Raw genomic sequence first — 230,686 nt, forward strand, 5'->3', positions numbered from 1 at the left:
GAGCGGTTCTGAATGGTAACAAACAAAAGTGTACACGGTAAGCACTTAAAACACCCGTAATCATAATGATGATCCGCTACGTTCGCCCACTGTAACAGGTGGGTGTTTTTTTGAGGTAAAAAAATGAATACATATGCAAAGTTCTGCCCAAACGTATTTTTAGCAAAATGCCAAGAGCAGCACGAAAAGAACGAAATTATTACCGTGACAAGTAAATACGGCAATGAAACGGAGGTTGAAATACACAACCTCGTTAAACAACAAGATGGATTTTATTTTTACTCTTTTGTCCGTTGTGATGGGTTGGATAGTCAAGCTCGAGCCACAGCGAAAGCACAACGTTATCAAGAATATGCTAACAACGCCGCAAAACGCAGTAATCAATATTGTGAGGCGGCTAATGAGGGGCGTGACTTTTTAAGTCTTGCTGAGCCAATAAAAATCGGACATCACAGCGAAAAACGACACAGAGCTTTGATTGAACGTAATGCTAAAAGAATGGATAAGGCTGTTGAAGAAATGAAAAAAGCCGAAAGTTATGCCGATAAAATTGCATACTGGGAATCAATGGCTGAAAAAATTGATTTATCTATGCCTGAAAGCCTTGAGTATTTCAAACATAAGCTAAAAGAGGCAGAAGCCAAGCATTCGGACCTAAAGAAATACCCTGAAAAACGAGAACATTCTTATTCATTGACGTACGCTAAAAAAGCCGTCAATGAATTTAAACAAAAAGTGCGATTGGCTGAATTGCTTTGGGCTTAACGAAAAATCACCCGCTAAATAAACTAGTATTTTTATATAAAGTGAGGAATAAAAAATGACCTTAAAAAAATGTTTACTCATCCTGTTGATTATCAACCTTAACCCTATGGGCTTGTGGTTGAATAGCTTTGCATTTAACAATTTTTTCAATGTTCAACCCCATTATCTCCAAGAAGATAAAAAAGCCTTGCCAGAATGCAGTTGCTGCAGTCAAATAGAATAAATAAACAAGAGCATAAGAAGGTAGTGCTGGCAATGGACGTGCTTCTAAGCCGTATTTAAAGCTTAAAGGCAAGTACAACCAACAAAGAATGAACGATAAGCACCAAGTCGTAATACGCATAATAATATGGTCGAAATATTCTTTTAAGAGAGAAAAAAGAGATGCAATCAACGCTTCCCACAGACTGAAATCTCCTTTTGTTGATGAATATAAATTAAGCACTTACATTCTAGCACAACTCAAGGGGATTTCAGTCTGTGGGATTGACACCACCCCAAATCAAAAAAGGGCATTACGCCCCTTTTTGAGATTGTTTGAGTAACTCCACCGCTTGCTGAAGTACTTTACCTTTTGAAACACCAAGTGCTATTGCTAATTCATCAATATCCTGCGATACGCTTTGAGGAATTTTGAACGCTTTAGTCACAATCCCTCGTTTAGCTTCACTGCGAGCGTTAATTTCTGTTCTTGACAATGCCATTTGAATTACCCCATAATGTAGTTGTTTGAAGAACTAGGGAGCGGTAACTCCCTAGTAAGTTATCGGATTAGTAAGCTGGTAAAGACCAAAGTAATAAAACGATAACTAGGATAATGTATTTAAACATTTTCTTATCCTCTTCAAGCGTAGGGATTAAGCCCTACACTCGCTTTCAACCCTGACTCGCCAAAGTTCTTTTGTTGAAAGCGAGATTATTATATAGTATGTTTACATACAAATCAACAGAAATTTAAAGAAAGCCTACAAATTATTTTTGTGGGCTTTTTTATTTGACACCCACCGCCCTTTAATTTAAGATACCCCCACTTTCAACAGAAAGTCGGGATCGCAGTCCTGAAAGAATAAGTGGCGGTAATAATGATAGTCGCCAAAAGCGACTTTTTTTATAGCCAAAATCTAGTCAGATTAAAGGTACTTGCAAATTGCAAGACCCTTAAAACTTCAAAAGGGTGTTCCAAATTGACACTCCCTTTGAAAAGTTGTCAATGATGGACTAGGTAAGGGGGCGAAAGCCCGCTGGAAGTTTAACCGCTTATTCACCAGTACTGCGAACCTTGCCTAGTTCATCACCAGTAATCGCAGTTGCTCGTGATGATTGAATTAAATTTCAATTAGAGAATAAGCGTATGACAACTTTAACATTTCAAAACACCGCAATGACGGTGATCAGCCAAAAAAATAAAACTTTCTTTACATCATTTGATCTTGGAAAGGCATTAGGCTATAAAAAATCCATCAGCGGATATTCCAAACCTTTACAACCGCAACGCAGACGAATTTACCGCAGAAATGACCGCACTTATCGAACTGCAAACCGCAGGCGGAAAACAACAAGTTCGCGTCTTCTCTTTGCGTGGAGCTCACCTTATCGCAATGTTCGCCCGCACCAAAGTCGCCAAAGATTTTCGTAAATGGGTGCTAGATATTCTTGATCGTGAAATTTCGGAAAATGAACAACAAATCGCACCGCTTGAACCTAAGCCTGATGTCGTTCTTCCACACGAAAAAGCAGAACAAATTGCCAAATACCTAGTAAGAGCCAGAGCTTTTGCAAAAGAAGTGGAAGTATTCCACCGTAAACTGTACGAAGATTTGGGCATTTCTCGCTATGTTAAAAACGATATTGCAGGAAAAGCCTACGACATCGCACACGAGTTTAACGTGTGGCTTGACCCATTCATTGAGCAAGTCTTGCCACAGATTAATCAACAACGATTAGCAAACTTTTAACCACAACCAACCGCTCTTTATGGGCGGTTTTATTTTATGGATCAACGAACAAGCCTAGCGAAAGCTAGGTTTTTTATTGGAGGAAAAGATGGAAAATACAACAAAAATGTTATTTGACAAAAAATCTGTCGCTACACTGTTTGATGTCAGTGTACCAACAATTAACAGAAGAATGAAAAATGACAAACGTTTCCCAAAACCACTTCTGATCGGAGGTAAAAATTTTTGGTCTAATGAACAAATAAACCACTATATTGATACAATTCAGAGTGAATGCACCTCAACTGCATAACCCTCTACCCTCAGCTGCTTGCTCAACAAAATTCCCCCACCATTGCATATATTCAGCTCGTTGAGTTAAGTATTTTGCTTTATTGTATGTACCTCGTACACTGGAGTATTCAAAATGAGCCAAGCACACCTCAATAATTTCGGAATTAAACTCAGCCTCATTCATTGCTGTGCTAAATACCGATCTTAGTCCGTGAGCAGTCAATACATTGCGATAACCCATTCTTTGCAGTGCCTTATTAGGCGTTTCTTTACTAATTGGCTGGTGCGGATTTTTACGACTAGGGAAAACAAAACGACTGTGATAGCGATTTAATTTTTGTAAAAGCTGTAAAATTTTAATCGCTTGAGTAGATAGCGGAAGCACAAAATCCTGAACTTTCCCTTGTCGCCCCTTCATTTTCTCTTTTGGAATATCCAAAATCTTTTCCTCAAAATTCACTTCAGACCATTCAAGTTGTGTAATAGCTCCTGCTCTCCCTGCTGTTAAGAGCAACAATTCTAATGCACAACGAGTTTCAATTTCTAGCGTACTATTTTGTAAATCTTCAAACAGTTTGCCTAATAATTCAGGACGAATAGTAGGATTATTTTCTACGACGGGTTTCAAAAAAACCTTTCCAATGTCTGCTGTTGGGTTATATTTAATAACCCCTCGATTTACTGCATAAATCATAATCTGGTTTAAATACCCGATCATACGATGCAAAGTATCTAGCTTCCTTTCTCGTTCTAATGGTTTTAGTTTTTCAATCGCAATTGGTGCTGAGATGTCCGCAATAGGATAGTGACCAAGCAGTTTCAACAAATGCCGATTTAGTCGCTTTTCAATATCGTTGTAGGTCACAACCTTTAACCTGCCCGTATCTACCTCATTTTTTTTCAATACCAACCACTCTCAGTAGCCATCGAGGATAGGGTGAGAACTTGGCTTTCTAAAGCCGCTTTTTCTTGCTGTAGGCGATAATCTAACGGATCGACATTTTTTGCCAATAAAGAGCGATAAAGATCACGAATTTCACGAGCTTCTTTGAGTGAAACTGACGGAAAAGCCCCTAAACTAATTAATGTTCGTTTCTTGGTAAAAGGTTTATAATATTGGAAACGCTTAAAGGCTTAACTGTAACTGCCATATATATCTCATTTGGTATTACCAAAATCATTTTGGTATTAAGAAAAATGCGTCATTTTTCTTAATTTTGGTATTACATAATGAAAAAATACTAAAACATAATACCAGATATAATACCAAAATTGTGATACAGGATGATATAGTTTGATATGGATTGATACAGCAGAAATGTAAAAAGCCTTGTTTTACAAGGCTTTTATATATCATTTGATATGGATTGATACGAAATGATTTAGAAATATGGTGCGACTAGCTGGACTCGAACCAGTGACCCCCACCATGTCAAGGTGGTGCTCTAACCAACTGAGCTATAGTCGCATAAAAACGAGGTGTATTCTAAAGAAAAAGCGAAAACAACGCAATAGTGTAGGAAACCAACCGCTTGTTTTTAATCCAAATTTAAGCGTTTTTGTGTAAAAATATGTTTATCTTCCCAACGTAACATCGTCAAATGATTACCCCAAACACAGCCTGTATCCAACGCATAAATCGTATCTGGAGTTTGATAACCAATTAAACTCGCCCAATGCCCAAAAATAATCGGTTGCTGGCGATAAAACGGATTATCTAGTTCAAACCAAGGTTTTAAGCCCTCTGGGGCTTCTTCGACTGGTAATTTACAATCAAAATCCAACCGCTTATCCGCATAACAAAAACGCATACGCGTAAACACATTTAATGCATAACGCCAACGCTCAATGCCTTGCAAATCCGCACGCCACTGGTCTGGTGAATTGCCATACATCTGAGCAAGAAAATCTGCAAATTGCTCACCTTGTAACACCGCTTCCACTTCCCTTGCACAAGCTAAAGTGGTCGCTAAATCCCATTCTGGGCTTACTCCTGCGTGGACTAACAAAAATTGATGAACAGGGTGTTGTGCCACAAGCGGTCGAGAGCGTAACCAATTTTGCAATTCCAAACGATCTTCCGCCTCAAAAATCGCATCAACCTTATCTTTAGGCTTCACCGCTTTAATTCCCTGCAGTGTCGAAAGTAAATGCACATCGTGATTACCCAACACCACAGTTGCCCTCTCCCCCAAAGCCTTCACATAACGCAAACAAGCCAAAGAGTTCTCGCCACGAGCAACCAAATCACCCGTTAGCCAAAGTTCATCATACTGCGGATCAAAATTAGCTTGCTCAAGCAACAACTGAAATTCATCAAAACAGCCGTGCAAATCTCCCACGATATAGGTCGCCATCGTTCTTCCCTACTCTACGCTCTGCAAAATACGATCTGCAAATTTCCCGATACTCACCGCAAAATTATTCGACTTATTCCAATCTAAAATCGTACGGAAATTATTCGACACCAAGAACGCTCGCCCTACCTCTTTATCAGGACGAACCAACCACAACTTCTCTGAACTCAACGCATTCAGTTTTGTTGTTTCTTGAGCCGTTGGATAGGCTAAATAAACACCCCACGCCTGCCACTCAGCAAGGCTTTTTGCTTTATTCAACTCAATCCCAGAAAAAGAGAGATCGATAGGTTGAGCCAACTTAACCTCTACCCCCCACGGCAAGTCCTTATCCCAGCCAACAGTTGCCAGATAATTCGCAATAGAAGCAAAGGCATCATACTGATTTTTCCAAATATCCTTACGCCCATCGTTATCGCCATCTGCCGCATAGTTCAAATAAGAGGTTGGCATAAACTGCGTCTGCCCCATTGCCCCAGCCCACGAGCCTTTCATCTCGGCACGCACTAAGGTTCCCTGTTGCAACATCTTCATTGCATTGACAAATTCTTGAGTAAACAACTTCTCTCGGCGACCATCAAATGCCAGTGTCGCCAACACAGACAACACATCAAAATTGCCCTGATAACGCCCGAAGCTACTTTCCATACCCCATAACGCCATCAAATACTCTTTTTGCACCCCATATTTCTGGCTTGCTTTGGTTAATTGAGGCTGATATTGCCACCAACGTTGTGCCGCCACGTCCACTTTTGCTTGGGTTAAGGTCTTATTCAAATAATTCGTCACCCCATTTGGATTTGGCGGTGGCGGAGGTAAATTAGGATCACGTCGACGACTAGCTTGTCGCTGATCTAACTCAACGGCACGAGGCACATATTGAATATTCAACGCCGTATTTAGCACCTCAGCGGAAACCCCCTCATTCGCCGCTTTTTTCTTTAAAAAACTCACATAATCATCAAAATGAGCTAAAGAACGGGCATTAGGATACTTAGCCTCCAACGCCACCTTAGGATACTCTTGCTCAGAATTAGCACACCCTGCCAACACCAAGCACGCCATTGATATGGTTAAATAGGATCTCTTTATCATCTTACTTTATCTATTGACCATTCTACTTGGTCTAATCACATTATCCGCAGTAATTTCAGCAACGCCTAAAAACAGCTTTTCTGCTGAAAACAACCGTACTTGTCCATAAATTCCCTGCGGATTATCAAATTTCACACGTTGCCCAAAACCCACTGCTTTTGTCTGTTCATCAGTTAAATCCAAATGAGGCAAACGAGCCACCGCACTATCCATCGGCAACAACAACTGATCTAACTCAACAAGCGGCTGATTTTCCGCTAAATTTTGCAAGGCTTCTAAGCTCATCATCTTCTCAACAGGATAATCAGCAACTGCCAAACGACGCAACATTGTAACGTGAGCGCCACAACCCAACGCCTCCCCCAAATCATCAACCAACGTCCGAATATAAGTTCCCTTAGAACAATGTACTTCCAACGTCAAATAAGGAGCTTGATACTCAACAAATAACAGCTCAAAAATCGTAATCGGGCGAGCCTCACGCTCCACAGTAATGCCTGCTCTCGCATATTCATAAAGGGGTTTACCATTATGCTTTAAGGCAGAAAACATCGTCGGCACTTGCAAAATTTCACCACGAAATGCCTCAAGAGCTACCAAAATATCCGAAGTGTCTACCTTAACTTCACGCCTTTGCACCACTTGCCCATCAGCATCAGAAGTATCCGTCCGCTCCCCCAATTTTGCGATCACCCGATAACGCTTATCCGCCTCTAACAAAAACTGAGAAAACTTAGTCGCCTCACCTAAACAGATCGGCAACATACCCGTAGCAAGCGGATCTAACGCCCCCGTATGCCCAGCTTTATTCGCATTAAACAGGCGTTTTACCTTCTGCATAATGTCGTTAGAACTCACGCCTTGCGACTTATCCAATAAGAAAACACCGTGAACATCACGTCCTTTTTTCTTTGGTCTGCCCATTGTTACTCTTCTTCAACGTAGCGTTCTTGATCTTTACGGATCACATTTGTCACAAGGTTTGACATACGCATCCCTTCCACTAAGGATTGATCGTAAACGAAACGAAGTTCAGGCACGATGCGTAAACGCATCGCTTTACCCACTAAGGTACGAATATAGCCAGATGCTTTATTTAAGCCTTCTAAGCCACGTTCTACCGCACTTTCATCACTATCAAACAAGAAAGTCACAAACACTTTGGCATAGGCTAAATCACGACTGATTTCCACATCAGACACCGTCACCATACCAATACGCGGATCTTTCACCTCACGTTGTAAAATAATTGCAATCTCTTTTTGTAGCTCTTGTGCTACACGATCTGCTCTTGAAAACTCTCTTGCCATTGTTTTTTCTCTTAAATAAATAATGGGGCGTAAGATACGCCCCTAAATTGTCTGTCTCATTGCTTTTAACAGCAATGTAATCGCCTGTGATAATAGTCCAAAAAGGCTTATTTCACAAGCAAATGATATACAAGCGGTCACTTTAGCCTGATTTTTTGCAAAAAGTGACTAAAACTGATACTTCATTCCTACACTCACGTTTTGCCATTTTTCCCCACCTTTTTGACGAGCAATCGCATATTCCCCGAAAAGATGAAGAGCTTCGCTAATTTGATAATTCAGTCCCAACTTCGCCATAGTGACATATTTTGCAGGTGAAATACCTTGTAATTCAATTTCACTTTCCGCACCGATATAGCGAGCATTAAAGCCAAACGCATTTTCTGCTTTTTGGGTCATACGGTGAGATAAGGTCGTATTTAAGCTCAAATCTCCCCATTTCATGGTGGCACGTAACCCTAGCAAATAACTATTTAAGTTATATTGAGTACGATTCGCTTGAATACCAAAGTTTTTTCCTTCGTCAAAGGCTTTTTGATAAACAGAATCAAATTGGTATCCGATAAACGGACTTATTTCACCTTGTTCAAATTTAATACGATGTCCTAATTCCGTATAGAAATGATAAAGCTTTGATTTAACCTCTGTTTCGACACGGCGTGTTTCATTTCGCATTAAAATTGAACGCTTAATCTTGTTTTTCGCATTTGCCATTCCAAGCTGTGCTAGCAAATAGTTATTGTCTAATAATAAGTGTCATATTTGAGGAATTATCTCCCCCACCACAAGCTGTTACCAATAGTGATACGAAAGCCGCTTCCGAATATCTACGCACTTTCTTCATAACATTTCCTTCACTCACCACTCAAACACATAACAAAGATTAAAATCCAGGCAATTTTATCACTAAATAATCAGAATAAATAGGAAAAACCGCTTTTCTGCGGTTTTTCAAATGAAAATACAATCTATATCAAATTTATGATGATTTTATTAATCCTAGCAAGTCAGAAATCTGCTCTAACTTATAATCTGCCAACGACCAACGTGGATCATCCCACTCTGCCTTAGCAGGAATAACGACAGTTTTCATATTCGCTGCTTTGCCTGAAATCATACCTAATACAGAATCTTCAACGGCAAAGCATTCATTGACTGTGGCACTGAGTTATACCACTCCATAGAAAAAAAACATATAAACAGAATTGAGCATTTTTAGAGCCAAGATAAACGTCATTTACTCAAGTTTAACAGTATTTCCAAAGTACATTTGGAATTGTATTTGAAGGAATGCAAATAGCGTTTTAATCACAGTAACTTAAAGCTCAAATTTCCATTTAAACATAATTAGTTAAAGGCGGTTTAAGTTAGTTATCTAGCCCCTATTTATTATAGTTAAAAGCCCCTTTATCCGCTGATAAAAGGGGCTTGGAACTACTTGAAATTTATTCCTAAACTATCTCGTAGTAATCTGACTTTAAATTAAAAAAACTAACAGATACAAAGTCTGAGAAATAGTGTTTAACTACATGGGGTTAAATACGTTTAAAGTCTAAGTGAACAAGTTTTGGTTTAGTTGGGTGACGTTGAATCGCTTGTACTTTTACTTGCTCTTCTTTACCCGCAACAACGATAGTTAACACTTCGTTGTAGAACGCATCGTGTACTTGTGCGTTGTTTACTTTATCGTGGTCTAAAATGATTGATACTGCTTCTGCTTTACCACCGTAGATGATTGCAGGAACTTGACCATTGTGACGCAGGCGGCGGCTCGCACCCTTACCTTGCGCCGAACGAACTTCAGCTTCAAATTTGAATGACATAATTAAATTCTCATAAATAAAAAGGGAACCTAAGGTTCCATTGATACAAAAATAGCAGGCGACCCAGCTATTTCCCTAAATTTGACGGTTAAAAAACCGAGTGCGTATTCTAATGAAAATTTAAGAAAAATCAAACATTACTTCGCTGCTTCTACTTTTTCAACAGTATAGTTCAGTAAGTAAGCGTAATTTTTCGTAATTTGGTAAGAAACTTCACAAAAGTATTGTAAAATGCGTCGTTTTTTTATTCTTTCTATCGTTTTATTTAATAGGAGTAATGAATGACTATCGCTCAGTCAAACACGCATCTTAGCCCTGAGAACATTCAAAATGTCAAAAATGCCATTTTGCATAAACTTGTTTTTGCTCTTGGTGTAGAACCGCGTGAAGCAAGCAAACGTAACTGGTTAAATGCGGCATTGCGTGTTGTGCGTGATCTTTCTACGGAATCTTGGTTACAAACTCGTCGTAGCCAAGCGGCAAATACAAGCCGTCGTGTTTATTATCTTTCTATGGAATTTTTAATGGGAAGAACCTTCAGTAATGCTATGATTGCAGAAGGTGTTTATGATCTAATTCGAGCTGCGTTTGACGAGCTAGGTCAAAATCTTGAAGACATTATTAATGAAGAAGGCGATCCAGGCTTAGGTAACGGCGGCTTAGGTCGCTTGGCTGCGTGTTATATGGACAGTCTTGCAGCAATGAAGATCCCTGCGATTGGCTACGGTATTCGTTATGAATACGGTATGTTCCGCCAAGAGATAAAAAATGGCGAACAAGTTGAAAATCCAGATTATTGGTTAGAAAATGAATTTGCGTGGCCTTACTTACGTTCAAGTAAAAAATTCCCTATACGTTTTGGTGGCAGAACTTGGCAAGAAGGCAAAAAAACCGTATGGCAACCTGATGAAGAAATCATTGCTCAAGCCCACGACCAGCTTGTCCCAGGATTTAAAACCACTGCAACCAACAGCTTACGTCTATGGTCTGCACACGCAGGGGAAAAACTATTTGGTTTAGCAGACTTTAACCGTGGTGACTATTTTGCAGCAATGAGCCAACAAAATAGCTCAGAAAACGTTTCTCGTGTACTTTACCCAGACGATTCAACTTACAACGGTCGTGAATTACGTTTACGCCAAGAATATTTCCTTTGCTCTGCATCAGTACAAGACATCGTTCGTCGTCATGAAGTGGAATCGGGATCTTGCTTAAATCTTGCGGAAAAAGTGGCAATCCACCTTAACGACACCCACCCTACCCTTGCGATTCCTGAGTTAATGCGCATTTTAATTGACGAAAAAGGTTATAGTTGGGAACAGGCATGGAATACGACTCGCAAAGTATTCTTCTACACCAACCACACTTTAATGAGCGAAGCGTTAGAAACTTGGCCTGTGGAGATGGTGGCTCGTATCTTACCACGTCATTTACAAATTATTTTTGAAATCAACGATTGGTTCTTACAAGAGGTTCGTCAGCAATTCCCAAATGATGAAGAATTAATCCGTCGTGTATCTATTATTGACGAACAAGGCGACCGTCGTATTCGTATGGCGTGGTTAGCCGTGATTGCATCAGGCAAAGTCAATGGCGTAGCCAAAATTCACTCAGACTTAATGGTGGAGTCTATTTTTGCCGATTTTGCGAAGATCTACCCAGATCGCTTCACCAACGTAACAAATGGTGTAACCCCACGTCGCTGGATTCATATCGCTAATCCTGGACTTGCTGCAATTTTAGATAAACGCATTGGCAAAGAATGGCGTACCGATTTAACTCAGTTAGACAAGTTCAATGCCTTTGTTGATGATACTGATGTTCAAGTAGAAGTGGCTGCGGTTAAAGTAGAAAATAAACGTAAACTCGCCGCTTATGTAGAACAAACTCAAGGCATTAAACTCAACCCTGAAGCGATTTTTGACGTTCAAATTAAACGTATTCACAAATACAAACGTCAGCAATTAAATGTGTTACACATCATTGCTCACTATAACCGTATTTTAAGAAACCCAACAGCAGATTGGCAGCCACGCGTCTTTATCTTTGCAGGTAAAGCAGCAAGTGCTTACTATGCAGCGAAAAAAGTGATTCGTTTAATCAACGATGTTGCAAATGTGATCAACAACGACAGCCATATTCGTGATTTAATCAAAGTTGTCTTTATTCCGAACTACAGCGTAAGCCTTGCACAATTAATTATTCCAGCAGCAGATGTGTCTGAGCAAATTTCCCTTGCTGGTACAGAAGCATCAGGTACATCAAATATGAAATTTGCCCTAAACGGTGCATTGACAATCGGTACCCTTGACGGTGCAAACGTGGAAATTTTAGATCGTGTAGGTAACGACAACATCTTTATCTTCGGTAACACCGTAGAACAAGTGGAAGAGTTACGTCGCAACGGCTACTCACCATATCACTACTACGAAAAAGATGCAGAATTAAACGAAGCAATTTCACAAATCTTAAATGGTAAATTCTCACCAGAAGATCCATATCGTTATCAAGAGTTAATTCTCTCATCAGGTGACTTCTATCAAGCCTGTGCGGATTTCCGTAGCTATGTAGATGCTCAAGAGAAAGTAGCAACCTACTTCCGTAATAAGAAAGCGTGGACACGTTCTGCGATCATCAACATTGCGAATATGGGCTACTTCTCATCAGACCGCTCTGTGTTAGATTATGCGAAAGATATTTGGAAAATTGAACCAATGAACGAAACGCAATTATCTTCTCAGCCGAAAGTAGCGGATATGATGAGTAATGCGAGTAAGTTGTTAGTTATAAAATGACTTTATAACTAATAGACTAAGATACACTCTCTAGACATTTGGAAATTCTCCATTCTACTATTGAATAAAAATGGAGAATTTCTATCTGTGCTCATTTATACCTTCCTCCAATAAATTAGTGTCTGACATAGCCCCACACAAAATTTAACGAATAACCTCGACAAATATATGAAATATTTGGGTATAATCGTCCGCCTGTATGAGGGAGAAATTAAGTGATGGAAAGTTTTTTACACGGTTTTGTGGTCTGTTTTGGGCTGATTGTGTCTATTGGTGCACAAAATGCATTTTTATTGAAGCAGGGGATTTTAAAACAGCACGTTTTTTGGGTAGCTCTACTCTGCTTTCTTTGTGATGTTGCGTTGATGAGTATCGGTGTATTGGGGCTTGGTTCGCTTATTTCGCAGTCACCTACCGCTAGTTTATTGCTTGCTCTGTTTGGTGCGATTTTTTTATTCACTTATGGTAGTCGCTCTTTTATCACTGCTTATCAAGGCTCAAGTCAGCTATTGGCACAACAAGGGCAAGCTAAGTCGTCTTTAAAGAAAGTGATCGCCATTACCCTTGCGATTACATTACTTAATCCACACGTTTATATTGACACTGTGGTGATTGTCGGCGGTATCGGTGGCACTTTAAGTTTCGCAGAAAAAATACATTTCTTGATCGGAGCATTAATTTGTTCATTTTTGTGGTTTTTTGGGGTAGGTTATGGAGCCGGCTTGCTTTCCCCTTACTTTGAAAAACGTCGAACTTGGCAGATTTTAGATTTTGTCACAGGGTTAATTATGTATGGCATTGCATTTAGTTTAATCGTGTATGCTGTCAAACTTATTGAATAAGAGGCATTTCCTTTCTTTCTATCTTCTACCATCAAATTCCCTTCTTTACAATGTTAATTTTTTGTAAAAATTCGACTTATATCACAGTTTTTCTTTAAAAAATCCGTCATAATTGGGGGGATTTGTGTGACTGATTTATAAGTAAGCATTTCTCTTTGACTTTTTTGCCTTTATTTGTACTGAAATGTATATAATGACAGCAAATTTAACAACTTTGTAAACAGATAAAAATAAGGTTAGGTCTTTATGCAACATAAAAACTTTGACGATTGGATTGCGACTACTGCATTAGGTGGGGCAAATCAGTCTTATGTTGAGGAAATCTACGAGCAGTATCTAGAAGATCCTGATAGCGTTGATGCAAGTTGGCAAGCGGTATTTGCTCAACTGCCAAAAGCTACCCAAGTAGAGCAACCTCATTCCAGCGTTCGTGATTATTTCCGTCGTTTAGCACGTGAAAATCGTAGTGAGGCGGTGACAGTTATTGATCCTGAAGCCAGTGCAAAACTCGTTAAAGTGTTACAGTTCATTAATGCCTACCGCTTCCGTGGACATTTGGAAGCTAAATTAGATCCGCTTAATTATTATCGTTGGAAAACCTCACAGGTTCCTGAACTCGATTACCGTTACCACGGTTTCAGTGATAAAGATTTAGAAGAAACTTTTACTATCGGGCGTTATGTTTATAACAAAGATACGATGAAGCTAGGCGAACTTGCTGAGGCGTTAAAGGAAACCTATTGCGGTAGTATCGGTTTGGAATTTATGCACATTCAGGATATGGAGCAGAAAAATTGGCTTCAGGCGAAAATGGAGAGTGTGCTGAATAAGCCGTTATTCACGAAAGAACAAAAAGTAAATTTATTAACGGAACTGACCGCTGCTGATGGTTTGGAGCGTTATTTAGGGGCGAAATTCCCTGGTGCAAAACGTTTCTCGCTTGAGGGGTCTGATGCTTTTATTCCGATGATGAAAGAGATTATCCGTCACGCTGGTCGTCAAGGTATGGAAAATGTAGTGATGGGAATGGCTCACCGTGGTCGTTTGAATATGTTAGTCAATGTGTTAGGTAAGAAACCTGCTGAACTTTTTGATGAGTTTGCTGGTAAACACGCTGATGATAATCGTACAGGTGATGTGAAATACCATCAGGGCTTCTCGTCTGATTTTGATGTGGACGGTAAACACGTTCACCTTGCTCTTGCGTTTAACCCTTCGCACTTGGAAATTGTTAGCCCTGTGGTGATTGGTTCTGTGCGTGCAAGACAAACTCGTATTCACGATACTGAACATAAGAAAGTATTGGCGATCACGGTTCACGGCGACTCGGCGGTGGCAGGTCAAGGGGTTGTTCAAGAAACCTTGAATATGTCAAATGCGAGAGGTTACAAAGTAGGCGGAACAATCCGTATCGTGATCAATAACCAGATCGGTTTTACGACTTCTAATCCAAACGATACCCGTTCTACGGAATACTGTACCGATATTGCCAAGATGATCCAAGCCCCGATTATTCACGTTAATGGTGATGATCCTGAAGCGGTGGCATTTGCAGCGAGAATGGCGGTGGAATATCGTTGTTTATTTAAACGTGATATTTTTATTGATTTAATTTCTTATCGTCGTCACGGTCATAATGAGGCTGATGAACCTTTGGCTACTCAGCCGATGATGTACGGTCTTATTAAGAAACACCCGACACCTCGTAAAGTTTATGCGGATCGTTTGATTGCTGAAGGGGTGATTACAGGTGATGATGAAATTGAGATGATGAACCTCTATCGTGATGCGTTAGATAATGGTGATCGTGTTGTGCCTGAATGGCGAGAAATGGATACTGCGTCAATGGATTGGTTGCAATATCTTAATTATGAATGGACGTCGCCGTATGAAAGCAAATTCCCTGAAGCTCGTTTCTTAGAAATCGCGAAACGTGTGTGCGAATATCCAGAAGCGTTACGCCCACACCCTCGTGTTGAAAAAATTTATAACGACCGCCGTGAGATGTATCAAGGCAATAAACTGCTTGACTGGGGTATGGCTGAAACGATGGCTTATGCAACCCTGCTTGATGATGGTACTCACGTTCGTCTATCGGGTGAAGATGCTGGTCGTGGTACCTTCTTCCACCGTCACGCTGTTGTGCATAATCAAAATGATGGTACAGGCTATGTGCCTTTAACGCATTTGCACGCAAACCAAGGGCGTTTTGAGGTGTGGGACTCGGTACTTTCCGAAGAAGCGGTACTGGCATTTGAATATGGTTATGCAACGACCGATCCAAAAACATTGACGATTTGGGAAGCTCAGTTTGGTGACTTTGCGAACGGTGCTCAGATTGTTATCGACCAGTTTATTAGTTCTGGTGAACAAAAATGGGGACGTATGTGCGGTTTAGTGATGCTACTGCCACACGGCTATGAAGGTCAAGGTCCTGAACACTCATCAGCTCGTTTGGAACGTTACTTACAACTTTGTGCAGAACAAAATATGCAAGTCTGTATTCCATCAACACCAGCACAGGTTTACCATATGTTACGTCGTCAAGCGATCCGTAAAATGCGTCGTCCACTGATTGCGATTTCGCCAAAATCACTGCTACGCCACCCGCTTGCTGTTTCAACTTTAGATGAGTTGATCAACGGTGAGTTTAAAACGGTGATCGGGGAATTAGATAATCTCGATCCTGCACAGGTTAAGCGTGTGGTACTTTGTTCAGGTAAAGTCTATTACGATTTACTAGAAGAACGTCGCCAGCGTGTGAAAACCGATGTAGCGATTATTCGTATTGAACAACTTTACCCTTATCCACATGAAGATGTGAAAAAAGCACTTATGCCTTATGCTCATGTTACTGATTATGTTTGGTGTCAAGAAGAGCCATTAAATCAAGGGGTTTGGTATTGTAGCAAACACAACTTCGAAGCCTCTATTCCAGAGAATGCGACATTGAAATATGCAGGTCGCCCAGCTTCCGCTTCACCAGCAGTGGGATATATGTCACTTCATACCAAACAGCAGACGCAGTTGGTTGATGAGGCATTAAGCGTTTAATTGATGTAATTTCCCCCTTTGAAAAAGGGGGATTAAGGGGGATTTAACGATCTCAATATCAGCATTAGCTTATAAAAATCCCCCCTAGCCCCCCTTTTTCAAAGGGGGGAATGAGAATTTAAATAGAAGGAAACAACAAATGACAATCGAAATCCTCGTTCCAGATTTACCCGAATCCGTTGCAGATGCGACCGTTGCGACTTGGCATAAAAAAGTTGGCGATAGCGTAAAACGTGATGAAGTTATTGTAGAAATTGAAACCGATAAAGTGGTTCTCGAAGTGCCTGCGACTAGCGATGGTGTGATTACCGAAATTCAACAAGGCGAAGGGGCAACTGTTGTAAGTAAACAAGTTTTAGGTATTTTAGTTACTCAGCAAGCAGGTGATGTGTCTTTAGCGACAATTAAACCAGTAAATGAAGCAACCCCTTCAGATCGTCAAACCGCCTCTTTAGAGCCAGATAATAGCTCGGCTGACGCATTAGGCCCAAGTGTTCGCCGTTTACTTGCAGAACACGGGCTAGAAGCCAGTGAAGTGAAAGGTTCAGGTGTAGGTGGCAGAATTACTCGTGAAGATATTGAAGCGGTTGTGGCTAAACGTAATGCGAAAGTGGCTGAGAAAGTTGAAAATACTATCAGCACAGTGGCTTACTCTGCTCGTAGTGAAAAACGTGTGCCGATGACCCGCTTGCGTAAACGCATTGCAGAGCGTTTATTAGAAGCGAAAAATACTACGGCGATGCTCACCACATTCAATGAAGTAGATATGAAGCCAATTATGGATCTGCGTAAGCAATATGGTGAAAAATTTGAAAAACAACACGGTGTGCGTTTAGGCTTTATGTCGTTCTATATCAAAGCGGTGGTTGAAGCATTAAAACGTTATCCAGAGGTGAATGCTTCTATTGATGGCGATGATGTGGTGTATCACAACTATTTTGATGTCAGTATCGCTGTTTCTACCCCTCGTGGTTTAGTTACCCCTGTGTTACGCGATTGCGACAAACTTTCAATGGCAGACATTGAAAAAGCTATTAAAGCACTGGCAGAAAAAGGACGCGATGGTAAATTGACTGTAGAAGACTTAACAGGTGGAAACTTCACTATCACTAATGGCGGTGTCTTTGGTTCATTAATGTCCACGCCGATTATCAATCCACCGCAAAGTGCTATTTTAGGTATGCACGCCATTAAAGATCGCCCTGTGGCTGTAGATGGTCAGGTGGTTATTCGTCCGATGATGTATCTTGCACTAAGCTATGATCACCGTTTGATTGATGGGCGAGAGTCTGTTGGTTTCTTAGTAGCCATCAAAGATTTACTCGAAGATCCAACACGTTTGTTGTTAGAAATTTAGAATGAACATTTCCCCCTTTGAAAAAGGGGGAAAACAGTTTTAATCACATAGGAACCCCAACTCTATGAACCTACACGAATACCAAGGCAAACAGATCTTTGCCAAATATAAACTTCCTGTCAGCCAAGGCATTGCTTGTAAAACGGCAGATGAAGCGGTTGAAGCAATCAAACAACTCAAAGGCGACGCTTGGGCAATTAAGTGCCAAGTCCACGCAGGCGGACGTGGTAAAGCTGGCGGTGTCAAACTGGTACGAAATGAAGCGGAAGTGCGTGAATTTGCAGACAAATGGCTCGGCAAACGCTTAGTGACTTTCCAAACAGACGCAAATGGTCAGCCTGTTAATACCCTATATGTTGAGGAAACAGTAGGGATTGCCCGTGAACTTTATTTAGGGGCAGTAATTGACCGCTCCTCACAAAAAGTTGTCTTTATGGCTTCAAGTGCTGGGGGAATGAACATCGAAGAAGTCGCCGCTAAAACCCCTGAATTACTACATAAAGTCGCTATCGATCCGCTTGTAGGGGGAATGGCATATCAAGGACGTGAACTAGCCTTTAAACTTGGTTTAACAGGCGATCAAATCAAACAATTTAGCTTTATTTTCACACAGCTGGCTAAACTCTTTGTAGAAAAAGATCTTTCCCTACTCGAAATCAATCCGCTTGTCGTGACTACCGAAGGTAATTTACTTTGCTTAGATGCCAAAATGGTGGTAGATGGTAATGCGTTATATCGCCAACCAGAACTCGCCGCAATGCACGATCCCAGCCAAGATGATCCACGTGAAGCCCTTGCCGAGTCGCACCAACTTAACTATGTTGCCTTAGATGGTAACATAGGTTGTATGGTAAACGGTGCTGGACTTGCAATGGGGACAATGGATATTGTCAAATTACACGGCGGTTTCCCTGCAAACTTCTTAGATGTAGGTGGCGGTGCAACCAAAGAACGAGTTGCGGAAGCCTTTAAAATCATCTTATCCGATAAGGCAGTAAAAGCCGTCCTCGTCAATATTTTCGGCGGTATCGTCCGTTGTGACTTAATCGCTGACGGGATCATCGCTGCCGTCAATGAAGTAGGCGTAAACGTACCTGTTGTCGTTCGTCTAGAAGGAAACAACGCAGAACTTGGACGTGAAATTTTAGCGAAAAGTGGCTTAAATATCATTGCAGCAGCAACCTTAACAGATGCGGCTGTAGAAGCAGTAAAAGCGGCAGGGGGTAAATAATGTCTATTTTAATCAACAAAGATACCAAAGTGATCTGCCAAGGTTTTACTGGCGGACAAGGCACATTCCATTCACAACAAGCCCTTGATTATGGCACACAACTTGTCGGCGGTGTTTCACCAGGTAAAGGTGGCACAACTCACTTAGGTTTACCGGTATTTAATACCGTGCGTGAAGCAGTGGAAGCCACAGGGGCGACCGCAACGGTTATTTATGTACCAGCACCTGGTTGTAAAGATGCTATTTTAGAAGCCATTGATGCAGGCATTCAGCTTGTCGTTTGTATCACAGAAGGTATCCCAACCTTAGATATGCTTCAAGTGAAACAGCGTTTAAACCAAACAGGCGTGAGAATGATCGGCCCTAACTGCCCTGGGGTAATTACACCTGATGAATGTAAAATCGGGATTATGCCCGGCTGTATCCACAAAAAAGGCAAAATTGGGATTGTTTCTCGTTCAGGAACATTGACTTATGAAGCGGTTAAACAAACAACAGACTACGGCTTTGGTCAATCTACCTGTGTTGGGATCGGTGGCGATCCTATTCCAGGTTCAAACTTCATTGATATTCTAATGCTATTCCAAGCAGACCCTGAAACTGAAGCGATTGTAATGATCGGTGAAATTGGCGGCTCTGCAGAAGAAGAAGCGGCAGCCTTTATCAAAGCGAACGTGACTAAACCTGTGGTGAGCTATATTGCTGGCGTTACCGCACCAAAAGGAAAACGTATGGGACACGCTGGGGCGATTATCTCTGGCGGAAAAGGGACTGCAGATGAAAAATTTGCAGCACTTGAAGCCGCTGGCGTAAAAACCGTACGTAGTTTGGCTGACATTGGGGCAGCATTGCAAGCGGTGTTAAATAAATAACCGCTTGTTGATCAGAACCGTAGAAACATGCCTAATCTGACAGGAGCTGTAATTATAGAACTGGCAGATTAGGTTTAATCTTCTACGATGAAACTTGCTCTTTAGAGCAATTATTTACTGTCTTACACAGAAAAACTATCTTCAGAACCTTTTCTTATATTTAGAGGGAGGAATTAAAGAACCCAGCTTCTTTTTTCTCCCTTGCTCTCTCCAAAATATTCTGAATTTCAAGCATTGTTTCCTGATCTTCGGCTAGTGCAATTTTTCGCATTTCTTCATTCTTAAAGAGTTCTAAATTAGGATCATAGACTTCCGCCATTAATTTCACATTGTGGCGATCTCGTTCAAAATAGTAGTCACAAATTTCATCAGCAACTTCTTCCTCAACGCCTAGCATTTTTAAGGCCGCACGCCCACTGCGTAAGGCTGAATCAAAGGTCTCACGCACTTGTTTATCTGCTCCTGCTTTGTAAAGTTCAAAGACGTGAACTCGGTCATATGCCCTTGCGATAATTTTGATATTCGGGTTCATAGAACGAGCCAGCTCCACAATATGTATCGCTTGATGCTTATCATCTACTGCAACGATCAATAATTCCGCCGTTTCAATCCCAGCATTGTGAAGTAATTCTGGACGAGTAGCATTGCCATAATAGCTTTTAATTCCGTACTTTTTCGCCCCTTCGATTTGTGCTTCGTTAAGATCAATAATAGTAGGGTGATAGCCAGACATCGTGAGGATATGATTGACGATTTGTCCATAACGCCCAATCCCAACTAAGATAATCGGGTGCTGTTCTTCAATATGATCGGCTTCACGTTCCCCAGCTTTGTTTGCAAAACGAGGTGCTACGAATTTGTTATGTAAAATGATGGTGATTGGGGCAAAAATCATTGAAAGCACGACAATAGCGGTTAGATTTGCTTGAATTTCTGCAGAAATCACCCCTTGTGTTGCAGCGGCTGCATATAGTACAAAGGCAAATTCACCGCCTTGAGCCATCACGACCGCTCTATCCATTGCATCGCTGGTGCTACTTTTGGCAAGTTTGGCTATCAATAAAATACACAATGATTTCACTGCCATCATTGCAATCACTGCCGAAAGGATTAGAACCCAGTTATCAAACACAATGTTTAGATCTAATGCCATTCCCACACCTAAGAAGAATAAGCCAAGTAATAACCCTCTAAATGGCTCAATATCGGCTTCTAATTGGTGACGGAAACTTGATTCGGAGAGTAAAACCCCTGCGACAAAAGCGCCCATTGCCGTTGATAATCCACCTTCTTCCATTAATAACGCAGAGCCTAAAACCACAAATAGTGCGGCTGCCGTCATTAATTCACGGATTTTGGTTTTCGCTAGAATACGGAAAATCGGGTTGAGTACCCAAATACCGACCACCACCAATGCGGTCACAGATAACCCTGCGATACCGATTTTCTGCCAAATAGGTTGGGGATCGGCAATATGATTTGGATCTGTCGGTGCAAGAAAGGTGACAATGGCTAGTAGAGGCACAATAATCAGATCTTCAAAAAGCAAGATTGACACCATTCGCTGACCACGAGGACTGGCAATATCGCCTCGTTCGCTTAATACTTGCATTACAATTGCAGTAGATGTTAAAACAAAGCCTGCTCCACCAACAAAAGAGATTTGCCAAGAATAGCCAAACGCCATACCGACAAACGTAAGCAAGACCGCACAAACGACCACTTGCATACTGCCTAAGCCGAAAATTTGACGACGCAGCCCCCATAAGTAAGATGGCTTCATCTCTAACCCAATGATAAACAGAAACATCACGACACCTAATTCGGCAACGTGAATGATCGCTTGGGGATCTGAGAAAAGTTTTAAACCAAAAGGACCTATCGCAAGCCCTGCAGCTAAATATCCCAAAACAGAGCCTAAGCCCAAACGTTTAAAAATAGGTACCGCAATAATTGCCGCCCCTAAAAGGGTCACTACACTAACTAATTGACTTGCACCTTCTGCCGCCATTGATTACCTCAAAAAATAAAATTAGATAAATGCTTAATTTGAAAATTAATTATCTACTATAGTGAAATAATAGCTCTAAGTTACTTCATAGGAGCAGAGTGATATCTCCTCCTAAACAATACGAAACAAGGGCGGACACATCGGTCCGCCCTGATAATAAATTGATAAAAAGAGATCGCTTGTAGGGATTATTTAATAACCTCTACACCACCCATATACGGTTTCAACACTTCAGGCACAGTAATTGAGCCATCTGCATTTTGGTAGTTTTCAAGTACGGCAACAAGCGTACGTCCAACAGCTAAACCTGAGCCATTTAGGGTATGAACTAAACGAGTTTTCTTATCCCCTTTCGCTTTGCAACGTGCTTGCATACGGCGAGCTTGGAAATCCCACATATTTGAGCAAGATGAAATTTCACGGTAGGTATTTTGTGCCGGTAGCCACACTTCTAAATCGTAGGTTTTGCTTGAACCAAAGCTCATATCGCCAGAACAGAGTAACATTTTGCGGTATGGAAGATTGAGCAACTGCAACACTTTTTCTGCGTGTCCTGTTAATTCTTCAAGGGCTTCCATTGATTTTTCAGGGGCAACGATTTGTACCATTTCCACTTTGTCGAACTGGTGCATACGAATTAAGCCACGGGTATCACGACCGTAAGAACCTGCTTCTGAACGGAAGCACGGGGTGTGAGCGGTCAGTTTCAGTGGTAAACTTTCTTCGTCTAAGATCTCATCACGCACAAGATTAGTAACTGGCACTTCTGCGGTTGGGATTAAAGCGTAAGGTTTTTGTACCGCATTTGGATCTTGTCCATCTAACGGTTGAGTATGGAACAGATCTTCGCCGAATTTTGGTAATTGCCCTGTGCCGTAAAGAGTATCGTGGTTTACAAGATAAGGCACATAGGTTTCCACATAGCCGTGTTGTTCTGTGTGTAAATCCAACATAAATTGAGATAAAGCACGGTGTAAACGTGCGATACCGCTTTTCATTACAACGAAACGGCTTCCAGTTAATTTCACACCAGCAGGGAAATCCAAACCGCCTAAACCTTCACCAAGGGTAACGTGATCTTTGATTTCAAAGTCAAATTGACGTGGCGTACCCCAGCGAGATACTTCGAGATTTTCGCTGTCGTCTTTACCCACAGGCACTTCATCGGCTGGTAAGTTAGGAATGTTTAATAACAACTCACGAATTTCCGCTTGGACTTTATCTAATTCCACTTTTGCTGCATCTAATTCGCTACCCATCGTATCTACTTCTGTCAGTAACGCAGAAATATCTTCGCCACGTGCTTTCGCCGCACCGATATTTTTTGAACGAGCATTACGCTCCGCCTGTAAATTTTCTGCCTTAACTTGTAATGCTTTGCGTTGTTCTTCAAGGCTGGTAACACGAGCAACATCAAGGTTGAAGTTACGTTTGAGTTTTAAAATTTGTGCGACTTCCTCAAGGTTCGTACGCAGAAGGTTTTGGTCGATCATTTTAGTGTCCTTATAAAATCCCCCCTAGCCCCCCTTTTTCAAAGGGGGGGGACTAAGAAAAAGGTTAATTGGTTTTATATTCGTTTTTCGATAATTTGAGTAATATGTGCAATCACATTTTCAATACTAGAAATAACTTCCCTATTATTGAAACGCAACACATACAATCCCAGTGAGTTTAATGCTTGATCTCTTATTTTATCTGCTTCTATATGCTCTACTTCATAATGTTGACTACCATCGAGTTCAATTACGAGTTTTGCTTTTGGGTAATAAAAATCAACAATATAAGTTAAAATTGGCTTCTGACGATAAAATTGCAGATCTAAAAGTTGTTTTCTACGCAATCTAGACCATAAGATATGTTCTGCCTTTGTCATCGTATTGCGTAATGTTCTTGCATTTGGTTTAAGTTGGAATAGATAAGGTTCCATAAAATTCCTTAACACCGCCAAGCTATTAACATTCCCCCCTTTGAAAAAGAAGGGCAAAGGGGCTAAATTTTTTCCCCACTTCCGTCAAAGCGTTAACATCCCCCCCTTTGAAAAAGAAGGGCAAAGGGGCTAAATTTTTTCCCCACTTCCGTCAAAGCGTTAACATCCCCCCTTTGAAAAAGAAGGGCAAAGGGGCTAAATTTTTTCCCCACTTCCGTCAAAGCGTTAACATCCCCCCCTTTGAAAAAGGGGGGCTAGGGGGGATTTCCTACCTATTCGCATTCTTCATAATCCGCTGTTTAGCAACTTGCCACTCACGGTCTTTAATATCTTCACGTTTATCGTGCAATTTTTTCCCTTTCGCCAAGCCGATTTTGACCTTCGCCCACGCATTTTTCCAGTAGAGCGACAGGGCGACAACGGTAAACCCATCACGGCTGACTTTACCATAAAGCGTGTCTAACTCACGCTTATTTAACAATAATTTACGGGTACGGGTTGGGTCGCACACAATATGGGTAGAAGCGACATTTAACGGGGTAATAGTGCCACCGAATAAAAAGGCTTCGCCATTACGGAAAGTGACATAGCTATCGCCGATATTGGCTTTGCCTGCTCGCAGGGATTTGACTTCCCAGCCTTGTAATTCTAGACCAGCTTCGATTTCTTCTTCGATAAAATATTCGTGTCTGGCACGTTTATTTAAGGCAATCGTGTTTGAAGCTACTTTTGGTTTTTTACTCATAGTGCTATTTTTTATTAAAAAAATTGGTGAGATTGTACCTTAAATCCAACCTATTATGTAGCAAATGCCCAAATTTTTTATGTTACAAATTTCCATACCTTCACTGTTCTTTTAGGAATCTATCAATCAAATCTATCCGCTAACAAAAACTGCAATACAGCGTCCATTCTTAAATGGGGGATTGGCTGATCAAAGTCGATTTTTTTCGGTTCAAACTGGTCAAACTCAAAGCGGTGATTTTGCCAGTAGTTGATGTCGGGTAAGCGGTTTGGGACGCTACCAGGGTAGAGTGTAACCAGTTTTTTATCACTAGAGCGAATCCCACGGATCGCTTTGAAACTTTGTCCGTTTTGTGTGGCGATTACAGGATCGGTCGCTCGGATAGCGGAAATCGCTTGGTAGCCTGTATCAATGCCTTCAAATTCAGCGTGTCGCCCCCCTTCTTGCACTAATTGTCGCATTAGGCTTTCTAAATTCGGTAGTTGGTCGCTGGTGATATGATCGGCTTTGGTGGCGACAAACAGTAACTTGTCGATATTTGATGAAAATAGGCGACTAAAGAGTGAGCGGTTGCCATAATGGAAATGTTTAAATAGCTGTTGTAAGCCTGTTTTCATTTCAATAAAGGCTTGATGGCTGTGATTTAACGGGGTAAGGCAATCCGCTAAGATCACTTGGCGATCAAACTGTGAGAAGTAATCTTCATAAAATAGTTTGACGATTTTTTGTTGATAGTGGCGATAGCGTTTTTTCAGGGTGTGAAAAATGCTATGTTCAGGGCTTTTTTCTAGCTGTTCCCATTCATTTTCGCTTAAATCAAGCAGAGGGAAGAACTGATAGACAGGCGCACCCCGTTCAGTATTTGGCAGGACAAATCGCCCTGGTTGGATATATTGCATTCCAACTTCTTTGCATTTGAGTAGGTAAGCGGTGTAATCTTCACTTAATTTTGCAAGTTGGTTTTCGTCCGTTTTGGCGGTGAGATCGAGTTGTTTTACTTGTGCAAGCCAAGCCTGTGCTAACTCTGCACGCTCGCCTTTATGTACCAGTTGTTGATGTTGCGACCACTCTTTGAAACTTTGTGAGAGTAGCGGTAAATCTAATAACCATTCCCCAGGATAATCAAAAATATCAAGATAGAGAGTGCTTGTTTCTTTGAGATGGCGAAGCAGGCTATCTCGGCGTTGGTAGCGGATCGCAAGGCGGATTTCGCTGATCCCCGTGGTTGATGGACACCAAGTCGCTGGCTCGTTTTCAAAGCAGTAGCGGTTTTTGTCGTATTCAAAACGGGGAATGGTGAGATCGTGTTGTTCTACTCGTTTTACGGAAAGAATTTGTTCGTTTCGAGCAGGGGCAAATAGGTTTAAGTGGACGTTGTCGCTGGTGCCGATGTGTAGCAGTTGATCGACTAAACTGGTGATGAATGCAGTTTTACCACTGCGACTTAAGCCTGTCACGGCAAGGCGTAGATGATTATCTAAACCACGTTGTACGAATTTGTGTAACTGATGTTGAAGTTGATTAAACATATACCGAAAATTACCAGCCTAATGCTTTATGAGCAACGGCATTGCGAGCCAGTGAAAAATGAGATAAACCAAATAGGGCAAGGTTACGAGCGACTTGAATAGGCAAAAATTCGCAACCAAAAATCGAAATCAGACCGCTTGTGCTTTGCATAATTCGGGTTTGGTCGGCTTGGCGGTGTTGTTCAAACTGTTGTAGCCATTTTGCTTCGCCGAAATCTTCGCCTTGTGCAAAGGCTTGACCGACAAGGGTTGCCAATTCAAATAGATCTCGCATTCCAAGATTGAACCCTTGTCCTGCGACAGGGTGTAGTAACTGAGAGGCATTGCCGACAATGGCTAATCGGTGGTGAATATGGCTTTCGCTTTTTTGCGAAGAAAGGGGATAAACAAACCGCTTGCTGACTTGTAAAAATTTGCCGAGCTTCCAGCCGAATTGTTGTTGCAAGGCGTGTAAAAAGTCGCTGTCTGACATTGCCATTGCTTCTGTCGGATCTTCCATACACCAAACCAGCGACATCATTTTTTCATTAAGTGGTAATAATGCAAAAGGCCCCTGTTTTGTGAAACGTTCAAAGGCGTGGTTTTGGTGTGGTTCAGACAGGATAACATTGGCAATAATGGCGGATTGTTGATAATCCTTGATAAATTGGATTGTTACGCCACATTGTTGGGCAACTTGAGATTGAATGCCGTCACAGGCAACTAACAATTTGGACGTTAATTGTGTTCCGCTGTTTAGGGTAATGTGGCAGTGCTGTTCTGTGCGTTCGATATGGGCGACGGTATCAGGGCAGAATAGCTGAATGTTTGGTTGCTTGGCGATTAATGCGGTCAGTTGCTCGCCCAGTTTGGCGAGTTCCACCACCACACCTAATTCGGATAAGCGTAATTCGTCGGCTTTTAAGGTCGTTTTGCCGAAATGTCCTTGATCTGAAACGTGAATTTGTTTGATAGGGGTTGCAATACGGTAAACCAGTTGAGCTAAATTTTGCTCCGTGGCAAGCGGTCGAATTTGAGCTAATTTTTGCAAACTGCCGTAAGCAAGGGCGATTGAACGTGCGTCAAAACCGCCTTGTTCTGCATAGTTTGGCGTATTTTTTTCTACGATTGCAATTTGCAGTTGGTGTCCGCTTACTGAACTTAACGCTAAGGCAAGTACAGAACCAGTCACCGCACCGCCGACAATCACCACATCAATGTTTTGTTTCATTTGGGGATTCTCCAAAATTTACTTCCCCCTTTGAAAAAGGGGGATTGAGGGGGATTTAACAATCTGGATATTTCACCTTGCCTAATAAAATCCCCCCTAGCCCCCCTTTTTCAAAGGGGGGAATTATTGTTATTTTACTTCAATCAATACCTTACCACTTTCCGCTTTCAATAATCTGCCGACAGGGTAAAGGGCGACATTGGCATTTTTTGCAATTTGTTTCACGCTTTCAACCGCTTGTGGCTTAACGGCAATTAATAAACCGCCTGATGTTTGTGGGTCGCACAAAATCGCTTTTTGTTCATCACTTAATGGCGAAATCAGATGTCCGTAGCTGTCGAAATTACGGGTAGTTCCGCCTGGCACAGCACCTTGTGCGATGTACTCTCTGACACCGTCTAAGGTTTGGATTTGATCGAAATAAACTTCGGCACGCAAGTTTGAACCTTGGCAGATTTCCGTTAAGTGTCCGAGCAAGCCAAAACCTGTGACATCGGTCATTGCAGTGATTTCATCGACTTTGGCAAATTCAGCACCGACCAAATTCATCTGACACATCACATCTCGTGCTAAATTTTGATGTTCAGGTTTTAATTTACCTTGTTTTTCTGCTGTGGTAAGTACACCGATCCCAAGTGGTTTTGTTAAATATAAATCGCAATCGGCTTGTGCTGATGCGTTCTTTTTCACTTGTTCGGTGGAAATAATGCCTGTAACCGCTAAACCAAAAATAGGTTCAGGGGAGTCAATTGAGTGTCCCCCAGCTAACGCAATGCCTGCTTGTTGGCACGTAAAACGACCGCCATCAACAATTTTTTGTGCAACTTCGGCAGGTAGCTTATTGATTGGAAAGCCTAAAATTGCAATCGCCATAATTGGCTTACCGCCCATGGCAAAAATATCACTGATTGCATTAGTCGCAGCAATTCGCCCGAAATCAAAAGGATCATCCACAATCGGCATAAAGAAATCCGTTGTGCTGACAATACCAACACCGTTGCCGATGTCATAGACAGCTGCATCGTCTTTGGTTTCATTACCGACTAACAAATTCGGGTCGATAAACTTCGCCTGTTCTGTGTGCAGAATTTGTTCAAGCACTTTCGGGGAAATTTTACAGCCGCAGCCAGCACCGTGACTATATTGCATTAAGCGAATGGGTTCGTTTTGCATGGTTGCCTCTTTGTTCTTATTTAACCTAAATAAAGATAACGGAATTGTAGCAGAAAATTAAGATATTTATACAACTGCTACATAATACCAAATTAAACAACCCTAATTCTGGATAAGAAAAACCCATTTAAAAACATTCTGCTGAACACTTTTAAATGGGTTTTCCCCTTTGCGATGTTTCGCGTTACGCTGATAACTTCCTTTACCTTTGCGGTTTTGCTCTACTCGACTTCTAAACAGTTTATCCGTCACTAGTGCTTTAATTGCACTTTCTTGAATTTCACCACGCTGATGGGCGTAGCATTCTGATTTTGTTGATTTTTTCATTATTTTTCCTTTTTGTTAAAACAAGAATGGTATATCTTCAGTGTTGTTGGAAGATATGTGCGAAATTTTGCCAAATTTCTGTTTAATTGTATATATGCACAGATAAAAAAACGGTATAATCTACGGCGTTATTCAGCCTAAATTGAACTTCTTTTCAATGCAAGCGGTCTGAATTAAGCAGAATTTTACAAAATCCAAAGAGGTGAATATGAAAAAAGAAGAAGTTGGACACCATTTCTTAGCTCGTTTGGGTAAAACACGTTTACGCCCAGGTGGCAAAATGGCAACGGACTGGCTCATTGCAAATGGCGATTTTCGGAAAGATAAAAAAGTGCTTGAAGTTGCTTGTAATATGGGAAGGACCGCAATCGAAATTGCTCAACAATTTGGTTGCCAAGTGATCGGTATCGATCTTGATGAAGAAGCCCTAGAAAAAGCACAACACAACATTAAAGAGCATAAAGTTGAAGAATTAGTGCAAATTCAACGTGCCAATGCAACCAAACTGCCATTTGAAGATAATAGTTTCGACATTATTATCAACGAAGCAATGCTGACAATGCTACCGCAAGAAGCCAAAGAAAAGGCAATTCGTGAATATCTGCGAGTATTAAAGCCAAACGGTTTATTACTTACCCACGATTTACTGCTCAATGGCGATAACAGCGAAGAGGTGATCGCTAAGTTGCGTGATGCGATTAATATCACCGTAGCACCCTTAAATAAGCAGGATTGGAAAGATACATTCCTTCATTGTGGCTTCCGCAATGTTGAAACCTTTAGTGGTGAGATGAGCTTGTTATCTCCAAAAGGGTTAATTCAAGATGAAGGGGTTTTAGGGGCAATGAAAGTGGTGGGTAATGCGTTAAAACCGGAAAACCGTGATACTTTCAAGAAAATGTTCCAGACCTTTAATGACCCTGAAAATCAACTAGGCTTTATTGCGGTTTGTAGTCAAAAATAATGTAAATAACGAAAAAGAGGTAAATGTAGGGAGACGCTGAGCGTGTCCATTGTGGTAAGGGTACGAGATATTTTATCTTTACCTTAAAAACGGACACACGCAGTGTGTCCCTACCACAACAAAACAACATTATCTTGTTAATTGATATTTGTCAGTGATCCATAGTAGGTACATTAAACGCCCCTTTTTTTTATCATCATAACAATAAATAAACGCAAAACACGACAGGATAGATTATGTTTGAAATGTTCAAGGATTGGTATAAACAGAAATTTACTGATCCACAAATTGTCGCACTTCTTGCCATCTTAATTATCGGCTTTGGAACGATCTACTTTTTCAGTGATCTCTTAATGCCCCTTTTGATTGCCATTGTTTTTGCTTACCTTTTAGAATGGCCTATCCGCTTTCTAACCACCAAACTCAAATTACCAAGAATGCTCAGCTTAGTGATTGTCTTAGGCGGATTTATTTCTCTCTCTGTCTTTTTGTTTGTGGTAATGCTTCCAAGTCTATGGAACCAAGCAGTGACCTTCCTAAAAGACCTGCCGAGTATGTTTAACTTGCTCAATGCGTGGCTTGAGGCTCTGCCAGAACACTATCCAGAATTGATTGACTATGCAATGCTCGACTCCCTAATGGCAACGGCAAAAACTAAAATTCTTACCTTTGGCGACTCCTTATTGTCGTTTTCATTCAACTCCCTTGTTAGCCTTGTCGGATTAGGTATTTATGCGTTTTTAGTACCATTAATGGTCTTTTTCTTACTCAAAGATAAAACGTTGTTTATGCGTTCTGCACTACGTTTTATGCCTAAAAACCGCCACCTTGCTACTCGTGTTTGGGGGGAAATGCAATTACAAATCGCCAACTATATTCGTGGGAAATTTTTAGAAATTCTCATTGTTGGCGTTGTAACTTATATTATTTTCCTTTTCTTTGATTTACGCTATCCATTGTTACTCTCAGTAGCGGTCGGTTTATCGGTATTAGTGCCTTATATTGGTGCGGTATTAGTGACAATTCCTGTTGCGTTAGTTGCACTCTTTCAATTTGGCTTATCCCCTGATTTCTACTACTTGCTACTTGCTTTTGTGATTAGCCAACTTTTAGATGGTAACCTTGTTGTGCCATTTTTATTCTCAGAAGCGGTAAATTTACACCCATTAACGATCATCGTTGCCGTAATTATTTTCGGCGGTCTTTGGGGCTTCTGGGGGGTATTTTTTGCCATTCCATTAGCAACTTTAGTCAAAGCGGTGATTAATGCCTTGCCTAATGTAGAAGAATCGCAATCTTAGGCTTGCAAGCGGTTGAATTTCACTATAAATTTGCAAATTATAAATTTAACTAGGGACACTTCATAAGTGTCCCGCTTTATTTGATTAATTAAGGAACTGTTGTGCGTGTAACCGATTTCCATTTTGACCTACCTGATGAACTTATCGCTCGCTATCCAACGGCTGAACGAAGTGCAAGCCGTTTACTTTATCTCAACGGTAATACAGGCGAATATCAAGATCAACAATTCAATGATTTACTTGAACATATCCATAGTGGTGACTTACTGATTTTTAATAACACCCGTGTTATCCCAGCTCGCCTTTATGGACGCAAAGCCAGTGGCGGTAAGTTAGAAGTGTTGGTGGAACGTGTATTAGACGAACATCGCTGTTTAGCTCATATCCGTTCATCAAAAGCCCCGAAAGAGAATGCTGAAATCTTTCTAGGGGAAGATAAATTAGGTGAAGGAAATGGCTTTAAAGCGATAATGGTGGCTCGTCACGATGCGTTATTTGAGCTGAAATTTGAAGCGTCACAGCCTTTATTCGATCTGCTACAACAGGCAGGACATATGCCACTACCGCCTTATATCGATCGCCCCGATGAAGATGCCGATCAAGAGCGTTATCAAACGGTATATAGCAAAGTGTTAGGTGCAGTTGCAGCCCCAACGGCTGGCTTGCATTTTGATCATCAAATGCTACAAAAACTGCAAGAAAAAGGAGTACAAACCGCCTTTGTTACCTTACACGTCGGGGCTGGCACATTCCAACCAGTGCGAGTAGAAACCATTGAAGAACATAAAATGCACGCAGAATATGCCGAAGTATCGCAGGAAGTGGTCGATAAAATTCTTGCCACCAAAGCACAAGGCAAACGAGTGATCTGCGTTGGCACAACCTCTGTTCGCTCTATCGAAAGTGCAGCACAAGCGGCAGAAAAAGAAGGCAAATTAATCGCCCCATTCTATTCAGACACGGCAATTTTTCTATACCCGGGAAAAACATTCCGTATCGTTGATGCCCTAGTCACCAACTTCCACTTGCCGGAATCCACCCTAATTATGTTGGTTTCCGCCTTTGCCGGCTTCAAAAACTGTATGAACGCTTATCAACACGCCGTTGAAAGTCAATACCGTTTCTTTAGCTACGGTGACGCAATGTTTATCACGAAAAATGAAAATGCGTTGGGGGATGTTCCCTAAAAACGAAAACGCTTAGAAATTTACGCTACCCACCACGCTTCCTAGATTCTACTTATAGCAACTGTATTCTTACACAGTTGCTATGTAGTCAATAAATATGTATAAAAATTATTCTACTTGAAACAAAAAAGGATTAATCGCACTGCGTGCCAGCCCTTTTTGCTCCATTTCAGCATCAAGGAAAATCGTACCTAAATCATCGGCGATTGGCTCAACATGCGGATCTTTATCTTGATACATCACTTTCAGATAACTCTCACAATCACCACAACTTTCCGCTTTCACCTCTGCGTCCATACTGTCTAAGCTCCAGTAATCGAGCTTGCCTGTCTGCTCACAATTACTACACTTCGCACGCACCATATTCCACTCGCTTTCACATAGAGAACAGTGCAAATAACGTAAACCTTGCGTTTCCCCAAAATGAACCACACTGGCAATCGGGGCAGAGTTACACACAGGGCAAGTATGGCGTTCTTCACCGTACTCCGCTTTGGTATTGCGAGGAAGTTGCTGAGTTAATTGCACCCAATAAAGCGACAAGACCGCCCATAAGAAAACCGCCTTGTCTGCGCCCACCTCTTCATAACGCTCATTCAACAAATGATCCGCCAGCATTTCAAGCTCAGAATTTGAGGCTTTCTCTAACCATTCCAATGTCGCCAACACAGTATCCGACGCATAAGGCTTAAACTTATCAATAAACGCCAACAGCAATTTCTGCCACTCATCTGACCGCTTAAAGGTTTTCACATCCAAAGGCTTCACTCCCTGATGAGCTTCCAAATAAGCGGTAAGTTCGCCCACTCTATTTGCAATAGGCTGATTTTCTAATAAATCAAGCTGAACCTCGACAATATTTGCCACAAATTCCAAATAATCCCCAAAAGGATTATGTTCAGCCAATTGTCTTAAACGTTTAGCTCGGCGAGCATATAAATTTTTAGGATTGGCATACAACAACGGCGGATTGTGAAAAGAGCTTGCAGCTTGTTGAATTTCTTCTTGGGGTAAAATACGAATACTCATAATTTTTTATACCTATATTTACTAAAAATTAAATATTACTTGCTATTCAACATCTTTCGGCAATTTATATAACTGATGTTTATATAAATAACTGCCTAACAATGCGTGGGCCAGTGCCTCTTTTTTCATTGCTTCAGACTGCTCTTTTGGGTTAAGGCGTTCATTCGCTTTATCATATTCATAACCTTGAGGAGATTGATTTGGCTTAAGAATAATCACATCTTTGCCTTTCATCATTGCTTGCGTTTGGTCGTACTGCATAAACGCACGATTTGGATCGACATTTTGAGTTAAGTCAAAGCCAATCATCGGATAATCGCCACTAATGCCTGCGACAGATAACAATGTCGTTGGCATATCAATTTGGCTGACCAAACGATTATCACGGCGAGGCTCAATATGTTCCCCTAAAATTAAGGCTGGGATATGGAAATGTTTGATCGGCACAAGACTATCACCCGCTACTCGCGAGTCGTGGTCAGCAATGACAAGGAATACCGTATCTTTCCAATAATTTGATTGTTTTGCTAATTTGAAGAAATGCCCTAACGCATAATCCGCATATTTTGCCGCATTATTGCGGGTCTGTTTCTCTTTATCAAACAACTCAATTTTACCGTCTGGGAACTCAAATGGATCGTGGTTACTTGAAGTAAAGACTAAGCTAAAAAACGGTTTATCGCCTTTTGCTAATTCGGTAAAGGTTTCGTGTGCTTTATCAAATAAATCTTCGTCACTCATCCCCCAAGTGGAAACGAACTTTGGATTTTTATAATCTTTCTCATCAATGATGGTTTCAAAGCCATTTCCATAAAAATAGCTCGCCATATTGTCGAAATGTTTTTCACCGCCATAAATGAAAGAGGTGCGGTAACCTTGACGACGCAATAATTCTGCAATGGTAAAGAAACCGTTTTGGCTTTTGGTTAATTTCACTGTTGCACGCGCTGGCGTTGGTGTAAAACCTGCAGTAACAGCTTCAATACCACGCACAGAACGTGTGCCTGTTGCGTAGATATTTTCAAACAACCAACCTTCTTTAGCGAGTTGATCAAATTCAGGAGTAAGTGGCTTACCGCCCAATGTGCCGACAAACTGAGCGCCAAGACTTTCTTCTAGCACAATAACGATATTTTTAGGCTTACCTTGATAGCTTGCCACATTCTTGGTTAATGTCGGAATAACCGTTGAAATATAATCAGAAGCGGGGCGATTACGGCTATTTTTTACAATCTCAAACATCTCTTGTTCAGACATTTTGCCATATTGCTCTGAAGATTTTTCTTCATCTTTCAGCTGTTGTACGGCATATAATACAGAATAGCCTGAATTGAGAACCAATGAATTAACCAGCGGATCGCTTGAAAATGCCACCATTGCAGGGTTAATGCCACGATGTCCCAATGATGATCTTGCCCCAGCAAACGCCACAGTAATAATCAACAATGCCATTACAGGACGCAGTTTCCAGCTAGGTAAACGCAGATGTTGAACAGCCCAGCCAGACAGCTTCCAATAAATAATGCCTGCGACTGTAGTTGCAACCAAACTGCTAATCACTGCAGTCAAATGCCCATTGGCTAACATTGTAAATACTTCTTTTGGATAAAGTAGATACTCAATAAATAGGCGATTTGGGCGGAAATCATAGGTTTCAATAAACGCAGGGGTGGCGACTTCCATAAATAGAATAAACACACTGCTTATCGTAAGCCAAACGCGTAAAATACCTTTCCAAAGTGTGCCTAACCCATTGTTATGCACCAATAACACCGTAAATAATGCTGGTACGCCAAAGAGATAACAAATGGAGACAATATCCATTCGCAAGCCTTGTAGGAAAAGAGGAAGCCAGCCATCAACCGCAGAAACACGATCTGCTTGCCAGAGGGATAAACCAAGGCGTGATAGACTGAAAATAATGAGATTTAATCCGATAAAGAAAAAAATCGGAAACAAAATAAATCGGGTATTTTTTTGCATAAAAATTACTCTAAAATTGTAACGTAATCCCCAACTCGAATAACACCGCTTGTTTGTGGTACTAAATGTACTCCAAAAATAGGCTTGCCTTTCTCATTGGTGTGGTGTTGTTTTAAGGTCCGAAAAGGTTCTGCATTCGGATCCAATTCAAGGGTCTGTGGATCTCGGGTGATTAAAATACAGCGTGTGCAAGGTTGAGCTACCTCAAATTCTACTGTGCCAATTTTCACCTGCTTCCACCTTTCTTCTTCAAAGGCTTGAATACCATCTATGACAACATTTGCTCGAAACTGTTCCATTGAAACAGGCACAGGCGACCATTGTTGTAGTTGTTTTAAGGATTGCTCAGATACCAATAAAAGCGGATTACTGTCTGCAAAACTTAACGGTTGAGGTTCACAATGTTTTACCATTCGTTGTGGCTGTTCGCCTAACCAACGTAACTGAACTTCACGCCCAAATTTTTGGCTTAACCATTGATTTACTGCACTATTCGCCACCCAAGATGGAAAATGACTTCCCCACACTTCGCTAGATTGCTGTTGCGTAAAATCATTATACCGTGCCACACACCGCTCGCCACAATCAGATTGAATAACAATCCCCGTTGAAATAGGAAATGCCGCTAAACGATATAACATCTGCTCTTTACGAGCCGTGATAAAAGTTCCATCTACTTCGGTAATCATAAATTCACGGTCAAAATTCAGCCCTTGTGGTAAAACAAAAGCCTGCTCTACCCGATACGCCTTAGTGGATTTAATTGGATAAAGACAAATTTGTGTGACTTGCATAAGCTCCCCTCTAAATTTAGGCGATAAACAATAGCAGAAAATCATCTACTTTTATATCTTTCTCAAGTAAAATATCGGGATTATTTGAAAAGGAATAGACTATGGCAAAGAAACCTACCCTAGATTTTGAAACCACACTCAAAGAGCTTGAGGAAATCGTCAATCGTCTTGAAACGGGCGATCTTCCTTTAGAAGAAGCCTTAAATGAGTTTGAAACCGCAGTAAAATTGGTGCAACAAGGGCAAGAACGCTTACAAAAAGCGGAACAACGTATCCAAATTTTGCTACAAAAAAATGAACACGCAGATCTTACGGATTACCCATAATGAATTACGACCTTTTCGCTGAATTAAGTCAATATCAACAACGTATCAACCATTTTCTAAGCGAGCAACTTTCGCAATATCCGGCCTACAACACACCGCTTATTGACGCGATGTCTTATGCTGTTTTGCTTGGTGGCAAACGAGTTCGCCCTTTCTTAATTTATGCTACAGGGAAAATGCTAGGCGTACCACTTGCTCAACTTGACCATTCAGCAGGGGCAATGGAAGCCATTCACGCCTATTCATTGGTTCACGATGATTTACCTGCAATGGATAATGATACCCTTCGTCGAGGCAAGCCAACTTGCCATATTGCTTTTGATGAAGCAACAGCTATTTTGGCTGGCGATGCACTACAAAGTTTTGCCTTTGAATTACTAGCGTTTGACCCAAGTCTAACCGCAGAGCAGAAGGTGGCACAAATGCAGTGGCTTGCAAAATCCGCTGGGGCAAAAGGTATGTGTTTGGGGCAAAGTTTAGATTTACAATCTGAGCATAAAGCCATTGCCCTTGATGAACTTGAACGTATTCATCGTAATAAAACCGGGGCGTTGATCCTTGCCTCTGTAATGATGGGATTTAATCTATCCGCTTACGCCCAAGATCATCAGATTAAACAACAACTTGTGCAATATGCTAAAGCAATCGGGCTGGCTTTCCAAGTACAAGACGATATTCTTGATGTGATTGGTAATAGTGAGGTCATTGGTAAAACCGCAGGTTCAGATCAAGCGTTGGATAAAAGCACTTATCCAAAACTGCTGGGTTTAGAGGGAGCGAAACAAAAAGCGGAGAGCCTCTACCAGACAGCCCTAAAAGCACTAGAAACCTTGCCTTTTGATACTACGGCTCTTGTTGCTTTGGCTGAATTTATTGTGAAACGTGAAAATTAACCCCTGTTTACAGGCATAAGAGTAGTACTTATGCCTATTTACTTATCAATGATTTAACCCAAGCATTATCATAAACAATGCCCCTTGCACTGCAGCTTCAGGAACATCTCTGCCATTCAAATTGACTTTTCCCTGATCAATGGACAATTTCATTTTCAGGCTATCTTTATCCGAAGTAGCTAATGAGCTGGCTTGAGCTTGATAGGCAAACTCACTGATCGTTTGTTTTGCCTTCTGTTCAGCGTCTTCTTTCGGGAAACCATCTAGTTGATTTAGCTGTGCCATGAATAATTCTAATGAAGGTAACTTGAATTGAGTTTCTAACACAGACGCTTTAAAGATTTTTAGAACATCTTCCATTCCATTGAATTGGCTTGGATCAAATTTATCTAAATTTAGATTTAAAGATAGGCTATTTTTCCCTTTCGCATTCTCTAAGCTAAGTTCTTTAATTTGTAATTTAGGTGATTTGTTAAGAAGTGATAACACCACATCGCCAGCTTCCACAGATTCTAATTTTTCCAAGGAAGAGGCATAATGCATTAATTCATTAGCACTCTCTGCATCAAGCTCTGCCGAGCTATCAATGTTGAGCTTACCTAAGTTAAGTTTATCTTGAGCGAGCAACTCACCAGTAAGGCTACCCGTTGAAGTCCAGCGATCCTTTTCTAACGTATTTTTACCCTGACTGGAAAGATTTGTGAAAGCAAAAGGTGCTTTTCCGTCAGACGAGTAACGAACCATTTTAGAACTGAACTCATAATTACCCAAACTAAGCTCTGGATATTTCTCATTTGAGGTAAAATCCGCTTTGTAAAGGGTATCTTGGATTTCTATCCTAGTATTTGTTTGATCTTGATATTGATAGGACGGAATTTGGCTACTGAATTTCCCCGATTTTTGTGCTGAATCGTACTCGAACTCAATCTGGGTCTTTGCAAGATCCCAAGTTTCACCTTTGAAAGCATTGAGGCTAAACTCACCGCTTAAATTACCTGCATGGCTAATATCCGTTTGCCCTTCGGTAAATGGGGTCTGTAGCTTGAATTTTTCAGGTAAATAAAGTTTGCTCTCAACGCTCATCATTGCAGGCATTAAGTTCACTTGGCTAAGGCGATTTAACGGTAATGGACCGTGAAAGAGTTTATCATCGCCTTGTAGCTGATAACGTTCATCAACCGTTCCTACCTCTAAGGTATATTTCACATCAGAACTGAAAAAATGACGTTCAAATTTAACATCTTTAATTTCTGCATCTATGCCATAGATCTTCAATGATTTAAGGCTTTGATTACCTTGTTGCACCAATTGCTGATAGTGTTGTTCTGCTTGTAGTCCAGTGTACCAACTGCCCCCAACGACAGCAACGCCAAGAATGCCAGCCAGAGCAAGGGTAATTTTAGTTAATTTCATCGTTGTTCCTCTTTATTATCTCTCAAGTAAAGTGATAGAAAGCCTTTGGTTATGCCTTTTCCGCTCTTTCTACTAACCACTCACAAGGCGTAAAACGCTCGCCATATTGTTGCGTATGCTTGCGTAACTGGCGAACAAGCTCTTTTGCCCCAATCTTGTTAATATAGGCATACACACCGCCTCGGAAATCAGGGAAATCCACCCCAAATACAGAAGCAACGTTACCTTCATCAGTTGAACGAATAACTTGATCTTGTAAACACCAACAGGCTTCATTTAACATTCTCAATACACAACGACGGGCAATGTCTTCAGCTTCCATATCGTTTCGCATAATGGTTTCCATCGTGTGATAAATGCTTTTATCCTCTTGAGTGCGTGCCCCTCTTGTGTCGTAGAGATAGAAGCCCCGTTTATTTTTTCGCCCTTTACGATCATCTCCCGTCAAACGCTCAATAACCGTCGGTAAAGCGAAACGTTTACCCAATTCGCTCACCATTGCAGGATTAGATTTAACAATAATATCCAAGCCAATTTCATCGATCATTGCAAGCGGTCCGATCTTAAAGCCAAATTCCTGTAAGGCACGATCGATAAATTCGATCCCTTCCCCTTCGGATAAACACTCAATGGCTTCAAGCAAGAATGGCGTAAGAATACGGTTAATAAAGAACCCTTCTTTATCTGCGACAAGCATCGGAATTTTTCCTTGCTGGATCGCAAAATGAATTGCCGTTGAAACCGCTCGCTGACAAGTTTTTTCGTGCGGAATAATCTCCACCATCGGACGTTTAGTCACAGGGCTAAAATAGTGCAAACCGATTACATTTTCAGGGCGTTTGGCGACAGAAGCAATGTCACGGATTGCAAAGGTTGAGGTATTTGTGGCAAAAATCGCATTTTCATCATAATAATTTTCGCTCTCTTGCACCATTTGCTGTTTGAGTTCTAATTTCTCATAAACCGCTTCAACGATAAAATCTGTCGATTTCGCCGCAACTAAGCGTTCACCGCCCGTAATTAAATTCATTCGTTGGATCATTTCACCGTGACTAAGCTGTTTCTTACTCACTGCTTTTTGCATTAAGCCATAACAAGTCTGCAACGCTTTTTGAATTTCTGACGGGTGAATATCCTTAATTCTGACAGGAATTTGAGCATTATTTGCCGTCAAGTAAGCAATACCTGCTCCCATATAGCCACTGCCCAACACCGTTACTTGTTGCACATCTCGCACCTGAGCCAAGTGCTGATATTGCTCTTTCATTGCTCGTTCAGTCTGCTTCAAATTCATTAATACCTGAGCTTGCTCCGTGTGCATTAACTTCACCAACGCATTTTGCTCTAAAGCTAACCCAGCTTTAAAATGTGGTTCTTTTAACAATGCCAACATTTCCTCAACTGCAGGATAGTTGCCAAAAGCCTTATCCCACACTCGATTTTCAATATGAGCCAAATATTTTTCACGGATAAACTTATTGCCCTCAAGCTGTTTACGCCATTTTTTAACATTATCAAGCGGATTTTTATGGTCAATTTTTTGCACTTTATGATTAAGCAACAACTGATATGCCGTTTCAAATAGATTGCTAGCAGGAATAAGTTTATCCACCAAACCAATTTTTAACGCTTTTTCCACCCCAATTTTCTGCCCAGATAAAAGCATTGTGACTGCATTTTGCAAGCCGACTAAACGAGGCAAACGCTGTGTCCCCCCAGCAAAAGGCAAAATCCCCGAACGAATTTGTGGCATTGCAAATTTGGTATAACTTTCCTCGCTGGCAATACGATAATCACACGCCAACGCCAGCTCTAGCCCCACGCCATAACAGCCACCATCAATCACTGCAACCACAGGCATTTTGAGCGTATTAATTTCACGCATTACTAACTGAGCATTATGAGATAAGGTTTTCAACTGCTCATCATTTTTACCACGCAAATAATCAGGATCATACCCCTGAATAAAACCTTTCGTTTTACCCGAAACAAAAATCACGCCTCGAGCCTGTTGATAAATCACAGAACCCATCACATCGCGTAAATCTTCGATAAACGGCTCAGGCAACCAGTTTTGCGATTTACCTTTTACATCAATACGAACAATGGCAATTCGATTATCATCAATCTCAACGTGAAAAGGTGAGATATATTGTGCTTGTGTTGTCATACTGTTACTCGCTTTCCAAAATCATTGCAGAACCTAATCCACCTAATCCACTTGAGGCAATCAACGACAATCCACCTCCCTTACGTTTCAACGCTTTCAATGATTGAATTAAAATGCGTAAACTGGTCGCCGCACGAGGATTACCAAAAGCAATAGAACCGCCCAAATGGTTCAACTTCTCAGGATCAATTTCCCCAATACAAGCGGAACGATTAAGCTGTTTTTTAGCAAAATCATCTGAAGTAAACAGCTTCATATTCACCAGCATCTGGCTGGCAGAGGTTTCGTGAATATCAATAAAATCCAAATCAGACAAGGTCACATTTGCACGCTCAAGGGCAAGATAGCTTGCCACCGTCGCCCCCATAAACATATTTTGCCAAATATCATTGCCTGTAATGGCGTAGCTACGAATATAGCCTAACGGGTCTAAACCTAATTCTTTCGCTTTTTGCTCTCTGATCAGTAACACCGCCGCCGCTCCATCTACAGGTCGTGGCATATTTGCTTCTGTGACTGTTGCATAGCTCTTATTCATTAACGGCGAAAATTTTTCATAATAAGCCGCTTTTGTGGCAGAGGAAATCAAACTGTCAGATACCACAAAATCGGTATAAGGACGAGGAAACGAAGGCATTACTTCATCTTTTAACAGCCCCAATTTCCACGCATTCTGAGCTTTGATATGTGAATTTAACGCATATTCGTCCTGAGCTTCACGGCTAATGTGAAACTGCTGAGCCATCTGCTCAGAAATTTCCGCCACGGACATTTGGGTCATATAATCTTTGAGATTAACCCCGTGAGGTTTAAGCTCTTTCCACGAAAACTCACGGAACAAGCGATACTTATCATCTAAGGTTGGCGCATTAAAAATCGCCTTGAGCTTGTGAATAACACGAGGGCTGATACTAAAAGGGGCATTAGAAATCGAGTCCGTTCCCCCTGCAATTCCTGCAGAAATCGAACCGCTAATAATACTGCCGGCGACATTCACCAACGCTTGCAACCCAGATAAACAAGAGCTACTTAAAGTATAAGCCTGCACATAAGGCATATTTAACGCCAAGGCAATCTCACGAGAAGGGTTAGGAATATCAGGCTGTTGAATAACTTGCCCAAAGACGAGCTGTTCAATATGTTGATGATCAACGGCAGTACGACTAAGTAGCTCGTTTGTTACCATTGTGCCTAAATCTGTTGCATAGGAAGATTTAAATCCTGTATCACGATGAACAAAAGGTGTGCGTAATCCAGCAACAATCGCCACTCGCTCACCTTGTGCCGTTAAGAGATTTTGTTTAGCCATTTTATAGATAATTCAAGATAGAAATGATGCGGATTTTATCACGCTTTATCTAGAATAAAAAATGGCTCAATCACATTTGATTGAACCATTCCATTCGCAGTAACAATTTATTTATAGATCATCAATCACCACATAAACCTTATTCACAGGTCCGTGTACGCCGACAACTTTGATTAACTCAATATCTGCCGTAGCACTTGGCCCTGAAATAATGTTTACGCAAGATGGCATTCTTTCGCCTTGTTGGGCTTTGTCGTGTAGGATTTTAGCTAACTGTGCCACACGGGGTAACACGGTGCTGGCACGCAAGACGACAATGGATTTTTCAGGTAACAGGCTGACTGAACGTCCAAACTCTTTATCTGAAAACAGTACAATACCGCCAGATTCTGTTAAGCCGTATTCGCCGTAAACCACGCCGATATTGGCTTTTTCTGCTTTGTCGATATTAACACTACCATCTGAATTGTGATCCCAAACATAGCTGTCGTATTTAGCTTGCAATGCTGGTGTAATGCCTAAATCGACTAGACGGCTGTCGTTATTAATAATCACCGAGCCGCCGCCATATTTGTCACAAAGAGCGGTCACTTCTGCGATCAGATTTTCTTCTTTCACCACCGCCACATCGGTCATCATCACTTTAGCAAAGCTAACAAATTCCTCGACTAATTGAGCTTGAGTGCGATCCGTTAAGCGTGTCGTTGGATAATCATTGACTAATTTCGGCATTGGTTCAGGCACGAGCTGACGCGGTCTGCCCATTCTTTCCGCCAGTTTATTTAGAAAATTTTCACGGTTTTGTAAATCCATTCTCTTATCCTCTGTTGTTGAACCATTCACGGAAACTTTCGCCTTCGGCTGACGGTAAATCACGGGCTTTTGTCCATTCTGCAAGCGCTCCCACTTGAATTGGTGCTTTGCCGTTTTTGATGAATTTACCTGCCACTTTTGCCCCGATATTCACCCCGACTTTCCATAAAGTTGGGTGCGAGTTAGCAAAGTTGAAACCGAAAATCGACAAACGCTCTGCTGCTGGGGTCATACCATTTTGAGCGATATGTTCACGGTGTTTTAAGATCAGTTGTGCCAGAGGAATTTTTACAGGGCAAACAGAGTTACAAGCGGTACAAAGTGAACAAGCATAAGGCAGTTCTTTAAATTCTTCATAGCCACCGAGTAATGGCGAGATCACCGATCCAATTGGACCTGGATAGATCGAGCCGTAGCCGTGTCCGCCGATTTGACGATACGCAGGGCAAGTGTTCAAACACGCACCGCAACGGATACAACGTAAAACTTCTTTAAATTCGCTTTCAAGGATTTTTGAACGTCCGTTATCCACGATAACTAAGTGGAACTCTTCTGGCCCGTCCGTTTCTCCTTCAAGACGTGGTCCTGTTAGCCAAGTGTTATAGGCAGTAAGTTTTGCACCAACCGCACTTCTTGCTAGCATTGTGATTAACACATCAACTTCTTGGAAAGTTGGGGCTAGACGCTCCATACCCATTACAGCGATATGAGTTTTTGGCACCGTTGTCGCTAAACGTAAGTTACCTTCGTTGGTCACTAAACAGACAGAACCTGTTTCTGCTACGGCAAAGTTACAGCCACTAATACCGATGTCTGCCTCTAAGAAATCTTTGCGGATCACTTGACGCACAAAGGCGGTCATTTCTTCTGGCGTTTCTGAGCCGTTATAGCCCAGTTGTTCGTGTAATTCTTGACGGATTTTATAGCGATCTTTGTGAATTGCAGGTACAACGATGTGAGATGGCTTATCGCCAACGATTTGCAGTAAATATTCGCCTAAGTCCGTTTCAACCACTTTAATGCCTTCGTTTTCAAGAACGTGGTTTAAGCCGATCTCTTCTGTCACCATTGATTTGGATTTAACGATCTTCTTAGCATTTTTTCTAAGGCAATTTGACGAATATAAGCGGTCGCTTCTTCGGCAGTTTCTGCAAAAAAGACTTTACCGCCGTTTTGTTGCACTTTTTCACTTAATTGGTAGAGATAGGCGTCTAAATTGGCAAGAACGTGATTACGGATCTGTTTTGCCGCGTCACGCCACTCTTCCCAGTGGCCAAGTTCGTCCACCATTCTTTGACGGTTTGCCCCGATGGTTTCTTGGGCTTTTACCACCGCTTTACGCATCATTGCGTTGTGGATTTGATCGTCCACGCGTTTTTTAAAGGCAAGATTGCTGGTTTTCAGTGACATCTTATTTGCCCTCCTGCATTAATACTTCGGCAATATGCATTACCTTAATATTTTTCCCTTCACGACTTAAACGTCCGCCGATGTTCATCAAACAGCTCACATCTGCACCGATCAAGTATTCTGGTTCAACATCAGCAATATGCTCGACTTTTTCTTTGACCATTTCGCCTGAAATTTCCGCCATTTTGACCGAGAAAGTCCCGCCGAAACCGCAACAGGTTTGTTGATTTTGAATTGGTAACAACTCTAAGCCTTTGACGTTTTGTAATAAGGTGATTGGTTCATTCACAATACCTAATTTACGCGACAAACTGCAAGACGGGTGATAAACAGCTTTGCCTGTTAAGGTTGCACCGACATTGGTAACGCCCAGTTTATTGACGATAAAATCTGTTAAATCGTGAAAACGGTCAGCGACTTTTTTCGCACGAGCCGCCCACTCTGGTTCGCCAAAGCGTTCAAAATGGTCAGGATAGGTTTTAATTGCATAAACACAAGAACCTGCAGGGGCAACAATTGGATAATCATTGACTTCAAAAGTTTCCACTAACTTTTTCATTCCCTCAAGGGCTTGTTTTGTATAACCACTGTTAATTGCAGGCTGTCCACAGCATCCTTGTTTTTCAAGGAAAGTGATTTTACAACCCAGTTTTTCTAACAATAGCACGCTATTTTTGGCAACACCTGCTTTGACGATATCGGCAATACAGGTGACGTAAAAATTCACGTTCATAAAAACTCCAATAAATAAAAATAGTAAAAAAGCTAAAACAAGCGGTTGGATTTTACAAATTTTTTGGCATTTATGTTGTAAATCTTTTTATATTGTAGGGACGCCACGCTTGGCATCCCTACTCTCAAATATATAGCCAAATTTTTATCACAATACTCCGCTTGTTCTTCAACATTTAAAAACGAAAGGTGGGGTAATACCCCACCTAAGATTACACATTGTAGAACAACGGCACAATAAAGAGTGCTGAAAGTGCGGTAATTACACCGTAAACAAACATTGGCATAACCGTACGCTTGATAATTTCACCTTCTTTATTATTGATGTTCAATACCGAACATACTGCTACGATGTTGTTGATACACACCATATTACCCATCGCACCGCCCACAGATTGTGCAGCAAGAATTAGGCTCACAGATAATCCTGTTTCCATTGCTGTTGAAAGCTGTACGCTACCAAAGGTTAAGTTCGATACGGTATTTGAACCTGAGAAGAACGCCCCCACAGCACCTAAATAAGAGGCGAAGATAGTCCAGTATTCCCCTGTTGCTTGTGCGAAACTTTGACCGATGATTTTCACCATTGAACCATCACCGCCTACAAGCATTAAGTTTACCATTATTAACGCACCCACAAGCGCAAAGAATGGGTTTTTCGTTTGTTTTAAGCTTGTTGCGAAGATCTCTTTGGTATTTTTCGCTGATACGGCAAATACAGGGATTGCAATTAATACGGTAATCACAAACGGGATTAATGCTGGCACATAAAGCAATTTGTAGTTTGAGCTAATTGTTGTGCCGAAAATTTCTTTTAAGCTGAAAATTAACCCGTGGCTAATATCGAATACACCAAGCGAACCTAATTTTACGCTGAACCAAGAAGTTGCATCGTTCATCATTGCTTTTAATGGTAACTGTTTAATACGAGTTACAATTAAGATCGCAATTAATAAACCTGTCGGAAATAAAGCTTTCACTACTTGTGCAGTGGTTACGGCATTGCTATCAACGGTATTATCCACTTTCGCTAAACCGATACCTTTGTTTGCCACTAAAACAGAGATCACCATACCGATTGCACCGCCCACTAATGACGGGAACTCGTAGTTTAATTGAGCAATTAGGAAATAAGGGATCACACAAGCAAAAATACTGATGTAGATAAACACGATATTTTTACGAATTTCAGACCAGCTCACGATTAAACGCAATGCCATTACTGGAATGATAAATGCGGCAATAGAGTGAATAAATGCAGTGATAGAACCGATTTCTAAAATTTGCTCTTCACCTAATTGTAACGCTCCCATACCAAACCAAGTCGGCGTACCCACCGCACCAAATGAAACCGGTACGGAGTTCATCACTAATGCCAACATTGCCACTTTAAGCGGGTGGAAACCGATACCGACTAAAATCGGTGCTGCAATCGCCGCAGGTGTACCGAAACCACTCGCTCCTTCAATCATAAAGGCAAATGCCCAACCGATGATCATTAACTGAGCCACAGGATTTGGGTTGATATTCGATAACCATTTACGCAACACATCGGTTGCACCGGATACTTCTGAAAAACGGTTGAAAAGCACTGCACCGAAAATGACGGTAATCGGTGTTTGTACCGCAATCAAGGCAGAAGCAATATTCGCACTGACCGTTTGAATATCGGTGCCGAAATAGATTAGCTGGATAATTAACACCACTACCGCAATCCATGGTAAAGCGACATAGGAAGGTAATGCGTTGCGTTTTACCATTAAATAAATCAGTAAAACGATAGGAAAAATACTGAGAAACAGAGCCATAAAATACCTCAAAAAAGAAAACACCATAAAGGTCCATATTGAGGCTCGTATTCTAGTGAAAATTTGTAAACAAAAAAGCAAAATGTTATTAAATTGTGAAATTAATCACATAAATCCTCATCGTTTGCTCAAAATAAAATCACAATTATTTTACAAACAATTAAGAGAGATTGTTTTTTAATCACTTATCAGTCATTTTTTAACTTATCCAAAATCATAAACCGACAACGGTAACTATTTTGCTCATCTATTTCAGACCACTTCTCTGCAACCTGTTGCCACTGAGTTTCATCAAACTCAAAAAAAGTATCGCCCTCTATATTGGCTTGAATTTCAGTAAGATAAAGTTTATCGGCAAAAGGCATTGCTTGTTTGAATAACTCACCACCGCCGATAATCATTATTTCATCGCTATTAGCAAAATTTTTGGCTAATTCCACCGCTTGTTCAAGGCTTATTGCAGAATAAGCTCCATCAATAGCAAAACCAGAGCGAGAAAGAATAATATTCGGGCGTTTCGGCAACAGCCTACCGATAGATTCATAGGTTTTTCGCCCCATAATCACAGGTTTACCCAAAGTATTTTCCCTAAACCACGCCAAATCCACAGGCAAATGCCACAGCATTGCATTGTCTTTTCCGATTACTTTATTTAAAGTTCGAGCTACGATTACGCTAATTTTCATTCTATTCCCGATTACATTTTGAAATAAGCCCCATTATAGCAGATAATAGCGGTCACTTTCTTTTCTTTTTTTACACATCATTATGGCAAAAACAATCGTAGTAAAACTAGGCACTAGCACCCTAACCCACGGCACTAAAAGTCTAAGCCGTCCACATATGCTAGAAATCGTAAAACAAGTTGCTCAACTACACGAACAAGGACATCGCATTATTATTGTAACCTCTGGGGCGGTTGCCGCTGGGCGTGATTACTTAGGGCATCGTGAATTGCCAAAAACGTTGGCAACCAAACAGCTTCTAGCCGCAGTCGGACAAAGCCAGCTTATTCAAGTGTGGGAAAGCCTCTTTTCCATTTATAACATCAAAATCGGGCAAATGCTTTTAACCCGTGCAGATATTGAAAATAAAGATCACTTTTTAAATGCAAGAGATACGCTCACCGCCTTGCTCGATCAACAAATTATCCCGATTATCAATGAAAATGATGCAGTGGCAACGGCAGAGTTTCGTATCGGCGATAACGATAATTTATCGGCACTCGTAGCGATTTTAGCTCAAGCAGAGTTATTGATTTTGCTCACCGATCAAGAAGGGTTATACGACAGCGACCCACGTTCAAATCCAAATACTAAACGCATTCCTGTTGTTGAAAAAATCACCCCTGAAATTCGCCAAATGGCAGGGGGAAGTGGTACAACCTTAGGCACAGGCGGTATGAGTACCAAAATCACCGCTGCCGATATCGCCACCCGTTCTGGCGTTGAAACAGCGATTGCTTCTGGCGAACGTCCTAATGTAATTTTTGAAGTGGCACAGGGGGCAGAAATTGGCACACGCTTCTTAGCTCAACACGACAAAATCGAAGGACGCAAACAGTGGCTCTTTGGTGCGCCTCCTGCTGGTACAATTTATATCGATCAAGGGGCAGAAAACGCATTAGTAGAACAGCATAAATCGCTCTTACCTACTGGTATTGCCAAAATCGAAGGGCAATTTGCGCGTGGTGAAGTGGCAAAAATTTGTAACCTTAACGGCAAAGTGCTTGCCCTTGGCATTAGTCGTTATAACAGTGATGCTCTAGCATTAATCAAAGGCAAAAAATCTAGCGAGATTGAAACCATTTTGGGCTATGAATTTGGTTCAGTAGTATTCCACCGAGATGAAATGGTGGTGCATTATTAATTAATAGATCGTAGGGGGAAATATGGAACTTGGACTTGATGTTGCGATTATCTTATTTGTTGCGGCTTTCGTGGCTGGTTTTATTGATGCCATTGCTGGCGGTGGTGGTTTGATTACTATTCCAGCGTTATTAGCAGTCGGTATTCCCCCTGCGGTTGCGTTAGGCACGAATAAATTACAGGCTTGTGGCGGCTCGTTTTCCGCTTCGCTCTATTTTGTGCGTAAAAAAGCGGTCGATTTGAAGCAGATTTGGTTGCTTATTTTGCTGACCTTTATCGGCGGTTCAATCGGGACTATTTTAGTGCAGATGATAGATGTCAATGCATTAAAAGTTGCCCTCCCCTTTCTGATCTTAATTATTGGCTGTTATTTTCTCTTTAGTCCAAGCCTAGGCGATGAACAACGTCGCCAAAGAATGAGCTTTCCGATGTTCGCTTGCACGGCGGCAATGGGAATAGGCTTTTATGATGGGCTATTCGGGCCTGCCACAGGCTCTTTCTTTACGCTCGCTTTTGTGTTATTACTTGGTTTTAACCTGACCCAAAGCGTTGCTCACTCCAAAGTGTTAAATTTTACCTCTAACCTTGCTTCGCTGATTTTCTTCATCATTGGCGGTGCGATTTTATGGAAAATCGGTTTTCTAATGATGATTGGACAATTTATCGGGGCTTCATTGGGGGCGAGAATGGTTGTCACCAAAGGAAAACAGATTATTCGCCCGTTGATTGTTATGATATCGTTTATTATGGTGGTAAAAATGTTGTGGGATCAGAGCTATTTTGCTTTTATAGGATAATGAATGAACAAAGAAAAACGTATTGAAATTTTAACCCGTTTACGCAATGAGAACCCTCACCCAACCACAGAACTCAATTATTCCAACCCTTTTGAATTATTGATTGCGGTCATTTTATCTGCTCAAGCAACGGATGTGGGGGTCAATAAAGCCACGGCAAAACTTTATCCTGTGGCAAATACGCCCCAAGCGATTTTAGATTTAGGGCTTGATGGGCTAAAAGAGTATATTAAAACCATTGGGCTTTATAACAGCAAGGCAGAAAACATTATTAAAACTTGCCGTGATTTAATTGAAAAACATAATGGCGAAGTACCTCAAACGCGTGAAGAATTAGAAGCCCTTGCAGGTGTAGGACGTAAAACGGCAAATGTGGTGCTAAATACCGCATTCGGTCAGCCGACTATTGCCGTTGATACGCATATATTCCGTGTTTCTAACCGTACTAATTTCGCCCCAGGGAAAGATGTGGTTAAGGTGGAAGAAAAGTTACTGAAGGTGGTGCCTGATGAATTTAAGGTTGATGTTCATCATTGGCTGATTTTACACGGTCGCTACACCTGCATTGCTCGCAAGCCTCGCTGTGGCTCTTGTATTATTGAAGATTTGTGTGAGTATAAAGAGAAGACGGAGATTTAATCGGTATAATGCAGCAGTTGCATAAAAGTCAATTCATAATGGTTAGCAGTTTACGCATACACGCCATAATAGCGACTTTCTTCGCTTTGCCTTTTGCAACCAATCGGGTGTAAAAGGCTTTAAAAACAGGTTCAAAGCGAATTGCCGATAGTGCTGCCATATATAAGGCATTACAAACAATGCCATTGTTAAAATAACAATGGCATTGAGCATGAAATTCTAATTTATAGGCGCTAGATTACCACACAAAACCTACCCCTCCTCCAATCATAGTATCCCGCTGAGTATTACTGCTAACAGACGCTCGAATAAGCCATTTGCCATTATCAGAAATTCTGGAATAACCTATAGCATAGGCAGATTGCCCGCGATATTGTGCATTAGAAACAGAAATAGCACTTTTACCTGGTAAAGAAATTTGTGGCAAATTAGCCATCGCCACAGCAGAAGCAATACCCGCTCTTGCATTAACATCAACACGACCAATATCTCTTGATAATTGATTAAATCCTGTATTCACAGAAGAAACCACTTTGTTGAGCTGACGAACATTCACAATATCGCCCTCAGCACTACCATCTCCAACGTTGGTAATTCTGGCGCCATTCATATTTACAACTGGATTTCCTTGCTTATCTTTACCTAAAGATACTTTGGTATCGCCATTACTAATTGAAGTAATGTCGCTTAAATCTCCAGACACGCTCACATTGTGAATATTCTGACCATTTGCTCCCGTTTTTGAAGTCACTTTCACATTTTTACCCGCTTCAACCTCAGTTCTTGCCGCTGCGGTTGTGGTATTAATTGCTGCTGCGACTTCATCTCCTGTTACAAAAGCATTGCCCTTGGTTTCAGCCGTAACTGTACGTTTATCCTCAGCAGCCTTCAATTTAGATTTCACCACCGATAAATCATAAATCGTTTGATCTTTGTCACCTTTACTTGCTGTAACGCCAACCGATTTGTCCGTTGATTTAACCTCTGTTTTTGAAGCTGCTGCCTTAGTATTTAACTGGCTCACATTTACCGCATCAGTATCTGCTGTACCAGCCGCCACATTGGTAATTTTCGCATCATTAACATTAACTGTTTTATCTGTAGAACCTGCAGACAAGGTAATCTTAGCCCCATTCGCCTTGGTGGCGTCGTTACCATTGGCAATCGACGTAATGCCTTTTAATTCCGAATTTCCAGTTGGACCCGCAGGGTCTTGTGATCCCGTTGGACCCGCAGGGCCTTGTGGTCCCGCTGGACCCGCAGGGCCAGTTTCACCTTTCTGACCTGTATCACCTTTTGGACCCGCTGGACCCGCAGGGCCAGTTTCACCTTTCTGACCTGTATCACCTTTTGGACCTGCATCTCCTTTAGGACCCGCAGGGCCTCGTGGTCCTGCTGGACCCGCTTCTCCTGGTTCGCCTTTATCCCCCTTAGGTCCCTGAGCACCCGTTGTTCCCTGCGGTCCTCGTGGTCCTGCTGGACCCACTGGACCAGCTTCACCTTTAGGACCCGCAGGGCCTCGTGGTCCTGCTGGACCCACTGGACCAGCTTCACCTTTAGGACCCGCAGGGCCTCGTGGTCCTGCTGGACCCACTGGACCAGCTTCACCTTTAGGACCAGCTTCACCTTTAGGACCAGCTTCACCTTTCGCACCATCTTTACCGTCTTTCCCCCTAGTAATAGTATTATCGCTGCCATCCGTATAAGTAATTTTCAAATCACCATTTGGTAGCATTTCAGTCTTTTGAATTAACTTACCAATCGTAGAAATCGTAATATTTCCGCCCGCTTGTTCTAATTTAATATTCTTTCCAGCGGTAAAGGTTACGGTTGCCGTATCGCTCATTTTGATAAGATGTGTTGCATTAGGTGGATTTGCTTCACCAGCCCCTTTCGCAATCTTCAGGTTCCAACCTAAATTGTCAATCTTATCAATTTTGCTTTTAGTATCATCGGTTAATTTAACCGTAATCGTATCGCCACTAGCATGGGAAGTAAGACCATTTTCTCCTTTTACCTTGAGCGTACCACTCCACAAGCCGACTTTAGGTCTGTCAGCACTGCTTAAATTAGCATTTACACCGTTATGCTTATTCTCATTTCCCTCAATTTTCAGGGTTAAAGATTGAAGCTGTGCCACGTTTACTGCATCGGTTAATTCTTTACCAGCCGCAACGTTGGTGATTTGGCGATTGATGAGTTTATTACCTGAGCCTCCACCGACAGAAACTGCACCAATATGATTACCATCAACATTTTCTGTGGATTTAAAGCCGTTAGCGACAGTGCTTTCTCCCGTTGTGACAGAATGAGCTTGTTTTAACCCCACTACACCGCCAGCTGTACTTGCATTAGAGCCATAACCCAATGCCACACCGCCACCCACGGTGATAACGGTATTATTACCAAGCGCGGTTGCTCTAGCAGCACCTACATTTATCATGGCTTCTTCACCCACAGCAACAGAGTGCATACCACCGGCAGAGGCTTTATAACCCAAGGCAGTAGAATGGCTTCCAGCTTTTGCTTCGCGTCCAATTGCCACTAATTTTTCACCTGTCACATTGATACTGGCACCCACAACAACAGAGTCTGCCCCTGTTGTTTTCGCAGAATTACCTATCGCAATGGAATCTGTCCCACCACCGTTCGACTCCCTACCAACAGCAACGGCGTTTTTTCCAGCAGTTGCACCACCACCAACCGCAATACCGTACTCATTGGTAGACTTACTTCTCGCACCGATAGCAATGCCTTCAACATCACTTGCAGATGCTAAAGGACCTAAAACAGTAGAACCGTCGCCCGTAGCCAAAGACAGACCCCCAATAGCAACAGAGGCTTTACCTTTCGCAGTTGTTGTGCGGCGGGAGCTTCCATTATTAGCATTATTAGCGTGATAATCCGTTTGATCTAAATCATCTCCACCGATTGATATGGAGCCATACCCCTCCGCTTTGGCATCTGCCCCAATAGCAATAGATTGTGACGCACTTGCTTTAGCAAGGTTACCTATTACAACTGTTTGAGTAGTTGTCCCTTCGGCTTGTCCGCCTAAGACAACAGATCTCCCTCCCGCTTTTGAGCTAGTCCCGATGACAACTACATTCTCCCCATTTCCTACAGTATTGTTGCCTATCGTAATAGAGTTGTTGTGTGTTCCTGTATTTGCATCATAACCTATCGCAATATTATGCCTACCTTCAGCTTTTGAATACTGACCGATAGCAATAGCACCATGCGAAGCCTTACTCCCTTGACCAATACCAATAGTACCATCGTCAGATCCATTAACCGATGCACTAGCACCACCTTGAAAATATGCAGCTGAACCTGCCGGTGGACTAAAAAATATACCTAGTAATACTAGACTTAAAAGACTTAATTTAAATTTATCTTGCTGTTTATCTAAAAAATAATCTGAGGTGCATACTTGAGCTCTTTTATCCGTGTAAGCGGATGTTTTGGTATGAGACTTTACTAACTCAGATACAACTACCCAAGCCTGTTGAGTATGACTCCAAATAACTCTAAATATTTTATTCATAATAACCTTCTCTACTGTTTTTCCTAATAAAAAATCATAAACCTTTATTTACATTTTCAGGATGTACAAATGCCCCCATCGCCCTCGCTTTCGCTCGGGCACTTCCCCCGCAAGCGGGGGAAGTTAACTCCTTGACAAACCATATATTAGATGGATTGAATATTGTAGGGTGGGTTTTAACCCACCAATAAAATCAATATGTTACGGCTACATGGTGGGTCAAGACCCACCCTACAAGCTACTTCCCCCACAAGTGGGGGAATCTCAAAAACACCTGCCCCCACTCCATTGTAAAAAAAAAAACAATGGGTCACACAAAACTAAAGATAAAATAACAAGAATTTTTCAACGTTTATCAATAAAAGTTAGAAATAATAGGCGGAAATCTAATGAAAGCGGTGATTTAGATAGGATATTTTGCATAGTAGACAAAAGTGTTGGTAAAAAGTGGGCTAAAGCCTTATAGTACAAGGCTTTAAACTCACTTTTGAAGAATATACTCATTTAAATATAGAAAAAACAACAAATAGGTTGGAAGGGTTATTTAAAGAACTGAAACAGAAATTATCGGTTCATAGCGGATTAACGAAAAAGCGTAAGATTATGTTTATAAAGGATTTTTAAATAAAAAGAGTTGGTAATAATTAGGGAAAATAATTAAAACCAATACTTTTGTCTACTATGCCTATTAGTAATGAGAGGAGAATTACTCTCCTCTACATTGGCCTCCTAGTGTATCTAAACTGACTACTCTTCCCCAAGTAACTTCAACTCACGTCCACGCACTTGTTTTTTGAGCATTTCGACAAACTCTTCTACTTTGTAAGTACCTAAATCCGCACCTTTGCGAGTACGCACAGACACTTTGCCTTCGGCGATTTCTTTATCACCGCAAACAAGCATATAAGGCACACGGCGTAAGGTGTGTTCACGCACTTTAAAGCCCACTTTTTCGTTGCGTAAATCTGCTTTCACACGCAAGCCAGCATCAGAAAGTTGTTTTACCACTTGTTGAACGTATTCTGCTTGGCTGTCGGTAATGTTCATAACGACTGCTTGAACTGGTGCTAACCACGCAGGGAAGAAACCTGCGTATTCTTCGGTGATAATGCCGATGAAACGCTCGATTGAGCCTAAAATCGCACGATGGATCATTACGGGTGTTTTACGGTTGTTATCTTCTGCCACATAAGATGCACTTAAACGCTCTGGTAAAAAGAAGTCTAACTGGATCGTACCGCATTGCCATTCACGATCTAAACAGTCACGCAAGGCAAACTCAATTTTCGGGCCGTAGAATGCACCTTCGCCTTCTTGAATTTCAAAAGCTAAACCGTTAGCGGTTAATGCGGCTGCTAAGTCTGCTTCGGCTTTGTTCCACATCTCATCTGTACCGATACTGTTTGCAGGGCGAGTTGAGAGTTTCACTTGAATATTTTCAAAACCGAAAGTGCTGTAAATGTCATACACCATTTTAATGCACGATGTGACTTCGCTTTCTACTTGCTCTGGCATACAGAAAATATGGGCATCATCTTGGGTAAAGCCACGCACACGCATTAAACCGTGTAATGAACCAGACGGTTCGTTACGGTGGCAAGAACCAAATTCCGCCATACGCAACGGTAAATCACGGTATGATTTTAAACCTTGATTGAAGATCTGAATGTGACCTGGGCAGTTCATCGGTTTGATCGCATATTCACGATTTTCCGATTGAGTGGTAAACATTAAATCACCATAGTTTTGCCAGTGGCCTGTTTTTTCCCATAACACACGATCCATCATAAATGGACCTTTCACTTCTTGGTAATCGTACTGTTTTAATTTGGTACGCACGAAGGTTTCAAGCTCACGGAAAATCGTCCAGCCGTCATTGTGCCAGAACACCATACCCGGTGCTTCTTCTTGCATATGATATAAATCTAACGCTTTACCGATTTTACGATGGTCACGTTTTGCCGCTTCTTCTAAACGGTGTAAATAGTCGGCAAGTTGTTTTTTATCTGCCCACGCCGTACCATAAATACGTTGCAACATTTTATTTTTGCTGTCGCCACGCCAGTATGCGCCAGCCACTTTTTGTAATTTGAAGTGATGGCAGAAACGCATATTCGGCACGTGCGGACCACGACACATATCAATATATTCTTCGTGATGATAAAGTGCTGGGCGGTAATCTTTACTGATATTTTCGTCCAAAATCGCCATTTTGTACGACTCGCCACGGCTTTCAAAGGTATCTCTCGCTTCCTGCCAGCTCACACGTTTTTTCACTACATCGTAATTGGTTTTCGCCAGTTCCAACATACGCGCTTCAAGTGCATCAAGATCTTCCTGCGTTAAAGAGCGGTCTAAATCAATGTCATAATAGAAACCGTTGTCGATTGTTGGACCAATCGCCATTTTTACGTTCGGGAAAAGTTGTTTGATTGCGTGACCCAGTAAGTGTGCCGTAGAGTGACGGATAATCTCTAAACCGTCTTCATCTTTTGCGGTAATAATTTCAAGGGTGGCATCTTCGCTGATAATGTCAGAGGCATCACGGCGTTCACCGTTTACACGTCCTGCGATCGTTGCTTTCGCAAGACCTGCACCGATACTTTGAGCCACTTCCATTACAGAAACGGGATTGTCGAATTGGCGTTGTGAGCCATCAGGTAAAGTAATAATTGGCATTGTTAATCCTTATACAGTGGTAACCCATACGAAAGGTTACTTGTTGGTTTATGTTATTCCCGTAGCAACTGTGTTTACACACAAAAAAGTTATTCAATTTTGACCCACAGATTCTGTGGATAAGTAGCGTGTAGCATCCCATTTTTCATTGCGTCTAACCAACGCATTCATAATGGTTAGCAGTTTACGCATACACGCCATAATAGCGACTTTCTTCGCTTTGCCTTTTGCAACCAATCGGGTGTAAAAGGCTTTAAAAACAGGTTCAAAGCGAATTGCCGATAGTGCTGCCATATATAAGGCATTACGAACAATCGCTCGACCACCATAGCAAAAGGATTTTCCTTTCCATTGACCGCTTTCCTGTGGATGCGGAATAACGCCAACGAGTGAGGCAATTCTTTTGCTGCTTAGCTTGCCTAATTCCGGCAGGCTTGACATCATCACGGCGACGCAATTTTTGCCAACGCCTTTGATGTCTGAGATAAGGTCAGCTTTATCACTAAAATGCTTACTTTGGTCGTCGATATCTTTATCAAGTTCGGCGATTAATTTATCAAGCATTTCAATGTGTTGTTGGATATTGTCCAACTGGGTTTCGTGGCTTTGTTGCAAACGATTTAGCTCTGCTACTCGCATATCGACAAGCTGACGACGGCGAACCACAAGGGCTTCCAGCTGTTCTTCTTGCTCAGAAAGCGGAACATACAACTGATGCTCTACTTCGCCTTTAAGCTCACAAGTGAGCCCATAGAAAGCGAGATTAACCGCATCTTTTGCATCGGTTTTGGCTCTCGTTTGAGATTTTGCAAACTCACTGGCTTTCAGTGGATTAGCAATAAATACACGATAACCTGCTCGAGCAAGGGCTTTTGCCACGGGGATTTCTAATCCACCCGTTGCTTCAAGCGTTATCAGAGCCACATTAAACTGGCTTAAATAGTCCAAGGTATGTTGAATACCTTTGGCGTTATTGGTTTCGGTTTTGGTCTTTTTCTGATGGGAAAAACCAATCACGAAATTGCGTTTAGCAACATCAATACCACAATAAATCGGAGCGTTCATCGGTAACCTGCCTTGTATTCGGGTTTATATTTCAACTGTTCGGTTTTGCTGATGAAGTTATCCACGCCTACGCTACAGAACGAGTTTTAGCTCTAGGGACACCCAAGCTGTGGATAACGTTATGGTTTATGTTGCTAGTTTACTATAATTTTAATATACAAGGGACACACTGCGTGTGTCCGAAAAAAAACAGATACGGACACACGCAGTGTGCCCCTACTATCATTATTCAATCAATTTTACGCTTTAAAACCATTCAAACGATTAGTCGCTTTAACAATCCCTTCTTTGAACAGCAGTTCCACACAACGGCTGGCTTCATCAACTGCAGCGTTAATTAAAGGCTGATCCGACGGCGAAGGTTTGCCTAACACATAACTTGCCACTAAGTCTTTATGCCCTGGGTGACCAATTCCGATACGTACACGGTAGAAATTATTGCTATTACCAAGGGCTGCAATAATGTCTTTTAAACCGTTGTGTCCACCGTGTCCGCCACCTTGCTTGATTTTGGCAACACCTGGGAGGAGATCCAATTCATCGTGAGCGACTAAAATCTCTTCAGGCTTAATGCGGTAAAAATTCGCTAACGAACCGACCGCTTTACCACTTAAATTCATAAACGTGGTTGGCACAAGCAAACGAACTTCGCCTTGTGGCGTATTAATTTTAGCGACCTTGCCGAAGTATTTCGCTTCCTCTTTTAAGGTGACATTAAACACACGAGCAAGCTCGTTCACTAGCCATTCGCCTGCATTGTGACGAGTTTCTTCATATTTTGCACCAGGGTTAGCAAGCCCGACAATCAATTTAATTTGCGACATAGTTTTTGTTCAATAAATAAAGGGCGATATTGTAGGTAAAAAGGGGGATTTTCACAAGGAAGATGTCTATATTTTATTGTCTTAAGCCAACATTATTGCTCTATCAATAATCGGAATTCGTTTTTAATATAATGTCAGTTTGATTTATGTTTTGTAGGCGACTTGATGTGTTGTATTACATTTTATTTTATCTTTTTACTTAATCTTATGATTTGTCAATTTATTTATCTTAAAAGCTCTATTTTTTAATCTAAATTTTACATATTTTGAATTTTTAATGTGGCATACTTCACATTTTTGACATTTTTTCTTTACGTTTGGCGGGGGGGGGGGGGGGGGGGGGGAAAAAAAAAAAAAAAAAAAAAAAAAAATAAAAAAAAAAAAACTCGCTTGGATACATTTCATTTTTAACTTTTAAATGTGATGTATCAAACGCGGTTTGTTTATATGTTTTTAAGTGTTATAGAGCAGATATATGACATTTGCGACGGCAAATGTGGTGATTATTGGTACTAGAGTAATTTTTCCTGCGGAGCAAAAGAGTGTCAATGTTCAGTTGCAAAACAGTAGCTCAGATCCTGCGTTAGTCCAATCTTGGTTAGATCGTGGGGATATTAACAGCCGTCCAAATAGTATTCAGGTTCCATTTTTAGTAACACCTCCCGTTGTGCGCATCGAGCCCAACGCAGGACAAACGTTGCGAATGGTTTTTACAGGGAAAGAAAATTTGCCTCAAGATCGTGAAACGTTATTTTATTTGAATGTATTAGATGTTCCGCCTAAACCTAAAGCGGAGGATTTAGGGACTAATTATCTGCAATTTGCTATTCGTTCTCGTATTAAGTTTTTCTATCGCCCTGCTCTCTCTTAGCCCTTATGATGCTTATCAGTCAGTGCAATGGCTTAAGACAGCGAAGGGGGTCGTTGTCGATAATCAGACACCTTATTTTATTACCTATCAATCTGTTAAGTTGGGAAATGCTTATTTGCCTAATAGCGAAATGGTTGCACCATTTTCTAGTAAAACTTTGATATTAAAAGGGAAAGTTAGTGGTAGTCGAGTGAATTGGGAAGCAATTAATGATTTTGGCGGAACAGAAAAAGGGGAAGCAGTGTTGCGTTAGTTCCTCATGATGAAATAAAGAGATGGTGTCAAAATGAAGAAAATAATAATAAAACCTGTTCCTTTTCGGCTGGCAATGCTCACTGTGCTGTTAGGCTTAAGCCCTACTGTTGTTGCAAATGATGTTAACTCTGTTTTGAATAAAGGGGTTGAAGCTGAGTTTTATAGTAGCTTTTTAACAATGGGGAAAATTCAGATTTGATTATACGGTGTCTAGGCTTCATCTTGAAATTCCGCAAATTTATGTTGTACAACGTCCTAGAGGCTATATTTCTCCACATTTATGGCAAACGGGAGTACCTGTTGCTTTTCTTAATTATGATTTGAATAGCTATCAACATTATGGCAATACCTCTTATAAACAGCACTATCTTGCTTTGAATGGGGGAATAAATTTAGGGGACTGGGCTTTTCGGCATGTTAGTGCGAAAAGTTGGGATAGTTCAGGAGAGAGTTCCTATCATCGTATTGCGACCTATGTAAAACGTTCCATTGTGCCTTTGCGAAGCGAGCTTACGGTAGGAGATTTTACCACAGATGGGGCTGTCGTTGAGGCGATAGGGCTACGTGGTGTGCGTCTGGCAAGTGATGATCGCATGTTGCCAACTTCCTTGAGAGGATACGCTCCAACTGTCAGAGGGATTGCCCATAGTAATGCAAGAGTAACTATTAGCCAGAATGGGCATATTATCCGTCAATTAAATGTCCCTGCTGGTGCTTTTGAAATTTCAGATTTAAACCCGACAGGATATAGTGGTGAGTTGCATGTTGAAGTGTTGGAAGCAAGCGGTGACGACTTTTACTTCTTCGTATCAGTAGGGGAGAGATTGTAGAGAGAGGCGGTGGGATTTTATAAAAAATATCCCCCCGCTTGTGTTTAATTAAATTTTGCTTTTATCTCGAACCGCACCTTTATCCGCCGATGTCGCAAAATGTCCATACACTTTTAGTGCAAAAGAGACTTCACGCTCACGGTTTGCAGGTTTCCAGCCTTTCGCATCTTGTTCTGCTCGGCGTTGGGCAAGCTCAGCTTCAGGCACAACCAGTTCGATTTTACGGTTTGGAATATCAATGTCAATGGTATCGCCGTCTTTCACTAAACCGATTAAACCGCCTGCGGCTGCTTCTGGTGAGCAGTGTCCGATAGATAAGCCTGATGTACCGCCAGAGAAACGACCGTCTGTTAATAAGGCACAAGCCTTGCCTAAGCCCATGGATTTTAAATAGCTGGTTGGATAAAGCATCTCTTGCATACCCGGCCCGCCTTTCGGGCCTTCGTAGCGGATAACCACAACGTGTCCTGCTCGCACTTTTCCGCCTAAAATCCCTGCAACAGCATCTTCTTGGCTTTCAAACACAATGGCTTCGCCTTTGAATTTTAAGATCGCCTCATCTACCCCTGCGGTTTTCACGATACAGCCGTCTAAGGCGATATTGCCCGACAACATCGCTAAACCACCATCTTGGCTGTACGCAAACTCTTTGCTGCGAATACAACCGTTTTGACGGTCATCATCAACCGTATCCCAACGGGTATCTTGCGAGAAGGCTTTGGTGGTGCGAATACCTGCAGGACCTGCACGGAAGAATTTATGTACCGCTTCATCTTTGGTCAGCATAATGTCGTACTTGGCAATTTGTTCCGCAAGGCTTAAGCCTAACACGGTGCGAGTTTGATTGTTCAATAAGCCTGCACGATCTAGCTCGCCTAAAATCGCCATAATCCCACCTGCACGGTGTACATCTTCCATATGGTATTTTTGCGTGTTCGGTGCAACTTTACTTAAGCAAGGCACTTGGCGAGAAAGGCGATCGATATCCGCCATCGTGAAATCCACTTCCGCTTCTTGTGCTGCGGCAAGTAAATGTAAAACCGTATTGGTTGAACCGCCCATTGCAATATCTAAACTCATTGCATTATCGAACGCTGCTTTGGTTGCAATAGAACGAGGCAATACAGACAAATCATCTTGCTCGTAATATTTTTTGCACAGCTCAACAATTTGCGTACCGGCATCTAAGAATAACTGTTTGCGATCAGCGTGGGTTGCAAGGCAAGAGCCGTTGCCCGGTAAACTTAAACCCAGTGCTTCGGTTAAACAGTTCATTGAGTTTGCGGTAAACATACCTGAGCAAGATCCACAAGTAGGACAAGCGGAGCGTTCGATTTGATCGCTTACCTCATCAGACACATTCGGGTTCGCCCCTTGGATCATCGCATCAACCAAGTCTAATTTGATGATTTGGTCGGACAGCCTAGTTTTCCCTGCTTCCATCGGGCCACCAGAAACGAAAATTGTCGGAATGTTCAAACGTAACGCTGCCATTAACATTCCTGGGGTAATTTTATCGCAGTTTGAAATACAGACCATCGCATCGGCACAGTGTGCATTTACCATATATTCCACGCTATCAGCAATTAAATCACGGCTCGGCAGAGAATAAAGCATACCGCCGTGCCCCATCGCAATCCCATCATCAACCGCAATAGTATTAAACTCTTTTGCCACGCCACCTGCTTTCTCGATTTGCTCGGCAACAAGCTGCCCCATATCTTTTAAATGAACGTGTCCTGGTACGAATTGGGTAAAGGAGTTCACCACCGCAATAATCGGCTTACCAAAATCGTTTTCTTTCATTCCCGTCGCACGCCATAATGCACGTGCCCCTGCCATATTGCGACCTTGTGTGCTAGTCGCCGAACGTAATTTAGGCATAAATAATCTCTCCAAATTTTGATGTTGTGTTTCTATAATTTATTAGGTGCTGTTGATCTTTTGAGTTTAAATCTTAACCAAACAACAATCTCCCCCAGCGAATACAACAAATCATTGCTGGCGATGCCGCATAATTTCTTGCTAACTTATCGTACCGAGTCGCAATGGCTCGGTATTGTTTTAAAAAACAAACGCATTTTCAACTAAATGGCGATAACGATATAAACACCAGTCTATATCCTCATTACCCATCTTTGAATTTCGTCTGCGAGGTATAACCGGAACTGCTTTTGTTGTCGTCAAAATAAGTGCTCGTAAGGCTTCACAATCATAACCTCTGTCTGCAACAATGGTCTCACTGTCAGGTAACAATTCCACAAGCTCAGACGCAGCTTTACTGTCGTGAACTTCACCTCCCGTCAGAACAAAATCAATAGGATTTCCACAACTATCTACCGCTAAATGAATTTTTGTGCTATTCACTCCAAGGGCATCCCGTACGAATGCGATATAAAATCCCTTCCACTGTATTACGATGTTCAGGTTTATTATAAACACGTCCTGTACGGTCGAGTAAATAAGCTAGGCGTTTCCAAAGATTATCTGTTAAAATAGTTCTAAGCGACATAGTTTGTATGGGATGGTTAGGTTTTGGCGAACTAAATTATACCAAATTTCTATGTCGTTTGTTTTTTGTACTTAAAAGATCAACACGCTCTAGTAAAATTATTCATTTTATGAATCGTGAAATACCGTTTTTGATCACTTTTATAAAATCTCAACTGTCCTAAAATATCTTCGGAAAATAATATATTCTTCAACTCTTTAGATGCTAAGTATCTTTCAACGTCAAATTGACGAGTATCTCCAGAAGAATCCTTTACTAATATAGGTAGTGAAAATGGTGAATCATTCTTAGTAAAACAGTGCAATCCGTAAGTAACAACGAGTTTATAATCCATTTTTTTACTATGAATGATTAGTTCGTGTGCATTAAGATGGCTCATATCAAAAGAGGTATTCTCGAACTCTTGTGATTCCCACTTCTGTATGGCTTCTATATGAAATTTTTTTTGTCATTCTTTTTTATAGTTCAAATATTCGCTTGATAATATTGTGTGACACTTTAGATGTTTTATCAAGCCTTTTAGCCCTTTAGCCTTTGAAGGAATGCGAATGGCGTTTTAATCACAGTAACTTAAAATCTCAAATTTCCATTTTAAAACAATTGGTTAAGGGCAGTTTAAGTTAGTTATCTAGGACAGCCCCATAACTTAAATACTACCACCATATAGCAATTAAATAGAGTTAAATGGTACAGGCATAATTTATAGATCTAAATGAAGGTACATAAATGTTAACCGCACGAATTTATATAAGAGTACAGTAGTCTGTAAAAATGTTTAGATTTTTATATATACCTAAGGTACCACACATAAATTCACGAGCAGATACCAACTCTGGTCTTAGTGGAGAAAGGATAAGATCGCTAGCAAGGACTGCCATATCAACCATAATGTCCCGTGTACCTCTAGTGTCAATGATGATTAAATCATAGCCATCAATTTTTTTAACAAATTGATTGTATTTCAGGATACCTCCAGGTGTACTTGTAAGATCGGTAGAGAGCTTATCTAGTGGATCGTTAGATTGGATTAAATCCAAGTTAGAGAATTCGGTCCGAGAAATAATCTCCTTTAATGGAAGATCAGGACGAGTGAAAAATTCATACAATCCAAAAGGTGCAGAATCTTCAATATGATAATAAGACGATAGGGTAGGTTGAACATCAGTGTCGATCATTAAGGTTTTAATACCGTGATCAGCACAGAAAGCACCTATATTTGCAACATTCGTTGATTTTGTTACTCCACCTTTGAACATTACTGTAACAATAAACGGTTTGATAGACTGTGGCATACAAATCTCTCCATTTTAATTAGTAAAGAAATTTGTTTTTTTTGTGCAGTCTAAGATGACAGTGGTCGGATACATTCAAGCAATGTAACATATTGAAATAAAAGGTTATTTTATATTTAAACCCTAAATCGTACCCCTAAACGTACCCCTATAATAAAAAAACGCCTATAAATAGATTATTATTTAATCATTTTTTAGCGGCTAAACACTACAGCATTTTGAAGTTTATCACTTGTATAGGGTTGTTTTTAAAATTGGCGGTTCAGGTGAAGAAAGTTCACTTTTTACTATGGTGATATAACTATGCTTCGGTGTCATCTCCTCAAAATTGAGGAAATGATTTAATTTTAGGATAATCCATTTACTTAAAATAACACGCCTTGCAATTTTAAGAGACTGAAGAAAACCAGTATCAGCAAATTCAACATCTACCGCCATCATTCTAGGCATAATTATTCACTTTTAATCAAAAGATGATGATGGCTAGAACCCCGAAAAATTGCCGAAAACCACGAGCCCGCAACCCCGTGGAAAGCCCCACCCCGTCGGGAGTACCTTTTTATTTGGAGCAAATATATAATTATATTTCCTATGTATAATTTTGTATAAACCCCCTAATTCTTAAAGCCCACAAAAAGCCCTACATTCAAAAAATGTAAGGTTTACCTCTGTTATCTCTGATATATTTTAAATTGCCATCTACACTGTTTGAATATGCTTCAATAAGACTTCATTAATCCTTGTTTGCCAACCTTGCCCCGTTGATTTAAACGCTTCTATAACTTCAGGTGATAGCCTCAATGTGATAGCTTGTTTTGTCGGTTTCTTTTGCTTCCCTCTGCCTGTTTTAATTTTTCCTTGCCGTTCCATTTCGTTTTGATGTGTGGTGACTAAATTCACAAAATCTAAGGGTAATACATCTTTGATTGGTTTGAATTGATGGAGGTCGTCAGCCTGTAACTCTCTTACTTCCCCGTCAAAATCAGTTAGATGATTGTATTGCTTCATAGTGTTTTACCTCTCTTTTGTTTGCTTTGCGAAAACTAATAACCCTTACGCCGTTCTGAATTGGCGTAAAACAAAGAACGTGTAACCGCCCTTTTAAAAAGCCAACAGCCACAAATCTAGGCTCTGGATAATCAAAACGTTCGTCTTGTTTGATGATTGCCGTTTTCCATTCAAAAAAAGCCACTTCATCAAAAGATAATCCTCTTTCAGTGATGTTCTTATTGCTTTTGTTAGGGTCATAATTAATCAGCATAACGGCTATTTATGGGGTTAAAGTTATTTTATTGTAACTACATTATAATATAATTTCAATCTTTTGTAGTCATTTGTAGACTTTATCAGCGTTGTTAGTATTGAGTAGTTAGTAGTAGTTAATAGTAGCTTTCCATTCACTCAGTCAAAACAGCCTTACTTGCGTTACTCCTCGCACGCACGTACTGCTCCGAAAAGCCCCCAAAAATGTGTAGCATAAAAAGGGATATTATCCGCAGAAACCAAAACGCCACCCCTCCGCCACTTTTACGCTTTCAAAAAAAATTTTTTTTATATTTAGTAAAAAACAGTAGTCCAATTAGTCCAATCCTTTAAAATCAAACACTTAAGTGGCATTTTTTGGACTAATTGAGTAGTCCAATGTAGTCCAAAATTAGTCCAAAACTAACAAAATACTCTTATTGTTCATTTTTTGAGTAGTCCAAAATGCCCCAAAATTAGTCCAAAATGCCCTAAAATTAGTCCAAAACGACCCCAAATTAGTCCAATGAATTTTATGTAATATATTGATAAATAAAGATATTATTTTTTTAATAGGTATTTTGGACTAATTGGACTACTAAAAAACTACGCGCATGAAAAAAATTTTTTTGCAAAGATAAAAAAAGAGAGCTAACCATCTCTGGAAAGCTCTTAAATCACCAATGTAGCATACAGACCACAAAAAGCACTTAATGATATGGTTTGTTATGATTTTTATGCTTCATCACTTTCAACAAGTGGGAAAACGAGATAACATCTTGTACGTTTCGGATCTATCCTGCTTGGTATTCTTACTAAGTATCTATAGCCATTTTCGCCCTTAGATAGCATTCCTTTATCTGATAGGATTTTACAAGCCTGCTCCTTTGGGTGTCCCTTTATCGCTTCCTCAAAAGCTAATGGATACAGATAAAAGCTCTCTATCTCATTATCTCGTTGAGGAATGATTTTATAGCCTGCGATATTCGAGATGGCTCGCTGTTCGGGGTTGTTTGGGTATTCGATAAACCGCCCCTCCGCATTCGCTAATAACCAACCATTCACTTGCTCAATGATTTGCTTTTCTTCTTGGCTATGTAGCCCGAATATATTAATCCATTCATTGAAGCAATGTAGTAAGGCTTCACCGTTGGCGGAAGTGTCCCACCCTGTGAGAAAGCTCGCTAATTGTAAGGCGGTTTCAAGGATAGCGAAACGGCTGGCCACTCGTTGAACCTGTGGACTTGCGTCGCTTGGTAAGCGGTCTAGCCACTTGGCTTTTATTTGGCTATGAACGCTAATCAGTGTTTTCTGGTTGTCCGCCACTGTTAGCCATTCAATCCACGCCCTACCAACAGCTCCGTAGTGTTGCTTGCTCGCATAGTTTAAATGGTCGGCGTGTGCCTTGCCGTCAGAGAATGAATGATAGACTTTCGCCCTTGTGATAGGCACATTCAACAAGCGGACTAATTGCCCTGCGTTTGTCTTAATGCCTCCCATCGACAAATAGCCCTCTAGGTCAATCTCACCCGTCGAAAACGCCATAATCCGCCACCGTTGAAGCTCTCTATTACCGCCGTCTTTCGCTCCCTGTATTTTCCCCACGCCATTAAATAAAGCGTAGGCGGTTTGCTCTATGTACTTGCGGTTTGAGCCTTGCCCGATTTCATCAAGGGGCATAAAGTTATCATTTCTTGCTGAGGCTTCATTAATTAAACCTAACCCTGTCGCATTCCACGATAGGCGGATTTTGTCAGGGTGTCCGTATAGACTGCTGGCAATGTTAGCGGTGGTGGTTTTGCCTGCGGTTGAGCCACCGAATAAGTGAACTCCAAAGCTCTCAGCCTCTATGATGTTCATTATCGGGGCAGATAAAGCACAAGCCACGCCTAACATCATTGACGGATTACCTCGCACGTTATCGGCGATTTCTTGCCTCCAGCTCTCTATTGTGCCTTTGGTGTCGTATCCACTGGCGGTGGCGGATTGACGATTAAATAGCACGGGTGTTTCAGGTTCGCCTAATACTTCCCCATTTGGCAAAATATAAGCCCCATTATGCCACCCTGTAGCGTTGGTGATGTGCCATAGGGTACGCTTACCGCTACTTTGTAAATAGTCCGCTAGCTCGTTGCGTAGGTAGGTGCGAGTAGTTAAGCGTAGCCCTTTTGCTTTGAGCTGTCGCCATCCCTCCCGTTCGCCTAAATCCCCCAAGGATAACGCCTCTTTGATTGGTTGCGATTTGCCCTCAGGCGTCCACTCTAGCACGAGATAATGTTCAGCTTCACTTTGCCCTATACCTACTACAGAAATCACATCAGAAAGCCATTCTGTACGCTCTGATAGCAGTCCGCCTGTGTCCTTGTCATATTTCGGGGTAATGCGATAAAGCCCTTCTATGCCGTTCTCTGTGCGTTTTTCGATATAGGGTTTATGTTTATCTATGTCAGCATTCACATCATCACTAGCGGTCATTTCCGCCACGTTTTCCGCTATTGCTCCACCTTGTCGAATGCATTCGATATATCCGCTTAAATCTTCAAGGTGTTGCTCGGCTTCGTCAATGTAGTGAATGATTTTAGCCTGTGTATTCTTAGCAAGGTTTAAGTAAAGTTTAGCCATAATCTTACCGCTTACATCTTCACCGTGATTAGCTCGCTGTATCGTGATGATATAAGCCTTTTTAGGTGCTATGCGGTATTGATGAACGTTTTCCAAAACCTCACCTGTCAGCACAATAGGGGGCGATTTCTCGCCCTGTGGTAACACATCATCAAGTGCTATCTCGTCCTGTGAACGTTCAGCTGGTGGAGCTTTGGCAAAATCCCACGCTTGAGAGCCGATAATGATAAAGGCATTTTCCGCATTTGGTTTTTGCAGTTTCATATTTGGGGCGTTTTTTAATTTCATACATTCCCCCTGCTTAAAATCTCGTCCGTTTTATCAATCAGGCGATTAATTCTATAAACATGGTTTTGTAATACCTCTAACTGCTCCGATTGTTCGCTTAAATGCCACTGAATAACGTTTAGAGCGTGTTTTAATACTTCGCCTGTGTAAGCGGTCGGATTATCCGCCATTGCGTTAATTTGGGCATTTATGCGTGCGTGGTCTACGTTCATTCGGTCTAACAACGATAAAGGGATTTTAATGTTCTGAATGCTATTCATCTTAAACCTCCGCTAAATCATCTAAGCCTTTGCTCATTAATGCCAATACGCCATTTAATGCGGCGTAGTGGGTTGTGATTTTGTTTTGATTACGCATAAATACCTCCTTTTACTTGGTGACAAGCGGTATGATTTGCTCGGAATTTTGCAATAGGACGATCAAGCAATAGGCGATAATCCGCAGATAGCTGTAAGCGTGCTTGCTCTTCGCTGTCGGCTTGAATGTATAACGTTTCTTGGTTGTAGGTGTGCTTAGTACGGTTTAAGCATAGGAATTTGTAGATCATTTTTGATAGCTCCAGGTTAATGATTTCAGGAACTACCGCAAGTTTCCACGCTTGGCGGTAGAACGTATCGGGGTGGAAAACTACCATACCTGGAAAGTAGCCAACGGTTAAACGTTGCCCGATACGCCCTACCATTGAGAGAATAACGCTCGAGGCATTTTCTTTAGGTGTGCGTATGCTACGAACAAAAAAAGCACGGTTAAAAGGCGTGCTATTGTTCGCCAGGTATAAATCATTCGAGTTTCCACGCTCGGTTGTAGATTTTGCTACAACGTGAGCAGAATAAATCTCACTTAGCATTTTGTAAAGTGAAATGTTTTCATTAAGATTGATTTTTAAATGAAATAGAGTAATATCTCTATTGATGTTTACAATATGGTTTTTCATAAGTATGTTACCCCATTGCCCCTTAGTGTTTAGGCTAAGGGGCTTTGTTTTATGCCACCATTGGCAAATGATTGCGTAAGAAATACAAGGCAGATTGTTCTAGCTTTGCCTTGTTCGTCGATATATTTAGCCTCCTTAAAATTAAGGTGGCGAAAGTTCATTAAATCTCAGGTTTTCTCAGGTTCTAGTGTTTTTCTCATTTTTGAGTAAAACCCCTAGGCTGTATTTTCATTTGGTGCTACCAACTCAATAACCGTAGGGCGAAGTGAGCCGTCAGAGCTTGTATGATCGATAACCTGTTTGTCAAAGCCTAGTAACTTTGCTTTTCCCATTGTGGCTGATACTGCAACGCTTAACTGCCCACGTTCTAAAGCCTTTTCTCTGGCTACCTCTAGCTCATCTAGTAAATCATCTACTGTCAGTTTGTGTCGCTCTATGTGTTCAGCTTGTAGTTCCTCAATCCTTGCCGTAATCTTGCCGTTATCCATTAGCTCTTTTGCTTTGCGGTGAACCGTTTCGGGTTTCATTCCGTCCGCTTTATAAGCCTTGCGATAGGCTTCGCTTGCGTTGCCCGTTTCTACAAAATACTGAGCAAAATTTTCTTGCTTTGGTCTGTCTAAGGTTGGCATTGCTCCCCCTTAATGCATTTTTCCATAAAGAGCAAATCTACTTGTTTGCGATTAGCCTTAGCCATCATTTCCAACGTGATTTCATTACCTGTATAGTGTTCAATCAATGGATTTACGCCGTCACCGTATTGAGAATGCTCGTAGAAATATCTGATACTGTCCGCCACTTCATCATCAATCAGTAACGGTGTTTGGGTGGCTTGTTGTTGATAAGCAATAATTGCTAGAGCTTCTTTAAATGCGGTAGCTCCCGCCATTTCAATTATGATTTGATCGCCCATTTCTAACCACAAAATACCGATATAAAACGGTTTGCCGTTGTCGTCTTGTTGTTGCTCAATGCGAATATAGGGAAAATCTAAACTGCTTAACGTTGCTTTAATCGGTGCTTTCATTAGCTCGCCAATCCCTTTGGGTGATAGGTCATATTTAAGTGTTTTTTCTTGTTCGTTATTTGTCATTGTTTTGCTCCTTAACTGAAATCTTGTACAAAGAATTAAACTTCTTCCGTAGTGGCGATAACTGAAGTAATAGGCTATCGCTTGGCATTGCTTGAAATTCCCTCGCTAGCGTTTCTATTCGCTCAGATAACACGATTAGCAATTCATCTAATGGGTAAGGTTCATCATCTGAATACAAGCTCTTAAACGTGAATAGAGGCGTTTTAGAGCCGTTTTCAATGTAGTACTTAATTGCCATATCCATTACAAGAGGGTTCATTTTGGCGATTACGCATTTAATTACTGCGGTCATTTGCTACCTCTTCAGCGTAGTGCCGATCTTCTCCTTTCAGCATTTCAATCACTGCTTCAATGATTTCAGTTTGTGTAAGTGGCTCGCCATCGCTACCTAATACTGCCCCGTAGATACAAGCCTCTAATAATTTAATCGCTTCGTTGATTTGCTCCTGTTGCTCAGTGAGCAGGTTTTTATTTACTCGCATTCTTCCCCCTAAACTGTGATAAATAGCGTTGTGTTTCGTACTCGGTCAGCATTGGTAAACCACATTTAGTACGCTCACCATTTAGCAAGGTGATAGCTTTCAAGGCTTCTTTTGTATTGGGTAAGCGGTAAATCGTGTAAGTACCTGTTCCGTATTGGTTTGGTCTTTCGGTTTTGTGAATGGCGATATTGTGTAGTCTTGGTAATTCCGTCACCTCATTACGCCCGCTATTGATGAAGTATTTAAAGTCAATCTCTCGCCCGCTAATCCCTTGTGGGTGTTCTAGTAGTGCGGTGATAGATTTTGCTTTTCGGGTTGGGTAGATAAGTTGTTTCATAAGATGTTACCTCGTGAATGTGCCTTAGCTGTTTACATATTCCATAATGTCCGCCAATCTCCAACGAGTGGAACGGCCACATTTTTTAGGTTGTGGAAAAATGCCCTCCTTAACGTATTTGTAAATAGTGGTGACTGAATGCCCTGTGATAGCTTTCACTTCTTGAACATCAAGTAATTGTTTTTGGTGGGTGGTTTGGGTTGGGTTTAATGTTTCCATCTTTTACGCTCCTTTGCGTTGTTGTTTTTGTATTCGGGGCGTATTGTGGGCGTGTTTTCTTGATGGTTATAGACTGAATAGTCTTGTAAGGTATGTAGACTTTTGGCAATAAAAAAGGGCTATATCCCTTATTTGAGATAAGCCCATAAAATAGCGTTAAACCTTGTTAAATAAAGCCTTTAAAGGTCTCTACTCCTTTCGGTGTTCTACCTTTATTTTTCACTTTTTCAGGCGTTAATATTTGATAAAATGCCTCGCTTAGCTTGCTACTGTCACTATGATATTTTTTAACATAATTTAAAAAATCATCTTTGTTAGGGTAAGAATGCGGATTATCAGGATCGCATTTGCTAGCTATTTTATTTGCTAATGTAAAAAGCAATGCTAAATTTTCACTGGTATGCCCATAAATTGAATATTCATCGTAATTGACCGCACTTTGAGCCGTTTCAGGTTTTTTCAGGTTCTCTATTTCAGCTTTGAGTTCTGTAATTTCTTTTGCCTGTTGCTCAATGATAGCGTTTAAGTGTGCTACTTCGTCAGTGTTGTTATTGTTTGTTATGGTGTTAGTTTCTGCGGTTAGTGGGCGGTATGGTGGAACATTCCATTTTAAGCCGTGCGTTTTCGCCCATTGCTTGGCGGTGTCGTGTGCTAAATAAACATCAGTGATATTGCCGTTTATATCGTGTTCTATTCTTGCTGGAATATAGTTATTTTCTGCTGATTGTTGAATAGCATTATAAATAATTTCATAGCGTGGGTGTTGGCGTGCCTTCCAATCTAAAGGATATAAATCAAGGTATAAACAAACAACATCGTGCAATCTTAATTCTGCAAACATTTTATAATCTTCTGAAAAGTCATTATTCCCGTTTGCTTTGTTAATTGTTACGCCTAACGCCTTTTCTAATTCTTCACGATTTAAAAGTAAGTTTTGAAAGTCATTTAAATTCATAGTTACCGCCTAAAATGGAATATCATCATCATAATCTTTGTAGCCGTCACATCTTGCTACAAACTCTAGGGCTTGTTTTAAGCTCGTACGCTCTTTTTCAATACTAGGCTTTATTCCGCCATATCTGCGGTAAAGTTGTAATGATTTCCCATCAAGCAAGCGGATTAAATCACTTGCTGTGTCGGTGTAACTGCTGTAGTTTTCTTTTGCCCATTCGATAAAATCATAAAGGCTAATATATTCTTGGTCTTCCATAATCGCCCCTCGCCCTATTAGTGAAAGGAAAGAACAACAAAAAGCAAATAGGGCGTTAATGCTTTCTTTCAGCTCGGTTAATTACTCCTAGCCTAGTTGTTCTTTGTTCGTTACAAGCGGTCAATTTCCGCCAAAAATCTGTTATTTACTCAATTTCAAACATCATTCCGCATTGCTCGCAATAATCGCCTACAGCTTGTAATGCTTGCTTACGTTCTTCCATAAATTGCCAGCGGTCATAGACTGCTTGCGTTTTCTCTTTACCTATTGAATGGTGAGCTAGAGCAAGCTCAGCAACCACCACGGGAACGCCTATACTGGTTAAATAGGTTCTAAATATCGATCTGATACCGTGTGCGTCTTGCTTGCCCTCGTAGCCGTTTTCTCTTAATGCTTTTGCTACGGTGTCCTTGCCAATGGTTCCGCTGTTGCTTTCTGTACTCGGGAAAATATAACGGCTGTAACCGTATCTTTGGCGGATTGTGGCTAGTAACCGTGCCATTTGTGACGAAATCGGGATAATGTGATCTATCGGTTGCTCTTTCATCTTCCTAGATTGCTTCATTCGCTTGGCTGGAATAATAAAATACTGCTCACTTTCATCAATAAACCGCCATTCAAGCCTTGTAAGCTCGGTTTGTCTCAAGCCTGTAAGCATAGTCAGGTTAAAAGCTAGTAATGTATTAGGCTTAATTCTCTTGCTTAAATAGGCGTTATTCATAGCCGTTAATAGCTCGGGTAATTCATCGGGCATAATCGCAGGGTGATTTTTTGCCAGCGGTGCAATAAAATCATCTTTTGCAATGTTGCAATTGTGGCTTTCGATAATGCCTAATTTAATGCCGTGATCCATTGTGGCTTTAATCAAGCGGTGTAATTTATCTAGCGTATTACTTGCCCCAATTTGAGAATACAGCCCCACCAACAATCGAGGTTTGATTTCTTCCAGCGGTAAATTGCCAATGATAGGGAAAACGTGCCTTTCCAACCGCTCCCAATTCTTCCGCCTCGTTTCTTCATTGTGAGCTTTCAAAGGATAAATATCCCTAAACCAACGCTCACACACATTTAAAAAACTGTTTTCTTGCTGTAGCTGTTTCGCTTGCTCTTGTTCTTTACGGTGAATTTGCGGGTCAATCCCTTTGGAAATAAGCAAGCGGTATTCATCACGTAAAACTCTTGCTTGTGCTAGTGATAGTTTTTTTAGCTCGCCTAAACTTAAATCAGTCTGCTTGCCTGTATTTGGACGAACATACCTAAACCGCCATATTTTAGAACCGTTCTTTTTCACCAATAGAAAAAGTCCCTTTCCGTCCATCATCTTATAATCAGTTTCGGCAGGTTTTGCATTTTGTATTGTGGTTTTATGAAGCTCTTTAGCAGGTCTTGCCATACGTTCTACCTAGCTTTAACGTGTTTTTAGGGGTACGTTCCCCCTAAAAAAGATTTAAGGGTATAAAGTGGATTTCATACCCCTAAATATACCCCTAAAATTTGCGGTTGTAAATGTATAAATGCGAACGAATACGAAAGAATAGGAAAAGTAGAAAGTAGCTTGAAGCCTTGTGGTATATGGTGATAGTGTATTAAAATGAACGAAAAAATAAGAAATAAAAAAACCGCTAAAGAGCGGTTTAATTGTGTGTTGGTGCCAGTGGTCGGACTCGAACCGACACGCTTTATGGGCGGCGGATTTTGAATCCGCTGCGTCTACCGATTTCGCCACACTGGCAAGCTGAATGGGTGCATTATAGGGGGCTTCGGTTAAGGTTGCAAGTAAAAATCGTGTGGTTTCAATCGGTTGTTTTTATTTTCAACACTATTTCAATACTAGGCGGTGTAAATGCCGATTAAAATCGAAATAAAGATCCCCATTCCTACATAGTGATTATTTAAAAAGGCTTTGAAACAGGCTTCTCGTTCACGTTGTTTGGTGAGTTTGCATTGGTAGATAAATAAGGTAGCAGTTATCCCTAATGCAATAAAGTAAGCGGTTGAATAGTGGCTTATTTTTCCAAAAATCGTGAGTAGGACTAATGCAGTTGCTTGCAATAAGGCAATAATTTTATTGTCGTATTGAGCAAATAAAATTGCAGTTGATTTTACACCGATTCGTAAATCATCATCTCTATCCACCATTGCATATTGGGTGTCGTAAGCAACCGTCCAAGCAAGATTAGCAAAAAAGAGTAGCCAACACTCTAGGGGTAAGGTTTCACTTACCGCTCCGTATGCCATTGGAATTGACCAACCAAACGCCATTCCCAGTACAAATTGGGGTAAATGTGTGTAACGTTTCATAAAAGGATAAACAGTGGCTAAAGCAACGGCAATCACAGATAAGCCAAGAGTATAAAGGTTTAATTGTAATACCAACAGAAAGGCAATAAAAATCAGTGTGGCAAAGAGTATTTTGGCTTCTTTTGCTGTGGCTCTGCCTGTGGCAAGTGGACGTTGTGATGTTCGTTTTACGTTACCGTCAATGTGGCGATCGGCATAATCGTTGATGACACAGCCTGCCGCACGCGTCACAATTACGCCAAGCACAAAGATGATTAAAATAGGTAAAGGCGGAACGTCATCTGCCACTGCAAATAACGCCCATAAGGTCGGCCAAAGTAATAAAAAAGTACCGATTGGCTTATCTAAACGCATTAATTGCATATAAGCCAACCATTTGTCTTGACTAAAATGTGATTTCATTCTTATTTTTCGTTACAAATATGCACAGCGACATCACTGTGAATAAGATGGTTTTGCAATTCTATTGGCAATGGGCGATCAGTAAAGAGATAATTCACTTCTCTGACATCACCTAAACGCACAATCGCATTGCGAGCAAATTTGGAATGATCGGTAACAAGAACCACATTGCGAGCATTTCGCATTAACGCACGTTTAACTTGTACTTCGTGGTAATCATAATCCATCATTGAGCCATCAGATTCTACCGCACTAATGCCTAAAATGCAGTAATCTAAACGAAATTGATTGATGAAATTGACGGTTGCTTCGCCAATAATACCGCCATCGGTGCGTAAACCGCCGCCTGCAATTGTAATTTGAAAATCTTCTTTTTCTTTAAGGATATGAGCGGCGTTTAAATTATTGGTGACGATTCGAAGGTTTTTATGGGAAAGTAGTGCAAAGGCAACTGCTTCAGGGGTAGTGCCAATGTCAATAAAAAGTGAAGCACCATCAGGGATCATCTCAGCGACTTTCATTCCGATACACTCTTTTTGCAGAGAGAAGAACCGTTTACGTTCAATGTAATCGCTATTTTCACTGGTAGAAGGCGCACCTGCACCGCCGTGATGTCGGCGAATTAAGTTATTTTCGGCAAGTTCATTCAGATCTCGTCGGATTGTTTGAGAGCTCACATTCAATTGAGCAACAAGCTCTTCCGTGCTGACATAGCCTAATTGATTAACCAATTCGATAATTTTATTGTGGCGAATGGACTGTTTCATTTTTATTCTCCCAATTCACATTTGCAAAATTTTTCCTAAAAGTGACCGCTTATGTAGTGTGCCCCTACAGATAAACTTAATTAGACGTATCAATCTCTTCAAAAGATTTCACGAGATCATCAATCGCTTTCATTTGAGAAACAAAGGCTTCTAACTTAGACAACGGAAGGGCTGATGGACCGTCGCATTTTGCTTTGTTTGGATCTGGATGAGCTTCTAGGAATAAACCTGCCAAACCAATCGCCATACCTGCACGGGCAAGTTTGGTGACTTGATCACGGCGACCGCCTGACGCTGCGCCAAATGGGTCACGGCATTGCAATGAGTGGGTGACATCAAAGATCACTGGGCAACCTTTTGACACTTTTTTCATTACGTTAAAACCAAGCATATCCACGACTAAATTATCGTAGCCAAAGTTTGTGCCACGGTCACATAAAATCACTTTATCGTTACCGCACTCTTCGATTTTTTCTACGATATTTCCCATTTGTCCTGGGCTTAAAAATTGTGGTTTTTTCACGTTGATAACTGCACCTGTACGTGCCATTGCTTCGACTAAATCTGTTTGACGAGCAAGGAATGCAGGTAGCTGGATAATATCAACCACCTCTGCAACAGGCTGGCATTGATAGATTTCGTGTACGTCGGTGATGATTTTGACACCGAATGTGTCTTTCAACTCTTGGAAAATTTTTAAACCTTCTTCCATACCAGGCCCACGATAAGAGTGAATAGATGAGCGGTTTGCTTTGTCGAATGAAGCTTTAAAGACATAAGGCACGCCTAATCTTTGCGTAACTTCGACATATTTTTCACAGACTTGCATTGCCATATCACGGCTTTCAAGTACGTTCATTCCCCCGAATAATACGAAAGGTTTGTTATTTGCAATGTCGATATTGCCGAGAGAGATTGTTTTTTGTTGCATAAGAAATCCTTAATAATTTCGCAAACTAAATATGATTTCCCTCTCCCGTTTACGGGAGAGGGTGGAGCAAATTCGCAGAATTTGCGGAGGGAGAGGGCTTTGCAAATATTTCACCAAATCTAACCGCTTGCGCCCTCTCTCTGCTCAAAATAGCCTCACGCTATTTTTAGCTGTCTCTCTCCCGCAAGCGGGAGAGAATGTTTGTATTTAATGTAAAACACTCGCCTTACTCTGTTTCTCAAGCCCTGCAATTTCAAGTTTTAACATCATTGCAGAAGGATCGTCAGGGCATTGATCGATAAAATAGCTTAAATCATCAAAAGCTGCTTGATAGCAATCCATACTCGCTAAAATCATTCCACGATCACGGATTTCATAAGGATCTTCAGGACTAATAGCCAATCGATATTCGATTAAACGCAGTGCTTCTTCATATTTACCTTCACGAGTTAAAGCCATTTTAAATACCGTTTCTAACCGCTCTAATAGCTCATCTTCTTCCGCAATACGCAAATACTCTTGGTTTAATTCTACGCCGTAGCCCATTTCCCCTTCGAGCCATTTTTCCAATTTTTCACGGCTTAGCTCAGAGCCATCCCACGGATTGATAAATTTCACCTCTGTTCTGCCTTGCTCATTTTTCAATTCAGCACGCAAAATTAATTGCGTCGGGAAATTGACGGGGTACAAGGGTAAATTCAGCGAAGCCGCCAAATAAAGCACCACTGCCCCTAAAGAGACCGGCATTCCACGAAATTTACGAATAACCTTATTAATCAATAGGTTATCTGTATAGAAATACTCAGCGTGATGACAATGAAAGCCCCATTCTTGATAAACCAATCTCAATAGTTGGTGTAAACGTTCTTCATCGCTTTCCCCATTCACATCATAGCGAGCTCTTTTTACAAGTGCCGACATCAAGCCTAACACCTGCGGTTCAGACAGGTTATCGTCAATCATCAAGGTTAAGCGAACTAACTCACGGTAAAGAAATTTCTGAAGCTGAACTTTATTTACCACGCTTTTAGGCTTTTTAATCTCTTGGAAAATATCGTTAATTATGTTGTCCATATTGCTACTGTTACTCTATCATTACCGCCATAATCTTGGAACGTAGTGACTGCATTCCATTGATTTTGTTGGAAAATATCTTGAACACTCGCAGCTTGTTGCCAGCCGTGTTCTAACATTAATGCCCCGTTTGGGGTTAAATAAAGCGGTGCGTTTTGGATAATTTTTTGCAAATCGCTCAGCCCGTTTTGTTCGGCAACCAGTGCGGTTAATGGTTCAAAACGAACATCACCTTGTGTTAAATTTTCATCGTCTTTATCAATGTAAGGCGGATTACTCACAATAAGATCAAAGCGTTGATTTTTCAAGGCTTCAAACCAATCGCTTTGTAAAAAGCGGACATTTTCAAATCCTAATTTCTGGCGATTTTTCTCTGCCAGTTGCACCGCATCAGGCTGTTTATCTATCCCAATAATCTCTGCTTTGGTTCCCAATTCACTCGCTAATGCTAAAGCAATCGCCCCCGTTCCTGTACCAAGATCAAGAATTTGCAAATTTTTACTTGAATCTAACCGCTTGTATGCCCATTCCAACGCAACTTCTACCAAACGTTCCGTATCAGGGCGGGGAATTAAGGTTGCCGTGGATACCGCCAAAGGCAACGACCAAAACTCTTTTTCGCCCAAGATGTATGCCATCGGTTCGCCTTTGGCTCGGCGAGCGAGTAGCTCGGCAAGTTGGCGTAGCTCGCTTTCGTTCAGTTCTGTTTCAGCAAAAGCAAAAATTGCAGATTTTGAACGTTTTGTTACCGCTTGTAGCAGAATGTTGGCATCGGCTTTGGCGTTTAAAAACGGATCTTGTGATCCGTTTTCAAGCAAGGTTTGTTCGGCAAAGGTGAGCCATTGTTGGTAGGTCATATTCTTTATTAAATATCAAATAATTCGGTTGGATCTATTTTAAACTGCAACATATTAGCTGTATCTCTACCATTATCTCCTCCTTTACGTTGAATAGTAATTCTCCCAAATTTTATTGAGCCTCTTGGTGAAATACTAATATCGCCTTGTCCATAATGCTGTAGAACATCATTAATATTTTTTAATACCCAGCGTGCATTATTCTGTATTTTTTGGGCTACTAATACCCATTCAGCAGAAAAATCTCCTCTTCCCCGAATAATATCAGTTAGCACAAGAATTTTATTTTGTTGAAACCAATTCAAAATCAAATGTTGTTCTTCAAGAGAAAATTCTGTAATAAACATTCGTTTTTTACTCTTAGTTCCACTTAAATAAGGTGGTAATTCTCCTGTAAAATATTTTAATAAAATTAAGAGCCGATCATCAAAATTCCACATTTCTTGATAATTTCTAACCCATCTTTTATCAATTTGATTAAATCCTTTCTTATTACTCACTAGTTTTACTTGGATATTACGTATATCAACAGCCTCTTGCATAAATACAAAAATTTTTACATTTATATCTGCTTTATAGCCATGCAATACAATAGCTTTAACCGACATAATTTTTGTTAAATCATAGCCCATTATAGTTAGCCATTGCTGTGCTTCTAATGAAGATTGCCATTGATTAAAACGTTCCGCAATATCTTGTTCATTTTTAAAACCATTGTGAGCCGTTCTTGAACCTAATTCAACTAAATTCATTTTTCAATTACCTTTAATAATTGTTCAGCAATTTTCTGAATAACCGTAACTGTCATTGCATTTCCTGCTTGAGATAAAATTTTATTTTCAGGGATATTATATTCTACGACTTTACTTGCAATGTGTTTAGGAAATCCTTGCAGTAACAGGGCTTCATAGCCACTTAATTTACGTAACTTACCATCTTTTGTATATAAGATCCCGTGCCGCCCTGTTCGTAAGGTTGGGGATTTCTTTTCATAGCATCTAAAATCAGATTGACGCCAATCAATAACTTGATAATCTTTTTGCAAGATATTATTCAGTTCTACTTTATTGTTATTATATTTATTATGAAGGTATTTTTGAAAAGTCGGATTATTTTCATCAAATATATAATCTCGTTCTTCAATTAAACATTCAGCAATATCTTTAATTGGTTCAGGGGTTGGGAATTCAAAAGGTTTATGCTTTATGTCTTTACGGATCCCAACAAAATAAATACGCTCTCGCATTTGTGGAACCCCATAAAATTGGCTATCTAATACTTGATAATAAACATCATAACCACATTGTTCTAATAACTGAATAATAGATTTTAGTGTCTGACCTTTATTATGATTAACTAATCCCTTTACATTTTCTAGAATAAAATAAGGAACTTTTTTCCACGTTAAAATATCCGCGAGATGATAAATAATCTGCCCTCTATCATCTTCAAAACCTTCTCTTTTTCCAGCTATCGAAAATGTCTGGCAAGGAAATCCTGCCAGCATTACATCAAAGTCAGGAAGTTTTTGGATATCAATTTGTGTCAAGTCCCCAAGATTGTTCCGATCATTAAAGAAAATCTGATAAGTAGTATCTGGTTCAGGATCGATCTCACTATGCCCAACACACTGCATACCATTAAGCTCTAATCCTAATCGCCCTCCTCCAATACCAGAGCAAAAATCCATAAATGTAAGATAACTCATACAATTCCTTAATTAATTCTGATCCGACAACGCCGCCAACTGATCCGCTTGATATTCGGTAATAATCGGCTGAATTAACTCGTCGATTTTGCCGTTCATCACTTCGTCTAAACGGTAAACGGTTAAGTTAATGCGGTGATCCGTTACACGACCTTGTGGGTAATTGTAAGTACGGATTTTGTCTGAGCGGTCGCCCGAGCCGAGTAGGTTACGGCGAGTATCTGCTTGCTCTTGTGCTTGTTTTTCTTTCTCAACTTGGACAATGCGTGAAGCAAGTACAGCAAGTGCTTTAGCTTTGTTTTTGTGTTGTGAACGTTCGTCTTGACACTCCACCACAATACCTGTTGGAATGTGGGTAATACGCACCGCAGAGTCAGTGGTATTCACGTGCTGACCACCCGCCCCTGATGAACGGTAGGTATCAATACGCAGATCCGCAGGGTTAATTTCTGGCATTTCGCTTTCTGGTAACTCAGGCATTACTGCAACCGTACAAGCGGAAGTGTGAATACGCCCTTGTGATTCGGTTTTCGGTACACGTTGTACACGGTGACCACCCGACTCGAATTTGAGCTGTCCATAAACGCCTTCACCACTGATTTTGACGATAATCTCTTTATATCCGCCTTGTTCACTTTCGTTAGCGCTTAATTCTTCAATTCTCCAGCGTTTGCTTTCTGCATAACGGCTGTACATACGGTATAAATCTCCTGCGAAAATACCTGCTTCATCACCGCCTGTGCCAGCACGGATTTCAAGGAAACAGTTATATTCATCATTCGGATCTTTCGGTAGTAATAAGATTTGTAAGTTTTGCTCAAGCTGTTCGATTTCAGCTTTGTTTGCTTCAATCTCTTCAGCTGCTATCTCTTTCATATCAGGATCATCAAGTAAGATTTGTGCTTCTTCGATGTCGCTATGTAATTTCTTCCAACGATTAAAGGTGCTAACCACTTCTTCCAACTGAGAGTATTCTTTGGAATAAGCACAGAATTTTTCTTGATCGCTGATGATTGTTGCGTCGCCCAATAAGGCTTGTAGCTCTTCGTGGCGTTCGCTTAGGCTGTCTAGTTTATTAATAATAGATGCTTTCATTGTTTTGTTTATCTGTATTTCAAATATCGCTATTGTAACGGAAAATCACAATCTGATAAACGCAAAAAAGCCTAGATATTCTCTAGGCTTCTAGCAAAACACTTTGTAAAGGAATTATTTTACTAAGTCTTTTAATGCTTTACCTGCAACGAATGCTGGAACGTTAGCTGCTGGGATTTCGATTGCTTCGTTAGTTTTTGGATTGCGACCTGTACGAGCTTTACGGTGATTTACCTTGAAAGTACCGAAACCGATAAGTTGAACAGAATCACCTTTTTTAAGGCTTTCAGAAATTGCGTTTAAAGTTGCTTCTAATGCTGCTTTAGCATCTTTCTTGCTTAAATCTGCACCTGCTGCGATTGCATCGACTAACTCAGTTTTGTTCATAGTTTTATCCTCTAAAGATGTGTATCAGTTAAGATGGCATTAATTGCCAAATAAAATTGCAAAATGCGACGTGTAGCTTAATTCAAACTGCCCGATTCTCAAAGCAAATAATGCAAAAATTGTTAGCTAAATCACATTTTTTGACTAAAATTTAACCCAACATTGCTAATTCCACTCGTTCTAATCTCATTTTTTAACCCTAAGATAAGTTCGATGTCCCTTTCTTCGCATTCATTAAGCAAACGATAAACCTGCCATTGCACATCTAATTCGTCTTGAATTTCTGGTGCATTTTTCAGTTCTTGTTCATTTAAACTGCGATCAGCTTGTGTTTCTAAATAGGTTGCCACAGTCGAAAGTGAAATTTGGCTAATTTTAATTGCCTGCTCTAATGTTTCTCCGGCGATAATACTATGTAAAACTTCTGCTAATGCTTGGCAAGCATCTTCGGCAGGGAATACGCCGTAAAAATCAAATTCATTGACATCAGGAATAATGCTTTCCAATTTTTCGAGTTGGTTCTCAAAATTGATTTTCGCCCCTTTGACAGTTAAATGTTCCCAGACTAAATTGAGAATATTTTGAAAAGTTTTAGCATCATCTGACCGCTTACTGACCTCGCAAAAGAGTTGAAAGTTAGGCAACATACGTTCGCATAAACACGCCATAAAGGTAAGATGTTGCCAAGTTTCAAAACGCTCGATACGTTTATGAATAGGGTTTCTCATTCGTTATCCTTATTTGTGATACTGCTGTGAAAAGGCGTGAATGCTATCCACAAACACTTTCGGACTTTCTATCGGAACATCTTGATGGATACCGTGTCCCAGATTGAAGACGTGTCCTGAGCCTTGCCCAAAGCCAGCTAAAATCGCTTTGACTTCTTGTTCGATACGTTCAGGGCTTGCATAAAGTACGCTTGGATCCATATTGCCTTGCAATGCAACTTTGTGTCCGACACGACGACGAGCATCAGCAATATCTACCGTCCAGTCTAATCCTACTGCGTCACAACCTGTGTCAGAGATAGCTTCCAACCATAGACCACCACCTTTTGTAAATAAGGTCACAGGCACTTTTCTTCCGTCGTTTTCACGGATTAAGCCATCGACGATTTTGTGCATATAGCGTAAGGAAAATTCGTTGTAATCACGGTGTGCCAATACGCCACCCCAAGTGTCAAAGACCATTACCGACTGAGAACCAGCTTTAATTTGTGCATTCAGGTAAAGAATAACGCTGTCAGCCAGTTTGTCTAACAGAGCGTGTAGCAACGCAGGCTCGGCATACATCATTTTTTTGATTTTGGTAAAGGCTTTGCTACTTCCACCTTCAACCATATAAGTCGCTAATGTCCAAGGGCTACCCGAAAAACCAATCAATGGCACTTCGCCTTTCAACTCACGGCGAATGGTACGCACCGCATTCATCACATATTGCAGTTCTTGTTCAGGATCAGGAATAGGCAGATGATCGACATCGGCTTTACGCTCAATCGGACGAGCAAATTTAGGGCCTTCCCCTGCTCCAAAACTTAAGCCTAATCCCATTGCATCTGGAATAGTTAAAATATCAGAGAATAAAATTGCCGCATCTAACGCATAACGACGTAAAGGCTGAATAGTCACTTCGCACGCTAAATCCGCATTGCGACATAACGACATAAAATCCCCTGCTTCTGCACGAGTCGCCTTATATTCAGGCAAATAACGCCCTGCTTGACGCATCATCCAAACAGGTGTCATATCAACAGGTTCACGCAATAATGCTTTTAAATAACGATCATTTTTTAACATTGTCATACTATTCTCTCAAAATAAAAATGCCCTATCGGGCTTGATAGGGTAAATCATATCATAAATTACAGGGATTTGACGCTAATCTTCACGCTAACTTGTTCACCTGATTGCACTAATTGATGAATACGAGCAGTTTCAACGCACACCATCGTGCGGTATCCCGTTTCACTCATTCCGCTCATTGCCTTATGCCACGGGTTCCAAACCACCACTTCGCTGGCATTTTGATGTTCAACCATCATTTGACGGGAATAGCCAAGATCTTGGATCAGCGTTGGTTGTTGGTTAGCACGATAAATCTCATCAACTAATTCTGCAATTTTGCGTGGCGAACTAACCGCTTGCTGTTGCTGAATAAGGGAATTAAAGGTCTGTTCTGGTAAGCCAAACAATTCCACCTGCTCAATGTTTTTGACATTAAAATAACTATGTAATGCCACTTGTGCTTCGCCTTGAGCTAAATGGGTAAAACGCAACTGACAAGTTATCCCTAATTCCATCTCCATTTTTGCTTCTAATTGCTGATTTTCATCAAACAGACTAAATTCAAGTTTGACCTGATCCGCTTGAACTTGATAGTGAGATAGCTCCCACAAGCGATTACGAGCGGTACCGTGTGGGGGTTGTTTTACACCACCAAACCACGGATAACAAATCGGCACGCCACCACGAATAGCATTGCCTTGCTCAAACGGCTCAACTTCACTGAGCCAAAAAACATCTTGCTCAGCGTGAACAGGTTGCCAGCTCAATAAATGCGCACCTTGTAAAGCCACCTTCGCTTTCACTTTCGGGTGAGTAATTTCAAGCACTGGAATTTGGTTGTAATCGACCAATACAAGCTCTGGGGTAAGTTGTTTTGTCATATTTGCTCCTTTTATATAGACAAAAGGGATGTAACGATACATCCCTATTCTTATTATTGATTTAGATTTTGTTTTGCTGCGGCAATCGCTTCAGCTACACGCTCTAAGTTCACGCCGCCTTTGGCACAGCGTTTTGTCAAACAAGAGTCTAACGATAAAATCGGATAAACATCATCATTAATCACAGAATGGAATTGTTTAAACTTATCTAAATTTAGCTCTTCTAATGCTTTCTTCTGGCTAATTGCATAAACTACTGCTTCACCAACAATGTGGTGTGCCTCACGGAACGGAATACCTTTTGCAACCAAGTAATCTGCAAGTTCTGTTGCATTTGCGTAACCTTGCTGTGCAGCTTCTTTGGTACGCTCAGTATCGACTTTAATATCTTCTAACACTAATGCTGAAATATTGACACACGCTTGCCATGTTTCAATCGCATCGAAAATCCCTTCTTTATCTTCCTGCATATCTTTGTTGTAAGCCAACGGCAAGCCTTTTAAAGTTGCTAATAAACCGCTTAACGCACCAAACACACGCCCAGTTTTACCACGCACAAGCTCACAGGCATCAGGGTTTTTCTTCTGTGGCATTAATGATGAACCTGAAGTCACACGATCTGAGAGTTCGACAAAGTGAGATTCACCACTGTTAAAGATGATGAGATCTTCGGCAAAACGAGAAAGGTGCATCATACTAATAGAGGCCGCCGCTAAAAGTTCTAAAACGTGATCACGGTCAGATACACTGTCTAAGCTGTTGCGAGTAGCGGTTTCAAATCCAAGATCTTGTGCGAGTAAATCACGGTCGATTGCATAAGCCGTACCCGCTAACGCCCCTGAACCTAGTGGGCAAGTATTCATTCGTTTATAAGCATCGGTTAAACGGCTGCAATCTCGTTCTAACATCTCGTAATATGCCATACACCAATGGGCAAAGGTGATCGGCTGAGCCCGTTGTAAATGGGTATAACCTGGCATTACAGAAAGTTGGTTAGCTTCTGCGGTTTCCACCAATTTTTCTTGTAACGCACGGATAGACTCTTGTAGTGAAAGCACTTGGGCTTTACACCATAATTTCATATCTACGGCAACTTGGTCGTTACGGCTACGTCCTGTGTGCAGTTTTTTACCGAGATCGCCGACTTTTTTAATCAGTTGTAGCTCAACCCAGCTATGAATATCTTCCGCATCTTCTTGTAGCACAATGGCTAAATTAGGGGCAACTTCTGCACGCAACTGCTTTAACGCCGCAATTAATTCGACTAATTCCGCTTGATTGATGATCCCTACGGAATGAATGGCTTTTGCCCAACCAATTGAGCCGTCAATATCTTGTAACGCCAAGCGGTAGTCAAAACGTAATGAATCGTTGAAATATTTGAATTGTTGATCTGCTTGTTGTGTGAAACGTCCACCCCAAAGTGCCATATCCAGTATCCTTTATAAATTAAATTGCAAATAAAAGGCGGTTTCTCACCGCTTGTCTTGGTGATTATTATGCATAATTATGCAATTCAACTCAATAATTATTTGTATTAAGTTTCTATACTTCCATCTTGTAACAATATTATGCAACAATCTAGCGATTTTGTAATGCATCTAAGCCTAATATTAAACTTACTATGGAAAACTTTAGACAAAGTTGGTCTGAAATTATGAGAAGATACTTCAATAATTTCCTTAAAATTGCAAATTTTTGCTTTCATTCCCCCCCCCATTCGCTATATCATTGCAAGCTATTTCAAGAACATATTTATTATGTTGCTAGGTGCTGAATTTTTAGTCAGCTTTTTTTGCATTTTCTCAATTTATGCCCTAGGGGGAAAACAAAAATCAATGGAAAAGTTAGAGCAAAAACCAATTATTGAGCTTCGTTCTATAACGAAACGTTATGGTGAAAAAACAATTATTGATGGCTTAGATCTTACAATTAATGACGGTGAGTTTTTAACCATTCTTGGTCCGTCTGGCTGTGGTAAAACAACGGTATTGCGTTTAATTGCAGGTTTTGAAGATTTAACTGATGGTTCAATTATTCTTGACGGACAAGATGTATCGAATGTTGATGCAGAGCAACGTCCAGTAAATACGGTTTTCCAAAGTTATGCACTTTTCCCTCATATGACCATTTTTGATAATGTCGCTTTCGGTTTGCGTATGCAAAAAGTGCCAGAAGCGGAAATCAAGCCTCGTGTAATGGAAGCGTTGCGTATGGTGCGTTTGGAAGAAATGGCACCGCGTAAGCCGTCACAGCTTTCAGGAGGTCAGCAACAACGTATTGCGATTGCTCGTGCGGTGGTTAATCAGCCGAAAGTGTTGTTATTAGATGAATCGCTTTCTGCTCTTGACTATAAATTGCGTAAAGAAATGCAACACGAATTAAAACAGTTGCAACGTCAATTAGGTATTACCTTTATTTTCGTTACCCACGATCAAGAAGAGGCATTAACAATGTCGGATCGTATTATCGTAATGAACAAAGGTAAGATCCAACAAGATGGCTCGCCTCGTGAGATCTATGAAGAACCAAGTAACTTGTTCGTAGCGCGTTTTATCGGCGAAATCAATGTGTTTGATGCAACGGTGATTGAGCGTGTGACAGAAAAAACGGTAAAAGCCAATGTGGAAGGTCGCATTTGCGAAATTCATACGGAATTACCTGTTCATCCAAATCAAAAACTGAAAGTATTGCTTCGTCCAGAAGATATTGTGATTGAAGAGCTTGATGAAAACGAAAGTGCAAAAGCGGTGATTGGACACGTTAGCGACCGTACTTATAAAGGTATGACCCTTGAGTCTAATGTGGTGTTAGATCATAACCAAATGAAAGTGTTAGTGAGCGAGTTCTTCAATGAAGACGATCCGCATATGGATCACTCTGTAGGACAAAAAGTGGCATTAACGTGGCACGAAGGCTGGGAGGTTGTACTCGACGATGAAGACTGCTAGTAAGAAATTTCAAAATATTACTGTAGCGGTTATCTTCGGTTGGTTAATTTTCTTTGTATTAATCCCGAACTTACTGGTGTTATTCACCAGTTTTATGACCAAAGACAGTAGTAATCTGATTGAATTTACGTTTTCCCTTGAAAGCTATGGTCGTTTGATTGATCCACTTTACTCACAAGTATTGTGGAACTCGCTCTGTATGGCTGGGATTGCAACCATTATTTGTTTGGTGGTGGGCTATCCGTTTGCCTTTATGATTGCAAAATTGCCTGCGAAATATCGTCCATTTTTGCTCTTTTTGGTGGTGTTGCCATTCTGGACGAACTCGCTTATCCGTATTTACGGAATGAAGATTTTCCTTGGCGTTAAAGGCGTTCTAAACGAAACCTTGCTATCTTTGGGTATTATTAGCGAGCCAATCCGTATATTAAATACCGAAATTGCGGTGATTATCGGTTTGGTTTACATATTATTGCCTTTTATGATTTTGCCACTCTATTCTTCGATTGAAAAAATTGATGGACGTTTATTAGAAGCAGCAAAAGATTTGGGTGCAAATGTGTTCCAACGCTTTGTTAAAGTAATTATTCCATTAACAATGCCGGGAATTGTGGCGGGTTGCTTATTAGTTTTGCTTCCTGCAATGGGTATGTTCTATGTGGCAGACTTATTAGGCGGTGCGAAAGTGTTGCTTGTAGGTAATATCATTAAAAGTGAGTTCCTTGTTACGCGTAACTGGCCATTTGGCTCTGCAATCAGTATTGCATTAACTGTCTTGATGGCATTAATGATTTATGTGTACTACCGTGCAAATAAACTGATGAATAAGAAAATGGAGTTAGAATAATGAATCGCGTATTGAAAAGCTTTTTTATGTTTGTCGTGTACGCATTCTTGTACATTCCAATCATCATTTTAATCATCAATTCCTTTAATGCTGACCGTTATGGTTTAAGCTGGAAAGGTTTTAGCTGGAACTGGTATGAGCGTTTATTTAACAATGATACGCTAATTCAAGCGGCGACAAACTCAATTACCATAGCCTTTTTCTCGGCGACTTTTGCAACTTTAATCGGTGCATTAACAGCGATTGCACTCTATCGCTATCGTTTCCGTGGAAAACAATTTGTTGGTGGTATGTTGTTTGTGGTAATGATGTCACCTGATATTGTAATGGCAGTATCTTTACTTGCCTTATTTATGTTAGTTGGTGTGGCATTGGGCTTCTGGTCTTTATTATTTGCACATATTACGTTCTGCTTACCTTATGTGGTTGTGACGGTATCCTCACGTTTAAACGACTTCGATGCGAAAATGTTAGAAGCGGCAAAAGACTTAGGGGCGAATGAATTTACCATTTTGCGTAAAATCTTATTCCCATTGTTGCTCCCTGCGATTGTTTCAGGCTGGTTATTAAGTTTTACCATCTCGTTAGATGATGTTGTGGTTTCTTCTTTCGTGACAAGTGCAAGCTATGAAGTGTTACCATTGAAGATTTTCTCACTGGTTAAAACAGGAGTAACCCCAGAAGTCAATGCGTTAGCGACTATTATGATTGTATTCTCACTTGCGTTAGTGGTATTAAGTCAGTTAGTTCTGCGTAAGAAAGATTAATACTATTCACAAGTACACTAAATCAAAAGCTTAATTTTCATACAAAAGAGATCCTATGTAGGATCTCTTTATTTTTTCTAAATATCGTCGTTTTGTATCATTGAGTGGTGCTATCAAATAAAGGAAGCCAACCTTTGGAGCTTACGGTATGTTTAGGGAGATAATGATTGCGCCTGAAAATATACTGTTCTAAAATGATAGTGTTAAAATCCACATAAAATTATTGATGTAAAATCTATTTATTTGAGAATTTAGGAACAACAACGTGTCAAAAACAATTCAAGCTTTACGCGGAATGAATGACCTTTCCCCAACTGAAACACCATTATGGCAGTGGGTCGAAAGCAATATCCGTGATACTTTCGCAAGTTATGGCTACACAGAAATGCGTAGTCCGATTATGGAATCCACCGACTTATTTAAACGTGGCGTCGGTGAAGCGACAGATATTGTCGAGAAAGAGATGTTTACCTTTAGCCGTAGCGAAGAAGCAGGCGAAAGTTTTACTCTTCGCCCTGAAGGTACGGCAGGTTGCGTGCGTGCGGCGATTGAACACGGTTGGATTTACAACCAAGAACAACGTCTATGGTATATTGGTCCGATGTTCCGCTATGAGCGTCCGCAAAAAGGTCGTTATCGTCAATTCCACCAAGCTGGCGTTGAAATTTTCGGGATCCCAAATGCTGAAGCGGATGCGGAATTAATTGTGTTAACCGCTCGCTTATGGGAAAAATTAGGTATCCGTGAACACGTCACTTTACAGCTTAACTCAATCGGCGGATTGGAAGTGCGTACTCGATACCGTGAAGCTCTAGTTGCTTTCTTGCAAAATCATTTAGACGTATTAAAGCAAGATCCTGACAGCGAACGCCGTTTAACAACCAACCCATTACGCATTTTGGATACCAAAAATCAAGCGTTACAAGCAGTATTAAACGATGCACCAAAACTTCACGATTTCTTAGATGATGAATCGAAAGCACATTTTGCTAAACTTTGTGCAATCCTTGATGAAATGGGTATTGCCTACGAAGTCAATCAAAAATTAGTGCGTGGTTTGGATTACTACAATAAAACCGTATTTGAGTGGATCACCACAGCATTAGGTGCGCAAGGTACAGTTTGTGGCGGTGGTCGCTATGATGGCTTAGTCGCACAACTCGGCGGACACGCAACGGAAGGTGTTGGCTTTGCTATGGGCTTAGAGCGTTTAGTCTTGTTAGTGCAAGAAGTGAACCCGAATGTGCAATTACCAAGAGCTGTTGATATTTATGTAGTTCATTCAGGTGAAGGCACAACGGCAGTTGCATTCCGTTTGACTGAAACCTTGCGTAATGCGTTCCCACAACTTCGCACAATGCTACATACAAGTGGTGGGAATTTCAAAAAACAATTCAAACGTGCCGATAAATCAGGGGCGAAAATTGCTTTGGTGTTAGGTGAAAGTGAAGTCGCCGAGCAGAAAGTGGTAGTAAAAGACCTATTTGGTGAAGCGGAGCAAATGACCATTGCCCAAGCTGATTTAATCAACGAATTAACAACGCATTTTGCATAGGGAGCAGAAATGAGCGATTATCTTAATAAAACCGAAGAACAGCAGTTTGAAGAAGCAAAAAGCTGGTTTAAAGAAAATGGCACACCGATTGTTGTGGCAATTTTTCTAGTTGCAGCAGCAACATTTGGCTGGAACTACTGGCAAAAACACCAAATTGAAGTAGCTCAAACCACATCAGCCAGCTACCAACAAGTGATGGAAAGCTATTTGCAAAATCCTGAAAAAAACGCACCGCTTGTACAAAAATTTATTGCGGAGAATAAAGACTCAAGTTACGCGGTATTTGCTCAACTCGAAGAAGCAAAACAAGCGGCAGATAAAGGCGATTTTGCGACAACAAAAACGTTATTAACACAGTCTTTAGGTTCGACAACCGATGCAACATTACAAAACGTGATCCGTTTTCGTCTTGCTACAGTGGATTATCAGCTAAAAGAGTTTGATGCAGCATTAGCAACACTTTCTCAAATCAAAGACACCGCTTGGGATTTCCGTAAGCAGTTATTAACAGGTGATCTGTTAGCCGCAAAAGGCGACAAGGCGGCTGCGAAAAGTGCTTATGAGCAAGCCAAAGAAAAAGCGGGTGATGCAAATCAAATGCTAATTGATGTGCGTTTAAATAATCTGTAAAAAGGTAATAGTAGAGAAATCCTTAATGAAGGTTAAGGTTATCTGCTTCTTGGTAATTAAAGAAAATAGCTCCTAGAGGCAGATATTTCACGGAATTAAAGTTAAGGTGTTACTGAATGCTATTTGTATCTTCTGGTAGTCAATGCCATGTGATTTTTAAATGATAATAACCTTTTATAGTTGAATTAAGTTCTAAGATACTCTCTCTTTCTTCTCCATTAATAAATTATATTTTTATATATAAATTAAACAAGTAATGCTTGATTTTCTTCGCAAGAAATTACCTTCTATGAACAGAGTATGGAAAATGTTATAAAGCAATAATATTGCTATCTATTTATATGGTATGTGGATATTTCATGTCAATAAATCTGGAAGATTTTGATGATTGGAGGAACAAATGCAACACAAAAAAATCGCCTTTATAGGTGCTGGTAATATGGCGTTTGCTATCATTTCAGGATTAATCAAAAGCGGTTATCCTGCCGAGCAAATTATCGCTCGTAATAAAAGCAATGAAACTCGCCGCTCGCAGTTAAGAGCAATGGGCGTTCAGGTGGATTTGTCTAACCTTGATACTGTGACCCAAGCTGACGTAGTGATTTTGGCAGTTAAACCGCAGATGATGGCGGAAGTGTGCAGTGAGTTTTCTCAAGTGGATTTTAGTGCAAAATGGGTGATTTCCGTTGCGGCTGGAATTTCTGTTGCTCGTCTTGAGCAACTGTTACCAACAGCAAGCAACATTGTTCGGACAATGCCGAATACGCCATCGCTCATCGGTGAAGGCATTGCAGGATTATTTGCAAAAAAATCGGTAGATCAGACCGCTTGTCAATTTGCAGAACAGCTAATGTCTGCGGTAGGTAAATGTTATTGGGTGGATACAGAAGCGGAGATCAACCAAATTATTGCCATCACAGGTTCTAGCCCTGCTTACTTCTTTAAGTTTATGGAAGCAATGCAAGAAGCGGCAATTAAAATGGGCTTTAGCGAACAAAATGCTCGTTATTTAGTGCAATCAGTGGCATTAGGGGCGGCAAAAATGGTGGTAGAAAATCCAGAAGTCGCCTTAGCAACCTTACGCGAAAATGTCACTTCAAAAGGCGGTACAACGGCTCAAGCATTGGCGGTATTTGAACAACGTGAGCTAAATGCAACCGTTGAACAAGCGATGAATGCGGCAATTAAACGTGCAGAAGAGATGGAAAAATCTCTATGATACAATTTACCCCTTTTCAATGGTCGTCGTTTAACTTCTTCGGCTTTTACTGTGCCTATGGCGTGCTGTTGCCGTTTCTACCTGTTTGGTTGAACCATCACGGCTACGATTCGGGAATGATTGGCTTGTTAATCGCTTCAGGTTATCTATTCCGCTTTTTAGGGGCAATGACCTTTTCTAAACGCATTACCCACCCCAACCAGCTACTTTCTCTTGCTCGTTGGCTAACGTGGCTCGCCATTGCCACTCTGTTTTTAGTTGCCTTTGGGGTACAAACAATTTGGATTTTATTCCCTGCAATCGCACTGTTCCATATCTTCAACGGCGGAGCAATGCCGATAGCTGATACCATAGCTTCCACTTGGCAACAGCAAGTCGGGATTGATTATGGCAGAACACGTTTGTTTGGCTCGATTGCCTTTGTGGTCGGCTCAGTTAGCACAGGCTATTTAGTCGGCTGGCTAGGGGAAAGTGCAATTATCGGCATTTTGATCGGCTGGCTAGTCTTTTTAGGCACTGGCTTAACGGTCAATCCGACCCAAACCTTTGTACAAACGGAAGAAAAAGCCCAATCAGATTTAAGCTATCTGCAATTAATGAAAGTGCCAACCACATTCAAAATGTTGATTGCCATTTCCTTAATTCAATCTTCTCACGCCGCTTATTATGCTTATAGTACGATTTACTGGGCATCAGCAGGGATTTCGACCCAAAGTGCAAGTTTATTATGGGGATTAGCAGTTGTTTCAGAAATTCTGTTTTTCTTCTTTGCCAACCGTTTATTTAAAACGTGGAAAATCAGCCATTTAATGATCTTATCTGCCATTAGCTCAATGGTGCGTTGGATTTTACTGGCTTCCACCACCAATATGGCGATCTTAATGGCAATGCAGATGTTCCATTCTATCTCTTATGGAGCAGGACATTATGCAATGATCCGCTACCTTTCAACCCAACCCACGGAACAAATGGCAAAACTACAAGCATTCTATTTTAGCTTTGCAAGCTGTATTTTTATGGCGTTGTTTACCTTTATCGCAGGCTTGGTCTATCAAGTTTCGCCAATAGGTAGCTTCTGGCTAATGGTGCTGTTTGCTCTGCCTGCGATTTTTATCGTGCCGAAGCGGTTTGGGGTGAGGGTTTAGATGAATGAATACCTAACATATCAATTCAATAATAATTTAAGGGGCTGTATTAGATTAGCCACACCATTTTCTCAACATTTTAAGTTGCTCTTTTGGTATCCCAAAGTTAAACCGAAATTCACATTCTTTCAAGAATAAAAGGAAACTTTTTCGGTCAATTCCATTATATTTTCGGAGTATCCGCTTGGATTGACTCCAAAAATTCTCAATGCCGTTGATGTGATTTTGTTTCACTGTAAACAGCTCCGAATGGCTAATTCGTTCGTGGTGAAATTCGCTTACATCAAGGGCATCATAACTATGGTAAGTATCTGTATAAACCCAGCTATCAGGCTTGATTTTCCTTGCTATAACAGGCATTGGCGTTGTTGTCTGCGTATCATTGACTACCACAGTAAATACTTTTCCTTGCCGTTTCAATATCCCCAAAACAGCCACTTTTCCACCGCCCACAACCTCGTTTTCCTTTACGATGTCCACCAAAATAGCTTTCATCCAGCTCAATTTGTCCGTCAGATACTTCATCTGCTTCAAGTGCTAAATTATAGCTGATAACCTCGCGGATTTTGCGGTAAAACAGTGCAGCAGAGTTATCATTTATCTCTAACAAATTTGCCGCAGAACGGACAGTGACTTCTAATACAAAAAATTCAAGGAGATTTTTTTGTATGGATTTCTTTAATTTACAATGAGTTATTTTCATTTTTATAGACTAACATACTTGCTAATCTAATACGGCCCCAAAATATTTATTCCGGCTTAATCCACTCTACCGTCCAACTGCCTGTTCCTTCTGGCACAAGCACATCAGTTAAATAGGGTAAAATCTTTTTCATTTGACTTTCTAACTGCCACGGTGGATTAATTACAATCATACCGCTTGCAGTCATACCTCGTTGGTCTGAGTCAGGGCGAACGGCTAATTCAATCTGTAAAATTTTGCGGATCCCCGTTTCAACTAGGCCTCTTACGATACGTTTGGTATGTTGGCGAAGCACCACAGGATACCAAATCGCATAAACGCCTGTGGCAAAGCGTTTGTAGCCTTCTTCAATGGCTTTTACCACCAGTTCATAATCTTCTTTTAATTCATAAGGCGGATCGATCAGCACCAAACCACGCTTTTCTTTTGGCGGTAAGGCAGATTTTAACTGCTGAAAACCGTTTTCACGTTTTGTCACCACATTAGGTGTTTTGGCAAATTCATTGCGAAGTAGTGGGAAGTCGTTAGGGTGTAACTCTGTGAGTAACGCTCTGTCCTGTGGACGTAATTGTTGCACGGCAAGTAACGGCGAGCCTGCGTAAAAACGTAGCTTATCTTTGTTAATTTTTTTGATTTCATTTAGGTACAAGACAACTTCTTCGGGGAGATCGGTTCTCTCCCAAAGGCGAGCTATACCTTCAATATATTCCCCTGTTTTTTCCGCTTCGCTACTTTGCAAGCTATAACGCCCCACACCCGAATGGGTATCAAGGTAGAAAAAGCCTTTTTCTTTCTGTTTTAAGGCGTGCAAAATGAGGGTTAAAACGATATGTTTAAGGACATCGGCGTGGTTGCCTGCGTGAAAACTGTGATGATAACTCAGCATTTTTATTCTCTTTCTTGTAAAATGGCTCTATTTTAGCTTATTTAGTCGTTTTAAACTATGCAGAAAACGTTAAAGATTGAAAATGGTTGGCTGTTAAATACCAAACAAGTACCTTCACCGCACTTTAATCCAAGACCCTATCAAGACGATATTTCTCTTTTGGTCATTCATTATATTAGCTTGCCCCCTGATGAATTTGGCGGTGATTTTATTGACCGTTTTTTTGAAGGCAAGTTAGACCCAACCCTTCACCCCTATTTTGAAGAGATTAAAGATTTACGGGTTTCCGCTCACTGTTTAATTAATCGAGAAGGGCAAATTACTCAATATGTCAATTTTAACGATATGGCTTGGCACGCTGGCGTTTCTTGCTTTGAAGGGCGTGAAAAATGCAATGAGTTTTCTATCGGGATTGAGCTAGAAGGCAGTAATAACCAGCCTTTTACCGAAGCGCAATATCAAACCTTAGCTAGCCTTACGCGAGTGATTATGCAAGCCTATCCGCAAATTACGCCTGAGCGTATCGCAGGTCACAATCAAATTGCCCCAGAACGAAAAATCGACCCTGGGCAGTATTTTGAGTGGGGATATTACGACTTACTACTTAGGTATATTCTTAAGTAAACCCAATAAAAAACGCCAATAAAATCGGCACAACCAAATTGATAATAAAGCCGAAACTGATTGCAAGAGGCACAATCTGAATACCTCCTGATTTTTGAATAATTGGCAATGTGGCATCAAGTGCGGTAGCTCCGCCAAGTCCTACGGCTGTTGAGGGAAAGTGACGCATAAAAAACGGTATCGCAAATAAGCAGAAGATTTCTCTTGAGAGATCGTTGAAAAAGGCAATGCTACCGTCCATTGCCCCCCAAGCATCATTGACTAATACGCTTGAAAGGGAATACCAACCAAAACCAGAAGCAAAGACAAGGGCTTTAATCATCGGCAAATCAAGCAGATAAGCACAAAGAATACCGCCAATCAGACCGCTTGCGATAAAGACGACGGAAGTCAAAATGCCACGAGTATTTAAAAATACATCACGCAGTGGAATGCCACTGTTTCTAAGTTGAACCCCGACACAGAAAATCATTACCACTAGGACATAGGTGCTTGAATGTAAAGGGAAATCAACCACATTTTTAGTTGTAAAGCCTAAAATTACTCCGACAAAAACCGTTGCACAGAGTTGTGCCGACTCAAGCAAAACCTTCCAACGAGATGGCAATTCTTCAAGGCTATGTGCCTCACGTTTGATCGGGTAACACTTATCAAAAATGAGCAAACAGACAATGTTGCAAAGGTGTAGAATTGCACTTAAACCAAATGCCGTTGCTCCAATTTGTGGCAGTTTGGTCGTTAATTCATCTAATTGCCCAAGCGAAATTCCCATAATCAATAAAATCAGGTATAAGCAGTAAAGCGTAATGCGATTGACCCAATTGAGTATCTGTTGATTTGTCGTTTGGAAAAGATACCCTAAAAAAAGTGGGACAAAGGCGATCATTAGTCCGTATAGCATAATTTCTCCTTTTGCCAATAAAGTAAGGAATGTAATGGATAATTTAACGAAGATAAACTGTTTTTATTTACAGTATTTTATTGTATAATTAAGAATACACAAGCGGTCAGATTTCTCTCACAGTTTACAAATATAGGCGAGCAATGAATTACAACAAAAAAATTATTCATATTGATATGGATTGCTTTTATGCTTCTATTGAAATTCGCAATAATCCAAGTTTAAAAGGAAAGCCTGTTGCAGTAGGGGGAAAAGCTAATCAACGTGGGGTGCTGACAACCTGTAATTATGAAGCGCGTAAATTCGGCTTGCATAGTGCGATGTCCACTTCTCAAGCGTTAAAACGTTGCCCGAATTTAATTTTATTGCCTGTCAATATGTCGCTTTATAAGGCGGTATCAGAGCAAATTCATTGCATTTTTCGCCGTTATACCGACATCATTGAGCCGATCTCTTTAGATGAAGCCTACCTCGATGTGACCGCTTGTAAGCAACATTCAGGCTCTGCAACTTGGATAGCCCAAGCCATTCGTCAGGATATTTGGCAAGAGCTACAACTTACTTCATCAGCAGGTATTGCACCGCTGAAATTTCTAGCAAAAATCGCTTCCGATCAAAATAAGCCCAACGGACAATTTGTTATTTGCCCCGAAGAGGTTGCGGATTTTGTGAAAACCTTGCCGTTAAAGAAAATTTCAGGGGTGGGCAAAGTGGCCCAAGAAAAGCTGGCACAACTTGGATTTATCACCTGTGGCGATATTCAACAAGCAGATCAGGCTTTGATTTATCAACAGTTTGGTAAGTTTGGGCAACGCTTATGGGATTTCTGTCACGGCATCGATCCAAGAGAAGTCGAGCCTCACCGCCCTCGAAAATCGCTTGCAGTGGAAAATACCTTACTTTCTGATCTTGATACACTCACTGAGGCGGAAGATGTGGTGAAATCGCACTATCAAACCTTACTCTTTCGGCTTCAACGCAACTGGGGCGATAAGCCACTGAGCGATTTAAAAAAGATCGGAATTAAACTGAAATTTGATGATTTCACCCAAACTACACTAGAGCGAACCACAGACGGTATCGCAGAACACCATTTTTTACAGCTATTACAACAGATTTGGCAACGACGAAAGGGGCGAAAAATTCGTTTGATCGGATTGAATGTGCATTTTCCTGAAGAAAAAATTACGAAGCAATTAAATTTATGGGAATAATTTTTGTCTAATCCTTGATTTTTGTTAAATAATCATTATGTTAAGCATTCGGTAATCGCTTATTACCGAATAACAACAATTTATTAACTTTGGAGAATTATCTATATGATGCGTATCGCACTTTTCCTTGCGACAAACTTTGCAGTAATGATTGTGCTAGGGATTATTTTAAGTGTTACTGGCATTGCTGGAAACAGTACGGGTGGAATTTTAATTATGTCTGTGCTTTTTGGTTTTGCTGGTTCTTTAATCTCATTATTTATGTCAAAAACAATGGCATTAAAATCAGTGGGAGCAGAAATTATCACTGAACCACGCAACAATGCAGAGCGTTGGTTGGTTGAAACAGTGAAACGCCAATCGCAACAAGCGGGTATTCCAATGCCAGATGTTGCAATTTACCACTCAGCTGATGTAAACGCATTTGCAACAGGGGCAACCAAAAGTAACTCGCTAGTTGCAGTGAGTACAGGTTTGTTAAACACAATGACAGAAGACGAAGCAGAAGCAGTTGTGGCACACGAAGTAGCACATATTGCTAATGGCGATATGGTCACAATGACTTTATTGCAAGGGGTATTAAATACCTTTGTTATCTTCCTCTCTCGTATGATTGCAACGGCAGTATCCAGTAGCCGTAATGATGATGGCGAAGAAACCCAAAGTAGTGGCACTTACTTCTTAGTATCAATGGTTCTGGAAATACTTTTCGGCGTATTAGCAACCATCATTGCAATGTGGTTCTCTCGTTACCGTGAGTTCCGTGCAGATGCAGGCTCGGCTCAATTAGTGGGTAAAGAGAAAATGATTGCGGCGTTGCAACGTTTACAACGTGTTCACGATCCAGAAGAATTACCTGGTTCATTAAATGCGATGATGATTAACGGTAAAGCAAAAGAGTTCTTTATGAGCCACCCACCGTTAGAAAAACGTATTGAAGCGTTGAGAAATTTATAGTGAGATAATATTATTCACTATAATTTAGGGTATCGAAAATAATCTCAGCCAAAGATACTGAAATTCCAGGAACCGATTTAATTTCATCAAGTGTTGCTGATTTGACGCCTTGCATACCACCGAGATATTTTAGCAACAAATGGCGGCGTTTAGCCCCAACGCCAGCGATTGCCTCTAAACCACTTTCGGTAAAGGCTTTTTGCCGTTTTTTACGGTGTCCGCTAATGGCGTGGTTATGGGATTCATCACGGATATGCTGAATTAAATGTAACGCAGGGCTGTCGGGTGGTAGGTGGATTTCCTTGTCCCATTTGCTGATCAGCAAGGTTTCTAGCCCAGCTTTTCGTTCTACGCCTTTTGCCACACCGATGAGTAATGGTTTGGATTTATCCCATTCCACTTTGAGATTGGCAAAGGTGTCTAAGGCTCGATTTAACTGCCCTTTTCCGCCGTCAATAAAAATAATATCAGGGATTTTTTCAGGCGGTAGCGGTTTATCATAACGTTTGAGCAGGGCTTGTTCCATTGCGGCATAATCATCGCCCCCTGTAATACCTTCAATGTTGAAACGGCGATAGTCGGATTTTAACGGTCCATTTTCATCAAACACCACACAAGAAGCGACCGTTTGTTCGCCCATCGTATGACTGATGTCGAAACATTCCATTCTTGCAATTTTTGGCAAAGAAAGCACCGCTTGTAAAGCTTCATAACGGGTTTGGATTCGAGCATCTTGCTTGAGCTGTAAGGTCAATGCTGCCATTGCGTTCGTTTTGGCAAGCGCAAGATAACGGCTTTTTTCACCACGCACTTTATCGGTAATGCTCACTTTATGCCCTGCTTGTTCCGATAATACCTTTTCTAAGGCGTCCACTTCGCTCACGGAGTGATCGATAATAATTTGATGCGGAATGGTGCGATGTTGGTTCATCTGCAAATAGAATTGCCCGATAAAAGTGTCACTCAATTCGGCAAGTTCGGTATGGTTCGGCACTTTTGGGAAATAACTTCGGCTACCCAACATTTTCCCTTGTCGTACAAACAGAATATGTACGCAAGCGATACCGTGTTGGTAGGCAATCGAAATAATATCGAGATCGTCTAGACGTTCATTCGATACAAATTGCTTTTCAGTGACCACTCGCATCTGCTGAATTTGATCTCGAAAACGGGCAGCAGCTTCAAAATCCAGATCTTCCGCAGCTTTTTCCATTTTACCGATCAAATGTTCGATCACTTGCTGATCTTTACCTTGTAAGAATAAGCGAACATACTCCACCTGTTGATCGTATTCTCGTTGGGAATAAACGCCTTCAACGCAAGGGGCAAGGCAACGCCCGATTTGATACTGCAAACAAGGACGAGAACGGTTTTTGTAGTAGCTGTCTTCACACTGGCGGATCGGAAACAGTTTTTGGAGCAGATTTAAGGTTTCTCGCACCGCCCCTGCATTTGGGTAAGGTCCAAAATATTCCCCAGCAATTTTTTTGCTCCCCCGAAAACTGGCTAAACGTGGGTGTTGGTGTTTGGTGAGCAAAATATAAGGGTAAGATTTATCGTCACGGAGCAACACATTGTATTTCGGTTGATTTTCCTTAATGTAATTGTGTTCCAACAGTAAGGCTTCGGTTTCCGAATGGGTAATGGTGGTATCAATATGAGCAATTTGCGAGACCAACGCTTCGGTTTTTCGGCTGGCAAGATTGCTACGAAAATAGCTCGATAGACGCTTTTTTAAATCTTTTGCCTTACCGACATAGATGATCGTGCCTTTATCATCATACATACGATAAACACCAGGGTTATGTGGCGTATCGGCAAGAAATTGTTTGGAATTGAATTTTGACATAATCAACATTTCCCCCTTTGAAAAAGGGGGATTTAAGATTTTAATAAACTGCCTTTAGATGCTTTCAAGTATTGCAACATCGACCAAATGGTTAAAATCGCAGCGATATAGAGCAAAGCAAAGGCGGCATATTCCATCCACGCTGTTTGTCGCCATAATAAACCACCCAATGCCAACATTTGTGCAGTCGTTTTCACTTTACCCCAAATCGACACCGCTACACTCGCACGTTCGCCTAATTCCGCCATCCACTCACGCAACGCCGAAATAATAATCTCACGGGCAATCATAATGCCAGCTGGAATAGTGATCCACCAAGTATGGTAGTATTCGACCACAGACACCAATGCAATCGCGATTAAAACTTTATCTGCCACAGGATCTAAAAATGCCCCTAAGCGAGTAGTTTGGTTCCACTTGCGAGCCAAATAGCCGTCAAACCAGTCAGTAATTGAAGCAATAAAAAAAATCAACGTGGTAATTTCAGCAGAATATTGAATAGGCAAGTAAAACGAAACAATAAACAGCGGAATTAACGCCACACGAAATAAAGTCAGATAGGTCGGAATGTTGAGTTTCATACGTTACAGGTCGAATAAGGTATTCTCTATATTCTATTATAAAGTAGATGAAAGAAGAAAGCGATAATGCCATAACTCTTATTATTTTTCTAAATAGATAGATAAAAAGAATAAATATTGTAGAATACGGACTATGATAGTGAATGAAATGTTAATATTTTCTTTTTCCCAACAAGAACTTAATGCCATTTATTTAAGCCTAAAAATTGCCAGTATAGCGGTCTTATTTGCGTTGCCTTTTGCCATTGGGGCTGCGTGGTTGTTGGCTCGAAAAGAGTTTTGGGGTAAGCATTTATTTAATGGCATTATCCATTTGCCGTTAGTCTTGCCCCCTGTGGTGATCGGTTATCTTTTGCTGATTTTAATGGCAAAGAAAGGGGCGATTGGGCAATATTTGTGGCAGTGGTTTGAGTTTTCGTTAAGTTTTTCTTGGAAAGGGGCGGTGCTTGCTTCAATGGTAATGGCTTTTCCGTTGATGGTTCGCTCTATTAGGTTAGCCTTTGATGCTATTGATCCAAAATTGGAGCAGGCGGCGAGAACCTTAGGGGCAAGTCCATTAAGAGTGTTTTTTACACTTCATCTTCCGCTCTCTTTTTCGGGGATTATTGCAGGGGCGGTGTTAGGTTTTGCTCGTTCGTTAGGGGAATTTGGGGCGACCATTACTTTTGTGTCCAATATCCCTAATCAAACCCAAACTATTCCTGCGGCACTTTATACGTTTATTGAAACCCCTGACGGTGAAATGGCGGCTGCTCGGCTTTGTGTGATTGCGATTGTGATTTCGTTAGTGGCGTTATTTTTTTCTGAGTTATTGTCACAACGTCAGCAACGTTTCCAACAAATTAAGGGACAGTAATGGCACAATCTTTGCAACTTAAAGTTAAACATCGTTTAGGAAACTTGGATTTAGCTGTTGATGTGGCGTTAAATGCTAAAGGGGTGACGGCAATTTTTGGTCGCTCTGGGGCAGGGAAGTCGAGTTTAATTAATCTTATCGCAGGGCTAGTTACACCAACGGAAGGGCGAATTGTGTTAAATGGGCGAGTGTTGTTTGATGATCGCCAGAAGATAAATTTGCCGCCTGAAAAACGTAAGGTGGGCTATGTTTTCCAAGAACATCGCTTATTTCCGCATTATCGAGTTGAGGCGAATTTAAAATATGGCTGTAAGCGGTTTGATCAGGCGAATTTTTCACAATTAGTTAAATTGTTGGGGATTGAACATCTGTTAGATCGTTTCCCGATCAGCTTGTCTGGTGGTGAAAAACAACGTGTGGCGATTGGGCGTGCGTTGTTGAGCGAGCCAGATATTTTGTTGATGGACGAGCCTCTTTCAGCTTTAGATTTACCGCGTAAGAATGAGTTGATGGACTATTTGGGGCGGTTGGCAAAAACGGTGGATATTCCGATTTTGTATGTAAGCCATAGCCTTGATGAGGTTATTCGTTTGGCGGATAATTTGTTGTTGTTGGAAGAGGGGAAGGTGGTTGCTTTTGATAAAACGTTGAATGTTTGGCATAGCCCAGCCTTTTCTGCGTGGCAGCCTGAAGCTCAGCGATTGAGTTTACTTGAGCTGCCTGTTGTCGCTCAAAATCCTTACCGTATGCAAGGGCTGGCATTGGGACAACAGTTAATTTGGGTTACGGAACAGCCTCGCTATCAATTAGGGGATTTAATGCGAATTAGCATTGGTAGCCAAAATGTTTCTATTACCCTGTCTAAACCTGAGCAAAGTTCTATTCGGAATATTCTGCAAGGGCGAATTTGTAAAATCGAGCCTCAATCTGACCGCTATGATATTGCCGTTGAGGTGGAAGCTCAAGAAATTTGGGCGAGTATCAGTTTGTGGGCGTTTGATGATCTGTGCTTGCAAATAGGGCAGATGGCGTATTTGCAGGTTAAGAGTGTGGTGATTTAGATTAGATTCTTAATTTTTCTATATATTTGAATGGTATTTTTTATTTACCAAGCTATAAAGGAGTTTGATAAGCAACAAGGCTACATTTAAAAATAGCTATTACGAGGTCGCTGTAATTTGCGATAGATCAAAAAAATATATATTATCTTCTTATTATTTGTTACTATAGTTGAGAGTTTACACTCAATTGTTACTGATTATTTTTGAGGAACATAATATGGCATACACATTACCTGAGTTAGATTATACCTATGATGCATTAGATCCGTATTTTGATGCAAGAACAATGGAGATTCATCACTCCAAACACCATCAAACCTATATTAATAATGCAAATATCGCATTAGAGGCATATCCTGATTTACTAGGACAATGTCCAGGAAAGCTGATCTCAAATCTTGAGCAAGTTCCTGTAGAAAAACGAGTAGCTGTGCGTAATAATGTAGGAGGACATGTTAATCACACGTTGTTTTGGAAAGGGTTAAAAACTGGTACGACCTTACAAGGAAAACTCAAAGAGACCATAATACGGGATTTTGGTTCTGTTGAAACATTCCAAGAACAATTTGAGCTGGCTGCTACCACTCGTTTTGGTTCTGGATGGGCGTGGCTAGTACTAGAAGATGGAAAGTTATCTGTAGTATCGACAGCTAACCAAGATTCTCCATTAATGGGTAAAGATGTAGCTGGTGTGTCTGGTTATCCAATTTTAGGTTTAGATGTATGGGAACATGCATATTACTTAAGTTACCAGAACCGTCGTCCTGATTATATTAAAGCATTTTGGAATGTGGTGAATTGGGACGAAGCAGCCAGACGTTTTGAATCCCAAGCATAACGCAACTGTGAGTAGTGTATGGTTGCTAATGAATATTTTAAATTATTCTTAGCAACTCTTTTTATTTAAAAAAATCCTTTATAAACATAACATTATGTCTTTTCGTTAATCCTGCATGATGCGATAATTTCTCTTTAAGTTGTCCGAATAAATTTTCAAGTCTATTTGTCGTTTTTTCGATATTTAAATCACTATACTTTTCATAGGTAAATAATCCATATAATGTTTAAAACTATGATAAGCACTTCTTACATTCCGATGTTTATAAGGATAATAACTCTTTTTGTTCGATTTATCTGACCGTTCTTCTAAAACGCTTGATGTTTTAAATACCAATAATGTAAGGGGGCGTATTAGATTAGCAAGTATGTTAGTCTATAAAAATGAAAATAACTCATTGTAAATTAAAGAAATCTATACAAAAAAATCTCCTTGAATTTTTTGTATTAGAAGTCACTGTCCGTTCTGCGGCAAATTTGTTAGAGATAAATGATAACTCTGCTGCACTGTTTTACCGCAAAATCCGCGAGGTTATCAGCTATAATTTAGCACTTGAAGCAGATGAAGTATCTGACGGACAAATTGAGCTGGATGAAAGCTATTTTGGTGGACATCGTAAAGGAAAACGAGGTCGTGGGCGGTGGAAAAGTGGCTGTTTTGGGGATATTGAAACGGCAAGGAAAAAGTATTTACTGTGGTGGTCAATGATACGCAGACAACAACGCCAATGCCTGTTATAGCAAGGAAAATCAAGCCTGATAGCTGGGTTTATACAGATACTTACCATAGTTATGATGCCCTTGATGTAAGTGAATTTCACCACGAACGAATTAGCCATTCGGAGCTGTTTACAGTGAAACAAAATCACATCAACGGCATTGAAAATTTTTGGAGTCAAGCTAAGCGGATACTCCGAAAATATAATGGAATTGACCGAAAAAGTTTCCCTTTATTCTTGAAAGAATGTGAATTTCGGTTTAACTTTGGGGCACCAAAAGAGTGACTTAAAATGTTGAGAAAATGGTGTGAAATTTAGGACTAATCTAATACAGCCCCACTATTTTTATAACTATACAATTGTTTTTAGATACCATAAGACACAACAAATTTTATTTCATAAATGTGTCTAAATTAAATGCTGTCTGTTTTTGCAAAACAGCCTGTGCAATAGTGACTAATTTACGCATTAAAGCCGTGATAATCACCATTTTAGGTTTGCCGCATTCAAGCAATCGCAGCACAAACGAGCGATATACGCTGTTTTTGTAGCTGCCAAAGGCAAAGTTCATTGCAGGGCAAAAGAGTGCCTTACGAATGTCGGATTGCCCGATTTTTGAAATACCAATAACGGTATTTAAACTTTTCCCCGAACTTTTAATCATCGGGGTTAAACCTGCAAAAGTGGCGGCTGCTTTCGCGTTTTTAAAACGATTTCCATCACCTAAATGGGCAATCAGTTGAACGGCGGTTGCAAAGCCAATAGCAGGAATAGTGCAAAGTAATTTTACATTGTTTTTCAATGTATTATCTGCATTAATGCACTGTTTAATTGTTTTTTCCAAAGCCTTAATTTGCGCTTTGATGAAGGCAATCATCTGCTGTGTTGAAGCAATGCAATCGCTGTCAAGCAACATTGTTAGCCGTGTTTTTTCTTGTGCCAACTGTTTTTTCAGGTGGTCAAGTTGGCGATTTTTACGCAACAATTCCCGTTGAGCAGGTGAAATTGGCTGATAAATCGGTAATTTATGACGCTTTTCATCGGCATAATCAGCAAGCATTTTTGCGTCGATTTTGTCGGTTTTAGAGCGTAAATTATCGGTTTTCGTGAAATTTGCACTGCATTTAGGGTTAATCACGCTAACGGTGATTTGCTGTTGGAACAGAAAATCTGCCAAAGCTTCGTGATAAATATTGGTGGCTTCCATCACGCAGTGAAAAGTTTCACCAAATGTATTGAGCCATTGCATAAGTGATTGAAATCCTTCTGGATTATTTTTAAACACTTTATGCTTATGTTTGCCATTTTGTAATTTAATGGCAACATCAAATTTAGCTTTGGCAATATCAATGCCAACGTAATATAATGGGTTATCCATTTGACCTCCAAACCTTGTGAATGCGGGCTACGGAAAACGTGCCTGAGATACCATTCGGGGTGATAGTGGATGAGAAAGTAGGCTTATATCTACACTACGTGCTTAATGGCACAAGGGGCGAAGCAACTCTACTTTCTCTATAACCCCATTATGAAGGTACTCGTAATGGGGTTTTCTTTTGCCCATATTCTAATACAAGGGGCGAACCGATGTGTTCGCCCTTATTAAAATGTAGATAATATTGTGGGCGGACACATCGGTCCGCCCCTACAGCTAGATAAGAAGGATGCCCTATGCAACAATACAAACACGACTTTATCGAATTTGCCTTAAGCCGAAATGTACTTAAATTCGGCGAATTTACCCTGAAATCAGGCAGACAAAGCCCTTACTTCTTTAATGCAGGATTATTTAATACTGGCAGAGATCTTGCCAAATTGGGCGAATATTACGCCAAAGCGATCCAAGCTAGCCAAATTGATTATGATGTACTATTCGGACCTGCTTACAAAGGCATTCCGATTGCAACTACTGTCGCGGTGGCATTAGCAAATCAATTTGATGTAGATAAGCCTTGTTGCTTTAACCGTAAAGAAGTTAAAGATCACGGCGAAGGTGGAAATCTTATCGGTAGCCCGTTAAAAGGCAGAGTTTTATTGGTGGACGATGTAATTACCGCAGGCACGGCAATTCGTGAATCAATGGAAATCATTCAAGCCAACAATGCAACCTTAGCGGGTGTGATGATCGCGTTAAACCGTAAAGAAAAAGGCAAAAGCGAACTCTCAGCAATCCAAGAAGTAGAACGTGATTACGGCTGTCAGGTTTTCTCTATTATTGATTTTGATGATCTTGTTAGCTTCTTAGAAAGATCAGCGCAATATACTGACTATTTGCCAAAAATGAGAGAATATCGCGAGAAGTATGGTATTAAATAATCGGTTTAAAATTTAACAATATACTGAAAGATTGTTGTTTTGCGTCTATTTTTGTAAATATTAGTGACTATTTTATGTAAGCAACTTTTTAAGGCATAGTAGACAAAATGGTCACTATGCCTATTACAGGCGTAATAGATAAATTTGTTGCTAAAAAGTAGCTTAAAGCCTTATAGTACAAGACTTTAAGCCTTCTTTTTGAAATATGAATAAAAAACCTGTCCTTTTTGCCTTAAGAACAATATCCAAAAGTATGGAAAGAAAAATAATATTCAGAGATACTTTTGTTCGTCCCGCCATAAAACTTTTTCTTTCACAAAGAAAAAGTTTTATGACATTCATTACAAAAATAACGTTGAATATTATTTCTTATACCATGTTTGCGGATATCGCTACTGTGGCAAACTAGCTATAATAAAAACGGCATTTTAAGTGCCGTTTCTATTTCTATGGTTAAGATCTTTTCATAATCTCAAAAAACTCATCGTTGGTTTTTGCGACCATCAATTTATCAATAAGGAACTCCATTGCTTCCACTTCACCCATTGGGTTAAGGATTTTGCGTAAAATCCACATTTTTTGTAATTCATCTGGGCTTGTGAGTAGATCTTCTTTACGCGTGCCTGAACGGTTAAAGTCAATCGCTGGGAATACACGGCGTTCTGCAATTTTGCGAGAAAGGTGTAATTCCATATTACCTGTTCCTTTGAACTCTTCAAAGATAACTTCGTCCATTTTTGAACCTGTATCCACAAGTGCCGTTGCAATAATGGTTAAGCTACCGCCTTCTTCTACGTTACGAGCAGCACCAAAGAAACGTTTTGGGCGGTGTAAAGCGTTAGCGTCCACACCACCAGAAAGAATTTTACCAGACGCAGGGGTTACTGTGTTGTAAGCTCGTGCTAAACGTGTGATAGAGTCTAATAAAATAACCACATCTTTTTTATGTTCGACTAAACGTTTCGCTTTTTCAATTACCATTTCGGCAACTTGAACGTGGCGAGTTGCAGGTTCATCAAAGGTTGAAGCAATTACTTCGCCTTTCACAGAACGTTGCATTTCAGTTACTTCTTCCGGGCGTTCATCAATTAATAAAACAATTAATTCGCACTCAGGATAGTTATGGGTAATGCTTTGAGCAATGTTTTGAAGTAAAACGGTTTTACCTGCTTTTGGTGGTGCAACGATCAAACCACGCTGACCTTTACCGATTGGTGAAGCCAAATCTAAGATACGCGCAGTTAAATCTTCTTTTGAACCATTACCACGCTCCATACGCAAACGTGAGTTAGCGTGAAGTGGCGTTAAGTTTTCAAAGAGAATTTTGCTACGAGAAACTTCAGGTTTGTCATCATTAACTAAATCTACTTTGAGCAATGCAAAGTAACGTTCGCCTTCTTTCGGTGGGCGGATTTTACCTTCGATTTTGTCACCAGTTTGAAGATTGAAACGGCGGATTTGACTTGGGGAAACATAGATATCATCAGGGCCTGCAAGGTAAGAACTATCGGCAGAACGGAGGAAACCAAAACCATCAGGTAAGATTTCTAACACGCCTTGACCGAAAATGTCTTCACCACTTTTTGCGTGTTGTTTCAAAATGGCAAAGATAATATCTTGTTTGCGTAAGCGAGCTAAGTTTTCTAGCCCCATTTGTTCTTCACCGATACGGACAAGTTCCGATACGGGTGTATTTTTTAACTCTGTAAGATGCATAGAAATAATAATTGTGTTATTTAAAGATTGGATTAAAACAGGTTAATTCAGATTTGTTTGTATGAATTGTGGTGGCGGAGAATACAGCGAAAAGGAAAATTTTGCAAATTTTTTCTGCCTTATTACCGCTTGTTTGTGTGAAAAAGGGTAAAATAGTTGAAAAAAAGGGAAAAAATGGCTGATAATATCAACGAAGTTCGCTTGGATAAGTGGCTATGGGCGGCACGCTTTTACAAAACTCGTTCAATTGCAAAGGCGATGATTGAAGGTGGTAAAGTCCATTACAATGGGCAACGAGCTAAAACCAGTAAAATTGTCGAAGTCGGGGCAACAATTAAATTACGCCAAGGCAACGATGAAAAAGAAGTTGTTGTCACTGCGTTGAGCGATCAACGACGTGGTGCACCTGAAGCACAACTACTTTATCAAGAAACGGAAAAAAGTATCCAAGAACGAGAAAAAATCGCCTTTGCCCGTAAAGCAAATGCGTTGTCGATGCCACACCCAGATCGTCGCCCAAATAAAAAAGAGCGACGGGATTTGATTAAATTTAAATATCAAGAGAACGATTTGTAATTACTTAAATCGTCCCCATATAGCTTTTGTAATGGCGGTGATTTTTCTCACCGCTTGTATTTTATGAAGGATTTTTAATGACAACTTACACACAAGATAACGATAAACTTTATCGCTTTTTATTTGAAAACCGTGCGGTGCGTGGCGAATGGGTTCGCTTAAACGACACCTTTACGGAAACTTTAAATACCCACCACTACCCAACAGCAGTACAAAATTTGCTGGGTGAAATGTTAGTGGCAACCAGTTTATTAACGGCAACACTCAAATTTGAAGGGACAATTACCGTTCAAATTCAAGGTGACGGAGCGTTAAAATTAGCGGTGGTAAACGGCAATCATCAACAACAATTTCGTGCTTTAGCTCGTGTTGAAGGTGATATTGCGGATAACGCAACACTTGCTGAAATGGTTGGAAATGGTGTTCTCGTTATTTCGATTATTCCAGAAAAAGGTGAACGTTATCAAGGGGTTATAGCCTTAGATAAACCTACTGTTAGTGAGTGTTTAGAAGACTATTTTGCTCGCTCAGAGCAGCTCGCTACACAGCTTGTGATCCGTGTTGGTGAATATCAAGGTAAAGCCGTTGCAGGTGGAACATTATTACAGATCGTTCCAGATGGCACTGGTTCACCAGACGACTTTGAGCATTTGGCGACATTAACTTCGACGATCAAAGATGAAGAGCTATTTGGTTTAACGGCAGAAGAACTACTCTATCGTTTGTTCCACGAAGAAACAGTAGAAGTTTATCAACCACAGTCCACAGAGTTTAAGTGTGGTTGCTCAAGAGAGCGTTCAGGGGCGGCGATTTTGTTACTGCCTAAAGAAGAAATTGCAGAGATGTTAGCCGAAAAACAAGGGGTAATTGATATGCAGTGCGAGTGTTGCGGTACGCAATATTTCTTCGACCAAAAAGCGATTGATGAATTAAAAGCGGATAGTTAATTTGAACGACAAGCGGTAAGATTAGTAAAACATTTTGCAAATCCTACCGCTTGTAACTTAGGAAAATACAATGAGCGAACAGCAAATATTACGCCAAGTTGTACTCGATACTGAAACTACGGGGATGAATTTCAATGGTGCTCCGCACATTGGACATAACATCATTGAAATTGGTGCAGTCGAAGTGATTAACCGCCGTTTAACTGGGCGGACTTTTCACGTCTATATCAAACCGCCAAGGGAAGTCGATGCAGAAGCAATGCAAGTTCACGGTATTACCAACGAAATGCTGGCAGATAAACCTGCATTTGCTGAAATTGCCGATGAATTTATTGAATTTATCAAAGGGGCGGAACTAATTATTCATAATGCGCCCTTCGACGTAGGATTTATCGACCACGAGTTTTCCTTTTTGCCGAATCCCCCTGAAAAAGTAGCACAGATGTGTACCGTCACGGACAGCTTACAGCTTGCTCGTAAGATGTATCCAGGGAAACGTAACAATTTAGATGCGTTATGTGACCGCTTGGGGATTGATAACAGTAAACGTGTCCTGCACGGTGCGTTACTGGATGCGGAGATCTTGGCTGATGTGTTCCTGATGATGACAGGCGGTCAAATTGCCCTTATTGGTGAAGACGAACACGAGCAAGTAAAAACATCTTCAGCAGAGCAAGTTTACCAGCCATTAACTATCGATACCTCTAACTTGATTGTATTAGCCCCTGATGAAAAGGAATTGGCAGAACATCTTAAATATCTTGAGTTGATAAATAAAAAATCAAAAGGAAATTGTCTTTGGACGAGAGAATTGGCGACAGAAAACACGACATTGAATTAAAAAGAGAGCGTTTTGTATAGTAAAAAGACAATCAATAAATTTTTTCAAAAAAGTGTTTGACGGTAGAGAACGAAATCATTAATATACGCCTCGTTCGCTGCGGAGTGGTAGTTCAGCTGGTTAGAATACCTGCCTGTCACGCAGGGGGTCGCGGGTTCGAGTCCCGTCCATTCCGCCAACTAATTTAAGAAGCATATAGAAAGCCAACCATATATATGGTTGGCTTTTTATTTAGACTATCTATACGTAGTAACAGATATAGGTGTAATAGACAAATTTTATTTATACATCATAAGTCGTCGATGCCGTATTTCCACCACGTCCCGTCCAGTTGGTATGGAAGAACTCGCCACGTGGTTTGTCGGTACGCTCATAAGTATGTGCACCGAAGTAGTCACGTTGGGCTTGAAGTAAGTTTGCTGGCACTCGCTCAGAGGTATAACCGTCTAAGAAAGTGATTGCACTTGCCATACAAGGCATCGGGATACCCACTTCGATAGATTTCGCTACCACTTTACGCCAGTCGCTTAATGCGTTTTCTAAAATGCCTTTGAAGTACGCATCTGAACCTAAGAACACTAAATCTGGGTTCGCTTCGTAAGCATCACGAATGTTGCCTAAGAAACGGCTACGAATGATACAACCTTCACGCCATAATAACGCTGTTGCACCGTAGTTGATGTCCCAACCGAAGTTTTCAGACGCTTCACGAATAAGCATAAAGCCTTGTGCGTAAGAGATAATTTTTGATGCTAATAACGCTTTACGCACCGCTTCGATCCAAACTTGTTTGTCGCCTTCAACTTTGCCAATGGTTTTGTTGAACAATTTAGATGCAGCAACACGTTGATCTTTGAATGAAGATACACAACGAGCAAACACTGACTCAGTGATTAAGGTTAATGGAATACCGAAATCTAATGCATTGATCCCCGTCCATTTACCTGTACCTTTTTGACCTGCGGTATCAAGGATTTTTTCTACTAATGGTGTGCCGTCTGTATCTTTGTAACCTAGAATATCGGTCGTGATGTCGATTAAGTAACTGTCAAGTTCAGTTTTTTTCCATTCAGAAAAGATTGCTTGCATTTCATCATAGCTTAAACCTAAACCGTCTTTTAAGAACTGGTAAGCTTCACAGATTAACTGCATATCGCCGTATTCGATACCGTTGTGTACCATTTTCACGAAATGACCGGCACCTTCTTTGCCCACCCAGTCACAGCAAGGCTCGCCTTTGTCGGTTTTTGCTGAAATCGCTTGGAAAATCGGTTTCACATATTGCCATGCTTCTTCATTACCACCTGGCATAATCGAAGGTCCGTGACGCGCGCCTTCTTCACCGCCTGACACACCCGAGCCGATAAAGCGAATACCTTTTTCCGTTAACGCTTTCACACGGCGGTTGGTATCAGGGTAATTCGAGTTACCACCATCAATGATGATGTCGCCTTCTTCTAAGTGTGGTAATAATGCATCAATAAATTGATCAACCACTTCACCTGCACGCACCATTAACATCACTTTGCGTGGTTTTTCTAATTTCGCGGCTAAATCTTCTAAGGAATACGCCCCGATAATATTTGTACCTTTCGCCGCACCTTCTAAAAACTCGTCCACTTTTGACGTAGTACGGTTATACGCCACGACTTTAAAGCCGTTGTCGTTCATATTTAAAATAAGGTTCTGACCCATTACCGCTAAACCGATAACGCCGATATCGCCTTTTACTGACATTTTTTGCTCCTGTTGGGTTGTTGAATACTTTATTGTTTTGGGGCTAATGTGATTAGCCCCTACAGTTTTTATATCTAATACACATTGTAGGGGCAAATCATATTTACCCCGAATTCCGTACCAATTTATTTTAGAGCTAATGTGATTAGCCCCTACAGTTTTTATATCTAATACACATCGTAGGGGCAAATCATATTTGCCCCGAATTCCGCACCAATTTATTTTAGGGCTAATGTGATTAGCCCCTACAGTTTTTATATCTAATACACATCGTAGGGGCAAATCATATTTGCCCCGAATTCCGTACCAATTTATTTTAGAGCTAATGTGATTAGCCCCTACAGTTTTTATATCTAATACACATCGTAGGGGCAAATCATATTTGCCCCGAATTCCGCACCAATTTATTTTAGAGCTAATGTCATTATCCCCTACGTTTTTATGTCTAATACACATCGTAGGGGCAAATCATATTTGCCCCAAATCCCGTACCAATTTATTTTAGGGCTAATGTGATTAGCCTCTACAATTTTACATATAATTGATCTAATTCCCACAAAATAGGATTATTTTGAATATATTCATAAATTTTCAAATAGGATTTTTCATCTCGAATAATATGCTCATAATAATTGCGTTGCCAAACATCAAGGATATTTGTATTTTTTCTTGCCCAAGATGTTACACCTGATTTAAAACCACGCACGATTGAACCGATTGTTTGCGATGTCCCTTTTTGTAGGGGCAAATTACATTTGCCCTTATTATATTCGGTAATTTCAATAATGCCGTGTAAATGATTAGGCATAACAACAAATTCATCAACTCTTGCCTGTGGGAAAAATTCTGGGATTTGTTCCCAACATTTTTTCACATAATGACCTAAATTATTTAGCAATATTTGTTGATTGACAATTTGTCCAAATAAACATTCTTTGTTTTTACAACAAATCGTAATGAAATAAAATCCATCTTTGCGATAATCATAATGTTTTAAACGAATGGATTTTCGATGATGAATACTTGCATTATATTTTGTCATAAAATATTTATTTCGAGATTTATGAGGCAAATGTAATTTGCCCCTACATATTTACGTAAACAAACTCACCACCAACGCCAACACCGCAGGCGCTCCCTGTTTAATCAAAATCCCTTTATTCTTGGCACTTATCGCTCCATAAACCGCCGCCACGATCACGCAACTTAAAAAGAAATAAGTAACCGCACTTTGTTGAATACAAAGGGAAAAAATAAGCCCAGCGGCTAAAAATCCGTTATATAACCCTTGATTAGCAAACAACAACTGAATTTTAGGATTTCTTGCTGTTTGTTCATCTAAATTAAAAATCTGCCTTGCCTTCGGACTATTTAAGGCAAACATTTCCAAATACATAATGTAGAAATGTTCAAGGGCGACAAGTGTAGTTAAAATATAAGCTAGTATTGACATTATTTTTCCTAAGAATGATTTAGTTCAAAAATCATCTTCTGATTTTCAATTTCTCGCACCAACTCTTCTTCTGATGGTAAATATGCCATATATTTGCTGGCGAAAAGCTGCGAGCTGTAGTTCAATACCGAATATTTCGCCACTACGCTATCGGTTTCGGTGCAAAGTAACAAGCCGATAGTGGGGTTATCATCAGGGCGTTTTTGCAAATCATCGTACATTCGCACATACATATCCAGTTGCCCAATGTCTTGATGAGTGAGTTTTTCTGTTTTCAACTCAACGATCACAAAGCATTTTAAAATGTAATTGTAAAAGACCAAATCAATAAAGAAATCGGACGTTTCGGTGCGGATACATTGTTGGCGAGCTACGAAAGCAAAGCCTTTGCCCAGTTCCAACATAAATTGTTGCAGATTATCAATCAACGCTTTTTCTAGCTCTGCTTCGGTGTATGCCAAGTTAGTCGGCAAATTCAAAAATTCCAATACGGTGGGCGATTTAATCAAATCGCAGGCTTGTAATGGCACGGATTTTTCCAGCATCTCCGCTTTGACGATACTCTGGTCTTGGCTTGCTAACAAGCGGTCGTAATAAAGCGTAGAAATGTTGCGATCAAGAGTTCTTACCGACCAATTATTTTCAGCGGCTTCTTTTAGGTAGTAAAGACGAGCTTTGTCATTTGATACCTTTAATGAACGCTGAAAATGAGACCACGATAATTGTGCGAACACCGTTCGCACTTTTGGAAAATCAGGAAATAAAACATAGAATTGTCGCATTTCCCACAGGCTACGTTTACTAAAACCTTTGCCAAACTCATTCGTTAATTCAACAGAAAGATTTTTTATAATCTCTTTCCCATAAGCCGCCCTATCAGCCCCATTTTGTTCTTCCAAAACAATGCGTTCGCCAATTTTCCAATAGGCTTCAACCATTGCTGAATTGACAGCGGTATAAGCCTTTTGGCGTGCATTAGAAAGAATTTGCTTAATTTCTAAAAGATAACTGCTGTTGATTAAATCCATATCTAGCTCCGATAACTACTTAAAAATTAATCTATTTTTTACAACAACCTCGCCGCATCGCTATCCAAATACCACTCCGTTACGCCATTTTTGGCTTTAATTTTTGCCGCTGGGTAAGGCAAGTTTTCCGCTGGGGTGGTTTGGATTTCTTTGAGAATTTCCGCTTTGCTTGCCCCTGTGACTAAATAAGTAATGCGTTTAGCTTGTTCAATCAATTTAGCCGTTTTGGATATGCGGATTTGCCCTGTTTCAGGGTGTTTGGCAATAATTGCTAAATTTGGATCATTGAAATCCGTTTGATGTGGGAAAAGGGACGCGGTATGTCCGTCCGTTCCCATGCCTAAAATAATCCAATCAAACTCGCCATTAGGTACACAAGCGGTCAGTTCTTGTGAAAATCTTACAAGTTCTTGCTCTACAGACTCTTCACCACGAATACGGTGGATATTTTCTGTGGGGATCTGGATATGATCGAACAGTGATTTTTGCACTTCGCCATAATTGCTTTCAGGATCTTGTGGCGGAACCATACGATCATCGCCCCACCAAAAATGTAAGTTTTGCCATTGAATTTGGCTTTTATATGGCTCTTGTGCAAGGGTTTTAAACAGCAGTTTTGGCGTACTTCCGCCTGATAAGGAAATATGCACGGGGCGGTTTAATTGACTATATAACACAAATTCTTGTGCGATTTTTTCCACCGCACTTTGTGCTGTTGGGAATGTGATGTAGTTCATAAAATCCTTGTAGCAACTGTGTTTACACTTTTTTCTTCATCAAACCACTTGGTTTACGCCACACTTTGCCGTGTTTGGCGATCAATTTATCGGCTTCAGAAGGCCCCCAAGTACCTGCTTCGTATTCATAAATACGCCCACGTTCCGCTTTATAGTCCAAAATCGGTTGAACAAATTTCCAGCAGGCGTGTACTGCATCGGTACGAGCGAATAGGGTTGCATCGCCTTTCATTGCATCTAATAATAGACGTTCATAAGCCGTTAATAGACTTGGCGAAGCAAGATCGGCATAGCGGAAATCCATTGATACTTCTTTCGCTTCAAAGCCAGCACCAGGTTTTTTCAAGCCGAAACGCATTGAAATGCCTTCGTCGGGTTGGATACGAATAATCAATTTATTATCAGGAGCATTTTGACTAAAGACTGGGTGTGGGGTTATTTTAAAGTGAATAACCACTTCTGTAACACGAGCAGGTAAGCGTTTCCCTGTTCGTACATAGAATGGCACGCCAGCCCAACGCCAGTTGTCAATCTGGCAACGTACTGCCATATAGGTTTCAGTGTTAGAGTCTTCAGGCACACCTTTTTCTTGTAGATAGCCTTTAACTTCTTCGCCGTTAATGGTGCTTGCGGTATATTGTCCTAAAACAAGGTTATTTTTAATATCATCATTTGAAAGTGGATGCAGACAATGTAGCACTTTCGCCACTTCATCACGCATTGAGTCGGCATTGATAATTGCAGGTGGCTCCATTGCGACCATTGCTAACACTTGCAATAAATGGTTTTGGAACATATCACGCATTGCCCCTGAGCCATCATAATAACCGCCACGATCTTCTACACCAATAGATTCTGCCCCTGTGATTTCAACATAATCGATAAAATTACGGTTCCAGAGCGGTTCAAATAGACCATTAGAAAAACGCAAAACGAGCAAATTTTGCACGGTTTCTTTGCCTAAATAGTGGTCGATACGGTAGATCTGATGCTCTTCAAAATACTTGTGAATTTGAATATCAAGGGCTTTTGCCGTTTCAATATCGTAGCCGAAAGGCTTCTCAACAATGATCCGTTTCCAGCCAAATTCTTCTGTTGTTAAACCGTGTGCTGAAAGGCATTCAGGGATAACGCCGTATAAACTGGGTGGCGTAGAAAGATAATATAGCGTATTACCGCCTGTGCCATATTTGTCGTGCAGTTCATCTAAACGTGGCAATAATTTTGCATAATCCACTGCATCAGACGTATTTACCGATTGATAATAAAGGTGTTCGCAAAATTTTTCTAACACATCACCGCTTGCATTTTCAAGCTTGACTAAGGTGTCGTGCATTTTTTGACGAAAAGTTTCATCGGTCAAAGGGGAACGAGCGACCCCTAATACAGAAAAATGTTCAGAAAGTCTGCCGATTTTATAAAGATTATAAAGGGCTGGAATTAACTTGCGGTAGGTGAGATCCCCAGACGCACCAAAAATCACAATACAATTATTGTCTGCTTTCATTTGCAATCCTAGAAAATGTAAAAAAATTGTTAGATTTCATAACAAAATATAACAATAAGTAAAATCAATTAAAAGAAAAAATCTGTTGCCAATCACGTTGTTTATTTGCCACCATTATAAAATAAGGGTTTACAAAGGTTTCACGTTGATTATAGCTTAACGGTTGGAAGTGAAGATCGAAGACCTGACCGCCTGTTTCTGCGAGTAACACTTCAGCAACAGCCGTATCCCATTCTCCAGTATCCCCTAAACGCACATAGCAATCCGCCTTACCTTCAGCAACCAACCCAGCTTTTAAGCTACTTGAACCGAATTGAAGAAAATCCACTTGATAAGGGGGAAGCACAACTTGGCGAATTTTGTCGCTACTTGATGTGCCAATAGTCACTTGCAAGCGGTGTGATTTATCGTCATTTTGACTATTCGAATTAAGACGACGGATCTCGTCATTTTCTCTAACAAAAGCACCGCTTGCACGCATTGCGTAGTAGGTTTTGTCTAAGATCGGCGAATGAATAACCCCCAAAACAGGACGATTTTGTTGAACTAACCCAATCACAACCGAAAATTGATCGGTTCTATCAATAAATTGCTGTGTCCCATCAAGCGGATCAACGATCCAATACTCTTGCCATTGCGAACGCTCCGAAAGTGGAATTTTACAACTCTCTTCTGACAAGATCGGCACATTTGGGGTCAATTTCTGTAATTGTTCAATCACAAACTGGCTAATAAAAAGATCAGCTTCAGTCACAGGGGTTTTATCTGCTTTAATCTGAATTTCCACAGAACGATGATAAAAGCGTTTGAGATGCTCTCCTGCTTGAGTGGCAATATTAAGGACATCATTTAATAGTTGTTGAGTAAGTGTTTGCATATAAAACTCCTTAATTTATCTCCCAATAATACCGCACAATGTGTTGAAAGCCAAAGGTTATTGATCGGCTAATAGACATTGGCCGCTAGCTTACAACATTTGTGTTTTATATCTAGGGTTTAAAGGGTAAAGGTAAATACATGATTCTTATACAAGGATAAATCCCCTAGTTTGTCATCCTCCTAGATTTCGCTATAATGCTCCGCTTTTAAAAACTACAAGGAATAACTATGTTTGAACTCAATCCGATTAGAACCCAATTAGCCGATTTAGCCGAACGAACCCGTACACTTCGGGGGTATCTTTGACTTCGATCTAAAGGTCGAACGCTTAGAAGAAGTCAATGCTGAATTAGAACAGCCGGATGTCTGGAATAATGCTGAAAAAGCTCAGGCGTTAGGCAAAGAACGTGTTGCTCTTGAAACTATTGTGAATACGATTAAAACACTTGAGCAAGGCATTGAAGATGTTGAAGGCTTAATTGAGCTAGCCGTTGAAGCAGAAGATGAAGAAACCTTTACCGAAGCACAACAAGAAGCTAACCAGCTAGAAGAAAAATTAGCCCTGTTGGAGTTTCGTCGTATGTTTAGCGGTCAGCACGACGCAGCAGATTGCTATGTGGATTTACAGGCAGGTTCAGGCGGTACGGAAGCCCAAGACTGGACAGAAATGCTACTGCGTATGTATTTACGTTGGGCAGAAAGCAAAGGTTTTAAAACCGAGTTGATCGAAGTATCCGATGGCGATGTGGCAGGATTAAAATCGGCGACCATTCGCGTATCGGGGGAATATGCTTTCGGTTGGCTGCGTACGGAAACAGGGATCCACCGTTTAGTGCGTAAAAGTCCGTTTGACTCAAATAACCGCCGCCACACCTCTTTTGCGGCAGCATTTGTCTATCCTGAAGTCGATGATGATTTTGACATTGAAATTAACCCTGCCGATCTGCGTATTGACGTGTATCGTGCTTCTGGTGCAGGCGGTCAGCACGTTAATAAAACAGAGTCTGCAGTGCGTATTACCCATATGCCATCAGGTATTGTGGTGCAGTGTCAAAACGGACGCTCACAACATCAAAATAAAGATCAAGCAATGAAACAGCTCAAAGCGAAGCTCTACGAAATGGAAATGATGAAGAAAAACGCAGAAAAACAAGCAATGGAAGAGAGTAAGTCTGATATTGGTTGGGGCAGTCAAATCCGTTCTTATGTGCTAGATGATTCGCGTATCAAAGATTTGCGTACGGGTGTTGAAAATCGCAATACCCAAGCGGTGTTAGATGGTGATTTAGACAAGTTTATTGAAGCGAGTTTGAAAGCTGGGTTATAAAAGATGCGCATTAGATTTACTGGATGCTAGTAGAAATCCCCGTTCTGAAGAACGGGGAAAACTTTGGATGCTAGAGAGATTATGATATTTTAATTCGTCGCAATAATCACTGCCCTTTTCGGTGCAGGATACCCTTCTATCGTTTTGGAATGATCTTGAGGGTCGAGGAAATCAACCAACGATTCATTTTCTAACCAATCTGTTTTACGCTGTTCTTCTAATGTGGTGACCGCTTCATCAACACAACGAACATTTTTAAAGCCAACTTTTTCAAGCCAATTAATCAACGCTGGTACAGACGGGATAAAATACACATTTTTCATTTTGGCATAACGGTCTGCTGGCACCAGCACATCATTAATATCACCGTCGATAACCAAAGTTTCTAACACCAGCTCTCCCCCTTTGACTAACTGATTTTTCAGTTGGGCAAGATGGTCTAGCGGCGATTTACGGTGATACAACACCCCCATCGAAAATACCGTATCAAAGGCTTGCAAGGGTTGCATTTGCTCAATGCCTAACGGAATTAAATTGGCTCTGCGGTCGTTATTTAACAATTTTCGCACCGCTTCAAATTGGCACAAAAAGAGTTCCGTCGGGTCGATCCCCACCACCATTTTTGCCCCTTCGCCCACCATTCGCCACATATGGTAGCCACTGCCGCAGCCCACATCTAAAATCAAGCGGTCTTTTAACGGTGATAAATGGGGCAAAACCCTATCCCATTTAAAATCGGAACGCCATTCACAATCAATATGTACACCATACAGATGGTAAGGACCTTTTCGCCACGGCATAAGCTGTTTTAGGTGATGCACCAAGCGTTGCGTTTCACCTGCAGACAACGGCTCAACCAAACGAGCTTCAACCTTATCTGCCAAATTAATTTCACAAGGCAAGCTAGGTAAATGGTCTAGCATTTTTGCCCATTTGGCATAATCTCCATGCGTCTGTTTTTCCCATTGTTTGAGCTGTAAAGGAAGTGTTTCCAACCAAGCAGATAACGGCGAGGTGGCAATTTGTTGATAAAAAGGACGAAAATCAATCATAATCTTTTCAAATAAAGTAAATAAGCGGCGAGATTTTAATGAAAATTTTCTTGATAAGCAAAAACACTTACCTAAAAATAGTCGAAAAGCAGGGCAACCACATATGTTGTCCATTTTTCAACCTACACGCCGAGCAACAGCTCATCTCGAAATTCATCTGACCAACCAGCAGCGGTCAATTTCCCTTTCATACTCTGCTTTTTCGGGTGTAATCGAGCCAAGTTCAACGCTAATCGACGCAAAATTGCCAGATTTTCCGCACCCCATTCATCGGTCACCGCACATTCGTCTTCTTTATAGACCACATCTAGCACCCAATGGGCTTTGTTTTCCACTTCCCAATGCCCTCGCACACACTTCGCCAATATTTGAATATCAACATCCAAACTACTGATATAAAAGACTTTTTCTTGCGATTCTTTGCCATTATCTGACCGCTTGCGACACACCTCCAACACCGATTTTATCCCCTTCCATTCCTCCGCTTTGCTCAGCCAATCACTCACTTTCAGCTTACGGTAGTAACGCTCATCAATTCGACTACGTTCCGCATTTACCTCCTCATACGTCTCAAGCATTTCGGGGCAATCTCGGCTGATTTTGTGAAAATACGCCTCCACTTCCGACTGAAATTGACGGTGATTTTTCTTCAACGGCATCACATAATCCCCTTTCTTTTCGATGATTTTCTCGGCAATTTTCTTCTGTGTATTCATCGCATCCACCGTTATAACGGCATTTTTTAAGCAAAAACTATCGATAATTTCCATCACCGCCTGCTGCTCATTTTGCTTACCCGAGGATTTTTTCTGCGATAAAATCAAACCACGAGACTGGCTCCACACCGTCACACTGTGCAAAGCACTTTGGGTTTCCGGATTGAAACTATGACGAAGTGTCTTGCCATCAATCGCAATCACTTCACGTCCTTGTTGTGTGCGTATCTCATTGATAAAATTAAGAAAAACCTCATTAAACGCTTGTGGCTCAATGCGTTTTATTACACGGGCGATAGTATCATCGACAGGAATACCACACTCAAAAGGACGATATTTTCGCAACCAATCCAAATGTAATTCGCCAAAAAGTTTGATTTCAGTCCAGCTGTTTGCCCCCGAAATCACGGCACTGACGACGAGAAAAACGATGTCTAAAAAGTGGTGTTTTTGATTATAGGCTCGTGGGTCGGATAAATTTTCAAAAAAACGAAAAACGCTCATTTTACAACCTGATTTGATATGGATAATTAAGGTGTATTAGATCATAAATTTGAGAAAGATGCGATCTTGCCCTGCAAACGACATAGAAATTTGGTATAATTTAGTTCGCCAAAACCTAACCATTCCATACAAACTAAGCGGTCAAAATCCGCAAGCGATTGGCAAAAGTGTGGCAGGTAATAGCACAAAAATTCATTTAGCGGTAGATAGTTGTGGAAATCCTATTGATTTTGTTCTGACGGGGGTGAAGTTCACGACAGTAAAGCTGCACCTGAGCTTGTGGAATTGTTACCTGACAGTGAGACCATTGTTGCAGACAGAGGTTATGATTGTGAAGCCTTACGAGCACTTATTTTGACGACAACAAAAGCAGTTCCAGTTATACCTCGTAGACGAAATTCAAAGGTGGGTAATGATGATATAGACTGGTGTTTATATCGTTATCGCCATTTAGTTGAAAATGCGTTTGCTTTTTTAAAACAATACCGAGCCATTGCGACTCGGTACGATAAGTTAGCAAGAAATTATGCGGCATCGCTAGCAATGATTTGTTGTATTCGCTGGGGGAAATTGTTGTTTGGTTAAGATTTAAACTCAAAAGATCAACAGCCCCTAGATGTTTGAATTTGACTATCTCTAAATAGGCCGTATGTCAGGGCGAATAAAGATTCGCCCCTCATATGATTATTCAATCACAATACGATCTCGGTTTTTTTCAAGTGTCGCTTTCCCGATACCTGAAACTTCGGTGAGCTGCTCAACATTTAAAAACTTACCGTTTTTCTCACGATATTCCACAATTGCCTGAGCCTTTTTCGCTCCAATACCTACTAACTTATCTTGGATTTCTGAGGCTGTCGCAGTATTGATATTTACAACATTCGCATTTACTTTTTGTGTCGCTGCGACTTGTTGCATCACTACTGGTGTAGGTTCTGTTGACGTAGTTACTTTTTCTTCAGCAAATGTTGTTGCAGAGAAAAGCCCAAATAAAAGACTGAATGTGTAACGAGAAAGTTTTTTCATAAATTACTCCTTAAAGGTTGGTTTAAATTGCACGCATACCTTACAAATCAAACAAACAGCCTGCAATGAGTAAAAATGTGTTTTTCGACGCAGATCGAAAAAATTGAAAAATCTTCTAGACAATACTGCTATTTTTTTGTTTTAGTAAAAAGTTAGCAAAAATAGCAAGCTTATTGTGAAATTTTTCTGAAAATCCATCAGAAATCCTTTAGAATAATACAATGTTTCCTTAAACTTAATCATTTGGGATACTCAAAATGAGCCAACAAAATTTACGTAAAGAACCTGTTTTTGGTGAGCCTAGCGCAGTAAAAACAGAGAACGAAAATTCGGAAAGCAAATTAACTCTCTCAGCACATAAACTTACTAAGAAGGTTAATTTTTCATTACATTCAACTAAATCGCCAGGACACACTTTTACTCCAGTAATGAAGCGTCCTGTAGGTGGTACTTTTTCTTTTGCCTCAATGGAAGAACAAAGAAATCAACAAGATTCAAAAGAGCGTACATTGGAGCAACAAAAAACATCTGTATTTATGTTTTCTCCTGTTGTCACCACAACAGAGGGGCCATTATCTGAAGCATCCCAAAAGGAAACAGAAACAACAAATGCCGAGCAACCAGCAATGACTACTCAAACTATAGAGAGAATTCTGCCTAGTTCTCAACCTAATTTTCAAAAATCAATCGCAGAAAAGGTACCATTTCAATCTCGCCGATTACTTCTTGTGGGGACATTGGTATTGGCATCACTTGTGATTCTTTTCTTGTTAAAACCAAATACACCGGAAACACTGGAACAATTGGAACAAGATAATACTCTACCTATTGAATTCCGCCCAGTTGATGAAGCAGAAGCGAAGCGAGCAGAAGAAGCAAAAGCATTAACTGCCCCACAAGCTCAAGTAGAGCAAGCTCCCCCGATATCTCCCCCCGTAAACACCGTAGAAATAATACTGCCATTAACAACGGGAGGTTCGGCAGTTTCATCTAACGTTGAAAATGCTTCTATTACGCCTATTTCTGTAACAAGTACAGAAATTACAAAGCCTACTGAGGAAATCGTAACAAAACCAACAAGTAGCACAAGTGTGAGCTACCAGATGGAAGAAGAAAAATCAGAAGTAGAGAAAATTCAAGCTGAGAAAACTCAAGTAGAAAAAATTAAACCAGTTTCTGCTGTAACTCAAAAAGCAGAGGTCAACATAGAAAAAGAACAGCCTGCTAAAACAAAAGTGGTAGTCGTAACTGCTAAACCTGTTGTTACATCAGCTTCATCTGGCTTTATTTCAAGCAAGACATTAACGATTCCAAAAGGTGTATCTTTAATGCAGGTTTTCCGTGACAATCATCTAAATATTTCAGATGTAAACGCTATGAGCAAAGCAAACAAAGCGGTCAGCAATCTCAAAGTCGGAGAAAAAGTAACTGTTCGATTAGACAAAAATAGCCGTGTTGTTGAAATGAGAATAAATGCTGGAATTTATACTCGCCAATCAAATGGTACTTATATTTTTAAATAATAAATATTGAGGCAATAATATCATCATTGCCTCTCTCTATATTTAAAAGGAGATACGAGATGATATCCATAATAGTGAGGAAGTATTCTTCAATATATGCAATGATAGCATTGCTCTCTGCTTGTACGGTACCTGCTGTATCACCTGTTTCTCAACTTGAAAAGTCATTAATACCAACAAAAAATACCCAAATGATTGTTAAAATTAATGAACGTATTTATTACGAATATCTATGTGATAATAAACAAATCGTTAGGGTACAATATGACAACACAAAGAAAAATAGAGCTGTTGATATTACTTTTCAGCAAAGTACCCATACGCTTTATTCAAGTGTGACGAAAAAAGGCAAAAAATACAGCGATATCCGCTGGATATGGTCAGAAGATTTTGATGGCAAAGGCACATTGCGAGATAACCGCAATAAAATCCTTGCCGAAAACTGCGTGAAGCAATAGGAAGCATAATGAATATTTTAGTTATTGCACCTTCTTGGGTTGGGGATATGATGATGTCCCACGCCCTTTATCAACAGCTCAAAACCAACTATCCGAATTGCCAAATTGACGTGATGGCACCCGACTGGTGTCGCCCGTTACTTTCTCGTATGCCAGAAGTTCGCAAAGCGATTTCAATGCCAATCGGTCACGGCTCGTTTGCGTTATGTAAGCGGTACAATTTAGGCAAAAATTTGCGAAATCAATACGATATGGCAATCGTTCTGCCTAATTCATTGAAATCTGCTTTTATTCCGCTGTTTGCTAAAATTCCCCAACGTCGTGGCTGGAAAGGGGAAATGCGTTATAGCTTTCTCAACGATTTACGCACGAATAAAAACGACTATCCGATGATGGTACAACGTTATGTGGCACTTGCGTTTGAGCAAGGTAAAATCCCGACAGCAGAAAACTTACCGATTGCTTATCCTTACCTACAAGTCGATAGCGAGAAAATTGCACAAACCAAACAACATTTTGCTAAACAGTTTGAATATGCCGAAAACCGCGAAGCGGTTGGTTTCTGCCCAGGTGCAGAGTTTGGACCTGCGAAACGTTATCCCCATTACCACTATGCAACACTGGCTCAAAAACTGATTGAGCGAGGCTATTCCGTGCGTTTATTTGGTTCAAAAAAAGATGAAGAAGCCGGGGAACAAATTCGCAATAGTTTGCCTGAAGCCTTACAACGCTACTGTATCAACCTTGCAGGACAAACGGATTTAAACCAAGCTGTTGATTTAATTGCTGATTGCAAAGCCGTTGTCAGCAACGACTCTGGATTAATGCACATTGCCGCTGCTCTTAACCGACCGCTTGTTGCGCTCTATGGTCCAACTAGCCCGCAATATACGCCACCGCTCTCTAAATCTGCGGTGATTATCCGCTTGATTGAAGGTGGTTTAATTAAGATCCGCAAAGGCGAAGGGCAAGACGGTTATCACCAAAGTTTGATCGATATTCAGCCTGAAATGGTGTTGGACAAGTTAAATAATAAGCTGTCAAAAAAAAATTCACTTTAATTCTTTTCATAGACGTTTTTTATTTTATTTCTCTAGCTATTTAGATAAAATAATCGTCGTTTATTAGGTATAATCGTTTGACCTTCGGAGTTGCAATGAAAAATATTTTAGTGATAAAGTCAAGTATTCTTGCGGATAAATCAAAATCTAATCAATTGGTTGATCACTTCAAGTCTCAAATTTCAGCTAATATTATAGAACACAACTTAGGTGAAAATCCGCTCCCGTATTATGATATAAATGCTGTATTAGATATACGAGGAAAATCACAAGATGATACTCAATATAATGCTCTGACTCTTTCTAATAATCTGATCAATGAAGTAAATCAATGCGATCTCATTGTATTTGCTGTTCCTATGTATAATTTAGGTATACCAGCACAGCTTAAGACATATCTAGACTATTTAACCCGTATTGGCGTAACTTTCCGTTATACAGAAAATGGTCATGAAGGTTTAATTAAAGGTAAAAAAGCTATTGTTGTGCTTACTCACGGAGGAGTCTATAGGGATACACCTACAGACTTAGCCAAAATGTATATGCATGCAGTTCTTAATTTTATTGGTATTTTTGACATCGAGTTTGTTTACGCGGAAGGTCTTGGCTATGGAGCAGAAATTTCAGATAAAGCTCTTGAAGCGGCTAAAGTTGAACTGGATCGTATTGCTCAAACATTCTAATTTAATGATAAATACACCGTCTAATTAGGCGGTGTTTTTATATGTAACCGTTTGTCTTTTATCCATATCAAATAACTACGCAATATTTACAAATAATCATTTCAATCTTACTGCTTTTCAGTTAGTTTATTACTGTCTATTTGTTTATCTTAACTATAAGGAAACTCACTATGGAAACTCTCTTTCAAGTAGCTCAAAATTGGTTAGATCAAGATCCTGATTTAGAAACTCGTGCAGAGTTAGAGCAATTGATTTCGCAAGCAAAAGCAAATGATGCGAAAGCTCAAGCTGAATTATCTAGCCGTTTTGATGGACGTTTACAATTTGGTACTGCAGGCTTACGCGGTCGCTTACAAGCAGGTTCAATGGGTATGAACCGTGTACTTGTTGCTCAAGCTGCGGGTGGTTTAGCAGAATTTCTAAAAGGCTATGACAAAGAGCCATCTATCGTGTTAGGTTATGATGGACGTAAAAATTCAGATGTGTTTGCGCGTGATACTGCAGAAATTATGGCAGCAGCAGGCATCAAAACTTATCTTCTTCCAAGAAAATTACCGACCCCAGTGCTTGCCTATGCAATCAAGTACTTTGATACCACAGCAGGTGTAATGGTCACAGCAAGCCATAACCCACCTGAAGATAATGGCTATAAAGTTTATTTAGGTAAAGCAAACGGCGGTGGTCAAATCGTATCGCCAGCAGACCAAGAAATTGCAGCTTGTATTGATAAAGTAGCACAAGGCAGCATCAAAGACTTACCACGCAGTCAAAATTACACCGTATTAGATGATGAAATTGTTGATGCCTATATTGCAAAAACAGCAAGCCTTGCTAAAGAGCCACAAGTTGATATTAACTATGTTTATACCGCAATGCACGGCGTAGGTTATGAAGTATTAAGCAAAACATTAGCCAAAGCAGGTTTACCGCAACCATCTATCGTTGCTGAACAAGTATGGCCAGACGGTACATTCCCAACGGTGAACTTCCCGAACCCGGAAGAGAAAGGTGCATTAGATTTAGCGATTAAAGTAGCTAAAGAGAGAAATGCGGAATTTATTATTGCGAACGACCCAGATGCAGACCGTTTGGCAGTGGCAGTACCAGATGCACAAGGTAACTGGAAACCTTTACACGGCAACGTTATCGGTTGTTTCTTAGGTTGGTATTTAGCAAAACAATATCACGCACAAGGCAAAAAAGGTGTTCTAGCGTGCTCACTTGTTTCTTCCCCAGCACTTGCAGAAATTGCGAATAAATATGGCTTTGAGTCAGAAGAAACATTAACGGGCTTCAAATATATCGGTAAAGTAAACGGCTTATTATTCGGCTTTGAAGAAGCATTAGGCTACTTAGTTGATCCAGATAAAGTGCGTGATAAAGATGGTATCTCTGCAGCAATTATGTTCTTAGATCTTGTGCGTAGCTTGAAAAAAGAGGGCAAAACCTTAGCAGATTATGCAGATGACTTTACTAGAGAGTTTGGGGCTTATGTAAGCGGTCAGATCTCTATCCGTGTTGATGATTTATCAGCAATCGGTAAGTTAATGACTGCATTACGCACCAATCCACCAAGCGAAGTGGGCGGTTTCAAAGTAGCGACTTTCTTAGATCATACGAAAACAGATCGCCAAAGCGATATTTTAGTCTTTGTGCTTGAAAACGGCAGCCGCTTAATCGCTCGTCCATCAGGTACAGAACCGAAAATCAAGTTCTACTTAGATGCTCGTGGAACTGATCCGAAAAATGCAGAAGAAGTATTAGCACAGTTTGATGCAAGCGTGCGTGCAATTCTTCGTCAAGAGCAGTATGGTAAACAAGATTGCTAGTTGATTAAAATGTTAAAGCCAGATAGATAGTAAAAAGTGTTGGTTTTAGTTTTTCTATTACCGACACTTTTTATATTTCCGTTTAATATTCATTAATCACCTATCAAATGTAATTTTTATTAAGAAAATGATGAACAATAAATTCAATCCTAACCCCCCTAGTTTTAAGTCAGTAAAAGCATGCCAACCTTTTAAATTTAAAACGAAAAAATCTTCACTACAACAAGATTATGTTCAAACATCAAAAAATGAGCACTACAAAGACAAACCAAGTTTATCGATTTATACAACTGAAGCTAACAAATCTAGTAAAGAGGGCTTTGTAAAAGTCAGTGTAAAAGACAGAAACAAAGCTATAAAAAGTAAAAGTGGTGCCCTATCTCCAAGAGCACCAGAAAAAATCCGTAATAATCGAGCCAGTGAAATGAAAGTTTATGGAGAACATGCTTGTTCTGCTATTTTTCAACAACGCCCTGAAGCTATCGTTCGTTTATGGATTACCTCTGAGTGTGCCAAAAAAACAGGAGCGTTATTAAGCTATCTTGCAGATCATAAAAAGGCATATCATTTAGTAGATACTGAAGAAATGCTGAGAGTTACAGGAACAGAGCATCACGGTGGTATGTGTTTATTAGTAAAAAAATCTACACCATTCTCGTTAGAAGGCTATTTACAACTAGAACGACAACATGATTGCTTAATACTATTAGATGGTGTAAATAATGCTCAAAATATAGGGGGAATTATACGTACTTGTGCCTTTTATGGAATAAAAGGCATTATTGTAGAAAATAATGACATACTGAATTCAAGTAATGCTGCTCGTGTTGCTGAAGGCGGTCTAGAATTTGTGTATCCCTTAGAGACAAAACATAAACACATTGCCTTAATGCAGTTACGTAAGGCTGGTTATCAAATTGTGCATTTAACTCGCCAAAGGCAAGCGCCACATTTATCTAGAATAGTATTATCTAAAAAGATTGTATTTGTTTTAAGTGAAGTTATATCAAATGAAGTTGAATATCCTGAAGATAGTATTGTTCAGCTCTCATTTGCTAATTCTCTCAATAGTGGGCTGAATGTGGCTGTAAATGCAGGGATTTTATTAGCGCAATGGTATCAAAATCATATGTTATAGCGACTAAATGATTTTACTCTAAAGATAGTCAGAGATGATTATTTATACTTATGTTGAGTCTAAGCATTAATTATGTCTATTTGTTCACATAAACCTTGCACTTTTCTGATCGGAACAGACCGCTTTTTTGCATTCTTTTTTTGATACAACGGAGCCATTGAGGTAAAATCTTGACTTATTTTGTAACGAAAAGATAACGATAATGACAACGCAACTTTCCTTAGAGCAAATTTTAACTCTCGTTAAAGCGGATATGCAGGCAGTCGATCAGGCTATTCTTGCTCAGCTCAATTCAGATGTTGTTCTGATTAATCAACTAGGGCATTACATTATTAGCGGTGGTGGCAAGCGTATTCGTCCATTGATTGCGGTATTGGCTGCAAATACGGTTGGCTATAAAGGTCAAGAGCATATTACTTGTGCAGCTTTTGTTGAGTTTATTCATACAGCAACCTTACTACACGATGATGTGGTTGATGAGTCGGATATGCGTCGTGGACGTGAAACGGCAAATGCCCGTTTTGGTAATGCGGCAAGTGTGCTTGTGGGTGATTTTATTTATACCCGTGCGTTCCAAATGATGGCGAGTTTGCGTTCTCTTGATGTGTTACAAGTGATGTCTGATGCAACAAACGTGATTGCCGAAGGTGAAGTTCAGCAGTTGATGAATGTCAATGATCCTGAAACCACCGAAGAGAATTATATGCAGGTAATTTACAGTAAAACCGCTCGCCTGTTTGAAGCGGCAAGTCAATGCTCTGCGATTGTATCAGGTGCAGACCAAGCGACTGTGATTGCAATGCGTGATTATGGTCGCTATCTCGGTACGGCGTTCCAACTGGTTGATGATATTTTAGATTACAGTGCGAATGCTGAACAATTAGGCAAAAATATCGGCGATGATTTAGCCGAAGGTAAACCAACCTTGCCATTGCTACACGCAATGCGAAGCGGTAATCTGCAACAAGCAGCATTAATCCGTGAAGCGATTGAACAGGGCGGAAAACGTGAAGCCCTAGACGAGATTTTAGCGATTATGGCGGAGCATAAATCCTTAGATTACACAATGGAACGTGCCAAACAGGAAGCTCAGAAAGCCGTTGATGCAATTGCTATTTTGCCGGAAAGCGAATATAAACAAGCGTTGATTTCATTGGCGTATTTGTCGGTGGATCGTAGTTATTAAGTAAATGTTACTTTTCTTTGCTTCGCCAAAGAAAAGTAACCAAAAGAAAGGCGACCCTACTTCACCGCTTATCTTCGCTTAGTTTAAATTTGCTTAACGGAACATTTTAAATTCGCCAACTTCGTTGGCTCAGAGAAAAATGTTCCTACAAATTTAAACACGCTCAGGCGGTTCAGAAGGGGTTATATATTGTGATAAGAAAATATAAATGACAGAACACCAACCTCAAGAACACAAAGAAGCGTTACAACAAAAACGCAAATTAACCCGTAAAGGCAAAGATCCGAATACCCCTTTTGTGCGTGAAAAATTAGAACTGCCAAACGGACACAACAAACTTTTACTACACTCTTGCTGTGCGCCTTGTTCAGGTGAAGTAATGGAAGCTATTCACGCTTCAGGGATCGAATTTGCGATCTACTTCTACAATCCAAACATTCACCCACTCAAAGAATACTTGCTTCGTAAAGAAGAGAATATTCGCTTTGCAGAAAAACACGGCATTCCGTTTATTGATGTCGATGACGATTATGAAAACGACCGTAAAGAGTGGTTCAAGAAAGCAGAAGGTATGGAGTGGGAGCCAGAGCGTGGCATTCGTTGCACAATGTGCTTTGATATGCGTTTTGAGAAAACCGCCAAATATGCCCACGAAAACGGCTATCCTGTTTTTACCAGCTGTTTAGGGATTTCTCGTTGGAAAGATATGAACCAAATCAACGGTTGCGGACACCGTGCGGCAGCGGCTTATGATGATGTGGTTTATTGGGATTACAACTGGCGTAAAGGTGGCGGTTCACAACGTATGATCGAAATCAGCAAACGTGAACGTTTTTACCAACAAGAGTATTGCGGTTGCGTTTATTCATTGCGTGACACGAATAAATGGCGTTTAGAAACAGGGCGACAACGTATTGAAATCGGCAAATTGTATTATTCACCCGATTAAAAAATCTCCCCCTGCCCCTCTTTTTCAAAGAGGGGGAAATTTGCAAGCGGTTAATTTTCAACAAATTTTTACAAATTTAAAAGAGGAACAAACAATGTCTAAATTTGCAATGGTATTTCCGGGACAAGGTTCACAAGCGGTTGGTATGCTTGCTGATCTTGCACCTGTTTACCCTGTGGTAGAACAAACTTTCAAACAAGCAAGCGATGTGCTTGGTTATGATTTATGGGATTTAGTCCAAAACGGCACGGCGGAAGATTTGGGTAAAACTGAACGCACCCAGCCTGCGTTATTGGCAGCTTCTGTTGCTTTATATCGCATTTGGCAAGAGAAATTCCCTGAGCAAAAACCTGCGGTAATGGCAGGACATAGCTTGGGCGAATATTCGGCGTTAGTTTGTGCCGACGTGTTGGATTTCCAAGATGCAATCAAATTAGTCGAATTGCGTGGTCAAGCAATGCAAAGTGCTGTGCCAGCTGGTACTGGGGCGATGTTTGCGATTATCGGCTTAGATAATGAAGCGATCATCAAAGCGTGTGAACAAGCGGCAAGTGAAATCGGCGAAGTGGTTTCAGCGGTAAACTTTAACTCACCAGGTCAAGTGGTGATTGCAGGCACAAAAGCAGCGGCAGAGCGTGCAGGCGAATTATGTAAAGAAGCAGGCGCAAAACGTGCATTACCGTTAGCGGTGAGCGTGCCTTCACACTGTGTGTTAATGAAACCAGCAGCAGAAAAATTAGCGGCGGCATTGCAAAATATTTCGTTAAACGCACCGCTTGTTCCAGTAATTAACAACGTAGATGTTGCGGTTGAAACTGATGCAGATAAAATCCGTGATGCGTTGGTTCGCCAACTTTATAGCCCTGTGCGTTGGACGGAGACTGTCGAAAAAATGGCACAAGATGGTGTAACAACACTGTATGAAATCGGTCCAAATAAAGTACTGACCGGCTTGGCAGGTCGTATTGTTAAAGAATTATCGGCAAAAGCGGTAAATGATGTGGTATCGTTTGAGGCGGTGGTGTTTTAATTAAAAATTTCCCCCTTTGAAAAAAGGGGGATTAAGGGGGATTTAAAGATCTGGATATTTTCCCGTACCATTTAAAATCCCCTCTAGCCCCCCCTTTTTCAAAGGGGGAAATGGTTAAATTCAATTAGGAAAAATATACATGCAAAACAAAATCGCATTAGTCACGGGAGCAACTCGTGGAATTGGGCGTGCAATCGCTGAAGAATTAGTGTCTAAAGGTGCATTCGTGATTGGCACGGCAACCTCAGAAAAAGGGGCAGAGGCAATCTCAGCTTCCTTAGGTGACAAAGGCAAAGGCTTAGTGTTAAACGTGGCTGACCTTACCTCAATTGAGCAAGTGCTTGCTCAAATCAAAGAACAGTTTGGCGACATTGATATTCTCGTGAATAACGCAGGGATCACTCGTGACGGTTTATTGATGCGTATGAAAGAAGATGACTGGTTCGACATTATTCAAACCAACTTAACATCAATCTACCGTTTATCTAAAGCGGTATTACGTCCGATGATGAAAAAAGGCGGTCGTATTATCTCTATCGGTTCGGTGGTTGGTTCAGTGGGTAACCCAGGGCAAACCAACTACTGTGCGGCGAAAGCGGGTCTTGTTGGCTTCTCTAAATCACTGGCTAAAGAGGTGGCTTCTCGTGGCGTAACGGTAAACGTGGTTGCCCCAGGTTTTATCGCAACGGATATGACAGACGAACTTACCGAAGATCAAAAAAATGCGATCTTAAGCCAAATCCCAGCAGGCAAACTTGGTTCAGCACAAGATATTGCAAAAGCGGTGGCATTTTTAGCTTCTGATGATGCAGCATATATCAACGGTGAAACCATTCATGTGAATGGCGGTTTATATATGAATTAATTATTTCAAAAAATAAATAAAAGCTGAATTTTGTAATAGGCAAAATTCAGCTTTATTTTTATCTATTATTGTGGATAATAAATCCTCTTTCAAAAATAAACTAGAGAAATACATTATGGTTAAAAATATCTTTGTCATCGGCTTTATGCTGTTTGCAATTTTCTTCGGGGCAGGTAACTTAATTTTCCCGCCGAAATTGGGTTTCGATAGCGGAGCAGATTTCTGGACTGCAATTTTAGGCTTTACCTTAACAGGTGTTGGCTTACCTTTAATCGCAACTATCGTTGCAGCTTGCTACGAAGGTGGTTATAAAAAAGCCCTTGAAAATATCCACCCAGCGATTTCGTTGCTTTTCTTAGCGGCAATCTATTTGACAATCGGTCCATTCTTCGCAATTCCGCGTACGGGAGCGACCGCTTATGATATGGCAATTGTGCCGTTTGTAGGTCAGCCCGATTCTACATCGCTATTTATTTTCACAGCTGTCTATTTTGGTTTAGCACTTTGGTTAAGTCTAAACCCAAGCAAAATGATCGACCGCATTGGTACAATTTTAACCCCTGCATTATTAATTCTAATTATTGCCTTAGTGATCAAAGTGATAGCTCTATTCTCAGGCGTCGAAACAGCAGAAGCTAAAACCTTAGAATCACCTTTAACAAGCGGTATCTTAGAAGGCTATCAAACAATGGACGCATTAGCAGCCTTTGCTTTCTCTGTGTTAGTGATCAATGGTATTAAAGCAAAAAATGCAAATAGCAACGTATCTTTAGTTAAACAAACGACTTACGCTTCTTTTGTCGCTGCAATTTCATTAGCCGTTATCTATATTTCTATCGGCTGGATCGGTTATAAAATTCCATTAAGTGCAGAAACAGTGGCAGACGTTGCTGCTAAAGGGCAAAACTTAGGGGTATTTATTTTAAATGAAACCACAACCCAAGCCTTTGGTGAATTAGGTCGTACCGTATTAGGTTTCATCGTAACTCTTGCGTGTTTAACCACAGCGATTGGTTTGATTGTAGCAACATCAGCTTACTTCAATAGCATTTTCCCGAAAATTTCATACCAAGTTTATGCGGTGATTTTCACGTTAATCGGCTTCGGTTTAGCAAACCAAGGTTTAAATGAGGTAATTAGCAAGTCTGTACCTGTATTACTCGTGTTATACCCGATTTCAATGACTGCATTGTTGGTATTATTAGTGAACTTATTCTTCCCATTACCACGTTTAGCACAAGGTTTATCGATTGTATTTGTAACGGTCATTTCAATCTTATCTGTGGCAGGCGTTGAATTTATTGCTCAACTTCCACTTAAAGCCTACTCAATGGAGTGGTTGCCATTTGCACTTGTTGGCTGTGTGATTGGTTATGTGGTTGGTAAAGTGAAAAAAGATTAATTCATCTTATTTTGTTGTATAGGGGCGTTTTCGCCCCTTTTTTATAAGGAAAAACAATGCCAGAATTACCCGAAGTCGAAACAAGTATGAGAGGCATCTCGCCTTACCTTGTAGGGCAGAAGATCAAAGAGATTATTGTTCGTCAGCCGAAATTACGTTGGGCTGTGAGTTCAGAGCTTTCAACTATGCAAGGGGCGACGATAATTAAGATTTACCGCCGAGCTAAGTATTTAATTATTCAGACAGATAAGGGCGATATTTTAGTTCATTTAGGAATGTCGGGATCGTTGGGTATTTTATCGGTCAAAGAGAATAAGGCGATAGATAAGCACGATCATATCGATCTCATCACAGAAAACGGCGTAATCTTACGTTATAACGACCCACGGAAATTTGGAACCTGGCTTTGGGCAGAGCAAGCTGAAACAGCAGAGTTATTAGCAAATTTAGGACCAGAGCCTCTTTCAGAAGCCTTTACAAGCGGTTATTTATTTGAAAAAAGTCGCAATAAAACGGTTGCTGTGAAAAACTTCATTATGAATAACGCTATCGTCGTTGGCGTGGGCAACATCTATGCTTGCGAATCACTTTTTATGGCTGGAATCCACCCCGAATTAGCCACACAAAATCTAACCGCGAAACAGTGTGAGAGATTAGTCACTGTGATTAAAGAGGTTTTGACAAAAGCGATTATCCAAGGAGGAACGACTTTGAAAGACTTTATTCAACCCGATGGAAAACCTGGATATTTCGCCCAAGTATTACAAGTCTATGGTCGCAAAGGCGAGGAATGTAACGATTGTGGCTCTATTATTGAAGCTAAGGTAATCGGGCAACGAAATAGTTTCTATTGTCCAAAGTGTCAGAGATTACCGAAGTAAATGACATAGTAGACAAATGTGTTAATGTTTTACAAACTATGCGTTTAATCGGTGTTATATAGCACTTGCTACATAACACTGCTTTTTATATGGCATAGCAACCATTTTGTCTACTATTCCTCCGAAAATATAATGGGATTGATCGAAAAAGTTTCCCTTTATTCTTTAAAGAATGTGAATTTCGATTTAACTTTGGAACACCAAAAGAGCAACTTAAAACGTTGAGAAAATGGTGTGGAATTTAGGGCTAATCTAATACAGCCCCTTTATTTATTACAACCAACGAGCAACATTTTGTTTATATTGGCGATAACTCTCTCCAAATTTCTGTTCTAAAATCCGTTCTTCCGGCTCGATTTGAAAACGGGTTATATAAGCAATAAATCCCCACACGACAAGCAATGCGAACGCATTGCCTAGCCAAAATGCCCAAGCGGATAATAGACTTGCCAACCCTAAATTAAACCAATCCAACATAACCATCATTAAATAAGTAAGATAAATTAGGGAAAAAATTGAATTAAACGGAATAATGTGAAATAAAAAATGAAAAGGCATTACACATAGAGAAATAAAAAACTCAGCCGATTTTGACTGAGTTTTTCATTTTAAGGGGAAGGGAAATCACTCTTTGAACATATCTAACTGGCGTTTAGCAACTTCTTCTTTTTGGACTCGCTTCACAATCTTGTAGATCCATTGAAGAGAAAGCCCGTATTTCTTGGCGAGAAAAGAATGGTTATTACCAGTAAATTCATTATAGATTTGTTTTTCTCGTTCACAAGCGAACAATTCCAATGCTTTTGGCATATAAACATTCAAACCGCCCCAAGACTGCCCAATTTTCATTGCTACAATCATTCCTATATTCTCCGCAAGCTCTTCACAAATGCCAAATTCTTTCGCGGCAACCACAGTATGTTTCGCCAAATCTGCCAATAGGTCAGGGGCTTTCGTGTGAAAATCTTCATTGTCAAATTTGGCGATACTCATACTAATTACCTACTCGTTTTTTCCATTGTTTTAAGGTTTCTAACAAAGAAGCTGTATCAGTGGCGGAAAGATCTTTCCAATGTTTAACTGTTGGAAAATAGCGTTGTGCGAAGATATCTAATGCACGAGAACTTCCTTCAGCTACGACATTTTCCTTTGCCATTTGCTTCCATACCGCCCACAGTTTTCGCTGAATAGGCGACAGTTTTTCAGCTTTAGGCAACCGAATCTTAGCCCCTTTTTCTTGCAGTATTTTCACAAGTTTTACAAGCTCTGAATAGCTTATATTTTTTGCAGAATTTTGGTAGAATTGTTGAGAAAGTAGGCTTCGATAAGTTTCATCGTCCATTCCCAACTGATTTTTACCAATATGCACTAACTGCAACAGCTTATTTCGCATAACGTCCTCCTCTTAATTGCTTGAGTAGTTCACTCAATCTTGCTGAATTTTTTGCCATTTGTTCATCGCTGATTTGTGGTTCAGGTAATGCTTTCATCCTTCTGGGTGGCATTGCTTCTAACAAATGTTTGGGAGCAGGAAACCATTCACAAGTAAATTTACTCATCGAATTTTACCCCCTAACTTCACCAAAATCCCCTTCGCATTCTCAACATAAATAGAAGCGTGGGTCATTTCCTGTTTATGTAAGGCTTTTTCTGCTTGTTGTAGCTGAACAATCGCCTCGTGAATTTGCAGTTTAAGTAAATCAGCGAGTTCCATCATTTTCTTCGCTCCCGTTTGCCTTGCCAATTCTTACAATAATCCGCACGGTTGTGACACCATTCTTTCTGCTTATCTGTTAAAGCGTATTTGCCTGCCAAATTCCATAAATTTGCCGCTTGAGCATAATTGCCAAGCTGCTCAATTTTGGCAGCCGCCTCCGCTTTTTCCTGATAGAGCGAACGTAACTCTTGCTGTCTTGCTGGAGTCATTTCCGCACCTCCTCATCATTCGGCTTAATGACAAACTCTTCCACGCCTTCCCGAATAGTCACACCCGAAATCGAACGTGCTACATCAGGCTCGGCAAGCATCGCTTCTTTGTTGAGTTCTTCTTTGGTGCGGATAAAGCGGAACAGCCCAAGATTTTTGAGGCTTTCCAAAATGTTATCAATACCTTTTGCCACCACCGCAGGCGGTTTCGCACGCCACTGCACCTCGCCTGTGGTAAAGTAAGCCGTTTTCTGTTTACCACCATTGGTTAATTCATCACGGCGACTTTCACAATAAGCCTGCACTGCCTGTTGCAATGGTTTTACCTGCTCTTTTAAAGCGTGAATTTGTGCCGTATATTTCTCATCAACGGCGGCTTTCTCGTCCGCTTGCAGGGTGGAAAGTCGCACCTGCTCACGTTCTAAATCACCGATACGTTTAATCGCCAATGCCACATCATCAGCGGTTTGTAATGCAATTTCTTGCACATCACTTTTTACTCTTGTTACTCGTTTAGCCATTGTTCTGTTCCTCTTTGGGGCATTGATAAGGATAAAAATCTGCATTGATCTTCGGGGTTAAATTGCCGTTCGGCGAGCGTAAATAAATCACTCCATCCACGCAGATTTCACTGTAATAATAATTGTGCTCTAAGCCGTTATCGGGTAAATCACAGCCTACCAACAGCAAACAACTAGGTAAAAAACATAAATATTTTGCCAATTTACACATTCATCACCACCCGTCCGTTTACTTTTGGAATACCCAAACTCTCCGCCAAATTCATCGCCGCTGTCAGCAAATTCCCTACCGCTAACGGATAGAGCAAACTGGTCGTGGTTTTGTTGCGGTTAGTACTGGTTAAGCGTTGTCGAACCGCTAAGAATGCATCTTCTTCAAAAATATCGCTCACCTTTTTGCCCACACGTTCTAATTTATGCTCCACAAAGCGTTCCAATTCCGCATCAAGTGGTGCAAGCTCAACAATCTCGCAACGTTGCACCACCTCACGCACTTCGGTATTGCGTTCGGACAGTTTCAGCTTCAGTTCAGGCTGACCGACCAACACAATAGAAAGCAGTTTTTTGAAACCGTCTTCCAACTCAAAAAAGCGTTTTAAATGTTTCAACGTGGGTACAGGTAAACTGTGGGCTTCTTCAATAATCAGAACGTGACTGTAACCGCTCCGACTACTTTCTTTTAGCACTCGATGCAACTGGCGAAAGCGTGCTTCAGGTGAACGTTTCACGCTTTCCAGCGGTGCAAGGGTGGTAATAATTGCCTCGGCAATATGGGAAGCCTTCAAGGTTTTACCTTTAAGATCATTGTCTTCCATTGCGATGATATACGGCTCAATCGCAATAATCGGAGCGTTTTCTTGGTTAATTCGGTCAAGCAAATCACGGCGTAGCGTAGATTTACCGGCACCGCTTTCGCCGACCACCGCCATAAAACCACCGTGTTTAGCAGTTTGGAATAGGGCTTCTCGTACATAACGCACATCAGCGGAAGTAAAAACATCTTCCGCACTGCGTATATCTTCTGCAAATGGATCACGAAATAGCCCAAAATGTTTCTTCGTGGCTGGAAATAGAGCCTGTTTTGCGAGTAACATAATGTCGTCCTTAATTTCTTGTTTGGTTTTAGGGACGGAAGCGGCAGGCTCGGTCGCCAAACTTTCCCCTGTCGCTTCCTTTTCTAATAGCGTTGCAAGCGGTTGGTTTATGCCAAATTCTTGCAAAGCAGCTATTAAATTCTCTTCTACTTTCTCCCAATTTTTGGGTTTTTGATGTTGATTAATCAGTAATGAAAAGGCAGTGGGAGAAATCTTTACTGATTGAGCAAATTGCCGAAAGCTCACACCTTTATCAATCAACATCTGTTTTAGTTTCAACACATCTTCAATCTCCGTTCATCAAAATTAAGCCACTTTAAGCTGTAACACTTTGGTTTCAGGGTTTAAAATCTCAGGTAATTCCACACCTTGTAACCACAGCTCTAACAGCTCCACAGGAACACCATCAGGGAAGTGCTTCGCCAAATGTTTATAATGTTTACCACTCCATTCAGGGAACTTACCTTTTAGTGCTTTAGCACACTCCACAAGACAAACAGGCTTCTGCTCAACTCGGCGAGCATTGGTCGTCAGCTCGTGTTCTTGTCCTTTTTTCGGGATAAACCAGTTCAACTCCGTTTCTTTGATATGCTGATAAGGGTCAATTTCGCCATTAAATAACGGTTTATTTGCCTTTTTCGCCCGTTTCAAATCCTCTTCGTTGTCCACCCCGTAGGCAAGTTGCTCCGCTTTTTCCTTGTTGGTTTCAAACTCGGTTTTACGGTGAGCTTTGTACTCCTCGCCAATCACTGCCGCATCGACACGGAAGCCCAGCTCATTGACTTCCACAGGCTCAAGCACCACCCAGTAAGGTTTCATTTCCGCCTTACCTTCGGCATTAAATACCTGCTCAAAGCACTGCACCTGCACACATTCAGGGCGGTAAGGATTTTTACCTACCAGCACTTTCTCACCCACTCTGGCATCAGGTACATCTCGCACATCGTAACGGCGATTTTCAAAGCTGATTTCCAACTTATCGCTGACTACACGTTCAGCCAGAGCGGTAATCATCAACTCTTGGCAAATCTCACGGCTTGGCGGTATCACTAACTGTTCAGGGCGGATAAACTGCCACATCTGATAGCGTGTCCGTTTATGGCGTGAATGAATGGCTTTGCCGTTAAAATATCGCATCCAACGGTGAGCCAGTTGGTTAAGCTCCGCCAGTCCACTGACATTCATAAAGCGTAAACCACTCTCAAATTGCCGTTCCACGATGTCGTTGCCTTTCTCCACTTGTCCTTTTGCTCGGGCGTTGTGGGCTTTAGGAATTTCCACCTTCACATCAAGCTGGTGCAATAGATGGGTGAACATCTGTGAAGTGTTAGCACTGCCTCGGTCAAACATTAAGATCTTCGGCACACCAAAAAACGGCTCTGCAGGACTGTCTTTTTTCTGAATGGCGTTAATAAAGGTTTCACTAATGTTTTCCGCCGTTTCGCCACCATAGACATATTCCACATAAATCACACCGCTTGCGTGGTCAGTAATCACATATCGCCAAACCCGTTGCGGTTCGACTTTAGCCACATTGGCAGGTTTATTCTTATAGAACTGTTCTTGTTCCATAATACACAGCCCATTGCCTTTGCCTGTTTCCTTTAAGTAATACAGCACACATAAAGACGGGTCGATTTGCCAAACGTGGTTCGGGTGACGGCTTTGCAACTGCACCACAGGTGTAGGGCGTAATAACTGGTCGGGATGCATATTGGCGTTGCGTAATGCACGCTCCACACTGGTGGCGGAATAAGGGCGAATTTCCCCTGTTTGACTATCCAAGAACTCCGCTTTTACTTTATGGTTAGCTCGTAAAATATCTAACACGCGTTCCAGCGTTGCCATTGTTTTGCCGTTTTTACGCCGAAGCTGTAACCAAGTGGCACTAATCACTTCAAGTTCTGCTTTATCCATTTGGTGCTTCCCCTTATCCGACCGCACTTTGCGACCACTCGCAGGGCGGTAAGGTTTAATTTGCCTTAAGAAAGTCGCTCGGCTTAACCCCGTTTTGTTGCAACCTTCTTCAATAATTTTCTCCTTCTCGCCAAAGCCTGCTTTCTCCACACGCTCGGCATATTGGGCGAGAACGCTCGGTAGTATTGCCATTGCATTGTCCTTACTCCGTATCATCTCTTGCCCATTCAGGCAAATCTGAACCGCTTGGGCTATCATCGAGCTGGAAATGTTGCTGAAGCTCACTCAATATCAACTGATATTCCGCCAACACACCGCTCATAAATTGACGGTGGTCAATGCTGGTTTCTTCGCTATGTTTTGCTAAGGCTTCAAAGGCTTGCCATACTTGCCCACGCAAAATGGCTTCGGCTTTATAGCTAATCTGTGTCGTTTCTTCTCGCAACTGCCCACCACGCTGGTCAGGGGTTTGGGTTTCAATCGCTTTGGTTTTCTTGGCAAGCTCGGTGTCTAAGCGATCAATCTGGGCATTCTTATTGGCAAGTACTTTTGCCTGAGCATCATAATCGTCTGATTTACGTTTTAGCTTCGCCTCTAGCTCCGCTTTTTCTTTGGCGTGTTTGGCGGTTAAGTCTTCGATTTTCTCAATCAACTCTTCCTTATCGGTGGCTTCCGAATAATCCGCATCAATAATTTCTGCTCGGGCATCTTCCGGCAACTGGCGAAGTTTACGCATTTCACGGTAGCCTAATCCAAGGCGTTGGCTGGTTTCCATAAACTCATCACCGAAAGCATTTAGATTTTGCAAATCTTCATAAACTTTTTTATCGCTTAATCCGCAGGCTTTACAAAAATCTGCAAAATTTCCGACCGTCAGAAGGTTTCCGTCATCTGTAACCACGCTCACGCCTTTGTATTTCTTGCTTTCTTTGATTTCTTGCAGCTTTTTCAAACTTCCGACCGTCAGAAGTTTTTGCACAAAATTAAAGGCTTTTAGCGTTCCCATAACTTCATAGGCTTCTGCCAAATCCTGCGTCATCGCTTTTGCCGCAAGTGCGGTCGAATTTTGTACCTTTTGCATTTCTGCCACAGCTTGTTCACTAAAAATATGTTCATTACTCATCTATTTCTCCTTACCAACTGCCTGCTTGTACACGTTGGTCAATTAAATCAATATGTTCACGCTGTTTTTGTAACTCTCGGTGGTAGGTAACGGCAATTTGTAAACATTGCACGCTCAAGGCATAAGCCCCCGTATCTAAACGTTGCACAAAACCTTCATCTTCAAGCAATGTCAATGCACGAGTAACATTTGTCGGGGTATCATTAATGGCTTTACTCAATTCTTTGTTCGTCATTCCTGTTAGCACACGACCTTTCAGTACTTTCAAAATCCGCAATGCACGCTGCGTGGTATTCGGTTTTTCTCGGCTCATTTCACCCCTCCTACTGTTAAAAAGTGCGGTTGTTTTTCTGTTTGTTTGGCTTGTTGTTTTGCCTGTTCGGCTTTATAAGCCTTGCTGTTCCAGTATTTTTTCAAATACCAAAGACAGAGTTTTTCTAACATTCTTTTCATTGTTTTCTCTCCCTTGTGCTATCCTTTAAACTCTCACCTAAAAAGGACGCACCCTATGACTGTAATTAAATTGCCAATTAAACGGCTCGCTGATTTAGAAGCTCAAATCGCCCAACTTGAACAACACATCGAAAGACTTAATGGTCGCCACCAAGCTTGTGTTCATTTAATTGAGCATATAAGCACAATGCTGCCCGATGATAAGCGTAGGAATATTTATGAAGCGGTGAAAAGCTTGACGGATTTTCACGCCAATCATCCAACACATCTTGAAAAAGATGACTATCGTGGCGAAGCTTTTCTACAAGTGCTTCGTGAATTTGAAGGCTACTTTTTTTGGTCGGTGTATTCGCCGAACGAGTACCCCAAATAATGTCTCTCAAAGCCGCTCTAACCAGTGGCTTTTTTAATAATGCAATTAAATCTTGCTCATTCATTTTCTACTCCTTACAAGCGGTCAAATTCCGCTTATTTTTTTAAACCTCATTCCCAGCCCCAACGGGGCTGACTTATGCGTAACCTAGGGCAACCGCCCTAGGCACTCTCGTGCCAAGCTCGCTTTAGGATCTACCAAATTGTTAAAGGGCAAATGCGTGATTAAGCCGCCGCTTTCTGTTCAGGGTTAGGCTTTAACCCTAACAACACCGCCACTTCGTGCGATTTCCCCCAAGAGCCTTTCAGTCGCCCTCGCAAATGGTCGGAAATCGCCTGCTGGTCAATGCCAAAGTATCTTGCCCATTCGCTACGGTTAATGCCGTGTAAATTAAAATAAGCACGCGCCGTTTCAGGCGTTTGCGGATAAGGCAAGGGTTGAAAATCTTTATTGTTCATTTCTTCTCCTTGTGTGGTTGTGGTAAAATATGGCAAACATTAAAATGAAATATGGGGTAAATAATGAATGCCGCTAATCAATCATTTGAAGCTCGTTTAGCAATGCTCGAAGCCAAAGTCGAAACGCTCCAAGTGGAAAATAATCTCTACGAATATCTGCTTTGTTGCCTTATTGACGGCATCGAGAATAACGACGCCAGACTGGATATGAAGGACTACCTGTGCAAACAGGCTTCGATGTACCTGAATGAGCCGACGCATCTCGATGTATTTCATCTGACAAAGCCGATGACATACGGGCAGGTGGTTGCTCGTTTCTCTCGTCAATTAAAGGCGTGGGACGAGCTCTACGGTAACCCATAACAATATCTACCAACGTTTCTTGCACGGCAGGTTTTTTCAAAAAATAAATCAATAACCGACTAAACATAAATAGCTCCTCTTTCTGTTTGTTTATGGTTCGTTTGTTGTTGATGTGGTAAATTATATTCATTTGGGAACATTTAATCAAGGAATATATTCAAATGAAACTAAAAGACAGATTAAGAGCTAGTTTTGAAGCTAAGTTATTGAAAATAGTGGAGGTTTCAGAGATTACAGGGATCTCTTACAGCACGTTACAGAATTATTTGAGAGGAGTTCGAGAACCAAATGTTGAAATTTTAATCAAATTTTCTATTCATTTGGGAATAAATTTAAACTGGCTCTTAACAGGACAGGGCGAGATGTTTATTGGTGGCACACCTGAAAGCACGCTCACCCAAAAAGAACAAACCCTACTTGAAGACTACCGAGAAAGCAACGAGCAGGGTAAAGCCGCCATCGAAGAAGCCGCAAGTGCTTTGGCGGCGACGGCGGCACTTACGAATCGTAAAGTAGCGTAGTGCGACGGAAGATGTGAAGAAATAAACCAATAACATAAGGAATAAAAATGGACATTAAACATATTATTTATCACATTTTAAATAAAGAAGTTCAAGGAATGCCACAAATCATTCCTAGTCCAAATGAAATCCCTACAACAGAAACACACGTAAACTTTCTAACAAAACTCACAGAATCTTATGCTAGTCGAGCAGGTAAAGGCTTTGGGCAATTTGATTCTGATGAAGATAGCTACCCAATGCCCCGTATTGTACGAGAGTATTTGGTAAATCAAGACTTTTATGCCGCCACCGAAAGAATGATGAACACGCTTTCAACTAAAATTCAAGAACAGCCCCTTGCCACAGGCGGTAAAGTTTTTATTGTGCATTTTGCAGAAAACCAAAATGACTACTTACTCATTGCGATTTTGTCAGAAAAAATGGCGTTTTCTACAACTGATTGGCAATTAGTGGAAGAAGAAGTATTGGCGTTAGAACATTTAAAATTCGCTGGACGAATTAACCTAACGGCTTGGCAGGCAGGCGAACAACGCTATATTAGTTTTCTCAAAGGACAAGGCGACATTGCACAATACTTCAAACTTTTCCTTGGTTGTAATGATGTGCTTATTGCTCAGCAAGAAACAAAAAAATTAGTTGAACGTTTAGAAGAATTTGCCAATGAACAAGAATTAGATGTTGAGCAGAAAACAGAGTTCTTTGAAAGAGCACAAGAGCATTTACACGAAATAAGCAATAATGAAGAGCCATTCTCTGCTGAAACATTTGCCAACCGCGTGTGGTCTGAAAATCCACAAGAATTAAAAGATAAACTCGCCGATGCTGAAAATGGGGTAGCTGATGGTTTTATTCCAGATAAACGTTCCATTAAAAAACTTTCAACATTTACAGGCAAAACAAGACATTGGCGATTAAGTTTTGATCGCACTGCGGTTTTAAGTGGCGATATTGAGCTGAATAGTGGTAAAATCATCATCAATAATCCACCAGAAAGTCTATTTGGAGCATTTGAATAATGGCAATCACTTTTGCTGATTTAGTTAAAATTTACCGTCAAACTGAGTTTATTGAAAACTCGGATGAGGCGGTGTTTTGCACTAATTCACCAGAAGATATTGAATTACTCAAATTGCTTTCATCTGACGAGTATTTCGATGAATCGGGTATTCAAGTCAATACAACTGAATTAACGACTAACCAGCCTATTCAATTAATCATTAATCCTCCAAAAATGTCATTAGGGCGTTTGTATGATAATTTTGAAGGATTTGTCAAAGGGGATATGGCTCATCTGCATAATCCCCAAGTAAGTGATAAGCCTTATTTTATTAAATCTGAAAAAATCGTTTTTGATGATGTAGGAAAGCCACAATATCTTCTGAATTATGTGGGAATTAAAACCTTTTTACATCAACTGATTTCTATGGCTTCTTATTCTGATAGCGTGAATAAAAAGCTGATCTTCTTCAGTAAGAAAACCTTTGAGTTATCTTTTGATGTATCAAAACAGACATTACCGTTCTGCACCATATTACAGGAATTAAGTAGCCAACAACTGCAATTCATTCTTGATTTTGGAAACTGGCTACATGATGAAAAAACAAGCTCACATATTGATGAGAAAAAATCTATTTTGGCCTTAGCCTTTGCAAATGCCTTTCCACAAGGAGCAACTATTCTTGATGTGTTACAAAAAATAGAACGCATTAATGAAGGCGTTCGAAAGGATTATGCTCTTTATATGGAAAATTTTAGCTATGAAAAGTTTGTGAAGAAACTTACAGAAAATAGCGAAAAATTTATCTCTAGGGTAAATGATAGTATCAGTAAACTTCTACCCCAATTTTTGGGTCTGCCGCTTTTAACTGCTATTCCAACTACGCTAAGATCAGGAGATAACTGGTTAGTGTATGTTGCACTCTGTTTTTATTGTGCGATGTGTTATCTGGGCTTAACTTATCAAAAACAAGTTCTAGATAATCTAAGTGATGATGTCAAGCAATTTGAACAAAAAGACAAAGTGCCAGAAGAACTAAAACCAGATTGGCAAAAAGATAAAGCAAAAATTGATGAATTAATCAGAAAGCAAAGAAGGCTTTATAGGTTATTATCAATTGTTGTTTGGGGTTGTTTTTTCTACGGACTCACAAAATTTTGTCTTTATCTCCACATTATAGAAGTCATTTGTGGCTGATTTCTAAATCAGTTTAAAATAGAAATCTCCCTACCACATCTAAACTCCTATTAACTTTTAAACCAATTTATAAAAAGTTAATAGGAGTTTTTTTATGTCCCAAACCGCAACCCTTTCTGATTTTAACAAAGCCTTTGATCGTGTTATTCAACACGAAGGTGGCTATGTAAATGACCCACGAGATGCAGGCGGTGAAACCAAATTCGGTATCACCATTCATACGGCTCGTGCAAATGGCTATACAGGGTCAATGTTTACAATGACTCGTGATGATGCCAAACAAATCTATTTAAAAGCCTTTTGGCAACGCTATCGTTGCAATGAATTTCCCCCTGAGCTTGCCTTTCAGTTTTTTGATGCCTGTGTCAATCACGGCTCGGGTAATGCCAGTCGTATGCTACAACGTGCTGTGGGTGTCGTTGATGATGGCATTATTGGTGAGATTACCCTTGCGGCAATGCGTAAGCGTTCCACCGTAGAAGTCGTTACCCTTTTCAATGCAGAACGCCTTGAGTTCTATACCAAGCTCAGTGGTTTCCAACACTTCGGCAAGGGCTGGATTCGCCGTATGGCAGGCAATCTGCGTCATATCGCTGATGATGTAGGGGATAAATAATGAAAAAACTCAGCAACAACGCTAAACGCAGTCGTGCAAAAAATGGCGGTCGTTACACTACCGCTGAAGTGATTTTATTAGAACGTGGGTGGTATTGGTAATGGCTAAATTTGCAGAACTCTTTACTAATTCGGACGGTCGCCTTTCGACCACAGGATTTATCCAGTTTTTCGGGGCGTTATTGATGTCAGCGATTTTGGCTTATTGTGTCTATTTAGATCGCAGTTATGTGCCTGAATTATTTATGACCTTTGCAGTGTTCTGTGGTGGTCAAGTGGCAACGAAAGGGTTTGCGAATGCCTTGAGTAGCAAGCGACAAGGAGAATTTGAATGATGACAGTAAAAATTGTGACCGTAGTGTTATTTCTTGCTGCCTGTGTTTTGTTTTGGCTTTGGCTCAAAGCAGAACGCTTGGCAGAACGTAATCGGAAGCTACAAGCAGAAAACCAACAACAAGCGGTCGAAATTCAGCAAAAAAATGCAGAGGTACAAAATGCAAAAATTCAACAAACGCATCGTGAAAATGTTCAGCGTGTTAGCCCTGATACCGTTGATGAGCAGTTGCACGCACACAACTACTTCCGTGACGACGACAGGTTGCACAGCATTCGGGCTGATTTACCCAAGCCGTCAGGACACGACGGAAACGAAACGCCAAGTACTAGCACACAATCTGACCTATGAAGAAGTCTGTAAGGAGCAGTCTAAATGACAGAGATTTTGGATTTCTTACGCCAACATTTCGCCTTGATTTCTACTGTGATTGGTTTAGTGGGGGCTGGATTTTGGCTAAAAATGGATAGTAAGTATGCCAAAAAATCCGATGTGAATACCCTTGCTGAAAATGTTGAACACTATGACCGTCGTCTAACTCAGCTTGAAACAAAAGTGGATAACTTACCCACCGCTCAAGATGTTGCAAGGTTGGAAATTCTAATGACGGAAGTGCGAGGGGAAACGCAAACGGCTAATGCAAAAATGACTTCAATAAATCACCAAGTCGGCTTATTACTTGAAGCTAAAGTATTAAAGGAATGATGTATGCAGACAATTTTAATTAAAGATCAACGCTTAGTCATTTTACGTTCTCTTGCCGAGGCTGGCTATGATGCCAATGAGTCTATTTTAAGTGATTGCCTTGATTTATATGGTCACGATATTAGCCGTGATCTTGTGCGTAATCACCTTGTTTGGTTAGAAGAACAAGGGCTTATTCAGCTTGAGCGTTTAAAAGATGGCTATATGGTTGCCAGCATTACACAACGTGGGTTAGATGTCGCTCAAGGTCGAGTGACGGTTGAAGGGGTAAAACGCCCAAGACCTAAGGTTTAAACGGTTTTTAAAGGATATTTAAGGAGCGTTTAAATGAATGAGAAAACGACCCGTGGGCGTGCGAGTAAAGTTGATTTATTACCGCCGAACATCAAAAGCCAACTGGCAATGATGTTGCGTGACAAGCAATATTCACAAACGCAAATTCTAGAAGAAATTAACGATCTGATTCGTGATTGTGGGCTTGATGAAAGCTATTGTTTAAGTAAAACAGGGCTAAATCGCTATGCCAACCGTATGGAAAAAATGGCAAGTAAAATCCGTAATGCACGAGAAGTGGCAGAAATTTGGACGAAACAATTTGGTGAAGCTCCGCAGTCTGACATTGGGAAAATCGTGATGGAAATGGTGAAGAATATTGCCTTTGAAACGTCCATTAGATTGGGTGAACAAGAAGGTGGTATTGAGCCGAAAGATTTAGCATTGTTATCGTCAGCATTACAACGTTTGGAACAGGCGGAAAGTTTGAGCTATGAGCGTGAACGTAAAATCCGCAAGGAAGTGATTGAACAAGCAGCTAAAGCCGTAGAAGAAAGTGGTACACAGGCAGGACTATCCCTTGAAGATGTGACAAAAATGGTAAAAGCAGTTTATGGCATTGAATAACACCGTTCTCTATGACTATCAAAAGCGATGGTTAAACGATAAAAGCCGTTTCAAAGTAGCAATGTTTGCTCGTCAAACAGGTAAAACATTTACCACTACCCTTGAAATTGTACTGGATTGCTTAGAAGCAGAAGCCAACGGCGAACGTACTCGCTGGGTGATCCTTTCTCGTGGAGAACGCCAAGCGAAAGAAGCAATGAATGAAGGGGTAAAACGCCATCTTGAAGCAATGGGGATTGTTTGCGAAGTATTAGAAGTGCCTTTTAAAGAAGACACTACGATTAATGCCTTAGAAGTGATCTTCCCTAACGGTTCAAAAATCACTGCATTACCAGCCAATCCTGACACGGCTCGTGGTTTCTCAGCAAATGTGTTCTTAGATGAGTTTGCATTCCACCAAGATAGCCGTGAAATTTGGAAAGCCCTATTCCCTGTAATTTCTGCTGGTTGGAAATTGCGAGTTGTATCTACCCCAAATGGTAAAGGTAACAAGTTCTACGAATTGATGACTGACTTAAATAATAGTGAATGGTCACGCCACTCGGTTGATATTTATCAGGCTGTTGCAGATGGCTTACCACGTAATGTAGAACAGTTAAGAGTGGGCTTAAATGATGAAGATGCGTGGGCTCAAGAGTTTGAGTTGAAATGGTTAGATGAAGCAAGTAGTTGGCTTTCTTATGATTTGATTGATGGTGTTGAGCATTCACACGCAGGAATACCGTTCCACTATACAGGTAACCCGTGTTTTGTCGGCGTTGATATTGGGGTGCGAAATGACCTATTTATTATTTGGGTTATTGAACTAGTAGGTGATGTATTCTGGACAAGAGAAATCACCGCTTTAAAACGAGCGAGTTTTGCAACACAAGATGCTGAGCTTGACCGAGTATTTGCAGAATACCGTGTATTGCGTTGTTGTATTGACCAAACAGGCTTAGGGGAGAAACCCGTAGAAGATGCTAAACGCCGTTTCGGTGAATACCGAGTTGAAGGGGTTATTTTCACCCAAACGAATAAAATGATGCTTGCTACCCTTGGAAAAGAAGTATTTGAAGATAAACGACTACGCATTCCGCAGGGAGATAAAGTATTACGAGAAGATTTGCATAAGCTCAAAAAGGTGACTGGAGCAAATGGTCAGCCACGCTTTGTTGCAGAACGAGATAGTCAAGGTCACGCAGATAGAACTTGGGCTTGTTTCTTAGCGTTGTATGCGGCATCTGATGTGAAGCAACCTGTTGCACCACTAGCACGCAAACCACGTCGTAGCCAGCAACTTTCTGAAGGTTATTAGGATATGAAAAATAAAAAAGATTTAATCAGCGAAATTGCCACTCGTGCAAGAAGTTTTGACCATTGGGCAACGGGGTATCATCTGCCGAACCCTGATCCTATTCTCAAAAAAATGGGGAAAGACATTGCTGTTTATCGTGAGTTACTATCGGATGGGCAAGTTCGTTCAGGTGTCCGTCGCAGAAAGGCGGCAATTAAAGGCTTAGAGTGGCGAATTACGACCACGAATAATGAAAAAGTTGATGAGCAACTTTATCAAGTATTTAACCGCTTGCCATTAAATAACATCATCACCGAAATGCTAAACGCTTCGCTGTTTGGTTATCAAGTTTCTGAAGTGATTTGGGCGGAGCGTGATGGTTTGATTGTGCCAGCTGAAATTATCGGTAAAAAGCCCGAATGGTTTGTGTTTGATGAAGACAATCAGCTTCGCTTTCGTACCAAGGAGCATTGGATTGATGGGGAGTTACTGCCTGAGCATAAATTCCTTTTAACTACGCAAGAAGCGACCCAAGACAACCCATACGGCTTAGGCGATTTATCGCTGTGCTTTTGGGCGGCAACCTTTAAGAAAGGCGGTTTTAAATATTGGTTAGAGTTTACCGAAAAATACGGCTCGCCGTGGCTTATCGGTAAACACCCTCGCACGACATCAGAGCCTGAAAAAGATCGTTTGGCTGATAGCCTAGAAGCAATGATAGGAACAGCCATTGCAGTTATCCCTGATGATGCCAGTGTGGAAATTGTGGAGTCCGCAGGTAAAGGGGCTTCTAGCGACAGTTACGAGAAGTTCTTAGCGTTCTGTAAAGGTGAAATCAATATTGCGTTATTGGGGCAAAACCAAACGACAGAGCAAGAAAGTAATCGTGCATCGGCTACCGCAGGGCTTGAAGTGATTGAAGATATTCGTAACGATGACAAGGCAATGCTTGAAGCCACTTTCAACACCTTGTTGCAATGGATTTGTCACTATAACTTCAATGTCGAGCAGTTGCCTACATTTGAGTTTTTTGAGCAAGAAAGCATAAATACCGAGCAAGTTGAGCGTGATGAGAAGCTACACCGAATGGGTGTGCGGTTTACGAAGCAATACTTTATGCGTGAATATGGCTTTGAAGATGGTGATATTGAGCTACAAGCGGTGAGTTCGACGGTAAATTTTGCAGAACATCACCATCACGAAACAGAAATGGATCGGATTGTCAGCCAAATGGGTGAACTTTCTCAGCATTCATTAAACGCTAATATTGCTCAAGTTAGAGCAAGACTTGATACCGCCGAGAGCCTAGAAGAAGCTCAACAAATTTTAGATGATATTTTGCCCCAGTTAGATTTTAGTGAATATGCACAACTGTTTGCCGAAGGGCTAACCACGGCGACATTGCGTGGTCGCTATGAAGTGAAACAGGAAGCCAAGCGATGAGCATTGTTGCACAACCCTTGCCATTTAGTGAGCAAATTGAATACTTCCGTAAGAAAGTAAATATCCCAACTGCAACCTACCTTGATATTTACGGCGAAGCCCACGACTATGCTTTTGTGGTTGCTGGAGCTCATACACAAGAAATCGTCGGTGACTTTCGCCGTGCGATAGATGATGTGATTGATCGTGGTGGCACATTAGAAGAGTTTCGTAAGGTATTCGATGCCATTGCCGACAAACATAGCTGGGAATATAACGGTGGGCGAAATTGGCGTAGCCGTATTATTTATGATACCAATCTTTACGCCAGCTATAACCACGGGCGTTATATGCAACAGCGTGAACTTGCTGATGTAATGCCTTATTGGGAATATGAGCATAATGACTCAGCTCACCCAAGACCGCAACACGTTGCGTGGGACGGCTTAGTATTACGAGCAGATGATCCGTGGTGGGACTATCATTATCCAACCCGTGCATACGGTTGCCATTGTACTGTGCGAGCTTTAGATGATGTCGATCTCAAATATCAAAATAAAACCGTGCAACAAGCCCCTGAAATTGAGTGGGAAGAAAAGGTTATCGGACAGCGTTCAGGCAGTCCGAGAATTGTGCGAGTGCCGAAAGGTGTCGATCCAAGTTTTGAACACCCAAAACGCCTTGTGCCTGTGCATAAGGTAGATGAAATTTTAATGCAGAAAATGGTTGAGGCTCCACCGCAGTTTGCCAGTTCTGCGGTGAGTAATGTCTTGAATTATGCCCCAGCGTTAGCCTTATTAAACCGTTCAATGAAAGAGATGGTGGATACGGTTGTCGCAGATAAAATGGCTCGTGGGCAGATGAAATATGTTGGCGTTATTCCCCGTGATGTAGTGAAAAAACTAGAAACGATGGAGCTTGCTCCACAGACCGCCGTGATTGCAGTGCGTGATGACGATATTCTGCACGCATTGCGTGATGTGAAGCAAGGTAAAGGGATAAACCTACCGCTTGAGTTTTGGCAACAGTTGCCTGAAAAATTGCGTAGTCCGAAAGCGATTTTATTAGATAGCTCTCAAAAACTTAATGCACTGTTATTTGTGTATGACGAAGATGGAGCCAAAATAATCATTTCAATGGACTATAAAGTACAGGTGAAAAACAGTGTTACGAAGAAAAAGGAACGGATTGCACTGAATATGGTGACAACTGGCACAAAAATTAGCAATGCTCGTCAATGGGAAAGTTTGAAAGGCTATGAAGTCTTATGGGGCAATTTAGAATAATCCGCAGGTTTGCCTGATTCGAACAGGATCATACGGTAGTTGCCTAGCGTAACCTTTCCAGTAGGAAACCCCCTGCGGATAACCAAACTATACGCCTAAACTATTTTTTAATCAATAGGAACAATAATGATCCATATTAAACTCGATGCTGACCAAGCTCTCAGAGGCTTACACCGTACAGCCCAAAACTTGCAACAGGGTAAAAAGCTCTTTGGGGTATTAGGTAAAACGTTACGTTCAATTCACAAAGACCGTTTTGAGAAAGAACAGGCTTCACCTGATGGAGAAAAGTGGACACCATTATCGGCAAAATATCAGGCTAAAAAACGAAAGAATGCCGATAAAATTTTAATTCACGATGGCTATTTGAAAAATTTACTCCGCTTTCAAGCGACTAATGAAGGCGTAACCTTTGGAAGTGATCGCAAGTATGCTCGCTTACATCACTTTGGCAGTAATAAAGCCAGTGGCAAAGGTTCAGGTATTCCTGCTCGCCCTTGGCTTGGCGTAAGTAAGAAAAATGAAGGCTACTTGCTGGCAAAAACTGAACATTTTTTACGAAATGTGATTGGTCATAGCTAAATTTCAAAAATAACGCCTAAAACGCCCGATTTAGCGTTTTATTCTTTTTTCAATAAATGATAGCTCGATACAAATTCAAGGCGTTTATAAACACCTGTAAACGCCTTAAATCGCATATTACACTTCTCTTACTTGTCTATTTTATTTTTGCATTCCTTAAACTAGTTTAAAAGCCGAAAACACGCTCTTTTTTCATAATGCTTATCGAAACGGAGGCATTATGAATCTAATCGAAATTTTCAAAGCTGGCACTCGTAAAGATGCCAATGGCACAGAAGTCACTATTACTGTTGCCGACCTAAAACAAGCCGTAGAAAGCTATAACGTGGAATTTCACGAAGCCCCTGCGGTGATTGGTCACCCTGAACATAACCGCCCTGCGTATGCGTGGGTAAAACGTCTGGAACTGGAAGGCGATATTCTCAAAGCGGAACTTGACCAAATCGATCCTGAATTTGCCGAGATGGTGGATAAGGGGCGGTTTAAAAAAGTGTCTGCTTCATTCTATCTCGCCAATAGTCCGAATAATCCTAAACAAGGCTCGCTCTATTTACGCCACGTTGGTTTTTTAGGGGCGATGCCACCTGCAGTAAAAGGACTTCGTAACCCTGTTTTTGCCGAAGGCGAAGAAGGTGTAGTGGATTTTTCAGACTGGGCGGAAGCATCTCTATGGCGACGTTTGCGTGATTGGATTATTGGCAAGCACGGTCAGGACGAAGCAGATCAAGTCCTGCCTGATTATTTGGTATCCAGCATTCAAGAAGATGCCGTGCGTGAAGGTATGAAACGCATTTATCAAGTCCCTGAGCCTAACCCTATTTTTAATGAACCAAAGAAACCTAAAGGAGAACGTCAAATGTCAATGACACCCGAAGAAATTGCAGCAATGCAAGCCGAAAATGCCCAGCTAAAAGCCGAAAAAGCTCAAGCTGAAGCAGAGAAAGTCGCCGAAAAACTGGAAGCAACCAAGGAGGACAATGCGTCCTTTTGTGAAAACTTAGTCACTCAAGGCAAACTTGCCCCTGTTGCAAAAGACGCTGCTCTTGCCTTGCTTAACTGCTCGGCAACGATGGCAAGCGGTCAAGTCGTCAATTTTAACGAAGGGGAATCTATTCACAGCTTAACCAAAAAGTTCTTAGAAGCCCAACCGCAAATTGTGCAGTTTGGTGAAGTGGCGACGAAAGAGAAAGCCGCTGAAACCGAGCCTAATGTAGTGAATTATGCTGAAACGGACGACCCTGCTCGTGTTGAGTTAGACCTCAAAGCTCGTGCGTATATGAAGCAACACAGTGTGGATTACGCCACGGCAATTAGTGCGGTGATGTAGCGTAAGCAAAATTAAATAACCAAGAGGAAAATAAAATGAGTGGACAAAAAGTACATACTCGCCTGACAGATCCTGTCTTAACCCAATTTGCGTTGGGCTACAAAAATGCCGCCTTTGTTGGCGAAAAATTATTGCCGATTGCTGAAGTGCCGAAAGAAGGCGCACGCTTGCCGCAATTTGGCAATGAAGCCTTTGTGGCGGAAGAAGATGAACGTGAATTACACGCAGCAAGTAACAAAATTACCCCAGTCAAAGTAACTCAAAAAACCATTGAGTTAGTCGAACACGACCTTGCTCACCCGATTGACTATCGTGAGGGCAAAGAAGCTGACTTCGCTTATGAGCAATATGCGATTTCTGTGGTGCGTGAAAAAATGATGTTAAATCACGAAAAGCGTGTTCACGCCTTAGTCAGCAATGAAGCAATTTACGGTTCAAACAACAAAATTGTGTTATCTGGTACAAGCCAATTCAGCGACACAACCTCGGATATTTTCGGCGTATTTGATGATGCGTTTGAAAAAGTGCGTAAACAAGCGGGTGTTACAGTAAACCAAATTGTGATCCCTTCTAATGTTTGGGCTGTACTACGCAAACACGACAAAATTGTTGAAATTTTGAAACGTCGTGGTATTCAGCGATTAACACCACAACTTTTTGCGGAAATGTTGAAAGATGAAGGTCAAGAGTTAGAAGTCAGTGTAGGTCGTGCTACTTACCGTGCCACACTCGATGCCGAGCCGACATCCATTTGGGCAAATGATATTGTGATGGCGTATGTGCCGAAAGCTCGTGCAGATGGCTCTCACGCAATGTATCAGCCTTCATTTGGTTATACCTTCCGCCGTCAAGGTTCACTTGTGGTAGATAAATATGACGAAGTTGGAGGCAAAGTCTATAACGTGCGTTGTACTGATATTCACAAAGAACACGTTTTAATGCCAAGTTCAGGCTTCTTAATTAAATCAGCAGTCTAGCCCCCTTACCCCCTTTTTTCAAAGGGGGAAATGAAACATTGTTACACATACTGAAAAGGAAACGATATGAGAGAACGTCAAATGATTGTCGCTATTGTAGTTGGATCAGCCATTATCCATAACGGTAAACATTATCAAATCGGGGATGAAATTGAAGTCACCGAGCAAGAGTATCATCAAAACTCTCTTTATTTACAGCCAAAAGACGAAGCGATTAAAGCTCGTCAAGAGGCTCAAGCAGAAGCTGAAGCTAAAGCAAAATCTCTTGCCGAAGAAGCTCAAGCAGAAAAACAAGCATTGCAAACCGCTTTAGCCGAGGCTCAAGAAGCCCATACCAAAGCGGAAGCCTTAGCCAGTGAAAATGGTTTACGAGCAGAAGAAGCTGAAGCTCGTATCAAAGAACTCGAAGCTCAATTAGCTGAGAAAGAGAGCGAAATTGCAACGCTTTCTGCAGAATTGACCGCTTGTAAAGCAGAAAAGCCAAAATCAGCTAAAACGAAAGAGGCTTAGCAATGTACATCACCGCTGATGAGTTAATTGGCTCTTTTAGTAAGCAGATCTTAGTTCAACTCAGTAATGACGACCACAGAGCGACTGAAGTGAATATGGCTGTGGTGGAACAGGCAATTCAAACGGCTTGTGAACGTATTGATGCATCACTGCGTAGCCGTTATGCCTTACCCCTTACTCAAGTGCCAACAATGATTAACTCGCACGCCTTGTACCTTGCTCGTCACTGGCTTTACGCTCGCCGTGCAGAAATGAAAATGCCTGAAACGGTGAAAGACACCTACGCTCAAGTGATTAAAGAGCTAGATGCCATTGCTAAAGGTACGTTACATCTTGGTTTAGCCAATACAGAAGATGTGAGTGAAACAGGCGATTTATTGCCTGACGTGGGCGAATATGCGGTGCGAGCCAAACAGCAAATAGATACAGGGGGTTACTAATGTCTGCCACCTTGCCGATTTTGACCGAGTTTGAAACTCGCTTGAAAACGCAGTTTCCCGATTGGGATATTCAGCTAATGCCTGATGACCCTAGCCATTATTTTCTGTCGCACCCAAACGGTGCGGTATTGATTAGTTATGCTGGGTCAAAATTTAGCGAGCCACGCTCTACGTCGGTGATTACGCAAACTCGCAAGGTGCATATTGTCTTTACGGTGTTAAGTCGCAACTTGCATAACGACTTTGGTGCTTTGCAGTTTTTAGATGAGTTACGGCTTTCCGTAGTTGGCTTTCAACCGATAGACTGTACGCCAAGCTGGCTAGTTGAAGAACAGTTTGATGAGCAAGACAGCGGTGTGTGGATTTACCAGCTGGTTTTAGCCACAGAAACGTTGCAAATTCAACGGCTACAAGCGGTCGATTTAGAGCCGAAATTAACCACGTTTATTGCTAGACAAGAGCATCAGCCCCTTGATGTCCGTTTAAAACCCAAATCATAGGAGAATATTATGTCTCAATTCCATCATGGTACAGAAACCAAACGAGTTAAAGGCGGTTCTGTACCTGTTCATACCGTCGATGGTGCTATTATCGGTATCGTCGGCACTGCCGCTGTTGGTGCAGTGAATGAGCTGAAATTGTGTATGACCAAAAAGGATTTTGCACAATTCGGCAATGTGTTAGATCGTGGCTATACCTTGCCAGATGCCTTAGATATTATTAGCCGTTATCAAGCAGGGCAAGTTTATGTGGTCAATGTGCTAGACCCAGCTAAACACCGCACGACGGTTTCAAGTGAAAATTTAACCTTAGATAAAGACCGCCTAACCGCAACCTTAGCATACGCTGGAGTGATTGAATTAAGTCTTAGTCATAGTTCAGGCTCGCTGACAAGTGGGCAAGATTACACCGCCGATTTATTGACAGGTGAAATCAAGTTTCATCGTATGTTAGAAAATGTGACTGCGACTTATACCTATGCAGACCCAACTAAAGTCACGGAAGCGGATATTAAAGGTGCGATTGATACAGGCACAGGCAAACGTACAGGCTTTGAAATGTTGCGTGCTGGTTTTAACTTGTTTGGTAGTGATGCCAAGATTTTACTCTGCCCACACTACGACACTCAAGCAACAATGGCAACGGCACTAGAAACCCTAGCAAGCCAACTCAATGCGATTGCTTATATCCAAGCTCCACAAGGCACAACCCTTGCAAAAGCCTTAGCAGGACGTGGCACGGAAGGGCAAATTAACTTCAAGACTTCAAGTGACCGTACACATTTATTCTTCCCACACGTTGTGGGTGAGCGTAATACCCTTGAAAGCCTTGCGACCCACGCTGCAGGTTTGCGTATGCGAACGGACGTTGATTTCGGCTATTGGTTCTCAACATCTAACCGTCAATTAAAAGGCGTGATTGGGGTTGAAATTCCGCTGACCGCTCGTGTTGATGATATTCAATCAGAAACCAACCGCTTGAATGCGGTGGGAATTACGACGGTATTTAACAGCTATGGCACAGGCTTCCGCTTGTGGGGTAACCGCCTAGCTAATTATCCAACGGAAACCCATATTGTCAATTTTGAAGTGGTACAACGTACTGCAGACTTAATTGATGAATCTCTTCGTCGTGTAGAGTTGCAATTTATTGACTTGCCGATTGATGATGCCTTGCTAGATTCATTGTTAGGTACGATTGAAACCTATATGGGTACATTACGTTCTATTGTTGGTTTTGAAGTCTGGCTTGATCCTGATGCGGATTTGGTTGATGCCTTTAGTAAAGGCAACGTGCCGATTAAATATAAGTTCACACCAAAAATCCCAGCGGAACGCATCACGAATACGTCTGAAGTGACTCGTGAGTTCTTAATTAATTTAACCAGTCGTGGAGGTAATTAATGAGTGCAATTATTCATCAAGTTGATAATGCCAACGTCTATCTCAATGGCGTGAGTTTTATCGGTAAAGCCAAAAGCGTTAAATTGCCAGAGTTTAACCCTGTGATGGTTGAGCATAAAAATTTAGGTTTAGTCGGCACAATCAATTTACCGTCAGGGGTGGAAGCCCTTGAAGGTGAAATTGTCTGGGACGGCTACTATCCTGAAGCAATGGCTATCGCCCTGAATCCGTTCAAAACTGCACAGTTGATGGTGCGTGGCAATGTACGGGTATTCAATGCCACAGGTAGAGTTGCTGAAGTACCGTTAGTTGTTATCATTAACGGCAGCTTCAGTAAAATTGGCAACGGCGAATACAAACAAAATGAAGCTGCAGAATATGCGATGACTTATAAAGCACATAGTATTAAGGCAACCATTGATGGTAAAGAAGTGCTGTACTACGATGCCTACAGCAATAAATATAATGTTGCAGGGCAAGATATTTTGCAGAAATACCGTAGCAATATCGGCAGTTAATTTCACATAGTGAAAATAAATTGCAAAAAAACAGTTGCAAGCGGTCGGTTTTTAGGCTAGACTTGCAACTGCTCTCAAAAAGCATTTTACCATACGGCTGCACACCGTAATTCGTGCTATTTTTTTACCTAAATTTTGAGCATCAGAGTAACTCGATTACCAGAATGCCCCTTAGGTGAAATCACAACTTAATTTATCAATGGTCGGCGGTGCGAGGAATATAACACCGCAAGGGAATAACTCCGCTGTTTATGGTACAGTTTTGAGCCGCCGACCACCCTACTCAAAATAGGGCTTCTTTCAGAAGGAATACCATATGCCAATTACAACCTTTCAAGGCGTAATCGCTAATCAACCCTCAATTCTCGTAAACGCTCGTGAGCTACATACTCGCCTACAAATAGGTAAGGACTTTTCAACTTGGATCAAAGATCGTATTACAAATTACGGTTTTCAAGAAGGTTTGGACTTTTCCCCAATTTTGGGGAAAAGTAAAGGCTTGTTCGGAAGGCCAGCAGTTGAATACCATATAACCCTCGATATGGCAAAAGAACTTTGCATGCTTGAGCGTTCCGAGCTCGGTCAAAAAGCCCGCCGTTATTTTATCCAAATGGAAAAAAAAAGCATTGCAAGCCCGCCAAACTGCCTTACCTGCCCCAACTGCACAGTCAGACTATATTCAGATTAGTAAAGATAAATACATCGCCTTGCTGGAAAGGTTGGTAGGTGATATAGAAACTGCACCGCCTGTCCGCTATGGTCGCAAGCTGAATGCCAAAGAAAAACAACACATCCTTGAGCTACACGCCCAAGGTTATTTAGTGCCGGATATTATGAAGCAAACCGGACGCTCCGAATCTGCCGTGCGTACCACGATTATCAAACAACGTGCATTAAAGGGAGAGTAGGAAAATGACTAATCCACAAGCTTTATTGCAACTCCACGCAGATAAACTTTGCGACAGCTTACAACATATCCAGATTTTACCGAGTATTCTTCGTTGGCAAAGTGCCGAATATGAACGCACGGCGAATGTTGAAAAGATGGATGTAATGAGTGATTTGGAAATGCTTGCCAATCTATTTGAAAGCAAGATTGGTGATTTGATGAGTGCCAAAGAGAATATTGAGCAGATCTTGTTTGATATTGAGGTGGCTAGAGGAAATCTTTAAAGTAGTTTAAAATCAACCCATAGCTAAAAACCGTAAACTCCTTAGTGAAGTTAAACAATAACCCACTAAGGAGTTTTTTATGTCAAAAAAAGTAGAAGTTTTATCGGACGGTAAAATCACGCTCTCACGCCCATTAATGTTATCCGATGGTTCAACGATTGAAACACTAGAATTGCGTGAACCTGAAGTACGAGATTTTCGTATTGCAGCTCAGCAAGGAAACAATAATGTAGATCGTGAAACGATTGTTGCTGCTCGTTGTTGTAATTTAGTAGTCGAAGATATGGATAAAATGAAATGGAAGGACTACGTCAAAGTACAAAAATTTCTTTTCGGGGAAGATGGTTCAGACGGAAACACTGAATAGCATTCTTGCTGATTTGGTTTGGTGGTTTGGGTTAAATCTTAATGATTTAGACAGAATGAAAATTACTGAAGTGAACGATTGGCTAAAACAAGCCAACCGTCAAAAGAAAGCAGGTTATACCCGTTTATGATGCTCAATGAGGGTAGAAATACCCTCTATGATTGCTCCTAGGATAACCCCAAATGCTGTTAGAATATAAGAGAAGCCCATACCAACGAATCCCCAAACTAGCACTGTAAAAAGCGTTGCAACGACAAAACCCAATATCAAAGCGAGCAATCCCATATCGCTATGTAGGTAAGAAAGCGCTGGAATATAAAGTGAAATGATAATCCAACCTGTAAATGCAATCATTCCTACCGCAATAACGGCTTTTGTCACATTTTCAAATGTTTTCATACTTCCTCCTATTTAAGTCCAATTTTTACACAGGATAACTGAAATGGCAAATGAATTAGCAATAGGTTTAGTAATTGGAGCTACTCTTCGAGGTGTGGGTTCAGCTTTCGGAGAAGTAACCAAACATATCACCAATTTAAACACTCGAATTAGTATTGCAGAAAGACAACAACAGCGGTTAGGAAGAACAATAAGTCGAGCATTTTCTGATTCAAGTCGCGATGTTGGCACATTAAAAAAACGCTATGACCAACTGGGTGAAGCAATTAAAAAAGCAGAAAAGAGCCAGATTAAATTAAATCAAGCTCTTTCAGCTCAAAAAAAACACTCTGAAAAACGTCAAGAAATTAGAGGACAATTTTTTGAAACTGGTGCTCACGCTATGGCAATGGGGATGCCTGTTTGGTCATCTATTAAGACATATATTGACCAAGAAGAGTCACAAAATAATCTTAAAATTGCAATGATGAAAGCAGACGGGACATTTGGTCAGTTTAATGAAATAAGCAAAATTGCTGGCGATTTGGGGCGAGATTTGCCAGGGACAAGAAAAGATTTTTATAACCTAGCTCAAGCATTGAAAAAACAAGGGATCTCTGACCAAGTTTTGTTAGGTGGGGCTCTAAAAACTTCTGCAGAACTTAACGTGCTATTAGATATGGATCAGTTTGCTGGAGGTGAATTTCTTGCAAAATTTATTGAATCACACGGATTAAAAGAAAATGAACTTGGTTCTGCAGCCGACTATTTACAGCGAGCTATGTTTGCTGGTGGTTTAAGCAAAGAACAAATGTATGAATCAATGAAATATTATGCCCCTAAACTAAACTCTCTAGGATTAACTGGGGCAGATAATACGGAAAAAGTGCTTGCAATAGAAGCCCTAGCAGGACAAAGGGGGCTAGAAGGTTCTACATTTGAAACTGGGTTTAATATGATGCTAACCCGAATGAATAAAGGTCCTGAGATGTTACGTCAAGCCAAAAAGGGAATGAAAGCAGAGGCAAGAGAAATGCTTGATTCCGTTGGGATTGAATTTAACTTTTGGGATAAGAAGGGTAAATTCAAAGGCATTGAAGGTATGCTCTCTGAAATGGAGAAATTTGAAAAAATCCGAGCGAAGTATGGAGATAAGGGCGTTGATTTAGTAGCTAATGAGCTTTTTGGTATTGAAGGTGGGCGACTTGCAGATATTCTTGCTCAAAAAGGTAAAAAAGGTCTGGAAGAAATGCTCACAAAAATGCGAGAGCAAGCAAGCCTTCAAGAGCGTATTAACCAGAAAACAGCGACACTGGGAGCTGCTTTAGAACAATTAGGTGGTGTTTGGGAAAGTGCTGTTGGTACTTTTGGTTCAGCCTTTGCTCAAGATATTAAAGAGTTTGCCAATGTTGCTCAAGCATTTATTGAAAATACCTTAACTCCTTGGATTGAGAAAAATAAAGGACTTATTAAAACAAGTATTGGTATTGTTGGTGGTTTTGTTGGTATCAAAATGGGAATACTTGCTGCTACTTATGGGTTTAATCTATTTATGAGCCCATTTAAAGCGATTGCTGTGTTTGGTGCAAAAGTAAATTCAGTCTTCAATATGATTAGATTAGCTCGTTTCGGTGGTGCTGCCACATCAGTATCTATGTTGGGAACAGCCTTTGCTAAAGCAAAAACAGCAGTAGTTTGGTTATCTAGAGCTCTATTAACTAACCCTATAGGACTAGCAGTAATGGGAATTGCAACTGCTGCCCTTTTTATTTATCAGTATTGGGAACCCATTAAAGGTTTTTTCCTTAATCTATGGACAACTATTAAGCCTTATTTTGATAATTTCAGTCAGTTTGTCAGTAATCTTTGGAATGGTATTTCAGGAATTTGGTCGTCTGTATGGGGTGGGATAAGTAACTGGTTTTCAGGCTTATGGGAAAATCTCAAGAGTTTATTTAGTGGTAACTTTTCTGCTCTTGGTAACATTATCCTTTCTTTTAATCCTCTAGCTCTATTCACTACGATTTTTACTTCAGTATTAAATTGGTTTGGGATTGATTTACCTGCAAAATTTAGCAATTTTGGTAAAAACATCATTGACGGTTTAGTCAATGGTATCAGCAATGCGTGGAATTTAGCTAAAGAAAAAGTTAGTGAATTAGGCAATGGTATTAAAGGTTGGTTTGCAGAAAAATTAGGGATCCATTCCCCTAGCCGTGTATTTAAAGGCTACGGTGTCAATGTAGTGGAAGGCTTAGTGATTGGTATGGATAAGGCTCAACCCCTTGCGACTGAAGCCAGTCAACATCTTTCCAATGCGGTGACATTTGAGCCTGTTTTAAATACGGTTGAAACGATATTTAAACCAACCTTAATCAAGGAAAAAGGCTTCTTTGGTAGTTTATGGGACGATATTCAATTCGGGGCGAATATGGTCGGCAATCTATTGGGCTTAAATCAACCTACGGATTTACGCACGCCGTCCTTTAATCCCCAAGCAAAAGACGGCGGTTTGTTTGCGGATTATCAACCCTTAAACAGAAATGAAGTCTCCAATACAGCAACAACCCATAATCAAGGGATTACGGTGCATTTTAGCCCTAATATCACGATCTCAGGTTCAGCCCCTGCCCCTGATTTAAAAGAACAGTTATTGCAAGCGTTAAATGACCCTGCAATGTTATACGGCTTGGAGCAACTGCTTAATCGAGTAAACGACCAATTTGGACGGAGAGCTTACTAATGGCAAATTACGCATTACTTGGCAATATTGCCTTTGATTTATTAAATGCCCCATCAGCCTTTGATGAGCGTCGTTCGGCAACCTTTGCAGAACACGCTGTGTTATCGGGTAAGCCGAAACTTCAGGCAATGGGCGATAATCTTACCGATATTACCTTGCAACTGAAGTTACATCATCAACTTGCCCCAGTGGAGCAACGCTATCAAGCGTTAGTTACTGCAAAAGAGAAACAGGAAGCTCTTGCCCTTGTATTAGGTTTTTCACGGTTCAAAGGGCATTTTGTGATTACAGATTTGAGTAGCTCTGTCCTATTCAGTGATGCCAAAGGCAACGCCCTTGCCCGTGAAGTGTCTGTGAGCTTGCGTGAATTTGTTGGCAATACCAGTCAGGGCTTGTTGGGTTCTGCGTTGTCGATTGGTGGATTATCTCCCCTTGCGTCTATTTTGCCGAAAGAGCTGACTCAATTTGTCAGTAAAACGGCTCAGTTAGTCAATAAAGGGGTGCAAGTATATCGCCAAGCACGGCAGGCGATTGATGATGTCCGCAATAGAGTAGCCGTTGTGCGTGCTTTAGCCCATAACCCTTTAGAAGCCTTAACACAACTGCCTACTTTATTGGGTAGCTTAGGTGCATCTACTCAAGATTTGGCTGAGATGGTGGGGCTTGGTCATAGCTTTGGCATACTTACACAAGGGATAACAGGGGCTATGCCGTTTTTAAATGGCTTGGCTGAACTGAGTGAAACCTTGCGTACCGCTCAAACTGAATTTAGTCGAGGTTTGGGGCAGAATAATTTGGGGGCGTGGTTTGATCAGGGTGTGAAGGCGATTGATGAAGCTGATGAAATTGCTCAATCAATAGCAAAACCTGCGGCACATCTAACCGCTTGGATTGCTTTACGCAGTGATACGCCACAGCTGAAGGAGAATGTTGATGGGTAGCGTAATCGAACATCAAATTAAGGCAGGTGAACGCTGGGATTTACTTGCTTATCGCTATTACGGCGATGTGGGTGAAATAAGCCGTTTAATCGATGCCAATCCCCATATTCCGTTTTGTGAAGTATTACCGATGGGACAGACATTGTTTGTGCCTGTGATTGCGGTCAAAGCCACGTCACAGGCAGATCTTCCACCTTGGATGCAGGAGTAAGCAATGCAAGTACAAACGCCTACCTTTGAGCTGTTTTACGGCAAAACGGTCATTACACATAACATCAAGCCCCATTTGATTAGTCTAACTTATACGGATTATTTAAGTGACCAATCTGATGAGCTACAAGTCACCTTTGAAGATATTGAGCAGAAATGGATTGGCTCTTGGTTTCCGACTCAAGGCGACGAACTGAAACTGCATTTAGGGTATTTGGGCGAGTCGTTAGTCGATTTAGGTTCGTTCGAGTTAGACGAAATTGATTGGTCAAAAGTCAAAGGCAGTGGTTCGGTGGTGACTCTACGAGCCTTGGCAACAGGGATTAGTAAATCTAACCGTACATTAAAGCCAAGAGCCTATGAGAATACCACCCTTGCGGACATTGTGCGAAAAGTTGCAAAAAATTTGAAACTCAATGTTACGGGAACAGTCGCCCATATCCCAATAAAACGGGTTACGCAGTATCAGGAACGAGATGTCGAGTTTTTAACTCGCCTTGCCCACGAATACCATCACAGTTTTAAGATTGTGGGTAAAACCTTAGTGTTCACCACAATGGAGAGCCTTGAAAATCGTCCACCTGTGACAGTATTGGATTTTTCGCAAGTGCTGTCGCTACGGCTTCGAGATCGTATTAAAGATGCAGTGCAAAAGGTTGAAGCGGTGGGATTGAATGCAGATAGTAAAAAAACGGTGAAATCTGAAAAAAGCAGTAAGCCTAAACGCCCCACGAAAAAGCAATCTAAAGCCAGTAATGCAGATACCTTGAAAATTGTGACTCGTGGTGAAAGCCAAGAGCAGATAAAAGCTCGTGCAGATGCTGCTCTTGCTGAACAGAATGATGACCAACAAGCAGGTAATATTCAGGTGATTGGCAATCCTAAGTTAGTCGCAGGTAATACAGTGTTATTGACAGGCTTTGGAATGTTTAGTGGCAAATATTTAATTAAATCCGCTCGTCATAGCTACACCAAAAATCAGGGCTATGTAACCGATCTTGATGTTCGAATGTTGGAATTTATTGAAGATTTACCGACCGCAAGCGGTCTGATTTAACAGGAATTTTGCAAATGAAGAAAGCTGTCGTTACCCATAACTTTGGGGCAACTTATCAAGAAGGTTTTGTGAGTCAAGTCGATCCTAAAAATCACCGTGTCAAAGTCAAAATTCCAACGTTGGAAGATTTTGAAACTGCGTGGTTGCCATTTTTTACCATCAATGCAGGCGGTAATCAGTTTTACGGGTTGCCAGACGTGGGTGAATTGGTGGCGATGATTTTAGATGCAAGGGGCGAAGGTGGGTATGTTCTTGGGGCGATTTATAATAGTGAAGATCCAACACCTGTTACAGATAGTGAAATCTGGTTACATAAATTCAAAAATGGCACGGAAATTTCTCACGACCGAAGCTCTGGCAATGTGATTGTTAAAACCAGCGGTACAGTCACCGTCACCGCTGCTCAGGCAGTGGTGAATGCCCCGACTGAAATCAACGGTGATACGGTTGTTAATGGCAGTTTACACGCCACGGGTGCAATTACCTCTGCGACCGAAGTCTCTGCGCCAAGTGTAAAACAAGGCACTGTTTCGCTCGGTTCTCACGTGCATACTGGGGTGGAAAGTGGTAATAAAACATCAGGCACCCCTAAAGCCTAGTCAATCTTTAAAGTAGTTTAAAAGCCCATCTTCATCATAGCCGTTACACTCACGGCTATGAATACACATACACTTCAACATACACATTGGCAAATTGCCCCTGAAGGCGTTGAGAGCATTCAGGGGGAAGATGATTTACACCAGTGCATTATTAACATCCTTTCTACTCGTAAAGGGAGCGATGTATTACGCCCTGACTTTGGCTCAAATCATTTTGAATATATTGATCAACCCTTCGATATTGCCGTGCCAAATATGGTTCGGGAAATTTTTGTGGCGATTGATAAATGGGAAAAACGAGTGGTAGTACAAGAAGTGCAAATTAGTGGTGAAGCACCGCATTTTTTCTTTAATGTGAAATGGTGCGTTGCTGAAGATATTGAACGTCAAATTTATGCAACGGAGTTTGATTATGGAAATAAATAGTCGTTATGACATTACCGTTGTGCCTGAAGATGTTAAGCAGATTCTTGCTGAGACTATCGCAAAATATGAACAAGATACAGGCAAAGTATTACAACCTGCTCATATTGAACGCTTGATTATCAACGTTTATGCCTTTCGTGAAATGTTGGTGCGTAAAGGGATTAACGAAGCATTTCGTCAAACCTTTCCGCAAACGGCAACGGGGATTGCGTTGGATTTGTGTGGTGAAACATTAGGTTGTCATCGCTTAAAAGACAAATCGGCTCGTTGTGTTCTGCGATTTAGTGTACAAGGTGAACACTCGTCTATTTTAATTCCTAAAGGGACTCAAGTTGCTATTACTGATGATCTGTATTTTATTACGCTAAATGATGATGTGATTACACCTTTGATTTCTTACGTTGAAATTGAAGCAGAATGTAATAAGAAAGGGCTGATTGGTAATGAATGGGAAATTGGTCGGATTAAAAATCTCAGAACATCACTTAATACGACCGCCACACTTGAAGTCACTAATATTGATAGACCTAGTGGTGGTTTAGTTGAAGAAAACGACGATGACTACCGCAAGCGGATTCTTGCAGCACCTGAAGCATTTAGTTCTTGTGGCTCTATTGCTGCTTATGACTACCATGTTAGAGCGGTGTCGCAAGATATTGCCGATGTCAATATTGCCACCCCTAAAGGTGGGCTTGTTCGTATCACAGTATTAACTAAAACAGGCTTACCCGATACACGTTTATTAAACGACATTAAAAAATATGTTAGTGCAGAGAAACTACGCCCATTGTGCGATACCGTTGAAGTGATTGCTCCGACCAAACGAGATTATCAAATTCAAGCAGAATTGATTTTACTTGATGGTTATCGTGAAGATATTGTGAAAACCAAGGCTCGTGATGCAATGCAGTTATATCTTTCAGATAAAACTAAAAAGCTCGGTATGGATATTGTACCGAGTGCCATTATTTCGGTATTGCGTGTTGATGGCGTATATGATGTGAATTTAATTTCACCGACAAAAACAATCATTGCTGAAAATGAATGGGCAAACTGTACTGCATTGCGAATCGAAGTAAAAGAGGAACGCAGTAATGGCTAAGTTAGTGTACCCCGACATCATTGTAAATGACCCTAAATATGTGGCTTTAGCGAATTTGAGCAATCAGTTAGATCATTTAAACCACGCTCAAATTATGACAACGATTGTGGAGTTATTAGGTGATGAATTTATTCCACTGTTGGCAGAGAAATAGAGTGTCACAGGCTATGACGGTGAATTTATTGCAGAAGATAACGACTCTAAGCAGGCTCTAATTCGCAATGCGATTGAATTACATCGTAGAAAAGGCACACCTAAGGCAATTCGAGATGTATTACGTTCGCTAGGTTTTGGGGAAATTGAAATAGATGAAGGGCTCAAGGACAGAATTTATGAAAATTCTAAGGTCGTCAATATACCAGCAGATGAACGTTGGGCTCATTATGCTATTCGCTTAAGAGAACCTGTCACTAATGATCAAGCAGTAAACATTCGTAAGGTTTTGAGAAATTTTGCTCCCGCAAGATGTTTATTGGCAGTACTTGATTATAAATCTGTACCGATCAGGTATAACAGTAAGGCTCGTTATAACGGCAAATATAACCACGGTTCAAATTAATTCAACAAAGGACAAAAATAGAAATGGCAGGCTTAAACGAAATAGCGAAATGGGAAAGAGAAGTCTATCAAATTGAAGAAGACGATCCTGTGCTTGGTGGTGTGAAAGGAGTGACTAACAAGCCCCTTAAGCATCTTGCTAATCGTACCTTATATTTAAAACAAGCCCTTGAAGCTGCAGGACAAAAACTGATGCCTAAAAAACTGACAGCAACCACTCGCAACATCGCTGACAGTACAGGGCATACTCACGAGATTGATCTCGCAAGTACCACAACCAAAGGACTTGTTCAACTCACCAACGACACAGGACTAGACTCTGAGTCACTGGCATTAACCGCAAAAGCAGGGAAATATATTGCTCAGTCTGTGGCACAGTTGCAACTTAGTACAACGAATGCACTCAATCAAAAAGTCAATAAAACGGATATCAGTAACGCTGTCAATTCAACATCTCAAACTACGGTGGCATCGTCGCAAGCGGTCAAAACGGCTTATGATTTAGCTAACAGTAAATACACGGCTCAAGATGCCAGCCCAACCCAAAAGGGCTTGGTGCAACTCGCCAATAACTTAACCACCAATGATGCTACAAAGGCGTTGACGGCAGCACAGGGAAAAATCTTAAAAGATGAGATTGATGGGATTGAGATTGGGGGGCGGAATTTAATTAAAAATTCTCGTCTATTAAACGACACTACCCACTGGAATGTAATTGGTGGAAGGGATGTTAGAAATGGAATCGCAGTTTTAAAAAGTTTAGATACATCGAGACAATGGTGCTGGAGGCAAACTTTTGATTTGCCTGAGAAGCAATATACATTTAGTGCTGAGGTCAAACCCGAAAGAACTGCGTTTTATCTCCATCTGTACAATGGGAAGAGCTGGGTTAATTTTCATGCAAGAAATTTGACTCCAGGCATATGGCAAAAAATATCGATTACCTTCGTCAGTGCGATAAGAAACATTTCATTCATTAATCCAGGTGAAGGGCTTATAGAATTACAAAATCCTATGCTTGTCGAAGGCAATAGAGCTATGACTTGGGCTCCAGCGCCCGAAGATTTAACCGAAGAAGCGCTTAATAGTGCACGTCAAAACTATGTTGCCAAAACTGGCGACACAATGACAGGTCCATTGAATATTAACCACGCGAATTCGTATCTCAGAGGAAAGAACAACGGCGTTGATGACTGGTTTGTTGGACGAGTCAGAAATAATGATAACGATGTTGCACTGGTATCCTACCAGTATAACACAGGTATACACCTCAAGTCCGATAGAGTTGAATCGAACAAACCTATCTATCGAGGCAATCACCTCGTGTTTGACGAAGGAAATTTGCTTCCCGTTCGACAGATTGATTTGCGTTCTATTGCTAATGGGCAAATATCTTTCCAAGATGCTACGCCTGCGCAGTTACCGCTTGGAGCTTTCGTGGGGCTATCTAAAAAATCTCACTTGAATGGTGCGGGCAATGGCTGGATGATGATTAACAAAGGCTGGCCAGATAACTCGGGAGCATTTGCTTGCAATCGTATTGGTATTTCGGGCGATAGAATACGCTTCCAAACTGCAAATAATCTTAATGCTTGGGGGAATGTAATTGAGCTGGCCAATCTCAGTGATTTTGTCTATCAAAAAATCGGCAACTTCGAAATTCGTAAATACCCTGATGGGATGATGATTCAAACCTATTTTTATGATGTAAATGATTTGAAAGAATGGGGAGAAAAGCAATTTACTTGGGCTGTCGCTTTTGCTGATAAACCTATGGTGATACCTAAAGTGGAGCATACCTATGGTATAAACAGAGATGTTGGTAGTGCTATTATGAGAAAAAGCACCAATGCTGTTTGTTATTATAAATTATATGAACACAACAGTGAGAATCAAGGTGACTGTCGAGTGCAATTTTTAGGTATTGGTCGCTGGAAATAGGAGAATACAATGACACTTTATTACAAAAACGGCTTTTATGACGACAGCCACGGCGGCTTTGTACCAGAGGGCGCTTGTGAAATTTCGGCAGAAACCTACCGCTTGTTACTTGAAGGGCAAGCTCAAGGCAAGCTAATTATTGCCGATGATGAAGGGAATCCGATTTTAAGTGAGCCACCGCCGATACCTATTGAAGAACAACGCCAGAAAATTCGTGACGCCATCAACGCCCTGCGAGATAAGAAAATCAACGGCGGTGTTTATGTGCCAGCGATTGACAAGTGGATTGATACCGATGCCACCGCCGAACGCAATATCTTGTCAGTCAAAGCGACGTTTGACCTATTCGGCGACCAAGAAATTCCGTGGACGTTCGCCGATAATTCGGTGGCAATGATTAACAAAGAGAAGCTACTGGTTATTTGGCAGGTGTTAATGGAAGCCAAGACTGGCAATCACGCCAATGCCTTGAAGCATAAGGCGATGGTGGAACAATCTGAAAATCCGCTTGAATATGATTATTCGGATGGGTGGACGCAGACTTATGAGGAATTTGCAGGAGCTGCGAATGGATAAAATCTACCTTGCACTCTACAAAGGCAATGCCAAAAACTGGCGTGAACGGCTTGAAGATTGGTTGATTAGAAAGGCAACCAAAGGACAATACTCGCATTGTGAAATTGCGATGCATAGAAGTCGAATTTACGACCATTATCACCAAGAAGAGTGGTTTGAGTGTTATAGCTCAAGCCCTCGTGATGGTGGTGTGCGTTGCAAAACTATCAACGTATCTGACCGCTCTAAGTGGGATTTGGTTGAGCTACCAAATGTGACAGAGGCTCAAATTAGATTTTACTTTGAAATAACCAAAGGTAAAAAGTATGACCTTTGGGGAGCATTGGGTGTAGTGCTTGGATTTAAGCAACGTGGAGAACGGTTCTTTTGCTCTGAATGGTGTTTTAATGCGATTTTTAACAGCGAACAGGGCTGGCGATTTAGTCCGAATCAGTTGGCTGTGATTTTAAATAAAAAGGAGATGTTGCGATAATGGAAAAAGAGCAAAATGAGTGTAAAGGGGCGGGCTATGTTTAAACAAGCCCCATTGCCTTTTATCGGGCAAAAAAGAATGTTCTTAAGAGTGCGGTGTATTTAGACTGGGGAGGTGTGGACGGCTGGGGTGGGCAAAAGTGTAATATTATTTCATTAAATGAAAAAGCGAGAATAAGAAATTATCTCGCTTTTGGGGTTGCGGTTATGTCGTGCGGTTTTACGATTATGGCATTGATAAATTCCAGTTGTATCAAATTGCTCAATACTGCGATCAACAAGTGCCAGATGGTTACGGTGGGCAAGAGCCAAGAATGGTGGCTAATTTATGGCTGACAGAACAGCGTGATGCCTATTCCGTGATTTCAGATATGGCGTCGGTTTTCCGTGCGATTGTGGTGTGGAATGGTACGCAATTAACGGCTATTCAGGATAGAAACGCCGATCCTGTCTGTACTTTTACTCAGGCGAACGTTATTGACGGTAAATTTAATCGCCAATATGTCCCGCTTAAGTCCATTTTTACCGCCGTTGAAGTGGAATACGCCGACGAACGCAACAACTATCAAAAAGCGATTGAGTATGTGGCAGACGATGCAATGATTAAACGTTATGGCTACAACGTGAAGAAAATCGTTGCGTTTGCCTGTACTTCTCGTGGGCAAGCTCGCCGTTATGGTAAATGGGTGCTTGAAACTTCTCGCTTAGAGCAATGCACTATCAGCTTTAGCGTAGGGCGTGAAGGGTTACAAGTATTACCGGGTGACATCATTGAAATTGCGGATAAATCCTATGCTAATGTCAATCTTGGTGGGCGTGTGTTGGCCATTAACGGCAGAACCGTTACCCTTGATGCCCCGATTGAAGTCGCTGGCGAAAAGTACCTAAGTTATTTAGTCAATGATAACAACGGACAGCGGTTAGTTCGTCGTAAAATTTCGCAAATTAACGCCCAAAACAAATCGCTTGTAACATTAGATAGCGAGCCAACAGGCTTACAGGTAATGGATACTTGGGCGTTGCATACCCCGTTAGTCAGTACACAACGTTATCGTGTGCTTGGCGTGGCGGAAAATGAAGATGGTAGCTACGGCATTACCGCATTACAGCACGAGCCACAGAAAGAGCGAATTGTTGATGAAGGGGCGTTTTTTGCTCCCGCGTCTGAAACGCTCTATAAAGTCGAGCCACAATTAACACACTTAGGCGTACAACCGACATTAAGCGGTGATATGAAAGTGTCGTGGGAAGTGACATCAGGTAATGGCACGGTTAAATATGACATCAAAGTCTTAAAAGACGGGAAGTTGTATCTGTTCAAACGTGATGAATCCAGTAGTGAGCTGAATCTTGCAGATTTAGCAAATGGTGAATACCAAGTCACGATTATTGCAAGAGATGCACAAGGGCGAATGCTGAGTGAAAAAGTGCAATCCTTTACGATTGACAATCCACCTGCGCCTAAAAACGTGTGGGTATCGGGCGGTTTATCTGACATTACCCTGTCTTGGGATTTTGTAGATGAAGCTACACAAACGGAAATCTGGGCAAGTTCAACCAACAACCTTGCCAACGCTGAGCGTATTGCGAAAGTGATAGCGAATATCTACACCCACAATGTAGGTCCACGTCAAACACGTTACTACTGGTTACGTCACACTCGTGGCATTAACGTGGGAGAGTGGTATCAACAACAAGGCTTAAGTGCGGAAACAGGGGCGGATATTGATGCCGAGCTTGCGTTGTTGAATGAAAAGCTAGGGCAAAATATTATTGATGAAGTCTTTGATACCGCAATGCCAGCACGCAAATTGGAGATGACTAAAACCGTTGCTCGTATTGATAACCCAACGGAAAACATTGGGTATAACCAAGTGTATAACGAAGCTGACGGCAAGTTATATGTTTGGGACGGCAGAAAATACACTGCTAAAGTACAAGCGGTTGATTTAGAAGGAAAACTTGCAAGTAGTCAATTAGACCAAGCTCTTATTACTCAACTTACGACAGCAAGCAGTACAGCCAATAATGCCTTATCAAAAGCTAACACTGTACAAAGTGCGTTAGCTCAGGAAGTCACTCAACGCACGCAAGCGATTCAAGCAGAGACAAGGGCGAGAACACAAGCCTTGCAAGCAGAGGCGACTGCTCGTGGTACAGCGGTGAGCCGATTGGAGCAAGCCGACCGTAATCAAGCTCAGTTAATCACAACTGCCACAGCCAAAGCAGATAATGCCTTGTCAGGTTTATCTGAAGAACGTCAAGCTCGTATTGCTGGGGATAAAGCACAGTCAGAACAACTGGTAGCTCTGACTTCACGCTTGGGTACGGCAGAAGCAACTATATCTAGTACCAGTCGCACAATAACAACATTAGACGGCAAAGTGCAATCAATGCACACAATCCAAGCAGTATCTATTGCGGGCAATAGAAAAGCACTTGCGGGTATCTCTTTAGGCTCAAATGGAGGAACTGAAAGTTCCGTTATTGTGATGGCCGATAAATTTAACGTTGTCAAAAATGCACGAGATGGCAACGTTAAGCCAATGTTTAGTGTTGTTAACAACAAAGTCGCTATTAACGGTGATTTGATTGCAGATGGTATAGTATCGGCTCGAATGATGGCGGCCAACTCAATCGCCGCTGGGAGTATTCAGGGGGGAGCAATTCGGGCAAATCATGTTGCGGTAGGGGAGATTTCTGCGGAAAAACTGGCTTCAGAGGCAGTCACTACCGAGAAAATTCGAAGCAACACAATCACTTCCGATAAAATTGGTGCAGGGCAAATTACCACAAATCACATGGTGGCTGGGTCAATAGATGGAAAAATTCTTCGTGCAGGGACGGTAACAGCAGATAAAGTGGTAGCTAGAGTCTCCCTACAATCACCAGTGATTCGAGGGGGGATTTTGGAAGTTGGGAGCCTTATTGGTGGTAACCTCTATGAGGTTAAATCTTTCACACCGGCTGGTCGAAATCAAATGAGCATTACGATCAAGCCTTCAATAGCACAACGATTACTGAAAATGACTTGGGATTATGGTACTGTTAGATTTTCAGGTAATTCTGCTGCTATTGGTGGTACTGGCGATTGGGTAACAAGCATAAAAAATTCAGCAGGTACTGTATCACAGCATTTAAAAGGATTTTACACGCTCGTTATCCCATCTAATACACAGGTAACGTTATCTTTAACATTTAATACCACCCGTATAATGAATCAAATTCTTGTAGAAACAGTTGTTTATTCTGGGTCAAGTTATATACAATAGGTCATACCTTATGACATAGGGGGAAATTATGAAAATCTTGTCTTCAATATCGATGATTGCTTTAGGCGTAACATTGGTTGGTTGCGGAAGTGGTGGAGGCGGTGGAGGCAGTAGTGCTAGCAATCCGCCCTCTCAAGTTCCGACAAAGACCGAACCGCAATTACCCACAACACCGCCAACATCTCAGGTTGAAAGTGAATGGAAAGCTAAGATAAGGGAGGCGAAGTTAATTAGGATCGATCATGAGACACTTAGACTTTCTGACGATGTGGCTTTTCCATCTCAGATATTTAATATGGCAGATGAGAAGCTTGGTAAGCTAGAACAAGAATTAGGGCGTAATTGGGTTCTCAAAGCCTACAACTTACCTTATTCTGCAGTTGGCTATGTATTACCAGCAGATGTCTCAACAGATGAATATGGACGTGTCATTGATAGCCGAGCGAATAATTATATGGCTGAAGTAGTTGGTGCGAGAACGGAAATATTACCAAAAGGCTCAGCGCACTATGAAGGAGTTTCTTTTGGTGCAAATTCTGAGGGTAAATTGAAGCTGTCCATAAACTTCTCAGACAAGACTATTTCTGGTTCGGTGACTGATAGAAAGCTACTTAGCACAAAAGAGGCACTAGCAGATATTAGCTTGAAAGAGGCAAATATTTCAGCTGTTGGAGAACACCATTTTTCAGGTGTTGCGGAATCCCAAGGAATACAAGGTAGCTACTATGGCTCATTTTTCGGTCCAAATGCTGAAGAAGTTGGCGGCATCATTCGAGATGATGCTGGCAATAAGTATGAAGGATTTTCTGGCACTAAATAATTTCAGCCTCTTAACGCAAAAAAACTTGATAGAAAAAACTATCGGGTTTTTCTTTTTCTAAAACAAACCAAAGGAGTCTTATATGCAAAAAGATGTGAAATAATGGTGGGTGTTTTAGATGGGGAATCTCTGTAAGTCTTTGTTTTAATTAAATAAATAAACGCCTTTTATTCGATATGTATTGCCCTTCTAAGGCGTGGGTCAAAGGTTCGAATCCTTTAGGGCGTGCCATTTAACAAATGAATCTTTTAAGTTCACCTCCTGAGTTTGATAAAATAAGCAAAACCCAGCCTATTTAAAGGTGGCTGGGTTTTGCAAGTGATGTACTAATTGCGAATTTTATTGAGCTAAACACACACCAAATTGATCCGCCAAAGATTGTAAAAATTCTGGATAGGCGTTTTTACTTAATTCAATTTTTGCCCCTAACGGATCTAATTGCCCTACTTTGGCTGATGTGCCTTTGCTTAAGCTCTCAATCACTTTTGGCGTAAATTGTGGCTCTGCGAATAAACATTGTGCTTTTTTCTGAGCAATGCTTTTCTTGATGGCATTTAAGGTTTTTGCCCCAGGTGCAACGGTTGGATTGATTGTGAATGAACCTAATGATTTCAATCCATAAGCCTCTTCAAAATAGCCGTAAGCGTCGTGGAAAGTGTAGTAACCTTTTGATTTTACAGGTTCTAACTGTTTTGCAATCTCGCTATTTTTCGTTGCCAATGTCGCTTTGAAATTTGCTAAATTCTCTGCAATTTTTGCTTTTTGCTCAGGTAGTTGCTGGCTTAAACGCTCAGCAATTTGTTCTGCGATATGTTCACTTGCTTTAGGTGATAACCAAATGTGCCAATCTTCGTCGTGACTATGTCCATCGTGACTGTGGTCGTGGTGAGCGTGATTGTGGGAATGTTTATGCTCGTGTTTGTGATCGTGTTTATGATCGTGCTTGTCTTCTTTTTCTTCACCTGAATGCTCCACAAGCTCTTTAATTGCAGGCACATCTTCAAGGGTTAAGACTTTCTCTTTTGGTAGTTTTTCAATACTTTTCTCTAAAAAAGTTTCCATCTCTTCCCCAATCCATACTACGAGCTGTGCCGATTGAAGTTGTTCAACATCAGAGGGTTTGAGGCTGTAATCGTGTGGCGAAGCACTGGTTGGTAATAGCACTTTAGTTTCTGTGACACCGTCGGTAATCGCATTAGCGATAAAACCTAGTGGTTTGACTGTGGTTAAAACATCGGCATTGGTTACTGCAGTTGCCCCCAATAATGCAAGGCTTAATAAACTTTTTTTAAACATAGAAGATCTCCTCTCAAATAAAGCGGTGAGATCTTAGCAGAATATTGCAATTAATCTATAATTTTTTTATGGTTATTAGCATTAATCACAAAAAAATAAGGACACCCAAAAGCGTCCTTATAAAACTGACGGTAAAACTACAACAACATCTTCACAATCTTATCCAATTTCACCCGTCCAAATTTTTTCAGTAATTTTTTCACTTTTTCGGGGTAATCTTTTAGCTCTTCTAAATCGCTATAATGGGTTAAGACTGTTGTATGTGTACGAATTTGTGCTAACTCACCTTGGGTCTTTTCACTCAGCTCACCCTTTGGATCAGAAATCAACACGGCATTTTCCGCATCTAATTTCCAAGCTCGTGGGTTGAGATTGTTTCCTGTAAGTAGAATATAACGTTCATCAATCCATACACCTTTTAAGTGATAGCTGTTCTTGCCATCTTTCCACAAGCGGATCGTTAATTGCCCATTTTGAATATAATGGTCGAATTTTTTGGCAAATGCTCGTAGATTTTTTTCATACAGATACGGCAAAGCGGACGCCATCGTAAATTTTTCTTCAGGTGGCGTGAAAAAGTCGTTTGCCGTTTTATCACCGACAATAATTTCAATCTGTTTGCCATTGTCTAGCAACCAAGAGATACGTTGGCTGATAGAACGTGGGAAATTGAAGTAAGGGGTGCAAATGGTTAATTTCTGTTGTACTTGGAAAAACAGTGCTTCAATCGTTTTATTCAGCGGATTTTTACGCCCTAAGCCCACTAAAGGTGAAAGCATTAGTTGAGAATGATCCATCGTTCTACCGTTAAAACGATATTCCTGTTGGCTTAATTCTTTACGAAACGTTTTAACAAGCGGTCGGATTTCAATGGTTTTTGGACGATTTGCTTGATCCAAGCGATTTACCGCTGGGTTAGTCAAAATATTCTGCTGAATAAAATTAACCCAACTGTCTGCCAGCGTTTTATTTTCTATTTGATGATAGCGGTCGTAGCGATAACGCTCAAACTGCTGTAAATAGACGTTGTTAATGCTCGCTCCGCTATAAAGCAAGGTATCATCAAACACAAAACCTTTTAGGTGTAATACACCGAAGATCTCACGTTTATTGACAGGAACGCCATAAAACGCAATCTCTTGCTCTGTCGGCAGGGCATATTGCTCTCGCATCTGGGTGTACCAATCGGCGTTTGAACTTTGGGTTGCTTCGCCAATACGTCCACGTTGCGCCCTATGCCAATCCACAAGGATTTTGATTTCCAGTTGTGGGTTAGCTAATTTCGCTTGATAGAGTGCATCTAAGATCTCTTGCCCAGCTTCGTCTTTTTCAAAATAGAGAGCGGTAAGATAAATGCGAAATTTTGCTTGTTTGATTAACGCTAAAATTTGTTGTTTAAACGCAGTGCTACTTGTTAGAAAATCCACTTTTTCTACCGCTTGGGGGATAAAAGTGAGATTATCTAAGTGGCGTTTTGCACGGGTTTGTTTGTTTAGAATAAGCATCTTATGCTCCATTTTTTCTTTACTTCGTAGATAGTTTCTACGCAGTAACACTATCCCTACTTTTCTTTGCTTCGCCAAAGAAAAGTAGGCAAAAGAAAGGCGACCCCAAGCGTTTCTTCTTCCTACGCTTGTTGCTAATTTTTGGGACGAACTTTTCAAACTCGCTTGCTTCGCAAGCTCAAACACGAAAAGTTGTCCTCAAAAATTGACGCAACCGCTTCGGCGAAACGCAGGGGAATTGAGCGAACATCTCGATCTCAACTTTGCAAAAAATTAATTAAAACTTACCGCTCGTTTGGCGGTTTGGGTTCCCTTCTGAACCGCCTGAGCGTGTTTAAATTTGTAGGAACATTTTTCTCTGAGCCAACGAAGTTGGCGAATTTAAAATGTTCCGTTAAGCAAATTTAAACTAAGCGAAGATAAGCGGTTAAGTAGGGTTGCCTTTCTTTTGGTTACTTTTCTTTGGCAAAGCAAAGAAAAGTAACGAAATTAAGCGACGATGAAACTACGCAAAGTTTCTTGTTTCACCTTCCCCAACCACATTCTCCACACAACGCCCACAAATCTCAGCGTGTTCTGCATTTGCACCAATATCTGTCGCATAGTGCCAGCAACGTGGGCATTTTTCACCGTCTGCACGTTCTACTTTCACCGCAAGACCAGCTAATTCGCCTTCTGCAACATCAGCTTCTGCAAGTGGTTTAACAATCGCTTGTGAAGTGATTAGCACAAAACCTAGCTCATTGCCTAACTGTTCTAACAGTGGACGAATATCATCATTTGCATAAACGGTGACTTTCGCTTCAAGAGCAGCACCAATTAACTTGTCGTTACGCGCTTGTTCTAAGACACGGTTTACTTCCGCACGCACTTTTAACAGTTTTTGCCAGTAGTTGTCATCTAATTTGTCGCTTTCACTTAAACCGAATAAGTCTGTGTAGAATTCTTCAGTAAAGACAAATTCAGAACGCCCTTCCACTTGTGGTAAGTAGCCCCAAATTTCATCCGCAGTGAAGGATAAAATCGGCGCTATCCAACGCACTAATGCTTCAGAGATATGCCACAACGCAGTTTGACAGCTACGGCGTGCAAGACTGTCTGCTTTGGTGGTGTATTGACGGTCTTTGATAATATCTAAATAGAACGATCCCATTTCGATTGAACAGAAACGCATTAAACGCTGAACAACGGTGTGGAATTGATAATTATCATAGGCTTCTTTAATGTCGTTTTGCGCATCTAACGCACAGCTTACCGCCCAACGATCTAAGGCGATCATCTCTTCCGGTTTAACCAAATCACGTTTTGGATCGAAGCCGTTTAAGTTCGCTAATAAGAAACGTGCGGTATTACGGATACGGCGATAAGTGTCGCCTGCGCTGTTTAAGATGTTGTGCGAAACGGCAATTTCACCTGTGTAGTCCGTAGAAGCAACCCATAAACGTAAAATATCTGCCCCGTTTTTATTCCATACTTCACTTGGCACAATCACGTTACCGAGTGATTTTGACATTTTGCGACCTTTTTCATCAACAGTGAAACCGTGTGTAAGTACTTGATTATAAGGAGCTTTATTATCAGTTGCGGTAGAAAGCATCAATGATGACATAAACCAACCACGGTGTTGGTCTGAACCTTCAAGGTACATATCCGCAGAATTGCCATTAAACTCTGGACGTTGTTGTACCACAGACGCATAGGTTGATCCCGAGTCGAACCACACATCAAGGGTATCAGGCACTTTACGATAGATTTTCGCATCTTCTTCGCCTAAAACTTCTTTCGGATCTAAATCCCACCACGCTTGAATGCCTGCTTGTTCAACACGTTTTGCCACTTCTTCGAGAATTTCTAAGGTGCGAGGGTGTAACTGTTCTGTTTCGTTATGCACAAACATTGTCATCGGCACACCCCAAGTACGCTGACGAGAGATACACCAGTCAGGACGGTTCGCCACCATTGTATCAATACGAGCTTCACCCCAACTTGGGATCCAACGTACACGTTTAATTTCGCCTAATGCCTGTTTGCGTAAACCTTGCGTTTCCATACCGATAAACCATTGCGGTGTCGCACGGAAAATAATCGGAGTTTTGTGACGCCAACAGTGCGGATAGCTGTGTTTGATACGCTCTAATTTGAGCAACGCCCCTGTTTCTTTCAGTTTTTCAAGGACTAAATCATTAGTTTCAAACACGCCTTTGCCTGCAAAGAATGGTGTAGTTGAAACGAATTTACCATCGTTTGCCACTAAGCCAGCCATTTCTAATTTATATTTTTGACCTACAATATAGTCGTCCAAACCGTGATCCGGTGCAGTATGAACTAAACCTGTACCGCCATCAGTGGTAACGTGATCGCCTAAGATAAATGGCACGCTAAAATCGTAGAATGGGTGATTGAAACGCATTAACTCTAAGTCACTGCCTTTCGCTGAACCTAACACTTCCACCTGCTCAACGCCCGTTGCTTTTTGCACGGCTTCCACTAATTCTGTCGCAAGAATGACACGCTCATCGCCAAACTGTACGAGCTGATATTCTAATTCCGCATTTAACGCAATCGCACGGTTTGATGGCAATGTCCAAGGGGTTGTAGTCCAAATCACTGCTGAAATCTGACCGCTTCCTTTGCCTTGAGCGTTAAATTTCGCTTCCACAGCAACAGGATCTACCGCTGAAAAACGCACATAGATTGATGGTGATACTTTATCTTCATATTCCACTTCAGCTTCAGCAAGGGAAGAGCCACAGTCTAAACACCAGTGAACCGGTTTTGAGCCTTTGTATAAGTGACCATTTGCAATCACTTTACCTAAAGTACGGATAATATGTGCTTCCGTATCAAAATTCATTGTGAGATAAGGATTATCCCAATCGCCTAAAATACCTAAACGCATAAAATCTGCTTTTTGACCGTCCACTTGCTCTTTTGCATATTCACGGCATTTTTGACGGAATTCAGAGGCTGAAATGTTTTCGTTCGGTTTACCCACCAAACCTTCTACTTTTAACTCAATCGGCAAACCGTGGCAGTCCCAACCTGGTACATAAGGTGTATCAAAGCCCATTGCAGTTTTAGATTTGTTAATAATATCTTTAAGAATATGGTTTACAGCGTGTCCTAAGTGAATATTCCCATTCGCATACGGAGGACCATCGTGCAGAATAAAGGATTTTTTCCCTTTTGATGTTTCACGAATTTTTTGATAGAGCTTTTTATCATACCAATTTTGTAACATCGCAGGTTCACGCTTAGCGAGATCCCCACGCATCGGAAAGCCTGTTTCAGGCAGATTTAATGTGTTTTTGTAATCAGTCATTTTGTTGTTCCAGTTAATAAAATTAAAAGTCTTTATGAAAAATAAGTAAGCGGTAGAAATTACCCATTATTTTGCAAAATAGATCGTACTATTTGGTTTACCTCTTGATGATCTTTTATTTGATAAAGGTAAATATTTTTATCCTGTTTTAACTGCTCAAGGCATTGTTGATAATTTACTGCCATTCGTTCAATCACTTCTCGCTCAACAATTCGAGGGAGAGTATTGCCTGCGGAAATTTTACTTTCATAACGTTGTTGATTTCGTAAAATGCTTAACTCAATATTAATGGGTAGTGCAATAACATAAATTTGATATTGTTTTTCCTTAAATGCATCGAGTAAATTTATTGCTGTTTCAATATTTCCGAATGTGGTTTCGTATAATATATTTAGTTGCTTATCAAATGCCTTATTGAGTAATTCTATCGCAAAACGATTTGCAAAATTTCCTGTTTTTTTATGCGCTTGATCACTGCCAAATTTCTCTCTGTATTCCTTCAATTTAGGGTGAAACTTACGATAATCATCTGCTTGAATAGGAAAATAATTTAAAGAGATCTTTTCCAACAAATTTGCAATACAAGTCGATTTTCCACTCCCACTCACACCAGCCACGATAATTGCACAAGGCTTTTCTTCCGAATATAAATGATAGTCAGCGATCATTTCTTCGAATGCAAGTTGAATTTGTAAGTCCGTCGGCTTAATATCTTTTGCCATATATTATCCAAATCTTCGTTTTTGATATTTATTTTGTAAAGATAATACTTTTTCAACCACAGGAATAACTTGTTCGTAGTGTTCAGGCACAAGATTAAAATAAGTACGCTTCAAATGGCGTAATTGATTTTTATCATTTCGACCTTCTGTTGTCTGTAAAGCGTCTGTCATTACCATATCAGCAAAAGTATCCGCACAAATTTCGTGGAAAACATCACTAAAAGGCACATAATCTTGCTCTAAGCTGGCTAAAATTTGGGCTTTTCTTTCTTCTGTTAATTTCATTTTATGCCTCTTGAAAGAATAATCTCACCGCTTGTACATCTTTTTCAATCTGCAATTTTAACTCATCAAAACTCGCAAACTTAATTTCTGAACGAATTTTCTTTAAAAAACAGACTTCAATCGCTTGCCCATAAATAGATTTATCAAAATCAAACAAATGCACTTCCAATAACGGCTTTGTCCCATTTATCGTTGGGCGATTACCCACATTCGCAATACCATTAAAGACCCCTGCTGGTGTTTTTACTTTGACCGCATAAACACCTTGAATAGCCGTTACTAAACGATTTAACATCAGGTTTGCAGTTGGAAATCCAATGGTTCTACCTAACTTATTACCGTGAGCAACACGACCACAAATTGCATAGGGTTTTCCCAACATTTTTTCTGCTAACTGCAAATTATCATTATGTAACGCGTCACGAATAAGTGAACTACTAATCCGCTGTTGCCCTAAACAGTGGCTATGTGAATTTTCTACATCAAACCCAAATTGCTTTCCTGCTTGTTGCAAACTGTCAAAAGTCCCCGACCGCTTGTAGCCAAACTGGAAATCATCACCGACACTTAGATACTTCACATTCAGTTTATCGACTAATAAATGCCGAATAAATTGCTCCGGTTGTAATTGAGCGAACTGAGAATTAAAACGCACACAAAGCAAATAATCAACACCGATTTCTTGTAAGGCGTGAATTTTATCGCGTAAACGCATCAAACGTGCAGGAGCGGTCAGTTTATCTTGTTTTTTTGCAAAAAACTCACGAGGCTGAGGCTCAAAAATCATCACCACTGACGGCAAACGCAAGGTATTTGCTTTCTCTAGCAAACGCTTCAAAATTTGCTGATGCCCCAAATGAACACCATCAAAATTGCCAATGGTTAGCACACAGCCCTTAGAAAAATCAGCACAGTGAGCTAAATTATGCACGCCTCGAATTAATTGCATCGGATAAAAATAGATTACGTTTTCAAACAAAAATTACGCCCGATTATACGAAGAAAGGGGGAAAATGAAAAGAAAAGCATAAAGATATTTTGGCGATCTTTCTAGCTTATCTTGGTATAATCACTGTACGCAAACGTTTGCTTAATGTTATACTTATGAATAAGTTTTTTTATTTAAGAGGATTGCTATGACAGTTACACAACTTAGTTATAAAGACGCTGGTGTCGATATTCACGCAGGTAATGACTTAGTTGAACGTATTAAAGGCGATGTAAAACGTACGCGTCGTCCTGAAGTAATTGGTGGGTTAGGAGGCTTTGGGGCTTTATGTGCCTTGCCTACCAAATACAAAGAGCCGATTTTAGTGTCTGGCACTGATGGGGTAGGTACAAAACTACGTTTAGCCATTGATCTAAATAAACACGACACTATTGGTATCGACTTAGTCGCAATGTGTGTGAATGATTTAGTCGTGCAGGGTGCTGAACCGCTGTTCTTCCTTGATTACTATGCGACAGGTAAATTAGATGTTGATGTAGCAAGCTCTGTAATTAAAGGCATTGCCAATGGGTGTGAACAATCCTGTTGTGCATTAGTTGGTGGTGAAACCGCAGAAATGCCAGGGATGTATCACGCAGGCGATTACGACTTAGCAGGCTTCTGCGTAGGTGTTGTGGAAAAATCAGAAATTATTGATGGCTCAAAAGTTCAAGTTGGCGATACGCTGATTGCATTGGGTTCAAGCGGCCCACATTCAAATGGTTACTCCTTGATCCGTAAAGTATTAGAAGTGAGCGGTACAAAACCAACGGATTTACTCGAAGGTAAACCATTGAGTGAGCATTTCCTTGCACCAACTAAAATCTATGTGAAATCGGTGTTGGAGTTAATCAAACAAGCTGAAGTTCACGCTATCGCACACTTAACAGGCGGTGGTTTCTGGGAAAATATTCCACGTGTATTACCAGCCGACGTAAAAGCTGTGATTAATGAAGCAAGCTGGGAATGGTTGCCATCATTTAAATGGTTACAAGAAAAAGGCAACATCAGCCGTTATGAAATGTATCGCACCTTTAACTGTGGTGTAGGTATGGTGATCGCTCTACCTGAAAAAGATGTCGAAACGGCATTAAAAGTCTTAACGGAAGCTGGCGAAAATGCTTGGGTGATCGGTAAGATTGAAGCATTGGGTAGTGGTACAGAGCAGGTTGAAATTTTGTAATTTCTCCCACTTTATTCGCCCCCTTCCGCCCTTCGGGCACCTTCCCCCGCAAGCGGGGGAAGAATTGGAGGGAGGGGGAAGTGTTGTAGAGCGGTGTTATGAGAAAATTCTTCCCCTCATTTATGGGGGAAGTATTGGGAAAGTGGGGGAGCGAAAAAATTCTTCCCCCATTTATGGGGGAAGTCCCTGAGCGTTAGCGAAGGGGATGGGGGGCTGAGGGATAAAATCTGTGAACAAAAAAAGCGGATAGAAGTGTAAAAAAGTTTACACAACTGTCCGCTTTTATTTTGAGATTGACATGAGGTTGTCATGTCAATCTTTTTTTGGGGGATTAGATGACTGCCCTCTTGAATCCAGACTGCATGTTTATTGTCATTATTCATGGTATAAACATAATATTTGATACCATTTTCTGTGACTGAACTTACAGACTTATTCCAGCTTGCCCCAGATAGTCCACCAGATGCGTCTCCCAATTTGCTTGAACTAACATTAGTATCCGTCAACCAATCATTATTGTTGTTACCCAAGTCAACTTTGACTTTGTTGCCGTTATTCACATTCAATCCCTTGTAGATTTTCACTGGGCCTTCTAAGCCTGAGTTTTTCAAATCTCCATATCTAATGCCGATAACTGCGCCATTATCCATTAACTCTATGCGCTCGAAGCCTTTCACTTTGTCTGTGGTTGCTCTTACGCCTCCCGCTATGCGGTATAAGTCAATGCCTGTGCCCCCGTCAATCAACGAGCCTGCACCTATACCTTTTGAGTCTTGGCGGAAGGTGTCGTTGCCTTGTTGGAAGTTGAAGTCGAGCTTGTAGTTTTTACCTGATTGGTCGTTGATGATACCTAGACTTTCATGCACGTAGACAGTATCATTGCTGTTACCCCAAGTATATTTTGCACCTGCGCCATCTTTTGATACAGAAGTTGGCTTGCTGTTGCCGTATTTTCCTTCTTGTACCTGTTGGAGACCCCATGTTGGGTCGTTACCCCAGTCTTGGTAGACGTCTGACCATCTGTCTTCCCACCACCATAATACTTTCACTCGGCTATAACCCACACGTCCTGTCGGTGTTCCATTACCATTTCCTACGACATTTGTGTATTCCACTTTGTCTGTCGTGGTGGTGACGTCCGCACTTTGGGTGATTCTGTCTTCGTTGTTATACGATTCTATCTTCACTTGGCTTCTGTCTTTCACTGCGTCTGGTGATAGGGTGACTTTGCCGTCAGTTTGCGACAATTGAACACCGTTTGGAGCTTGAGTATTGTTGCTACCATCCACCTGTTTCAGTTTCCAGCTTCCGTTCTCTTTTTCATATACAAGCGTTTTGGTTTTGTTTTGCTCATCCGTGCAAGTCAACTTGAACTTGTTGGTGTTCTCCTTCGGTGTCACTATTGCGCCGCCTCGGTTAGTACCGTCAATCTCTGCTGTTGGTTTCGCTGGTTGTGGTTCCTGAGCCGCTTGAGCTGTTGCATTTTTACGTGCAATACCTTGGCTATCAAGTGCTGTTATTGTGACGTTGGTTTTGTCTTTTACTGCACTTGGGGCAAAGGTTACTTCGCCAGTTTGGGCATTCAGTTTAATTGGGCCATTACCGCCGTTAGTATCTACACTAATACCATTCATTTGCGGATTTTTAGTTGGATCCAATTTCCATTGACTATTCTCATACTTGAACCAAATCGTTCTGTTTGTACCATCAGGTTGTTGATAGTCCACTTGGAAGGCTTTGGTTTTTGGCTCTCCATTAGAACCTTCTCTCGGTTTAACGATAACGCCACCTTGAGCAGAGTTGTCAACTGTTGCTTTTAGTTCGTCTAGCTCTTCTACTTTCGGTGCAGGTGTCGGCGCTGGGGTCGTTGTGGTTGAACCACCACTGCTTGTGCCGCTGCTTCCGCTAGTTGAGCTAGTACCACTTCCGCCTGTTGCATTGGCTGCTGCTGGACCAGTTGGAACCGATGCTGCATTGAATGTGAGATCTGTAAGAGTAATACCTGAACCAGCCCAAGGTGTTCCTTCTTCACCAGTATACATCTCATCCATTCGACCTTTGGTAGAATCTGGAATAGTTGTATATACAATATATGTTACTTTATTGTTAGGTGACTGTGCCGTCGTCTTGAAGGATATAGTCGCTTGCGTCAGCTTTTTGTGCACCGTTAGATAGCGTTGCAGTGTCATCGACAACCCATTTACCTTGGTCTAGGTCTTTCTTGATTGCGATTTCTTTTGGTTGACCTTTATCATCTACGTACTTCACAACTATTCTGTCGTTATCACCACCCGGTTTCGCTACGATGTCGCCGGAGTTTGGTTGGTCGTTTTGAACGCCGTTAACTGCCTCTGTTCTGCCCGCAGTGATTGTCGGTACGTCTGTGCGAACTTTGCTGTATTCAGGCTCATTGGCTGTTGCGTCTGTAGGTCCTTTGTTCAGTTCTTTAGTTTCTGCAGCGTTTTGTTTGTACTGTGGCAACAAATTTATCCCCAACGGCTAATGGAGTTGCTGTAGATTCGCTAATATCAAACTTGAACTTACCGCTTGTTACCGTTGTTTCTGCAATTGGTTGTCCGTTAGTTTGACCTTCTTTGTAGAGGTAAACTTTGGTTCCATCTGCTTCTGTGCTTGTTCCTTCAATGATGACTCGCTCAGGATCTTTGTCTGCCGTTGCTGATGTATCAATCGCCTTGATTGAGGTAATCACTGGCTTATCTGATTTCACATCAAACGGAGCATCTTTCTTGCTGGTTTCACTTTCTGCAGATGTGCGTCCTGCTACATCAGTCGTGGTTGCACTGACAGATGTTTTATCTGCTACTTTGTCTTCAGGAATCGTTACACTGACTTTGCCACTTTGATCAGTGGTTGGGGTGAGTTTAAGTGAATCTTTTTCATCTTGAACCCAGTTTCCGCCAGTATAGGTGTAAGTCAATGTCGTCGGTGTACCCGCTGTTCCATTTTCAAGTTCTGGGGTGTAGTTGATGGTGACTTTATCCCCTTCAACAATTGGCTTTTCCCCTGTTGCTGCTGGGAATTCGATCTTCACATAACCCTCATTATATGAAGGAGGTGCAGAATGCATTGTTTTATAAGGGATATTTGATGGGAAAAGAACTCATTTAGTTGAAAAAGTGAAGAAAAGGGAGAAAAACTAGGTGGTGTGATTGAATTGAGTGCATTTTTATCAAGAGAAGGGCATTTTTAGCCAATGCTATCATATGCCCTATAAATACCTACGAATTAAAATTGCTCGCCATATTTAGGCTTTTCAATATTTGTAAAGGTTTTATTCTGATTCTCTTTAATCATTTCAGAAATTTTTTGCGCAGAATCTTTAATACCCATCGCTTCAAAAGATGTTTTTAGTAAGGGTAATGCTTGATATGTTGCCTGAGTATCGGGATATAAACGTAGCATTTCATCTACTCGATTAACAACCGCAACATAAGCCTTTCTTTCCATATAGAATTCGGCGATTTTTAGTTCATGTTCAGCGAGGCGGTTTTTCAAATAAATCATCCAGTTTTGAGCATCTGAGGTGTATTGGCTATTTGGATATTGAAAGGTAATTGTTTGGAAATTACCGTACGCATTTCGAATGTTCTCTATTGCTCTAGAGGCCCTGTTAATTCCGAAGAAATCTTGTATCCAGTTATCGCCTAAACGTGCGTAGTTTAATCCTGCAAGGTAGTAAACATAATCCATACTTGAGCTGTTTGGATGAGTTCTCGCAAAACGTTCTGCAACCTCTAATGCTTTGTAATATTCACCTAATTTATAGTTCGCATAAATCAAACTTAATTGAACTTGCTCATCATAAGCCCCTTGATTTGAGCGTAGACCAACTGCATCTAAATAGCGAATTGCATTGTTATAATCACCATCTTGTAAATATGCTTGTCCTTTGTCATAAAGTTCTTGAGATGAAATACCTTCAAATTCATTATTCTTAGAATTTGAACATCCCATAATTAGAAGCCCTGCAAGGACTAAAGAGGCTAAAGAAGAAAATTTACGCATATGTTTTTACCTATAATAAAGTGATTGCGAATTAAAGTTAATGTACAATGCTATTTGACCCAGCATTGTCCGTGAAAGTTCATACGATAATGCCCTTATTCTACAATAAGAAAACATAATTTGGAATTTTATCATTAATGACTCAACAAATAACATTACAAACTGAAGTCACTTCAGATTTATTAGGTGCAAGATTAGATCAAGCTCTTGCGCAACTTTTCCCCGATTATTCTCGTTCACGCATTAAAGTTTGGATCGAAAGTGATCTCGTTTCGGTCAATGGCAAGATTGTGAATAAAGCTCGTGAGAAAGTATTCGGCGGTGAATTAATTGAAATTCAAGCGGAAATTGAAGAAGAAATCCGTTTTGAACCACAAAATATTCCATTAAATATCGTTTATGAAGATGATGATATTTTAGTGATTAATAAACCTAAAGATTTAGTGGTTCACCCTGGGGCTGGCAATCCAGATGGCACGGTGTTAAATGCCTTGTTACACCATTACCCCCAAATTGCAGAAGTGCCTCGTGCTGGGATTGTGCATCGTTTGGATAAAGATACCACAGGTTTGATGGTCGTTGCTAAAACTGTTCCAGCTCAAACTCACCTTGTCACTGCTTTACAAAAACGTGAAATTACCCGTGAATATGAAGCTGTAGCAAGTGGTATTATGACACAAGGTGGCAAAGTGGATGAACCAATGGCTCGCCACCCAACTAAGCGTACCGCAATGGCTGTTCACCCAATGGGGAAACCTGCGGTAACACATTATCGTATTATGGAGCGTTTCCGTAATTACACCCGCTTACGCTTACGCCTAGAAACCGGGCGTACTCACCAAATTCGTGTTCATATGGCACATATTGCCCACCCATTGTTAGGCGATCAACTATATGGCGGTCGTCCTCGTCCACCAAAGGGGGCAAGCGGTGAGTTTTTAGAGGTTTTACGCAATTTTAAACGCCAAGCATTACACGCAACAATGCTTCGCTTGCATCACCCTATCACTGGTGAACTGATGGAATGGCACGCCCCATTACCTGATGATTTTGTTGAATTAATTGAGGCATTAAAAGCAGATTATTTGTTGTATAAAGATGAGTTAGATTATTAAATGAGAAAAAAATCCCCAAACCTATGTCTGGGGATAAAATGACAAAAAGTATTAAATACTTAAAATTTAACCAAGGAAATATCTATGAAAACAGTAAGGAATCTCTCTATTTGTATTGAATGGCGGTGAGAGGGGGATTCGAACCCCCGATACAGTTTCCCATATACACGCTTTCCAGGCGTGCTCCTTCAACCACTCGGACATCTCACCGAATCAATAAAAAATGTGCATTTAAATGCACATTTGAAAGATATGCGAACTATACTGATTTTTCATAGTCTAATCAAGCATTTTCTTCACAAACTAAAATAAATTGTGAATTAATGCCCGTGTCCCAGACAATTTGTTGATGCCGGAACTTCTTCGCCTCGAGCTTTCCATTCTGTTGGGGTGTAAAGATGTAATGCTAATGCGTGAACGCCGTTGGCTAATTCTTCAGCAAGGCAAGTATAAACGGCTTGGTGGCAAGCAACAGGGCGTTTGTTTTCAAATAGCTCGCTGATCATTGTCACTTTAAAATGTGACTCTGAGCCTCGTCCAGAACTATGGCGATGGCTCTCGTTTTCAATATAAAGTGCTAGTGGGGTAAATTGTGCTTTTAGTTTTTCGACAATAGTATGTTCAACAGACATTTTTTATCCTTTTGGTTTGGAAATTTAGGTGGAATAATACTATACTTTGCATTACTTTTAATTGAGATTATCAAGGATCCTATATGAAATTCAATAAAAAAACGTTTTTAGTTGCAACCACCCTTGCAACCGCATTATTAGCCGGTTGTCAATCTCAGTCAAATACACTGACGTTTACTACGCCAGCACCGACCGCAATGTTTAATACCCATAATCAAACAGCGTTAGTGAATGTGAGTACACAAGATCTGCGTACATCGGCTGAAGTAGCAAGCTATACCAGTGCTGGCAATGTTAATCGTTTAAGTGTTGTGCCAACGGTGACACAGTTATACCAACAAGCAATGCAACAAAATCTGAACAGCAAAGGTTTTACTGTAGTTTCTGGTGCTGGAAATGCGAATGTGATTGTGAATATTCGTCAATTTTTTGCTAATGTGGAACAAGGAAATGTTCGCTATAAAGTAACCGCTAATGTTGGTGTAGAGGTTGTTGTTCAAGGTGCGAGAGGTCATTTTGCGAAAAACTTTAATACCTCCCGTTCTTATGAAGGGGCATTTGGTGCAAATAATAATGAAATTCATAAGGTGTTAGGTCAAGCGTATAGTGAGTCTATTCAGGCAATCTATAACGATAATGAAATTAGTAACGCTATTCATCAATTTAAGTAACAATGTAGAAGCGGTAAGATTGAGATAATCTTTTGAGATTATCCGTATTATGTAGCACTTACACAAAAAATAGTAGGGACGCCACGCTTGGCGTCTATTCTCTAAATTTGCAAACAGCTTATATTCAACGGACGCTAGGCGTAGCGTCCCTACTGTATGAAAAAGTTTGCGTATTTGCTACCTGATACTGCCTGCTTACCTTTAGGAACGAACCTACCCACATTTCAATAGCAATAATGAGAATACCAAGAATTTACCACCCAGAAGCCCTTGCTGGCAAAAGCCACTGTATTTTGAGTGAAGATGCCTTTAACCACGTTGGACGTGTTTTGCGTATGGGCGAGGGGGCTGAACTTGTTTTATTTGATGGCTCTAACCATATTTTTAATGCGATCATTGATAACGTATCCAAAAAGCAGATCAGCGTAAAAATCCAAAATAGCCAACTGGACGATAGAGAGTCGCCGTTACCTATCCATTTAGGGCAAGTGATTTCCCGTGGAGATCGAATGGAGTTTACCATTCAAAAATCGGTTGAATTGGGGGTAACTACCATTACACCATTATGGTCAGAACGCTGTGGTGTAAAATTAGATGGCGAGCGTCAAGATAAAAAAATCCAACAATGGCAAAAAATTGCAATATCGGCTTGTGAACAATGTGGACGGAATATCATTCCTGAAATTCGCCCGATAATGAAGCTGACCGATTGGTGTAAAGAACAAGATGGTATGCTCAAACTTAATCTTCACCCTCGTGCCAAATATAGTTTGAAATCGTTACCGAATGTACCCCAAGAGGGCGTACGTTTGTTGATTGGTTCAGAAGGTGGGCTTTCCCCTGAAGAGATTGCGATGACGGAAGCGGAGAATTTTACGGAAGTTTTACTTGGAAAACGTATTTTACGCACAGAAACGGCTTCACTTGCCACGATCACGGCATTACAAATGCTTTATGGAGATCTCAGCTAAATGATGAATTTACAAGGACAATTTTTGATTGCCACGCCTGATATGAATGATGACTATTTTGATCGTGCGGTAATCTATATTTGTGAACATAATGAACACGGAGCAATGGGCATAATGATCAACTCACCGACAGATCTGTCCGTGATGGAATTGCTCGCCAAAATGGATTTTTTAATGGCAAATGAACGCAATTACACCAAAGATCAGCTCGTTCTCAGTGGTGGACCTGTAGGGCAAGAGCGTGGCTTTATTTTGCATACTGCAACCGATCAGCTCTTTTTACATAGTTATCCGACCGCTGATAATTTAATGCTTACCACATCGGGAGATATTTTAGACACCTTTGGGCGACAAGATGCCCCCGCTGATTTTATCGTCTGCTTAGGCTGTTGCACTTGGAAGGCTGATCAGCTTGAGCAAGAAATTGCATGCAATTACTGGGTAACTGCCCCTGCGTCCCATAAAATTCTTTTTGAAACAGGTTATTTAGATCGTTGGAGCGAAGCGAATGCATTACTGGGTATCGAAGGTATTTTAGCCAAAGCAGGGAGAGCCTAATGAGCCAAACTGTGCTTGCCTTTGATTTTGGAACAAACAGTATTGGCTGTGCCGTTGGACAAAGTATTACAGGCACGGCACAGGGTTTGCCTGCTTTTAAAGCTCAAGATGGCATACCGAATTGGGAGCAGATTGGCAAAGTGATTGCACAATGGCAACCAGATCTCTTAGTTGTCGGCTTACCGCTTAATATGGACGGTACGGAGCAACCGCTCACGCAACGAGCCAAAAAGTTTGCCAACCGCCTAAACGGGCGTTTTAATTTGCCCGTTGAATTACAAGATGAACGCTTAACCACCGTAGAAGCAAAATCAGAAATTTTTGCCAGAGGCGGTTTTAAAGCCCTAAAAAAAGGCAAAGTCGATGCGATTTCAGCTTGTTTAATTTTAGAAAGTTGGTTTGAACAGCAATCATAAAATATAGCAGTTTTGAATCTATAAACTTTGATACAACTTAAACGCTTGCCCATCAGACATACTCGCAAGGTAGTCGCAAATCACCCTTGGGCGTTGCTGTTCATCTGCTTGTATCCAACGTTCTGCCACCGATTTAGGCAGTAAGCGGGTTGGATCGCAACTTAGCATATCAAACAGATCCATCAAAATTCGCTGACCTTTATATTCCACCCGTTGCGTTTTGACATCACAAATAACATATTGATAGACAAAGTTTTTAAGTACTTCTAACACCGCTTGTGCTTCCGTTGGTAATATCGTATTAAAACGCAGTAATGGCTCTTCAAACTCTGCTGTTTCTGTCCATTTTACATTTGTCACAAAATAATTGACTAGCGCTCCAATAACATCTTTGCGTTCGTAGCGGTGAATTGAGAACAATTTTTTGCTGATGTCAGGTAACATTTTTTGAATCCAAGCTGATTTACATTGAGAGAAGGCTTGTTCCGCATTTTGCCACGATTGCGGCGTGACCATTCCGCCAACAATCGCATCTTCTAAGTCGTGAACCCCATAAGCAATATCATCAGCCAATTCCATAATACTGCAATCTAAGGATTTATAACGGGTTTTGTGGGGAAGCAGTGGATCTTGGCTTATTTCAATTTGTTGAAATAACGCTCTATCTGCGACAGAAAGCGGTTCAAGCACCCATTCAAAAAAGTGAGCGTCTGCACGGAAAATTCCCTTACTTGTTTTTAGATCGTGTAAGTTGATATAACGGCTATTTGGAATGGCTTTTGGGCTTTGTGGCTGAGTTAAATCAATAAAGGTAGGATATTTGATGATACCTAACAAGGTGCGACGCGTCAGGTTCATTCCTGCATTTTTGGTATAAGGCTCAAGCTGAGTGACAATGCGAAAGGACTGAGCATTTCCTTCAAAACCACCAAAATCCTGCATTTTATAATTCAATGCCATTTCACCACCGTGTCCAAAAGGGGGGTGTCCGATGTCGTGGGCAAAGCATAGGGATTCCGTCAAACTACGAGAAGGTAATAAAGCGGTGAGATCTTCATTGAATTTTGCAAATGTTGGATCGGAACAGACCGCTTGAAAGCCTTGCCTATCTTCCACCAATTTTGCTCTTAAGCTACTGCCAATTTGGGCAACCTCTAGAGAGTGGGTTAAGCGTGTGCGATAAAAATCATCTTCGCCCACTGCGTGAATTTGTGTTTTGGCTTGTAAACAACGAAAAGCTTCCGAATGTAAAATGCGTCCCCGATCTCGTTGGAAAGGGGAACGGTGATCTTGTTCGCGTTGTTTGTCTGCAATAAAACGTGATGTCCAAGCTGAATCCATTTTATTTTCCTCCTTAGTCACAGTTTAGGCTATAATAGCTGATAATTCTTTTTGTTTAAACCTTATTCAAATGGCACTTTTTTATTCTGATAATTCCGCAAAAAAATCCGCAAAACCGACCGCTTTACAGACCTTTCATATCCAATCTTTAGACTATCAAGGATTCGGCGTGGCGAAAGTCAATGGCAAAACGTGGTTTATTGAAAATGCGTTACCGAATGAAAAGGTGGAAGCCAAGATTATTGAAGATAAACGCCAATATGGACGAGCGACAGCGGTACGATTTCTACAAAAATCTGCAGATCGCCAAACGCCATTTTGTTCAATCTATAGCCAATGCGGTGGCTGTCAAATGCAACATATTCCACTGGCTTTACAGCGAGAAACGAAGCAACAGACGCTTTTTAACCGTTTACAAAAACTTCAAGCAGAGCCTATCAGATTTGAGCCAATGCTTGTCGGGCAAGGCACAAACTACCGCCGTAGAGCAAAGCTGAGTATGGCGGTTCAAAAAAATACGTTGGTGGTCGGCTTTCGCCAAGCGAATACGCAAGAGATTATCCCTCTAAATCATTGCGATATTCTTGAGCCTGAACTTAATACGCTTTTACCCAAATTACAGCAACTTTTTGCCAGTTGGAAAAATAAAAAACAGTTAGGTCATATTGAGCTGGTTCAGGCGGATAATGGCATAGCATTGCTGTTACGCCATATCGGCGAACTTCATTCACAAGATAGTGATAAATTACAACGCTTTGCGGAACAAGAAGATCTTTTGTTATTCGTGATGACGGATAAAGATCAGATTAGTCAGTGGCGTGGTGAAGTTCCTTATTATCAAATCAACGGCTTAACGCTTCACTTTTCGATCCGTGATTTTATTCAAATCAACCGAGAAATGAACAAGCAAATGGTGAACAAAGCGATAGCGTGGCTCGATCTGCAACCGACGGATCGTGTGCTTGATCTCTTCTGCGGAATGGGGAATTTTACCTTGCCTATCGCACCGTTTGTTGAAGAAGTGGTTGGTATAGAAGGGGTTGAGCCGATGGTTGCACAAGCCAAACAGAATGCTCAAACAAATCAGATTAACAATGCGAAGTTCTACCAAACGGATCTGGATAAACCTTTTGTGGATCAGCCTTGGGCTAAAGCATATTTTAACAAAGCACTACTAGACCCAGCACGCAATGGGGCTTACTTTGCCTTAGATCATCTTTGCGAATTACAACCAGAGCGGATCGTGTATGTTTCTTGCAATCCAGCAACTTTAGTCAGAGATGCCGAAAAACTGATTGCAAAAGGATATCGTTTAAGCCAATCCGCAATGATTGATATGTTTCCCCATACGGCACATTTGGAGTCGATTTCGTTGTTTGAAAGAAGAACAAAGAATAGGTTCTCTAATTAATGAATTCCTATGTAGACTAAAGTTATAATGTTCTTACTTTTGTCGCAGCCAAAGTAAACTATTTTTCATATATGGTTAAAATAGAGGAGATGTTAGATACAAATCTAGAACATTTTTTTAACAAAAAAGCGATTTTTAATAAAAAAAAGTATTGCATTTCATAAAAAAACTTATATATTCCATTTTGTCGGGTAAAAAAATAACCCCTCAAACACAACAAAAAACAACTATCACTTGGAGTGAAGCAATGAAAAAATTAACACAACTCTCTTTATTAGCATTGGCAGTGGCTTCTGGGTCTGCAATGGCTGCACCAAAAACCTTTGTTTATTGCTTGGAAGCATCACCTTCTTATTTTAGCCCAGCATTAGGTACTGATGGTGCAACACTAGATGCAAGTGGCCGTGCCATTTTTAATAAATTAACCGATTTTAAAGAAGGTGAAACCACCGTTGTTCCATCTTTAGCGGAAAAATGGGACGTTTCTGCAGACGGTAAAACTTACACATTCCACCTGCGTAAAGGGGTGAAATTCCACACTACCAAAGATTTTAAACCAAGCCGTGATTTTAATGCGGACGATGTGCTTTTCTCATTTAATCGTCAATTAGATGCAAATCATCCATATCACAAAGTTTCGGGCGGTAACTACGAGTATTTCGTTGGTATGGATATGCAAAATATCATTGATAAAGTGGAAAAAGTTGATGACTACACGGTTAAAATTAGCTTAAAAGTGCCTAATTCACCGTTCTTAGCAAACCTTGCGATGGACTTTGCTTCTATCTACTCGGCAGAGTATGCTGATAAGATGTTAGCAGCAAAAACACCAGAAAAATTAGATAGCAATCCAGTTGGTACAGGTCCGTTCCAATTTGTGGATTACCAAAAAGACTCAACCGTTCGTTACAAAGCCTTTGATGATTACTGGGCAGGTAAAGCGAAAATTGATCGCTTAGTGTTCTCTATTACGCCAGATGCATCTGTACGTTTAGCGAAATTACAAAAAGGCGAATGTCACGCAATGCCTTATCCAAACCCTGCAGATATTGCAAAATTAAAATCAGATCCAAACATTGAAGTATTAGAAAAACCAGGGTTAAACGTGGGCTATTTAGCGTTAAATATGACTAAAGCGCCGTTGGATAACCAAAAAGTACGCCAAGCATTGAACCACGCAATTAACAAAGAAGCGATTATTGAATCGGTGTATCAAGGTTTTGCAAAAGTAGCCAAAAACCCAATACCACCAACAATGTGGAGCTATAATGACGACGTGAAAGATTATGACTATAATCCTGAAAAAGCGAAAGCATTGTTAAAAGAAGCAGGCTTTGAAAATGGCTTTGAAACAGAATTATGGGCAATGCCAGTTTCTCGTCCATATAACCCGAATGCACGTCGTATGGCGGAAATTATCCAAGATGATTGGAAAAAAGTTGGCGTAAATGCGAAAATCGTCAGCTACGAATGGGGTGAGTACTTAAAACGTTTACGCAACGGCGAAGCCTCTACTTCAATGATCGGTTGGACGGGCGATAATGGTGACCCTGACAACTTCTTAAATACGCTATTAGGCTGTTCTGCATTAGAAGCTGGCTCTAACTATGCGAAATTCTGTTATAAACCGTTCAATGACTTAGTCACCCAAGCGGCTCAAGAAACAGATCAAGCAAAACGTACTGAGCTTTATAAACAAGCTCAAGTGATTTTCAAAGAGCAAGCACCGTGGGTTACTATCGCTCACTCAACAACGTATTTCCCAGTACGCAAAGAAGTGAAAGGTTATGTGGTTAGCCCGTTCGGTTTACATAACTTCTACCAAGTAGATTTAGCGAAATAAGGCAACATTGTAGGGTGGGTCTTGACCCACCTTTTAGTTTAGTTATGATGGGTCAAGACCCTCCCTACAAATTGAAAAACGCTGAGATATTTAATGTTTCAATTTATTCTTAAACGTCTTTTAATGGTTATTCCAACCTTTATTGCGATAACTTTGATTACCTTTGCTCTCGTGCATTTAATCCCTGGCGATCCGATTGAGATCCGAATGGGTGAACGTGGTTTAACCCCTGAAGTTCACGCACAGATGATGGCACAGCTTGGCTTAGATCTTCCGTTACACGAACAATACTTTAATTATATCAAGGGTGTATTTCAGGGGGATTTAGGTAATTCGTTTCGTAATAACGAACCTGTACTGAAAGAATTTTTCACTCTTTTCCCTGCAACCGTGGAGTTAGCCTTTTTTGCTCTGTTGTGGTCGCTGATTGCAGGTATTTTGTTTGGTGTGATTGCGGCGGTGAAGAAAGAGTCGTGGTTTTCCCACGCTATTTCGTCGATCTCTTTAACAGGCTATTCAATGCCGATCTTCTGGTGGGGCTTAATTTTAATTCTTTATTTTTCAACGCCATTAGGCTTGCCAGCCTCAGGGCGTTTACCAGCAGAATACTGGATCGAAGCCGAAACTGGCTTTATGTTGATTGATACTTGGAATTCTGACGAACCAGGCGCATTTGTTGCGGCGATTAAATCGTTGATTTTGCCTGCGATTGTACTTGGTACTATTCCATTAGCCATTATTACCCGTATGACCCGTTCTTCGATGTTGGAAGTGTTAGGCGAAGATTATATCCGCACCGCCAAAGCGAAAGGCTTAAACACAACACGTATTGTGATTATCCACGCTTTGCGTAATGCGTTAATTCCAGTGGTAACGGTGGTTGGTTTAATTGTGGGGCAACTGTTATCAGGGGCAGTTTTAACTGAAAATATTTTCTCTTGGCCGGGGATCGGGAAATGGATTATTGATGCGATCAACTCACGAGACTACCCTGTGCTACAAGGTTCGGTGTTGATTATTGCTACCTTGATTATTTTAGTGAATTTAACCGTAGATTTAATTTACGGCGTGGTTAATCCACGGATTAGACATACTTAAAAAATAGATTTATTTGTTGGAGTAATAAATGTCTTCTCAAGTAGAAACAACCTCACCAGCCCCACTAACGCCTTTACAAGAATTTTGGCTCTATTTCCGCCAAAATAAAGGGGCGGTGATTGGTTTAACTTTTATTGTGATTGTTGGGCTTGCCTGCATTTTTGCAGAATTTGTTGCCCCTTTCGATCCGATTACACAAAACCGCAGTGCATTGTTATTGCCACCTGCGTGGTTTGAAGGCGGTAATTCTGCCTATTTACTCGGCACGGACGACATTGGGCGTGATATTCTTTCCCGTATTATTTATGGAGCAAGATTGTCTATCTTTATCGGTCTGTTGATCGTAGTGATGTCCTGTATTCTTGGGGTTATTTTAGGTCTGTTAGCAGGTTATTACGGCGGCACTATTGATATTGTGATTATGCGTTTTGTCGATATTATGCTTGCAATTCCAAGCCTATTATTAACTATCGGCGTTGTTACAATTCTTGGACCTTCGCTACTGAATGCGGCGATTGCAATTGCTGTGGTGTCTATTCCAAGCTATGTGCGTTTAACCCGTGCTTCTGTGTTAAGTGAAAAAAATCGTGATTATGTGACCGCTTCCCGTGTGGCTGGGGCTGGCGTATGGCGTTTGATGTTTATTGTGATTTTGCCAAACTGTTTAGCACCGCTGATTGTTCAGATGACAATGGGGATCTCTAATGCGATTTTAGAGCTTGCGGCACTTGGCTTCTTGGGGATCGGTGCACAACCACCGACACCGGAACTCGGCACAATGCTTGCCGAATCTCGTGGCTTTATGCAATCGGCAAATTGGTTGGTGACAATCCCTGGTTTAGCGATTTTATCTCTCGTGCTTGCCTTTAACTTAATGGGTGACGGCTTGCGTGATGCACTTGATCCAAAATTAAAACAGTAAGGGGAACGAAATGGCATTATTAAAAGTAGATGAACTTTCCGTTCACTTTGGCGATAAAAAAGCCCCGTTTAGAGCGGTGGATCGAGTAAGTTATGAAGTCAATGAAGGCGAAGTGTTAGGCATTGTGGGCGAGTCAGGTTCCGGTAAATCGGTTAGTTCTCTTGCAATTATGGGGCTTATTGATTTCCCTGGACGTGTAATGGCAAATTCGTTACGTTTCAACGGACATAATCTGCTTGATTTAAAACCAAAAGAGAAGCAGAAAATTGTCGGTGCTGATGTAGCGATGATTTTCCAAGATGCAATGACAAGCCTCAACCCAAGTTACACCGTGGGTTATCAAATTATGGAAGCCTTGAAAGTTCACCAAGGCGGTTCAAAAGCGTGGCGAAAAGAGCGTGCGATTGAATTATTAACGATGGTCGGTATTCCTGACCCAACATCTCGTTTAGAGGTCTATCCGCACCAACTTTCAGGCGGTATGAGCCAACGTGTGATGATCGCAATGGCGATTGCTTGTAATCCAAAATTATTGATTGCTGACGAGCCGACAACGGCGTTAGATGTGACTATTCAAGCACAAATTATTGATTTATTGCTTGAGTTGCAACGCAAAGAAAATATGGCGTTGATTTTGATTACTCACGATTTGGCTTTAGTTGCCGAGTCGGCTCACCGTATTATCGTGATGTATGCAGGGCAAGTGGTGGAAGAAGGCAAATCTGAACAGATTTTCAAATCACCGCTTCACCCTTATACCCAAGCGTTATTAAAAGCGTTGCCTGAGTTTGCCGAAGGTAAATCTCGCTTGCAATCACTACCGGGTGTCGTACCGGGTAAATATGACCATCCGCAAGGTTGCTTGCTCAACCCACGCTGTCCGTATGCAACGGATTTATGCCGACAAAAAGAGCCGGAACTACGCACAGTAAATGGCAGACAGGTGAAATGCCATACGCCGTTGAATGAAAGTGGATTGCCACAACCAATTTAGTAAGATAGATAAATATGCAAAACAATACCCAAAACCCACCGCTTCTCAATGCGGCGGATCTCAAAAAATACTACCCTGTAAAAAAGGGAATGTTTAGCAAGCCGAAACTAGTAAAAGCGGTGGACGGCGTTTCTTTTACCCTTGAACGTGGCAAAACCCTTGCTGTGGTGGGCGAATCGGGCTGTGGTAAATCAACCTTAGGGCGTATGCTGACAATGATCGAGCCACCAACAGAAGGGGAATTGTTCTACAACGGACAAAATTTCTTAGTCAGCGATAAGGAAACAGAAAAATTACGTCGTAAGAAAATCCAGATCGTTTTCCAAAACCCTTATGCGTCGCTTAATCCACGTAAAAAAGTCGGGGCAATTTTAGAAGAACCCCTGCTTATTAATACCGAATTGTCTGCACAAGAGCGTAAGGCACAAGTGTTAGAAATGATGGCAAAAGTGGGGCTAAAACCTGAGTTTTGCGACCGCTATCCGCATATGTTCTCAGGCGGACAACGCCAACGTATTGCAATAGCCCGAGGTTTAATGCTGAAACCTGATATTGTGGTGGCAGATGAACCTGTGTCAGCCCTTGACGTATCCGTTCGTGCACAGGTATTAAACTTGATGATGGATTTACAAGAAGAGCTTGGGTTGTCTTATGTGTTTATCTCTCACGATTTATCGGTGGTAGAACATATTGCTGACGAAGTGATGGTAATGTATTTAGGACGTTGTGTAGAACAAGGCAACACCAAAGAGATCTTCGGTAACCCACGCCACCCTTACACCCAAGCCTTGCTATCAGCCACACCACGTTTGGAAGCGGAGCATCGCCGAGAGCGGATTAAACTCACCGGCGAATTACCAAGTCCGCTTAATCCACCGAAAGGCTGTGCTTTCCACGCCCGTTGCCGTTTGGCGACAGAGCGTTGTAAGCAAGAACGTCCAGAGCTAAAAACCTATGAAAACGGCACGAAGATAGCTTGTTTTATGGTGGAGTAAGAATTTTATATTTGTTGTATGCTTTATTGCCTTACTCTATAGTAAGGCAATTTAATTTCTAAATCTAAACCTTCCTCGACTATATCTCGTTTTCATCAACGCCAGAATTTGCTCTTTTTCGCTTGATACCGCTTGGCTACTCTGTTTAGCCACCGTAAGCGAATGTTGAATAGAGTGAGCGTGAGTAATGGCAATCGCCAAAGCATCCGCAGCATCAGCTTGGGGTTTGGCGGAAAGTTGCAAAATACGTGTAACCATATCTTGCACCTGCACTTTATCTGCCGAACCAATCCCCACAACCGTTTGTTTTACTAAACGTGCGGCATATTCAAAGACAGGCAAATCGTGATTAACCGCAGCAACAATCGCCGTTCCCCTTGCTTGCCCTAATTTCAACGCTGAATCCGCATTTTTTGCCATAAATACTTGCTCAATGGCAAACATATCGGGTTGAAACTGGGTGATAATTTCTGTCACCCCTGCGTAAATACGTTTTAATCGAGTTGGAAGATCTTCAACAGAAGTACGAATTGCTCCGCTACCGAGATATTCTAAATGCCGCCCTGTTTGACGAATCACGCCATAGCCTGTTACACGAGAGCCTGGGTCAATACCTAAAATAATTGCCATTTTATGTCCAAAAAGAAAGTGGATTTGTTATTCACAAACCCACTTTATAGTCAATCTTAATTAGATAATCAACTTATTTTGCAACAGTGCAGTTTTTCGCAAGAATTTGATTGTTTGCGGTAAACATTACGGGCACTGTTGTTTCAGCTGTTTTCGCATTAAAGCCCATATCTAGACTCCATACCTTTTTACCAGACACAAATTTCACACCGTCTTGATAGGTTGTATCTACTTTCAGATTTTTACCTACCACTTTTTTGTTAATGGTTACAGTTGCAGTTGATGGCTCGCCATTGTTGAAAGTATAAACCGCTAAAACAGGTTGGTTTGTTTTGCCATTTACGCTACAAATGTAAGCAATAGTTTTTGAGCCTGTTGTGATATTTTTTGCTGCAGTTATACTATCAACAGCAGTGCTACCTGCATTACCCTCAATATTTGCTGTTGAAGATGCAACATCAGAAACTGTTGAACAAGCTGTAAGTATCGCAGCTGCTGCAAATGTTGGAAGTAATTTAACTAATTTCATTGCTTTTCCTTTTGTATTAATTAAAAAGATCTCTCTCTTAGAAAAGGAAAAAATGGGAAAGTTCAAAAAAATAATCTCAAGCTAAATACTTGAGATTACTTTTTATTCATTTTTAATTAAAGCAATGCAGCCACTTCATCACTGATTTCGCCGTTGTGATACACGTTTTGCACATCATCACAATCTTCAAGGCGGTTAATTAAGTCTAATAATTTTGGTGCAGTTTCTGCATCAAGTTGGACTGTGGTTGATGGGATCATTGTCACTTCTGCATTTTCAACTTTAAAACCTGCCGCTTCAATGCCATCTCGCACAGCGCCTAAATCTTCCCAAGCAGTATAGATTTCAAATGAACTATCTTCTTGTGGCTGAATATCATCAGCACCCGCTTCAATCGCCGCTTCAGTTAATGCGTCTTCGTCTGCACTTGCGATTAAAATTAAACCTTTTTTGCTAAATAAATAACCCACCGAACCTTCAGTCCCTAAGTTACCACCACATTTAGTAAAACTTGGACGTACTTGTGAGATTGTGCGGTTTGCATTATCACTTAAACACTCAACCATTACCGCTGTACCACCTGGACCATAACCTTCATACACTTTGGTTTCCATATTGGTATCATCGCCACCGCCAACACCACGGTCGATAGCACGATTGATGGTATCACGTGTCATATTATTCGATAACGCTTTATCCACAGCTGCACGCAAACGTGGGTTAGAGCTGGTATCGCCACCACCTAATTTTGCCGCGGTCACTAATTCACGAATTAATTTAGTAAAAATTTTACCGCGTTGAGCATCTTGTGCTGCTTTGCGGTGTTTAATGTTAGCCCACTTACTATGACCTGCCATTCTCTTGTTTCCTTCTTTATTATGTTTTGAAAAAATCCCCCTCTTTAGCAAAGAGGGGTTAGGAGAGATTTGGCAGAACTGCTTCTCGCTCATAAGAGAATTTGACATTGCTATCAAATCTCCCCCAGCCCCTCTTTTCTAAAGAGGGGAGTTGCTTGTTAAATATTTTGCAATCGCTTCGGCATTATTAGGTGATTTGGTGAGTGCCACCGCCTCATTTACCGAAAGCCATTGATACGCTAAATGTTCCGTCAATATCGGTTCGATTTCATCGGGTAATCCCAATAAAAACCAATGTTCTGTATTATGCGTAATGTCAGGGGCGTATTTATAACGGAATTGCGGAAAAATCTCAAATTTCACACTCGTTTTGCAATCATAAAGTGCTAAATTTTGAGCAATAATATCAATTCCCACTTCTTCTCGCACTTCACGCAATGCCGCTTGATAAGGTGTTTCCCCTGTTTCAATCGTTCCTGTTACCGACTGCCAAAAGGTTGGATCATCTTGGCGTTGGAGCATTAATACTCGCTGAGTTTTTTTGGCATAAATCACCACGAGAACAGAATAGGGATTTTTGTAGTTCATTTTTATGTACTATACAAGAGTTTTTACATCGGATATGTGCACTCGACCTTTATCGTTTATGGTTTTTCAGCATGTGCTAGAACATTGTAAAATTTCAAAGAGTAAATAACAAGATTAGATACTGAGATGAATTGATTAGTCAAATCGTGCGATTTTTTTCTGAGAAATGAATGCTTAAATTTATGCTAAAGCGGTGAGATTTTCATAAGAATACGATTTCAAATTTCCCTTATATCAATTTTTTTGTTATCCTAACCACAATGTAATTGAATAGACTTATCTTATATGAAATTTATTAGAAAAAATGCTGTATCGTGCATCATGTTAAGTAGTTTTTATCTATAAGCACTTATGCAAATCCCTTGAAAATCATCTTACAGCAGAATTTATCAAATGCACCTGAAGTGAAAGAAGCGCTTGCAAACGTTGAAGCTGCTCAGAATCGTGTTGAACAAAGTAAATCTCAACATTTTCCTATTGTTAGCGTAACAGGTTCAAAAACTTTAAGACAGTATCATAAGTATGAAGATAATTATGGTTCAACCAAAATCATCCCTGGTATTCAGGCTGAAATGAATATCTTTGCTTTTGGCGCTATTGAGAAAGATATTGAACGCAGTTATAAAGAGAAGGAGTACTATAAGCATACCTATACCGCTACTCAAGAGGAAATAGCGTATACTATTGGACAACTTTATTTAACGGCACTGAATATGAAGGAAGCCATTTCTGTAATGGAAAAGAGCTTATTTCGCCACCAGCAAATTTTACAGGATTTGGATATTATCATGGAGAATGATGAAGGGCGAGAATCCGAATTTGTTCAAGCTGAGACACGTATGTTGATGGCTCAACAAGAAATTAATAATTATCGACAAAATTATTAGCTACTTTGAATACACTATCAAAATATACAAGGACTAAAGTTGTTGAAGAACAATTAAGTGATCCTTTCCTTCAGTTGAAGGAAGAACAGCTTTCTCCTTCTTTATTTTTTATAAATAAGAAGGAGAATGTTTATTTTGTCACATATCTATGATTAATTTATTCTTTCTGTATTGGTTAATATAGTTATGTTGACATCTACTCTCTACTCATATTTAGTTCTTGTGGGAGTGAAGCTAGTAATCATATAGATAATAACTTATTCATTAATATATGTCTTCTTTATATAATATTATCGATAGGTAGAATTAAGGACAATGCAAATATATTACCCAAATTATCAAGGATCTGACCGCTTGTTAGATCTCACCTCTCCGAAAATTATGGGGATTTTGAATTTTACCCCTGATTCGTTCTCCGATTCGGGCAAATTTTTTACCCTTGATAAAGCCCTGTTTCAAGTGGAGAAAATGCTCAATGACGGGGCGGATATTATTGATATTGGTGGTGAGTCCACCCGTGAGAATGCAGAAATTGTTACCCTTGAGCAAGAGTTGGAACGGGTTGTGCCGTTGGTTGAAGCGGTTCGCAAGCGGTTTGATTGTTTGATTTCGGTAGATAGCTCAAAGGCGGAAGTATTTCGTCAATCTGCACAAGTTGGGGCGGATATTCTCAATGATATTCGTGCGTTACAAGAGCCGAATGCCTTAGAAACTGCCGTAGAATTAGGTTTGCCTGTTTGTTTAATGCATATGCAAGGCACACCGCAAAATATGCAACAAAATCCTGAATATAATGATGTGGTGGAAGAAGTCGCAGATTTTCTCAACCAACGCATTTTTGCTTGCACAATGGCAGGCATTCCCAAAGAGCATATTATTTTAGATGTCGGCTTTGGTTTTGGTAAAACGGTACAACATAATTATCAACTGCTAAAACATCTAAATGCCTTTGTAGCTTCGGGCTATCCTGTGTTAGCTGGGCTTTCCCGTAAGTCGATGATCGGCAATGTAATCAATAAACCAGTCGATCAACGTGTAGCAGGCAGTGTCGCAGGGGCATTGCTCGCAGTGCAAAATGGAGCGAAGATCGTGCGAGTTCACGATGTAGCAGAAACCGTTGATGCCTTGAAAGTGTGGCAAGCGATGAATGAATGTGAATAAAAAAGGAAGATAAAATGACAAAAATCTACGGCATTAAAAACTGTGATACCGTGAAAAAAGCGATCAAATGGCTTGCGGATAACGACTTAAACCCACAACTTCACGACTACCGTGTCGATGGCTTAGATCCTGTTTGGCTGGCTGAAATGGCAGAGAAATTTGGTTGGGAAAACTTAGTCAATAAACGTAGCACCACTTGGCGTGGGCTTGATGATGAAATCAAAAATAATCTCACCAAAGAGCTGGCACTAAAGGTGTTAAACGAACAGCCAACCTTAATTAAACGCCCTATTGTGATTGCTGATGATGCTGCGTTGATTGGTTTTGATGAGAAAGAGTATCAAAAGGTATTTATGAAATGATACCCAACATATTAATTATGTTGAGTAAAAGGGGGCAATTTTAAGGGCTCTCTGTTTATTCAAAGGTATTGGATAGGATTTGGATCATGAGTTATATTGTAGCTCTTACTGGCGGTATAGGAAGTGGTAAGTCAACTATTGCTAATCTTTTTGCTGCACTTGGTGTGCCAGTGATTGATGCAGATATTATTGCTCGAAATATCGTTGAGAAAGGCAGTCCTTTACTCGCTCAAATAGTAGCTCATTTTGGCAAACAAATTTTGTTTGAAAATGGTGAGCTTAATCGTACAGCATTACGACAGCGGATTTTCCAGACAGAATATGAGAGACTGTGGTTAAATCAGTTACTTCATCCAGCTATTCACACAGAAATGTTAAAGCAGTTGAATGAAAGCCAATCTCCCTATGTGCTTTGGGTTGTTCCATTATTGATTGAAAACCAGCTAATGGCATTATGTGATCGTATTTTAGTTGTTGATGTATTGCCTGAAATTCAGCTAGAACGAGCTATGAAGCGAGATAAAAGCAATGTTGAAATGATAAAGAGTATTATGCTATCACAGGTTGATCGTCAAACACGATTAAACTATGCTAACGACGTGATTGAAAATAATTTACCTTTTGGTGATAATGAAGTCCATCTGACTCATCAAGTGGCAAAATTGAATGAATATTATTTGACTCTAAGTAAAACAAAAGGGAAATAGATCATGCTCGTCGTATTCTGTCCAAATTGTGGCAAAGAAGTGGCTTGGGTTTTGGGCAATAAATATAGACCATTTTGCAGCGAACGCTGCCATTTAGTTGATCTTGGCGAATGGCTCAATGAAGAAAATCAAGTCCTTGAAAGTGATATTCAGTCTGCAGATGACTATGATATGGTGGTAAGTGAGGGTATTTTCTAATGAAATAACAAACTAAACCGTTCAATGCCTTTCCAAGCCTCATCGCTAAATTCTTGTTTTACCTGTTTTTCCAATTCGGCAAGGGATTGAATGAGTTGATAGAGTTTATGGTAAGTTAAACGTTGTACTGCAGCTTGATAAAACCCACGGCGGTTTTGCCATACTTTCAAGCGGTCAAATTCGGCTCGTAAATTACCGCTATACAGAGGTCGGTGACTATTGATAATCGGCTGTGGTGAGCGTGTCATTTCAAGTAATAAAAGTAGCTCTTTTTGTACGATGCGTAGCAACACCACTGGTTGTATCTCTTCATTCTGCAGATGTTGAAGCACTCTTAATGCTCGGTTAATTTTGCCTTCTAATAAGGCATCAACCCATTGGAATGGGGTGAATTGTGCCGATTGTTCGATCACTTCTTTTGCTCGGTTTAATCCAATCTTTTGTTCAGCAAAACGAAGTTGTAACATCTGCAATGCTTGTTTTAGTGCCAGTAGATTGCCTTCGTAGCTATAACAAAGTAATTGAATAGCATCAGGCTCAAGCTGCAACTGCATTGTTTTAGCTCGATGTTGTAGCCAAATAGGTAGTTTTGTAATATCTGGTGTTTGACAGTTTACGACTACGGCATTATTTAGTTGTACAAACCAGCTCTGTTTTTCCATTGCTTTGGTTAGTTTTGGTTGGTGCAGAACAAAAAGTAAATCCGTGTGAGAAAAAGCCAGTAGTTCAGATAGCTGTTTTTGCTGTGTTACAGTTAGGTTTTCAGGCAGGTTAAGAATTAGAATTTGGCGATTAAAAAAAAGCCCATTTGATTGAACGAGGTCAAACAACATATCCCATTGGGTATCATTGGCAATGGTAAACTCTTGCTTTTCATCAAAATCCTGTAAACGAGCCGTTTGCACAATACAGTCTTTTGCTTCACCAACCAATAAAAGATCCTGCCCTGTCAATAAATAAAACGGCTGTAAGCCTTTATTGAGGGCAGGTTCTAATCCTTCTGGGAAAATACGTTGCATCATCTTATTTCGTATTTGCTAACTCTTTTTGTAATCCTGCGACTTTAATAAGAAGCTGGCGAGAGGCTTGTTCATACATTTGACGCTGAATACTTTCTTGTTCTTCTGATTTTGCTAAAGCGGCACGAGAGTCGTCGAAGAAAGTACGATGAACGCTAGTTTCAATCGGATATGCCCCTTTATTTGGGATTGTTACCGTTGCTTTTACGGTTAAGCTAAGGATTTTTTCAGCTTCACGCGCTTGTTTAAAGACTGACGCAACACGAGAGCTACTTTCTGTTGCGTTTAAGCGTAAACTCGCAACATCAGCGGATTTCGGCACGATTTGAATGTTACTGAGTAACATTTGGTTACGCAAAATGCGTGACATATCGCTGTACTGATCCGCACTTTCAAAACTCAAGGTACGCAACTCTTCTGGGAAGAGTTCATTATTTTTAAAATGCCAACCGCAAGCGGTTAAAAATAGCACACAAATGAGAGAGAGTTTTTTTAACATACCATATTCCTATTTTGTAGGGTGGGTTTTGACCCAGCATATACGATGTAGATTAGATGGTGAGTTAAAACCCACCCTACTATTATGCTTTCACCGCAAAACTCAACATCTTAAACGGTACATAGATCTCTTTCACGATTTCTACGCCTTCAAGATATTTCGCCACATTTTCATCGGCTTTCGCAATCGCCTTGACTTCACCTTCCGTTGCGGTTGCAGATACAGTAATTTTGCCACGCACTTTACCATTTACTTGCACTACAACGAGTTTTTCATCTTCTACCATTGCTTTTTCATCTGCCACCACCCAAGGTGCAAAGTCAATTGAACCCTCATTGCCTAAGGCTTGCCATAGTTCAAAGCAGATATGCGGGGTGATTGGGTAGAGCATACGGATCACCGCATTTAATGCTTCAGCCATCACGGCTTTGTCTTGATCATTAACAAGCGGTGCTTTGGTGAGCTTATTCATCAATTCCATAATTGCTGCAATTGCGGTATTAAAGGTTTGACGGCGACCGATGTCATCACTCACTTTCGCAATGGTTTTATGTACATCACGGCGTAAATCTTTTTGCTCTTTGCTTAATGCCGTAGGATCTAATGCAACAGTGGCTGGCGATTGTGCATACTCATAAGCCAAGTTCCAAAGACGACCTAAGAAACGTTTCGCCCCTTCTACGCCAGACTCTTGCCATTCTAATGTCATTTCCGCAGGAGAAGCAAACATCATAAATAGACGCACCGTATCCGCACCATATTTTTCCACCATTTCTTGTGGGTCGATACCGTTGTTTTTCGATTTCGACATTTTGGTCATACCGCTGTGTACCAACGCACGCCCTTCTTTGTCAAAGGCTTTCAAAATACGCCCTTTTTCATCACGTTCAACTGTCACTTCTGTTGGCGACACCCAAATACGTTCATTGGTTGGGCTGGTGTAGTAATAAGCGTCCGCTAACACCATACCTTGACAGAGTAATTTTTCTGTCGGTTCATCGCTAGTCACGAAACCGGCATCACGCAATAATTTGTGGAAGAAGCGGAAGTAGAGCAAGTGCATTGTTGCGTGTTCGATACCGCCGATATATTGATCCACAGGTAGCCAGTAGTTTGCTTCTTCTTTGTCTAACATACCTTGTTGATATTGTGGCGACGCATAACGTGCATAATACCAAGAAGACTCCATAAAGGTATCGAAAGTATCTGTCTCTCTTAACGCTGGCTGACCGTTATAAGTGGTTTTCGCCCATTCTGGATCTGCTTTGATCGGGCTTTTCACGCCGTCCATCACCACATCTTCAGGTAACACCACAGGTAAATCTTGCATTGGTACAGTCACAGTTTCGCCATTTTCAAGGGTAAGCATTGGAATTGGCGCCCCCCAGTAACGTTGGCGAGAAACGCCCCAGTCACGCAAGCGGTAATTAACTTGACGTTTACCGATCCCCATTCCTTCTAATTTATCCGCAATGCCTTTGAAAGCGCCATCAAAATCTAACCCATCAAATTCCGCAGAGTTAATCAATTTACCGTGTTCAGTCATTGCCGCTTTGCTGAAATCCCATTCAGAACCATCAAGCGGTACGATCACCTGTTTAATTGGTAAATTGTATTTTTGTGCAAATTCAAAATCACGCTCATCGTGAGCAGGTACTGCCATTACAGCCCCAGTGCCGTAGTGCATCAACACAAAGTTAGCGACCCAGACAGGAACTTCTTCGCCTGTTAAGGGGTGAATAGCAAACAACCCTGTTGCCATTCCTTTTTTCTCCATTGTGGCAATATCCGCTTCCGCCACTTTGGTGTTTTTCGCTTCTTGAATAAAGGCAGCTAATGCAGGATTGTTTTCTGCTGCCAGGGTTGCTAATGGGTGAGCCGCCGCCACTGCCACATAGCTCACACCAAAGAAAGTATCTGGACGAGTAGTATAAACAGGCAAGGTTTGATCAGTGCCTTTCACTTTAAAAGTAATTTCAACCCCTTCAGAACGACCGATCCAGTTGCGTTGCATTGTTTTCACTTGATCTGGCCATAACGGAAGACGATCTAAGTCATTTAACAATTGCTCCGCATAGTCAGTAATTTTAATAAACCATTGCGGAATTTCTTTTTGTTCCACAGGGGTATCACAACGCCAGCAACAGCCTTCGTGGACTTGCTCATTTGCTAACACCGTTTCATCATTCGGACACCAGTTTACTGTCGATGTTTTCTTATATACTAAGCCTTTTTTGTACAATTCAGTGAAGAACCATTGCTCCCATTTATAATATTCAGGACGGCAAGTGGTCACTTCACGATCCCAGTCAAAGCCAAAACCTAAGGCCTTGAGCTGATTTTTCATATATTCAATATTTTCATAAGTCCATTTTGCTGGTGCAGTTTTATTTTTTACCGCTGCCCCTTCTGCAGGCAAGCCGAATGCGTCCCAACCCATTGGTTGTAACACATTTTTGCCGTTCATACGTTGATGACGGGAAACCACATCGCCGATCGTATAGTTACGAACGTGTCCCATATGCAGACGACCTGAAGGGTATGGGAACATAGATAAACAGTAATATTTCGGTTTGCTTTCGTCTTTAATTGCTTTGAATACTTTATTTTCAGCCCAGTACTGCTGTACTTTAGGCTCAATCGCACTCGGATTGTATTGTTGTTGCATCATCTTCATTCCTCAAATTTGTCGAAAAATTGCGGTATAGAATAGCGTAAAAATGGGGATTTTTGAAATGATATTAAGTTCGCGGTATAAACAAAATTAAATAGTGAAGCAAACTCCGTAGATGTAAATTAGTCATTTGTTCGTATTTTAGGCTATGTCAGCAAAGCCTAAAGCCCCAGCAAAATTACCTGATCGAGAAAATCTCAGGGAAATTTTGGCTTACAACATTCAAACGTTGCGTGTGCAAAAAGGTTGGTCACAGGAACGATTAGCGAATGAGTGTGAGTTAGATAGAACTTATGTTTCAGCGGTTGAACGTTGCCGCTGGAACGTTTCGCTTTCAAATATTGAAAAGTTAGCAACTGCACTTTCTTGTCCAGCTTGGCAGTTATTGAAATACCCAGAAAATAGCAATCAAAATACTGAAAGAAATTTAGATTTGTGTTAAAATTCGCTGGCTTTTTCGTCCGCCCGATTGTTAGGGCGAGTAAAGCAACTTGCAAAAAATTTTGAAAAACTGACCGCTTGCAAGCGGTCTTTTGTTTTGAAAAATTTACGAATTTCAATGATTTACACGTAGGGACACACTGCGTGTGTCCGTTCTATTTTGTATTGATGATATTTAGCAGACACACGCAGTGTGTCCCTTGTATATTAAAATTATAGTAAACTAGCAACATAAACCATAACGTTATCCACAGCTTGGGTGTCCCTAGAGCTAAAACTCGTTCTGTAGCGTAGGCGTGGATAACTTCATCAGCAAAACCGAACAGTTGAAATATAAACCCGAATACAAGGCAGGTTACCGATGAACGCTCCGATTTATTGTGGTATTGATGTTGCTAAACGCAATTTCGTGATTGGTTTTTCCCATCAGAAAAAGACCAAAACCGAAACCAATAACGCCAAAGGTATTCAACATACCTTGGACTATTTAAGCCAGTTTAATGTGGCTCTGATAACGCTTGAAGCAACGGGTGGATTAGAAATCCCCGTGGCAAAAGCCCTTGCTCGAGCAGGTTATCGTGTATTTATTGCTAATCCACTGAAAGCCAGTGAGTTTGCAAAATCTCAAACGAGAGCCAAAACCGATGCAAAAGATGCGGTTAATCTCGCTTTCTATGGGCTCACTTGTGAGCTTAAAGGCGAAGTAGAGCATCAGTTGTATGTTCCGCTTTCTGAGCAAGAAGAACAGCTGGAAGCCCTTGTGGTTCGCCGTCGTCAGCTTGTCGATATGCGAGTAGCAGAGCTAAATCGTTTGCAACAAAGCCACGAAACCCAGTTGGACAATATCCAACAACACATTGAAATGCTTGATAAATTAATCGCCGAACTTGATAAAGATATCGACGACCAAAGTAAGCATTTTAGTGATAAAGCTGACCTTATCTCAGACATCAAAGGCGTTGGCAAAAATTGCGTCGCCGTGATGATGTCAAGCCTGCCGGAATTAGGCAAGCTAAGCAGCAAAAGAATTGCCTCACTCGTTGGCGTTATTCCGCATCCACAGGAAAGCGGTCAATGGAAAGGAAAATCCTTTTGCTATGGTGGTCGAGCGATTGTTCGTAATGCCTTATATATGGCAGCACTATCGGCAATTCGCTTTGAACCTGTTTTTAAAGCCTTTTACACCCGATTGGTTGCAAAAGGCAAAGCGAAGAAAGTCGCTATTATGGCGTGTATGCGTAAACTGCTAACCATTATGAATGCGTTGGTTAGACGCAATGAAAAATGGGATGCTACACGCTACTTATCCACAGAATCTGTGGGTCAAAATTGAATAACTTTTTTGTGTGTAAACACAGTTGCTACATAATAGGAAAATAAAATGGGATTTAAGTGTGGTATTGTCGGTTTACCAAATGTGGGTAAATCAACTCTTTTTAATGCATTAACCAAAGCAGGTATCGAAGCGGCAAACTATCCGTTTTGTACTATTGAACCAAATACAGGCGTTGTACCTATGCCGGACCCACGTTTAGATGCGTTAGCGGAAATCGTTAAGCCGGAACGTGTATTGCCAACGACAATGGAATTTGTGGATATCGCAGGCTTAGTTGCAGGGGCAAGTAAAGGCGAAGGTTTAGGTAATAAATTCTTAGCGAACATTCGTGAAACCGATGCGATTGGTCACGTTGTTCGTTGTTTTGAGAACGATGATATCGTACACGTTGCTGGCAAAATCAATCCGCTTGATGATATTGAAGTGATCAATACGGAATTAGCTTTAGCGGATTTAGATAGCTGTGAACGTGCTATTCAACGTTTACAAAAACAAGCCAAAGGTGGCGATAAAGACGCTAAATTTGAGCTGTCAATTATGGAAAAAATCCTACCGACTTTAGAAGCTGGCGGTATGATTCGCTCTGTTGTGCTGGATAAAGATGAACTGCACGCAATCAAAGGTTATAACTTCTTAACCTTAAAACCAACCATGTACATTGCTAATGTGAATGAAGACGGCTTTGAAAACAACCCTTATTTAGACCAAGTACGTGAAATTGCAGCAAAAGAAAATGCGGTAGTCGTGCCTGTTTGTGCTGCGATTGAAGCGGAAATTGCTGAACTTGACGATGATGAAAAAATCGAGTTCTTACAAGATTTAGGCATTGAAGAACCAGGTCTAAACCGTGTAATCCGTGCAGGTTATAAGCTATTGAATTTACAAACTTACTTTACCGCAGGCGTGAAAGAAGTGCGTGCTTGGACGGTGTCTATTGGTGCAACGGCACCAAAAGCAGCTGCGGTTATTCATACCGACTTTGAGCGTGGCTTTATCCGTGCGGAAGTGATTGCCTATGAAGATTTTATTCAATTCAAAGGTGAGAACGGCGCGAAAGAAGCAGGTAAATGGCGTTTAGAAGGTAAAGAGTATATCGTTCAGGATGGCGATGTAATGCATTTCCGTTTTAATGTTTAGTCTACTTATTCATCTTTTGAGTAGATTAGTTTTCAAAAATATGTAACAAAAATTTTTTGCAAATCTCACCGCTTTCCTTTACAATCGCCAGACTTTTTGGGGCTGATCTTGGATTCGACGGGATTAGCGAAGTCCAAGGTGCACGTCGAGGTGCGGTAGGCCTCGTAAACAAACCGCAAAAAATAGTCGCAAACGACGAACAATACGCTTTAGCAGCTTAATAACCTGCTCATAGCCTTATCGCCTCAGCTTCCGCTCGTAAGACGAGGAGTTCGATAAGTCACCCAAAACGAGATCGTGTGGACGCCGCCGTTTGAGGATCGAAACACTAAATTAAATCAAACTAGCTTATTCTTTGCGTGTCTGTCCGCTGGGGGTAAGCGAAATTAAAGACTAGACTAAACGTGTAGTGCTGAAGATGGAGTAATTTCGGACGGGGGTTCAAATCCCCCCAGCTCCACCAAATCGACATAAACCAACGTAAACGAACGTAACAAGAAGCCTTGAAAATCAACCTTTCAAGGCTTTTTTGTTTCTCTCAATGTAACTCGACGTAAACGGAAATAATAGACTTTTAGTAGGATCACTCTGACATATATCAAAAGCCGTCCTACTAAGGTGACAGTTATGGCTAGAACTACAAAACCACTTACAAACACAGAAATAGCAAACGCCAAACCCAAAGATAAAAAATATCCTTTAACTGATGGCGGAGGCTTGTTTTTACTTGTAAAGCCAAATGGGGCGAAATTATGGCGTTTTAATTACTATAAACCATACACAAAAAATAGAACTGAAATAGGCTTAGGGAGTTATCCTGATGTAAACTTGGCAAGAGCAAGGGAAATTAGGGAAGAATATAGATCTTTGCTTTCTCAAAATATAGACCCACACACTCACCGTCAAGCCATAGAGCAAGCCAAACAGACAGAAATCTATAACACCTTTGAGAATGTAGCGTGGGCGTGGTACGAATGGGCGACAAACACGGGCTAATTTCTCGCAGGGCTACGCTAGAGATGTAAAAAGTCTAATTGAGCGAATACTATTGCCAGCTTTTGGTAAATACCCTATTACGCAAATCTCTGCTCCAATGGCTTTAAAAGCCTTCAAACCTTTGCAAGAAAAAGGCACGTTGGAAACGTTAAAGCGTGCTATTCAAAAGATGAATGAAATAATGACGTTCGCATTGCATAGGGAAATTATCCAACACAACCCTTTAATCAATATTTCAAAAGAATTTGATAGCCCCACTGTAGAGCATTTTAAGACGATCAAACCCGAAGATCTGAGCGAGTTTTTATTTACGTTGAATACGGCTCAAATTCAGCTACAGACACGCTATTTAATTTTGTGGCAGTTGCTTACTATGACACGCCCACATATAAACCAAGACCGAATTAGAATGGCATACAATCGAGCGGACTACATCAAACAACGCTTTGAAATATTGCAAGCGTGGGCGGATTTTATAGATGAATGTTCTCAAGGGGCATTGCCACAATATCATTTGAAGAAAGTAGCTTGATGATGTTTAAGCCTAGTTTTACAGCTAGGCTTTTTTATTACTTTTTTCTGCAAAACAAATGTTATTGCTTAGTCTAATAAACAACCTTGAAACTGTTTAAAAAATCAGTAAAGTAACTCTCTAATCATAAACGGGCGTAAACGATTGTAACAAATACCACAGGATAAAGCATAATGTTCAACGAATTAAAAACAGCACAAGCAGGGGCATACTTGCTACATAAAGCAGGCGGAACAATGCATCACATAAAATTGATGAAATTGCTTTATTTATCTGATCGTTTAAGTTGGTTAGAAAGAGATCATTCTATTACAGGTGATGAATATTACTCTTTACCTTATGGACCTGTGCTATCTAAGACCTTAAATCTTATTCGTGGGGAAACCTTAAACCATACAAAAACAGCGTGGGAAGAGTGGATTAGCGATAAGGAAAATCATCAAGTAAGCATTGCAAAAATAGTAGATGAAAAAGATGAGTATTTCTGGGGCGAGCTTTCTCTTAGTGATACGGATATTTTAGACAGTGTTTTTGAGAAATACGGACATTTTGATAGGTTCGCATTAGTGGAGCTTACGCATAATCCCGACATTGTGCCTGAATGGGAAGATCCTAAAGGTGGAGCAAAGAAAATCACCCTTGAAAAGCTATTACAGCATTTAGGCAAGAGCAAAGAACAAATCAAAGCAATCTTTGAGGAACAAGCCGAAATGCAACAAATCAACAGACTTTTTAAGGGAACGATATGACAGTAGGGGACCCTATCCCAAATTCTGTGTAAACACCCATTTCAACTTAACGGTGATCGTCTAGGCGATCACCAAAATCAATCATAAATCGATTCATCGCCAGTTTCCAGTTCTGAATCGGCATTGTCCATTTTTTTGATGCATCTTTAATCGCAAGCCAAATCACTTTGAAAACTGAATCATCCGTCGGGAATACATTTCGTTTTTTAATCACGCGACGAATCACGCTATTAAGCGATTCCACAGCATTCGTGGTATAAATCGCTTTACGAATATCAGCCGGATAATCAAAAAATGTGGCAATATTTGCCCAGTTATCTTCCCAGCCTTTCGCCACAAGCGGGTATTTTGCCTGCCATTTTTGCGAAAGTGCGGTCAGATTTTCGCGAGCTTGTGCTTCCGTCGGGGCCTGATAAACCTGCTTTAAATCTGCGGTGACGGCTTTGTAATCTTTCCACGAAACGAATTTCAAGCTGTTACGCACTAAATGCACAATGCAAAGCTGAATCTTCGTTTTAGATAACCAAGATGGTCGGTCAGTTCATCATTTAACGCAGCCTCGACGGTGATTTTCTTGAGCATCCGTGAAAATTGATTGAGGTCTTCCGGTGTTTTTAGATTTTTGGCAAATTCCGCTGCCAAGGCGTGAAGTTGTTTTTCGTTCATAATAAAATACCTGTGTCTGAATGTATTATCTCAGAAACAGATATTTACACAAATTGTGGGAGAGGCTCTATTCCAAAGATCTTAGAGTTTATCTTTGAACTCGTTTCTTTAAATTTTCCCAATCCAAAACCATTGCCGTATATTGAATAATCCAACCCACACACAAGGCAAAAAACAATGTGCTAACGCCGACTGTTCCGCCTAAGATAAAACCAAGCACACATACTGTCACTTCAATTGTCGTGCGAACTATCCCTACTTTCCAGCCGTATTTCTGACACATTCCGACCATTAAGCCATCTCTAGGCCCTGCACCTAAGTGGCACGAAAGGTAGAAGGTTGTGCTAATGCCAAACAGTAAAATAGCCCCTATCATTAGGATGAAGCGTGATAATAGGCTTTCGGGGGCTGGCACATATTGTACGGTTAAATCAATAAAGAGAGCGATCCAAAAAATATTGAGTAGTGTGCCTAGCCCGAAACGTAGTTGAAGTGGGATCCAAAGTAGCAGTACGATAACGCTGATAATGGCAACCACTGTGCCGATAGACAATCCCGTTTGTAACGCTACGCCTTGTGAGAAAACCGTCCACGGGCTTGAACCTAAATTTGCCAACACTAATAATCCATCAGCAATTCCCATTAGAATGGTTGCCATAGAGATCACACAGAGTGAACTGGGTTTAAGTTGCCATTGATGTTTTGCCGTCCAAGGCATTTCGGGAATAGGTGATTTTCTACTCATAGCGTAATGCTTCCGCAGGTTCGATTTTTGACGCTCGATAGGCTGGATACAGTGTGCAAACCAACGATAATACAATCGAAGAAAGTACAATCACCATGACTTGTTTTGAAACAATCTCTGTCGGCAACATCATTCCCGTAGGGTTAATTAAGCGAATAAAATCTCCTAAGTAAACCGTTGCTAACACACCAAATACTCCCCCGACTAATGCACCTATTACCCCAACAATTGCACCTTGAGCCACAAAAATTTGTGTTATTTGTCCTTTGGTTAATCCTTGGGTTTGCAAAATCGCAATTTCCCCTTGTTTATCAACCACCATTAAACTTAATGATGTCACAATATTTGAAATAGCCACGATAATAATCAGGCTAATCAATAAGCCCATCATATTTTTTTCCATTCTCACCGCTTGGAAAAATTCTCCTTTCTGTTCACGCCAATCATTAACCAGCCATTTATCAGCAGGAAATGCCGAAGGTAACTCCGTGACTAAAAAAGGATCAGTTAAAAATAAACGAACACCTTGGCTCTTGCCTTCTTCAGTGCGTAACAAACGTCCAAAGTCAGCCAAATTTGCAAATAAGGTATAAGCACTCGCTTCATTATTTGAATAATAAATATCTGAAACAGTAAAAAGACGCTGAACAGGCACACGACCAAATGGAGTATATTGGCTATTTTCTGTAATCATCAAACGGATTTTATCACCCACATTTAGATCTAACTGATTGGCTAATCGTGAACCGATCAACACATTAAAATCGCCTGCTGGTAACCGTTCTGATAAATCACTTACTTCCGTTAATAACGGATCATCGCTATTTTTCTCAACGCCAATTAATTGCCCCGCATTCATGCCATGCTGACTTTGAATCATCACATTGGCACGGCTAATAGGAACAGATTTTTCCACATAAGTAGGCAAATTTAACGGCTGTTCTTTGCTCCAAGCTTCATCTATGGGTGAAATAATCGCATGGGGTAAGGTAGAAAGCAGATTGCGTTTCTGCATATTTTCTAAGCCATTCATCACAGACAGGACGATCACAAGAGCCATCACACCCAACACAATGCCTAGACTTGCAAGGTTTGTGACCAATCGACCAAAACGGTCGCCACTTTTAGAACGCCAATAGCGAAAGGCAATAAATAAAGGAGTTGTTAAGTTCATAAAAATTAATACGAGTAGAAATTGGTAAAATTCTACCAAAATCTACCCGCTTGTCTTAGAGATTTCTGTTATATCAACAAAAAATTAGTTAATAACACCGCAAGCCATTCTTGCTCCGCCACCGCCAAGTGGTGCTGGGTGGTCTGAATGGTTATCACCACCTGCGTGGATCATCAGCGAGCGACCTTTAACTTCATCAAGCTCTTTCAAGCGTGGTGCAAGTACAGGGTTAGTTGCATTACCATCATGATCAACCGCTAAAGCAGGTAAATCACCTAAATGGGCTTCATCAGACCAAGGATAACCGTGTTTTTTCGCCCCTTTAGGATCCCAGTGACCGCCTGCACCTAAGCCTGCAACTAATTTTCCATCTTTCTCTTTTGGTTCACAGCTTGGGTTTTCATGAATATGGAAACCGTGTAAGCCGTGTGATAATCCTTTAAGATTTGGGGTAAATACTAAACCGTAAGGCGATTTGGTAATCGTCACTGTTCCCACATCTTTGTTGCCATTTTGTGGATCAAGCTGCTGAACTTTCACTTCAATTTGATCAGCTGAATTTGCCATAGCTGAAGTTGAAAATCCGAAAAGTGCGGTTAAAGCAAGGGTTAAAACTGTTTTTTTCATAGGAACTCCTAAGTTAATCACAAATTATTTGCCTGTTTTGACAAATTCTTCAATATTATACGCCACTTTATTAACTAAAGTTGTGACGGCTGAATCACTCGCCCACGCAACATGTGGCGTAATCAATAAATTCGGTAAACGTTTTGCCGCTTGAATAAGCGGATTATCAATCGCTGGTGGTTCTTTGACTAACACATCTAACGCTGCCCCTGCAATTGTGCCATTTTCTAGGGCATCAAGTAAAGCAGCTTCATCGACCAAAGGGCCACGACCTGTGTTAATCAAATACGCAGTCGGTTTCATTAATGCCAAGGTCTCTGCATTAATCAGGTTTTGGGTCGTTTCAGTTAATGGGCAATGTAAAGTAACAATATCTGCTTGTTTTAACACCTCTTCAAAAGGGGTATAGCCGTCACGAATAGTCGTTGCCCCCTTATGTTCTGCATAAAGCACATTCATACCAACTAACTCTGCCAAACGCCCGACTTCTGTCCCTAAACAACCTTTGCCGAACACGCCAAGGGTGGAGCCACGCACGTCAGTAATCGGGTAATCGACATAGCAGAACTGCCCACAGGTTGCCCAACGGTCACTAGTGACTTGATCACGATGGTAGCTCATTAAACTGTGTTTTAATGAAAAAATCATCCCTAAAACGTGTTCTGGCACTGTCACACTGGAATAACCCGTTACATTTTTCACCGCAATGCCTAGTTCTTTTGCTGCAACGAGATCAATATTATTTGTACCTGTCGCAGTAATTGCAATAAGCTTCAGTTTAGGCAATTTCGCTAACAACTCTCGTCCAAATAATACTTTGCTAGTAATCACAATATCGGCATCTTTTGCTCGCTCGTAGGTTTCTTCAGCAGAAGTGCGATCGTATTCAATCCAATTATGCGGAAAAGGCGGACGTGGAATGTTGTGAGTGGCAGGAATGCCTGTGCGGTCAAGAAAAACGATATTCAACATATTAGTTCCTTGTTTGGAAAGAGAAAGTAAGGGTGAATATACAACAAGCGGTGCGTTTTAACAAGAAATTTACGAAACGAATGGAATATAAAGTTTGAAAAGCGAAAATGTAGGACACACGCAGTGTGTTCCTACTATTATGAAGAAAGGTTATAGCTTTTCAACAAGTTCCACCGCATAGCCAATATAGCTTGCAGGGGTCATCTGTTTTAAGCGATCTTTCTCTGCTTGTGGCAATGCCAATCCATCAATAAATTGACGCATCGCTTCGCCATCTACACGTTTACCACGGGTTAGCTCTTTGAGTTTTTCATACGGTTTTTCAATACCATAACGACGCATCACCGTTTGAATTGGCTCGGCTAACACTTCCCAGTTTTGATCCAATTCATCTCGCAGATGTTGTTCATTAACTTCTAATTTACTGATCCCTTTTAGCGTAGAAGCATAAGCAATCAACGCATAACCCAAACCTACACCTAAGTTACGCAATACCGTTGAGTCGGTTAAATCACGTTGCCAACGAGAAATCGGTAATTTTTGCCCTAAATGGTTCATTACTGCATTGGCTAACCCCAAGTTGCCTTCTGAGTTTTCAAAGTCAATTGGATTAACTTTATGTGGCATTGTTGAAGAGCCAATTTCACCTGCAATCGTACGTTGTTTAAAGTGATTTAACGCAATATAGCCCCACATATCACGGTCAAAATCAATCACAATCGTATTAAAGCGAGCGACACAATCAAAAAATTCCGCAATGTAATCGTGCGGTTCAATTTGAGTGGTGTATGGGTTCCAAGTTACCCCTAAAGATTGAATAAACTCTTGGCTAAAGGTGTGCCAATCAACTTCAGGGTAAGCGGATAGATGAGCATTATAATTTCCAACCGCACCGTTAATTTTCGCCAAAATCTCTAAGTTTTCTAATTGCTTATATTGACGTTTTAAACGATACGCCACATTCGCCATCTCTTTACCAATCGTAGTTGGGCTGGCAGGCTGACCGTGTGTGCGAGAAAGTAACGGAATATCTTTGTAACGGTGAGCCAATTCCACAACGGCATCAATCACTTTTTTCCACTCAGGCAACAAAACTTCTTCTCGTGCTGTCTTGAGCATCAAGGCGTGAGAAGTATTGTTAATGTCTTCAGAAGTACAAGCAAAGTGAATAAATTCATTGATTTTTTGCAGTTCAGGCAAGGCTTCACACTTCTCTTTTAAGAAATACTCAACGGCTTTGACATCGTGGTTTGTGGTACGCTCAATCGTTTTAATACGCTCAGCATCTTCAATCGAAAAATGTTCGACAATCTGATTTAAGTAATCGTTTGCGTCTTTAGATAAAACTGAAACTTCGTTGATTTGTGCGTGAGAAGCCAGTTTTTGTAACCAACGAACTTCTACGGTAACACGAAATTTAAGTAAGCCAAATTCACTGAAAATAGGGCGAAGTGCAGTCGCTTTATCTTGATAACGACCATCAATAGGGGATAACGCTGTTAAAGCGGTCAGTTCCATTCAGGTTTCTCCGTACATAAATAAAAATCAACCTGAGAAATGTAGCATTTTTTGCGAGGAATTTCATTAGTTTGTTGTGGTTTTATCAATTTTATATCGTATTTTGATAGCTTTAACATATAGCAAAATAGTAAAAAGTATAATTTCTAGCCATCATAGTGTTTTACTCTCTTGGTAAAACTCATTAGAATTAATCGTTTTTTTCTATCTTCCTAAGGATCATCTATGCATTTCCGAAAATCCCCCTTAGCGTTAGCTATCTTATTATGTTTATCCCCTATTCCTGAAATGAATTATGCGAATGCTCAAACGTATACTGTTACAGGTAGCTCTATTAATGACAGCGAAGCACAATTCAGACGTGCTCTCGAACAGGCTAATGACGGAGATACTATTCGTTTAGCTGGCGATATTCAATTAATGCGTGGCAGTGGCTTTTTTAGTTTTGATAAAAAAATAACAATTGATGGGCAAGGAAATCGCCTACATTTTGAAGGTTATAATTTATCATTAGGAAAAGATGTGACTTTTTCAAATGTGAATTTATCCTTAAAACCTAGTCGAGATTTAAACAATATTTTTGGTTCTGGATTTAATAATTTAAAAGCAGCATCTACCTATATTGTGACCAATGGAAATAAATTGATCTTGGATAATGTTAGAACGAATGTTAATGGTGAACCTGCAGATACTCGCCCAATGATTTTACTTGGAAATATTGATCCAACAAAAAATAATAATGGACACGATGCTCTTGTAGTGACAAATGCTCACCCAACAGAAACAATATTATCTTCAGTGGTTGTTATAGGCAATAACAATTCAAATACTGACACCCCAGTAACGATTAGTTTAGGGGAAAATGTCAGCTTTGTTAATCAGGTAATATTTGAGAGAGAAGGAGAAGAGGATATATATAGTGGTGCGGTGTATCTAGCTGGAATGAATAATGATCAAGAACATAACAGAGCTATTAATTTCTCTAGTTCATCAAATGCTATCACTAAAATTTATACGGGAGAAGCTACAAATGTTTCTGTTACGTTAAATAACATCAATCCTGAAACTGCTATCACTTTACAAGATGTTAAAGATTTAACATTAAATAATAGCCGTATTACTTTGGATAAGAATTTATCTGTTTCAGAAACCTTAACTCTGAATAATCAATCCGCAATCACTACAGTGGCGAGTAAAGATGCTTTTGGTGACATCGCTAAGACTAGTTTGATGTTAAATAATATCCATACCAATGGTAATAATAGTAATATCACTATCGTTCGGGACAATGCTCTTTTGATTAATGGTAATATTACTGGTGAATTGACTATTAATACAGAAGATAAAGATAATAACGTTAGTCTTCCTAATGGCAGCACTTTAGTAGGAGAAAATGGCAGCTATGTTGTGAAGCTAAAAACAGAAGTAACTCAACCTGTATCAGAAAATACAACTACTGACAGCAGTAATACTGATGTAACCCCTGCTAAACCTACGGATAGCACACCAGCAACAACAGGCGAACAAACTGGTTCGTCAGATATAACATCGCCAACAGATACAGCTGCAACTAGCAATGAAACTACACCGCCTGCTACAACGGGAGATACAGCGACTAACAGCAGTAATACTGATGTACCCCCTGCTACACCTACGGATAGCACACCAGCAACAACAGGCGAACAAACTGGTTCGTCAGATATAACATCGCCAACAGATACAGCTCAAACAGACGATCAAGCGGAGGCTTCTAGCTCTGACACTGCAACATCTACACCAGCACAACCAACGGGCGATGTAGCTTCAACAAGTGAACAAGCGACAACGTCGAGTACATCTACAAACCACAATAAAATCACAATCACCACGGCAGAACAGGAAACACAGCGAGCGATTGCGGAAAGTCGTTATGCCACCGTTGTATCTAACTTTGCATTAAATTCTATCCGAAACAGACTAGAACACAGCCGTTCAAGTAATGCTTATCCGTATTTAACTGCAACGGTAAACGGCATGATCCCGACGGTTTCTGAGCCAGGTAGGTTATGGGTTAATTCAAGCTCTGATCGAATAACGCAGGATCTATATAAATTCAACAATTTTGGATTACAAGTAGGTTATGATAAATCCTCGGCGTTGGATAATGGCACAGCTCGTTTTGGCTTCGCTTTAGATGTTGAAAAAGGCAAAGCTAACTTTGCTCAATTCTCTGAAACATATAAAACCCAAACATACGGTATGGCGTTATATGGTGCTTACGAAACAGAAGATCGCCATTATTTAGATGTCGCAGTGAGAATGGCAAGAGCATCTAATGAACTAAAATCCAATGCTTCGCAGGCGTATCATCACAATCTCTATTCTGCATCACTGGCTTATAGTAAAGGTTTTGAATTGAGTAACCGCTGGGAAATCGAACCATATACGCAGTTATTCTATACTCACCTAAGTTCTACGAACTATATTAGAAATGGCTTGAATGTAACGGCTGACGAAATCAACAGCTTAGTTGGTAGTATTGGAGCTAAAGCACAATATCAACTCAATCAAACTTTGAATTTCTATACTAAAGTCGCAATGCATAGAGAATTTAACGCTACACAAGATATTCATATCATTCGTAGTGCCACAGACAGGGTTCAACATAATATCAATCATCGTGGAACTTGGACAACTTTAGGATTAGGTATGAAAGCTCGTCTAGGCAATAATACCCATTTATATCTTGATGCAGATAAATTATTTGGTAATGGCTATAAACAAAGTTATCAAATAACTTTAGGGTTAGATTGGAAATTTTAATTTCAATTAGATCAATAAGTTAAACGCAGTGGGATTTCCACTGCGTTTTTAATATTATAGTAGACATGAGTTGAATAGAAGTGGCTTACATCCTAATGAACACACCCCACATCTACATCGGTACGGGCGGTTATAGCGATACGGATTTAGTCGGTACGCTCTATCCGTTTGGGACGGACAAAACGGATTTTTTGTCAGTTTACAGCCAGCATTACGATACCGTTGAGATCAACAGCACCTTTCACGCCCCGATTGGCTATAAGGCAGTGCAAGGTATGCTAGAAAAGTCTGAAGGGAGATTAAAATTTTCGGTGAAACTGCATCAAGATTTTAGCCATAAACGTACCGCTACCGCCGAGCAAGCGCAGGCATTTTTGGCTGCGTTACAACCTCTGTGTGATAGCCATTGTTTAGCCAATTTATTTGTGCAATTCCCGACCAGTTTTGAACGTCAGCACGCCAATCGTTACTATCTGGCGGAGCTGGTGTCGTGGTTTAGTGATTATCCCCTTGCCATTGAGTTTCGCCACGCCAGTTGGCATACGCAGTCGGTGCGGGATTATTTTCACGGCAAGGAAAATTTGATTTGGTGTAACGTGGATTATCCGCAGAATATCGGTTTGCCTGCCTTTCAGTTTTATGCGAACCAACGTACCGCTTACCTGCGATTACACGGTCGCAATCCCCACTGGTGGAAAGCCCAATCGGCACAAGAACGCCACGATTATCGTTATAGCGAAACCGAATTACAACAACTGGCAACATTGTTAAATCAGCGAAAAGCAGAGTTTGATCAGCTTTATCTCTATTTTCAAAACACAACCAATAGCTATTCGTTCTACAATATCGAAAGTCTGAAAGGCTATTTGGCGAGCTATGGATTTAAAGCAAAAGAGACACCTGAGTTTTTGAGTGGACAGCAGAGTTTGTTTTAATAAGAGAAATCCGTGGTTATTTATTAGTAATATTCTACCTGTTTTTCAGCTATACAAAGAAGTGGAGACAAAAGTATTGGAGAGAATTAGAGAACATGATTAAAACTAATACTTTTGCCTACTGTGCCGATTTCTATAGAAAATAAAAAGACCTCTGTGGTTTTACTACCAAAGAGGTCCTTTGAAGATTTTAAATTACTGTTGGCACACACCACAAGTTGCAGCTGATGAGAACATCCAAACTAATTTCTCTTGCTCTTTGATGTAGTCGCTCATTTGTGACGCTGTACCTTCATCTTCTGCAGCATTTGCTAACGCTAAAATTTCACGTTGTTGTTTAAGTAAAGTTTGGAATCCTTCTAAAGTACCTGTTAAGCAGTGTTGTGCTGAACTTGCACCGATGTCTTCTTTAACAAGTGAAACTTGTAAGTATTGGCTAAATGCGTTATCTGGCGTATAACCTAAGGTTAAGATACGTTCTGCGATTTCATCTACTTTAACCACTAAATCATCGTAGATTTCTTCAAATTTTGCGTGTAATTCAAAGAAACTTACACCTTTGATATTCCAGTGATAACCACGCACATTGGTGTAAAACACTTGGTAGCTTGCTAATAAACCATTTAACTCTTTTGCTAATTTCTCAGCAGAAACCTTGTCTAAACCGATAGAGTTTACCATTTTTTTCTCCTATATAATGTGATCCGCGAGGCGGATTATAACCTAAAAAAATAATTGAATAAATGAATATAATTTATTCATATAATAGAAAAAATCAATCAGTTTAATGAGAATAATTTCTTTTTAAAACAATTAGATAGGAATTATTTTTATTTCTTAAATAAAAGCACTCTTTTTTATTTAAAATGCTCTAACCCATATTGATAAAGTGCATTTTTTTTGTAGCCAAAAGTGTCTGCAACAATTGCGGCCGCTTTTTTCAGTGGTAATTCTTCACTTAATAGGGAGAGTAATTTAAGTGCTTGCGGAGAAAATTCTTCGCTTTCATCTGCAGTTTTCCCTTCAACGATTAAGACGATTTCGCCTTTAATACGATTGCTATCTTGTTGTAGCCAGTCGATTAATTGTGCAAGCGGGTCACCGTGAATAGTTTCCCAAGTTTTGGTTAGCTCTCTTGCCATTACAACATAGCGTTCTCCACCAAACACGCTTTGCATATCCGTTAAGCAGTCTAAAATGCGATGGGTGGACTCATAGAAAATGAGTGTGCGAGGCTCTGTGGCTAATTCGTTAAATTTGTCACAACGAGCTTTACTTTTTGCTGGTAGGAACCCTTCAAAACAAAAGCGGTCAGATGCAATACCCGAACTGCAAAGTGCGGTAATTGCAGCACAAGCCCCTGGGATTGGTACAATGTTAATGCCAGCTTGACGGCAATGGCGAACGAGATGGAAACCAGGATCGCTGATTAATGGCGTGCCGGCATCAGAAATTAAGGCGATGTTTTGCCCTTGTTGTAATTTTTCGACAAGCACGGTGGCACGTTGTTGTTCGTTATGGTCGTGCAGTGCGAAGAAAGGTTTTTTTATACCATAATGGCTTAACAGAATACCGCTATGGCGGGTATCTTCTGCTGCAATAAGATCGACGGCAGCAAAAGTATTTAAGGCTCGCTGAGTAATGTCCTCTAAATTTCCGATTGGGGTTGCAACAATATATAATGTACCGATTTGTTTAGGTGAGTATTCGTTTTTCATTTGATTTTCGCTTAGTTGATAAGTAAGATCTGCCTAATATTCACAGACTAACTTAAGTCTAGATAATAGCCAAATTTATGGAGCAATAAGATGCCAACTATTTTAGTACAAAGTTATGGCTTTCGCCAAAAAATGAAAACGATCTTTATTCCTACTGCCCTTGCTTTGTTGTTGGCAGCCTGTTCAGGTAATAAAGTGACTGAAACATTAAAAAACGAGGCTTATGGTAACTCTGAATTTTATATCAATAAAGCCGAACAGAGCCGCAATATTGAAGAACAGCAAAGTTATCGTTTGTTAGCTGTTCGCAAGTTAATTGAAGAAAATAAGGTTGTTGAAGCTCAGAATACCTTTTCAGAGATTTTGGTAGCTAAACTAAACGATGAGCAAAAACTTGAACATCGTCTTTTAATTGCTCAATTAGCTGCATTACAAGGGAACAATTCAGAGGCTCAAGGTGTATTGAGAGCTTTACCACAAACACTATTAAGCCAATCTCAACGTCTGCGTGTGTATCAAACTCAAGCCCGTATTGCTGAAAATCAAAATGATGTCATTGCGGCAGTTAATGCAAGAGCATTGATGGATCGCTATATGACGGATACTCAAAGTCGCCAAGCGAATAATGACAAAATTTGGGAGATGTTACGCAATGCTAACCGTGGTATGTTAGAAAAAGCGGTGGCAGGTCCTGGTGAAATCGGATTAGCTGGTTGGTTAGCCTTAGTGGTTGCTTATAATCAAAATATGTCTAATCCAGCACAATTGCCTCAAGTGATCGAAATGTGGAAACAGCAATACCCTAATCACTCAGCCGTATTGTTGCTTCCAATTGAATTGCGAAATGTATCTTCTTTCCAACAAACCCAATTAAATGGCGTGGCATTATTATTGCCTTTAAGTGGTGATGCAAAAATTTTAGGGGAAATCATCAAGCGTGGTTTTGACGATGCTAAGGGCACAACAACCATGCAAGTTCAGGTATTTGATACTGATAGTGCTCCTATTAATGATTTATTAATGCAGGCGAAGCAACAAGGGGCTCAAACTATTATCGGTCCATTGTTAAAACCAAGAGTAGATGAAATGCTAACCAGTCCTGAAATTAGCAATATCAATGTTCTTGCACTCAATTCTACTCCAAATGTAAGAGCTGTCGCCAAAGTGTGCTACTACGGGTTATCGCCAGAAGCAGAAGCACGTTCTGCGGCTGAACGTTTCCTGAAAGATGGCTTACAGCATGCGGTTGTAGTTGCACCTAATGGCGATTTTGGCACACGTTCTGCAGAAGCCTTTGCTCAACGTTGGCGTCAGC

Annotated in this window: 236 protein-coding genes, 5 tRNA genes, 1 other RNA gene and 12 pseudogenes (1 of these 254 cut by a window edge); 124 read left to right on the top strand and 130 right to left on the bottom strand. The window is 40.8% G+C overall.

Annotation, left to right across the window (positions count from 1 at the left end; genetic code table 11):
• Positions 1-123: 123 nt before the first annotated feature.
• The gene (locus tag J1G47_RS06930; protein WP_207326533.1) at positions 124-765 is read left to right on the top strand and encodes a DUF3560 domain-containing protein; all 642 of its coding nucleotides are present in this window, start codon (positions 124-126) and stop codon (positions 763-765) included.
• 73 nt (positions 766-838) lie between these two features.
• Here the strand turns inward: J1G47_RS06930 and J1G47_RS06935 are convergent, their stop codons facing one another.
• Both J1G47_RS06935 and J1G47_RS06940 read right to left on the bottom strand, forming a co-directional pair.
• Positions 839-1,108, bottom strand: a complete 270-nt coding sequence (locus J1G47_RS06935) for a hypothetical protein (RefSeq protein ID WP_234924152.1) — start codon at positions 1,106-1,108, stop codon at positions 839-841.
• A 172-nt stretch (positions 1,109-1,280) separates the two neighbouring features.
• Positions 1,281-1,469 carry a hypothetical protein gene (locus J1G47_RS06940; RefSeq protein WP_012621844.1) on the bottom strand — a complete coding sequence of 63 codons (189 nt, stop codon included), beginning with the start codon at positions 1,467-1,469 and terminating at the stop codon, positions 1,281-1,283.
• A gap of 810 nt (positions 1,470-2,279) precedes the next feature.
• Here J1G47_RS06940 and J1G47_RS12115 point away from each other — a divergent pair.
• Both J1G47_RS12115 and J1G47_RS06950 read left to right on the top strand, forming a co-directional pair.
• Positions 2,280-2,720, top strand: coding sequence for a BRO-N domain-containing protein (locus J1G47_RS12115; RefSeq protein WP_005713715.1), 441 nt, complete (start codon positions 2,280-2,282; stop codon positions 2,718-2,720).
• An 88-nt stretch (positions 2,721-2,808) separates the two neighbouring features.
• Positions 2,809-3,012 carry a helix-turn-helix transcriptional regulator gene (locus J1G47_RS06950; RefSeq protein WP_041603128.1) on the top strand — a complete coding sequence of 68 codons (204 nt, stop codon included), beginning with the start codon at positions 2,809-2,811 and terminating at the stop codon, positions 3,010-3,012.
• On the opposite strand, the gene J1G47_RS06955 is transcribed toward J1G47_RS06950, so the two are convergent.
• From J1G47_RS06955 to J1G47_RS06985, 8 genes are all read right to left on the bottom strand, one after another.
• Complete coding sequence (locus J1G47_RS06955) at positions 3,001-3,858, bottom strand: tyrosine-type recombinase/integrase (RefSeq protein WP_234924153.1); 858 nt, start codon at positions 3,856-3,858, stop codon at positions 3,001-3,003. The genes J1G47_RS06950 and J1G47_RS06955 overlap by 12 nt on opposite strands.
• Positions 3,859-3,893: 35 nt before the next feature.
• A complete protein-coding gene (locus tag J1G47_RS11865; protein ID WP_234924189.1) occupies positions 3,894-4,076 on the bottom strand; it encodes an integrase arm-type DNA-binding domain-containing protein in 183 nt (60 codons plus the stop codon).
• Between the two features lie 308 nt (positions 4,077-4,384).
• Positions 4,385-4,461 (bottom strand) — tRNA-Val (locus J1G47_RS06960).
• Positions 4,462-4,531: 70 nt separating this feature from the next.
• Positions 4,532-5,350: a bis(5'-nucleosyl)-tetraphosphatase (symmetrical) ApaH gene (gene apaH / locus J1G47_RS06965; RefSeq protein ID WP_005713726.1), complete on the bottom strand. Its 819-nt coding sequence runs from the start codon at positions 5,348-5,350 to the stop codon at positions 4,532-4,534.
• 9 nt (positions 5,351-5,359) lie between these two features.
• Positions 5,360-6,442, bottom strand: a complete 1,083-nt coding sequence (locus J1G47_RS06970; RefSeq protein ID WP_207326854.1) for a lytic murein transglycosylase — start codon at positions 6,440-6,442, stop codon at positions 5,360-5,362.
• 9 nt (positions 6,443-6,451) lie between these two features.
• Complete coding sequence (gene truB / locus J1G47_RS06975; protein ID WP_021119114.1) at positions 6,452-7,369, bottom strand: tRNA pseudouridine(55) synthase TruB; 918 nt, start codon at positions 7,367-7,369, stop codon at positions 6,452-6,454.
• A gap of 2 nt (positions 7,370-7,371) precedes the next feature.
• Positions 7,372-7,755: a 30S ribosome-binding factor RbfA gene (gene rbfA, locus J1G47_RS06980; protein ID WP_012621846.1), complete on the bottom strand. Its 384-nt coding sequence runs from the start codon at positions 7,753-7,755 to the stop codon at positions 7,372-7,374.
• A 168-nt stretch (positions 7,756-7,923) separates the two neighbouring features.
• On the bottom strand, positions 7,924-8,487 hold the full coding sequence (locus J1G47_RS06985) for an autotransporter outer membrane beta-barrel domain-containing protein (protein WP_234885772.1): 564 nt from the start codon (positions 8,485-8,487) through the stop codon (positions 7,924-7,926).
• 454 nt (positions 8,488-8,941) lie between these two features.
• Here J1G47_RS06985 and J1G47_RS06995 point away from each other — a divergent pair.
• Positions 8,942-9,126, top strand: a pseudogene (locus J1G47_RS06995) (IS1595 family transposase); the annotation flags it as partial.
• A gap of 164 nt (positions 9,127-9,290) precedes the next feature.
• Here the strand turns inward: J1G47_RS06995 and rplY are convergent.
• A complete protein-coding gene (rplY, locus tag J1G47_RS07000) occupies positions 9,291-9,578 on the bottom strand; it encodes a 50S ribosomal protein L25 (protein WP_005713734.1) in 288 nt (95 codons plus the stop codon).
• 281 nt (positions 9,579-9,859) lie between these two features.
• Here rplY and J1G47_RS07005 point away from each other — a divergent pair, with 281 nt between their 5' ends.
• The 6 genes from J1G47_RS07005 (at position 9,860) to sucD (ending at position 19,729) form a co-directional block, all read left to right on the top strand.
• Positions 9,860-12,373 (top strand): glycogen/starch/alpha-glucan phosphorylase, encoded by a 2,514-nt coding sequence (locus J1G47_RS07005; RefSeq protein ID WP_021112398.1) that lies wholly within the window; start codon positions 9,860-9,862, stop codon positions 12,371-12,373.
• 218 nt (positions 12,374-12,591) lie between these two features.
• On the top strand, positions 12,592-13,215 hold the full coding sequence (locus tag J1G47_RS07010) for a LysE/ArgO family amino acid transporter (RefSeq protein WP_044008913.1): 624 nt from the start codon (positions 12,592-12,594) through the stop codon (positions 13,213-13,215).
• Between the two features lie 246 nt (positions 13,216-13,461).
• A complete protein-coding gene (gene sucA / locus J1G47_RS07015) occupies positions 13,462-16,269 on the top strand; it encodes a 2-oxoglutarate dehydrogenase E1 component (RefSeq protein WP_160428216.1) in 2,808 nt (935 codons plus the stop codon).
• Between the two features lie 139 nt (positions 16,270-16,408).
• Positions 16,409-17,626: a 2-oxoglutarate dehydrogenase complex dihydrolipoyllysine-residue succinyltransferase gene (gene odhB, locus J1G47_RS07020; protein WP_010786714.1), complete on the top strand. Its 1,218-nt coding sequence runs from the start codon at positions 16,409-16,411 to the stop codon at positions 17,624-17,626.
• Positions 17,627-17,690: 64 nt separating this feature from the next.
• Entirely contained in the window at positions 17,691-18,857 is a 1,167-nt protein-coding gene (gene sucC, locus J1G47_RS07025) for an ADP-forming succinate--CoA ligase subunit beta (protein ID WP_160443955.1), read from the top strand.
• Positions 18,857-19,729, top strand: a complete 873-nt coding sequence (gene sucD / locus J1G47_RS07030) for a succinate--CoA ligase subunit alpha (RefSeq protein ID WP_075620785.1) — start codon at positions 18,857-18,859, stop codon at positions 19,727-19,729. Before sucC ends, sucD begins: the two co-directional genes overlap by 1 nt.
• Positions 19,730-19,889: 160 nt before the next feature.
• Here the strand turns inward: sucD and J1G47_RS07035 are convergent, their stop codons facing one another.
• From J1G47_RS07035 to J1G47_RS07070, 8 genes are all read right to left on the bottom strand, one after another.
• The gene (locus J1G47_RS07035) at positions 19,890-21,740 is read right to left on the bottom strand and encodes a monovalent cation:proton antiporter-2 (CPA2) family protein (protein WP_075592234.1); all 1,851 of its coding nucleotides are present in this window, start codon (positions 21,738-21,740) and stop codon (positions 19,890-19,892) included.
• Between the two features lie 188 nt (positions 21,741-21,928).
• A complete protein-coding gene (gene serS / locus J1G47_RS07040; RefSeq protein WP_012621856.1) occupies positions 21,929-23,233 on the bottom strand; it encodes a serine--tRNA ligase in 1,305 nt (434 codons plus the stop codon).
• Positions 23,234-23,307: 74 nt separating this feature from the next.
• Entirely contained in the window at positions 23,308-23,667 is a 360-nt protein-coding gene (locus J1G47_RS07045) for an endonuclease domain-containing protein (protein WP_012621857.1), read from the bottom strand.
• Positions 23,668-23,935: 268 nt separating this feature from the next.
• Complete coding sequence (gene smpB / locus J1G47_RS07050) at positions 23,936-24,412, bottom strand: SsrA-binding protein SmpB (protein ID WP_010786708.1); 477 nt, start codon at positions 24,410-24,412, stop codon at positions 23,936-23,938.
• A 122-nt stretch (positions 24,413-24,534) separates the two neighbouring features.
• Positions 24,535-25,941 carry a YcjX family GTP-binding protein gene (locus J1G47_RS07055; RefSeq protein ID WP_207326534.1) on the bottom strand — a complete coding sequence of 469 codons (1,407 nt, stop codon included), beginning with the start codon at positions 25,939-25,941 and terminating at the stop codon, positions 24,535-24,537.
• A gap of 10 nt (positions 25,942-25,951) precedes the next feature.
• The gene (gene ubiH, locus J1G47_RS07060; protein ID WP_207326535.1) at positions 25,952-27,151 is read right to left on the bottom strand and encodes a 2-octaprenyl-6-methoxyphenyl hydroxylase; all 1,200 of its coding nucleotides are present in this window, start codon (positions 27,149-27,151) and stop codon (positions 25,952-25,954) included.
• Positions 27,152-27,280: 129 nt separating this feature from the next.
• Entirely contained in the window at positions 27,281-28,324 is a 1,044-nt protein-coding gene (gene selD, locus J1G47_RS07065) for a selenide, water dikinase SelD (protein WP_207326536.1), read from the bottom strand.
• A gap of 102 nt (positions 28,325-28,426) precedes the next feature.
• Positions 28,427-28,651, bottom strand: a complete 225-nt coding sequence (locus J1G47_RS07070; protein ID WP_005712352.1) for an alternative ribosome-rescue factor A — start codon at positions 28,649-28,651, stop codon at positions 28,427-28,429.
• A 208-nt stretch (positions 28,652-28,859) separates the two neighbouring features.
• On the opposite strand from J1G47_RS07070, the gene J1G47_RS07075 reads away from it, so the two are divergent.
• The 3 genes from J1G47_RS07075 (at position 28,860) to queA (ending at position 32,103) form a co-directional block, all read left to right on the top strand.
• The gene (locus tag J1G47_RS07075) at positions 28,860-29,615 is read left to right on the top strand and encodes a class I SAM-dependent methyltransferase (RefSeq protein ID WP_021114979.1); all 756 of its coding nucleotides are present in this window, start codon (positions 28,860-28,862) and stop codon (positions 29,613-29,615) included.
• A 236-nt stretch (positions 29,616-29,851) separates the two neighbouring features.
• A complete protein-coding gene (locus J1G47_RS07080; RefSeq protein WP_005712350.1) occupies positions 29,852-30,916 on the top strand; it encodes an AI-2E family transporter in 1,065 nt (354 codons plus the stop codon).
• 101 nt (positions 30,917-31,017) lie between these two features.
• Positions 31,018-32,103, top strand: a complete 1,086-nt coding sequence (gene queA, locus J1G47_RS07085; protein WP_005712349.1) for a tRNA preQ1(34) S-adenosylmethionine ribosyltransferase-isomerase QueA — start codon at positions 31,018-31,020, stop codon at positions 32,101-32,103.
• A 108-nt stretch (positions 32,104-32,211) separates the two neighbouring features.
• Here queA and fdhE read toward each other — a convergent pair whose 3' ends face one another.
• From fdhE to J1G47_RS07100, 3 genes are read right to left on the bottom strand one after another with little or no spacing between them, the layout of a single operon-like run.
• Positions 32,212-33,132, bottom strand: coding sequence for a formate dehydrogenase accessory protein FdhE (fdhE, locus tag J1G47_RS07090; protein WP_021114980.1), 921 nt, complete (start codon positions 33,130-33,132; stop codon positions 32,212-32,214).
• A 42-nt stretch (positions 33,133-33,174) separates the two neighbouring features.
• Positions 33,175-35,115, bottom strand: coding sequence for an LTA synthase family protein (locus tag J1G47_RS07095; protein ID WP_005712347.1), 1,941 nt, complete (start codon positions 35,113-35,115; stop codon positions 33,175-33,177).
• A 5-nt stretch (positions 35,116-35,120) separates the two neighbouring features.
• The gene (locus J1G47_RS07100) at positions 35,121-35,909 is read right to left on the bottom strand and encodes an MOSC domain-containing protein (RefSeq protein ID WP_207326537.1); all 789 of its coding nucleotides are present in this window, start codon (positions 35,907-35,909) and stop codon (positions 35,121-35,123) included.
• A gap of 101 nt (positions 35,910-36,010) precedes the next feature.
• Here J1G47_RS07100 and xseB point away from each other — a divergent pair, with 101 nt between their 5' ends.
• The gene (gene xseB, locus J1G47_RS07105; protein WP_005712345.1) at positions 36,011-36,235 is read left to right on the top strand and encodes an exodeoxyribonuclease VII small subunit; all 225 of its coding nucleotides are present in this window, start codon (positions 36,011-36,013) and stop codon (positions 36,233-36,235) included.
• Positions 36,235-37,128 (top strand): (2E,6E)-farnesyl diphosphate synthase, encoded by an 894-nt coding sequence (gene ispA, locus J1G47_RS07110; protein WP_005712343.1) that lies wholly within the window; start codon positions 36,235-36,237, stop codon positions 37,126-37,128. Before xseB ends, ispA begins: the two co-directional genes overlap by 1 nt.
• A gap of 45 nt (positions 37,129-37,173) precedes the next feature.
• Here the strand turns inward: ispA and J1G47_RS07115 are convergent, their stop codons facing one another.
• From J1G47_RS07115 to folA, 8 genes and pseudogenes are all read right to left on the bottom strand, one after another.
• Complete coding sequence (locus J1G47_RS07115; RefSeq protein ID WP_207326538.1) at positions 37,174-38,541, bottom strand: YdgA family protein; 1,368 nt, start codon at positions 38,539-38,541, stop codon at positions 37,174-37,176.
• A 49-nt stretch (positions 38,542-38,590) separates the two neighbouring features.
• Positions 38,591-40,711, bottom strand: coding sequence for a 3-hydroxyacyl-CoA dehydrogenase NAD-binding domain-containing protein (locus tag J1G47_RS07120; protein WP_160414935.1), 2,121 nt, complete (start codon positions 40,709-40,711; stop codon positions 38,591-38,593).
• 4 nt (positions 40,712-40,715) lie between these two features.
• A complete protein-coding gene (locus J1G47_RS07125; RefSeq protein ID WP_207326539.1) occupies positions 40,716-42,020 on the bottom strand; it encodes an acetyl-CoA C-acyltransferase in 1,305 nt (434 codons plus the stop codon).
• Between the two features lie 111 nt (positions 42,021-42,131).
• Positions 42,132-42,833, bottom strand: coding sequence for a LutC/YkgG family protein (locus J1G47_RS07130; RefSeq protein ID WP_012621863.1), 702 nt, complete (start codon positions 42,831-42,833; stop codon positions 42,132-42,134).
• 4 nt (positions 42,834-42,837) lie between these two features.
• Positions 42,838-44,243 (bottom strand): annotated as a pseudogene (locus tag J1G47_RS07135) (LutB/LldF family L-lactate oxidation iron-sulfur protein).
• Between the two features lies 1 nt (position 44,244).
• A complete protein-coding gene (locus J1G47_RS07140; RefSeq protein ID WP_005712335.1) occupies positions 44,245-44,976 on the bottom strand; it encodes a (Fe-S)-binding protein in 732 nt (243 codons plus the stop codon).
• A 211-nt stretch (positions 44,977-45,187) separates the two neighbouring features.
• Complete coding sequence (locus J1G47_RS07145; protein ID WP_005712334.1) at positions 45,188-46,783, bottom strand: lactate permease LctP family transporter; 1,596 nt, start codon at positions 46,781-46,783, stop codon at positions 45,188-45,190.
• 188 nt (positions 46,784-46,971) lie between these two features.
• A complete protein-coding gene (gene folA / locus J1G47_RS07150; RefSeq protein WP_207326540.1) occupies positions 46,972-47,469 on the bottom strand; it encodes a type 3 dihydrofolate reductase in 498 nt (165 codons plus the stop codon).
• Positions 47,470-47,551: 82 nt separating this feature from the next.
• Between folA and proB the strand changes: the two genes are divergently transcribed.
• Genes proB through nth form a run of 3 tightly spaced genes read left to right on the top strand, consistent with a single transcriptional unit; the run spans position 47,552 to position 50,087 of the window.
• Positions 47,552-48,652: a glutamate 5-kinase gene (gene proB, locus J1G47_RS07155; RefSeq protein ID WP_021112433.1), complete on the top strand. Its 1,101-nt coding sequence runs from the start codon at positions 47,552-47,554 to the stop codon at positions 48,650-48,652.
• A gap of 22 nt (positions 48,653-48,674) precedes the next feature.
• Entirely contained in the window at positions 48,675-49,448 is a 774-nt protein-coding gene (locus J1G47_RS07160; protein ID WP_207326541.1) for a TSUP family transporter, read from the top strand.
• Between the two features lie 3 nt (positions 49,449-49,451).
• Complete coding sequence (gene nth / locus J1G47_RS07165; RefSeq protein WP_005712327.1) at positions 49,452-50,087, top strand: endonuclease III; 636 nt, start codon at positions 49,452-49,454, stop codon at positions 50,085-50,087.
• A gap of 28 nt (positions 50,088-50,115) precedes the next feature.
• Here nth and J1G47_RS07170 read toward each other — a convergent pair.
• The 5 genes and pseudogenes from J1G47_RS07170 to pth all read right to left on the bottom strand — a co-directional run.
• Positions 50,116-50,265, bottom strand: a pseudogene (locus J1G47_RS07170) (IS110 family transposase); the annotation flags it as partial.
• Positions 50,266-50,325: 60 nt separating this feature from the next.
• Complete coding sequence (locus J1G47_RS12050) at positions 50,326-53,634, bottom strand: ESPR-type extended signal peptide-containing protein (protein WP_207326542.1); 3,309 nt, start codon at positions 53,632-53,634, stop codon at positions 50,326-50,328.
• A 747-nt stretch (positions 53,635-54,381) separates the two neighbouring features.
• Positions 54,382-56,313, bottom strand: a complete 1,932-nt coding sequence (thrS, locus tag J1G47_RS07180; RefSeq protein ID WP_021116066.1) for a threonine--tRNA ligase — start codon at positions 56,311-56,313, stop codon at positions 54,382-54,384.
• A gap of 93 nt (positions 56,314-56,406) precedes the next feature.
• On the bottom strand, positions 56,407-57,378 hold the full coding sequence (locus tag J1G47_RS07185; RefSeq protein ID WP_012621529.1) for an IS110 family transposase: 972 nt from the start codon (positions 57,376-57,378) through the stop codon (positions 56,407-56,409).
• 239 nt (positions 57,379-57,617) lie between these two features.
• Positions 57,618-58,202 (bottom strand): aminoacyl-tRNA hydrolase, encoded by a 585-nt coding sequence (gene pth, locus J1G47_RS07190; RefSeq protein ID WP_044009494.1) that lies wholly within the window; start codon positions 58,200-58,202, stop codon positions 57,618-57,620.
• A gap of 475 nt (positions 58,203-58,677) precedes the next feature.
• On the opposite strand from pth, the gene J1G47_RS12120 reads away from it, so the two are divergent.
• From J1G47_RS12120 to J1G47_RS07205, 4 genes are read left to right on the top strand one after another with little or no spacing between them, the layout of a single operon-like run.
• Positions 58,678-59,073 (top strand): fimbria/pilus periplasmic chaperone, encoded by a 396-nt coding sequence (locus J1G47_RS12120; protein WP_010787280.1) that lies wholly within the window; start codon positions 58,678-58,680, stop codon positions 59,071-59,073.
• Between the two features lie 22 nt (positions 59,074-59,095).
• Positions 59,096-59,326 (top strand): fimbrial biogenesis chaperone, encoded by a 231-nt coding sequence (locus tag J1G47_RS12125; RefSeq protein WP_010787281.1) that lies wholly within the window; start codon positions 59,096-59,098, stop codon positions 59,324-59,326.
• A gap of 33 nt (positions 59,327-59,359) precedes the next feature.
• Entirely contained in the window at positions 59,360-59,527 is a 168-nt protein-coding gene (locus J1G47_RS07200) for a hypothetical protein (protein WP_005713060.1), read from the top strand.
• A gap of 7 nt (positions 59,528-59,534) precedes the next feature.
• Positions 59,535-60,158, top strand: a complete 624-nt coding sequence (locus J1G47_RS07205; protein ID WP_010787282.1) for a fimbria/pilus outer membrane usher protein — start codon at positions 59,535-59,537, stop codon at positions 60,156-60,158.
• A gap of 48 nt (positions 60,159-60,206) precedes the next feature.
• Here J1G47_RS07205 and ilvD read toward each other — a convergent pair whose 3' ends face one another.
• The 3 genes and pseudogenes from ilvD to J1G47_RS07220 all read right to left on the bottom strand — a co-directional run bounded on the left by ilvD (position 60,207) and on the right by J1G47_RS07220 (position 63,049).
• Positions 60,207-62,042 carry a dihydroxy-acid dehydratase gene (gene ilvD / locus J1G47_RS07210; RefSeq protein ID WP_075592768.1) on the bottom strand — a complete coding sequence of 612 codons (1,836 nt, stop codon included), beginning with the start codon at positions 62,040-62,042 and terminating at the stop codon, positions 60,207-60,209.
• A 73-nt stretch (positions 62,043-62,115) separates the two neighbouring features.
• Positions 62,116-62,670 (bottom strand): annotated as a pseudogene (locus J1G47_RS07215) (IS5 family transposase).
• Positions 62,671-62,749: 79 nt separating this feature from the next.
• Complete coding sequence (locus J1G47_RS07220; RefSeq protein ID WP_075621054.1) at positions 62,750-63,049, bottom strand: hypothetical protein; 300 nt, start codon at positions 63,047-63,049, stop codon at positions 62,750-62,752.
• Between the two features lie 155 nt (positions 63,050-63,204).
• Between J1G47_RS07220 and J1G47_RS07225 the strand changes: the two are divergent.
• A pseudogene (locus tag J1G47_RS07225) lies at positions 63,205-63,294 on the top strand (IS1595 family transposase); the annotation flags it as partial.
• 119 nt (positions 63,295-63,413) lie between these two features.
• On the opposite strand, the gene J1G47_RS07230 reads toward J1G47_RS07225, so the two are convergent.
• From J1G47_RS07230 to argH, 30 genes are all read right to left on the bottom strand, one after another.
• Positions 63,414-63,962: a ParA family protein gene (locus tag J1G47_RS07230; protein ID WP_075621055.1), complete on the bottom strand. Its 549-nt coding sequence runs from the start codon at positions 63,960-63,962 to the stop codon at positions 63,414-63,416.
• 228 nt (positions 63,963-64,190) lie between these two features.
• Positions 64,191-64,412: a hypothetical protein gene (locus J1G47_RS07235; RefSeq protein WP_207326543.1), complete on the bottom strand. Its 222-nt coding sequence runs from the start codon at positions 64,410-64,412 to the stop codon at positions 64,191-64,193.
• 249 nt (positions 64,413-64,661) lie between these two features.
• A complete protein-coding gene (locus J1G47_RS07240) occupies positions 64,662-64,970 on the bottom strand; it encodes a BrnA antitoxin family protein (protein ID WP_010787288.1) in 309 nt (102 codons plus the stop codon).
• The gene (locus J1G47_RS07245) at positions 64,945-65,223 is read right to left on the bottom strand and encodes a BrnT family toxin (RefSeq protein WP_010787289.1); all 279 of its coding nucleotides are present in this window, start codon (positions 65,221-65,223) and stop codon (positions 64,945-64,947) included. The genes J1G47_RS07240 and J1G47_RS07245 overlap by 26 nt, the downstream gene beginning before the upstream one ends.
• Positions 65,224-65,939: 716 nt before the next feature.
• The gene (locus tag J1G47_RS07250; RefSeq protein ID WP_207326544.1) at positions 65,940-68,114 is read right to left on the bottom strand and encodes a DUF927 domain-containing protein; all 2,175 of its coding nucleotides are present in this window, start codon (positions 68,112-68,114) and stop codon (positions 65,940-65,942) included.
• Positions 68,111-68,374, bottom strand: a complete 264-nt coding sequence (locus tag J1G47_RS07255) for a hypothetical protein (RefSeq protein WP_075605738.1) — start codon at positions 68,372-68,374, stop codon at positions 68,111-68,113. Before J1G47_RS07255 ends, J1G47_RS07250 begins: the two co-directional genes overlap by 4 nt.
• Positions 68,375-68,463: 89 nt before the next feature.
• Positions 68,464-69,048: a host cell division inhibitor Icd-like protein gene (locus J1G47_RS07260; RefSeq protein WP_207326545.1), complete on the bottom strand. Its 585-nt coding sequence runs from the start codon at positions 69,046-69,048 to the stop codon at positions 68,464-68,466.
• A gap of 215 nt (positions 69,049-69,263) precedes the next feature.
• Positions 69,264-69,677: a terminase small subunit gene (locus J1G47_RS07265; RefSeq protein ID WP_207326546.1), complete on the bottom strand. Its 414-nt coding sequence runs from the start codon at positions 69,675-69,677 to the stop codon at positions 69,264-69,266.
• Positions 69,665-70,138 carry a hypothetical protein gene (locus tag J1G47_RS07270; RefSeq protein ID WP_160415338.1) on the bottom strand — a complete coding sequence of 158 codons (474 nt, stop codon included), beginning with the start codon at positions 70,136-70,138 and terminating at the stop codon, positions 69,665-69,667. The genes J1G47_RS07265 and J1G47_RS07270 overlap by 13 nt, the downstream gene beginning before the upstream one ends.
• Positions 70,128-70,430: a hypothetical protein gene (locus tag J1G47_RS07275; protein ID WP_160415337.1), complete on the bottom strand. Its 303-nt coding sequence runs from the start codon at positions 70,428-70,430 to the stop codon at positions 70,128-70,130. The genes J1G47_RS07270 and J1G47_RS07275 overlap by 11 nt, the downstream gene beginning before the upstream one ends.
• Positions 70,414-70,620, bottom strand: coding sequence for a hypothetical protein (locus J1G47_RS07280; protein WP_207326547.1), 207 nt, complete (start codon positions 70,618-70,620; stop codon positions 70,414-70,416). Before J1G47_RS07280 ends, J1G47_RS07275 begins: the two co-directional genes overlap by 17 nt.
• The gene (locus J1G47_RS07285; RefSeq protein ID WP_207326548.1) at positions 70,607-70,957 is read right to left on the bottom strand and encodes a hypothetical protein; all 351 of its coding nucleotides are present in this window, start codon (positions 70,955-70,957) and stop codon (positions 70,607-70,609) included. The genes J1G47_RS07280 and J1G47_RS07285 overlap by 14 nt, the downstream gene beginning before the upstream one ends.
• Before the next feature lie 24 nt (positions 70,958-70,981).
• Positions 70,982-71,176: a helix-turn-helix transcriptional regulator gene (locus tag J1G47_RS07290; RefSeq protein WP_005713020.1), complete on the bottom strand. Its 195-nt coding sequence runs from the start codon at positions 71,174-71,176 to the stop codon at positions 70,982-70,984.
• Between the two features lie 166 nt (positions 71,177-71,342).
• The gene (locus tag J1G47_RS07295) at positions 71,343-72,131 is read right to left on the bottom strand and encodes a hypothetical protein (protein WP_207326549.1); all 789 of its coding nucleotides are present in this window, start codon (positions 72,129-72,131) and stop codon (positions 71,343-71,345) included.
• A 9-nt stretch (positions 72,132-72,140) separates the two neighbouring features.
• Entirely contained in the window at positions 72,141-72,386 is a 246-nt protein-coding gene (locus tag J1G47_RS07300) for a hypothetical protein (protein WP_207326550.1), read from the bottom strand.
• Between the two features lie 145 nt (positions 72,387-72,531).
• Positions 72,532-73,779, bottom strand: a complete 1,248-nt coding sequence (locus tag J1G47_RS07305) for a tyrosine-type recombinase/integrase (protein ID WP_207326551.1) — start codon at positions 73,777-73,779, stop codon at positions 72,532-72,534.
• A 253-nt stretch (positions 73,780-74,032) separates the two neighbouring features.
• Positions 74,033-74,118 (bottom strand) — tRNA-Leu (locus J1G47_RS07310).
• 98 nt (positions 74,119-74,216) lie between these two features.
• Positions 74,217-75,089, bottom strand: coding sequence for a 4-hydroxybenzoate octaprenyltransferase (gene ubiA / locus J1G47_RS07315; protein WP_075592299.1), 873 nt, complete (start codon positions 75,087-75,089; stop codon positions 74,217-74,219).
• 2 nt (positions 75,090-75,091) lie between these two features.
• The gene (locus J1G47_RS07320; protein ID WP_010787048.1) at positions 75,092-75,856 is read right to left on the bottom strand and encodes a DeoR/GlpR family transcriptional regulator; all 765 of its coding nucleotides are present in this window, start codon (positions 75,854-75,856) and stop codon (positions 75,092-75,094) included.
• A gap of 76 nt (positions 75,857-75,932) precedes the next feature.
• Positions 75,933-76,787: a 3-deoxy-8-phosphooctulonate synthase gene (gene kdsA, locus J1G47_RS07325; RefSeq protein ID WP_010787049.1), complete on the bottom strand. Its 855-nt coding sequence runs from the start codon at positions 76,785-76,787 to the stop codon at positions 75,933-75,935.
• 207 nt (positions 76,788-76,994) lie between these two features.
• The gene (locus tag J1G47_RS07330) at positions 76,995-77,861 is read right to left on the bottom strand and encodes a SirB1 family protein (protein WP_038513678.1); all 867 of its coding nucleotides are present in this window, start codon (positions 77,859-77,861) and stop codon (positions 76,995-76,997) included.
• Complete coding sequence (gene prmC, locus J1G47_RS07335; protein WP_012621913.1) at positions 77,849-78,718, bottom strand: peptide chain release factor N(5)-glutamine methyltransferase; 870 nt, start codon at positions 78,716-78,718, stop codon at positions 77,849-77,851. The genes J1G47_RS07330 and prmC overlap by 13 nt, the downstream gene beginning before the upstream one ends.
• 8 nt (positions 78,719-78,726) lie before the next feature.
• Complete coding sequence (locus tag J1G47_RS07340) at positions 78,727-79,470, bottom strand: PDDEXK family nuclease (protein WP_012621914.1); 744 nt, start codon at positions 79,468-79,470, stop codon at positions 78,727-78,729.
• The gene (dcm, locus tag J1G47_RS07345) at positions 79,467-80,426 is read right to left on the bottom strand and encodes a DNA (cytosine-5-)-methyltransferase (RefSeq protein WP_173656049.1); all 960 of its coding nucleotides are present in this window, start codon (positions 80,424-80,426) and stop codon (positions 79,467-79,469) included. The genes J1G47_RS07340 and dcm overlap by 4 nt, the downstream gene beginning before the upstream one ends.
• Positions 80,427-80,438: 12 nt before the next feature.
• Positions 80,439-81,521 (bottom strand): peptide chain release factor 1, encoded by a 1,083-nt coding sequence (gene prfA, locus J1G47_RS07350; protein WP_005713004.1) that lies wholly within the window; start codon positions 81,519-81,521, stop codon positions 80,439-80,441.
• 114 nt (positions 81,522-81,635) lie between these two features.
• A complete protein-coding gene (locus tag J1G47_RS07355; protein ID WP_005713002.1) occupies positions 81,636-81,908 on the bottom strand; it encodes an HU family DNA-binding protein in 273 nt (90 codons plus the stop codon).
• A gap of 131 nt (positions 81,909-82,039) precedes the next feature.
• On the bottom strand, positions 82,040-82,636 hold the full coding sequence (locus J1G47_RS07360; RefSeq protein WP_005713000.1) for a YjaG family protein: 597 nt from the start codon (positions 82,634-82,636) through the stop codon (positions 82,040-82,042).
• Between the two features lie 9 nt (positions 82,637-82,645).
• Positions 82,646-83,710, bottom strand: a complete 1,065-nt coding sequence (gene hemE, locus J1G47_RS07365; RefSeq protein WP_160405375.1) for a uroporphyrinogen decarboxylase — start codon at positions 83,708-83,710, stop codon at positions 82,646-82,648.
• Positions 83,711-83,769: 59 nt separating this feature from the next.
• Entirely contained in the window at positions 83,770-84,573 is an 804-nt protein-coding gene (locus J1G47_RS07370) for a D-hexose-6-phosphate mutarotase (protein ID WP_160405376.1), read from the bottom strand.
• 53 nt (positions 84,574-84,626) lie between these two features.
• On the bottom strand, positions 84,627-86,003 hold the full coding sequence (gene argH, locus J1G47_RS07375; protein ID WP_005712996.1) for an argininosuccinate lyase: 1,377 nt from the start codon (positions 86,001-86,003) through the stop codon (positions 84,627-84,629).
• 408 nt (positions 86,004-86,411) lie between these two features.
• On the opposite strand from argH, the gene potA reads away from it, so the two are divergent.
• The 7 genes from potA (at position 86,412) to J1G47_RS07410 (ending at position 93,687) form a co-directional block, all read left to right on the top strand.
• Entirely contained in the window at positions 86,412-87,524 is a 1,113-nt protein-coding gene (gene potA / locus J1G47_RS07380; RefSeq protein ID WP_010787055.1) for a spermidine/putrescine ABC transporter ATP-binding protein PotA, read from the top strand.
• A complete protein-coding gene (gene potB / locus J1G47_RS07385) occupies positions 87,511-88,371 on the top strand; it encodes a spermidine/putrescine ABC transporter permease PotB (protein WP_075605523.1) in 861 nt (286 codons plus the stop codon). The genes potA and potB overlap by 14 nt, the downstream gene beginning before the upstream one ends.
• A complete protein-coding gene (gene potC, locus J1G47_RS07390) occupies positions 88,371-89,138 on the top strand; it encodes a spermidine/putrescine ABC transporter permease PotC (protein WP_021109730.1) in 768 nt (255 codons plus the stop codon). The genes potB and potC overlap by 1 nt, the downstream gene beginning before the upstream one ends.
• A 265-nt stretch (positions 89,139-89,403) precedes the next feature.
• Positions 89,404-90,693 (top strand): histidine--tRNA ligase, encoded by a 1,290-nt coding sequence (hisS, locus tag J1G47_RS07395; protein ID WP_160437521.1) that lies wholly within the window; start codon positions 89,404-89,406, stop codon positions 90,691-90,693.
• Between the two features lie 9 nt (positions 90,694-90,702).
• Positions 90,703-91,323: a YfgM family protein gene (locus J1G47_RS07400; protein ID WP_012621922.1), complete on the top strand. Its 621-nt coding sequence runs from the start codon at positions 90,703-90,705 to the stop codon at positions 91,321-91,323.
• A 400-nt stretch (positions 91,324-91,723) separates the two neighbouring features.
• Positions 91,724-92,542, top strand: coding sequence for a pyrroline-5-carboxylate reductase (gene proC, locus J1G47_RS07405; RefSeq protein ID WP_160437522.1), 819 nt, complete (start codon positions 91,724-91,726; stop codon positions 92,540-92,542).
• The gene (locus J1G47_RS07410; RefSeq protein ID WP_207326552.1) at positions 92,539-93,687 is read left to right on the top strand and encodes a 3-phenylpropionate MFS transporter; all 1,149 of its coding nucleotides are present in this window, start codon (positions 92,539-92,541) and stop codon (positions 93,685-93,687) included. Before proC ends, J1G47_RS07410 begins: the two co-directional genes overlap by 4 nt.
• A gap of 54 nt (positions 93,688-93,741) precedes the next feature.
• Here the strand turns inward: J1G47_RS07410 and J1G47_RS07415 are convergent.
• Positions 93,742-94,390 (bottom strand): annotated as a pseudogene (locus tag J1G47_RS07415) (IS1595 family transposase).
• Positions 94,391-94,436: 46 nt separating this feature from the next.
• A complete protein-coding gene (locus J1G47_RS07420; RefSeq protein WP_010787067.1) occupies positions 94,437-95,276 on the bottom strand; it encodes a 23S rRNA (adenine(2030)-N(6))-methyltransferase RlmJ in 840 nt (279 codons plus the stop codon).
• A 57-nt stretch (positions 95,277-95,333) separates the two neighbouring features.
• Between J1G47_RS07420 and ampD the strand changes: the two genes are divergently transcribed.
• Positions 95,334-95,900, top strand: coding sequence for a 1,6-anhydro-N-acetylmuramyl-L-alanine amidase AmpD (ampD, locus tag J1G47_RS07425; protein WP_010787066.1), 567 nt, complete (start codon positions 95,334-95,336; stop codon positions 95,898-95,900).
• Here ampD and J1G47_RS07430 read toward each other — a convergent pair.
• A complete protein-coding gene (locus J1G47_RS07430; RefSeq protein ID WP_010787065.1) occupies positions 95,893-96,801 on the bottom strand; it encodes a lysine exporter LysO family protein in 909 nt (302 codons plus the stop codon). The genes ampD and J1G47_RS07430 overlap by 8 nt on opposite strands.
• A 143-nt stretch (positions 96,802-96,944) precedes the next feature.
• Between J1G47_RS07430 and dinB the strand changes: the two genes are divergently transcribed.
• Positions 96,945-98,015: a DNA polymerase IV gene (dinB, locus tag J1G47_RS07435; protein WP_005714148.1), complete on the top strand. Its 1,071-nt coding sequence runs from the start codon at positions 96,945-96,947 to the stop codon at positions 98,013-98,015.
• 105 nt (positions 98,016-98,120) lie between these two features.
• Positions 98,121-98,972, top strand: a complete 852-nt coding sequence (htpX, locus tag J1G47_RS07440) for a protease HtpX (RefSeq protein ID WP_005714149.1) — start codon at positions 98,121-98,123, stop codon at positions 98,970-98,972.
• Positions 98,973-98,982: 10 nt separating this feature from the next.
• On the opposite strand, the gene uvrC is transcribed toward htpX, so the two are convergent.
• On the bottom strand, positions 98,983-100,821 hold the full coding sequence (uvrC, locus tag J1G47_RS07445) for an excinuclease ABC subunit UvrC (RefSeq protein WP_075592733.1): 1,839 nt from the start codon (positions 100,819-100,821) through the stop codon (positions 98,983-98,985).
• Between the two features lie 32 nt (positions 100,822-100,853).
• Positions 100,854-101,402 carry a CDP-diacylglycerol--glycerol-3-phosphate 3-phosphatidyltransferase gene (gene pgsA / locus J1G47_RS07450; RefSeq protein WP_005714153.1) on the bottom strand — a complete coding sequence of 183 codons (549 nt, stop codon included), beginning with the start codon at positions 101,400-101,402 and terminating at the stop codon, positions 100,854-100,856.
• A gap of 154 nt (positions 101,403-101,556) precedes the next feature.
• Here pgsA and modB point away from each other — a divergent pair, with 154 nt between their 5' ends.
• The 4 genes and pseudogenes from modB to J1G47_RS07470 all read left to right on the top strand — a co-directional run bounded on the left by modB (position 101,557) and on the right by J1G47_RS07470 (position 105,160).
• The gene (gene modB / locus J1G47_RS07455; RefSeq protein ID WP_035491186.1) at positions 101,557-102,258 is read left to right on the top strand and encodes a molybdate ABC transporter permease subunit; all 702 of its coding nucleotides are present in this window, start codon (positions 101,557-101,559) and stop codon (positions 102,256-102,258) included.
• A complete protein-coding gene (modC, locus tag J1G47_RS07460) occupies positions 102,258-103,319 on the top strand; it encodes a molybdenum ABC transporter ATP-binding protein ModC (RefSeq protein ID WP_005714155.1) in 1,062 nt (353 codons plus the stop codon). Before modB ends, modC begins: the two co-directional genes overlap by 1 nt.
• 217 nt (positions 103,320-103,536) lie before the next feature.
• Positions 103,537-104,157, top strand: a complete 621-nt coding sequence (sodA, locus tag J1G47_RS07465) for a superoxide dismutase [Mn] (protein ID WP_005714158.1) — start codon at positions 103,537-103,539, stop codon at positions 104,155-104,157.
• A gap of 383 nt (positions 104,158-104,540) precedes the next feature.
• A pseudogene (locus J1G47_RS07470) lies at positions 104,541-105,160 on the top strand (IS1595 family transposase).
• A 106-nt stretch (positions 105,161-105,266) separates the two neighbouring features.
• Here the strand turns inward: J1G47_RS07470 and J1G47_RS07475 are convergent.
• Positions 105,267-106,253 (bottom strand): IS110 family RNA-guided transposase, encoded by a 987-nt coding sequence (locus J1G47_RS07475; protein WP_005714908.1) that lies wholly within the window; start codon positions 106,251-106,253, stop codon positions 105,267-105,269.
• Positions 106,254-106,546: 293 nt separating this feature from the next.
• Between J1G47_RS07475 and pyrE the strand changes: the two genes are divergently transcribed.
• Positions 106,547-107,191 (top strand): orotate phosphoribosyltransferase, encoded by a 645-nt coding sequence (gene pyrE / locus J1G47_RS07480; protein ID WP_012621936.1) that lies wholly within the window; start codon positions 106,547-106,549, stop codon positions 107,189-107,191.
• 313 nt (positions 107,192-107,504) lie between these two features.
• Here pyrE and J1G47_RS12315 read toward each other — a convergent pair whose 3' ends face one another.
• Together J1G47_RS12315 and rho are read right to left on the bottom strand one after the other, a co-directional pair.
• Entirely contained in the window at positions 107,505-107,579 is a 75-nt protein-coding gene (locus tag J1G47_RS12315) for an IS1/IS1595 family N-terminal zinc-binding domain-containing protein (RefSeq protein WP_416037106.1), read from the bottom strand.
• A 65-nt stretch (positions 107,580-107,644) separates the two neighbouring features.
• Positions 107,645-108,907 carry a transcription termination factor Rho gene (gene rho, locus J1G47_RS07485; protein WP_005714322.1) on the bottom strand — a complete coding sequence of 421 codons (1,263 nt, stop codon included), beginning with the start codon at positions 108,905-108,907 and terminating at the stop codon, positions 107,645-107,647.
• A 174-nt stretch (positions 108,908-109,081) separates the two neighbouring features.
• Here rho and hslR point away from each other — a divergent pair, with 174 nt between their 5' ends.
• The 4 genes from hslR (at position 109,082) to J1G47_RS07505 (ending at position 111,449) form a co-directional block, all read left to right on the top strand.
• Positions 109,082-109,483, top strand: a complete 402-nt coding sequence (gene hslR / locus J1G47_RS07490) for a ribosome-associated heat shock protein Hsp15 (RefSeq protein ID WP_010787073.1) — start codon at positions 109,082-109,084, stop codon at positions 109,481-109,483.
• Between the two features lie 77 nt (positions 109,484-109,560).
• Positions 109,561-110,430 (top strand): Hsp33 family molecular chaperone HslO, encoded by an 870-nt coding sequence (hslO, locus tag J1G47_RS07495; protein ID WP_012621940.1) that lies wholly within the window; start codon positions 109,561-109,563, stop codon positions 110,428-110,430.
• Between the two features lie 70 nt (positions 110,431-110,500).
• Positions 110,501-111,271 carry a DNA polymerase III subunit epsilon gene (dnaQ, locus tag J1G47_RS07500; RefSeq protein WP_012621941.1) on the top strand — a complete coding sequence of 257 codons (771 nt, stop codon included), beginning with the start codon at positions 110,501-110,503 and terminating at the stop codon, positions 111,269-111,271.
• Between the two features lie 101 nt (positions 111,272-111,372).
• Positions 111,373-111,449 (top strand) — tRNA-Asp (locus tag J1G47_RS07505).
• A gap of 104 nt (positions 111,450-111,553) precedes the next feature.
• Here J1G47_RS07505 and gnd read toward each other — a convergent pair.
• The 7 genes from gnd to cysQ all read right to left on the bottom strand — a co-directional run bounded on the left by gnd (position 111,554) and on the right by cysQ (position 118,610).
• Entirely contained in the window at positions 111,554-113,008 is a 1,455-nt protein-coding gene (gnd, locus tag J1G47_RS07510; RefSeq protein ID WP_010787070.1) for a decarboxylating NADP(+)-dependent phosphogluconate dehydrogenase, read from the bottom strand.
• 523 nt (positions 113,009-113,531) lie between these two features.
• Entirely contained in the window at positions 113,532-114,050 is a 519-nt protein-coding gene (locus J1G47_RS07515; protein WP_012621943.1) for a transposase, read from the bottom strand.
• A gap of 51 nt (positions 114,051-114,101) precedes the next feature.
• Complete coding sequence (locus J1G47_RS07520; RefSeq protein WP_012621944.1) at positions 114,102-114,461, bottom strand: DUF1304 domain-containing protein; 360 nt, start codon at positions 114,459-114,461, stop codon at positions 114,102-114,104.
• A gap of 8 nt (positions 114,462-114,469) precedes the next feature.
• A complete protein-coding gene (locus tag J1G47_RS07525; RefSeq protein ID WP_075592693.1) occupies positions 114,470-115,489 on the bottom strand; it encodes a PDDEXK nuclease domain-containing protein in 1,020 nt (339 codons plus the stop codon).
• Positions 115,490-115,527: 38 nt separating this feature from the next.
• Positions 115,528-116,226 (bottom strand): 6-phosphogluconolactonase, encoded by a 699-nt coding sequence (pgl, locus tag J1G47_RS07530; protein WP_075592692.1) that lies wholly within the window; start codon positions 116,224-116,226, stop codon positions 115,528-115,530.
• 22 nt (positions 116,227-116,248) lie between these two features.
• Positions 116,249-117,733, bottom strand: a complete 1,485-nt coding sequence (gene zwf, locus J1G47_RS07535; protein WP_005711691.1) for a glucose-6-phosphate dehydrogenase — start codon at positions 117,731-117,733, stop codon at positions 116,249-116,251.
• A 64-nt stretch (positions 117,734-117,797) separates the two neighbouring features.
• Positions 117,798-118,610, bottom strand: a complete 813-nt coding sequence (gene cysQ, locus J1G47_RS07540; protein ID WP_010787081.1) for a 3'(2'),5'-bisphosphate nucleotidase CysQ — start codon at positions 118,608-118,610, stop codon at positions 117,798-117,800.
• Positions 118,611-118,840: 230 nt separating this feature from the next.
• On the opposite strand from cysQ, the gene prfB reads away from it, so the two are divergent.
• Positions 118,841-119,939 (top strand): peptide chain release factor 2 gene (gene prfB, locus J1G47_RS07545; protein WP_106405085.1). Its coding sequence is split into 2 segments (ribosomal slippage): positions 118,841-118,915 and positions 118,917-119,939, totalling 1,098 coding nucleotides; the frame shifts between segments, so codons are not numbered across the junction.
• Positions 119,940-120,028: 89 nt separating this feature from the next.
• On the opposite strand, the gene cmoB is transcribed toward prfB, so the two are convergent.
• Together cmoB and J1G47_RS07555 are read right to left on the bottom strand one after the other, a co-directional pair.
• Positions 120,029-120,991 carry a tRNA 5-methoxyuridine(34)/uridine 5-oxyacetic acid(34) synthase CmoB gene (gene cmoB, locus J1G47_RS07550; protein ID WP_160416133.1) on the bottom strand — a complete coding sequence of 321 codons (963 nt, stop codon included), beginning with the start codon at positions 120,989-120,991 and terminating at the stop codon, positions 120,029-120,031.
• 122 nt (positions 120,992-121,113) lie between these two features.
• Complete coding sequence (locus J1G47_RS07555; RefSeq protein ID WP_012621948.1) at positions 121,114-122,211, bottom strand: ISAs1 family transposase; 1,098 nt, start codon at positions 122,209-122,211, stop codon at positions 121,114-121,116.
• Positions 122,212-122,347: 136 nt separating this feature from the next.
• On the opposite strand from J1G47_RS07555, the pseudogene J1G47_RS07560 reads away from it, so the two are divergent.
• Positions 122,348-122,796, top strand: a pseudogene (locus J1G47_RS07560) (IS5 family transposase); the annotation flags it as partial.
• Between the two features lie 99 nt (positions 122,797-122,895).
• On the opposite strand, the gene J1G47_RS07565 reads toward J1G47_RS07560, so the two are convergent.
• Entirely contained in the window at positions 122,896-123,237 is a 342-nt protein-coding gene (locus J1G47_RS07565; protein WP_010786294.1) for a ComEA family DNA-binding protein, read from the bottom strand.
• A gap of 257 nt (positions 123,238-123,494) precedes the next feature.
• Here J1G47_RS07565 and J1G47_RS07570 point away from each other — a divergent pair, with 257 nt between their 5' ends.
• The 13 genes and pseudogenes from J1G47_RS07570 to J1G47_RS07630 all read left to right on the top strand — a co-directional run.
• Positions 123,495-124,760 (top strand): LysM-like peptidoglycan-binding domain-containing protein, encoded by a 1,266-nt coding sequence (locus tag J1G47_RS07570; protein WP_075621034.1) that lies wholly within the window; start codon positions 123,495-123,497, stop codon positions 124,758-124,760.
• 101 nt (positions 124,761-124,861) lie between these two features.
• Positions 124,862-125,218 carry an MliC family protein gene (locus J1G47_RS07575; protein WP_232422199.1) on the top strand — a complete coding sequence of 119 codons (357 nt, stop codon included), beginning with the start codon at positions 124,862-124,864 and terminating at the stop codon, positions 125,216-125,218.
• Between the two features lie 8 nt (positions 125,219-125,226).
• Positions 125,227-126,279, top strand: a complete 1,053-nt coding sequence (waaF, locus tag J1G47_RS07580; RefSeq protein ID WP_207326553.1) for a lipopolysaccharide heptosyltransferase II — start codon at positions 125,227-125,229, stop codon at positions 126,277-126,279.
• 95 nt (positions 126,280-126,374) lie between these two features.
• Positions 126,375-126,962 carry an FMN-dependent NADH-azoreductase gene (locus J1G47_RS07585; RefSeq protein WP_021111029.1) on the top strand — a complete coding sequence of 196 codons (588 nt, stop codon included), beginning with the start codon at positions 126,375-126,377 and terminating at the stop codon, positions 126,960-126,962.
• 170 nt (positions 126,963-127,132) lie between these two features.
• Positions 127,133-128,791 (top strand): phospho-sugar mutase, encoded by a 1,659-nt coding sequence (locus J1G47_RS07590; protein WP_010786298.1) that lies wholly within the window; start codon positions 127,133-127,135, stop codon positions 128,789-128,791.
• 130 nt (positions 128,792-128,921) lie between these two features.
• Entirely contained in the window at positions 128,922-129,929 is a 1,008-nt protein-coding gene (locus J1G47_RS07595) for a TrmH family RNA methyltransferase (RefSeq protein WP_021111027.1), read from the top strand.
• A 202-nt stretch (positions 129,930-130,131) separates the two neighbouring features.
• The gene (gene ispB / locus J1G47_RS07600) at positions 130,132-131,115 is read left to right on the top strand and encodes an octaprenyl diphosphate synthase (protein WP_044009400.1); all 984 of its coding nucleotides are present in this window, start codon (positions 130,132-130,134) and stop codon (positions 131,113-131,115) included.
• A gap of 208 nt (positions 131,116-131,323) precedes the next feature.
• The gene (locus J1G47_RS07605; RefSeq protein ID WP_012621953.1) at positions 131,324-132,064 is read left to right on the top strand and encodes an epoxyqueuosine reductase QueH; all 741 of its coding nucleotides are present in this window, start codon (positions 131,324-131,326) and stop codon (positions 132,062-132,064) included.
• A gap of 94 nt (positions 132,065-132,158) precedes the next feature.
• Positions 132,159-133,094: an ACP S-malonyltransferase gene (gene fabD / locus J1G47_RS07610; RefSeq protein WP_005713998.1), complete on the top strand. Its 936-nt coding sequence runs from the start codon at positions 132,159-132,161 to the stop codon at positions 133,092-133,094.
• Positions 133,095-133,233: 139 nt separating this feature from the next.
• Positions 133,234-133,959 (top strand): 3-oxoacyl-ACP reductase FabG, encoded by a 726-nt coding sequence (gene fabG / locus J1G47_RS07615; protein ID WP_010786301.1) that lies wholly within the window; start codon positions 133,234-133,236, stop codon positions 133,957-133,959.
• Between the two features lie 115 nt (positions 133,960-134,074).
• Positions 134,075-135,361, top strand: coding sequence for a branched-chain amino acid transport system II carrier protein (gene brnQ / locus J1G47_RS07620; protein ID WP_010786302.1), 1,287 nt, complete (start codon positions 134,075-134,077; stop codon positions 135,359-135,361).
• A 56-nt stretch (positions 135,362-135,417) separates the two neighbouring features.
• Positions 135,418-136,242: a bifunctional DNA-formamidopyrimidine glycosylase/DNA-(apurinic or apyrimidinic site) lyase gene (mutM, locus tag J1G47_RS07625; protein WP_075604743.1), complete on the top strand. Its 825-nt coding sequence runs from the start codon at positions 135,418-135,420 to the stop codon at positions 136,240-136,242.
• Between the two features lie 119 nt (positions 136,243-136,361).
• Positions 136,362-136,487 (top strand): annotated as a pseudogene (locus J1G47_RS07630) (IS1595 family transposase); the annotation flags it as partial.
• A 28-nt stretch (positions 136,488-136,515) separates the two neighbouring features.
• On the opposite strand, the gene J1G47_RS07635 reads toward J1G47_RS07630, so the two are convergent.
• The 13 genes from J1G47_RS07635 to J1G47_RS07695 form a co-directional block, all read right to left on the bottom strand.
• Positions 136,516-136,728, bottom strand: a complete 213-nt coding sequence (locus J1G47_RS07635) for a methyltransferase family protein (RefSeq protein WP_234885592.1) — start codon at positions 136,726-136,728, stop codon at positions 136,516-136,518.
• Between the two features lie 138 nt (positions 136,729-136,866).
• Positions 136,867-137,235 carry a Mor transcription activator family protein gene (locus J1G47_RS07640; protein ID WP_010787222.1) on the bottom strand — a complete coding sequence of 123 codons (369 nt, stop codon included), beginning with the start codon at positions 137,233-137,235 and terminating at the stop codon, positions 136,867-136,869.
• Between the two features lies 1 nt (position 137,236).
• The gene (locus J1G47_RS07645) at positions 137,237-137,635 is read right to left on the bottom strand and encodes a regulatory protein GemA (protein WP_149350545.1); all 399 of its coding nucleotides are present in this window, start codon (positions 137,633-137,635) and stop codon (positions 137,237-137,239) included.
• Complete coding sequence (locus tag J1G47_RS07650; protein ID WP_157858959.1) at positions 137,625-137,801, bottom strand: hypothetical protein; 177 nt, start codon at positions 137,799-137,801, stop codon at positions 137,625-137,627. Before J1G47_RS07650 ends, J1G47_RS07645 begins: the two co-directional genes overlap by 11 nt.
• Positions 137,798-137,959, bottom strand: a complete 162-nt coding sequence (locus J1G47_RS07655; protein WP_173655629.1) for a hypothetical protein — start codon at positions 137,957-137,959, stop codon at positions 137,798-137,800. The genes J1G47_RS07650 and J1G47_RS07655 overlap by 4 nt, the downstream gene beginning before the upstream one ends.
• Positions 137,956-138,168, bottom strand: coding sequence for an ANR family transcriptional regulator (locus J1G47_RS07660; protein WP_012621958.1), 213 nt, complete (start codon positions 138,166-138,168; stop codon positions 137,956-137,958). The genes J1G47_RS07655 and J1G47_RS07660 overlap by 4 nt, the downstream gene beginning before the upstream one ends.
• Positions 138,165-138,689, bottom strand: a complete 525-nt coding sequence (locus tag J1G47_RS07665; RefSeq protein ID WP_012621959.1) for a host-nuclease inhibitor Gam family protein — start codon at positions 138,687-138,689, stop codon at positions 138,165-138,167. Before J1G47_RS07665 ends, J1G47_RS07660 begins: the two co-directional genes overlap by 4 nt.
• Positions 138,682-138,900 (bottom strand): hypothetical protein, encoded by a 219-nt coding sequence (locus J1G47_RS07670; protein WP_012621960.1) that lies wholly within the window; start codon positions 138,898-138,900, stop codon positions 138,682-138,684. Before J1G47_RS07670 ends, J1G47_RS07665 begins: the two co-directional genes overlap by 8 nt.
• On the bottom strand, positions 138,893-140,065 hold the full coding sequence (locus J1G47_RS07675; RefSeq protein WP_041603136.1) for an ExeA family protein: 1,173 nt from the start codon (positions 140,063-140,065) through the stop codon (positions 138,893-138,895). The genes J1G47_RS07670 and J1G47_RS07675 overlap by 8 nt, the downstream gene beginning before the upstream one ends.
• A gap of 24 nt (positions 140,066-140,089) precedes the next feature.
• Positions 140,090-141,892: a DDE-type integrase/transposase/recombinase gene (locus J1G47_RS07680; protein ID WP_041603137.1), complete on the bottom strand. Its 1,803-nt coding sequence runs from the start codon at positions 141,890-141,892 to the stop codon at positions 140,090-140,092.
• Between the two features lie 10 nt (positions 141,893-141,902).
• The gene (locus J1G47_RS07685; protein WP_160405203.1) at positions 141,903-142,823 is read right to left on the bottom strand and encodes a hypothetical protein; all 921 of its coding nucleotides are present in this window, start codon (positions 142,821-142,823) and stop codon (positions 141,903-141,905) included.
• A gap of 10 nt (positions 142,824-142,833) precedes the next feature.
• Complete coding sequence (locus J1G47_RS07690) at positions 142,834-143,136, bottom strand: MarR family transcriptional regulator (protein WP_075592785.1); 303 nt, start codon at positions 143,134-143,136, stop codon at positions 142,834-142,836.
• Complete coding sequence (locus J1G47_RS07695) at positions 143,133-143,276, bottom strand: hypothetical protein (protein WP_012621965.1); 144 nt, start codon at positions 143,274-143,276, stop codon at positions 143,133-143,135. Before J1G47_RS07695 ends, J1G47_RS07690 begins: the two co-directional genes overlap by 4 nt.
• A 55-nt stretch (positions 143,277-143,331) precedes the next feature.
• Here J1G47_RS07695 and J1G47_RS07700 point away from each other — a divergent pair, with 55 nt between their 5' ends.
• On the top strand, positions 143,332-143,649 hold the full coding sequence (locus tag J1G47_RS07700; RefSeq protein ID WP_158661085.1) for a hypothetical protein: 318 nt from the start codon (positions 143,332-143,334) through the stop codon (positions 143,647-143,649).
• Between the two features lie 224 nt (positions 143,650-143,873).
• On the opposite strand, the gene J1G47_RS07705 is transcribed toward J1G47_RS07700, so the two are convergent.
• Positions 143,874-144,107 carry a DNA-binding protein gene (locus J1G47_RS07705; protein WP_075605781.1) on the bottom strand — a complete coding sequence of 78 codons (234 nt, stop codon included), beginning with the start codon at positions 144,105-144,107 and terminating at the stop codon, positions 143,874-143,876.
• A 63-nt stretch (positions 144,108-144,170) separates the two neighbouring features.
• On the opposite strand from J1G47_RS07705, the gene J1G47_RS07710 reads away from it, so the two are divergent.
• The 26 genes from J1G47_RS07710 to J1G47_RS07830 all read left to right on the top strand — a co-directional run bounded on the left by J1G47_RS07710 (position 144,171) and on the right by J1G47_RS07830 (position 161,654).
• Positions 144,171-144,470: a hypothetical protein gene (locus tag J1G47_RS07710; RefSeq protein WP_012621968.1), complete on the top strand. Its 300-nt coding sequence runs from the start codon at positions 144,171-144,173 to the stop codon at positions 144,468-144,470.
• A 161-nt stretch (positions 144,471-144,631) separates the two neighbouring features.
• Positions 144,632-144,991, top strand: coding sequence for a helix-turn-helix domain-containing protein (locus tag J1G47_RS07715; RefSeq protein WP_112062840.1), 360 nt, complete (start codon positions 144,632-144,634; stop codon positions 144,989-144,991).
• A 47-nt stretch (positions 144,992-145,038) separates the two neighbouring features.
• On the top strand, positions 145,039-146,010 hold the full coding sequence (locus J1G47_RS07720; RefSeq protein WP_012621970.1) for a nucleoid-associated protein: 972 nt from the start codon (positions 145,039-145,041) through the stop codon (positions 146,008-146,010).
• The gene (locus tag J1G47_RS07725) at positions 146,010-147,188 is read left to right on the top strand and encodes a hypothetical protein (RefSeq protein ID WP_075592659.1); all 1,179 of its coding nucleotides are present in this window, start codon (positions 146,010-146,012) and stop codon (positions 147,186-147,188) included. Before J1G47_RS07720 ends, J1G47_RS07725 begins: the two co-directional genes overlap by 1 nt.
• A gap of 94 nt (positions 147,189-147,282) precedes the next feature.
• Complete coding sequence (locus J1G47_RS07730; protein ID WP_075605777.1) at positions 147,283-147,804, top strand: glycoside hydrolase family 108 protein; 522 nt, start codon at positions 147,283-147,285, stop codon at positions 147,802-147,804.
• A gap of 100 nt (positions 147,805-147,904) precedes the next feature.
• On the top strand, positions 147,905-148,138 hold the full coding sequence (locus tag J1G47_RS07735; protein WP_012621973.1) for a DUF2644 domain-containing protein: 234 nt from the start codon (positions 147,905-147,907) through the stop codon (positions 148,136-148,138).
• Complete coding sequence (locus J1G47_RS12130; RefSeq protein WP_075605776.1) at positions 148,135-148,488, top strand: DUF2681 domain-containing protein; 354 nt, start codon at positions 148,135-148,137, stop codon at positions 148,486-148,488. The genes J1G47_RS07735 and J1G47_RS12130 overlap by 4 nt, the downstream gene beginning before the upstream one ends.
• 24 nt (positions 148,489-148,512) lie before the next feature.
• Positions 148,513-148,842: a DUF2730 domain-containing protein gene (locus J1G47_RS07745; protein WP_012621975.1), complete on the top strand. Its 330-nt coding sequence runs from the start codon at positions 148,513-148,515 to the stop codon at positions 148,840-148,842.
• A 3-nt stretch (positions 148,843-148,845) separates the two neighbouring features.
• Positions 148,846-149,136: a VpaChn25_0724 family phage protein gene (locus tag J1G47_RS07750; protein ID WP_075592662.1), complete on the top strand. Its 291-nt coding sequence runs from the start codon at positions 148,846-148,848 to the stop codon at positions 149,134-149,136.
• A 33-nt stretch (positions 149,137-149,169) separates the two neighbouring features.
• Positions 149,170-149,742 carry a DUF3486 family protein gene (locus J1G47_RS07755; protein ID WP_016528495.1) on the top strand — a complete coding sequence of 191 codons (573 nt, stop codon included), beginning with the start codon at positions 149,170-149,172 and terminating at the stop codon, positions 149,740-149,742.
• Positions 149,729-151,039, top strand: coding sequence for a terminase large subunit domain-containing protein (locus J1G47_RS07760; RefSeq protein ID WP_075592663.1), 1,311 nt, complete (start codon positions 149,729-149,731; stop codon positions 151,037-151,039). Before J1G47_RS07755 ends, J1G47_RS07760 begins: the two co-directional genes overlap by 14 nt.
• A 3-nt stretch (positions 151,040-151,042) precedes the next feature.
• On the top strand, positions 151,043-152,461 hold the full coding sequence (locus J1G47_RS07765; protein WP_075592664.1) for a DUF935 domain-containing protein: 1,419 nt from the start codon (positions 151,043-151,045) through the stop codon (positions 152,459-152,461).
• Positions 152,458-153,726 (top strand): phage minor head protein, encoded by a 1,269-nt coding sequence (locus tag J1G47_RS07770; RefSeq protein ID WP_207326554.1) that lies wholly within the window; start codon positions 152,458-152,460, stop codon positions 153,724-153,726. Before J1G47_RS07765 ends, J1G47_RS07770 begins: the two co-directional genes overlap by 4 nt.
• Positions 153,727-153,852: 126 nt before the next feature.
• Positions 153,853-154,308 (top strand): phage virion morphogenesis protein, encoded by a 456-nt coding sequence (locus J1G47_RS07775; RefSeq protein ID WP_112062837.1) that lies wholly within the window; start codon positions 153,853-153,855, stop codon positions 154,306-154,308.
• A gap of 220 nt (positions 154,309-154,528) precedes the next feature.
• Positions 154,529-155,635 (top strand): hypothetical protein, encoded by a 1,107-nt coding sequence (locus tag J1G47_RS07780; RefSeq protein WP_012621982.1) that lies wholly within the window; start codon positions 154,529-154,531, stop codon positions 155,633-155,635.
• A gap of 35 nt (positions 155,636-155,670) precedes the next feature.
• Positions 155,671-156,612, top strand: coding sequence for a major capsid protein (locus J1G47_RS07785; RefSeq protein ID WP_012621983.1), 942 nt, complete (start codon positions 155,671-155,673; stop codon positions 156,610-156,612).
• Positions 156,613-156,678: 66 nt separating this feature from the next.
• On the top strand, positions 156,679-157,122 hold the full coding sequence (locus J1G47_RS07790; protein WP_012621984.1) for a DUF7210 family protein: 444 nt from the start codon (positions 156,679-156,681) through the stop codon (positions 157,120-157,122).
• A 2-nt stretch (positions 157,123-157,124) separates the two neighbouring features.
• On the top strand, positions 157,125-157,562 hold the full coding sequence (locus J1G47_RS07795; RefSeq protein WP_012621985.1) for a DUF1320 domain-containing protein: 438 nt from the start codon (positions 157,125-157,127) through the stop codon (positions 157,560-157,562).
• Positions 157,562-158,062, top strand: coding sequence for a Gp37 family protein (locus tag J1G47_RS07800; RefSeq protein ID WP_149350553.1), 501 nt, complete (start codon positions 157,562-157,564; stop codon positions 158,060-158,062). Before J1G47_RS07795 ends, J1G47_RS07800 begins: the two co-directional genes overlap by 1 nt.
• Positions 158,063-158,071: 9 nt before the next feature.
• Entirely contained in the window at positions 158,072-159,466 is a 1,395-nt protein-coding gene (locus J1G47_RS07805) for a phage tail sheath family protein (protein WP_207326555.1), read from the top strand.
• Positions 159,466-159,984: a phage major tail tube protein gene (locus J1G47_RS07810; RefSeq protein ID WP_012621988.1), complete on the top strand. Its 519-nt coding sequence runs from the start codon at positions 159,466-159,468 to the stop codon at positions 159,982-159,984. Before J1G47_RS07805 ends, J1G47_RS07810 begins: the two co-directional genes overlap by 1 nt.
• Positions 159,985-160,300: 316 nt before the next feature.
• A complete protein-coding gene (locus J1G47_RS11890; protein WP_234924154.1) occupies positions 160,301-160,672 on the top strand; it encodes an antA/AntB antirepressor family protein in 372 nt (123 codons plus the stop codon).
• On the top strand, positions 160,611-160,892 hold the full coding sequence (locus tag J1G47_RS11895) for a hypothetical protein (protein WP_234924155.1): 282 nt from the start codon (positions 160,611-160,613) through the stop codon (positions 160,890-160,892). The genes J1G47_RS11890 and J1G47_RS11895 overlap by 62 nt, the downstream gene beginning before the upstream one ends.
• Positions 160,893-160,896: 4 nt before the next feature.
• A complete protein-coding gene (locus tag J1G47_RS07820; RefSeq protein WP_012621990.1) occupies positions 160,897-161,157 on the top strand; it encodes a hypothetical protein in 261 nt (86 codons plus the stop codon).
• A gap of 79 nt (positions 161,158-161,236) precedes the next feature.
• Positions 161,237-161,524: a phage tail assembly protein gene (locus J1G47_RS07825; RefSeq protein ID WP_012621991.1), complete on the top strand. Its 288-nt coding sequence runs from the start codon at positions 161,237-161,239 to the stop codon at positions 161,522-161,524.
• On the top strand, positions 161,499-161,654 hold the full coding sequence (locus tag J1G47_RS07830) for a GpE family phage tail protein (protein ID WP_012621992.1): 156 nt from the start codon (positions 161,499-161,501) through the stop codon (positions 161,652-161,654). The genes J1G47_RS07825 and J1G47_RS07830 overlap by 26 nt, the downstream gene beginning before the upstream one ends.
• On the opposite strand, the gene J1G47_RS07835 is transcribed toward J1G47_RS07830, so the two are convergent.
• Complete coding sequence (locus tag J1G47_RS07835) at positions 161,639-161,923, bottom strand: hypothetical protein (protein ID WP_012621993.1); 285 nt, start codon at positions 161,921-161,923, stop codon at positions 161,639-161,641. The two genes, J1G47_RS07830 and J1G47_RS07835, sit on opposite strands and share 16 nt — an antisense overlap.
• 43 nt (positions 161,924-161,966) lie before the next feature.
• On the opposite strand from J1G47_RS07835, the gene J1G47_RS07840 reads away from it, so the two are divergent.
• The 14 genes and pseudogenes from J1G47_RS07840 to J1G47_RS07905 all read left to right on the top strand — a co-directional run bounded on the left by J1G47_RS07840 (position 161,967) and on the right by J1G47_RS07905 (position 176,849).
• Positions 161,967-164,645, top strand: coding sequence for a phage tail tape measure protein (locus tag J1G47_RS07840; RefSeq protein ID WP_207326556.1), 2,679 nt, complete (start codon positions 161,967-161,969; stop codon positions 164,643-164,645).
• The gene (locus J1G47_RS07845; protein WP_160403312.1) at positions 164,645-165,586 is read left to right on the top strand and encodes a phage tail protein; all 942 of its coding nucleotides are present in this window, start codon (positions 164,645-164,647) and stop codon (positions 165,584-165,586) included. The genes J1G47_RS07840 and J1G47_RS07845 overlap by 1 nt, the downstream gene beginning before the upstream one ends.
• Positions 165,579-165,797: a tail protein X gene (locus J1G47_RS07850; protein ID WP_021110043.1), complete on the top strand. Its 219-nt coding sequence runs from the start codon at positions 165,579-165,581 to the stop codon at positions 165,795-165,797. The genes J1G47_RS07845 and J1G47_RS07850 overlap by 8 nt, the downstream gene beginning before the upstream one ends.
• 3 nt (positions 165,798-165,800) lie before the next feature.
• Entirely contained in the window at positions 165,801-166,853 is a 1,053-nt protein-coding gene (locus J1G47_RS07855; protein WP_012621997.1) for a phage late control D family protein, read from the top strand.
• A 14-nt stretch (positions 166,854-166,867) separates the two neighbouring features.
• On the top strand, positions 166,868-167,452 hold the full coding sequence (locus J1G47_RS07860; RefSeq protein WP_012621998.1) for a phage baseplate assembly protein V: 585 nt from the start codon (positions 166,868-166,870) through the stop codon (positions 167,450-167,452).
• A 57-nt stretch (positions 167,453-167,509) separates the two neighbouring features.
• Positions 167,510-167,878 (top strand): GPW/gp25 family protein, encoded by a 369-nt coding sequence (locus J1G47_RS07865; protein ID WP_012621999.1) that lies wholly within the window; start codon positions 167,510-167,512, stop codon positions 167,876-167,878.
• Positions 167,865-168,980 (top strand): baseplate assembly protein, encoded by a 1,116-nt coding sequence (locus J1G47_RS07870; protein WP_026917001.1) that lies wholly within the window; start codon positions 167,865-167,867, stop codon positions 168,978-168,980. The genes J1G47_RS07865 and J1G47_RS07870 overlap by 14 nt, the downstream gene beginning before the upstream one ends.
• Positions 168,973-169,539: pseudogene (locus J1G47_RS07875) on the top strand (phage tail protein). The gene J1G47_RS07870 and the pseudogene J1G47_RS07875 overlap by 8 nt, the downstream one beginning before the upstream one ends.
• A 23-nt stretch (positions 169,540-169,562) precedes the next feature.
• The gene (locus J1G47_RS07880) at positions 169,563-171,479 is read left to right on the top strand and encodes a tail fiber protein (protein WP_160416317.1); all 1,917 of its coding nucleotides are present in this window, start codon (positions 169,563-169,565) and stop codon (positions 171,477-171,479) included.
• Between the two features lie 9 nt (positions 171,480-171,488).
• Complete coding sequence (locus J1G47_RS07885; protein WP_160416318.1) at positions 171,489-172,055, top strand: DUF4376 domain-containing protein; 567 nt, start codon at positions 171,489-171,491, stop codon at positions 172,053-172,055.
• On the top strand, positions 172,048-172,527 hold the full coding sequence (locus J1G47_RS07890) for an enoyl-CoA hydratase (protein ID WP_160403310.1): 480 nt from the start codon (positions 172,048-172,050) through the stop codon (positions 172,525-172,527). Before J1G47_RS07885 ends, J1G47_RS07890 begins: the two co-directional genes overlap by 8 nt.
• A 211-nt stretch (positions 172,528-172,738) precedes the next feature.
• Positions 172,739-175,798: a phage tail protein gene (locus tag J1G47_RS07895; RefSeq protein ID WP_207326557.1), complete on the top strand. Its 3,060-nt coding sequence runs from the start codon at positions 172,739-172,741 to the stop codon at positions 175,796-175,798.
• A 28-nt stretch (positions 175,799-175,826) separates the two neighbouring features.
• A complete protein-coding gene (locus tag J1G47_RS07900) occupies positions 175,827-176,618 on the top strand; it encodes a factor H binding protein domain-containing protein (protein ID WP_207326558.1) in 792 nt (263 codons plus the stop codon).
• A 160-nt stretch (positions 176,619-176,778) separates the two neighbouring features.
• Positions 176,779-176,849, top strand: a tRNA-OTHER gene (locus J1G47_RS07905).
• Positions 176,850-176,957: 108 nt separating this feature from the next.
• On the opposite strand, the gene znuA is transcribed toward J1G47_RS07905, so the two are convergent.
• From znuA to ribF, 6 genes are all read right to left on the bottom strand, one after another.
• Entirely contained in the window at positions 176,958-177,914 is a 957-nt protein-coding gene (znuA, locus tag J1G47_RS07910) for a zinc ABC transporter substrate-binding protein ZnuA (protein WP_005713881.1), read from the bottom strand.
• Between the two features lie 137 nt (positions 177,915-178,051).
• Positions 178,052-179,419, bottom strand: a complete 1,368-nt coding sequence (gene pssA, locus J1G47_RS07915) for a CDP-diacylglycerol--serine O-phosphatidyltransferase (RefSeq protein ID WP_112063203.1) — start codon at positions 179,417-179,419, stop codon at positions 178,052-178,054.
• A 505-nt stretch (positions 179,420-179,924) separates the two neighbouring features.
• Positions 179,925-182,741: an isoleucine--tRNA ligase gene (gene ileS / locus J1G47_RS07920; protein ID WP_207326559.1), complete on the bottom strand. Its 2,817-nt coding sequence runs from the start codon at positions 182,739-182,741 to the stop codon at positions 179,925-179,927.
• Between the two features lie 59 nt (positions 182,742-182,800).
• Entirely contained in the window at positions 182,801-183,463 is a 663-nt protein-coding gene (locus J1G47_RS07925) for a zeta toxin family protein (RefSeq protein ID WP_207326560.1), read from the bottom strand.
• A 3-nt stretch (positions 183,464-183,466) separates the two neighbouring features.
• Positions 183,467-183,748, bottom strand: a complete 282-nt coding sequence (locus J1G47_RS07930; RefSeq protein ID WP_075605881.1) for a hypothetical protein — start codon at positions 183,746-183,748, stop codon at positions 183,467-183,469.
• Position 183,749: 1 nt separating this feature from the next.
• Positions 183,750-184,697, bottom strand: a complete 948-nt coding sequence (ribF, locus tag J1G47_RS07935; protein ID WP_112063202.1) for a bifunctional riboflavin kinase/FAD synthetase — start codon at positions 184,695-184,697, stop codon at positions 183,750-183,752.
• Positions 184,698-184,884: 187 nt separating this feature from the next.
• Here ribF and purM point away from each other — a divergent pair, with 187 nt between their 5' ends.
• Positions 184,885-185,919: a phosphoribosylformylglycinamidine cyclo-ligase gene (purM, locus tag J1G47_RS07940; protein ID WP_010786337.1), complete on the top strand. Its 1,035-nt coding sequence runs from the start codon at positions 184,885-184,887 to the stop codon at positions 185,917-185,919.
• A gap of 116 nt (positions 185,920-186,035) precedes the next feature.
• Here the strand turns inward: purM and J1G47_RS07945 are convergent, their stop codons facing one another.
• The 4 genes from J1G47_RS07945 to J1G47_RS07960 all read right to left on the bottom strand — a co-directional run bounded on the left by J1G47_RS07945 (position 186,036) and on the right by J1G47_RS07960 (position 189,945).
• The gene (locus tag J1G47_RS07945) at positions 186,036-187,970 is read right to left on the bottom strand and encodes a hypothetical protein (protein WP_234885593.1); all 1,935 of its coding nucleotides are present in this window, start codon (positions 187,968-187,970) and stop codon (positions 186,036-186,038) included.
• A gap of 55 nt (positions 187,971-188,025) precedes the next feature.
• A complete protein-coding gene (locus J1G47_RS07950) occupies positions 188,026-188,400 on the bottom strand; it encodes a hypothetical protein (RefSeq protein ID WP_207326561.1) in 375 nt (124 codons plus the stop codon).
• The gene (locus tag J1G47_RS07955) at positions 188,366-188,971 is read right to left on the bottom strand and encodes a hypothetical protein (RefSeq protein WP_075605994.1); all 606 of its coding nucleotides are present in this window, start codon (positions 188,969-188,971) and stop codon (positions 188,366-188,368) included. The genes J1G47_RS07950 and J1G47_RS07955 overlap by 35 nt, the downstream gene beginning before the upstream one ends.
• A 194-nt stretch (positions 188,972-189,165) precedes the next feature.
• Positions 189,166-189,945 (bottom strand): outer membrane protein assembly factor BamD, encoded by a 780-nt coding sequence (locus J1G47_RS07960; RefSeq protein WP_075605765.1) that lies wholly within the window; start codon positions 189,943-189,945, stop codon positions 189,166-189,168.
• A 137-nt stretch (positions 189,946-190,082) separates the two neighbouring features.
• Here J1G47_RS07960 and rluD point away from each other — a divergent pair, with 137 nt between their 5' ends.
• Complete coding sequence (gene rluD / locus J1G47_RS07965) at positions 190,083-191,060, top strand: 23S rRNA pseudouridine(1911/1915/1917) synthase RluD (RefSeq protein ID WP_005712925.1); 978 nt, start codon at positions 190,083-190,085, stop codon at positions 191,058-191,060.
• Positions 191,061-191,180: 120 nt separating this feature from the next.
• Here the strand turns inward: rluD and J1G47_RS07970 are convergent.
• Positions 191,181-191,270: transfer RNA gene (locus J1G47_RS07970), tRNA-Ser, on the bottom strand.
• 110 nt (positions 191,271-191,380) lie between these two features.
• Entirely contained in the window at positions 191,381-191,692 is a 312-nt protein-coding gene (locus J1G47_RS07975) for a BolA family protein (RefSeq protein WP_012622018.1), read from the bottom strand.
• Between the two features lie 83 nt (positions 191,693-191,775).
• On the opposite strand from J1G47_RS07975, the gene J1G47_RS07980 reads away from it, so the two are divergent.
• From J1G47_RS07980 to ruvX, 4 genes are all read left to right on the top strand, one after another.
• Complete coding sequence (locus J1G47_RS07980; RefSeq protein WP_005712929.1) at positions 191,776-192,363, top strand: YajG family lipoprotein; 588 nt, start codon at positions 191,776-191,778, stop codon at positions 192,361-192,363.
• A gap of 236 nt (positions 192,364-192,599) precedes the next feature.
• Positions 192,600-193,334, top strand: a complete 735-nt coding sequence (rsmE, locus tag J1G47_RS07985; protein ID WP_010786340.1) for a 16S rRNA (uracil(1498)-N(3))-methyltransferase — start codon at positions 192,600-192,602, stop codon at positions 193,332-193,334.
• Positions 193,335-193,892: a YqgE/AlgH family protein gene (locus J1G47_RS07990; protein ID WP_010786341.1), complete on the top strand. Its 558-nt coding sequence runs from the start codon at positions 193,335-193,337 to the stop codon at positions 193,890-193,892.
• Complete coding sequence (gene ruvX, locus J1G47_RS07995; protein ID WP_010786342.1) at positions 193,892-194,308, top strand: Holliday junction resolvase RuvX; 417 nt, start codon at positions 193,892-193,894, stop codon at positions 194,306-194,308. The genes J1G47_RS07990 and ruvX overlap by 1 nt, the downstream gene beginning before the upstream one ends.
• Positions 194,309-194,326: 18 nt before the next feature.
• Here the strand turns inward: ruvX and J1G47_RS08000 are convergent, their stop codons facing one another.
• On the bottom strand, positions 194,327-195,649 hold the full coding sequence (locus J1G47_RS08000) for an anti-phage deoxyguanosine triphosphatase (RefSeq protein WP_160415263.1): 1,323 nt from the start codon (positions 195,647-195,649) through the stop codon (positions 194,327-194,329).
• Between the two features lie 70 nt (positions 195,650-195,719).
• Between J1G47_RS08000 and rlmD the strand changes: the two genes are divergently transcribed.
• From rlmD to J1G47_RS08030, 6 genes are all read left to right on the top strand, one after another.
• Positions 195,720-197,060, top strand: a complete 1,341-nt coding sequence (gene rlmD, locus J1G47_RS08005; RefSeq protein ID WP_207326562.1) for a 23S rRNA (uracil(1939)-C(5))-methyltransferase RlmD — start codon at positions 195,720-195,722, stop codon at positions 197,058-197,060.
• A gap of 247 nt (positions 197,061-197,307) precedes the next feature.
• Positions 197,308-198,903, top strand: a complete 1,596-nt coding sequence (locus J1G47_RS08010; RefSeq protein WP_010786345.1) for an ABC transporter substrate-binding protein — start codon at positions 197,308-197,310, stop codon at positions 198,901-198,903.
• A 93-nt stretch (positions 198,904-198,996) separates the two neighbouring features.
• Positions 198,997-200,001 (top strand): ABC transporter permease subunit, encoded by a 1,005-nt coding sequence (locus J1G47_RS08015; RefSeq protein ID WP_005712947.1) that lies wholly within the window; start codon positions 198,997-198,999, stop codon positions 199,999-200,001.
• Positions 200,002-200,029: 28 nt separating this feature from the next.
• On the top strand, positions 200,030-200,923 hold the full coding sequence (locus J1G47_RS08020; protein WP_010786346.1) for an ABC transporter permease subunit: 894 nt from the start codon (positions 200,030-200,032) through the stop codon (positions 200,921-200,923).
• 10 nt (positions 200,924-200,933) lie between these two features.
• Entirely contained in the window at positions 200,934-201,917 is a 984-nt protein-coding gene (dppD, locus tag J1G47_RS08025; RefSeq protein ID WP_005712951.1) for a dipeptide ABC transporter ATP-binding protein, read from the top strand.
• Positions 201,918-201,931: 14 nt separating this feature from the next.
• A complete protein-coding gene (locus J1G47_RS08030; protein WP_010786347.1) occupies positions 201,932-202,912 on the top strand; it encodes a peptide ABC transporter ATP-binding protein in 981 nt (326 codons plus the stop codon).
• 51 nt (positions 202,913-202,963) lie between these two features.
• On the opposite strand, the gene ruvC is transcribed toward J1G47_RS08030, so the two are convergent.
• The 4 genes from ruvC to nudB all read right to left on the bottom strand — a co-directional run bounded on the left by ruvC (position 202,964) and on the right by nudB (position 205,516).
• Positions 202,964-203,542, bottom strand: a complete 579-nt coding sequence (gene ruvC, locus J1G47_RS08035; RefSeq protein ID WP_005712956.1) for a crossover junction endodeoxyribonuclease RuvC — start codon at positions 203,540-203,542, stop codon at positions 202,964-202,966.
• Between the two features lie 73 nt (positions 203,543-203,615).
• On the bottom strand, positions 203,616-204,071 hold the full coding sequence (locus J1G47_RS08040) for a Holliday junction resolvase (protein WP_207326563.1): 456 nt from the start codon (positions 204,069-204,071) through the stop codon (positions 203,616-203,618).
• 116 nt (positions 204,072-204,187) lie between these two features.
• Positions 204,188-204,928: a YebC/PmpR family DNA-binding transcriptional regulator gene (locus tag J1G47_RS08045; RefSeq protein WP_005712959.1), complete on the bottom strand. Its 741-nt coding sequence runs from the start codon at positions 204,926-204,928 to the stop codon at positions 204,188-204,190.
• 138 nt (positions 204,929-205,066) lie between these two features.
• Positions 205,067-205,516: a dihydroneopterin triphosphate diphosphatase gene (gene nudB, locus J1G47_RS08050; protein ID WP_016527670.1), complete on the bottom strand. Its 450-nt coding sequence runs from the start codon at positions 205,514-205,516 to the stop codon at positions 205,067-205,069.
• Positions 205,517-205,878: 362 nt separating this feature from the next.
• Between nudB and J1G47_RS08055 the strand changes: the two genes are divergently transcribed.
• From J1G47_RS08055 to J1G47_RS08075, 5 genes are all read left to right on the top strand, one after another.
• Positions 205,879-206,403 (top strand): TolC family protein, encoded by a 525-nt coding sequence (locus J1G47_RS08055; protein WP_234924156.1) that lies wholly within the window; start codon positions 205,879-205,881, stop codon positions 206,401-206,403.
• Between the two features lie 315 nt (positions 206,404-206,718).
• The gene (gene folP, locus J1G47_RS08060) at positions 206,719-207,564 is read left to right on the top strand and encodes a dihydropteroate synthase (RefSeq protein ID WP_075592557.1); all 846 of its coding nucleotides are present in this window, start codon (positions 206,719-206,721) and stop codon (positions 207,562-207,564) included.
• 14 nt (positions 207,565-207,578) lie between these two features.
• A complete protein-coding gene (locus J1G47_RS08065; protein ID WP_010786353.1) occupies positions 207,579-207,926 on the top strand; it encodes an ArsC family reductase in 348 nt (115 codons plus the stop codon).
• Positions 207,927-208,012: 86 nt separating this feature from the next.
• Positions 208,013-208,633 (top strand): dephospho-CoA kinase, encoded by a 621-nt coding sequence (gene coaE, locus J1G47_RS08070; protein ID WP_010786354.1) that lies wholly within the window; start codon positions 208,013-208,015, stop codon positions 208,631-208,633.
• 3 nt (positions 208,634-208,636) lie between these two features.
• Positions 208,637-208,831, top strand: a complete 195-nt coding sequence (locus J1G47_RS08075) for a DNA gyrase inhibitor YacG (protein WP_005712971.1) — start codon at positions 208,637-208,639, stop codon at positions 208,829-208,831.
• On the opposite strand, the gene holA is transcribed toward J1G47_RS08075, so the two are convergent.
• From holA to leuS, 3 genes are all read right to left on the bottom strand, one after another.
• Positions 208,828-209,850: a DNA polymerase III subunit delta gene (gene holA / locus J1G47_RS08080; RefSeq protein ID WP_207326855.1), complete on the bottom strand. Its 1,023-nt coding sequence runs from the start codon at positions 209,848-209,850 to the stop codon at positions 208,828-208,830. The genes J1G47_RS08075 and holA overlap by 4 nt on opposite strands.
• Positions 209,851-209,854: 4 nt before the next feature.
• A complete protein-coding gene (locus J1G47_RS08085) occupies positions 209,855-210,349 on the bottom strand; it encodes an LPS-assembly lipoprotein LptE (RefSeq protein ID WP_005712977.1) in 495 nt (164 codons plus the stop codon).
• Between the two features lie 82 nt (positions 210,350-210,431).
• Entirely contained in the window at positions 210,432-213,017 is a 2,586-nt protein-coding gene (gene leuS, locus J1G47_RS08090) for a leucine--tRNA ligase (protein WP_207326856.1), read from the bottom strand.
• 154 nt (positions 213,018-213,171) lie between these two features.
• Between leuS and J1G47_RS08095 the strand changes: the two genes are divergently transcribed.
• The 6 genes and pseudogenes from J1G47_RS08095 to J1G47_RS08120 all read left to right on the top strand — a co-directional run bounded on the left by J1G47_RS08095 (position 213,172) and on the right by J1G47_RS08120 (position 218,214).
• A complete protein-coding gene (locus tag J1G47_RS08095) occupies positions 213,172-213,465 on the top strand; it encodes a helix-turn-helix domain-containing protein (RefSeq protein WP_010786358.1) in 294 nt (97 codons plus the stop codon).
• Positions 213,466-213,825: 360 nt separating this feature from the next.
• Complete coding sequence (locus J1G47_RS08100; RefSeq protein WP_012621529.1) at positions 213,826-214,797, top strand: IS110 family transposase; 972 nt, start codon at positions 213,826-213,828, stop codon at positions 214,795-214,797.
• A 48-nt stretch (positions 214,798-214,845) separates the two neighbouring features.
• Positions 214,846-215,937: a redox-regulated ATPase YchF gene (gene ychF, locus J1G47_RS08105; RefSeq protein ID WP_207326564.1), complete on the top strand. Its 1,092-nt coding sequence runs from the start codon at positions 214,846-214,848 to the stop codon at positions 215,935-215,937.
• 98 nt (positions 215,938-216,035) lie between these two features.
• Positions 216,036-216,400: a transfer-messenger RNA gene (ssrA, locus tag J1G47_RS08110) on the top strand.
• A 164-nt stretch (positions 216,401-216,564) separates the two neighbouring features.
• Positions 216,565-217,465, top strand: a pseudogene (locus tag J1G47_RS08115) (integrase arm-type DNA-binding domain-containing protein).
• 173 nt (positions 217,466-217,638) lie between these two features.
• Positions 217,639-218,214, top strand: coding sequence for a Panacea domain-containing protein (locus J1G47_RS08120; protein WP_005714495.1), 576 nt, complete (start codon positions 217,639-217,641; stop codon positions 218,212-218,214).
• 46 nt (positions 218,215-218,260) lie between these two features.
• Here J1G47_RS08120 and J1G47_RS08125 read toward each other — a convergent pair.
• The 7 genes and pseudogenes from J1G47_RS08125 to purB all read right to left on the bottom strand — a co-directional run.
• Positions 218,261-218,731: pseudogene (locus tag J1G47_RS08125) on the bottom strand (IS256 family transposase); the annotation flags it as partial.
• Entirely contained in the window at positions 218,698-218,880 is a 183-nt protein-coding gene (locus tag J1G47_RS08130) for a hypothetical protein (protein ID WP_016528517.1), read from the bottom strand. The pseudogene J1G47_RS08125 and the gene J1G47_RS08130, both read right to left, overlap by 34 nt.
• Positions 218,881-218,968: 88 nt before the next feature.
• Positions 218,969-219,625 carry a membrane protein YczE gene (gene yczE / locus J1G47_RS08135; RefSeq protein ID WP_207326565.1) on the bottom strand — a complete coding sequence of 219 codons (657 nt, stop codon included), beginning with the start codon at positions 219,623-219,625 and terminating at the stop codon, positions 218,969-218,971.
• Positions 219,618-220,799, bottom strand: a complete 1,182-nt coding sequence (locus J1G47_RS08140; protein ID WP_035522891.1) for a lipoprotein-releasing ABC transporter permease subunit — start codon at positions 220,797-220,799, stop codon at positions 219,618-219,620. Before J1G47_RS08140 ends, yczE begins: the two co-directional genes overlap by 8 nt.
• Positions 220,800-220,883: 84 nt before the next feature.
• Complete coding sequence (sodC, locus tag J1G47_RS08145) at positions 220,884-221,366, bottom strand: superoxide dismutase [Cu-Zn] SodC (protein WP_261557453.1); 483 nt, start codon at positions 221,364-221,366, stop codon at positions 220,884-220,886.
• 84 nt (positions 221,367-221,450) lie between these two features.
• Positions 221,451-222,398, bottom strand: a complete 948-nt coding sequence (locus J1G47_RS08150) for a 2-hydroxyacid dehydrogenase (protein WP_207326566.1) — start codon at positions 222,396-222,398, stop codon at positions 221,451-221,453.
• A 150-nt stretch (positions 222,399-222,548) separates the two neighbouring features.
• Positions 222,549-223,916, bottom strand: coding sequence for an adenylosuccinate lyase (gene purB / locus J1G47_RS08155; protein WP_075592211.1), 1,368 nt, complete (start codon positions 223,914-223,916; stop codon positions 222,549-222,551).
• Between the two features lie 225 nt (positions 223,917-224,141).
• Between purB and J1G47_RS08160 the strand changes: the two genes are divergently transcribed.
• On the top strand, positions 224,142-226,718 hold the full coding sequence (locus J1G47_RS08160; protein WP_012621894.1) for an autotransporter outer membrane beta-barrel domain-containing protein: 2,577 nt from the start codon (positions 224,142-224,144) through the stop codon (positions 226,716-226,718).
• A gap of 95 nt (positions 226,719-226,813) precedes the next feature.
• Positions 226,814-227,653, top strand: coding sequence for a DUF72 domain-containing protein (locus J1G47_RS08165; RefSeq protein WP_075605437.1), 840 nt, complete (start codon positions 226,814-226,816; stop codon positions 227,651-227,653).
• Between the two features lie 195 nt (positions 227,654-227,848).
• On the opposite strand, the gene J1G47_RS08170 is transcribed toward J1G47_RS08165, so the two are convergent.
• Positions 227,849-228,334: a Dps family protein gene (locus J1G47_RS08170; RefSeq protein ID WP_010786684.1), complete on the bottom strand. Its 486-nt coding sequence runs from the start codon at positions 228,332-228,334 to the stop codon at positions 227,849-227,851.
• A gap of 176 nt (positions 228,335-228,510) precedes the next feature.
• Entirely contained in the window at positions 228,511-229,371 is an 861-nt protein-coding gene (gene rsmI, locus J1G47_RS08175; protein ID WP_160404788.1) for a 16S rRNA (cytidine(1402)-2'-O)-methyltransferase, read from the bottom strand.
• A 90-nt stretch (positions 229,372-229,461) separates the two neighbouring features.
• Between rsmI and J1G47_RS08180 the strand changes: the two genes are divergently transcribed.
• Positions 229,462-230,686 carry the 5' portion of a penicillin-binding protein activator gene (locus J1G47_RS08180; RefSeq protein WP_026916918.1) on the top strand. It continues 515 nt past the right edge of the window, so 1,225 of the gene's 1,740 nt are visible here — the first part of the coding sequence; the start codon lies at positions 229,462-229,464; its stop codon lies beyond the right edge, outside the window.

This window comes from Glaesserella parasuis, from assembly GCF_017352235.1.
In the GTDB taxonomy this organism is placed as follows: domain Bacteria; phylum Pseudomonadota; class Gammaproteobacteria; order Enterobacterales; family Pasteurellaceae; genus Glaesserella; species Glaesserella parasuis.

Excerpts from the sequence above, each read along its gene's own strand:
- J1G47_RS06930 (WP_207326533.1), top strand. The coding sequence starts at position 124 with ATGAATACATATGCAAAGTTCTGCCCAAACGTATTTTTAGCAAAATGC.
- J1G47_RS06935 (WP_234924152.1), bottom strand. The coding sequence starts at position 1,108 with ATGCGTATTACGACTTGGTGCTTATCGTTCATTCTTTGTTGGTTGTAC.
- J1G47_RS06940 (WP_012621844.1), bottom strand. The coding sequence starts at position 1,469 with ATGGCATTGTCAAGAACAGAAATTAACGCTCGCAGTGAAGCTAAACGA.
- J1G47_RS12115 (WP_005713715.1), top strand. The coding sequence starts at position 2,280 with ATGACCGCACTTATCGAACTGCAAACCGCAGGCGGAAAACAACAAGTT.
- J1G47_RS06950 (WP_041603128.1), top strand. The coding sequence starts at position 2,809 with ATGGAAAATACAACAAAAATGTTATTTGACAAAAAATCTGTCGCTACA.
- apaH (WP_005713726.1), bottom strand. The coding sequence starts at position 5,350 with ATGGCGACCTATATCGTGGGAGATTTGCACGGCTGTTTTGATGAATTT.
- truB (WP_021119114.1), bottom strand. The coding sequence starts at position 7,369 with ATGGGCAGACCAAAGAAAAAAGGACGTGATGTTCACGGTGTTTTCTTA.
- rbfA (WP_012621846.1), bottom strand. The coding sequence starts at position 7,755 with ATGGCAAGAGAGTTTTCAAGAGCAGATCGTGTAGCACAAGAGCTACAA.
- rplY (WP_005713734.1), bottom strand. The coding sequence starts at position 9,578 with ATGTCATTCAAATTTGAAGCTGAAGTTCGTTCGGCGCAAGGTAAGGGT.
- J1G47_RS07005 (WP_021112398.1), top strand. The coding sequence starts at position 9,860 with ATGACTATCGCTCAGTCAAACACGCATCTTAGCCCTGAGAACATTCAA.
- J1G47_RS07010 (WP_044008913.1), top strand. The coding sequence starts at position 12,592 with ATGGAAAGTTTTTTACACGGTTTTGTGGTCTGTTTTGGGCTGATTGTG.
- sucA (WP_160428216.1), top strand. The coding sequence starts at position 13,462 with ATGCAACATAAAAACTTTGACGATTGGATTGCGACTACTGCATTAGGT.
- odhB (WP_010786714.1), top strand. The coding sequence starts at position 16,409 with ATGACAATCGAAATCCTCGTTCCAGATTTACCCGAATCCGTTGCAGAT.
- sucC (WP_160443955.1), top strand. The coding sequence starts at position 17,691 with ATGAACCTACACGAATACCAAGGCAAACAGATCTTTGCCAAATATAAA.
- sucD (WP_075620785.1), top strand. The coding sequence starts at position 18,857 with ATGTCTATTTTAATCAACAAAGATACCAAAGTGATCTGCCAAGGTTTT.
- J1G47_RS07035 (WP_075592234.1), bottom strand. The coding sequence starts at position 21,740 with ATGGCGGCAGAAGGTGCAAGTCAATTAGTTAGTGTAGTGACCCTTTTA.
- serS (WP_012621856.1), bottom strand. The coding sequence starts at position 23,233 with ATGATCGACCAAAACCTTCTGCGTACGAACCTTGAGGAAGTCGCACAA.
- J1G47_RS07045 (WP_012621857.1), bottom strand. The coding sequence starts at position 23,667 with ATGGAACCTTATCTATTCCAACTTAAACCAAATGCAAGAACATTACGC.
- smpB (WP_010786708.1), bottom strand. The coding sequence starts at position 24,412 with ATGAGTAAAAAACCAAAAGTAGCTTCAAACACGATTGCCTTAAATAAA.
- J1G47_RS07055 (WP_207326534.1), bottom strand. The coding sequence starts at position 25,941 with ATGTTTAATCAACTTCAACATCAGTTACACAAATTCGTACAACGTGGT.
- ubiH (WP_207326535.1), bottom strand. The coding sequence starts at position 27,151 with ATGAAACAAAACATTGATGTGGTGATTGTCGGCGGTGCGGTGACTGGT.
- selD (WP_207326536.1), bottom strand. The coding sequence starts at position 28,324 with ATGCAAAACGAACCCATTCGCTTAATGCAATATAGTCACGGTGCTGGC.
- J1G47_RS07070 (WP_005712352.1), bottom strand. The coding sequence starts at position 28,651 with ATGAAAAAATCAACAAAATCAGAATGCTACGCCCATCAGCGTGGTGAA.
- J1G47_RS07075 (WP_021114979.1), top strand. The coding sequence starts at position 28,860 with ATGAAAAAAGAAGAAGTTGGACACCATTTCTTAGCTCGTTTGGGTAAA.
- J1G47_RS07080 (WP_005712350.1), top strand. The coding sequence starts at position 29,852 with ATGTTTGAAATGTTCAAGGATTGGTATAAACAGAAATTTACTGATCCA.
- fdhE (WP_021114980.1), bottom strand. The coding sequence starts at position 33,132 with ATGAGTATTCGTATTTTACCCCAAGAAGAAATTCAACAAGCTGCAAGC.
- J1G47_RS07095 (WP_005712347.1), bottom strand. The coding sequence starts at position 35,115 with ATGCAAAAAAATACCCGATTTATTTTGTTTCCGATTTTTTTCTTTATC.
- J1G47_RS07100 (WP_207326537.1), bottom strand. The coding sequence starts at position 35,909 with ATGCAAGTCACACAAATTTGTCTTTATCCAATTAAATCCACTAAGGCG.
- xseB (WP_005712345.1), top strand. The coding sequence starts at position 36,011 with ATGGCAAAGAAACCTACCCTAGATTTTGAAACCACACTCAAAGAGCTT.
- ispA (WP_005712343.1), top strand. The coding sequence starts at position 36,235 with ATGAATTACGACCTTTTCGCTGAATTAAGTCAATATCAACAACGTATC.
- J1G47_RS07115 (WP_207326538.1), bottom strand. The coding sequence starts at position 38,541 with ATGAAATTAACTAAAATTACCCTTGCTCTGGCTGGCATTCTTGGCGTT.
- J1G47_RS07120 (WP_160414935.1), bottom strand. The coding sequence starts at position 40,711 with ATGACAACACAAGCACAATATATCTCACCTTTTCACGTTGAGATTGAT.
- J1G47_RS07125 (WP_207326539.1), bottom strand. The coding sequence starts at position 42,020 with ATGGCTAAACAAAATCTCTTAACGGCACAAGGTGAGCGAGTGGCGATT.
- J1G47_RS07130 (WP_012621863.1), bottom strand. The coding sequence starts at position 42,833 with ATGGATTTACAAAACCGTGAAAATTTTCTAAATAAACTGGCGGAAAGA.
- J1G47_RS07140 (WP_005712335.1), bottom strand. The coding sequence starts at position 44,976 with ATGAACGTGAATTTTTACGTCACCTGTATTGCCGATATCGTCAAAGCA.
- J1G47_RS07145 (WP_005712334.1), bottom strand. The coding sequence starts at position 46,783 with ATGGCTCTGTTTCTCAGTATTTTTCCTATCGTTTTACTGATTTATTTA.
- folA (WP_207326540.1), bottom strand. The coding sequence starts at position 47,469 with ATGAAAATTAGCGTAATCGTAGCTCGAACTTTAAATAAAGTAATCGGA.
- proB (WP_021112433.1), top strand. The coding sequence starts at position 47,552 with ATGGCAAAAACAATCGTAGTAAAACTAGGCACTAGCACCCTAACCCAC.
- J1G47_RS07160 (WP_207326541.1), top strand. The coding sequence starts at position 48,675 with ATGGAACTTGGACTTGATGTTGCGATTATCTTATTTGTTGCGGCTTTC.
- nth (WP_005712327.1), top strand. The coding sequence starts at position 49,452 with ATGAACAAAGAAAAACGTATTGAAATTTTAACCCGTTTACGCAATGAG.
- J1G47_RS12050 (WP_207326542.1), bottom strand. The coding sequence starts at position 53,634 with ATGAATAAAATATTTAGAGTTATTTGGAGTCATACTCAACAGGCTTGG.
- thrS (WP_021116066.1), bottom strand. The coding sequence starts at position 56,313 with ATGCCAATTATTACTTTACCTGATGGCTCACAACGCCAATTCGACAAT.
- J1G47_RS07185 (WP_012621529.1), bottom strand. The coding sequence starts at position 57,378 with ATGAACGCTCCGATTTATTGTGGTATTGATGTTGCTAAACGCAATTTC.
- pth (WP_044009494.1), bottom strand. The coding sequence starts at position 58,202 with ATGTCGCAAATTAAATTGATTGTCGGGCTTGCTAACCCTGGTGCAAAA.
- J1G47_RS12120 (WP_010787280.1), top strand. The coding sequence starts at position 58,678 with ATGACATTTGCGACGGCAAATGTGGTGATTATTGGTACTAGAGTAATT.
- J1G47_RS07200 (WP_005713060.1), top strand. The coding sequence starts at position 59,360 with ATGAAGAAAATAATAATAAAACCTGTTCCTTTTCGGCTGGCAATGCTC.
- ilvD (WP_075592768.1), bottom strand. The coding sequence starts at position 62,042 with ATGCCTAAATTACGTTCGGCGACTAGCACACAAGGTCGCAATATGGCA.
- J1G47_RS07220 (WP_075621054.1), bottom strand. The coding sequence starts at position 63,049 with ATGAGCCATCTTAATGCACACGAACTAATCATTCATAGTAAAAAAATG.
- J1G47_RS07230 (WP_075621055.1), bottom strand. The coding sequence starts at position 63,962 with ATGCCACAGTCTATCAAACCGTTTATTGTTACAGTAATGTTCAAAGGT.
- J1G47_RS07235 (WP_207326543.1), bottom strand. The coding sequence starts at position 64,412 with ATGCCTAGAATGATGGCGGTAGATGTTGAATTTGCTGATACTGGTTTT.
- J1G47_RS07240 (WP_010787288.1), bottom strand. The coding sequence starts at position 64,970 with ATGAAGCAATACAATCATCTAACTGATTTTGACGGGGAAGTAAGAGAG.
- J1G47_RS07245 (WP_010787289.1), bottom strand. The coding sequence starts at position 65,223 with ATGCTGATTAATTATGACCCTAACAAAAGCAATAAGAACATCACTGAA.
- J1G47_RS07250 (WP_207326544.1), bottom strand. The coding sequence starts at position 68,114 with ATGAAATTAAAAAACGCCCCAAATATGAAACTGCAAAAACCAAATGCG.
- J1G47_RS07255 (WP_075605738.1), bottom strand. The coding sequence starts at position 68,374 with ATGAATAGCATTCAGAACATTAAAATCCCTTTATCGTTGTTAGACCGA.
- J1G47_RS07260 (WP_207326545.1), bottom strand. The coding sequence starts at position 69,048 with ATGAAAAACCATATTGTAAACATCAATAGAGATATTACTCTATTTCAT.
- J1G47_RS07265 (WP_207326546.1), bottom strand. The coding sequence starts at position 69,677 with ATGCCAACCTTAGACAGACCAAAGCAAGAAAATTTTGCTCAGTATTTT.
- J1G47_RS07270 (WP_160415338.1), bottom strand. The coding sequence starts at position 70,138 with ATGACAAATAACGAACAAGAAAAAACACTTAAATATGACCTATCACCC.
- J1G47_RS07275 (WP_160415337.1), bottom strand. The coding sequence starts at position 70,430 with ATGACCGCAGTAATTAAATGCGTAATCGCCAAAATGAACCCTCTTGTA.
- J1G47_RS07280 (WP_207326547.1), bottom strand. The coding sequence starts at position 70,620 with ATGCGAGTAAATAAAAACCTGCTCACTGAGCAACAGGAGCAAATCAAC.
- J1G47_RS07285 (WP_207326548.1), bottom strand. The coding sequence starts at position 70,957 with ATGAAACAACTTATCTACCCAACCCGAAAAGCAAAATCTATCACCGCA.
- J1G47_RS07290 (WP_005713020.1), bottom strand. The coding sequence starts at position 71,176 with ATGGAAACATTAAACCCAACCCAAACCACCCACCAAAAACAATTACTT.
- J1G47_RS07295 (WP_207326549.1), bottom strand. The coding sequence starts at position 72,131 with ATGAATTTAAATGACTTTCAAAACTTACTTTTAAATCGTGAAGAATTA.
- J1G47_RS07300 (WP_207326550.1), bottom strand. The coding sequence starts at position 72,386 with ATGGAAGACCAAGAATATATTAGCCTTTATGATTTTATCGAATGGGCA.
- J1G47_RS07305 (WP_207326551.1), bottom strand. The coding sequence starts at position 73,779 with ATGGCAAGACCTGCTAAAGAGCTTCATAAAACCACAATACAAAATGCA.
- ubiA (WP_075592299.1), bottom strand. The coding sequence starts at position 75,089 with ATGAAATCACATTTTAGTCAAGACAAATGGTTGGCTTATATGCAATTA.
- J1G47_RS07320 (WP_010787048.1), bottom strand. The coding sequence starts at position 75,856 with ATGAAACAGTCCATTCGCCACAATAAAATTATCGAATTGGTTAATCAA.
- kdsA (WP_010787049.1), bottom strand. The coding sequence starts at position 76,787 with ATGCAACAAAAAACAATCTCTCTCGGCAATATCGACATTGCAAATAAC.
- J1G47_RS07330 (WP_038513678.1), bottom strand. The coding sequence starts at position 77,861 with ATGGACAACATAATTAACGATATTTTCCAAGAGATTAAAAAGCCTAAA.
- prmC (WP_012621913.1), bottom strand. The coding sequence starts at position 78,718 with ATGACCTACCAACAATGGCTCACCTTTGCCGAACAAACCTTGCTTGAA.
- J1G47_RS07340 (WP_012621914.1), bottom strand. The coding sequence starts at position 79,470 with ATGAATTTAGTTGAATTAGGTTCAAGAACGGCTCACAATGGTTTTAAA.
- dcm (WP_173656049.1), bottom strand. The coding sequence starts at position 80,426 with ATGAGTTATCTTACATTTATGGATTTTTGCTCTGGTATTGGAGGAGGG.
- prfA (WP_005713004.1), bottom strand. The coding sequence starts at position 81,521 with ATGAAAGCATCTATTATTAATAAACTAGACAGCCTAAGCGAACGCCAC.
- J1G47_RS07355 (WP_005713002.1), bottom strand. The coding sequence starts at position 81,908 with ATGAACAAAACTGAGTTAGTCGATGCAATCGCAGCAGGTGCAGATTTA.
- J1G47_RS07360 (WP_005713000.1), bottom strand. The coding sequence starts at position 82,636 with ATGAGAAACCCTATTCATAAACGTATCGAGCGTTTTGAAACTTGGCAA.
- hemE (WP_160405375.1), bottom strand. The coding sequence starts at position 83,710 with ATGACAATGTTAAAAAATGATCGTTATTTAAAAGCATTATTGCGTGAA.
- J1G47_RS07370 (WP_160405376.1), bottom strand. The coding sequence starts at position 84,573 with ATGACAAAACAACTTACCCCAGAGCTTGTATTGGTCGATTACAACCAA.
- argH (WP_005712996.1), bottom strand. The coding sequence starts at position 86,003 with ATGGCACTTTGGGGTGGACGTTTCACACAACAAGCAGATCAACAATTC.
- potA (WP_010787055.1), top strand. The coding sequence starts at position 86,412 with ATGGAAAAGTTAGAGCAAAAACCAATTATTGAGCTTCGTTCTATAACG.
- potB (WP_075605523.1), top strand. The coding sequence starts at position 87,511 with ATGAAGACTGCTAGTAAGAAATTTCAAAATATTACTGTAGCGGTTATC.
- potC (WP_021109730.1), top strand. The coding sequence starts at position 88,371 with ATGAATCGCGTATTGAAAAGCTTTTTTATGTTTGTCGTGTACGCATTC.
- J1G47_RS07400 (WP_012621922.1), top strand. The coding sequence starts at position 90,703 with ATGAGCGATTATCTTAATAAAACCGAAGAACAGCAGTTTGAAGAAGCA.
- proC (WP_160437522.1), top strand. The coding sequence starts at position 91,724 with ATGCAACACAAAAAAATCGCCTTTATAGGTGCTGGTAATATGGCGTTT.
- J1G47_RS07410 (WP_207326552.1), top strand. The coding sequence starts at position 92,539 with ATGATACAATTTACCCCTTTTCAATGGTCGTCGTTTAACTTCTTCGGC.
- J1G47_RS07420 (WP_010787067.1), bottom strand. The coding sequence starts at position 95,276 with ATGCTGAGTTATCATCACAGTTTTCACGCAGGCAACCACGCCGATGTC.
- ampD (WP_010787066.1), top strand. The coding sequence starts at position 95,334 with ATGCAGAAAACGTTAAAGATTGAAAATGGTTGGCTGTTAAATACCAAA.
- J1G47_RS07430 (WP_010787065.1), bottom strand. The coding sequence starts at position 96,801 with ATGCTATACGGACTAATGATCGCCTTTGTCCCACTTTTTTTAGGGTAT.
- dinB (WP_005714148.1), top strand. The coding sequence starts at position 96,945 with ATGAATTACAACAAAAAAATTATTCATATTGATATGGATTGCTTTTAT.
- htpX (WP_005714149.1), top strand. The coding sequence starts at position 98,121 with ATGATGCGTATCGCACTTTTCCTTGCGACAAACTTTGCAGTAATGATT.
- uvrC (WP_075592733.1), bottom strand. The coding sequence starts at position 100,821 with ATGTCAAAATTCAATTCCAAACAATTTCTTGCCGATACGCCACATAAC.
- pgsA (WP_005714153.1), bottom strand. The coding sequence starts at position 101,402 with ATGAAACTCAACATTCCGACCTATCTGACTTTATTTCGTGTGGCGTTA.
- modC (WP_005714155.1), top strand. The coding sequence starts at position 102,258 with ATGGCACAATCTTTGCAACTTAAAGTTAAACATCGTTTAGGAAACTTG.
- sodA (WP_005714158.1), top strand. The coding sequence starts at position 103,537 with ATGGCATACACATTACCTGAGTTAGATTATACCTATGATGCATTAGAT.
- J1G47_RS07475 (WP_005714908.1), bottom strand. The coding sequence starts at position 106,253 with ATGGATAACCCATTATATTACGTTGGCATTGATATTGCCAAAGCTAAA.
- pyrE (WP_012621936.1), top strand. The coding sequence starts at position 106,547 with ATGCAACAATACAAACACGACTTTATCGAATTTGCCTTAAGCCGAAAT.
- rho (WP_005714322.1), bottom strand. The coding sequence starts at position 108,907 with ATGCATCTTACAGAGTTAAAAAATACACCCGTATCGGAACTTGTCCGT.
- hslR (WP_010787073.1), top strand. The coding sequence starts at position 109,082 with ATGGCTGATAATATCAACGAAGTTCGCTTGGATAAGTGGCTATGGGCG.
- hslO (WP_012621940.1), top strand. The coding sequence starts at position 109,561 with ATGACAACTTACACACAAGATAACGATAAACTTTATCGCTTTTTATTT.
- dnaQ (WP_012621941.1), top strand. The coding sequence starts at position 110,501 with ATGAGCGAACAGCAAATATTACGCCAAGTTGTACTCGATACTGAAACT.
- gnd (WP_010787070.1), bottom strand. The coding sequence starts at position 113,008 with ATGTCAGTAAAAGGCGATATCGGCGTTATCGGTTTAGCGGTAATGGGT.
- J1G47_RS07515 (WP_012621943.1), bottom strand. The coding sequence starts at position 114,050 with ATGACAAAATATAATGCAAGTATTCATCATCGAAAATCCATTCGTTTA.
- J1G47_RS07520 (WP_012621944.1), bottom strand. The coding sequence starts at position 114,461 with ATGTCAATACTAGCTTATATTTTAACTACACTTGTCGCCCTTGAACAT.
- J1G47_RS07525 (WP_075592693.1), bottom strand. The coding sequence starts at position 115,489 with ATGGATTTAATCAACAGCAGTTATCTTTTAGAAATTAAGCAAATTCTT.
- pgl (WP_075592692.1), bottom strand. The coding sequence starts at position 116,226 with ATGAACTACATCACATTCCCAACAGCACAAAGTGCGGTGGAAAAAATC.
- zwf (WP_005711691.1), bottom strand. The coding sequence starts at position 117,733 with ATGAAAGCAGACAATAATTGTATTGTGATTTTTGGTGCGTCTGGGGAT.
- cysQ (WP_010787081.1), bottom strand. The coding sequence starts at position 118,610 with ATGCAAACACTTACTCAACAACTATTAAATGATGTCCTTAATATTGCC.
- cmoB (WP_160416133.1), bottom strand. The coding sequence starts at position 120,991 with ATGATTGATTTTCGTCCTTTTTATCAACAAATTGCCACCTCGCCGTTA.
- J1G47_RS07555 (WP_012621948.1), bottom strand. The coding sequence starts at position 122,211 with ATGAGCGTTTTTCGTTTTTTTGAAAATTTATCCGACCCACGAGCCTAT.
- J1G47_RS07565 (WP_010786294.1), bottom strand. The coding sequence starts at position 123,237 with ATGAAAAAACTTTCTCGTTACACATTCAGTCTTTTATTTGGGCTTTTC.
- J1G47_RS07570 (WP_075621034.1), top strand. The coding sequence starts at position 123,495 with ATGAGCCAACAAAATTTACGTAAAGAACCTGTTTTTGGTGAGCCTAGC.
- J1G47_RS07575 (WP_232422199.1), top strand. The coding sequence starts at position 124,862 with ATGATAGCATTGCTCTCTGCTTGTACGGTACCTGCTGTATCACCTGTT.
- waaF (WP_207326553.1), top strand. The coding sequence starts at position 125,227 with ATGAATATTTTAGTTATTGCACCTTCTTGGGTTGGGGATATGATGATG.
- J1G47_RS07585 (WP_021111029.1), top strand. The coding sequence starts at position 126,375 with ATGAAAAATATTTTAGTGATAAAGTCAAGTATTCTTGCGGATAAATCA.
- J1G47_RS07590 (WP_010786298.1), top strand. The coding sequence starts at position 127,133 with ATGGAAACTCTCTTTCAAGTAGCTCAAAATTGGTTAGATCAAGATCCT.
- J1G47_RS07595 (WP_021111027.1), top strand. The coding sequence starts at position 128,922 with ATGAACAATAAATTCAATCCTAACCCCCCTAGTTTTAAGTCAGTAAAA.
- ispB (WP_044009400.1), top strand. The coding sequence starts at position 130,132 with ATGACAACGCAACTTTCCTTAGAGCAAATTTTAACTCTCGTTAAAGCG.
- J1G47_RS07605 (WP_012621953.1), top strand. The coding sequence starts at position 131,324 with ATGACAGAACACCAACCTCAAGAACACAAAGAAGCGTTACAACAAAAA.
- fabD (WP_005713998.1), top strand. The coding sequence starts at position 132,159 with ATGTCTAAATTTGCAATGGTATTTCCGGGACAAGGTTCACAAGCGGTT.
- fabG (WP_010786301.1), top strand. The coding sequence starts at position 133,234 with ATGCAAAACAAAATCGCATTAGTCACGGGAGCAACTCGTGGAATTGGG.
- brnQ (WP_010786302.1), top strand. The coding sequence starts at position 134,075 with ATGGTTAAAAATATCTTTGTCATCGGCTTTATGCTGTTTGCAATTTTC.
- mutM (WP_075604743.1), top strand. The coding sequence starts at position 135,418 with ATGCCAGAATTACCCGAAGTCGAAACAAGTATGAGAGGCATCTCGCCT.
- J1G47_RS07635 (WP_234885592.1), bottom strand. The coding sequence starts at position 136,728 with ATGATGGTTATGTTGGATTGGTTTAATTTAGGGTTGGCAAGTCTATTA.
- J1G47_RS07640 (WP_010787222.1), bottom strand. The coding sequence starts at position 137,235 with ATGAGTATCGCCAAATTTGACAATGAAGATTTTCACACGAAAGCCCCT.
- J1G47_RS07645 (WP_149350545.1), bottom strand. The coding sequence starts at position 137,635 with ATGCGAAATAAGCTGTTGCAGTTAGTGCATATTGGTAAAAATCAGTTG.
- J1G47_RS07650 (WP_157858959.1), bottom strand. The coding sequence starts at position 137,801 with ATGAGTAAATTTACTTGTGAATGGTTTCCTGCTCCCAAACATTTGTTA.
- J1G47_RS07655 (WP_173655629.1), bottom strand. The coding sequence starts at position 137,959 with ATGATGGAACTCGCTGATTTACTTAAACTGCAAATTCACGAGGCGATT.
- J1G47_RS07660 (WP_012621958.1), bottom strand. The coding sequence starts at position 138,168 with ATGACTCCAGCAAGACAGCAAGAGTTACGTTCGCTCTATCAGGAAAAA.
- J1G47_RS07665 (WP_012621959.1), bottom strand. The coding sequence starts at position 138,689 with ATGGCTAAACGAGTAACAAGAGTAAAAAGTGATGTGCAAGAAATTGCA.
- J1G47_RS07670 (WP_012621960.1), bottom strand. The coding sequence starts at position 138,900 with ATGTGTAAATTGGCAAAATATTTATGTTTTTTACCTAGTTGTTTGCTG.
- J1G47_RS07680 (WP_041603137.1), bottom strand. The coding sequence starts at position 141,892 with ATGGCAATACTACCGAGCGTTCTCGCCCAATATGCCGAGCGTGTGGAG.
- J1G47_RS07685 (WP_160405203.1), bottom strand. The coding sequence starts at position 142,823 with ATGAGTAATGAACATATTTTTAGTGAACAAGCTGTGGCAGAAATGCAA.
- J1G47_RS07690 (WP_075592785.1), bottom strand. The coding sequence starts at position 143,136 with ATGAGCCGAGAAAAACCGAATACCACGCAGCGTGCATTGCGGATTTTG.
- J1G47_RS07695 (WP_012621965.1), bottom strand. The coding sequence starts at position 143,276 with ATGAAAAGAATGTTAGAAAAACTCTGTCTTTGGTATTTGAAAAAATAC.
- J1G47_RS07700 (WP_158661085.1), top strand. The coding sequence starts at position 143,332 with ATGACTGTAATTAAATTGCCAATTAAACGGCTCGCTGATTTAGAAGCT.
- J1G47_RS07705 (WP_075605781.1), bottom strand. The coding sequence starts at position 144,107 with ATGAACAATAAAGATTTTCAACCCTTGCCTTATCCGCAAACGCCTGAA.
- J1G47_RS07710 (WP_012621968.1), top strand. The coding sequence starts at position 144,171 with ATGAATGCCGCTAATCAATCATTTGAAGCTCGTTTAGCAATGCTCGAA.
- J1G47_RS07715 (WP_112062840.1), top strand. The coding sequence starts at position 144,632 with ATGAAACTAAAAGACAGATTAAGAGCTAGTTTTGAAGCTAAGTTATTG.
- J1G47_RS07720 (WP_012621970.1), top strand. The coding sequence starts at position 145,039 with ATGGACATTAAACATATTATTTATCACATTTTAAATAAAGAAGTTCAA.
- J1G47_RS07725 (WP_075592659.1), top strand. The coding sequence starts at position 146,010 with ATGGCAATCACTTTTGCTGATTTAGTTAAAATTTACCGTCAAACTGAG.
- J1G47_RS07730 (WP_075605777.1), top strand. The coding sequence starts at position 147,283 with ATGTCCCAAACCGCAACCCTTTCTGATTTTAACAAAGCCTTTGATCGT.
- J1G47_RS07735 (WP_012621973.1), top strand. The coding sequence starts at position 147,905 with ATGGCTAAATTTGCAGAACTCTTTACTAATTCGGACGGTCGCCTTTCG.
- J1G47_RS12130 (WP_075605776.1), top strand. The coding sequence starts at position 148,135 with ATGATGACAGTAAAAATTGTGACCGTAGTGTTATTTCTTGCTGCCTGT.
- J1G47_RS07745 (WP_012621975.1), top strand. The coding sequence starts at position 148,513 with ATGACAGAGATTTTGGATTTCTTACGCCAACATTTCGCCTTGATTTCT.
- J1G47_RS07750 (WP_075592662.1), top strand. The coding sequence starts at position 148,846 with ATGCAGACAATTTTAATTAAAGATCAACGCTTAGTCATTTTACGTTCT.
- J1G47_RS07755 (WP_016528495.1), top strand. The coding sequence starts at position 149,170 with ATGAATGAGAAAACGACCCGTGGGCGTGCGAGTAAAGTTGATTTATTA.
- J1G47_RS07760 (WP_075592663.1), top strand. The coding sequence starts at position 149,729 with ATGGCATTGAATAACACCGTTCTCTATGACTATCAAAAGCGATGGTTA.
- J1G47_RS07765 (WP_075592664.1), top strand. The coding sequence starts at position 151,043 with ATGAAAAATAAAAAAGATTTAATCAGCGAAATTGCCACTCGTGCAAGA.
- J1G47_RS07770 (WP_207326554.1), top strand. The coding sequence starts at position 152,458 with ATGAGCATTGTTGCACAACCCTTGCCATTTAGTGAGCAAATTGAATAC.
- J1G47_RS07775 (WP_112062837.1), top strand. The coding sequence starts at position 153,853 with ATGATCCATATTAAACTCGATGCTGACCAAGCTCTCAGAGGCTTACAC.
- J1G47_RS07780 (WP_012621982.1), top strand. The coding sequence starts at position 154,529 with ATGAATCTAATCGAAATTTTCAAAGCTGGCACTCGTAAAGATGCCAAT.
- J1G47_RS07785 (WP_012621983.1), top strand. The coding sequence starts at position 155,671 with ATGAGTGGACAAAAAGTACATACTCGCCTGACAGATCCTGTCTTAACC.
- J1G47_RS07790 (WP_012621984.1), top strand. The coding sequence starts at position 156,679 with ATGAGAGAACGTCAAATGATTGTCGCTATTGTAGTTGGATCAGCCATT.
- J1G47_RS07795 (WP_012621985.1), top strand. The coding sequence starts at position 157,125 with ATGTACATCACCGCTGATGAGTTAATTGGCTCTTTTAGTAAGCAGATC.
- J1G47_RS07800 (WP_149350553.1), top strand. The coding sequence starts at position 157,562 with ATGTCTGCCACCTTGCCGATTTTGACCGAGTTTGAAACTCGCTTGAAA.
- J1G47_RS07805 (WP_207326555.1), top strand. The coding sequence starts at position 158,072 with ATGTCTCAATTCCATCATGGTACAGAAACCAAACGAGTTAAAGGCGGT.
- J1G47_RS07810 (WP_012621988.1), top strand. The coding sequence starts at position 159,466 with ATGAGTGCAATTATTCATCAAGTTGATAATGCCAACGTCTATCTCAAT.
- J1G47_RS11890 (WP_234924154.1), top strand. The coding sequence starts at position 160,301 with ATGCCAATTACAACCTTTCAAGGCGTAATCGCTAATCAACCCTCAATT.
- J1G47_RS07820 (WP_012621990.1), top strand. The coding sequence starts at position 160,897 with ATGACTAATCCACAAGCTTTATTGCAACTCCACGCAGATAAACTTTGC.
- J1G47_RS07825 (WP_012621991.1), top strand. The coding sequence starts at position 161,237 with ATGTCAAAAAAAGTAGAAGTTTTATCGGACGGTAAAATCACGCTCTCA.
- J1G47_RS07830 (WP_012621992.1), top strand. The coding sequence starts at position 161,499 with ATGGTTCAGACGGAAACACTGAATAGCATTCTTGCTGATTTGGTTTGG.
- J1G47_RS07835 (WP_012621993.1), bottom strand. The coding sequence starts at position 161,923 with ATGAAAACATTTGAAAATGTGACAAAAGCCGTTATTGCGGTAGGAATG.
- J1G47_RS07840 (WP_207326556.1), top strand. The coding sequence starts at position 161,967 with ATGGCAAATGAATTAGCAATAGGTTTAGTAATTGGAGCTACTCTTCGA.
- J1G47_RS07845 (WP_160403312.1), top strand. The coding sequence starts at position 164,645 with ATGGCAAATTACGCATTACTTGGCAATATTGCCTTTGATTTATTAAAT.
- J1G47_RS07850 (WP_021110043.1), top strand. The coding sequence starts at position 165,579 with ATGGGTAGCGTAATCGAACATCAAATTAAGGCAGGTGAACGCTGGGAT.
- J1G47_RS07855 (WP_012621997.1), top strand. The coding sequence starts at position 165,801 with ATGCAAGTACAAACGCCTACCTTTGAGCTGTTTTACGGCAAAACGGTC.
- J1G47_RS07860 (WP_012621998.1), top strand. The coding sequence starts at position 166,868 with ATGAAGAAAGCTGTCGTTACCCATAACTTTGGGGCAACTTATCAAGAA.
- J1G47_RS07865 (WP_012621999.1), top strand. The coding sequence starts at position 167,510 with ATGAATACACATACACTTCAACATACACATTGGCAAATTGCCCCTGAA.
- J1G47_RS07870 (WP_026917001.1), top strand. The coding sequence starts at position 167,865 with ATGGAAATAAATAGTCGTTATGACATTACCGTTGTGCCTGAAGATGTT.
- J1G47_RS07880 (WP_160416317.1), top strand. The coding sequence starts at position 169,563 with ATGGCAGGCTTAAACGAAATAGCGAAATGGGAAAGAGAAGTCTATCAA.
- J1G47_RS07885 (WP_160416318.1), top strand. The coding sequence starts at position 171,489 with ATGACACTTTATTACAAAAACGGCTTTTATGACGACAGCCACGGCGGC.
- J1G47_RS07890 (WP_160403310.1), top strand. The coding sequence starts at position 172,048 with ATGGATAAAATCTACCTTGCACTCTACAAAGGCAATGCCAAAAACTGG.
- J1G47_RS07900 (WP_207326558.1), top strand. The coding sequence starts at position 175,827 with ATGAAAATCTTGTCTTCAATATCGATGATTGCTTTAGGCGTAACATTG.
- znuA (WP_005713881.1), bottom strand. The coding sequence starts at position 177,914 with ATGTTTAAAAAAAGTTTATTAAGCCTTGCATTATTGGGGGCAACTGCA.
- pssA (WP_112063203.1), bottom strand. The coding sequence starts at position 179,419 with ATGCTTATTCTAAACAAACAAACCCGTGCAAAACGCCACTTAGATAAT.
- ileS (WP_207326559.1), bottom strand. The coding sequence starts at position 182,741 with ATGACTGATTACAAAAACACATTAAATCTGCCTGAAACAGGCTTTCCG.
- J1G47_RS07925 (WP_207326560.1), bottom strand. The coding sequence starts at position 183,463 with ATGGCAAAAGATATTAAGCCGACGGACTTACAAATTCAACTTGCATTC.
- J1G47_RS07930 (WP_075605881.1), bottom strand. The coding sequence starts at position 183,748 with ATGAAATTAACAGAAGAAAGAAAAGCCCAAATTTTAGCCAGCTTAGAG.
- ribF (WP_112063202.1), bottom strand. The coding sequence starts at position 184,697 with ATGCAATTAATTCGAGGCGTGCATAATTTAGCTCACTGTGCTGATTTT.
- purM (WP_010786337.1), top strand. The coding sequence starts at position 184,885 with ATGACAGTTACACAACTTAGTTATAAAGACGCTGGTGTCGATATTCAC.
- J1G47_RS07945 (WP_234885593.1), bottom strand. The coding sequence starts at position 187,970 with ATGGATGAGATGTATACTGGTGAAGAAGGAACACCTTGGGCTGGTTCA.
- J1G47_RS07960 (WP_075605765.1), bottom strand. The coding sequence starts at position 189,945 with ATGCGTAAATTTTCTTCTTTAGCCTCTTTAGTCCTTGCAGGGCTTCTA.
- rluD (WP_005712925.1), top strand. The coding sequence starts at position 190,083 with ATGACTCAACAAATAACATTACAAACTGAAGTCACTTCAGATTTATTA.
- J1G47_RS07975 (WP_012622018.1), bottom strand. The coding sequence starts at position 191,692 with ATGTCTGTTGAACATACTATTGTCGAAAAACTAAAAGCACAATTTACC.
- J1G47_RS07980 (WP_005712929.1), top strand. The coding sequence starts at position 191,776 with ATGAAATTCAATAAAAAAACGTTTTTAGTTGCAACCACCCTTGCAACC.
- rsmE (WP_010786340.1), top strand. The coding sequence starts at position 192,600 with ATGAGAATACCAAGAATTTACCACCCAGAAGCCCTTGCTGGCAAAAGC.
- J1G47_RS07990 (WP_010786341.1), top strand. The coding sequence starts at position 193,335 with ATGATGAATTTACAAGGACAATTTTTGATTGCCACGCCTGATATGAAT.
- ruvX (WP_010786342.1), top strand. The coding sequence starts at position 193,892 with ATGAGCCAAACTGTGCTTGCCTTTGATTTTGGAACAAACAGTATTGGC.
- J1G47_RS08000 (WP_160415263.1), bottom strand. The coding sequence starts at position 195,649 with ATGGATTCAGCTTGGACATCACGTTTTATTGCAGACAAACAACGCGAA.
- rlmD (WP_207326562.1), top strand. The coding sequence starts at position 195,720 with ATGGCACTTTTTTATTCTGATAATTCCGCAAAAAAATCCGCAAAACCG.
- J1G47_RS08010 (WP_010786345.1), top strand. The coding sequence starts at position 197,308 with ATGAAAAAATTAACACAACTCTCTTTATTAGCATTGGCAGTGGCTTCT.
- J1G47_RS08015 (WP_005712947.1), top strand. The coding sequence starts at position 198,997 with ATGTTTCAATTTATTCTTAAACGTCTTTTAATGGTTATTCCAACCTTT.
- J1G47_RS08020 (WP_010786346.1), top strand. The coding sequence starts at position 200,030 with ATGTCTTCTCAAGTAGAAACAACCTCACCAGCCCCACTAACGCCTTTA.
- dppD (WP_005712951.1), top strand. The coding sequence starts at position 200,934 with ATGGCATTATTAAAAGTAGATGAACTTTCCGTTCACTTTGGCGATAAA.
- J1G47_RS08030 (WP_010786347.1), top strand. The coding sequence starts at position 201,932 with ATGCAAAACAATACCCAAAACCCACCGCTTCTCAATGCGGCGGATCTC.
- ruvC (WP_005712956.1), bottom strand. The coding sequence starts at position 203,542 with ATGGCAATTATTTTAGGTATTGACCCAGGCTCTCGTGTAACAGGCTAT.
- J1G47_RS08040 (WP_207326563.1), bottom strand. The coding sequence starts at position 204,071 with ATGAAATTAGTTAAATTACTTCCAACATTTGCAGCAGCTGCGATACTT.
- J1G47_RS08045 (WP_005712959.1), bottom strand. The coding sequence starts at position 204,928 with ATGGCAGGTCATAGTAAGTGGGCTAACATTAAACACCGCAAAGCAGCA.
- nudB (WP_016527670.1), bottom strand. The coding sequence starts at position 205,516 with ATGAACTACAAAAATCCCTATTCTGTTCTCGTGGTGATTTATGCCAAA.
- folP (WP_075592557.1), top strand. The coding sequence starts at position 206,719 with ATGCAAATATATTACCCAAATTATCAAGGATCTGACCGCTTGTTAGAT.
- J1G47_RS08065 (WP_010786353.1), top strand. The coding sequence starts at position 207,579 with ATGACAAAAATCTACGGCATTAAAAACTGTGATACCGTGAAAAAAGCG.
- coaE (WP_010786354.1), top strand. The coding sequence starts at position 208,013 with ATGAGTTATATTGTAGCTCTTACTGGCGGTATAGGAAGTGGTAAGTCA.
- J1G47_RS08075 (WP_005712971.1), top strand. The coding sequence starts at position 208,637 with ATGCTCGTCGTATTCTGTCCAAATTGTGGCAAAGAAGTGGCTTGGGTT.
- holA (WP_207326855.1), bottom strand. The coding sequence starts at position 209,850 with ATGCAACGTATTTTCCCAGAAGGATTAGAACCTGCCCTCAATAAAGGC.
- J1G47_RS08085 (WP_005712977.1), bottom strand. The coding sequence starts at position 210,349 with ATGTTAAAAAAACTCTCTCTCATTTGTGTGCTATTTTTAACCGCTTGC.
- leuS (WP_207326856.1), bottom strand. The coding sequence starts at position 213,017 with ATGCAACAACAATACAATCCGAGTGCGATTGAGCCTAAAGTACAGCAG.
- J1G47_RS08095 (WP_010786358.1), top strand. The coding sequence starts at position 213,172 with ATGTCAGCAAAGCCTAAAGCCCCAGCAAAATTACCTGATCGAGAAAAT.
- J1G47_RS08100 (WP_012621529.1), top strand. The coding sequence starts at position 213,826 with ATGAACGCTCCGATTTATTGTGGTATTGATGTTGCTAAACGCAATTTC.
- ychF (WP_207326564.1), top strand. The coding sequence starts at position 214,846 with ATGGGATTTAAGTGTGGTATTGTCGGTTTACCAAATGTGGGTAAATCA.
- J1G47_RS08120 (WP_005714495.1), top strand. The coding sequence starts at position 217,639 with ATGTTCAACGAATTAAAAACAGCACAAGCAGGGGCATACTTGCTACAT.
- J1G47_RS08130 (WP_016528517.1), bottom strand. The coding sequence starts at position 218,880 with ATGAACGAAAAACAACTTCACGCCTTGGCAGCGGAATTTGCCAAAAAT.
- yczE (WP_207326565.1), bottom strand. The coding sequence starts at position 219,625 with ATGAGTAGAAAATCACCTATTCCCGAAATGCCTTGGACGGCAAAACAT.
- J1G47_RS08140 (WP_035522891.1), bottom strand. The coding sequence starts at position 220,799 with ATGAACTTAACAACTCCTTTATTTATTGCCTTTCGCTATTGGCGTTCT.
- sodC (WP_261557453.1), bottom strand. The coding sequence starts at position 221,366 with ATGGCAAATTCAGCTGATCAAATTGAAGTGAAAGTTCAGCAGCTTGAT.
- J1G47_RS08150 (WP_207326566.1), bottom strand. The coding sequence starts at position 222,398 with ATGTTGAATATCGTTTTTCTTGACCGCACAGGCATTCCTGCCACTCAC.
- purB (WP_075592211.1), bottom strand. The coding sequence starts at position 223,916 with ATGGAACTGACCGCTTTAACAGCGTTATCCCCTATTGATGGTCGTTAT.
- J1G47_RS08160 (WP_012621894.1), top strand. The coding sequence starts at position 224,142 with ATGCATTTCCGAAAATCCCCCTTAGCGTTAGCTATCTTATTATGTTTA.
- J1G47_RS08165 (WP_075605437.1), top strand. The coding sequence starts at position 226,814 with ATGAACACACCCCACATCTACATCGGTACGGGCGGTTATAGCGATACG.
- J1G47_RS08170 (WP_010786684.1), bottom strand. The coding sequence starts at position 228,334 with ATGGTAAACTCTATCGGTTTAGACAAGGTTTCTGCTGAGAAATTAGCA.
- rsmI (WP_160404788.1), bottom strand. The coding sequence starts at position 229,371 with ATGAAAAACGAATACTCACCTAAACAAATCGGTACATTATATATTGTT.